This is a genomic window from Aquicoccus porphyridii (assembly GCF_008369105.1).
GTDB lineage: Bacteria > Pseudomonadota > Alphaproteobacteria > Rhodobacterales > Rhodobacteraceae > Aquicoccus > Aquicoccus porphyridii.
In genome coordinates, this window is the sequence record NZ_VINQ01000004.1 from 1 (window position 1) to 224,442 (window position 224,442).

Here is a 224,442-nt window from a genome sequence, read left to right on the forward strand (position 1 = left end):
GTCTCAGCCCTTACAAGTCATTCGTGTCTAGCACAGCATGCGACCGGACTCATGATACCAGAGGCGCGGATGGATGTTTATATACACCCTAGGGGTTTGCAACCATTCGAATAAGCCGCACCCGCCGAAAAACGCCTTCGGGAGTGACAAGAGGTTGGCGAAGGCAGCCTTCCTCTTGTCCGTACGGGTATGCGGCACCAGGTGTCCTTGGAGCCATGGCCGCTTCCTGCGCTTCATGGTCGTTCGTGACAAGCGCGGCGAGCGACTGCTTCCCGCCCTGTCTGTCGATCACCTGATGCATGCTGCGCTGCAGAAGCGGCAGTACTGCGCTGATACCTGCGAACAGCGAACGTTCGATTTCGGTTCCATCTCACCGAACGAGACTCCGTTCGAAGTGTTCAGGCCGGTCCCTCGGAAAGTTGTTTGGTTACAGCGCGTTGAGAGCAATTGACCAAATCGGCGCAGTCATGAGGTCCGGAGAATACCGGCCCTGAGAGACCGCTTCCGGGTCACCCGGTGCCACTGCCAGTGCTCAGCCCCTCGCGCATAACCCCCGAAAACAACGAGAAAATCCGGCCGCAGCCGGATCGGGAGAACGCTTTCGCAAGGGCAAGTGGCGGAGCGGAAGGGATTCGAACCCTCGAGACGGTTTCCCGCCTACACACTTTCCAGGCGTGCGCCTTCGACCACTCGGCCACCGCTCCGTCGACGGGTCTAGCCAATATTGCAGGGGGGCTGCAAGGGGCTAAACCGCCAATATTCCTGCTTTGCGACAGGGTCAGTCGAGATGGACATGCACCCGGCGATTCTGTTTACCCTTGTTCTCGACCCGCCCTATCCGAATCCGGCCTATTTCCGCCGTGCGGGCGACATGGGTGCCGCCACAAGGTTGCAGATCGATCTGGTGGTCCGCGTTGCCGATGCAGACAAGACGGATTCGCCCCGCGCCGCGCGGGGGGCGAACCGACATCGTCTTGACCAGTCCCGGATTGGCATCCAGCGCAGCCTCGGTGATCCACTCATCAGTCACCGGGAAGTCGCGTTCGATCACCTCGTTGAGTGCCTCTTCCAGCGCCGCGCGATCCTCGGGCGGCTCGGACATGAGAAAATCCAGCCGCCCCCTGTCGGAGTTAATCTGCCCACCGGTGACCGGCAGTGGCAGCACGACAGAAAGCAGGTGCAGCGCCGTGTGCACCCGCATATGGCGGTGACGCCGCTCCCAGTCGATGACCTGTTGCACAACCGTGCCGACCGCCGGCAGGGCATGAGGTTCAGCCGGAACGAGGGCAATCGCGCCCTGCCTCGCCTTCAGGGCTGTTGCGATCCGGGTAGACCCACCCTCCCAGTCGATTGACCCGCTGTCGCCGGGTTGTCCGCCGCCGGTCGGGTAAAAAATCGACCGATCGAGGATAATTCCACCTTCCTGCGTGTGGCCAGTCACGGTCGCGGCGACATCGCGGCGATAGGCATCGCCAAGAAACAGATGTTCGGTCATCGTCCGCCCCCGTCCGACTCACCCCCAACGTCCGGAGGCCCATGGTCCATGTCGCTTTCGTGCAGATTGCCCCGGTCGGGATGAACCGCGCGACGCTCCGGCTCCGGCTCACCCGGTGCGGTGGGGGGCGAGGGTTCAGCCGGGCGCTCCGACCTCCCGCCCAGCACTTCGGGGTTGCGCAGCCAGATATCACGCTGCGCAAAGGGAATCTCGATCCCCTCTTCGACAAAACGCTTGGCAATTGCATGGTTCATGTCGGACTTGACCGTCAGAACCCAGTTCACATCCCGCAGGATTGCGCGGATTTCAAACTCTAGACTGTCGCCTCCAAAGCGCTGAAACACCACCGAAGGCGGTGGGTTCAGCACCACCATAGGGTGCGCCTCGGCAATCTCGCGCAGAATCGCCTCAACCTTGTGGGTATCGGTGCCATAGGCCACGCCGACCGGAACAATCACCCGCCCGACGGTGTTACCACGGGTATAGTTCGTCACCGTCCCCGACACCAGGTCGGCATTGGGCACGATCACGTCGGTGCGATCGAAGGTCTCGATCCGGGTCGAACGTACCGAAATATCGCGCACATACCCCATCTGGCCGCCGACCTCGATCCAGTCGCCTTCGGAAATCGGCCGCTCGATCAGCAGAATGATGCCCGAGACGAAATTGGAAACGATATTCTGCAGACCAAAGCCGATCCCCACCGACAGCGCCCCGGCCACGATGGCCAGCGAGCTGAGGTCAATGCCTGCCGAAGTGATCGCGATGATCGCAGCCAGGAAGATGCCGACATAGCCCAGCCCCGATACAAGCGCATTCTGCCCGCCTACATCCATCCGCGTCTTGGGCAAGACCGTGTTGCGCAGCGTACCCTGCAACAGCCGCGTGATCGTGTAACCTGCCGCGAAAACGATGGCAAATATCAGGAAGTCCATCGGACTGATGCGCGCTTCGCCAATCGAAAACCCGCTCTTGATCCGCGTCCAGATCTCGACAAGTTCGGTCGATCGCGCGCCCCAGATCATTGCAAAGAACGGCGCTGCCGCCACCACCAGCGCAAACCCGGCCAGAACCGGAATCAGCCCGTCACGCCCTTCGTCCCCATATCCCGAAAACAGCACCCAAAGCTCGGCAATGAGCCGCTGCAGGATCATGACGAATGCCAGAAGGAGCAGCGACGACAACATCGAGAAGGTCAGCGCGCGAGCGGCTTCGAAATAACCCACGACCGCCAGAATCAACCCCACGACGGCTACCGCCTGCAAGGCCCGGGCCAGGAGCAGAAGCAACCGGTCGATATAGCCCGGCGTCGCCGCGTCATCCTCACTGATCCGGGCATTATGCCGACGCAAGAGCCGCGCCAGTCGCCACATCAGAAACCCGCCAAGAACGATCAGCGGCAAGGTCACCACTGCAGTCGTCGACCGCGTCCAGTTTTCATAGGACGAGATCGCCATGACCAGCATCGAAAGGCCCAGAACGAGACCGATCAAACCACCCTCGAGACGCCCCTCCCTTCGGCGCTCAATCGACAGCACGAGGGGCAGATCGACCGAATCGCCACGGGGAAACACCCGTAAGGCAATCCACATCGAGACGATGAAAAGATATCCGGCCGGGCGCAGCGCCGACAAAATCTGTTCGCCACGCAGCCCCGGCAGGCCGGTGGCATAGGCCGCCTCGATCAACGCGGTAAAGCCCACCAGCATGACCAGCGGTTGGCCAAGCGAGGCGACAAACCCCTTGAGCCAGCGGCCCCGGCCTTCGCTACGGCTCTGGATGCGGGCTGTCAGTCGGCTCACCCATTTCCAGCCTCGCAATAGCAAGACACTCCCGACGACGAGCAAAAGAAGTGACACGGGCAACCTGCTTTTGGTCTTTTCTCGCTGGATCGGGTTGTCCCATGCGCTGCGCCACTCCTGACGCAGGTTGGAAAAGGCCGTATTGATCTCGTTGAGCGCGGGCGCCCAGTATAGCGGGTTAACCGGCGTCGGCCCCCGTTCCAGTAGTTGTTGTGACTGGCGGTCACGAATGATCGCGTCGATACCCCGGATCAACCCATCAGCCCGCGCATGGGCGATCTCGGCTGTTTTCACCGGGGCCTGCAACGCAGCCAACCGCGCGTTCAACTCGCTGCGTGACTGGGCGATCTCGGGCGGCTCTTCGCCGCTCTCGGGCGGTGGTCCCAGCGCGGCAAGCTGTTCACGGGTCGTGCGGATACTTGCCGTGTTGGCAGATTGTGCCTCCAGGAAACGTGCCCGCCAACCCGCCAGATCGGTGCGCAACGTGCCCAGCGCCGCATCCGAGGCCCGCCCGGCCTCGACCGCCGTCTCTGCGCGCTCTGCGATGCGCTCCCATGCATCGTAGTCGATCGCCCGCCCCCCCGACTGCTGGGCGAAGCCCGGCACCGCCACAAGGCACAGGACCAACGACAGCCAGATCAGGACAGCACGCACGTGTTTCATTCCTCGACAAACATTGCCGGCACCTGCTTGGGTTCCAGGCCGACCCATCCCGGCACCGGCAGGTCCTTTTCACGCAGGAAATCCGGGTTGAACAGCTTGGTCTGATAGCGCGTACCGTAATCGCAAAGGATGGTCACGATCGTATGGCCCGGCCCCATCTCGCGCGCCATGCGCACCGCCCCGGCGATATTGATGGCACTCGACCCACCAAGGCAGAGCCCCTCATGTTCCAGCAGGTCAAAAACGTAAGGCAGCGCCTCGCTGTCTGGCACTTGATAGGCCATGTCGGGCGTGAATCCTTCAAGGTTCTTGGTAATCCGCACCTGCCCGATCCCCTCGGCGATCGAACCGCCCTCCATCGCGATCTCGCCAGTGGTGTAGTAGCTGTAAAGCCCCGCCCCCATCGGATCGGCAATGGCGATTTTGACGCCCTTGGGCTGCAGCGCCATCGCCACACCCGCCAGCGTACCGCCCGATCCCACAGAACAGACGAATCCGTCCACACCGCCCTCGGTCTGCGCCCAGATCTCGGGGCCGGTTCCCTCGACATGGGCCTGCCGGTTGGCCACGTTGTCGAACTGGTTGGCCCAGATCGCGCCGTTGGGTTCGCTCTGGGCCAGACGTTCGGCCAGACGGCGCGAATAATGTATGAAATTGTTGGGGTTGCGATAGGGCGCTGCAGGCACCTCGACCAGTTCCGCCCCCGCCAGCCGCAGCATGTCCTTCTTTTCCTGGCTCTGCGTGTCGGGAATCACGATCACGGTCTTGAACCCCATCGATGCCCCCACCAGCGCCAACCCGATGCCGGTATTGCCCGCCGTCCCCTCGACGATCGTGCCGCCGGGCTTCAATTCGCCGCGTGCCACTGCGTCGCGAATGATGTAAAGCGCCGCCCGATCCTTGACCGATTGCCCGGGATTGAGAAACTCGCATTTTCCAAGAATGGTGCAGCCGGTTGCTTCGCTCACCTGCCTAAGGCGGATCATCGGCGTGTTTCCGACAGCCTGCGAAAGATCCTGAGCGATCAGGGGAATGGACATGGGCGCGCTCCTTGCCTTGGCTTGTCCGGTCAGATGTAGGCCCTCGCGGCGCGCAACTCAAGCAATCGGTTCATCCCCCCGCCGCCGCCCTGAGCCGGGGCCGTTCGCGTTGCAGCCAGAGCAGCATGAGCACAATCGGCGCATTGTTCGCCTCGCCGCTTTCCATCAACGCCATGACCTCGTCAAATCCCAGAACATGGCTGCGGATATCCTCGTGCTCGTCTTCGACACCACCCCGCCCCGCTGCTTTCTCGGGCAAATCGGCCAACCCCAGGAAACAGTTGAAATACTCGCTCGAATACCCCGGCGATGAATAGAATCCACCGATCCGCTCCAGCCGCTTCAGGCGCAACCCTGCCTCTTCCACGGCCTCGCGTCGTGCCGCCGCCTCGACAGTTTCGCCCGCGTCGATCCGCCCCGCGATCGGTTCGAGAAGCCACGGCAACCCGTCCCCCCGCGCATAGGGGCCCATACGAAACTGCTCGATCAGCATCACCCGGTCGCGAACCGGATCATAAGGCAGGACAAGCGCCGCATCCCCCGATATGAACACCTCCCGGGTGAGCCACTCGCTCATCCCGCCCGCAAACAACGGGTGGCGCAACCGGTAGACCCGGGTCAGGAAGAACCCCGCATGGCTCATCTCTGCCGCTGCTTCCTCGACGCTCTCGCGCCTGCCCGCATGGCGCAGGACCGTCGGTGTCGGGTTCGCTTCGGCGCGCACCCGCGCCGCCGCCCGGGTCAAGATCATGCCATAGCGCGCCGCGACCTCGTCCCCTGAAAGCCGACCGAAATATTCCATAACTTCCCGCGCCGCGTGCCGCGCCACCGGCCACTCTTCGCGCAACCATGCTTCCAGCGTCCAATTCGCGCCCGCCCGCCACAAATCGGGGTGCGGAAAATAGACCCGTGCGGCAACCGCGCCTTCGGCCGTGTCAACCGTGACATCGCGCAGATCATAGCCAAATCCGAGTTCGTAGAAATCGAGCCGCGCAACGGCTGCCTCTGGCACATCAAGCAACACCACCCCCTCGCACGAGGCCCCGGCACACACCTCGATCAGCGGAAAGCCCTGCCCGTCGGCCTGCGCCACCCTGTAACCCGCAAGCCGCGCCGGAACCGGCCCAAGCGATCCGGCAGGCTGTCCCGAAACAATCTCCAACAGCGGTGCATGCCGCAACGTGCCGTAAAGAAAGATATTCGTCATCGAAAAATCCGCGCCTCTGCGTTCAGGTCCAGCGGCGATTGACAAACTCAACCACCACCCCCGTGAGCACACCCCCGGCAAAGAGAGTTACGAGAATATTCAAATGAACGAGATTGGCACCAAAGTCGATCCCGAGTTGAAAGACATCCACCACCGCTTCCACCGGCCCGTCATAGCGCCGCGCCAGCGCGAGGCGCAACATTTCGTTGAACGCCTGCACGAACAGGCCCCAGAACACCATCGCCACCACCCCGGTCAGCCCGATGCTGAGCGACGTGACATAATCCGTGCCCACGCGACTACCGATCACGACCCAGCCGCATAACGCCGCGATCACCAGATTGACCAGCCGGAAATATCCGAACTGCGTCTCCGGCGGCATCGCCGCCATCACCTGTTCGGTAACAACCCATGCGACTACCATCAGGCAAAACGCGGCAATCAGGCGGGCGGTTGTCGGCATCTGGTCCGGGTGTCCATTGTCATCTGCAACGGATCGCAGTTTCCGCCATGACCGGACACTTCGCAAGTGCCGAGGTGCAATTTCCACACCCGACACCGCCCAACGTCACGACCAAGCTCCACCGCCTCAGCGGTTGCTTTCATAGGCCGCCAGCGCCCGTTCGCGCCCTTCTTTCAGCCCGACCAGCGGCGCGGGTCGCGCATCCCCGGGCGCGAGGCCCCAGCTTTCGGGAATCGCCTCGAAGAAACTGAGCGCCGTGTCGGTCGGGCACGCCTGCCCCTCGGCCAGCCACCTACGCCGGTATTCCCCTTTGGGATCGAATTTTTCGGCCTGAGTCTCGGGGTTGAAAATGCGGAAATATGGTGCCGCATCGGGCCCTGATCCGGCCACCCATTGCCAACCCATCGCATTATTCGCCGGATCCCAATCGGTCAGGCATTCCTCGAACCACGCCTGCCCCAGCTTCCAGTGCATCAACAAGTGCTTTGTCAGATACGAGGCCACGATCATCCGCGCGCGGTTGTGCATATGCCCCGTCACATACATCTCGCGCATCGCCGCATCGACGAAATCAATTCCCGTGCGCCCCTGTTTCCAAGCCAGGAAATGCGGGTGCACTGCGTCTTCGGACCACGGGAACCGATCCCAACCGTCGCGCCAGTTGGCGTTCAGAATATGCGGCGTGTGATGGATCAGGTGATGGGCAAAATCGCGCCACACGATCTGCCGCAGGAAAGCTTCCGCCCCCGGATTGCCCGCCTCCCGTGCCGCCGTCGCCACGGACCATATCCGTTGGGGCGAGATCTCGCCCAGCGCGAGGTAGTCCGAGAGGCCCGACGTGCCGCCCTGCGCAACCATGTCCCGCCCGTCACGGTAGCCCGCCAAGTCCGCCTCGATGAATTCGGTCAACCGCGCCTCCGCCGCCGCCTCACCGGGGCGGCAATGCCGTGCAACCACCTGCGCGCCCCGCCGCATCGCCGTGCCCAGCACCCATTCGTCCAACTGCTCGCTGCTTGGCCAGCCTCCTGGCACAGCAATGCGCGGCTCCGGCAAGGACGCACCCGGATCACGCCCCCGCACCGCCTTCCAGAAGGGCGTGTAGACCTTGTAAAATCCGCCTGTCCCGGTCTCGACCGACCATGGCTCGTGCAAGAGATGTCCGCCGTGGCTCTGCGCCATGATCCCATCCGACCTGAGCGCGCTTTTGATCTCCCCGTCACGCTCCCGTGAGAGCGGATCATAGAGCCGGCTCCAATGCACCGCCCCCGCACCGGTTTCGGCGATCACGGCACGCAACACGTCCAGCGCCGTGCCCGTGCGCAAGATCAACCGGCTGCCCCGGACCTCAAGCGCATCCTCCAAAACCCGCAAGCCTTCGCCCAGCCGCCATTTCGGCGCGGCCCCCAGGCCGTCCACCTGACCGTCGCGAATGAACAACGCTATTACCGGACCACCCTCGGCGGCCGCGCTCAGCGCCGCATTGTCACCCAGCCGCAAATCCCGTCGCACCCACCAGATGCGCGGTACCCCTTGCTCCATGATACTGCCCCCGATTTTACGAGGCTACGCCGCGCCACCCGGCCCGGATCACAATTCGCGCTCCAACGCCCCGATCAACCGGTCAACCTCATCCGCGCTGGTGTAATGCACAAAGCTCAAGCGCAGCACGCCGTGGCGCGGCTCAACCCCCATCGCCTCCAACGCACGCACCGCATAGAAGTCGCCGCCTCCCGCCATGATCCCGTGCCCGGCAAGACGTCGCGCCGCCTCGATCCCGGGTTCGCGCAGCGCCACCGCCACGGTCGGCGCGCGCATTTCGGCCCGATCCGGCCCCAGCACGCGCAGATCGTTGCGTCCCCGCAGCGCATCCAGCAGCGGCTGCAAAAGCCGCACCTCATGCGCCCGCATCATGTCATGCACCGCACTCGCTCTCTCGGACACGCTGCCCCCGATGCCGTGATGCTCGGCCAGCGCATCCACATAATCGACCATACCTGCACAGGCCGCCACCTGCGCATGATCCGGCCCCGCGGGCGTGAACCGCTTGTAGAGCGTACCGGCATTGAAATAGTGCGCCTGGTTAGGCAACTGCGCGCCCAGTTCCCGCCGGATCACCATGATCCCCTGATGCGGCCCATAGGTCTTGTAGGCCGAAAACAGGTAGATATCCGGCCCCAACTCACCGACATTGGGAAACCCATGCGGCGCATAGGACACCCCGTCGACACAGACAAACGCCCCCGCCGCGTGGGCCATGGCGGTGATCTCGGTCACCGGGTTCACCTCGCCCACCACGTTCGAACAATGCGGAAAACACACCAGCCGGACATTCTCATCCAACAAGTGTTCGAGCGCGGCCGGATCGAGATGCCCTGTCTCCGGGTCGATCTTCCATTCACGGATCTCGATGCCGTCCTCGGCGAGCCGCCGCCATGGGCCGATATTGGCCTCGTGATCCTGATCCGTCACCACGATCGCCTCGCCTGGCTTCATCCATTGTCGGAACGCTTGCGCCAGAACATAGGTATTTTGCGTGGTCGATGGTCCGAACGACAACTCGTCCCCCTCGACCCCCAGCATCGCCGCCAGCCGCGCGCGCGCCTCGTCCATCTCCTCGCCGCCCAGCCGGCTGGCCTCATAGGGGCCATAGGGCTGCACCTTGCGCTCGCGATAGAATCGCGTCAGCCGGTCAATCACGAATCGCGACGTGTATGACCCGCCCGCATTCTCGAAAAACCCCTGGCCCTCTAGCGACGGTACCTCAAAGGCGGGAAACTGCGCCCGCACGAATTCGATATCCAGATCCATCAACCACTCCCCGTGAACACTTCGCACCACTCAAGTTGAAAGCCCCCCGGGACACAAGACCCGCGGTCCTTCATCTTGCCAAAAATACTCGTCCAGAAATCAAAAGACCCCACGACAGGCGCGGGCGCATTCCTTGATCTGTCTGTGGGTACGTCAACGCTTCTCGGCAGCCGAACTGCGCGGTTCCGGTCCCCGATTAGGTGACCAGGGCTATGGATGTTACCCTGTGATTCGTAGGAAGAGAGGTTTTATGAATATTCCGACATGGACGAAACCCGCCGTTTGGGGGGCAGTCGGTGGTGCCGTTGGCATGCTGATCGTCAGCTTGAGCGCAGGCTGGATGGTTACGAGCGGAACCGCCAGACAGACAGCCGAGCAACAGACAGAGAAGGCCGTGATAGCTGCATTGACGCCGATTTGCATTGCAGAATTCAGGAAGGCCGCGACCGCCCAACAGCAGTTGCACATCGCGGCGCTGGAGGATGAAAGCAGTTGGGAGCAAGGCGATTATATCGAGGAACAAGGTTGGGCGACGCTGCCAGGCCAGGAACAACCGAACGTCGATGTAGCCGAGGCCTGCGCTGAGCAACTTCTCGACGTGTCTTCCACCTGATGAAAAGTGAAGCGTGATTTGCTTGGCCAGTGATCGCGACTAAAGGCCCCCGTCACGGGGGCCTTTTTTTTGAGCGCAGTGTCCCCAGATGAACGCCCGGCCCAACAATCCCAGCCGAGGAAACTGGTGAACTACTCTGGCGACTTTCTTTCACCAGTATAGTTCCATGTCCCGAATTCCAGAAAGGCCCCGCGACATGCGCGGGGCCTTTCTTCGTTCAGTGTGACAGGCTCAGCGCTTCTCGGCGCGCAGCCCCATCACGATCGCGACACAGATCGCGAGCAGGATGATCGTGAACGGCAGGCCCGTCGAGATCACCATCGCCTGTAGCGAGGTAAGCCCCCCGCCGATCAACAGTGCGATCGCCACCAGCCCTTCGAAGGTGCACCAGAAGACACGCTGGCTGACCGGCGCATCAATCTTGCCACCTGCCGTGATCGTGTCGATCACGAGGCTGCCGGAATCCGACGATGTGACGAAGAACACGATGACCAGCACGATCCCGATGGTCGAGGTGATCGCCGCCAACGGCAGGCTGTCCAGCATCGCGAAGAGCGACAACGGCGGGTTATAGCTGTCGATCACCTGCCCTTTCACCGCGCTCGTCTCGGGATTGGCGATCACGTCGTTGATCGCCGCGCCGCCGAAAACGGCCATCCAGAAGATGCAGACAACGCTGGGGATGATCAGCACGCAGATCAGGAATTCGCGCACCGTCCGGCCCCGGCTCACGCGGGCGATGAACATGCCCACGAAGGGGGACCAGCTGATCCACCAGGCCCAGTAGAAGGCAGTCCAGCCCTGCATGTAGCCGGTGTCTTCACGGCCATGCGGGTTCGACAGCGGGATGACCTCCTGGACATATGCGCCCAGCCCCTTGAAGAACTCGGTCATGATGCCGACGGCACCGGCCGCGAACAGCACGAACAAGAGCAGCAGGATCGCGACAATCATGTTGAACTCGGACAGGACCTTCACGCCCCCGTCCAGACCGCGCAACACCGAGATCAGCGCCACCGCCGTGATGCCACAGATCAGGATCACCTGCGTCGTCACGCCCAACGGAATGCCATAGACATATTCGAGACCCGCGTTGGCCTGCTGCGCCCCAAGGCCCAGCGAGGTGGCCAGACCGAAGAGCGTGGCAAACACCGCCAGCGTGTCGATGACATGCCCGGTCCAGCCCCAGACCCGCTCACCGAAGATCGGGTAAAAAGCCGAACGGATGGTCAGCGGCAGCCCCTTGTTATAGGTGAACAAGGCCAGCGCCAGCGCAACAACGGCATAGATCGCCCAAGGATGCAGCGCCCAGTGATAGGACGTCGCCGCCAACGCCATGCGGCGGGCTTCCTCGATATTCCCCTCGATCAGCGCACCATCTTCGCCAAACGGCCGCACGACACCCAGCGGCTCATCACCCCATGGCGTGCCGAAGTAATAGACGGGCTCGAGAACGCCAAAGAACATCAGGCCGATGCCCATGCCGGCCGCGAACAGCATCGCGAACCAACCCGCATAGCCATAATCCGGCGTTGCATCCGTGCCGCCAAGGCGTACCGAGCCATAGGGCGAAATGATCAGCAACAGACAGAACACCACGAAGATGTTCGCCGCCCACAGGAAGAACCAGTCAAACGTGCTGGTCAGGGCCGGGCGCAGCCAGCCAAAGAAATCTGCCGCCTGCTGCGGCGCGATCAGCGCATACGCCGTGAACAGCACGACCACCAACCCCGAGATCACGAAGACGGGGTTGTGAATATCGAGCCCGAAAGGCCCGATCCTCGGTTGAATGTTGTCCTGACCGACCTGGTATTCGGTCTCGATGATATCCGAATGGCCTTCCGGCTCCGGAATACCGTGTTCTGTCGTTTCCTCGGCCATGTAACGGCCTCCCTTGTCTTGTTTCCCTCAGTCCCGGTTCAGCCACGCACGACCATGACCGAACATTTCGCATGCTCGGCAATCTTGCCGCCATTGGATGGCCAGATATAGTCCATCACGTTGGGCATGTGGCTTTGCATAACCACCAGGTCGGCGCCGGTCTCACCGATCGCACCCATCAGCTTTTCATCCAGATCGGTGGCCGGGTCATGGCTGACCACGGTATATTCATGCGTATCGATACCTCGACTGCGCGCCTGTTCCTGCGCGAAATCGGACAGCTTGGCCTCGTATTCCTTGGGATTGTGCCCCAACGTGCCCGGCGCAGCGGCGGTCACGCCGACATAGGTCACCTTGGCCCCGTAATGCTTGGCAAGATCGGCCGCGCATGTGAGCGCCCGTTCGAGGTCGGGTAGATGTGCCAGATCGACCGGCACCATGATTCTCGAAAACACGTCTCTCCCTCCATTCCGGCGCGAAAGAAGGCTCTTGGCGGCCTGTCGAGCAGCAATGGGTGGCCCCATCTTTCGCGCACATTCGGTTTCGGGGGCCCGCAGTGCCTCCACGGGATGCCCCTTGGAGCGTTAGCCTAGACCGAAACCCCCCCATCAATCAAACAGGTGCGGCGCATTTGCCGACAAATACGGCATTTTCCGGGCCCAGATCGGTGCCCGCGACGGGTGGAATCGGCATACAAAAGCATACTGCCGGCGACGCGCCCACAGTCACATTATCCGCACACGCTCCCGGCGCGCACCCCCGCGCCCGGCCGACCCTCTCAGGCCGTTTCGGCCAGCGCGGCGCGAATCTTCTCGGCCTGCGCCTTGAGAACCTCCATCTCCGCCATCTGTCCCGGCGGGCGCAGACTCACACCCTCATGACGGGGCAGAACGTGGTAATGCAGGTGAAACACCTCCTGCCCGCCCGGGGCTTCGTTGAACTGCTGCACCGTCACACCGCCCGCATCAAAGGCACGCATCAGTGCATGCCCCATCCGTCGCACCGTGCGCAGACAGGCGGTCAGTTGTTCGTCGCTCGCATCAAGCATATTGCGGGCAGGCGTCTTGGGAATCACAAGGCAATGCCCGTCGGCACGCGGCATGATATCCATGAAGACAAAGGTGTCCTCGTCCTCGTAAAGCTTCTCGCTCGGGATCTCGCCGCGCAGGATCTTGGCAAAGATGTTGTCACTGTCATAGCTCATGGCCACACGCCTCCAGAATCGTTCGGTTTTCAGCCTAGAGCGTTTCAGACACGGGTTGAACCATGCAACGGCGCCACGAGGGCGCATGGCCCCGTCCACCGGCTATCTAACCCTGAACCCTGCGAAAGAACCGGGTCGCCTCAAACTCGACCGGATCGAACCCTAGCCGCATGTAGAATGCCTGCGCCGCGCTGTTGCCCGGATCGGTCGCCACCGTCATCACTTCACAGTTCTCGCCCCCGGCCCAGCCCAGTGCCGCCGCGACCAGTGCCCGGCCCGCCCCCTGCCCGCGCCGGTCGCGCGCAACGTAAAGGTGATGCAAGTCTGCACCCCGTCGGCCAGTCTGCATCTGCACCCGCCGCTGACAGGCGGCATAGCCGATCACAACTCCCTCCGCCTCGGCCACCCAAACCTCGAGCCATGGCGCATTGCCCAGGCAATCACGCACCAGCGCCTCGCGCGTCGCCGTGGCCGCATCCCCGTGATGCGCCGCCAGTGCCGCCACCATTCCCGACAGCGCGGCGATATCGCCCGCTTCCAGCCGTCTGATATGTATCATCGTCCCGTTCGCCTTCTGTTTTCCGGCGCCACGGGGGCCCGACCGAATGAAAAAGACCGCCCGCGGCGGTCTTTCCTTCAGCACATCATGCCCGGCCCGCCCATCTCACTGAGACAGGGTAAAATACCAAGCGTTATGTGCGGCTCTCTCGATCATGGGCGGCACGTTGCCCCGCACCGCCCCGCCTGTCAACGGCAATCAGGCATTCACGTCCACCACGACCCGGCCCTTGACCTGACCTTTCAGGATATCGGCTCCCAGCCCCGGCAGATCCGAAAGCGTTGCGGGCCGGATCATCGCTTCGAGTTTCTCCATCGGCAGGTCACGCGCGATTCGCTTCCAGGCCCGCAGCCGGTTTTCATAAGGCTGCATCACCGAATCGATCCCCAGCAGGTTCACACCGCGCAGGATGAAGGGCGTGATCAGCGCGCCCTCGATCGCCGCGCCTCCGGCCAGGCCAACGGCGGCGACACTCGTGCCGTATTTCATCTGCTTGAGAACCCGGCCCAGCATCGCGCCCGCCACCGCGTCGATACAGCCCGCCCACAGCTCGCCCTCCAGCGGTTTTCTCGTCACCTCGGTCAGTTCCTCACGTGGTACGATCCGCGCCGCGCCAAGGTCTTTCAGGTACTCGCCGGTCTCCGGCCGCCCGGTCACCGCGGCCACCTCATGACCCAGATGCGCAAGGATCGCGGTCGCCACCGACCCCACGCCGCCCGCGGCCCCGGTCACCAGAACCGGCCCGTGGCCCGGTTCCAGCCCGTGATCTTCCAAGGCCATGACCGACAGCATCGCGGTCAACCCGGCCGTGCCCACCGCCATCGCCGCGCGCGTATCGAGCCCCTCGGGCAGCGGCACAAGCCAATCCGCCTTGACCCGCGCTTTCTGCGCATAGCCGCCCCAATGCGCCTCGCCCACACGCCAGCCGGTCAGGATCACCTTGTCACCCGGTTTATAGCGGTCGTCCGACGATTCCTCGACCGTGCCGGCAAAGTCGATCCCGGGCACATGCGGGTAATGCCGTACCAACCCGCCCCCCGGCCCGATGCACAGCCCGTCCTTGTAGTTCACCGTCGAATATTCGACCGCGACCAGAACCTCCGCCCCGGGCAGATCGTCCACGCCGATCTGTTTCACGGCGGCGCTGGTCTTGCCGCTGTCCTCGTCCTTCTCCACCACAAGCGCGTTGAACATCTCGTCCTTTCCTTTCCCTCGGGGGCGCCCCCGTCTTTCATCTTTCTACAAATACTCGTCTTGAAGGCGGCGAAACAGACCGACGGGCAAGCCCGCGTCCCCCGCGTCACGCCCAGAATCTTGCGCGCGCGCAAACGGCGTGCATCGCAGCCGCCGTGAAAGCGCAATCAAAGCCACGGACCCTCCCCGGGCATGAACGCCAGATCGCTGGTCCAGCCCTCACCGCCCGCCGCCGTCACCATCGCATGGACCTGGCCCCGGTGATGGGTCTGGTGATTGAACATATGCGTCACGCACAACGCCATGGATTTCGAAACCTCGCGCCCCTGCGCCCCTGAATACCACTTCAGATCACCGACCAGATCGACCGCGCGCAGCGCCTCGGCCCAGAGCAGGATGCGCCCATCCATGCGAAACCGCTCCAGCGCCCAATCCGGCAGCCGCGCGGTCATGTCGACACTCTCGGGAATCCCCCCTTGCGGGCGTGCGCCACCATCGAACCGGGCCATCCACATCGCGTCCCCCCAAAGAAGATGGTTCGCCGTCGCCAGGATCGAGCCAAAGATCGCACCGCGATCCTTCTTGCACTCGTCCTCGCCCAACGCCTCCATCGCGGCTTTCATCTGGCGATTCTGCCACGCGTTGTAGCGTGCCATGGTCAAGACAAATTGCGCTGTGATCATCGCTCTCGATTGCCCGGCGCGCAGCAAGGCGCCGACCTCCCATTTTCATCCGGTTCCAACAAACCCGGCGACTCGGCGCCGCGAATCCGAAGGTCAGCCAATTGACACCTCCTGACAAGCGTGAATCGCAAGGTCGGCCTCAGCGACCCACAGAACCATATGTATTTGAACCGATTTGAACCCTCCTGCGCATCCTCCGACACGGACTGTGCGATCTCTCCTATCCCCCTTCCGACCGGACAACTGGTCGCACGATCCGTTCAGATGCAAGGCACACCAGCAGGGCTGGGCCGTGCGGCGCAAGCGAGGCGAAACCTCGCGAAGATTTCAATCTGTTTTCGTCGAGAGAATTCGCCACCCGCCCCCCTTCCCAAACACATCCACGAAGCCTATATTCCCAGTGTTCCCTCGGGAACTATGGACATAAACGCGCTCGTAATAAGCGGATCGGACCCGGGGGCGGTACCCGGCGGCTCCACCATAAGACCCTTGTTGGGGGACCATGGGGCCGAAACAGGATCGACGAACGTCTAAAGGGGTTTGCTTTGTCCCGGTGAGGTACCACCGTTATCGGTCCGTAAAGCATAATTGCCAACAACAATCATGCTCCGGTTGCAGTTGCTGCGTAAGCGGTAACAAGACCGAAACTTAAGCCCTCTCGCCTAGCCGCGTGAGGCGGGGTTCGCAGGCACCTGGCAACAGAAGCCTGCACTTTCCCTCCTTTGCGTGCGATCCACTCCCACGGTGCAAAAACCCCGCCCGGGGCCTTTCTCTTTTCCTCGAATCGCTTATGCTGACGCCCAGTGAAACCGGGGAAGGGAGCGGGCCCACATGTCGCGCAGCATCGATTACGGCAGCCTGATGCACCGTGCCATGCGCGGGCTCATCCAGGAGGTGCTTGCCGATGTCTCCGACAACGGTCTGCCCGGCACGCATCATTTCTTCATCACGTTCGACACCACCCATCCCGACGCACAACTCGCCGACTGGCTGCGCGACCGCTATCCTGCGGAAATGACCGTGGTGATGCAGCATTGGTTCGACAACCTCGACGTGGGCGATGACGGTTTCTCGATCACGCTCAACTTCGGCGACGCGCCTGAACCGCTTTACATCCCCTATGACGCGATCAAGACCTTCGTCGATCCGTCGGTCGAATTCGGCCTGCGCTTCGAAACCCATGGCGAAGATGACGACGACGACCCCGACGAGGGGCCGGGGGATCACGCAGATGCCGAACCCCAAGACGACGACGAAACCACGGCCCATGACGCTGAGGTCGTCAGCCTTGACAGTTTCCGCAAGTAACCCCGCCTTTTGACCTTCTTACCGTCGCATGAGGACATGCCGATGACCGAAACGCCCACCCGCACGGAAACCGACAGTTTCGGCCCGCTCGACGTGCCCGCAGACCGCTACTGGGGGGCCCAGACCCAGCGATCGCTGATCAACTTCCCGATCGGCTGGGAACGTCAGCCCGTGGCGCTGATCCGCGCATTGGGCGTGATCAAACAGGCCTGCGCCGGGGCAAATACCGATCTCGGGCGCCTCGACACCGCGCGCGGGCGCGCCATCGCCGAAGCCGCTGCCGAGGTGGCAGAAGGCAAGCTCGACGATCATTTCCCGCTGGTCGTCTGGCAGACCGGCTCGGGCACCCAATCCAACATGAACGCCAACGAGGTGATCGCCAACCGCGCGATCGAGATCATGGGCGGCGTGCTCGGCTCCAAGGACCCGGTCCATCCCAACGACCACGTCAACATGGGCCAAAGCTCGAACGACACCTTCCCAACCGCGATGCATATCGCCACCGCCACCATGGCGCATGATGTGCTGCTGCCCGGCCTGGCCAAGCTCCATGGCGCAATCGAACAAAAAATCCGCGACTTCGACGGCATCATCAAGATCGGCCGCACCCACACGCAGGACGCCACCCCGCTCACCCTGTCGCAGGAATTCTCGGGCTACCTGCACCAGGTCGCGATGGGTATCGCACGGGTGAAATCCGCCCTGCCCCGCATTTACGAACTGGCCCAAGGCGGCACCGCCGTCGGCACCGGCCTCAACACGTCGCGCGGCTGGGCCGAGGACGTGGCCGCGCGCATGGCACAGATCACCGGCCTGCCCTTCGTCACCGCCCCCAACAAGTTCGAGGCGCTGGCCGCCCATGACGCCATGGTCGAGATGTCGGGCGCGCTGCGCGGCGTGGCCGTTTCACTCTACAAGATCGCCAATGACATCCGCTTCCTGGGCTCCGGCCCGCGCTCGGGGCTGGGCGAACTGATCCTGCCCGAGAACGAACCCGGCTCCTCGATCATGCCGGGCAAGGTCAACCCCACCCAATGCGAGGCGCTCACCCAGGTCTGCGCCCATGTCATGGGCAATGATGCCGCCGTGGGTTTCGCCGGATCACAGGGCCATTTCGAACTCAATGTCTACAAACCCATGATGGCCTATAACGTGCTGCAATCCATGCAGCTTCTGGGCGACGCCGCGTCGAGCTTCACCGACAACCTTGTGCAGGGTCTCAAGGCCGATGAGGCACGCATCGAACGGCTGATGCGCGAAAGCCTGATGCTCGTGACCGCGCTTGCCCCCGAGATCGGCTATGACAACGCAACCACCGTGGCCAAGACCGCCCACAAGAACGGCACCACGCTGCGCGAAGAAGCCGTCCGGCTGGGCTTTGTCGATGAAGCAACCTTCGACCGCATCGTGCGCCCCGAGAAGATGGTGGGGCCCTCCTGACAGAGGAATGCCTGAATGCCCGGAATCGTCAATCTGAACAAGGTCCGCAAGGCGACGCAACGCGCGAACAAGAAGCGGCAAGCCGATGAAAACGCGATCAAATACGGGCTGAGCAAGGCCGAGAAAACACTTGCAAAGGCCCGTGCCGACAAGGCCATCCAGCACCTCGACGGCAAGCGGCGCAAGGATTGACCCGCCCGTGAGCAGACCTGTCAAACGCTCGCTCACCCTGCAGGGTCATCGCACCTCGGTCTCGCTCGAAGATGAATTCTGGCACGCCTTCCGCGACATCGCCGCCGAGCGCGGTCAGCCACTCAACGCGCTGGCCGCCGAGATCGACGAGGCCCGCGACCTCGACACCGGCCTCGCCTCCGCGATCCGGCTTTTCGTGCTGCGCCACTACCGCGATCCGGCATGACCGGCCGCTAGCCCTCCGCGCCCAGCTTCTCCTCGACCTCCGCCGCCAGTGCCTCGGCCCGCGCGGCCAGTTCCGCCATGGTCTCGGTCACGCTTTCGGGCACCATCGGCACCTCGACGCGCTCGGGTTCGGGCGCGGGCGTGTTTCTCAACCGCTCCAGCTCAGCCTCCAGCTCTTGCACCTGGCCTTGCATCACCTTGAGCTTGTCCTCGACGCCCGCCGTCTTGTCGGCCAGCATCAGCCCCGCCATCAGCAGCATCCGCGCTTCGGGAAGCCGCCCGATCTGCTCGGTCAGAACGCTGGCCTCGGCATCGAGCATTGCCGCGGCGGCACGAAGATAATGCTCCTCGCCTTCCTGACAGGCCACTTCGAAGGCCCGCCCCCCGATCATGATTTCCACCTCAGGCATCAGGCCTCCTCCCCTTCATCGTCCTTCAGCAACGGCGCCATCGCCGAAAGGATCGTCCCGGCCTCGGTCACATCAGCCGCCCGCGCAGCGCGCAACCCCTCCAGTTCGGCCTGCATCGCCTTGTTGATCAGATGCGCATCCCCCACGCCCTGCTCGTTGGCCTCGCGCAGCGCCACGTTCGAGGCACGCAATTGGTCGTTTGCCGCGCGCAGCCGCTGCAACTCGCCGTCAAGCTTTGTCATCTCCGCGGCCTGCTCTTCGACCCTGGCCGTCATCTTGGCCAGCTTGCCATCCTGCCGGGCATGCAATGTCTTGATCCGCTCTTCAAGTTGCGCGGCGGCAAGCTTCTCGTCCTCGAGCGCCGCCTTCAACGCCTCGACCTCCGCACCGTCAGCCGCCTCTGCCCCGACCTCGGCCTGCGGGCCCAGATCGGCCAGCCCCTGCCCGATCCTGTCCAGCGCCGCGGTGATGCGCCGCTCCAGTTCCACGATATCCTGGCTCATATCCTGCCCTCTCGATCCCCGTCTTTCCGGCTTGACCGGGCCACGGTGCAGCCCCGTGCGAATCATCCGCATCGCGCCGAATTGCATCAAGAGTAAAGCCTTTCGCCTTGTTTCCAAACCAGGAAAGGGCTCTGCCCCCGGTCCCGGCACGACCTTGCGCGGCACAAAGCGTATTTCGCGCATTTGCCCCGCCCCCGCAGACTGGTAAGAGAATGCCCGAGTCGCCCGGCATTTGCCCGGAAACGCCGTCAATCGCATGTCAACCAAAGGAACCCGCCCCTTGGATATCGCTGCCCTCCGTGCCGCTCACCCCGATCACTGGATGCGTGCCGCCGCCATCCGCACGCTGACGCTCGATGCCGTCGCCGCCGCCAATTCCGGCCATTCCGGCATGCCAATGGGCATGGCCGATGTCGCCACGGTGCTCTATTCCCGGCACCTCAAATTCGATGCCGCCGCCCCCGACTGGCCGGATCGCGACCGTTTCATCCTCTCGGCCGGACATGGCTCGATGCTGCTTTATTCGCTTCTGCATCTCACCGGCTACCCCGAGATGACGCTCGACCAACTCCGCAATTTCCGCCAATGGGGCGCGATCACCGCGGGCCATCCCGAGTACGGCCATGCACCGGGCATCGAAACCACCACCGGCCCGCTCGGTCAGGGCATTTCCAACGCCGTGGGGTTTGCCATGGCCGAGGAGATCCTGCGCGCCCGCTATGGCAAGGCGCTGATGGATCACCACACCTATGTCATCGCCGGTGACGGCTGCCTGATGGAAGGCGTCAGCCACGAGGCCATCGGCCTCGCCGGGCGGCATCAGCTTGGTCGCCTCATCGTCTTCTGGGACAACAACAACATCACCATCGACGGCGAGGTCGGCCTCTCCGACCGCACCGACCAGATGACCCGTTTCCGCGCCGCCGGCTGGCACGTGCAGGAAATCGACGGCCACGACCCCGATGCCATCGACGCGGCCATTACCGCCGCCAAGGCCAGCCCCCTGCCCTCGATGATCGCCTGCAAGACCCATATCGCGCTAGGCCACGCAGCTCAGGATACGTCCAAGGGCCACGGCGCGCTGACCGACCAGGGCCAGTTGCAGGATGCCAAGGCCGCCTATGGCTGGACCACCGGCCCGTTCGATATCCCCGCCGAGATCAAGTCATGGTGGGAAGAGGTCGGCAGCCGCGGCGCCACCACCCGCGCCGAATGGCAGGCCCGGCTTGACGCCCAATCCGAGCGTCGACAGGCCGAATTCGCCCGCATCTTCGCGCGTGACATGCCCAAACCCCTGGCCTCGCGCATCCGCGCGCTGAAAAAGCAGATTGCCGACGAGGCACCGAAAGTGGCCACCCGCAAAAGCTCGGAAATGGTGCTTGAAGTGGTCAACCCGGTGCTGCCCGAAACCGTCGGCGGTTCGGCCGACCTCACCGGCTCGAACAACACGAAAACCGGCGATCTGGGCGTATTCGATACCGACAACCGCAAGGGCCGCTACATCTATTGGGGCATCCGCGAACATGGCATGGCCGCCGCGATGAACGGCATGGCGCTGCATGGCGGCGTCCGCCCCTATGGCGGCACCTTCATGGCCTTCACCGACTACGCCCGCCCGGCGATGCGACTGGCCGCGCTGATGGGCATTCCCACCGTGTTCGTGATGACCCATGACAGCATCGGGCTTGGCGAGGACGGCCCCACCCACCAACCGGTCGAGCATCTGGCGATCTCGCGCGCCACGCCAAACACGATGGTCTTCCGTCCCGCCGACACCGTTGAGACCGCCGAGGCATGGGAACTGGCGCTGTCGTCGAAATCCACACCTTCGGTGCTCTCGCTCACCCGCCAGGGCCTGCCCACGGTGCGCACCGAGCACAAGACGAGGAATCTCACCGCCCAAGGCGCCTATGTGCTGGCCGAGGCCACCGGCAAGCGCCGCGCGATCATCCTCGCCACCGGCTCCGAGGTTTCCATCGCGCTCGCCGCCCGCGACCTCTTGCAGGAAGAAGGCATCGGCACCCGCGTCGTTTCCATGCCCTGCTGGGAGCTGTTCGCGGAGCAGGACGAAAGCTACCGTCGCAAGGTACTGCCCGCTGGCCCGGTCCGCGTCGGCGTCGAGGCGGCGGTGCGCACCGGCTGGGACCGCTGGCTTTGCGGCGAACGCGGTCGCGAGGCGAAATCGGGCTTCGTGGGCATGGAAGGCTTCGGCGCCTCCGCCCCCGCCGATGTGCTCTACGAGAAATTCGGCATCACGGCCGAAGCCGTAGCCGACAAGGTCAAATCACTGCTTTGACCAGGGCCCGGCCATCGGCGCGCCATGCCGATGGCCGGGGATACGAAAGGTTCGAGAAACACGAGAAATGCCGCTAGATCAAAACGCTAGACTGTCCTGCGCGCCCATGATGGACTGGACCGACAGGCATTGCCGGTATTTCCATCGCCAGTTGTCGACGCAGGCGCTGCTCTATACCGAAATGGTGACGGCGCCGGCCTTGGTGCGTGGCGGGGCGCTGCATCTGCTTGACCGCAACCCCGCGGAAAATCCGGTTACCCTGCAGCTGGGAGGCGCTGATCCGGCCGAGTTGGCGCGGGCGGCGCGGGTGGGGGGTGAGGCGGGGTTTGATGAGATCAACCTTAACTGTGGTTGCCCAAGTGACCGGGTGCAATCGGGCACGTTCGGGGCGGTTCTCATGAAAAATCCGGCCTTGGTCAAAAAATGTTGCGCGGCGATGATCGCGGAGGTGGATGTGCCGGTGACGGTGAAATGCCGGATCGGGGTCGATGACCAGAACCCCGAGGAAGTGCTGCCGGAATTCCTCGCCCAGGTGGTTGCGGCGGGGGTGGAGCGGGTGACGATCCATGCGCGCAAGGCGTGGCTCAGGGGGCTCAGCCCGAAGGAGAACCGGGACATCCCGCCGCTCGATTACGACCTTGTCCAGCGCATGAAAATGCTCTTTCCCAACCTGCATATCTCGCTCAATGGCGGGATTGAAACCCTGGACCAAGCCGTTGAAATGCTTGAAAAAGGGTTTAACGGCGTCATGGTCGGGCGGGCCGCCTATCACCGGCCGTGGGATGTTCTGGGGCGGGCGGATGAACGTGTTTTCGGGCTGGCAAACCCGAACCGGGGCCCAAAAGACGTGGCCCTCGCCATGTTACCCTATATCCGCGAGCATCTCGCGGCGGGCGGGCGACTCCATCAGGTGACGCGGCACATGCTGGGGCTGTTTCACGGGCGCCCCGGGGCGCGGCAGTGGCGGCGCATCCTGTCGGAGGGGGCGGTGCGGCCGGATGCGGGTGTTTCGCTGCTCGAAGACGCCTTGGGGGCGGTTGAAGATAGTGCGCTATCCGCTTGATCTTGAAGCAAAGTCCGTCACTCGACATTGCCAGCTTTTCCTTCACCCGGCGACGGTGTAGACCGGTTCGGCAAACAGGGAGAGCCGCATGATACCCGATACGATGCTTTTGGTGCAGATGTTGATCCTGCTGATCGTGATCGGCGGCTTTGCCGGGGTGCTGGCCGGGCTGCTCGGGGTTGGTGGTGGCATCGTCCTGGTTCCTGCTTTTTTCTATACCTTCCAGACACTTGGATATGACGGGCCGCAATTGATGCAGGTCTGCCTCGCCACCTCGCTGGCGACGATCATCGTCACCTCGCTGCGTTCGGTGCACAGTCACAACAAGAAGGGCGCGGTGGATTGGGACATCCTGCGGGGCTGGGCGCTGGGCATTGTCGTCGGTGCGGTGCTGGGGATGCTGACGGCGGCGAGCCTGCGGTCGAGCACGCTTCAAGGGGTGTTCGGTGTGCTTGCCCTCGTGGTCGGGGCCTATCTCGGGCTGGGTCGGGTGCATTGGCGGCTGGGTGAGGAAATGCCCAAGGGAATCAAACGCTTGGCGCTCTCTCCTCTGGTGGGTTTCCTGTCGGTCCTGATGGGGATCGGGGGCGGCAGTTTCGGGGTGCCGTTGATGAGCCTTTATGCCACGCCGATTCACCGGGCGGTGGCGACGGCGGCGGGGTTCGGGGTGATCATCGCGGTGCCGTCGGTGATCGGTTTCCTGTTCCTCAAGGTCGCGGATGCGCCGCCTTTCACCATCGGCGCGGTGAACCTCGTGGCCTTTGGCATTGTCATCGTTATGACAATGATAACAGCGCCTTGGGGGGTGAAGCTCGCGCATGCGATGGACCCCAAACCGCTCAAGCGGGCGTTCGCGGTGTTCCTGACGCTGGTGGCGCTCAACATGCTGCGCAAGGCGCTGGGGTGGTGAGGCGGCCCTGCGCTTAAGGCATGTCGCATCGGAACGGAATCTCGCCTGCCCGCCCCGGGTTTTCCCGATCAGACGCGAGACGCGTTAACCTTCGCGATTTCGGAGCGAATCGGGGGGGTGACATCCGGCTGCCGCGCGGCTGTTGCCCGGCTGCCGGGGAAAACGGGGTCAGGCGGCGCGGTCAAACGTTCGCGGGGCGTGCGGTCAGGTGTTGAAGTTTTGGTTATTCCTGAGGTGACGGGATTCTCCCGTCCGGGCTGCTTGCAGCCCGGGCAGCATCTATCCGATCTGCCGCGACCCCCTACCGCTTCAACCGTGCGCTGCGGCCACCACGGCGTTTGCGCAGGAGGCTGGCGCGGTCGGGCAGCTCGTTCATCACCGCGCGGCGCTGGTCCGCGCTCATCCGCGACCAGCGGGCGATCTCGTCGAGGGTGCGGTGACAGCCGGTGCAGATCTGCGCCTCGGGGTGGAAGACACAGACCTTGATGCAGGGGCTTTCGACCTCGTCGCGTTTCCAGATGTCATCGCTTTTCATGTCTCACCCGATATGCCTGATCCGGTCCAGCAGCCCCTGAAGGATATAGGAGGCGGCGACGTGGTCGATCACCTCGGCGCGACGTTTGCGTGTCGTATCCGCCTCGAGCAGCGCCTTTTCGGCGGCGACGGTCGAGAGCCGTTCATCCCAGAAGGTGATCGGCAACTCGGTGCGCCGCGAAAGGTTGCGGGCAAAGGCGCGGGTCGATTGGCAGCGCGGACCTTCGGAGCCGTCCATGTTGCGCGGCAGGCCGAGCACGATACCGGCGATGTCGCGGGCGGTGAGGATGGCAAGAAGCGCCTCGGCATCGGCGGTGAATTTCTTGCGCCGGATGGTTTCGAGCGGCGTTGCGACCGAGCGCATCCCGTCCGAGACCGCGACGCCAATGGTGCGTTCGCCCAAGTCTAACCCGGCCAGCGCGCGACGCGGCGGCAGGGCGGCGGCGAAATCTTCGGTCGCATCAAGGATCATTCGGTCAGCCCGGCCGAGCGCGCGGCGGCCTCGATCGTGGTGCGGGCGGTGCGGTCGTCGCCATGCGCGGCCAGTGCGGCGTCAAGGGCCGATTGCGCCGCCTCCCGCTCACCAAGGATCGCCTGCGAGGTGATGAGCCGCGCCCATTCCTGCGCGCTGCCACCCTGATCGGCGAGGCGCTCCGAAAGGGTGTCGACCATGGTGCGGATCATCGCCGCGCGGTCCTCTTGCGACATCTGCGCGGCGTTTTCCATGTCTTCGGCGCTGGGGCCGGAAAGCGCGGTGTCGCCTTGGCCGGGCTGTGGCAATTCGGGCGTTTCGGGGCCGGTTTGCAAGAGCCCCGCGCGCACCGCGCCCTCGCGCACGGTGGCGAGCATCTGCGGCTGATCGGCAAAGATGAGCTGTGCCTCTTTCCAGATGGCGCGGGCGTGATCGGTGTTGCCCAGCACGCCCAGTGCGCCGATCAGGCGCGACCATTCCTCGGGCGTGCCGCCTTCGAGGGCGAGCTTGTCATTAAGCTCGTTGACCATGTTCTGGATCAGGTCGCGGCGCTCGTCCTCGGACAGGTCGGCGGCATTGGCGATGGCCTCGGCGCTGGGGCCGGCGGGGGCCGCGGGATCGGGCTGGGCATAGTCGCGCACCCCGGCCCGCCAGGCGATATCGTCGATCTGGCGGCGGATCGGGGCGATCCATGGCGCGTTCTCGGGGCCCTCGCGCAAGAGACCGTCCCAGATGCGAAAGGCCATGTCGGGGCGGTCGTTCTGCAACAGCATCTGGCCGGTGTAATAGCGCGCAACCGGGTTGGCGGGTTCCTTTTCGAGGGCGCGGCGCAGTTCCGCCTCGGCCTCGGGCGAGACATAGCCCTGGGCGGCGGTGATCATGAGATCGGCCAGAAGAACGTGATCATCCGCGCTCGCCCCCGCGCCGCGCAGGCGCACCACGGCGGCCTGTGCCCCGGCGGCGGCGGCGTAATTGCCAAGCGCCGCCTCGTTGCGGGCCAGCAGCATCTGCCCCTCAAGGTCATCGGGGCGCGCGGCCACGGTTTCGCGCAGCTTGCCTATCAGGTCGGCAAAGCGCTCCTCGTCAGGCGTGTTGAGCGGGGCGGCGGGCAGTTTGGCGAGGCGCTCGGCCTGGCTTGGCCGCGTGGCGCGCATCTCGTTCGAAAGCGCGATGCGTTGCGACAGCGGCAGGTCGCGCGCGCCGGGTTTGCCGAGCACCGGGTAAAGCGCCAGCGAACCACCGACCGTGGCGACGAGCACGATGCCGGCGAGCGCGATCGTGGCGGCGCGGGGTTGGGCGCTGCCGGTGCTGGCCTCGCGCAGCCTTGCATCGGCCTGCAGGACACGGCGGCCGACCTCGGTGCGCACGCGCTCGGCGTCGCGTTCGTCGATCAGGCCACGGGCGAGGTCGCGCTCGACCTCCTTGAGCTGATCGCGATAGATGCGCAGGTCATAGGCGGCGGGGTGCTCCTCTTGGGACTTGGCACGCAGGAGCGTCGCGGCGAATACCAGCGCGATGGCAAAAGCAAGTGCGGCGGCGGTGATCCAGAATACCATTGCGAGCCCCGGTTAGATCCTCATTCCCCTTGCATGTAATGCTGCGCGCCTTTGGGCGAAAGGGCAAATGGCCGCACGGATACCCGATGTCGCATTCGGATGTCATTGTGACGGATGCAAACGCGGGGCGAGACCTGCGACGTTGCACTAGGATGCGCAGGGTCATCGCATTGGGAATCGGGGCGCATGAGACGTTATTCAGCCTTTGCCGTGGCGCGGGAAGCCGCGCGGTATCACGAGGGATGGGCCCGCGCCTGGCGGTCGCCCGAGCCGAAGACAAAATACGACGTCATCATCGTGGGTGCGGGCGGGCACGGGCTTGCCACGGCATTCTACTTGGGCCGCAATTTCGGGATCACCAACGTGGCGATCATCGAGAAAGGCTGGCTCGGGGGTGGCAACACCGGGCGCAACACCACGATCATCCGCTCGAATTACCTGCAAGACCCGTCGGCGGCGATCTATGAGAAATCGCGCTCGCTCTACGAGACGATGAGCCAGGATCTCAATTACAACGTGATGTTCAGCCCGCGCGGCGTTCTGATGCTGGCGCAGACCGAGCATGAGGTGCGCGGCTATCAGCGCACGGCCCATGCCAACGCGTTGCAGGGCGTCGAGACCGAGTTCGTCGGCCCCGAGCGGGTGAAGGAGCTGGTGCCGATCATCTCGCTCGACGGGCCGCGCTATCCGGTGCTGGGCGGGCTCTGGCAGGCGCGCGGCGGCACGGGTCGGCATGACGCGGTGGCCTGGGGCTATGCGCGGGCATGCAGCGACATGGGCATGGACATCATTCAGCAATGCGAGGTCATCGGCATTCGCAAGGATGGCGGCAAGATCGTCGGCGTGGACACCACGAAAGGCGCGATCGACTGCGACAAGCTGGGCGTGGTGGTGGCGGGGCATTCCGGCACGCTGGCCGAGATGGCAGGATTCCGGCTGCCGATTGAATCGGTGGCGCTTCAGGCGCTGGTCAGCGAGCCGATCAAGCCCTGCATGGATATCGTGGTGATGGCCAACACGGTGCATGGCTACCTGAGCCAGTCCGACAAGGGCGAGATGGTGATCGGCGGCGGCGCGGACGGCTATAACAACTATACCCAGCGGGGCAGTTTCCATCACATCGAGGAAACCGTGCGCGCGCTGGTCGAGACCTTCCCGATGGTTTCACGGCTCAAGATGCTGCGGCAATGGGGCGGCATCGTGGACATGACCGGGGATCGCTCGCCGATCCTCAGCAAAACGCCGGTCGAAAACGTCTTTTTCAACTGCGGCTGGGGCACCGGCGGGTTCAAGGCGACCCCGGGCTCGGGCTGGGGCTTTGCGGAACTGGTGGCCAAGGGGCATTCGCCGCTTTGCGAGGATTTCGGGCTCAACCGCTTCCGCGAGGGCCGGTTCGTGGACGAAAGCGTGGCGGCGGGGGTGGCGCATTGATGCGGTGGGGTTTCCCGGGAGTTCCGGGGCGCAATCCGGGCCAATCCGGCGCGTGTGAACATGATCAGGGAGCCATGACATGCTGATCCTTGGAAATTGCCGTGGCACCGCCAGATCGGCAGGCAATGGCCGAGCGCACGGGGCAAAACCCGCAGGAATCGGCGCAAAACGACCGGGGATTTCCGCTCATTCTTCCTTTGTGGCCGAAACGGTCCCACCTTTGGTTCATTCCGGAGAGGAGGATGAACCATGTCGCATTTTGACTATGAAACCAATATCCGAACGCCAACCCGAACCGGGACTGGCGGCGGCGGCGCGGGGGCATTGGCCGTTATACTTCTCGTTCTGCTTGGCCTGCTCGTGCTTGCCAGCACGTTCGGTGGGCAGGGTGATGGCACCGATGCGGGCGGCACGGCCAACGCACCGGCCGTGGCACCCGACGAAGGAACGGCAATGCCGGCGCAACCCGCCGAGTGACTCTCGTGTAAATCTGCCGATGAAGGGCGGGCGCCGCGTGGCGTCCGCCCTTGGCATGTCCGGGGGCATGTCTGGCCATCCGTTTCGTTCCGGCGTCAAGGCCGGGGCGGACCGAATGGCCGTTTCGTCGCCTGATCGGGAAAGGAGTGTCCCATGCTGATCCTTGAATGCCCCTGTTGCGGGGTCAAAGGCGAAGAGACGGAATTTCACGGCGGCGGCGAGGCGCATATCAGGCGGTTCGGGCCGGGTTCGTCCGACGAGGCGTTTCACGACTACCTCTTTGCCAAGGAGAACCCGCGCGGCGTGCATTTCGAACGCTGGCGGCATGTGAATGGCTGCGGCAAGTGGTTCCACGTGGCGCGCTGCACCCAGACGCTCGAAGTGTTCGGCAGCTATTCGGCCCAGACCACCGAGCCACCGCAAGACATCAAGGATGCGATCACGGCCAAGCGGCCGGGCTGGCGCTGGAGGGAATTCGCATGAGCACGCGTCTGGCATTTGGTGGTCGGCGGATCGACCGCACGAAACCCGTGGAATTCCGCTTCAACGGCAAGCGGCTCAAGGGGTTCGAAGGCGACACGCTGGCCTCGGCGCTTCTGGCCAATGACCAGGTGATGGTGGGGCGCAGCTTCAAGTATCACCGCCCGCGCGGGATCGTGGCGTCGGGGGCCGAGGAACCCAACGCGCTCTTCAACATGGGCGAAGGCGGGCGGTTCGAACCGAACCAGCGCGCCACCACGACCGAGCTTTTCGACGGGCTGAGCGTGACGAGCCAGAACCATTGGCCGAGCCTCGAATTCGACGTGGGCGCGATCAACAATCGCCTCGCGCGGTTCTTTCCGGCCGGGTTCTATTACAAGACCTTCATGTTCCCGCGTTTCGCGTGGAAACATGTCTATGAGCCGATCGTGCGGCAATCGGCGGGTCTGGGCAAGGCCCCGAAGGAGCGCGACACCGACCGCTACGAGCATTTCCATGCCTTCTTCGACGTCGTGGTGATCGGCGGCGGCGTGGCCGGGCTTCAGGCGGCGAAAGCGGCCGGTGCGGCCGGCGCAAAGGTGCTGCTGATGGAGCAGACCGCCGATTGGGGCGGGCGCGCCGTGGTCGATGGCGGCGATGTGGACGGCAAGCCGGTGGCGGATTTCGTGGCCGACACGCTGGCCGCGCTCGACGCGATGGAGAACGTGACCCGCCGCAGCCGCATGATGGGGGCCGGTGTCTATGATCATGGCTACCTGCTCGGGTATGAGCGGCTGCGCGACCATTGCCCGGATGTGCCCGGGCCGCGCCATCGGCTCTGGCGCATCCGCGCCGGGCGGATCGTGACGGCGACGGGGGCCATCGAACGGCCGCTCAGCTTTGCAGGCAATGACGTGCCCGGGGTGATGCTGGCGAGCGCGGTGCGCGACTACATCGTCGATTACGGGGTCAGCCCCGGCGACCGGGTGGTGGTCGTGACCAACAATGACGATGCTTACCGCACCGCCATTGCGGTGCGGCAGGCCGGGCTTGCGGTGCCGGTGATCCTCGATGCGCGGCTCGGCGGCGCCGGGGCGCTGGCCGAAGAGGCCCGGACACTGGGCATACGCATCGAGACCGGCATGGGCGTGGCCAAGGTGCTGGGCGGCAAGCGCGTCGAGGGCGTGGCGATCTGTGCGCAGGCGGGCGAAGGCGCGACGCTCGAGAAGATCGCCTGTGACGTGGTGGCGATGTCGGGCGGCTGGTCGCCGGTGGTGCACCTGTGGTCGCATTGCGGCGGCAAGCTCGTCTGGGACGAGGCCCAGGCGCATTTCCGCCCCGACGGGAAAAAGCCGCCGCTCGGCGCGGACGGCGCGGGCTTCGTGATCCCGGCGGGGGCCGCCAATGGCGCATTGTCGCTGGGCGCGGGGCTGGCCGATGCACAGGCCGCGGGGCGGCGCGCGGCCACGGACCTGGGGCTGAAAACCACCAAGCGCAAATCCGCCACGCCGGAGGTCACGGAGGTGCCCGAGGCACCGATGGAGCCGGTCTGGCTGATGCCGCAGGGCGCGGGGATCAAGCTGCGCATGAAGGCGTGGCTGGATTACCAGAACGACGTCAAGGTGAGCGACGTGCAACTGGCCGCGCGCGAGGGCTATGAATCTGTCGAACACACCAAGCGTTACACCACGCTGGGGATGGCGACGGATCAGGGCAAGTTGAGCAATATCAACGGCTTGGCGATCCTTTCCGATACGCTGGGCCGGCCCATTCCGCAGACCGGGACGACCACATTCCGCCCGCCCTATACGCCGATTTCCATGGGTGCGATCGCCGGTGAGGCGCGCGGCGAGATTTTCCAGCCGCTGCGCCGCACACCGATGCATGACTGGCACGAGGAACAGGGCGCCCATTGGGAGCCAGTGGGCCAGTGGCGGCGGCCCTATTGCTATCCCAAGCCGGGCGAAAGCCATGGCGACGCGGTCACTCGCGAGATCAAGGCGACGCGCGAAAGCCTCGGGCTTCTCGATGCCTCGACGCTGGGCAAGCTGGTGGTGAAGGGGCCGGATGCGGGGGCCTTCCTCGACATGCTTTACACCAACATGATGAGCACGCTCAAACCGGGGCGCTGCCGTTACGGGCTGATGTGCAGCGAGAACGGGTTCCTGATCGACGATGGCGTGGTGGCGCGGATCGACGATACGACCTTCCTCTGCCACACCACCACGGGCGGCGCCGAGCGTATCCATGCCCATATGGAGGAATGGCTTCAGACCGAATGGTGGGACTGGCAGGTCTACGTCGCCAACGTGACCGAGCAATACGCCCAGATCGGCGTGGTCGGGCCGAATGCGCGCAAGGTTCTGGAGAAACTGACCGAGGACGATCTGAGCCGTGATGGGTTCCCCTTCATGGCGTGGAAGGATGTTGCCTTCGGCGAGATCGGCGCGCGGGTTTACCGCATTTCATTCTCGGGCGAGTTGAGCTATGAAATCGCCGTGCCCGCCAGCCAGGGGCGCGCCCTTTGGGACAGGGTGTTGGCGGCCGGAAACGAGTATGGCGTGACCCCCTATGGCACCGAGGCGCTGCACGTGATGCGCGCCGAGAAGGGCTTCATCATGATCGGGGACGAGACCGACGGCACGGTCATCCCGCAGGATCTGGGCCTTCACTGGGCGATCTCGAAGAAGAAAGAGGATTACCTCGGCAAGCGGGCGCAGGCGCGCAGCCACATGAGCGATCCCAACCGCTGGAAGCTCGTCGGGCTGGAAACCGTCGATGGCTCGGTCATTCCCGATGGCGCCTACGCGGTGGCCGAGGGGGTGAATGCCAACGGTCAGCGCAACATGCAGGGGCGCGTCACCTCGACCTATTTCAGCCCGACACTGGGCCGCGGCATCGCCATGGGGCTGGTCCTGCACGGGCCGGACCGGATGGGCGAGGAGATCGAGTTCCCGGGCACCGATGGCAAGACCTATCGCGCGCGGATCGTGGACCCGGTTTTCTTTGACAAGGACGGGGAGAAACAGAATGTCTGAGGCGAAAACTGCCCTGCCCGGAGCCCTCTTCGACGGGATCGCGGTGATCGAGGAAGCCGGGCTGCAAGGGATGATCACGCTGCGCGGCGACCTGGGCGACAAGGCGCTGGCGAGTGCGCTGCACGACGTGACGGGATGCGCCCTGCCCGGCCCGCGCGAGGTGGCGCTGGCGGGCGAGAAGGGCGCGGCGTGGATGTCGCCCGACGAGCTTCTGGTGATGGTGCCGCATGGCGAGACGGCGGCGGCGGTTGCGACGCTCGATGCCAGGCTGGGCGAACGTCACGCGCTGGCGGCGGACGTGTCGGATGCGCGGGTCGTGTTCGATATTCGGGGTGCGTATGCGCGCGAGGTGCTGGGCAAGCTGATGCCGGTGGATTTCAGCGCCGACGCCTTCGGCCCGGGCCAGATCCGCCGCTCGCGCATGGCGCAGGTGCCGGCGGCCGTCTGGATGACCGGCGAGGATGCGTTCCGCGTGGTCTGTTTCCGCTCGGTCGCGCAATATGTCTTTGACCTGCTGAAGACCGCCGCGTCCGAGGGGGGCGAGGTCGGGCTTTACGCGTGAGTGGGCGTGGGACAGTGCGTCTTTGCCGGGAAGATCATCTCGGCGAGCCGGTCCACACCACCATGTTAGAGCGTATCGTGTTTGATTGGAAACACGCGCCCCGGCTATGCCTGATCGTCACTTTGCCCTGTCGGTAACATCGCCGGCCTGATCTGGTTTGGCCTGATCTTGTTTGGCCTGATCCTCTCCGGCCTGCCCCTGCCCCGCCGCTGCCATCGCAAGCGTCGTGGCATCAAGCACCGCATGGAGGGCCGCCGCCGTCTCATCGCCAAGCGTGGCGACGATCTCGCCATGCGCCTTCTTCCATAGGGGCAGCGCATCGGACAGGCGCGCCTTGCCAGCCTCGGTCAGCCGCGCGACCCGCACCCGCCGGTCCGTGTCGCTGCGCCCGATCCCGACCAGACCCGCCTTTTCCAGCGCGCGCAGGTTGCGGCTGAGCGTCGAGAGGTCGATCGCGAGGATCTCGGACAGCCGCCCCATCGGCTGTGCCCCCTCCGGCCCCAGCGCGATCACGTTCATCATCGTGACCTGCGTGGCCTGAAGCCCGGTGGGGCGCAGCGCCGTGTCATAGGCCCGCGTGATCGCCCGCGCGGCGCGCCGGGCGCGAAAACACAGGCATTCGGCGGCCATGATCCGCGCAACATCGAGGTGGTCTGTCGTTTCCTCTGTCGTTTCGTTCATAAGCGGAGCCTGTCCTATCGTCTGAGTTAAACTTGTATATGCAATTTGTTTTTGCTAAGCAAGGCGAAACAGTGATTCACATGGGTGTGGCCATGCACGATCCGCCTCTTGCAACCGACAGTTGCAGCCGCGCTACGCCAGAAGGCGATGCCGGCGCCGCCCCCCCCCGAACACCCCCCCTACAATCCAAAGGAATCCTGACATGAGCAAAGCAGAAACCCCCGCGCGGCCGACCGCCTCCGAGATGCGCGGCGTGATCCCCTATATCGGTTTTGATGGCCGCGCCAACGAGGCGGCGGATTTCTATGCAACGGCCTTTGGCGCGACGGATCTCGGACGCATGCCCAACCCCGACGACCCCACCCGGCTGATGCATGCCCAGGTGGGGATCAATGGCGGCGCGCTGATGATGACCGACCACGGGGGCGAAGACGGGGCCGAGTCCAAACCGCTGAACCGCGCTCACATGCAGCTTGTCGTCGACGACGGGCGCATGTGGTGGGATCGCGCGGTCGCGGCGGGCTGCACCGCCCTCGTGCCCTATGAGCGACAGTTCTGGGGCGACGACTGGGGCATGCTCGAAGATCCGTTCGGCGTGCGCTGGGCGGTTCTGCAACCCGGCGACATGCAATCCGCGGCCAGCGAGCCGCTGGTCGAGGTCGCGCACCACCTGACGCTGCGGCGTGTCATCGACGCCCCGCGCGCCGCTGTCTGGCGGTGCTGGAGCGAAACGGACCTGCTCAAGCAATGGTTCTGCCCCAAGCCGTGGTTCGTCGCGGAGGCCGATTTCGACCTGCGACCGGGCGGGCGCATGAACACGGTCATGGCGGGCCCCGAGGGCGAGCGCATCGACAGCAAGGGGATCTGGCTCGAGGTGGAGCCGATGCGCCGCCTCGTCTTCACCGACTTCTTCACCGAAGGGTTCGTGCCCGCGCCGGAACCGTTCATGACCGCGGTGGTCCTGCTGGAAGACGCGCCGGATGGCGGCACGCAGCTTGTCTGGAGCGCGCGCCACGCCAATGCCGAAACGCTCGAAAGCCACCGGGACATGGGCTGGGAGCCGGGCTGGAACGCGGCGGTGGATCAGCTTGAAGAGGTGGCGAAATCGCTTGCCTCGGACCCCGGCTAAAACCGCCCCGGGCCCGGTGCCACGCATCGCCGCGGGCCGTCGGGTGCAACGAAGAACAATGAGCGAGAGGATATGAAATGACATGTATTCAAGGTTTTGTCGGCGCCGTGCCGACCGCGAACCGTGCGGCCTTCATCGACCATGCGGCGCGCGCGGTGCAGGATTTTCGCGACCACGGGCTTGTCGCGGCGGTGGAATGCTGGGGCGACGATGTGCCTTCGGGCGAGGTCACGTCGTTTCCGCTGGCGGTAAAGGCCGAGGCCGACGAGACGGTGATCTTCTCGTGGTTCATGTGGCCCTCGAAGGACGTGTATGACGCGGGCATGAAGGCGGCCATGGCCGATCCGCGCCTTGGCCCCGACCAGAACCCGATGCCGTTTGACGGCAAGCGCCTGATCTTCGGCACGTTCGAGCCGCTGGTGGAACATGGCGCACCGCAAAAGGGCGGCTATGTCGATGGGTTTGCCCTCGCGGTCCCCGCCGCGAACCGCGAGGAGTTTCGCAAGCAGGCCGCCGCTTTCGCCCCGATCTTTGCCGAGTATGGCGCGAACTGGATCATGGAATGCTGGGAAGAGGACGTGCCGGATGGCGACGTGACCGATTTCCGGCGCGCGGTGCAGGCGAAACCCGATGAAGCGGTCGTGTTTTCGTGGATGCAGTGGCCCGACAAGGCAACACGCGACGCGGGCAGTGCCCGGATGATGCAGGACAACAAGTTCGACGGGATGGAAATGCCGTTTGACGGCAAGCGCATGATCTTTGGCGGTTTTGTCCCGGTCGTGGAACTCTGAGATGACGGGGCAGAAGATCATCCCCCACCTGTGGTTCGATGGCGCCGCCGAGGACGCGGCCAAACTCTACACGTCGCTCGTGCCCGACTCCTCCATCGGAACGGTCAGCCGCTATGGCAAGGCCGGGTTCGAGGTGCATGGTCAGCCCGAAGGCACCGCGATGAATGTCGAGATGCGGCTGGGCGGGCAGCCTTTGCTGGCGCTCAACGGCGGGCCGATGTTTCGCCCGACCCCGGCCATGTCGTATTTCCTCACCTTCGAGGATCGCGACGCGCTCGACCGCGCATGGCAGGCACTTGGCGACGGCGGGAAGGTCCACATGCCGCTCGATGCCTACCCGTGGAGCCCGTGTTACGGCTGGCTCGACGATCGCTGGGGCGTCTCGTGGCAAATTGCGCTCGGCGAGCTTTCGCAAACCGGGGGGCAGGCCCTCACGCCGATGCTGCTGTTTTCCGGCGCGCAGGCCGGGAAGGCCGAGGCGGCGCTTGCCCATTACACCGAGATCTTCCCCGAATCCGGCATCGAAGCCCTCCTGCGGCATGACGGGTCGGGGCCCGATCCGGCGGGCACGGTCATGCATGCGCAGTTTCAGCTTGCGGGCCAGACCTTCATGGCGGGCGACAGCGCGCTTGCGCATGACTTCACCTTTACCGAGGCGAATTCCCTTGTCGTGTTCTGCGAGGATCAGGCCGAGATCGACCAGTATTGGCATGCGCTATCTGCCGTGCCCGAGGCCGGGCGCTGTGGCTGGCTCAAGGATCGGTTCGGCCTGTCATGGCAGATCATCCCGCGCCACCTGCCCGCGCTGCTTGCGTCGCCTGACCCCAAGGTCATGGAGACCTTCCTGCAGATGGGCAAGATCGACATCTCGGCGCTGGAACGCGCGGCACGATGAGCCGGGCGGGCGAAGCGGATGGCACGCGGCTGAGCCTAACCGAGGTGAAGGACTGGCTCGCCGCCAACGCCTCGGAGGCGGAGCGCCAGAAGCTGTCGGGATACGGCATCCCCAACGACCGCGCCATCGGGGTCGCGATGGGGCAGATGCTGGCCTATGCCCGCAAGCGCCCGAAAGACCCCGCGCTTGCCGCCGCGCTCTGGGCCGATGGGGGTTACGAGATGCGCACGCTGGCGCTGCTGCTCGATGACCCCGCCACGCTGACGCGGGCGCGCATGGACGCGATGGTGGACGAGTTCGACAACTGGGCGATCTGCGACACCGCCTGCTTTCGCCTGTTCGACAAGGCGCCCGAGGCTTGGGAAACCGTGCCGCGATGGGCCGCGTCCGAACGGCTTTACACCCGGCGCGCGGCCTTCGCGCAGGTCTGGGGCTTGTCGGTCCATGACAAAGCGGCCGGCGATCAACCGTTTCTCGATGCGCTGGCACTGGCCGAGGCGCACGCCAATGACGCGCGCCCGCATGTGAGCAAGGCCATTTCGATGGCGGTGCGGGCCACCGGCAAGCGCAACAGCACACTGCGCGCCGCGACACTCGACTGGGCCGACCGGATCGCACCGCGCGGCAAGACCGAGGCGCGGCTGGCCCGCGAGGTGCGGCGCGCGCTGGGATGAACCGCAACAGGCTGAAAACTGGAGGAGACAGAGAATGACATCACGGGAATTTCACAACGAGGACATCGTCATCACGGCCTATGACTGGGTGCCGGAACCGGCCAAGGGGCTGGTGCGCGACCTGCGCCTGCGCTGGGCACTGGAAGAGGCCGGGTTGCCCTACCGGGTCGAACTCGTGCCGCAGGGCACGCAGACGGGGCCTATCAACCTTGCCAAGCAGCCCTTCGGCCAGATTCCGACCCTCACGGTCGGCGACGAGACGATCTTTGAAAGCGGCGCCTGCCTGTGGAAGATCGCCAGGGCAAGCGAGACGTTGTTGCCCACGGGGGACGAGGATCGCGATGCCTGCCTGTCCTGGATGTTCGGCGCGCTGAACTCGGTCGAGCCGCCGCTCTCGATGTTGGCGGTGCTGAGCTTTTACAAGATGGCCCCCGACCATTTCGACATCGCCGATCCCGGCGCGGTGGATGTCATCCGTCCGCCCGCGCGCAAGGCGGCCGCCACGCGGCTGAAACAGGTGGAGGACCGGTTGGGCGCGAACGAACATCTCGTCGCCGGGCGCTTTACCGTCGCCGACCTGACCATGGTGTCGGTCCTGCGGATCGCGGAATCGCTGCAGCTTCTGGACGAGATGCCCGGGCTTCGCGCCTATATCGACCGCCACACGGCACGCCCGGCCTTCGGACGATCGCTGGACGCCCAGCTCGCGACCATTCGCAACCACGCCGGAAAATACGAGACCGCGGCCTGATCCGGGTTGCATGGCGACGCAATCGACCTTCGGTCCACGAGACGAGGACACCCCCATGAGGAACATCTATCCTGCACTCATCGCCCTTGCGGCCCTGTCCATGCCCGCCCTGACCCCGGCATTCGCCGAGGACGCAGGCGGGGTCGAGCCGGTCACGACCTTCGAGGCCATGCCGGAACCGGCCCATTCGGGTTACGAAACCGTCAATGGTCTCGAGATGTATTACCAGGTCCATGGCGAGGGTGGCCCGCCGCTGGTCCTGCTGCATGGCGGGTTGATGACGATCGAAACGCTGGGTCCGCTCCTCCCGGCATTGGCCGAGACGCGCACCGTCTACGCGATCGAGCTCGAGGGTCATGGCCGGACGCGCGATCTCGACCGGCCCCTGTCGCTGCGCCAGTTCGCCGACGATGTCGCCGGTTTCATCACACAGCAGGGGCTTGATCCGGTCGATGTGGTCGGCTTCTCGATGGGTGGCGCCACCGCCCTCGGCCTCGCCGCGCATCATCCCGAGACCGTCAACCGGCTCGCCGTGATCTCGGCCTCGCACCAGGAAGATTCGATCTACGGGTCGGTGCGCGAAGGCTGGCCGCATATGAGCGCCGAGATGCTGGCCGACACGCCGATGGAAGCGGCCTACATGGCCGTCGCCCCCGAGCCGGAGCGGTTCAAGGTGCTGGTCGACAAGATCCGCGCCGCCATGCTCTCGGGCATGGGATGGGAGGATGACGCGATGCGCGCCATCGACGCGCCCACGCTCCTCATCGTGGGCGATACCGACATCGTCCAGCCCGCGAAGGTTCTGGAGCTGTTCCAGTTGATGGGCGGGGCGACCTCGGACGGGCCGATGGGGCCGCAGGTCAACCCCGACCGGAAATTCGCCGTGCTGCCCGGGGCGACGCATTACGACATTCTCTACCGGGTGGATATGCTGATGCCCCTGCTGGCGTCGTTCCTGTCGCCCGCACAGGACTGAACACGCGCCACCGCATAACGCAAAAACGCCATACCGGGCGCCCATTTTGACACAACCCGCGGACATGCTAAGTTCGGGTCATGACTTGGAAACCCGCAGGATATTCATCGGTCAGCCCCTACCTGATCGTGCACGATGCCGAAGCCACGCTTCGGTTCCTGGAAACGGTGTTCTCCGCCACCCGGCTGCGCGTGCACCCTCGCAAGGACGGGACAGGGATCAAGCACGCAGAGGCGCGCGTCGATGACACGGTCATCATGATGGGCGAGATGCCGGATGCGGGCGAGACCCATGTTCACGTTTACGTCGCGGATGCCGAGAAAACCTTTGCCGACGCGATCCATGCGGGCGGGCAGATCGTTCAGGAACTCAAGCGATCCGGCGATGGCGATTATCGCGGTGGCATCGCCGACGGGAACGGCGCCGTCTGGTGGATATCGACACAGGACGAGACCGAGGGCTAGCCCGGTGCATTGGCGTGACGTGGTTGATATCGCGATGCAATGGCCCGAGGTCGCGGAAGGCCATTCCTACGGCGATCCGGCCCTGAAGGTGCGCAAGCGCCTGCTCGCGCGTTACCGGCCCGGGGATGACAGCATCGTCCTGCTGGACGTGCCCCGGGACGAGCGTGACCATCTCATCGACCTGATGCCCGAGGCGTTCTTCTGCGAACCCCACTACCACGGGTATGACATCGTCCTGGCGCGGCTTGATCATGTTCGCGCCGGGGTCGTCGAACGCCTCCTCGAAAGGCGATGGCGAAGCTCGGCCACCAAGCGCGCGATTGCCGGTTTCGACAAGGAGCGCCCCCGGTAAAGCGGACTTTCTGCAACAGGCACGCCCGGCACGGCGGGCACGATATTGATGGCATCGCGAGAAGCCGCTAGGCACGCAAGGCATCACATCTCCCGAGGTTCCGCTTTGCCATCATAACGCCCGGTCTCAATTGCAACACCTGAACCTGTGCCCGGACGCAAGCCGCTGTCCGGGCTGTGATCACGTTCGCCGGGTGCATGGCTTGAGACCGGATTGGCGTTGCAAGTTCTGCGCCCGGATATGGTCGCTGTGATCCTGCCCGAAAACTGACACCCCGCCATTCCGCACCCTTTCAGGGGTGATCTCTGCCGTCGCCTTGGCGAACTTCCGAAGGGAAGACCAAGGCACCATGACCGGCACCCTCACCGCGACCTGGCGGATTGAACCCGTGACCCCACCACGACCGAAACGACATTGCAGCACCTGCGCAGGCAGCCGCCTGTTCCACTCGAGCGGCAAGATCCGATTGAACGCCAACGGGCGGCGGCTCGACGCGTGGCTGATCTACAAATGCGAGACCTGCGACAGAACCTGGAACCTGCCGCTTGTCGAACGGGCAATCGTCGGCTCGATATCCGAGGCGGATCTTCAGGCCATGCACAAGAGCGATCCCGCATGGGTGCGAGAGCGGGAATTCGATCTCGCCATGCTGGGGCGTCATTGCGACCGGGTCGATATTCCGCCCGACCTCAACGTCATCAAAACGATCAACGGCGCCCGGCCCGTGGCGTGGTCGGTGATCGCGCTTGCAATCGAAGCGCCGCGCGTGACGGGACAGCGGCTCGATCGTCTTCTGGCGGGCGAGCTTGGGCTCACGAGGTCCGAACTGCACGCGATGGCCAAGGCGGGCGGCCTGCAGGTGGAGTCCGCCTCCGGCAAAGCCCTGCGAAAACCCGTGAAGGGCCGCGTCACCCTGCGATTCTCTTCGGCCCGTCTCAGCGAACACCAACGCGCGAACCTGTCGCGCAACGTGGCGCAGTGACATGAGGGGACCACATCACCGCCCAAGAGCACCCCCGGCGTTTCGGGCCCTCAGGCCCGGATCGGCCTGCCGCCTGGCCACCACCTGCCGGGTTTCCCGCCTTTGCCTCTTGAACCGGAACAAAAAGTGATCAACTCTACGGGCTCAGCCCGTGCGGAGCCGCCCATGCCCTATGCTCATTCCGACAAGATCCAACCGATGATGCACACCCCTGCCCCGGACGTGAAAACCCGGGAAAAGCTCGAGGGTGGCAAGCCCTTTGTCATGCATTCCAGTTTCGAGCCCGCCGGCGATCAGCCCACGGCGATTGCCGAGCTGTCACAGGGCATTCTCGATCACGAACAGAACCAGGTTCTGCTGGGCGCGACCGGCACCGGCAAGACCTTTACCATGGCCAAGGTGATCGAAAAGACCCAGCGCCCGGCGATCATCCTTGCCCCCAACAAGACGCTCGCGGCCCAGCTTTACGGCGAGTTCAAGGGATTCTTTCCCGACAACGCGGTCGAGTATTTCGTGTCCTTCTACGACTATTACCAGCCCGAGGCCTATGTCGCGCGCTCGGACACCTATATCGAGAAGGAATCCCAGATCAACGAACAGATCGACCGCATGCGCCACTCGGCCACCCGCGCCCTGCTCGAGCGTGACGACGTGATCATCGTGGCCTCGGTCTCGTGCATCTATGGCATCGGCTCGGTCGAGACCTATGGCGCGATGACGCAGGATCTGAAGGTCGGCTCGATCTATGATCAGCGCGCGGTGATCGCCGACTTGGTCGCGCAGCAATACCGCCGCAACGACCAGGCGTTCCAGCGCGGCGCGTTCCGGGTGCGCGGCGATTCGCTCGAAATCTTTCCCGCCCACCTCGAAGATCGCGCATGGCGGCTCTCGTTCTTTGGTGAAGAGCTTGAATCCATCACCGAATTCGACCCCCTGACCGGCGAAAAGACCGACAGTTTCGATCACATCCGCGTCTACGCGAATTCGCACTACGTGACGCCCAAGCCGACGATGCAACAGGCGATCCAGAGCATCCGGCAAGAGCTGCGCCAGCGGCTCGACCTGCTTGTGGGCGAGGGAAAACTGCTCGAAGCGCAGCGCCTCGAACAGCGCACGAATTTCGACCTCGAAATGCTCGAGGCCACCGGCGTCTGCAACGGGATCGAGAATTACTCGCGCTATCTCACCGGCCGCGCCCCCGGAGAGCCGCCGCCCACGCTTTTCGAATTCATCCCCGACCATGCGATCGTCTTTGCCGATGAATCCCACGTCTCGGTGCCGCAGATCGGCGGCATGTATAAAGGCGACTACCGGCGCAAGTTCACGCTGGCCGAACATGGCTTCCGCCTGCCGTCCTGCATGGACAACCGCCCGCTCAAGTTCGAGGAATGGGACGCGATGCGCCCGCAAAGCATCTTCGTCTCCGCCACCCCCGCCGCGTGGGAGCTTGACCAGGCGGGCGGCGTCTTTACCGAACAGGTGATCCGCCCCACCGGCCTTATCGATCCGCAGATCGAGATCCGCCCGGTCGAGACCCAGGTCGATGACCTGCTCGACGAGGTGCGCCGCGTCGCCCAGAACGGCTATCGCGTGCTCTGCACCACGCTGACCAAGCGCATGGCCGAGGATCTGACCGAATACCTGCACGAACAGGGCATCCGCGTGCGCTACATGCATTCCGACATCGACACGATCGAACGCATCGAGATCCTGCGCGATCTGCGCCTCGGGGCGTTCGACGTGCTGGTCGGCATCAACCTCCTGCGCGAGGGGCTCGACATTCCCGAATGCGGGCTGGTCGCCATCCTCGACGCCGACAAGGAAGGCTTCCTGCGCTCGGAAACCTCGCTGATCCAGACCACCGGGCGCGCCGCGCGCAACGCCGAGGGTCGCGTCATCATGTATGCCGACCGCATCACCGGCAGCATGCAGCGCGCCATCGACGAAACCGACCGCCGCCGCGCCAAGCAGATCGCCTATAACGAGGAACACGGCATCACCCCCGAAACCATCCGCAAGAATGTCGACGACGTGCTCGCCGGTCTTTACCAGGGCGACGTGGATATGAGCCGGGTCACGGCCAAGGTCGACAAACCGCTGCACGGCGCCAATCTCGAAAAGGTGCTGAACGGCATGCGCGACGACATGCGCAAGGCCGCCGAGAACCTCGAATTCGAGGAGGCGGCGCGGTTGCGCGACGAGATCAAGCGGCTCGAAGCGGTCGACCTCGCCATCGCCGACGACCCGCTCGCCCGGCAATTCGCGGTCGAGAAGGCATCGGAAGAGGCCATCGGCTCACGCGGACGCTCAACCGGCGGCCGCGCCGGACAGCGCGGCGGGAACGTGAAGCGAAGGGGGCGGTGATGTTCCACCCTTCGCTGACATAGTCTCGCAACCACATTTCAACTCTATGCGATTCTTGACGTAATAACTTCCTCCACAACACTGAACGCTCTGCGATTATCTTAATTTTTCGAGAGACTTCACGATGTATGCTCCAGGTCGTCACGTCAATATCCATCCAACCTGAACGCTTCATATAATTTATTTGTTTATTTTCAATATCTTGCATGATACCTAAATGTGCACTTTGCGTATGCTATACTTACACTACCCCAAAAACTACACCAAACTCTAATGTCGCGTATTTTTGTATTGCGCACCGTCCTGCTTTCAGCTATATCTTGTGGCAGCTATGTTGGAGAGCGCAATGGACGACTTCAAATTGACACTTGAGGGAGACGGGATCACGGTAAAGCGTTCCGTTGACCGCGAAACCGCCCTCGCAATTCTGAATTCGGTTCTCGCTTCGAAGAAATCCGAGACCACTGGAGAACTTGCGACGGTTCAGGAGTTTGCCGAGAGGTCGGACGAATCTGAAGCACCTGTTTCAGATAGGTCGACGAAAGCGAGTGAGTACTCGAAGCCGCTGTCTCTTCGCGAGTACGTATATCAGTACGAGCCCAAGACGAATGCGCAGATGATCTTATGCATTGCGCAGTATCTAGCAGAACACGAAGGCGCTGACCGCTTCAAGCGCGACGAGATTAGACCCAGATTCCCATCGGCTGGTGAGGCCCTACCGAAGAACTACACAAGGGACTTTCAAACCGCCATGGATAAGGGGTGGATAGGCGCTGATCCCACCAACAAAGAACTTTTCTTTGTAACGCGGACTGGCGAGCAGCAGCTTCAAAAAGGGTTCCGAGGACGGCGAAACTAATTCGGTTAGGCGCTCCCTTCCAAAAGGAGTTAGCCTTGCGGGCAAGGCCCGCGCACCGCGGTCCTGCTAGAGGTGGCTTCCAAAACCACTCTCTAGCAGGCCACTTAGATTCACTAACTGGTTTCGAAACATTTCTCAACTGCTGTGTGCCTTTGCACCCCTTTTCATCAATTAACAAAATTACTTGGCAACGGTTGCATTCCGTTTCCTTCTCATGCCGGATGTACTCCGGGCCGGACGCGGCGCGTCCAGTCAGCGTATCGCCTAGCTTCAACCTCATTTGATCACCCGGATCAACACCAGCAACCGTGGGGGGAAATCTGCCCGCTATCTCCCGAGGCAGGCCAAAGATGGGCAAACCGTCCACCCTACTCTCCTAACCGCCGCGGGCCAACCCGACCCGGCCTGCCTGCGCATCACGGTATTCCCGGCAATAGACGAGGCGGCATTGATCCGCTTTCACGACTCCCGACTCCTCAAACCAACGATACACGCGGCCACTTTAGACCGCCCGACTCCGTATCATCGGCCGTTGCGTTAACCACGGTGGGGCAAGGTTTCGTCAGGGTTTGCCCGGCAGCCGGGCAGCAGCCGGATGTCAGCCGGATGTCACCCCCCGGAATCGGGGCCAGACGCGGCGTTAACCTTTGTTGGAGACCGGCGGCATCGTCTCCCGGCTGACCGCTCCGTCAAGACCCGTGGTGCCGTAGAGCCACGCGATCTCGTCATACCATTCCTCGGGCCCGCGCGCGCGCATCACCGCGTTGCGCAGTTCCGCATGTGCCCCTTCGGGGTGATAGACGTGATTGCCAACCTCCCGGCTTTGCAGTTGAATTCGGGCCGTGCGCAACCGGCGCTTGGCCTGGTAGTCCTGCAACACGGCCTCGATATCATCGAACCGGCCGTCCACCTGCGCGGCAAGACACACGGCATCCTCCATCGCCATGCAGGCCCCCTGCGCCATGTATTGCAACTGCGGATGCGCCGCATCACCCAACAGGGCCACGCGCCCGTCGACCCAGTTCAGCGCCGGGTCACGGTCGCACAACACCCAAAGCCGCCAGTCCTTGCCCTTGTCGATGATCTGGCGGGCAACCGGCGCGACATGCTCGAACCCCTTGCGCACCTCGTCATGGCCGACCGGCTTGCCCGCCACCGGTTCGGCCGCGTCGTTGTGATACGTGACGACAAGGTTGAAGAGCTTCCACCCCGACAGCGGGTAATGAACGATATGGCATTTCGGCCCCGCCCAGAGCGTCGCCGCGTTCCAGCGCAGATCCTCGGGCATCTCCCCGGTCGGGATGACCGAGCGATAGGTCGTGTGCCCGCTGACCCGCGGGGCGCCATCGCCGATCACCCGCTTGCGGATATTCGACCAAAGCCCGTCCGCCCCGATCAGCGCCCGCCCTCGCACCCGCGCCCCACCGGCGAGGATCGCGGTGACGCCTTGCGCATCCTGGTCATAGTCGATCACCTCGGCCCCGCTGCGCAGCTCCACCAGCTCATGCGCCCGGTTGGCCCGCAGGAACACGCCGTAAAGATCGCCCCGATGCACCACCGCGTAAGGGTTGCCGAACCGCTTGCGAAACGCATCCTCCAACGGGATGCGGGTGATCTCGTCACCGCTCATCGCGTCCATGAGGCGCAGGTTGTCGATATAGACCGCCATCTCGCGCGCCGCGTCCCCGACGCCAAGGTAATCGAACGCATGAAACGCGTTGGGGCCAAGCTGAATACCCGCGCCGATCTCGCCCAGTTCGGGCGATTTTTCCAGCACGACCGACCGGATGCCCTTCTGCGCCAGCCCGATGGCGGTGGCCATGCCGCCGATCCCGCCTCCCGCGATCAGAACCCTGTCTTCCGTCATGGCATATCCCCCTCGCGCGTGGCCACCACGCGGGCGGCCCGGCAAACCCTGTCTTCCCGTGATTTCAGAGCCTTATTCCGGATCGCTCAACGTCAGTTCGATCGGATCGAGCCCGTCAACCCCACCGGTGATCCGGTCACCGGCCACCACCGGCCCGACACCCGCGGGCGTGCCCGTCATGATCACGTCACCGGGCGCAAGGTGATAGAAGCGCGACAGGTGTTCGACCACTTCCTCGCAACTCCAGACCAGTTCGGCGAGTGTCGCGTCCTGTTTGACCTCGCCATTCACTTCGAGATGAATACGCTGATCCGCCACCGCGCCGAAATCCTTGGCCCGGGTCATCGGCGCCAGCACCGCCGAGCCTTCGACATCCTTGCCCAGATCCCACGGGCGGCGCTTGTCCTTGCCGTCCTGCTGCCGGTCGCGCCGGGTCATGTCGAGGGCAGAGCCATAGGCATAGATCGCCGCCGCTGCTTCATCCCGCTTGGCCCGAAAGACCGGCGCGCCGATGGCGATGGCCAGTTCCATCTCGTAGTGGAAATTCTCGGTCCCCGGCGGATAGGGCTGCACCGCGCCCGAATGCGCGGCATGGGCCGCCGACTTGGTGAAATACCACGGCGCTTCGCGGTCCACCTCGGCGCCCATCTCGGCGGCATGGGCGGCATAGTTGCGCCCCACGCAAAAGATCCGCCGCACCGGGTATTGCGCGCTTTCGCCCTTCACGGGCAGGGAAAACACCTCGGGGACGTCGAACAGGTAATCGGTCATCGGCTGCGTTCCTCGTAATATCCAAGTTTGTCCTGAAGCGGGCGATCATGGACGCGCACCAGAAAGGAGTCCGCGTCGGCCTCGTGGGTGATTTCGGAAAATACCGGCACGCTGAACGTGTCTTTCGGCCCCCACTCGAACGTCTCGCCGTTGATCCGCGTCTTGCCACGCCCCCTGATGACGTGAAACGCCGCCGAAGAGGATCGCAGGGGTGGTTCGTGTTTCGACCCTGCGGGAAGCATCATGGCGGTAAAGCCCATGGTGGGCAGGATATCGGCGCCGGTTTCTGGGTTCACGTAATCCAGTTCGGCAATCTCGTCCCCGCCATAGGCCGCCATCGCACGCAATGCCGCCTCGGTGCGCGCCCAAGGGTAGCGCATCATCGGGTAGCGGCGCACCCCTGCCCCGGGCCGCCGGGTCGGCGCGAGACCGGCCGAAAGGTATTCCACCTGGCTGGCATCGGGGCGGTTGCGTTGGGACTGCAACGGCCCTTCCTTGGCGTAGGAGCCTTCGAGATAATAAAACAACGGCAGGTCCAGCGCATCGAGCCAGACAATCGGCTCTTCGCCCTCATGCCCATGATCATGCCATTCGCCCCCCGGCGTCAGGACAAGATCGCCCTCCTCCATGGGCAGTTTTTCACCGTCGACCACGGTAAACCCGCCCTTGCCCTCGACGATGATCCGCACCGCCGACGGGGTATGCACATGCGCCGGCGCGGTTTCGCCCGGCAGCAGCAGTTGAAGCCCCAGATAGATCGAGGCCGTCGCCTGCATCGCCCCCACGCCGCGCCCGGGGTCAGAGAGCACCAGAACCCGGCGCTCGGCCTTTTCCACCGGGGTCAATTCGCCCGCGCGGATGAGAAGCGGGCGAATATCCTGGTAATTCCAGTATCCGGCGGCGGTTTGCGGCTTGGGCGCACCATGCGGCAACACGTTGCGCATCATCGGCCACAGGGGCGCGACCCCGGCTTTCTGCATATCCGCCCGGTAATCCTCGGGCAGGTCCTCGAGCGTTCCCAATTGCTGCGACATGGCGGTTCCTCCTCACCCTGATTTTTAGTATGCATACATACTAAGATCGCATTCGTCAAATTTGCATGTATGCTTATCAAAGGCTAATCTTCCCACAATGGCAAACGGAGACAGGCGTGAACGAAATCTATAGCATGGCCGGACACTTGGTGCGGCGCCTGAACCAGATCTCCATGGCGGTCTTCTCCGAACGCATGGGCGAACTCGGGGTCGAACTGACGCCGGTGCAATACGCCGCCCTGTCGTCGATTCGCGAAACCCCGGGGATTGACCAGGCGACGCTTGCGGGCGCGATCGCCTATGACAAGGCCACCATTGGCGGGGTCGTGGACAGGCTGGCGGGCAAGGGGCTGATCCTGCGCGGCATGTCGGCACGCGACCGACGTGCGCGCGCCCTGACCATCACCCCCGAGGGCGAGGCCCTTTTCCAGCGCGTGACCCCGCATATTCGCACGCTTCAGAACGACATCCTTTCGGGGCTGGACGACGCCGAGAAAACGCAATTGCTGAACCTGCTGCGCAAAACGACCGACGCGGGCAACACGCGAAGCCGTGCGCCGTTGCGGCGGCATAACGAAGGCGAAAGCGCCTGACGCAAGCCCGGCCCGGGCGCGCCCGCCGCCAGCCCGGCGCGCTCAGCCGATCACCGTCTTGACCGCCCGCGACAGCTTGGTCACGATCTCGTCCACATGCGCATCCTCCATGATGAAGGGCGGCGCCAGCAACACGTGATCGCCCTGCCGACCGTCGATCGTGCCCGACATCGGGTAACAGATCAGCCCCTCAGCCATGGCCGCCGCCTTGAGCTGCCCCGCCACGCTGCGCGACGCATCGAACGGCGCCTTGGTGGCACGGTCCGCAACGAACTCGACCCCGAGGAACAGCCCCCGCCCCCGGATGTCGCCGACATGCGGGTGTTGCCCGAATTCGGCGTCGAGCGCGGCGCGCAGTTTCGCGCCCTTGTCGCGCACATTGGCAATGAGATCGCGATCATCGAACGCCTTGAGCACGGCAACCCCCGCCGCCGCCGCCGTGGCGTGACCGAGATAGGTATGCCCGTGCTGGAAGAACCCCGAACCATCGCGGATCGCGTCATAGATCCGGTCCTGGCACATCATCGCGCCAATCGGCTGATACCCCGCGCCCAGCCCCTTGGCGATGGTCACGATATCGGGCGAAATCCCCTCCTGCTCGCAGGCAAAAAGGCTTCCGGTGCGCCCCATGCCGCACATCACCTCGTCGAGGATCAACAGCACGCCATGCCGGTCACAGACCTCACGCACCCGCCTGAAATACCCCGGCGGCGGGGTAAGCGCCCCGGCGGTGGCCCCGCCCACGGTTTCGGCGATGAAGCACATCACGTTTTGCGGGCCGAGCATCTCGATCCGCGCATCGAGTTCGGCGGCAAGGCGCGCGCCGTACTCCTCGGGGCTCTCGCCCGCCGCGCGGTCGCGGTAGTCATAGCAGGGCGAAACCAGATGCGTGTCGATCAGCAGCGGCGCAAACGGCGCGCGGCGCCATTCATTGCCCCCCGCCGCCAGCGCGCCGAGCGTGTTGCCGTGATAGCTTTGCCGCCGGGTGATGATGTGGCGCCGGTCGGGCTCGCCCTTTTCGACGTAATATTGCCGGGCGAGCTTCAACGCCGCCTCGACCGCTTCGGAACCGCCGGAGACGAAATAGACGCGGTTCAACCCTTGCGGCGCGCGGGCGCTCAGCATGTCGGCCAGTTCCTCGGCCGGGTCCGAGGTGAAGAACCCGGTATGGGCAAAGGCAAGCTGGTCGATCTGCGTCTTGACCGCGTCGCGCACCCCCGCGTCGGAATGGCCGAGGCAGGACACCGCCGCACCACAGGAGCCGTCGAAATAGCGTTTGCCATCGCTGTCGATCAGGTGACAGCCATCACCCGCCACCGCACGGGGCAGCGTGGCGCGGGTGTGGCGCGGAAACACGTGTGACATTTTAAGGTGGTCCTTTTTTTTTCTGCCCGGTCGCCCGCCCTAGCGGATTACCGTCACCGATTGGCGCGCATGGCGCACCACCCGCGCGACATTGGGGCCAAGCAGGTAATCCTTCATCTCGGGCCGGTGCGAGGCCATCACGATCATGTCGACGCCCAGTTGATCGGCTACGCCGGTGATTTCCTTGTAGATCGTGCCATGGCGCACATGCGCCGCGGGCGTGACATCGTCGGGGAAATGCTCGGCGATAAAGGTGTCAAGCACGGCCTCGGTCTCCCTGATCGCGGTCTCGGAATAATCCGTCGGGAAATAGGAGCCGACAATCGCCATGCCGTAATCGGGGATCACGGTCAGGACATGCAACTCCGCCCCCGGCGTGCGGGCCAGCATGACCGCGTGTTCGATCGACGCGTCCCATCCTTCCTGGTGGACCAGGTCAATGGCCAGAAGAACCTTTTTCATCGCGACGTTCCTTTCACGCCATGGCTGCGGCGCTACGACGCGCGCGGCCCGTTTGCAGCCACATGATCAGCGCCAGAAGCGCCAGCGCCGGGATATAGAACACCTCCTTCGGCATCCGCTCGGCCTCTTCCTCGACCACCAGAACCTCCCAGTCGAAATCAATGCCCTGCTGTTGCAAATCACCCCCGAATTCGAGGTTGTCGACATAAACGCCGCCGTCATCCTCGGTACGGAAGGCGATGCCGGCATTCTTCTGCAACCGCGCCGCGCCGTCCCCATCCGATTGCGCCCCGAGATCGAGCGCGACCGTGGTGGCCATGATCCGCCCGGTGGCGAAATTCTCGCCTTCGAGCCGCACCCTCAGTTGTGCGTCATCGGGCGCCGCGCCCGCCAGCTCGACCAGTTGCGCAGGATCGACATGCACGTAAGGGTCTTCGACCATGTCGAGCCAGAAACCTGGCCGGAACAGCGTGAACGCGATGAGCAAAAGCGCCACGTTCTCCCACATCCGGGATCGGGTGAGAAAATATCGCTGCGTCGCCGCCGCAAAGAGCAGCATGGCGATGAGCGCGACAATGAAGACGAACACCGCCTTTGCAGGGCCGACATCAATGAGCAGAAGCTCGGTGTTGAAGATGAACAGGAACGGCAGGATCGCGGTGCGGATGTCATAGGAAAAGCCGATGACCCCGGTGCGGATCGGGTCGCCCTTGGAAATCGCCGCCGCGGCAAAGGCGGCAAGACCCACGGGCGGTGTGTCGTCCGCGATGATGCCGAAATAGAAGACGAACATATGCACCGCAATGAGCGGCACGATGAGGCCCGATTTCGCCCCCACCGCCACGATCACCGGCGCCATCAGCGAGGTGATGACGATATAGGTCGCCGTGGTCGGCAGGCCCATGCCCAGCACGAGGCTGAACAGTGCCACGAAGATCAGCATCAGGAGCAGGTTACCGCCCGAGATCACCTCGATGAATTCGCCGATCACCTGATGCGCGCCGGTGAGGCTCACCGTGCCGACGATGATGCCCGCCGTGCCGGTCGCCACCGCGATGCCGATCATGTTGCGCGAGCCTGCGATCATGCCGTCGATGAACTCGCCCCAGCCACGCGCCCAGTGGGTAAGCGTGCCGTTGCGGAACATCGCCTTCAGCGGGTGCTGGGTCAGCATGATGAAGATCATCGCCACCGTCGCCCAGAAGGCCGAAAGCCCGGGCGAAAGCCGTTCGATCATCAGGTTCCAGATCAGCACGATCACCGGCAGCACGTAATAGGCGCCGGTCTTGGCCACCGGGCCCGGTTCGGGCAGTTCGGTGAAGGCGGCGTTGGGGTCATCGACCTCGAGATCGGGAAATTGCGCGGCCCAGCGCAGAAGCACCAGGTAGGCCGCGAAGAAAAGCACCGCCATGCCCGGAAGCGACCACGCGCCGAGAAGCGGCTTGAGCCAGCCGAGACCGTAATAGATGATGAGGCACAGCACGCAGAACACGATCACGCCCAGCATGAAGCTGGCCAGCTTCTGCGCGAGATTGCGCGCAGGGCCTTTGCGGGGCAGCCCTTCGAGGCCCATCTTGCAGGCTTCGAGATGCACGATATAGACCAGCGCGATGTAAGAGATCAGCGCCGGGAGAATGGCGTGCTTGACCACGTCGAGATAGGAAATCCCGACATATTCGACCATCAGGAAGGCCGCGGCCCCCATCACCGGCGGGGTCAGTTGCCCGTTGGTCGAGGATGCCACCTCGACCGCGCCGGCCTTTTCGGCCGGAAAGCCCACCCGCTTCATCAGCGGGATGGTGAAGGTGCCGGTCGTCACCGTGTTGGCGATCGACGAGCCCGAGATGAGGCCGGTCGCCGCCGAGGCCACCACCGCGGCCTTGGCCGGGCCACCCTTGAGATGGCCCATCAGGGCGAAGGCCAGCTTGATGAAGTAATTGCCCGCCCCCGCCTTTTCGAGCAGCGAGCCGAACAGCACGAAGAGAAACACCATCGAGGCCGAAACCCCGAGCGCGAGGCCGAAAACGCCCTCGGTCTGCATCCAGAAATGGCCCATCGCCTTCGAGAACGAAGCGCCCTTCCACTGCATCGCATCGGGGAAGAAATCGCTGTCGCCGAAGAACACGTACATCAGGAACACGAAGGCCACGATCACCATTGGTAGGCCCAGCGCGCGATAGGTGGCCAGCAGCACCGCCACCAGCCCGATGGCCGAGGCCACCACGTCGCCCGTGGTCCAGAGCCCCGGACGACCGGCAATCGCGGTCTGGTTCCACAAGAGATAGAGCGTGGCATAAAGCCCCGCCGCGATCAGCAGCCAGTCATACCACGGGATACGGTCGCGCGGCGAGGCGCGGAACATCGGATAGGCCAGCGTCGCCAGCGTCAGCCCGAGGGCAAGGTGCAACACGCGCTGCACGTCGGATGTGATATAGATCCAGTTCTGCCCGGTCCATGCCGCCACCAGCGCCGGAACCGGCGAGGCGTTGAGCACCTGCCCGAAGGCCCAGATCAGCGCGATGATGGCGATCAGGCTACCCTGCCAACCCACCGGATTGCGCGCGCCGACATCGAAATCGGCGGCAAAGGCCGCTGCGTCGGTTACACCACCAGAGCCGTTCTTGTTCTCACTGGCCATTCTTTTACCCCCTGTCCCGGTTTCATGTCCCGGTTTCTCCGGTCATGTCGGGCAACCCGGCCCTTTTGTGGGCCTTTCTTGACATGGTTGCCGAACAACGGGCGCGGGGGCCGAAACCCCCGCGCCAGCGCCCTCATCATTCCATGAGGCCAAGTTCCTTGTAGGCCTTGATTGCACCGGGGTGCAGCGGGGCCGACAGGCTGTCCCTGATCATTTCCTCGGCCTTGAGATTGGCAAAGGCCGGGTGCAGCTTGCGGAAATCGTCGAGATTGCCCAGAACCGCCTTGGCGACCTGGTAAACCGCTTCGTCCGACACCTGGGCCGAGGTCACGAAGGTCGCGCCGACACCGAAGGTGGTGACGTCATCGGGGTTGCCCGGATACATGCCGCCGGGAATGGTGGCGATGCGGTAATAGGGGTTCTCCTCGACCAGCTTGTCGATCTCGGGCGCCACGGCGGACACCAGTTTCGCGTCGCACGACGCCACGGTTTCCTGGGTCAGCGCCGAGGGGTGGCCCACCAGCCAGAAATAGCCGTCGATCTGGTTGTCGCACAGTGCGCCGCTCGTCTCGGCCGATTTCATCTGGCCGGCCAGCGCGAGATCGTCACGGCTCCAGCCCATGGCTTCCTCGATCACTTCCCAGGTGCCCAGCGTGCCGGAACCCGGGTTGCCGACATTGAACCGCTTGCCCGGAATGTCGGTGATGTTGGTGATGCCGCTATCGGCACGGGCCAGGATCGTCACCGGCTCGGGGTGGACGGAAAACACCGCGCGCAGATCCTCGAACGGGCCGGCCTCTTCAAAGCGCGAGGTGCCGTTATAGGCGTGATACTGCCAGTCGGATTGCGCCACGCCGAATTCCAGCTCGCCCGAGCGGATCGTGTTGATGTTGTAGATCGACCCGCCGGTCGATTCGACCGAACAGCGGATTCCGTGTTCCTTGCGGTCCTTGTTCACGAGGCGGCAGATCGCGCCACCCGTGGGGTAATAGACCCCGGTCACACCGCCGGTGCCGATCGAGACGAATTCCTGGGTCTGCGCCTGCACATGGCCGGTGGCCATGAGCGTTGCGGCAGCCGCTGCAAAAAGTTTGAGTTTCATGTCGGAGTTCACTCCCTTGTTGTGACGGTTAGCGCAGGGCGCCCCCTGACCGGCAAACCCGGCAAGGCGCGCACCCCGCGCGATTGAGGCGGGCCGGATCGCTCCGGCCATGCCCGACCAAGACAGAATGCGACTGCTCGCACCCGCTTGTCCAGTATCGCGACGTTAAACCCGGGGAATTGTTTTTCCAACTTTTTTCAGCCGCACACCGGGCAAGGCCGGTCGGGCTGGCGCAATCCCGGCGGCCAACCCGGCCCCAAGGCGCCAAGCGCGGCAGGCCCAAGACCCGGCCTCATGCAGCAGAACGCGGCAGGCCAGACCCCGGCCTCAAGCAGCCGAAGGCGGTAGGCCAAACAAACCTGGTGCGGGCGGTGGGACTCGAACCCACACGGGGTTTCCCCCTTCGGATTTTAAGTCCGATATGTCTACCATTCCATCACGCCCGCCTGCGTCACGCGACCTTAAAAGGTTTCGCAAGATGCCTGCAACACGACATTTGGGAAAACGCGCCTGTCGCCGGACCGATTGCCACCCCGGCCCGGGCCTAGAGGTCCGGCCCGGTCTCGTCGGGGGGCAGCGCGCGCAGGAAACGGCGCTCGGGCAGCCACGGGTTGAGATCGACCGCCACGCGCAGGTCATGCTGGGCCTCGGCCTCGCGGCCCAGCGCGAAGAGCGTCATCGCCCGCCCGGACAGCGCCCCGATATGGGTCGGCGTGAGGGCCAGCGCGCGGTCGAGATCGGCCAGCGCCGCGCGGTAATCCTGCGCGATGAAATAGGCAAAGGCGCGTTGGTTGTAACCCTCGGCGTAATCCGGGCAATAGGCGGTCAGCGTATCGAAAGCCGCAATCGCCCCGAGCAGGTCGCCCACCGCCCGCCGGGTCATGCCCCGCTCGAGCATGGATTGCGCCCGCTCATCGGGCGCATCGGCCCAAAGCGCCCACATCTCGTTGGTGATGCGGCGCGCGGCGCGTTCATTCTCGGCATCGCGCACCTCTTCGACCAGCCGCGCGAATTCGACCGCGTGGTCGGGCGGCGGCGGGCAGGACTCGGCGGCCAGAGACCCCGACCAGAGCCCCGCAATCACGAGCGATGACATGAGGCGCCACATACCCCCATCATCGCGTTGCAGCGTCAGCCGTCAAATAACATCTGCGACATCGGACTCCTTCACCGCCTCCATCGCGACGAAGGTCGAGGTGTTCTCGACATGCGGCAGCGCGGTGATCTCCTCGGCCAGAACCCGGCGGTAATCGCGCATGTCGCGGGTGCGCACCTTCAGCAGGTAATCGAAACTCGCCGCCATCATGTGGGCCTGTTCGATCTGGGCAATCCCCGCCACGGCCGCGTTGAACGCCCGCAGGGCCGCTTCGCGCGTGTCGTTGAGGCGCACCTCGACAAAGGCCACATGATCGAGCCCCATGCGGATGGGATCGAACATGGCGCGATAGCCGGTGATCACGCCGGTCTCCTCAAGCCGCCTGACCCGCGCCTGCGTGGGCGATTTCGACAACCCGATGCGACGCGCAAGGTCGGCGATGCTGATCCGCCCCTCGCTGGCCAGAATCGACAGAATCCGCCGGTCGTGCCGGTCGAGATCGCCAAATGCATCTGACTTGTCTTTCTCTCTCATTTTGGCCCTTTCGCCCATCATATCGTCATTTTTCAGGACACCCGCCTGCAAGATCGGTGGTATCCTAGCCCAGACAAACGGAGAGCGCCATGCCCCTGCCCGACCATATCGCCGCCATCGACGCCGCCACCTATGCCGACGAGGCCGACACCCTGTCGCGCCTGATCGAGACCGCCGCGCTTGACGAGACCGCGCGCGCCCGCATCACCGCGCGCGCCGCCGAACTCGTGCGCGACATCCGAGGCCGCGCGAACCCCGGGCTGATGGAGGTGTTCCTCGCCGAATACGGGCTCTCGACGGATGAGGGCATCGCGCTCATGTGCCTCGCCGAGGCGCTGTTGCGGGTGCCCGATGCCGACACGATCGACGCGCTGATCGAGGACAAGATCGCGCCTTCCGACTGGGCGCGGCACATGGGCCATTCGACCTCGCCACTGGTCAACGCCTCGACCTGGGCGCTCATGCTCACCGGCAAGGTGCTCGACGACCCGAGGCCCGGCCTGATCGGAAGCCTGCGCGGCGCGGTCAAGCGGCTGGGCGAACCGGTGATCCGCACCGCCGTCGGCCGCGCGATGCGCGAGATGGGCCGCCAGTTCGTTCTCGGCGAAGACATCAGCGCGGCGATGGACCGCGCGGCGGGCATGGAGAAGAAGGGCTATACCTATTCCTACGACATGCTGGGCGAGGCGGCGCGCACCGAAGACGACGCACGGCGCTATCACCTCTCCTACAGCCGCGCGATCACCGCCATCGCCGCCGCCTGCAAGAGCCGCGACATCCGCCAGAACCCGGGCATCTCGGTCAAGCTTTCGGCGCTCTTCGCGCGTTACGAGGTGGCCCAGCACGCCCGCGTGATGGACGAATTGACACCCCGGCTGCGCTCACTGGCGCTGTTGGCGAAATCCGCCGGCATGGGCCTTAATATCGACGCCGAAGAGGCCGACCGCCTGACCCTCTCGCTTGACGTGATCGAAACCGTGCTGTCGGAACCCGCGCTGGCCGGGTGGGACGGGTTCGGCGTGGTGGTGCAGGCCTATGGCCAGCGCGCGGGCGAGGTGCTTGATTTCCTGCACGCACTGGCCGAGAAACATGACCGCAAGCTGATGATCCGGCTCGTGAAGGGCGCCTACTGGGACACCGAGATCAAGCGCGCACAGGTCGAGGGGGTCGCGGGTTTCCCGGTCTTCACCCGCAAACCCGCAACCGATGTGAGCTACCTCGCCAATGCGCGCAAGCTCTTGGGCATGAGCAACCGCATCTATCCGCAATTCGCCACCCACAACGCGCATACGGTCGCCGCGATCCTCGACATGGCCGCCGATATGGGCGTGGCCAAGCAGGCCTTCGAATTCCAGCGCCTGCACGGCATGGGCGAGGCCCTGCACGAGATCGTCATGGACCAGGAAGGCAGCAATTGCCGGATCTACGCACCGGTCGGGGCGCATCGCGACCTCTTGGCCTATCTCGTGCGGCGGCTCCTGGAGAACGGGGCGAACTCCTCCTTCGTCAACCAGATCGTGGACGAGGACGTGCCCCCCGAAGAGGTCGCCCGCGACCCATTCGACGCCCTGTCCGACCCCGCGCCCGTCATTCCCACCGGCCCGCAACTCTTCGCGCCCGAGCGCACCAATTCCAAGGGCTTCGACCTCACCCACAGCCCGACACTCGCCGCCATCGAAGAGGCGCGCACGCCGTTCCGCCACCACGAATGGACCGCCGCGCCGATCCTTGCGGGCGATGCCTCACCCGAGGCCCCCGAGCCGCTGACCAACCCCGCCGATCCCGCCGACCACCCCGGCACGGTGGCCTGGGCCAGTGCGGCGGATGTGGAAAGCGCCCTTGCGGCGGCCACGCCATGGGCCGCACCCGCCTCGGAACGCGCGACGATCCTCAACCGCGCCGCCGACCTTTACGAGGCGCATTTCGGCGAAATCTTCGCCATCGTCGCCCGCGAGGCCGGGAAATCCCTGCCCGACGCGGTGGCCGAGTTGCGCGAGGCGGTGGATTTCCTGCGCTACTATGCCGCCAACGCCCCCGAGGGCGACCCGGTGGGCATCTTCACCTGCATCAGCCCCTGGAACTTCCCGCTTGCCATCTTCACCGGACAGGTCGCGGCGGCGCTGGCGGCGGGCAACGCGGTGCTGGCCAAACCGGCCGAGCAGACCCCGCTCATCGCCCATCGTGCGGTCGAACTCATGCACGAGGCGGGCGTGCCGCGCGACGTGCTGCAACTCCTGCCCGGGGCGGGCGAGGTCGGCGCGGCACTCACCTCGGATGCGCGGGTCGGCGGCGTCGCCTTCACCGGCTCGACCGACACCGCGCGCATCATCCGCCGCGCCATGGCACGGCACCTTGCCCCCGACGCGCCGCTGATTGCCGAAACCGGGGGCCTCAACGCGATGATCGTCGATTCCACCGCCCTGCCCGAACAGGCGGTGCAGGCCATCGTGGAAAGCGCGTTCCAGTCGGCGGGCCAGCGTTGTTCGGCGCTGCGCTGTCTCTACGTGCAGGAGGACATCGCCGAGGGCTTCACCGAGATGCTCAAGGGCGCGATGGATCAGCTCGCCATGGGCGATCCGTGGCACCTGTCCACCGATTGCGGCCCGGTGATCGACGACGAGGCGCGCGCCGGCATCGCCGCGCATATCGACGCGGCGCGCGCCGACGGGCGATTGATGCACGAAATCCGCACCCCCAACGCGGGCCATTTCATCGCCCCCACGCTGATCCGCGTGGGCGGCATCAAGGATATGGAGCGCGAGATATTCGGCCCGGTGCTGCATCTCGCCACCTTTCACTCGGGCGATCTCGACCGGGTGATCGGCGACATCAACGCCACCGGCTACGGGCTCACATTCGGGTTGCAAACCCGGATCGACGACCGGGTGCAGCATGTCTCCGAGGCGATCCACGCGGGCAACATCTATGTCAACCGCAACCAGATCGGCGCCATCGTCGGAAGCCAGCCGTTCGGCGGCGAGGGCCTTTCGGGCACCGGCCCCAAGGCGGGCGGGCCGCATTACCTCGCCCGGTTCGGCGCCCGCCCCGCCCCGCAGACCGGGGAGGCATGGCCGCAGGACACGGAGGCGCAAACGGTGCAAAAGGCGCTCGACGCGGCCCCGGCGGCGGCGGGCGGCACCACGCTCACCCTGCCCGGGCCGACGGGTGAATCGAACCGGCTCACCACCCTGCCCCGCCAGCCGCTTCTCTGCATGGGCCCGGGCGAGGAGACCGCCAAGGCCCAGGCCGAGGCGGTGCGCGCACTCGGCGGACGGGCGGTCACCGTGACGGGGCAACTCGCGCCCGAGGCGCTGACCACGCTCAGCGGCCTGTCGGGCGTGATCTTCTGGGGCGACGCCGACATGGCGCGCACCTGCGCCAGCGCACTGGCCGAACGCGACGGGCCGATCTTGCCCTTGATCACCGGCATGCCCGACACCGGTCACGTGATGGGCGAACGCCATGTCTGCGTCGACACCACCGCCTCGGGCGGCAATGCCGAGCTTCTGGGCGGCGCCGCGTAATTGATGCATCGCTCACCCCGCCACCGCGCGCGATCCGAGGGCGCAGGACAGTGAGTATTTTCGCCAAGAAAGAGACCCGGCACCCGCACGCGCCCCACTGTTCTTTCTTGGGAAAAATACTCATCTGCACCCCCGCCCCGACCCGCGCAACGCTTGAGAATCGGGCACACCCGCAGGATTCGGCAGGCGGGGTCGAGGCGCAGCCGAGACCCCGCCCCCGGGCGACGCCGCAGGCGGCGCAAATCCTGCGACTCAGCCGAGTTTCATGATGATGCAGGTGGTCGAGCCGGTCGCATAGAGCCGGTCATCCTCCACCCCCCGGATCTCGCCATCGGCGATGCCGGTCGAGCGGCCCGCGTGATGCACCGTGCCGATGGCACGCACCTGCGTGCCGATGGGAATCGGTCGGATGATGTTGATCTTGTATTCCAGCGTCGTATAGGCCGAGCCCTTGGGCACCTTGGTCTGGATCGCGCAGGCCATGCAACTGTCGAGAATCGTGCCGTACCATCCGCCATGCACGGTGCCGATCGGGTTCATCACCTCGAACGCGGGCGCGCCGGTGAAAATCACCCGCCCCTCTTCCACCAGCTCGGGCCAGAACCCCATGGTCCGCCCGATCGGCGGCCCGGGCAGGCGCCCGTCGGCAATGGCCTGCATGAATTCCAGCCCCGACATCGACAGGATGTCTTCCATCGTGGCAAGGTCTTCGGGTGTTTCGGCGTATTTGCGTGACTCGGCCATGGCATGTCCCCTGTTCGCTGGGGGAAATGCTAGGCGGGCGGGCGGGGGCCGTCCAGACGGCCCGCCGCCGCGTTACGCGACGTTCTCGAGCTGCACCCGCGGCACCACACCCAGCGCATGGCACACGTCACGGGTGAGTTCCGGGCGGTTGAGCGTATAGAAATGCAACGCATCCACGCCTTCGTCGATCAATTCCGAACACATCTCGGTGCAAAGCGCCGTGGCCAGCAGGTCCTCGCGCCCGTCGCGTTCGGCCTTGGCAAAGGCATCGTCGAGCCACGCCGGCACCGACGCGCCGCAACGGAAGGCAAAGTTGCGCACGCCTTTCCAGTTCTCGATCGGCACGATGCCCGGCACGACGGCCTTCTCGATCCCGGCCTTGGCACATGCGTCGCGGAACCGCAGGAAGCTTTCGGTCTCGAAAAAGAATTGCGTGATCGCCTCGTCTGCCCCCGCATCGAGCTTGGCCTTGAGCCAGTCGATATCGGCCTGCGGGTTCTTCGCCTCGGGATGCACGTCGGGATAGGCGCCGACGCGAATGGTGAACTTGCCGGTCGCCGCCAGCGCCTCGATCAACTCGACCGAATGGGCGAACCCCTCGGGATGCGGCACGAAGCGGCCCGACCCCTTGGGCGGATCGCCACGCAACGCCACGATCTCGGTGACACCCGCCTCGGCATAGCTTTCGGCGATGGCCAGCGTTTCTTCGCGCGTCGCGTCCACGCAGGTCAGGTGCGCCGCCACGTTGAGGCCGGTTGCCTTGTTGATCGTGCGTACCGCGTCACGGGTGAGATCACGCGTCGTGCCGCCCGCGCCGTAAGTCACCGAAACGAAACGCGGATCGAGCGGCGCCAGCGCGTGGATCGTGTCCCAAAGGCGGAACGAGCCTTCGAGGTTCTGCGGCGGGAAGAATTCAAATGAAACTTTCGGGGCCATGATGCGACTCGCTTCCTTTTGTTCCGTCCAATTTGACCGCCCGTGCGACGTGAGGCAAATTCATTATTTTCACGATCAACATGAGGGGGCTTCACATTTGATCCCGACCATGGCACATGCCCTGCGACAGGATCGAGGGTCGCCCATGCATATCGAGTTTCGCCACCTGCGCACCATTCGCGCCATCCACCAGGCCGGGGGCCTTGCCCGGGCGGCCGACCTGCTCAACATCACCCAATCGGCGCTCTCGCACCAGATCAAGGGCATCGAGGACCAGGCCGGGGTCGCGCTGTTCGTGCGCCGCTCGAAACCGCTGCGCCTCTCTGCCGCCGGTCAGCGCCTGCTGCGCGCCGCCGAAAAGGTGCTGCCCGAGATCGAGGCGCTCCAGGCCGAGTTCGCGGGGCTGCGCATGGGCAGCGCCGGGCGGTTGCATATCGCCATCGAATGCCATGCCTGTTTCGAATGGCTGTTCCCGGTGCTCGAACAGTTCCGCAAGACCTGGGGCGAGGTCGATGTCGATATCCGCCCCGGCCTCGCCTTCGACGCCCTGCCCGCGCTCATCCGCGAGGATGTGGACGTGGTGATCTCGTCCGACCCCGAGGCGATCGAGGGCGTCGAGTTCCGCCCGCTCTTTGATTACGAGCCGGTCTTCGTCGCCGCCGCCAATCATCCGCTGGCCGCGAAACCCTTTGTCGTGGCCGAGGATTTCCGCGATGAAATGCTGATCACCTACCCGGTGGAGCGCGGGCGGCTTGACGTGTTTTCCGAATTGCTCACCCCCGCAAGGGTCGAACCGCGCGGCGTGCGGCAGGTCGAATTGACGGCGGTGATCCTGATGCTGGTGGCCTCGGGGCGCGGCGTGGCGGTGCTGCCTGACTGGGTGCTGCGCGAGATCCGCACCTCGACCGATTACATCACCCGCCCGATCACCGAAACCGGCCTGACCAAACGGCTCTATGCCGCGATCCGCTCGGATGATTCCGACCTGCCCTACATGGCGCATTTCCTGAAACTCGGGCGCGAGATCCCGGTGCGGATGCAACGGGGATAGGGCGGGCCCGCCCCGGCCCTGAGCCGGGGCCTCTCGCCCTTGTCATGGGCCCCGGCTCAACGCCGGGGCCGGTGTTTCCGATCAGACCCGGCGCGGCTTATCCGGCCAGTTTCGCGGTCATCTCGACCAGCCTTTTGGCCTGGTGCGCCACCGCCTTGGCCCCGGTCTCGTCAAACGCACCGGCATTGGCCGAGTAGCCATAGGGATTGCCGCCCGATTCGAACAGGATCGGATCGGTATAGCCCGGCGCGACAATCACCGCGCCCCAATGCATCACCGATGTATAAAGGCCAAGAAGCGTCGACTCCTGCCCGCCATGGGTGTTCTGGGCGCTGGTGGTCGCGGTAAAGGTCTTGTTGGCCAGCTTGCCCTCCATCCAGAGCCCGCCCAGCGTGTCGATGAACGCGCGCACCTGGCTTGGCGCCGCACCATAGCGGGTGGGGGCCGACCAGAAATAGCCATCGGCCCATGTCATGTCGTCATGGCTGATCTCGGGAATGTCGGCCGCCTTGTCGGCCTGCGCCTTCCAGGCGTCCTGCCCCTCGACCACCTCGCGCGGGGCGGTTTCGGCAAAACGGCGCAAACGCACCTCGGCCCCGGCCGCTTCGGCGGCGCGGGCGGCCTCTGCGGCGACCTGGTGATTGGTGCCATAGGTCGAATAGAATGCAATCAGGATTTTCGGGCTGCTCATGTCATGGATCTCCTTGTTGAGCGATTGTTCCCCAACGACCTATGCCCCCGTCGCCGCACTTGCACTGTTTGCCTGCGAACAGAGCCTGTGCGCCACGCTTGCCCCTTGGCAAGCCGCACCACCCCGCGTATACGCCGCCCCTGAACCAAAGGAGCCGCGCCATGCAGGGCAGTGCAAATCTCAACATCATGATCAAGGCCGCGCGCAAGGCGGGCCGCAGCCTGCTCAAGGATTTCGGCGAGGTCGAGCAGCTTCAGGTGTCGGTGAAAGGCCCCGGCGATTTCGTGAGCCGCGCCGACCTGCGCGCCGAAGAGATCCTCAAGGAGGAGTTGCGCGGCGCACGCCCCACCTATGGCTGGCTGGGCGAAGAGGGCGGCTTTGAGCACGGCGAAGACCCGACCCGACGCTGGATCGTCGATCCGCTCGACGGGACCACGAATTTCCTCCACGGGCTGCCGCATTGGGCGGTTTCGGTCGCGCTCGAACACAAGGGCAAGATCGTGGCGGGCGTGATCTTCGACCCGGTCAAGAACGAGATGTTCTTCGCCGAAAAGGGCCAGGGCGCGTGGCTCGACGATTACAAGCGCCTGCGCGTTTCGGGGCGGCGCAAGATGATCGAATGCATCTTTGCCACCGGGCTGCCTTTTGGCGGGCGGGCCGATCTGCCCGAAACGCTGCACGATCTCGCGCGGCTCCTGCCCGCCTGCGCCGGGGTGCGGCGCTGGGGCTCGGCGGCGCTCGATCTCGCCTATGTCGCGGCGGGGCGCTATGACGGGTTCTGGGAACGCGGGCTCAATGACTGGGATCTCGCCGCGGGCCTCCTGATCGTGCAAGAGGCCGGCGGGTTCATCGAACCGATCGACCCCGGGGGCCACATCCTCGAAGACGGCACGGTGATCTGCGCCAACGAGGCGATGTTCGACCCCTTCGCCAAGCTGATCCGGGGAAGCTGATCCGGGGCTGCGCGCGCCGCGTTAACCGGATTTCGCCCTCGCCCGGCACGGATTTCCCGGCAGCCGGGCGGCAGCCGGAAAGCAGCCGGATGTCACCCCCCGGTTTTTCGCGGAAAAATCGCCGTTAACCCCACCGTGCGCCGCGCGGTTCAGCCCTTGCGATCCGACGGATGGTTGACCCCGTCCACCCACGCAATCGGGTCGAGATCGCGCGGGCTCACCCCCTCGATCGCACCAAGGTTGACGCCGAATTCCTTCGGGTTCGAGCGCCGCCTGTGGTGGGTATAGATGCCGCATGCCCGGCAGAAATAATGCTCGGCCGTCCCGGTATTCCATTGATAAAGCGTGAGATTTTCCGCGCCCTTCACGATTTCGAGCCGCCCCTCGGGCACCGTGACCGCCGCCGCCCCGCGCCGTCGGCAGAACGAACAGTCACAGCGCCGCGCCGTATCCAGCCCCTCGGGCGGATCAATCGCAAGCTCGACCGCCCCGCAATGACATGTCAGCCGCATGGTCATTTTCGTCTCCTACGTGTGATCCGGGGCACGTTCGAAGGGTCATATTTCGCCTCCGGATGCGGCGGATGCCCCGCATGCCGCGCCCAGAACCCCTTACCACCATTGGATAAAAAGACCGGGATGGTCAGAATCGCCCCGATCGCGAAACCGCCCGCATGGGCCCAGTAGGCCACGCCCCCCGCCATCGGATCGGCCCCCAGACCGCCGATGAATTGCAAGCCGAACCAGACCGCCAGCATCACCCATGCAGGGATCGTGAAGATGCGGAAAAAGATGATGAATATGAACAGGATATCAATCCGCGCCTTGGGGAAAAGCAGAAGGTATCCCCCCATCACCCCGGCAATCGCCCCCGAGGCCCCGACCGTCGGCACCATCGAATGAGGCGCCATCGCCACATGCACAAGCCCCGCCCCCACGCCACAGGCCAGGTAGAACAGCAGATAGCGCCAATGCCCCATCAGGTCTTCGAGATTGTCGCCAAAAATCCACAAGAACAACATGTTACCAAGGATATGCATAAACCCGCCATGCAGGAACATCGAGGTAACGAGCGTCTCGTAACCGCCGCCCGACATCACCCGCGCAGGCAGGATCGCCCATTCGTGAAAGAACATGTTGAGCGCGCGCGGATCGTTGAAGAGCCCGACATAGGACAGGAACACCGCGACATTCACCACGATGAGCGCATAGGTGACATAGGGCACGCCGTTCGACGGGTTGTGATCGCGGATCGGAAACATGGCCCGAGGCTAGCCGCTTTGCCGACGAGGGAAAAGCCACAAGATGCCCGTCATTCAGTCGACCAGGGCCGCCTGCACCAAGGCCTTGAGTTCGACCCGGCTTGGATAGGACGAGGACGGAACGAGCTGGGTGAAATAGACCACCGTGAGCCGCTCGACCGGATCGGTCCAGAAATAGGTCGAGGCCATGCCACCCCAACCGAAATCGCCCACCGATCCCGGCATGCGCGCCAGCGCCGGATCAAGCAGCACACCACCGCCAAGGCCGAACCCCATGCCCGCCATCGGCATTTCCATGAAGCTTTCCGCCCCCAGCGAGGCAATATCGCCGGGCAGGAAGTTTCGCCGCATGAAGGCGACCGTTCTCGGGCCGAGCAGCCGCACACCATCGAGTTCGCCACCCCGGCGCAACATCTCGCCAAAGCGCATGTAATCGTCGAGCGTCGAGACCAGCCCGCCACCGCCCGAGAACATGCTCACGCGCTCTTCGGCAAAGGCACTTTTCCCAGCCGGGTCGAGCAGGGCCAGCGGATCGTCGGGCGTCTTGGTATAGCAATCGGCGAGCCGCGCCTGTTTGCCCGCGGGCACGCAAAACCCGGTATCCGCCATGCCCAGCGGGTCGAACACCATTTCGCGCAGCACCCGGTCGAGCGGCTGGCCGGTGACGATCTCGATCACCCGGCCGATCACGTCGATGCCGACGGAATATTCCCATTTCGTGCCGGGCCGAAACGCCAGCGGCTGCGCCGCTGTGTGGTCGCACATATCGGCCAGAACGCCCATGCGCGGGCCGAAATCGACCTTCTCGCGCTCATAGATCCGCGCCGCGAGACCGGGGTTGAACCCGTAGGTGAGGCCCGATGTATGGGTCAGACATTGCGTCAGCGTGGGCGAAGGCACCTTTTCGACCTGCGCCTCGTCGGTGGCGCCCGGCAACAGGGCGTGGCAGTCGGCAAAGCCGGGGATATAGTCGGACAACCGGTCTTCGAGCCGGACCAGCCCGCGTTCCATCAACATGGCCAGCACCGCCGAGACCACCGGCTTGGTCATCGAATAGATGCGCGCGATGGTATCGCGCGCATAGGGCAGGCCCTGCGCCACCGACCGCTGCCCATCACAGCCGAAATACGCCTCTTGGCCGTCACGAAAGATCAGCAGGGATGAGCCGGTATAGCGCCCGCTTTCGCGGTTGCGCACCATCCAGTCGTCGATCCGGGCGAGGCGGTCGGGGTCGAACCCCGGCATTGTGTCCCTCATACTTCCAGCCATTCCTTGCGGATCGCTTCGTTCGCGGTGAGTTCCTCGGGCGTGCCCTCGAACACCATGCGCCCGTGCCCCATCACGTAGACACGGGTGGCGATGCGCAACGCGATGGTCAGTTTCTGCTCGACCAGCAGGATCGAGACGCCCCGCTTGGCGATCATTTCGAGCATGTCCCCCACCTGTTCGACGATCTTGGGGGCCAGCCCCTCGGTCGGTTCGTCGATCATCACGAAATCCGGGTCGCCCATCAGCGACCGGCACACGGTGAGCATCTGCTTTTCGCCGCCCGACAGCACCGCGGCATCGACGTCGGCACGTTCGCGCAGGTTGGGGAAGGCGTCGAACATCATGTCCATCGACCAGCGCCCCTGCCCGTCCTTCTGCCCGGGCTTGAGCCCGAGGGTCAGGTTCTGCTTGGTGGTCAAACCGGGAAAGATGTCACGGTTCTCAGGCACATAGCCGATCCCCGCCTTGGCAACCTCATAGGACGGCTTGCCGGCAAGTTCCTTGCCGCGAAACTTGACCGAACCGCGCGGCGGCACCTCGCCCATCACCGCCTTGCAGGTGGTCGAGCGGCCAACGCCATTGCGGCCCAGAAGGGCCACGATCTCGCCCTCCTGCACCTTGAAATCGACGCCCTGAAGGATATGGCTCTTGCCGTAATAGGCGTGCAGATCGGTGACTTCCAGCATCGCGCTCATGACGCCTCCTCCTCAAGCGTGGTTCCGAGATAGGCTTCCTGCACGGCCTTGGAGGCGCGCACCCGCTCGGGGGTGTCGGTTTCGATGATCTCGCCATAGACCAGCACGCTGATCCGGTCGGCAAGATCGAAAATCACGCCCATGTCATGTTCGACGACCACGAGCGTCTTTTCCTCGGTCACCTTGCGGATCAGATCGACAATCAGGTCGGTTTCCGAATGGCTCATCCCGGCGCAGGGTTCATCCAGCATGATGATGTCGGCCCCGCCCGCGATGGTAATCCCGATCTCGAGCGCGCGCTGTTCGGCATAGGCCAGCGCACCGGCGAGCATGTCGCGGCGCTTGGTAAGGTTGATCTGTTCGAGAATCTCGTCGGTTCGGCGGGTCAACTCCCTTTGACCGTTCACCATGGTCCAGAAATTGTACTTGTAACCCATCGACCAGAGGAGACCACAGCGGACATTCTCGAACACCGTCATCTTGTGGAAGATGTTGGTGATCTGAAAGCTGCGTGAAAGCCCCATGCGGTTGATTTCAAAGGGCTTCTTCCCACTCACATCCTGGCCGTGCAAAAGCACCTGTCCCGTTGTGGGCGCGTATTTCCCGGTGATGAGATTGAACAGCGTCGATTTCCCGGCACCGTTGGGGCCGATGATCGCGTGACGCTCGCCCTTCGTGATTTCGAGATTCACGTCCTGGATGATCTTGGCAAGGCCAAAGCTCTTGTTGAGGTTTCTCAGTTCGATCGCGGCTGCGGTCATTTGCCTGCCTCCCCCATATGCGTCGCCTCATCCCAGGCCGCCTTGAGCCCGGGGGCGAGCTTGACCAGCGCATAGGCGCTCACCCCGGCTATGACGAGGCCGATGATCATCGGTAGCGGCGAGTGACTGTCGAAGGTGAGCCACCAGTAGATCGTCATTTCGTTGTCGCCGCGCCCGGCATGTCGGGCATGAAACAGGATCTCGAGCACCGCCGCCGTCGACAGAATGAAGGCCAGCGTCGGCACGGCCATTTTTGCATAGGGTTTGACCAGGTACCCGATCTTGCCCAGTTTCCATGGCATTACGTGCAGCGCCAGAAGCCCGGTGAGCCCGAAGGGAAAGAACATCACCGTCGCGACGAACAGGATACCGACATAAAGCGCCCAGATCTCGGTATGCAGGCTCAGCACGGTTTGCAGCAGGGTAAAGACGATGGCCCCGATGATCGGCCCGATGAAAAAGCCCACGCCGCCAAGGAACGTCACCAGAAGGATGCTCCCCGACGTGGCGAGGTTGAGATTCTCCTCGGTCAGGATCTCGAAGTTGATGGCGAAAAGTGCGCCCGCGATCCCGGCAAAGAAACCCGAGGCGCAGAAGCTGATCCAGCGTACATTGCGTTGGGAATAGCCCAGGAACTCGGCGCGTTCCTCGTTGTCGCGCACCGCGTTGGCCAGTCGGCCCATCGGCGTGCGCGAATAGAGATACATCCCCAGCGCCGCGATCAGAAGCCACACCGCCGTCAGGTAATAGACCTCTTGCTGCTGGCCAAAATCCCAGCCGAAGAAGGGCAGCATGTCGGTGCGGTTGCCGCTGATTCCCTCTTCGCCGCCAAAGAAGATCACGATGATGATCGACAGCGACGCAACCAGCTGGCCCACCCCGAGCGAGATCATGGCAAAGGTCGTCCCCGCCCGTCGGGTCGAGAACCACCCGATGAGAAAGGCAAAGAGCAGCCCGAAGAACCCGCCGAAGATCGGCAGGACCGGCAAGGGCAGCCATGGATCGTCGCTCATCCAGTTCAGGACATGCATCGAGAAGAACCCGCCCAGTCCCATATAGACGGCATGGCCGAAGCTGAGCATCCCGCCCTGCCCCAGAAGCATGTTATAGGCCAGCGCAAAGACGATGGTGATCGCCATCTGGTTCATGATCGTCAGCGCCGCACGCGAGTCGAAGATCACCGGCAGCAGGAACAGCGCCACCGCGGCGATGATCCATGGCAGCGCATGGTTGAGCGGGACAAGCCGACTTGTCCCGGCGGTCAGGGGATTGGTGGATGGGGTGCTCATGTCTCACGCTTCCCAAAGAGGCCCTGCGGACGCACCACAAGGACGATGACCATAAAGAGATAGGGCAGGATCGGCCCGACCTGCGGCAATGTCAGGGTCCAAAGATCCTGCCAGGCGCTTTCCCACATCAACGTCGGCTTTTCGAAACCGAGCCAGATCAGAAGATCCTCCATCCGCAGGTTGTAACTGGCTGCGAAGGTCTGCATCCAGCCGATCAGGAGCGAAGCGACAAGCGCGCCCCAGAGGCTCCCGAGCCCGCCAACCACGATGCACACGAACACGATCGCCCCCAGCGTGAAGGCCATGCCCGGAAAAGTGCCCATCACCGGCCCGGCGATCACGCCGGCCAGGCCCGCCATCGCGGTGCCGACGCCGAACACGCCCATGAACACCATCGGCACGTTGTGGCCAAGGTTCTGCACCGTCTCGGGATATGACAGCGCCGCCTGGATCGTCATGCCGACCCGGGTTCTGGTCAGGATGTAGAGCAGCACGAGGAACAGCGCGATCGCCATGAAGATCATGAAGACCTTGTAGGCCGGAAAGGTGTTGCCGGCGATGGCGAAGGCCGTGAAATCAAGCGCCTCGGGCGGGTTGTACGGCACCTGCTGGCGGCCCCAGAAGAATTGCACGAATTCCTCGATCAGAAGGGCAAGCCCAAAAGTGAAGATCAGTTCGGGTACATGGCCGTATTGGTGGACCCGCCTGAGCCCGTATCGCTCGATCAGCGCCCCCATCACGCCGACGATGATCGGGGCCACGATGAGCCCCGCCCAGAAGCCGGTGAACATGCTGATCTGATAGGCAAAATAGGCGCCCAGCATGTAAAAGCTCGCATGGGCGAAATTCAGCACGCCCATCATCGAAAAGATCAGCGTCAGCCCGCTGCACAGCATGAAGAGCAACAGCCCTGTGACGAGACCGTCCAGGATGTTGACGATAAAGAGCGACATGCGTCGGCCTCCCTGCCCTCGGTCAGTTGATTGGAATTCTTGTGCGTGTCCCGGGCCGCGCGATCAAACGCGGCCCGGGCCAGACAGCGCCGTGTTACGGGCGCTCCATCTCGCAGGTTGTCGGCAGGTCGGCACCGGCATTCACGATCGAGTTCTCGTATTTCAGGCCATAGCCCGAATTGTCGAAATCGAACGGCGCCTCGACAGGCACGTGGCCATAGATGTGCACTTCCTGGATCAACTGGTGATCGTCGGGGCGCATGACCATCGGGTTATCACTCCAAAGGCTGTCGGTGAACTCCATGCCTTCCAGCGCGTTCGCCACCTGCACCACATCGGTCGCGGTCCCGGCGTCGTCTATCGCCATGGCCAGCATCTGGACCACGTTGGTGATCCGCGACTGGCTGATATTGCCATCAGGATGCTTTTCCTTGAACGCACGGACATACTCCTGCGCCTCGGGCTTGGACGGCGGGTTGTTGCCGCCTTCGGCCACGAGCTTGAGCGATCCCACACCGGTTTCGCCAAAGGCCGCGGTGATGCCGTCGGCCGCCGCGTAATAGGTGTAGATCGGGCCCGAGAACCCGTTCTCGATCACCGCCTTGCCGAGGCCGAGCATGTCAGACCCCCAGTTGCCGGTGATCATCGCGTCTGCACCGCTCGACACCACCTTGCGGGCATAGGGGGTGAAATCCTGCACGTTGCCGATCGGGTGCAGCTCGTTGCCGACAATCTCGATATCGGGGCGTTTGGCGGTCAGCATCCGCACCGCGGCCGAGGCCACGGCCTTGCCAAAGGAATAGTCCTGGCCGATCACGTAGATCTTCTTGATGTCCTCGTTCTCGGCGATGACGTCGGTCAGCGCGTCCATTTTCATGTCGGCATGCGCGTCGAAACGGAAATGCCAGAAGTTGCACTTGTCATTGGTCAGCGCCGGGTCCACCGCTGAATAGTTGAGGAACAGCACCCGGTCATCGGGATTGCGGTCGTTGTGCTTCGCGATCGCATCGGTCAGCGCGTTGGCCACGCCCGAGCTGTTGCCCTGCACCACGTAGCGGATGCCCTGGTCGATCGCGACCTGAAGCTGGATCAGCGATTCCTTGGGGCTGATCTTGTTGTCAAAGGCGACGATCTCGAACATCTGCCCGTCCAGCACGCCACCCCTTTCGTTCACCAGCGTATCTGCGGCGAACTGATACTGATGCAGGCCGTTGGTGCCGGTCGCCGCGAACGGTCCCGACAACGGGTCGATATAGGCGATCTTGACAGTCTCGGCCGCGGCAGCGGTGGCCGCAAGGCCGGCCACGGCCATGCCGAGCGCGAATTTCTTGAGTGATTTCATTTCTGGGTCTCCTCCCATGGTTGGGTTTTCTTGGTTTATCCGCCGGACATTGGGATGCCTCTTTGGCAGTTATGTGGCCTCGGCAGGATCGGTCATCCGATGCACCATGCCCCGAGGGTCATCAAAACGGACAGGGTCCGGTTGGTTCACTTGCGGGTCGTCCTCCTCCGTTCCTCTGCGCCTGACCGCTCCGACCAGCCTGTGCGCGGCATTCCCCTCGTGCCCTGAGGCAGGTGTCATTAAAGGAAAGCTGTGCCCTCTGACTCAAGGTTTTGTTGGGCCTCCCGCTCATTACGTGACGTCAGAACGCTGCAATCCGCATGACCCCCGGCATCACCTCACCATTCCCCCGGTCAAACACCCCGCCAGAGCACCGATCGACAGCCGTCCGGTAACCCGCCGGACCCCGAGCATAACCGCATCGGGCGAATGCGCAAAGCGCCGCGTGCCTGTCCAGGGCAAATCACGATCACATTCGCGCGGGATGTCGAACATCGGCAGGACCGCTATTTGTGTCGCCAAGGTGAAAATCCACAAGTTATTGGGGTTATCCCCAACAAATTGCTTTACAGGTGAGGGTTCAGCCCCCACCATATTTCGTAGGAGGCGGGGAAATCGCCCCACCTTCTAGAGCAGGCACCTAGCGCTTGGGGCGCTGCCAAGCCCCAGCGCCAGAACAGCAAAGAGGTGGCGTCATGGCCCTGAGCGAGCAGTATCTGGAAGACGAGATTCACCCGATCGACATCGTTGAAACCCTGGCCGCGCATCACGACTGGGATTTCGACCGCATCGCCGACGACCAGATCGCCATGGCCGTCGAAGGCCAGTGGCGGACCTATTCCATCACGCTGGCATGGTCGGCCTATGACGAAACGCTTCGCATGGTCTGTACCTTCGAGATGGAGCCGCCCGAAGACAAGCACGCCGCGCTGATGGCGGCGCTGAACGCGGTCAACGATCAATGCTGGGCGGGCGCGTTCACATGGTGGCAAGACCAGAAGCTGATGGTCTATCGCTATGGTCTCGTGCTGGCGGGAGGACAGATCGCATCGGCCGAACAGATCGACACGATGATCCGCGCCGCAGTGATGAGCGCCGAACGCTATTACCCGGCCTTCCAGCTGGTCGTGTGGGCCGACCGCAGCCCGAAGGATGCGCTGCAAGTCGCCATTGCCGAGGCTTACGGGCGCGCGTAACACTGTCCCCCGCAACGACTTAAGGGGGATCACATGAATATGGATGACATCGCGGCGCGCGGGCTGGTGTTACTGGGGTGCGGCAAGATGGGTTCGGCCATGCTCAAGGGCTGGCTGGCCGGTGGGTTGCCGCCCGGATCGGTGCATGTGCGCGACCCCTACCCGTCGGACTGGCTGCGCGGCGCCGGGGTTCACATCAATGACGACCTGCCCAAGGCCCCGGCCATCGTGCTGATCGCGGTCAAGCCGCAGATGATGGAAGAGGCACTTCCGGTGCTGGTTCCCATGGGCAACGGCGAAACGCTTTTCCTGTCGGTCGCGGCGGGCACACCGATTGCCACCTACGAGCAGGTGCTGGGGGCGCAGACGCCGATCATCCGCGCCATGCCCAACACGCCCGCCGCCGTCGGGCACGGCATCACCGCGATCATCGGCAACGCGCAGGCCAGCGCGGCCCATCTCGACGCCGCGGACTCGCTGCTGCGCGCGGTCGGACAGGTTGTCCGCCTCGAAGCCGAATCGCAGATGGATGCCGTCACCGGGGTTTCGGGGTCCGGCCCGGCCTATGTGTTTCACATGATCGAATGCCTGGCTCGGGCCGGCGAGGCGCAGGGGCTGGCACCCGATCTGGCGCTGGATCTCGCCCGCGCGACGGTCGCCGGGGCGGGCGCGCTGGCAATGGAGTCGGGCGAAAGCCCCGAGCAATTACGCATCAACGTCACCTCGCCGGGCGGGACGACCCAGGCCGGGCTCGACCTGTTGATGGACGAGGCGAGCGGCCTGCCGCCATTGATGGAAAGGACCGTCGCCGCCGCCACCAACCGCGCAAAGGAATTGGCAAATGGCTGAGATCACGTTCGATGATTTCCTCAAGGTCGATATCCGCACGGGCACCGTGACCCGCGCCGAACCCTACCCCGAGGCGCGCAAGCCCGCGATCAAGCTCTGGATCGATTTCGGCCCCGAGATCGGCGAGCGCAAATCCTCGGCCCAGATCACCGCGCATTACACGCCCGACGCGCTGCTGGGCAAACAGGTCATCGCGGTGGTGAACTTCCCGCCCCGCCAGATCGGAAAGTTCATGTCGGAATGCCTCGTTCTGGGGCTGTCTGACACGCAGGGCGAAATCGTGCTACTCTCACCGGATCAGCCCGTGCCGAACGGAGAACGGATGCATTGAAACGCCTGCTCATCACCCGCCGCCACCCCGAACGCGTCATCAAAGCCGCGCGCGCGCTGTTCGACGTGACCCTGCGCGACCGCATCGACCCGCTGTCGACGGACGAGGCGCGCGCGGCGCTCAGCGACCATGACGCGGTGCTGCCGACGCTGGGCGATGCCTTTTCGGAAGAGGTCTTCGCCGTCGTGGGCCGCCCGCGTGCGACCATCCTCGCCAATTTCGGCGTGGGCTATAACCATATCGACGTGGAATCCGCGCGCCTGCATGGCGTGACGGTGACCAACACACCCGGCGCGGTGACCGATGCCACCGCCGATATCGCCATGACGCTGATCCTGATGAGCGCGCGCCGCGCCGGCGAAGGCGAACGGATGTTGCGTGCAGGTCAATGGACGGGCTGGAACCCGATGCAGCTCCTGGGGATGCATGTGACCGGCAAGACGGTGGGCATGGTCGGCATGGGCCGGATCGGACAGGCCATCGCGCGGCGCTGTCACTACGGGTTCGGGATGAAGGTGATCTATGCCAACCGCTCCGAAAAGCACATGGAATTCCCCGCCGAGCAGATGGCCCAGCACGAACTGGCGCGGCATGCCGATATCGTTGTCGTGGCGGTGCCGGGCGGGCGCGAGACGCATCACCTGATCGGCGCGGGGTTCCTGTCGTCGATGCAAAGGCACGCGCATTTCATCAACATCTCGCGCGGCGACGTGGTGGACGAAACCGCGCTCATCGCCGCGCTGGAAGAGGGCCGGATCGGCGGCGCCGGGCTCGATGTCTACGAACATGAGCCGGATGTGCCCGAACGCCTGCGACGGCTGGAAAACACGGTGCTCCTGCCACATCTCGGCACGGCCGCGCTCGATGTGCGCGAGGCGATGGGGATGATGGCCATCGAGAACCTGCGCGCCCATCTCGAAGGCCGCGAACCGCCCAACAAGGTTTGAAGCGCGGGCGTTCCGCCCTTGATTTCCCCGGCGCGCTGGGGTGATCTGTAGCGCAATCCAAGGGAGGGGCCCCATGTATCAGCCAGCCATCACCGGCACGGGCGTCTTTACGCCCGAACATGTCATCACCAATGACGAGCTGGTCGCCAGCTACAATGCCTATGCCGAGAAATGGAACACTGAGCATGCCGAGGCCATCGCCGCCGGGACGACCGAGGCGAAAGAAATGTCTTCGACCGGGTTCATCCTCAAGGCCAGCGGGATCGAGCGGCGCTATGTGCTTGAGAAAGAGGGCATACTCGACCCGAACCGCATGTATCCGCATTTTCGCCAGCGTAGCGACGACGAACCCGGCCTGATGACCGAGATCGCCATGGATGCCTGCGAAAAGGCACTGGCCATGGCGGGCGTGACGGCGGGCGAGATCGACCTCGTGATCTGCGCCGCCTCGAACATGGAACGCGCCTATCCCGCGATCGGTGTCGAGATTCAAAAGGCGCTCGGCGCGGGCGGTTTTGCCTTTGACATGAACGTGGCCTGCTCGTCGGCCACCTTCGGAATCCAGGCCGCCGCCGACATGATCCGCGCGGGCAGCGTGCGAAAGGCGCTGGTCGTCAACCCCGAGATCACCAGCGGACACCTCGAATGGCGCGACCGCGATTGCCATTTCATCTTCGGCGATGTCTGCACCGCGACGGTGCTCGAACGCGCCGGGGATGCGAAGGGGCCGCACTGGATCGTGCATTCCACCCGCTGCGCCACGGAATTCTCCAACAACATCCGCAACAACAACGGCTTTCTGCGCCGCAACCGCCCCGACGGGATGAAAGACCGCCGCGACATGCAATTCATGCAGAACGGTCGCAAGGTGTTCAAGGAAGTGGTGCCCATGGTCTCGGACCATATCGCCCGGCACATGCAGGACGAGGGCTGGCAGGCGGGCGATCTCAAGCGGATGTGGCTCCACCAGGCCAACAAGGCGATGAACGATTTCATCGGCCGCAAGGTGCTGGGTCGTGTACCGGCCCCCAAGGAACAGCCCAACATCCTTCAGGAATACGCCAACACCTCGTCCGCCGGGTCGATCATCGCCTTTGCCAAGCATTCGAGTGACATGGCCCCGGGTGACAAGGGGCTGATCTGTTCCTTCGGCGCGGGCTATTCGGTCGGCTCCGTCCTGGTCGAGCGCGCCTGACGCCCCGATTTTTCGCCGAACAATCGCCTACCTTGCGACCGTCACGGCAACCGGCCCGAGGCTCGCGAATTCCGCCTCGAACCGCGCGCCCGGCATGGCGTGAACGACATCGCAGATCAACCCCGTCGCGATCACGTCGCCCCGGCAAAGCCCCATGCCGCGCGCGGAGAGGTCATTGGCGAGCCACGTGATCACCGCATCCGCGCCACCCATCGCATTGGCCCCCACGCCCTCGGTCAGCGCCTCATCGTCGCGCCGCACCGTGACCCGCTCACCCGCCAGATCGCGGGCCGGGTCGAAACCCTGCCCTGCCCCGCAGATCAGCCCACGATTGATCACCCCGTCGGCCGCCAGCCATTCCGCCGCCTCGCGGATACCACCCGGCAGGCGCTTGTTGACCCATTCAATGACCGGCAGCACCTCGCCCACCGCCGCCAGCACCTCGGCCCGGTCATAGGGCGCATCGCGCGGCGGCAGGTCGGCCCGCATCCTCAGCCCCACCTCGGCCTCGAGAATGCCGAGATCCCCCTCGACCGGCGCCATCTCGGCGCCGCTGTCCCAGACCATGCCATCAAAGACCGGCCCCGCCAGCGGCGCATCGACGCCACAGATCTCTTGCGCACGCACCGAGGTCAGCCCGACCTTCCAGCCCACCACCGGCGCGCCCATCGCCGCCGCCATCGCCGCCTGAATCGCCAGCGCCTGATCCATATCGGGCCGCGCGCAGGGATAGTTTTCAAGCTTGCGCCCCGCGCGCCGCGCCTCGGCCAATACCCGGCCCACCGTTTCGATCTCCATCCTTCGCCTCCCGTTACTCTTCCACCCGGTCGCCCACCGCCTCGCGCCAATGCCGCCGGCACAGGCTCTCATAGGTTTCGTTGCCGCCGATCTGCACCTGTTCGCCGCCGGTCACGACACGACCCTCGGCATCACGGCGCACCACCATCGTGGCCTTCTTGCCGCAATGGCAGATCGTGCGCACCTCGCGCATCTCGTCGGCCAGCGCCAGAAGCGCGGCCGAACCGGGAAACAACGCGCCACGGAAATCGACCCGCAAGCCATAACACATCACCGGCACACCCAGGTCATCGACCACCCGGGCCAGTTGCCAGACCTGATCATGGGTCAGAAACTGCGCCTCGTCCACGAAAACACAGGCAACCCGCCCCACGTCAAGCCGCGCACCGACGCAGGCAAAGAGGTCGTCGCCCGCGTCGAACATGTCGGCCTCGGACCCGATCCCGATACGGCTCGCAATCCGGCCTTCACCCGCGCGGATATCAAGCCGCGCAGTCAGCAAATAGGGCTCCATGCCCCTTTCGCGGTAGTTATGCGCCGCCTGCAAAAGCACGGTCGATTTGCCCGCGTTCATCGTCGAATAATTGAAGTGGAGCTTGGCCATGGGCGCGGTTTATGCCGCCTTGGCGGATGGGTGCAAGCCTCTTGCGCAAGCCGCCACGCATAGCGGGAAAAGACGGGGCCGACGGGCCCGAGGGAAATGCGCGCCGCAGGCAAGCCACTGGGGATGGGCCGGAACGCACCCGCATTTCTGTTCAACCCGTCGTGTCAGACCGTTTGCGGCCCAACCACCGGACACATATGCGCCGGTCCCCGCCTCCGACCGGTGCTTGCGGCACCGGACCCGTTGTTCCCGCCTGTCGCGGGCATGAATCAGTCATGACATTCTCGATCAAAACGACTAATGGGAAATAAATTAACGATTTCCCCGCAACCGGCGGGCAGCGTGAACATGGGGACAGCATGGATATGAACGGCGTTGGCAACTACCTGAAAAAGCACACCGAGGCGCTGGTCAAGGATGTCGGTATCGAACCAGCCTGCCAACTGACCGGAAAGTCCAAGGCCACGCTCGGGCGATATTATTCCGACAATGAAGAACACGCCGACAGGTTCATGCCGATCGACGCGGTCGCGGCGCTGGAAGCGGCTGCCAGTTATCCGCATGTGACCGCGGCCCTGTCCGATCTGAAGGGCATCACGCTCAGCCATGACCAGCGCCGCCAGAATGTCTCCAAGGGAAACGTCAACACCGACGTGATCGCGCTCAGCCAGCGTTTCGCGATGCTCATGGCCGAGTATCAGCAAGCGATCGAGGACGGGGTCATCACGGTGAACGAGGCCAAGCGCCTGCTCAAGGAAGCGGTGACGTTGCAACAGGTGCTGCTCGACATGAAGCTGAACCTCGAACAGGAAGCGGGCTGACCCCGGCTTCCGCGCCCGGCACACCCCCGTCGGAGCAGGCACCTTGGCAGGTACGTTGAGGATTCCCCCGATACGGGCGCAATCATCGGAACGGTGAGGGGCGGGTGGGGGTCCTAGGCGGACTCACAGGCTCATTTCGAATGCTGCGGGTGCCGCGCGCCGCGGCCTGCCCCAGAGCAGACATTTGATCGTCAAAGCCCCCGCAAGACAAGGCGCATGGCCTCGGTCCCCTTGTCATCGCCCAGGGCCTCGACCCCGATTGCCAGCGCATAGAGGGCGCGGGGGGCGACCGGATCGGTGATACCGGCTTGCGTGCATAGATCGGCCAGCGCGTCCAGCCTCCGTGCATCCATCCGGCGCAGAGCATCGGCGACGTCCGGGGCCGACAGCGCCCAGGCGCGCAGGGCCGGTTCCAGCGCGATGCCGCCATAAGACGGGTCTCGATAGCCCGTTGCCAGCAGGCACAACTGTTCCAGACGTCCGCGCGGCGGCAAGTCGGGGTCAAGCGAGGCCAGAACATCGGTGAAGGCGCGGGTTTCCCAAAGCGCGATCAGTTTAGCCAGATAGTCGGGCAAATCCTTGAAATGCCAGTAGAACGATCCCTTGGTCGTACCCAGGTTGCGCGCCAGGGCCTCGGCGCGCAAGGCGCTCGGGCCCTGATCGGCCAGCGCGCGGAACCCGGCCATCAGCCAGTCTTCGGCGCTCAGACGGGGACGGGGCTGCTGTGTCATGGCAAAAACCATACGCTACCGTATTGACAGGGTCAATGCAGATCACTATTCCATACGCAACCGTATGGAGACCACGATGCTTTGGACCCGCCTTGCCGCCACCCTGATGGGGGCCACCGTTCTGATCCATGTCTTTGCAGGCGGTGTCGATGTGCATGCGCCCATGCAGGCGGTCTTGCCCGACCCGGGGCTTGCGGCCTTTGCCGCAGTTTTGTGGCATGCCGTCACCGCGGTGCTGGTCGTGCTGACCTATGGGCTGTGGGTTCTGGCCAAGCGCCGCGATCTTGCGTTCGAGATTGTTCTGTCCGGGGTTCAGGTCGGCTTTGCGGCGGTGTTCCTGTTTTATGGCCTGACGCGGCTCGGCACTGTCAGCGACATGCCGCAATGGGTGATCTTTCTGGCCATCCCGGCGCTGACCCGCTTGGGCCAAAGCCGCGAAAGGGTACTGTGATGCAGGCCGATCTTGTCGCCCCGCGCGAGGAGCTGGATTTTTACGATACCCGCGGCATCGATCTGCCGCAGCCCATGACGGCGCTTGAGGCCTGGAGCCTGGCGATGCGCCACCCCCTGCCCGGGATGGCGCTGGCCTTTCGCATCCGCGATGCGATATCCGCACGCTTCGGGGTCAAGCGGATCGGCGGGTTTTCCGGGCGGCTCGATCAGGCACCGCAGCTGGGTGACCGGCTGGATTTCTTCGTGGTCGAACGGATCGAGCCCGAGATCCTGACACTAAGCGAACGTGACCGGCATCTCGATGTCGTGACTTGCATCATGACCCATGGCCAGCGGTTGACCATCACCTCATCGGTCAAGGTGCACAACGGGTTCGGGCGGCTTTACATGATCCCGGTTGCCCCGATGCACAGGCTGATCGTGTCGACCATGATGCGCAGGATGGGGCGGGACCTTCAGGGCGGTTGAGCAGTTTGGGCGGCTGCTGGAGGGCAGAGACAGGCAGAGGCAATCCTGGCTGTCCGCTCCGCCCCGCCAAACCGACACACCAGAAATCGCCCAATACATGGACGATGCGCGTCTCGGCGAAACGCCTTACCGCATGCCGTCCCCCAACCGTGCCAGCAACCGGTCGAGCATCGCGTCGCATTGCGCCAACTGGTCAAGCGCGATGAACTCGTCGGGCTTGTGCCCCTGCGCCATGTCGCCCGGCCCGCAGACCACCGTTTCGATGCCGCGCGCCGCGAAATGCCCCGCCTCGGTCCCGTAGGACACCTTGGTCAGCCCTGCCCCGGGGGCGATGTCCCGCGCCAGCGTCACCGCCGGGCTGTCCGGCGCGGTGGCAAGCCCGGGATAGGCCCCGGTCTCCTCGATCTCCAGCCCGGCCCCCGGCCCGGCCTGCGCGGCGATCTCGCGCGCCGCCGCGTGCAGCCGGGCGATGATCTCACCGGGCGGCTCCTCGGCAAGATTGCGGATTTCAAAGGCGATCTCGGCCCAATCCGGCACGATGTTGAGCGCGCGCCCCCCCTGCATCACCCCGGCATGAACCGTACTGTAGGGGATGGCGAACCCGTCATCCTGCGCACCCGTCCGCGCAAGCCGGTCCTGTTCGTCGCGCAACGCGCCAATCATCCCGGCGGCGAGATGCAGCGCATTGACGTAATCCGGCGCCTCGGCCGAATGCCCCGCCTGCCCCCGCGCCACCGCGCGCAGCGATGTCTTGCCCTTGTGGCCCAGCGCGATCTGCATCCCCGTCGGCTCGCCCACGATACAGGCCTCAGGCCGCCCCACGGTCGCGTCGATCCGCTCGAGCATCACCGGGATGCCACGACAGCCGATCTCCTCGTCCCAGGAAAACGCCAGCTTGAGCGGGCGCGCCAGGGCCCCGGCACGCTCCGCCACGCTCAGCATCGCGGCCAGGAACCCCTTCATGTCGGTTGTCCCGCGCCCATAGACCCTGTCATCCGCACGGCGCAGCGTGAACGGGTCCGATGACCAATCCTGCCTCGCCACTGGCACCACATCGACATGACCCGACAACATCACGCCCCCCGGCCCTTCGGGTCCGATCGCGGCGAACAGCCCCGATTTCCCCTCTCCGCCGTCGATCCGATGCACCCGCGCCCCCGCCGCACCCAGCACCCCGGCGATGTAATCCACGATCTCGCCATTGGGCATATCGGTGAGCGAGGCAAAGCCCACCAGCCGTTCGAGATGCTCCAATGTGCGGCTCATGCGGGCGCCTCCAGCGGGGTAAGCCCCGGCACATGGCCGCCCTCGACATAGCCGCGCGCATGCTCGACAAAGGCCCGGATCGTCGGCAGGCCCGCACCCCCCCGGGCCATCACCAGCCCCAGGTTCATCATCCCCACCGACCCGGCCAGGGGCACGAAACACAGCGGCCGCCCATCGGGCGCACGGTCATTGAGCGGGCGAATATTGACGATGCCATAGCCAAACCCGTTGGCGACAAGGCTGCGCATCACCGCCATGTCGCGGGTCCGCTCGCTGATCAGCGGCGGCGTCCCGGTCTCCTCGAAGAACGACAGGAAATAGGCCGAGGAATGCGGCAGGTCGAGCAGGATCATCGGATGCCCGGCCAGCTCCGCCGCCGTCACCTCGGCCCGGCCCGCCAGCGGGTGATCGGCGGCCATCACCGCATAGGGCCTGAGCGGCAAGAGCGGTACGAAATCGAGATCGTCGGGAATGTTCATGTCATAGCTGAGCGCCACATCCAGATCGGCCCGCCTGAGCCCCTCGAAAATCCCCTCCTGGTCGCGCTCGTATTGCCGGATATGCACGTCAGGATAGCGCGCCTCGAACCCGCGGCGCAGCGCGGGCACGACGATCTGCGCAAACGTCAGCAGGCACCCCACCGCCAGCGGCCCGCGCACGCTGCCCGCGATCTCGCCCGCCAGCCGGTTCAGCGCCTCGGCCTCGGCCAGCACCCGCCCGGCCTGTTCCATCACCTGCCGCCCCGCCTGGGTGAGCGACAGCCCCTGCGCCCGCCGCCGCACGAACAAGGGCAGGCCCAGCGTCTCTTCAAGCTGCGCAATCGCCGACGAGATCGACGGCGACGAGACGTTCACCACCTCCGCCGCCCGCGCGATCGACCCGGCCCGGCCCACCGCCACGAAATATTCCAGCTGGCGCAGGGAAAACCGGTTCATTCGTCCCCCGGCACCCCGTAGGACGGCGCCCGCGTGGGGTCGAGCGCGCGCATGACATAGTCGCGCAATTGCGGCTTGTAGACCTCCCAGGCGCGCGCCACCGCCTCGACCGGGCAACCCTCGTCGATCCAGTCACAGCGCAGATCGGCCACCGGCCATGGCACGTCGTCGACGATCATCATCCCCGCCGAATGCACCGGCCCGGCCTCGCCCCCCGCCGCCAGCCCTGCGCGCATCGCCGCAATCAGCCGATCACCCAGATCACCCAGATGCCCCTTTGCCGCCTCGAACCCCGCCACGATGGCCGCCGGAACCCCGTCATTGGCCAGGAGATTCCCGCCCGAGGCCACATCGCGCCCCTCGGCCTGCGTCCAGATGCCCAGCGAATTCGGCCCCGAATGTATCGCCACCCGCCCCTGCGCGTCGATCGCCAGAACCTGCCGATACTCGATATGGCGGCCCGAGCGCTGCACCTCGGCAATCGCCTCCTCCGCACTCATGCCCCGGCCCATCACGTCAAGCGCCAGCGGCCCCAGCCGCGGATCGGTCACGTTCTGGCTCGCCACCGCGCCCACGCCCGCGCGGGCATATGCACAACGCGCCGCCACCGCCGGCGAGGACGACGAGATCGCCACCCCGAACATCCCCGTCTCGGCACAGCGCGCCACCAGTGAAAATGTCATCTTCCCGCCCTTTCATTTGGCTTAAAATATCCCGGGGGTGTGGGGGCTGGCCCCCACGAAAACCTCAATCCGGGATCACCGCCGTCGCGTCGATCTCGACCAGCCATTCGGGCCGCGCCAGCGCCTGCACCACCAACCCGGTCGAAACCGGATGCACGCCGCGGATATATTCGCCCATCACGCAATACACCGCCTCGCGGTGGCGCACGTCGGTGATATAGACCACCACCTTCACCAGGTGTTCCATGCGCCCGCCCGCCTCTTCGATCAACTGGCGGATGTTCTGCATCACCTTGTGGGTCTGCTCACCCGGATCATGGCTGTCGATGTTCTTCGCATCGTCAAGGTTCTGCGGGCATTGCCCCCGCATCCACACGGTGCGCCCGCCGCGTGTCACCACGGCCTGGCACAGGTCGTTGTCGAGCGCCTGCTCGGGATATGTGTCCTTGGTGTTGAAGCTGCGAATACGCTCATGCGTCACTGTTCGGTCTCCTCTAAAGGGTGGGTGCCGCCCCACCGCGCCTCATTTATCGAGATGGAAGTAATCCCGGCAATAGCGGATGAACCGCGCCGCCTGCGGCCCGGGATCGACACCGCGCCGCGTGGCCAGCATCACCCGGTTGGGCCGGGCGGGCGCGCGCAACGGCCGCGTGACCAGCAGATGCCCGTCATAACTCATCGTCGCCGCCGGGCGCGTGGACAGGAGCGCATAGCCCAGCCCCTGCCCCACCAGCCCGCGCACCATCTCGAAACTCGATGAGCGATAGGCCACGCGCGGGCGCACCCCGGCCTCTTCGAGGATCGAGGTGAAGTAATCCCCGCCCTGCGTCGCCCCCAGAAGGATCATCGGATGATCGGCCAGATCCTGTGGCGTGATCTCGGGCAGTTCGGCCAGCGGGTGATCCTGCGCCAGCAACACGTAAGGCTCCAGACAGGCCAGCTCCATCGCCTCGATTCCCTCGGGCAGCCCGGCATCGTAAAGCAGCGCCAGATCGGCCTCGCCCGCCATCACCGCCTCCTGCACGCGGCGCTGATCGCCCTCGATCAACTCGATCCGCGCCGGTTCCTCCGCCTCGGCCATGCGCCGGACGATATCGGGCAGAAGCACCGGCCCGAAACTGTGAAAACACCCGACCTTGAGCACCCGACCCTCGGCCTCCCGCCCCGCCGTCACCGTCGCGGGCGTCTCGATCCGGGTCGCCGCACCGTAACCCCGGCGCGCATAGATCAGGGGCGAGCCGCCATCGGCGATGAAGATGTCATCGACCTCGCCAAAGAAAACGTGATGCGTGCCCACCCGGTCGGACGAAATCACGTGACAGTCGAACCCCACCAGCGGATCACGCACCCGCGGCGCGCCCGAACGCATCGGCGCCCAGTCGCAGCAATCGAACTTGTCGGCCAACTGGTCCTTGAACCGGCCCGCGAAGGCATCCGAGATATAGGCCTGGTCATCCTTGAGGATGTTCACGCAAAAGACGCCGTTGTCGATGATCTGCCGCGCCACCGGGCTTTGCTGGTGGATACAGATGAGCAGCGTGGGGCGCGGCGTATCCGCGCTCACGCTCGACATGGCCGACACTGTAACGCCGCCACGCCCGGCGCGGCCATCGGTCGTCACCACGTTGACCGTCGCCGCCGCGTGGCTCATCCCGCCAAGGAATCTCTCGCGCAGCGCCGCTCCGGTGGCAAGCCCCATATCCATCACCCCTTGAACGGTCCGTCAGGCATCGAGTTTCGCGTGCAAATACTGCGCGAAGTCATAATTCGGACGTTCAAGGTGGCTCAGGTGGCCCGGGCTTGCAAGGCCGGATGACAGCCCCGCATAGACCTTCTCGGTACAGCCCCGGTCCTCGACATTGACCTCGTCGAGCAGGGTTTTCAGGTCGGCGAAATTCTGTTGCGCGTCCGGGTCGCCCTTGTAATCGTCCGACATCCCGCCCCCGAACCGGATATGCACCTGCCCCGGCGTGACCGGATGCAGCGAGAGATACCAGAAATACCCCGGCGTCAGCGTGATCATCAGGCCGGGATAGACCGCGATGAGATAGGTCATGCGCCGCATGTCCCCCTCCAGCCGGTCGTTGGAGGGATGCGCCATCGCGATGCGCAAACTGTCATCCTTGAGGATCGTGTGATAGTTGAACGCCGCCCGCCCCGGCGGGCACACCATCTCGTCAAGCTTCGACAAACCCCCGATCGTGCCCGCGTGACAGACCGGCAGGTGATAGCTCTCCATGAAATTCTCGGCCAGCACCTTCCAGTTGGTGTTCCAGACATGCTCCTCGTAGAACGTCTCGGTATAGTTGGTCATGTCATAGCCCGCGACCATCTCGCCCAACTCGGCAAGCTGCGCGGCCACCGGCCCGGCATCGGGGTTGAGCGTGATGAACACCCAGCCCAGCCATTCCTCGCACCGCACCTGCGGCAGCTTGTAAGCTTCCTTGCAGAACCCCGCATTGAGGCTCATCGCCGGGGCCCCGCGCAGCGTGCCGTCGAGGTTATAGGTCCAGCCGTGATAGGGGCAACTCAGCACCCGCGCATGCCCCCGCCCCTCCAGCATGGTGGACATTCGGTGCAGACACACGTTCGACAGCGCCCGCACGTCCCCCGCGCGGTCGCGGATCACCACGACCGGCTGACCCGCCAGTTTCGCGGTGATGTAATCGCCGGGTTCTTTCAAGGCGTCCGCACGCCCCACGCAATACCATTCCCGCGCGAAGATCCGCTCGATCTCGGCCTGCATGAACGCCTCGGACGTATAGACCGACGGCGGCATCGCATGCGCCCGCTCGAACGGCTGCGCCACGTTCTCGGCCAGCTCGCGCAGGGCGTCGGGTGTGTGATCCTCTGGCATCCTGTTCGCTCCTTGTGCCTTGCGATCCGTCCTGCTCAGGCCGATTTCACCGCCTGCGCCTCGGGCCCTTCATAGGCCATGTAATTGCGCTGAATCCCGATCTGGTCGGCGATGAACCTCGCATCGTGCCACACCCCCCAGATAAAGGACGATCCGCGCCGCGACAGCCACGGCAGCCCGAGAAAATAGACCCCCGGCTCCTTCGACACGCCGCGCTGATGCTCGGGCTGGCCGTTCGCGTCGAACGCATTGACCTGCAACCAGCCATAGTCGAGCGCAAAGCCCGTCGCCCAAAGCACCGTGCTCACCCCCGCCTCTTTCAGGTCGAGACCGGCCAGTGGCCGGGTCATGCAGTCCGGGTCCGGCCCGATCATCCGCGCCTGCGGCTCCTCGGGCAGGTCGAGCCCGTTGCGCGCCGCATATTCGTCCGCCGCATCCAGAACCGACAGGTAATTCCTGTCGCCCCGCGCGATCGTCTCGGCTAGGTTCTGCGCGAAACTCACCTTGCCCGCCTCATAACCGTCGGTGCGCCCGACAAGCGTGATCCCCTGCGCCGCCAGCGCCCGGAAATCCACCGTGTGCCCGCCATGCGCGCCGCTCACCGAGATGGTCACATGCTCGGCGCCCGCGGGCGGCGTGGCCAGATCCCACAGGCCCAGAACCCCCAGCCACCAGCAATAGTCGCGCCCGCGATAGGCCCGGGGCGGCCGGTCATGCGGCCCGACCGAAAGGTAAACCTTGCGACCGGCCCGGGCCAGCTCGTCGGCAATCTGCACACCGGACGAGCCCGCGCCAACCACAAGAACCGCGCCCTCGGGCAACTGCCCCGGATTGCGGTAACTGGCCGAGTGAAGCTGCGTCACTCCCGCATCCTCAGGCAGGATCGCCGGGATCACCGGTTTCTGGAACGGGCCGGTCGCCGCCACCACCCGCTCGGCCTCGATCACGCCTGCGCTGGTCTCAATGGTAAAGCCGGGGCGACCCGCGTTCCGGGTCACGCGCCTGACCTCGACACCGCAGCGGATCGGCGCCTCGATCAGCTTGGCATATTCCTCGAAATAGGACGCCACCCGCTCCTTGGGGGCGAAACCGTCGGGATCGACATCGTCGAATTCCAGCGTCGGGAACCGGTCATGCCAGGCCGGCCCGTTGGCCACCAGCGAATCCCACCGCCAGGTGCGCCAGCGTTCCGCGATCCGGTCGCGCTCAAGCACGATATGCGGCACGCCCGCGCGCCCCAGATGCTCGCTCATGGCAAGCCCGGCCTGCCCGCCCCCCACGATCAGCGTATCGGTCTTCTCAATTGCCATCCCGGTATCCTCTTCTGGCCGACCCCGCCTTTCACAGATCACGAAAGGGCCCGGGTCGGGGATTCGCGTTTGTGCCAGAATGCCGCACCCCGCTACTTAGGGGAAAGTAAATTTATCCAGACATAAGATTAGACTAAATCTAATCGAAGTCATACCCCGCCAAAAGCTCGTATCGCGGCCCGTCCGCCCGCAAGTCGGACCGGTAAAGCCCGAACCGCGCCGCGCGCCCCTCGACCGGCCCCACTACCGGTCCGAGACGGGCCGCCAGCCGCTCGGCATCACGCCCGCTGATCCCGCGCCCGAACCGGCTGAGCGTGACATGCGGGCGGAACCGCTCGCGCCCCAGCGCGATCCCCACGTCCCGCGCCGCCTGCCGCACCGCGCGCCGCGCCGCCTCAAGCCCCGGATCGGGCGCCAGCGTCGCGAACGCCAGCACCGGCTTTCGCCCCTCGAACACGTCACGCGCCGTCACCCGCAGCATCGGCGCGGCGAGCTTCAGCCCCGACAGAACGCCATGCAGGTCCTGCAACCGCGCCTCCTCCACCTCGCCCAGAAAGGCCAGCGTCAGGTGCAGGTTCTCCTCGGGCACATGCCGCCCCGGCAGGCCGACCTGCATGGCCACCAAGGCTTCGCGCATCTCCCCGGGCATCTCGACGGCCACGAAACTTCGCATCGCCCCTGCTCTTTCTTGGTAAAAATACTCAATATCCCGCTCACATCCGGGCACAGCGCCGCAATGATCGCCCAAGGGCGCTCACTCCGCCCCCGTCGATCCCGCATTCATCCGCGCCGCCAGCCGCAGCGACAACGCCATGCCGTCCCGCTCCGCCACCGGCAACAGCGGATCATACCCCGCCGCGACCAGGCCCGCGATCTCGGGGCGCAGCACCACCTGCCCGCCCGGCAAGCGCGCCAGCGGCGAAATCTCGCCAAAGGCCCGCGTGCCCCACAACAGGATCACCTGCACCGCCTGCGCCAGCGCCAGATCCTCGGCCGCCATTTCCGACAGGCTCTCATCCATCCGCAAGAATACGAAGGCGGCCTTGATCGCGCCGTTGTCCTCGAAGCGGAAGAACCGGTATTGATTGGCCCCCTCGCGCTCGAGCCGCGCCACGGTTTCATCGAAACCCGGCACCATCCGGGCCAGCCCGTCCAGCGCGGCCAACTCGTCCCAGTCGCGCACGAAAAACAGCATGAGGTTGCTGCCCAGTTCCGGGTCGGTCTCGGCCATCTTGTGACCGGCCAGCGCCACCACCGCCTCGATCGCGCCCTTGATGACCGAAAGCGTCCGGTCATCCACGCCGAAGACCACCGGCACGATCGGGCGCTCCCAGCGGGCAAAACGAAATTCCCCGTCGGGGGATGTGAAATGCCGTTCGATCTCCTCTGGACTCATCGCGTGGGCCTCCTGCATCGCATCGCCCCGGTGATGCCCGAGCCGGGGATTTTCTTCAACCCGGGCGGCGCAAAGGTTAACGTCCGAATCGCCCCGCGCGGGCGTTTTCCCCGGCAGCCGGGCAGCAGCCGGATGGCAGCCGGAAGTCACCCCCCGGATTCTGCGCTTTTCGACCCCGGTTAACGGGGCGTGCGCTCAGCCGTCGAACAGGTCCGATTGGCCCGGCACGGGCGGCGGGGCAAGGCCCAGATGGGTCCAGCCCTTATGCGCCAGCATCCGCCCCCGCGGCGTCCGCTGGATCAGCCCCTGCTGCAAGAGATAGGGCTCGATCACCTCTTCCAGCGCATCGCGCGGCTCGCTCAATGCCGCCGCCATGGTCTCGATCCCGACCGGCCCGCCGTGATAATTCTCAGCAATAAGAGTGAGATAGCGCCGATCCGCACCGTCAAGCCCGAGCCCGTCCACGCCCAGCCGGGTGAGGGCCGCATCGGCCAGCGCACGGCTGATCTTGCCGCCGCCCTCGACCACCGCGAAATCCACCACCCGCCGCAACAGCCGGCCCGCGATCCGCGGCGTCCCGCGTGACCGGCGCGCGATCTCCAACGCGCCTTCGGCTTCCGTCTCCACCCCCAGCTTGCGGGCATTGGCGGTAACAATCTGATTCAACTCGTGAATTTCGTAGAACTCCAACCGCGTCGGAATCCCGAACCGGTCGCGCAGCGGCGTGGTGAGCAGCCCCAGCCGCGTCGTCGCCCCGACTAGCGTGAAGGGCTGCAACTCGATCCGCACCGTGCGCGCCGCCGGCCCCTCGCCGATCACAAGGTCCAGTTCGAAATCTTCGAGCGCCGGATAAAGCACTTCTTCCACGACCGGGTTAAGCCGATGAATTTCATCAATAAACAGCACATCCCGCGCTTCGAGATTGGTCAGGATCGCGGCCAGATCCCCGGCCTTGGCCAGCACCGGCCCCGAGGTCATCCGGAAACCGACCCCCAACTCGCGCGCCATGATCTGCGCCAGCGTCGTCTTGCCCAGCCCGGGGGGGCCGTGAAACAGCGTGTGATCCATCGCCTCGCCACGCATCCGCGCCGACTGGATGAACACCCGCAGATTGGCCCGCGCCGCCTCCTGCCCCACGAACTCATCAAGACTCTGGGGTCGCAACGCCCGATCCATGTCCTCGGGCAGCGGCGCGGCGCGCAATGTCGGGTCGGACTCGGTCATGAATTATCCCTTCGGAGCCAACAGCTTGAGCGCCGCACGGATGAGTGTCGCAGTGTCCGCGCCGGGCGCATCGCCCGCCGCCTGTGCCACCGCACCCGCCGCCTCGCCCGGGCCATAGCCAAGGTTCGACAACGCCGACAAGGCTTCGGACTGCACCGCCGCACCACCACTTTCCACCCGCTTGGGCTGGGGCTGTGCCGACGCGGGATCACCTTCGATCACCTCGCCCGCCGCCCCGTCCGACGCCAGTGTCGCCGCCAGCGCCCCGCCCAGCGCCATCACCGCCGGGGCCTTGTCCTTCAACTCGTTGACGACCCGTTGCGCCGTCTTGGGGCCGATCCCCCTGGCAGCCTTGACCGCGTTCCAGTCACCCAATGCGATCGCGCGATTAACCCCTTCTGCACCAAGTGCGCCCAGAATGGCCAGAGACGCCTTGGCCCCCACCCCCTGAACGCTCATCAACAAACGATGCCATTCCTTTTCCAGAAGCGACGGAAATCCGAAAAGCTGCAACAGATCCTCGCGCACCAGAAGATCGGTGTAAAGCGTCACCGCCTCGCCCGGCCCGGGCAGCGTGGCAAGGGTGCGATCGGAGCAATAAACGAGGTATCCCACCCCGCGCACGTCGATCAGCACGTGATCGTCGCCCTTGTAATCCAACAGCCCGCTGATCTTGCCGATCATGCCCCCACCTCTTTCTTCGCGGCGGAAATCGCCGCTGCGCTGCGGGCATGATGCGCATGGCAGATCGCGATGGCCAGAGCATCCGCCGCGTCCGGCCCCTCGATCACGACCCCGGGGAGCTGCATTTTCACCATATGCGCGATCTGGGCCTTGTCGGCGTGGCCCACGCCCACCACCGTCTTCTTGACCGTGTTGGGCGCGTATTCCCCGACGCGCAGCCCCGCCTGCGCCGGCACCAGAAGGGCAATGCCCCGCGCCTGCCCGAGCTTGAGCGTCGCCGCCCCGTCCTTGTTCACGAAGGTCTGCTCGACCGCAGCCGTGTCCGGGCCAAAGCGGATCAGAATGGCATGAAGATCATCATAAAGACGCCTCAGCCGATCCGCCAATTCCCCCGTTCCCGAATGGCAGATTCCGTTGGCCACGTGGCTCAACCTGCTGCCCTCGACGTCGATCACGCCCCAGCCGAGGTTCCGAAGCCCCGGGTCGATCCCTAAAACCCGCATCGATTTTGCCTGTCTGTTGCTTTTTTGAACCACTAGCACGAAACGGGAACACAAGCCAACGACAATCACGCAATTCCAAAAAGCGACCTTTTGCAAACCGGCGCGACAGCCGCGGTCAGATTGCGCCTTTGCACGTGCAGAAAACGACATTCCTCATCGGCCGATTAGCCTTGTTTAAAAGGGGAATGAGCCGATTCTTGCCCATGCAGAAATTGCATAGGACTTATGCTCTTTTCACTGCTTGTCGCGGCCCGAAACCGGGCCTATTTGCCGTTCACAAACAGCAAACCGCCACTCAAACCAAGGGAACATGGATATGGCTGCAATCGACACCCCCCGCGTTCAGCTTTCCGCTGGCACCAACGGCCGTATCGGCCAACTCTTTGCATCGCTCGTCGCGACGATCGTGGCATGGAACGATACCCGCGTGACCCGCAATGCGCTGTCGCAACTGAGCGACCGCGAGCTTGAAGACATCGGCCTGTGCCGTGGCGATATCGACAATATCGCAGCAAAACGCTAAGCTCCGGACCAGTCAAACGGGAAAGCCGCGTCAGGAACAATCCTGACGCGGCTTTTTCTTTGACGAGAGACGATTACTTGATGAAGGGCGCGATGGTGGTGGCAATCCGAATGCTCACCCGGTCAGGCTGCAACACCCACGCGCCGGCCCATTCGAAAACCGTTCCCTGCTTCATTTCGTCGATACGATCCGCATAGCCGGTTGCACCGAAATGCGCGATGGCAACGCTTTTGAACAGGCAGAAACCCAGAACAAGATAAATCAGGCCCTTCACGGGGATATTGGGGCCGCTTCGCCGTCGCCGCACGACGATAAGCCCATCGGCCCCGACAACCGGTGCATAGGATGGTCCCCGGGCAACCCGCCGGTGGGAGCGGTTGATCCGCGTCAGCCGCTTGTCAAAATCCGCGAACTTGTCAGGCATGGCAGCCTAGCCTCCGGTACATGCCCCCACCGAAGTGGCGAAAACATGCCGAGGGAATGTGGCAAATGTATGGCAAACCCTTAAAATAAGGCAAAAAATTGGCTTTCCGCCATCATACCGCCTTAAACTTTGCCCAGCGTCAGGGTCGTCCACTCACCAATCTCGTCGCGCGCAAGGGTATTGGTTCCCAGCCGTGAATAAACCGCCAATACGTCATCGGCCTGTTCATTCAGGATGCCCGAAAGAATCGCCCGCCCCCCGGATGCAAGCGCATCTGTCAGGTCCGGCGCGAGCGCAATCAGCGGCCCCTTGAGAATATTGGCAAAGATCAGGTCGAAAGGTGCGGCAGCCATAAGATCGGGATGATCGAACCCCGCCGCCTCGACACAGCGCACCCGATCCTCCAGACCGTTGGCCCGGACATTGGCCTGCGCCACGTCGACCGCAACCGAGTCGATATCGCTGGCTATGACCGGATCGGACCAGATCCGCGCCGCCGCCATGGCCAGGACCGCGGTGCCACAGCCGATATCCGCGACGCTTCTGCCGACGAAACCCGCATCCACAAGCCGATCCAGCGCAAGCAGACAGCCCAGCGTGGTTCCGTGATGCCCGGTGCCAAAGGCCATCGCCGCCTCAATCAACAGCGGCTCGGCCCCCTTGGGCAGCTTGTCAGCATCATGACTGCCATGAACGAAAAAACGACCGGCCTCGACCGGGGCCAATTCGCGCCGAACCTTTGCGACCCAGTCGGTCTCGGGCAATTCCGAGATGACGAAGGGCCGGGCATCGTGCAGCGCCTCAAGCAGGGCAAGACCCGCGCGGTCCGGCGGTTCGGTAAAATATCCGCCCACTTCCCAAAGCCCGGAGCCGTCTTCAAGCTCGAACACGCCCACGCCGACCGGTTCGGGATCGAGCCGCTCCATCTCCTCGCCAAGCGCCTCGGCGGCGGTTTTCCCGGCAAGGGTGGTCAATGCGGTAAAGGTGGGCATGGCATGTCTCCGGTGTTTTCGCTGGCGGTAAGGGCGATGCGCAGGGCGGTCAAGCCATGCAGTTACTCGGCCGGGGCCGCGCGCACGAAACGCGAGAAGATCGTTTCATTGCCCGGTTCCGGATGTCGTGGAATCAACAGGGCAAGGCAAAGCGACAGCCCGGCCATCGACGCCGCCAAGAGGAAAACCGACCCCGGGGACACCAGCCAGAGATAGCCAAGCGATGCCGGCAGGAACACCGCTGCGATGTGATTGATGGTAAAGGCCACGGCGGCGGTCGGGGCGATGTCACCGGGAGCAGCGATCTTCTGAAAATAGGTCTTGAGCGCCAGTGCCAGCGCAAAGAACATGTGGTCGAGCACGTAAAGCACCGCCGCCAGCACCACGCCCCAGCCGAAATAATATATCCCGCCATAGGCGAGGAAAACGGTAATCAGCCCGACATATTCGAACGCCAGCGCGTTGCGCTCGCCAAAACGCGCGACCGCCCGGCCAAAGAGCGGTGCCGCCACCATGTTGAACACCAGGTTGATCAGGAAAAGCGCGGTCACTTCGTGAACGTCAAAGCCGAATTTCTCGACCATCATGAAGCCGGCGAAGACGATGAAGATCTGTCGCCGCGCACCGGACATGAATTGCAGCGCATAGTATAGCCAATAGCGTTTGCGCAGGATCATCTTCTTGATCTGCGGATTGGGCGCCTCGAACTGGGGATAGGCGAACCAGGCGAAAACCGCGATCAGCGCCGTCGTTCCACCCGCAACCATGTAAACGAACGCATAGCTCAGATCGAAGGCCCGCCAAGTCAGAACGATCAACCCGTAGGCCACCAAGGTTGCCGCCGACCCGGCCGCCAGCAACAGGCCCAATACCTGCGGCGCGCGGTCCTTGGGCAGCCATTGCAATTGCAGCGACTGGTTGACCGTCTCGTAATAGTGAAAGCCGATGGACGAGAGCATCGTGATGGTCAGGATTCCCGCCATGGAGGGGAAAAAAGCGGTCAGCGCCGTCGCCACACCCAGCAGGATGAGCGAGACAAGCGCCAGCACCTGCTCACGCACGAAAATGATGATCGCGATCACCCCGATGGCCAGAAAGCCCGGAATCTCGCGCACCGTATGCAGCCAGCCATTGTCCGAGCCGTCGAACCTGCCGACCTCGATGATGAAATTGTTGAGCAGCGCCGACCATGTGGCAAAGGCGATCGGCATCGCCGCCGCCATCAGGAAAAGCAGTGCAACCGGCCGTCGCCAGAACGGCAGGGATTGCGCCTGATCGAGTCGAACTGTCTTGCTCATGATTCCCGATACGACTTTTCACCGGGATTGCCCAGCCCATCTGATCTGGATCAAGGAAACACATCAAAACTCACGCATATGTTCTCCGGAACAAGCAAGAGACATGCCCATGGACCTGATCCCCCTCGTCGAGCGCATCGGTGAAAGCCCGACAGCCGCCCTGTTCGGGCTGATCACGGGGATCGTTTTCGGGGTTGCCGCACAACGATCGCGGTTTTGCCTGCGTGCGGCGGCAGTCGAATTTGCCCGTGGCTTGATGCAGGACAAGGTGGCGGTGTGGCTTTTGACGTTTTCGACCGCCCTTGTCTGGGTGCAGGGGGCGAAACTCCTGGGCCTGATGCGCAGTGACGAGGCCCGGATGATGGCCGTCACGGGAAGCTGGTCGGGCGCAATCATCGGTGGATTGCTGTTCGGCGTGGGCATGGTGCTGGCCCGGGGCTGTTCGGGGCGGCTTCTGGTGCTGGCAGCGACCGGAAACCTGCGTTCGGTCGTCTCGGGGCTGGTCTTTGCAGTGGTGGCACAGATGTCGCTTGCGGGGTGGCTTGCGCCGCTGCGCGATTATCTCGCCACGCTCTGGACCACCGAAGGCGGGCGCAACCTCGATCTTCTGGTCTTCTTTGGAGTCCCGCAAAATACCGGTCTGGTGCTCGGTCTCTTAACGGCCGCCCTCGCGCTTTATATCTCCTATCGTCACCGGATCGGGTTTTCGCGCCTCGTCTTTGCCTCGGGCGTGGGGTTTGCCGTTGCATTGGGTTGGGTTCTGACTTTCTCGCTCAGCCAGATCGCATTCGATCCCGTACCGATCGAAAGTGCCACCTTCTCAGGGCCTTCCGCGAATACGTTGATGTTCTTTCTCGACCGGAACGCGGTGCTGGAATTCGACATCGGACTGGTACCGGGGGTGGTCCTCGGCTCGTTTCTGGCGGCGATCTTGACCCGCGAGTTCCGGTTTCAGGGGTTTTCCGACGAATCCAGCATGCGCCGGTCGATGTTCGGCGCGGTGTTGATGGGCTTTGGCGCGATGCTGGCCGGAGGCTGTGCCATCGGGGCGGGCGTGACCGGCGGGTCGATCTTTGCGGGCACGGCCTGGCTTGCGCTTTTCTGCATGTGGGTGGGCGCGATGCTGACTGATATCATCGTCGATCAGCCCCGGGTGGCCGCCACCGCCTGAGTCCAAACGAACCGCGTCAATAGAAACTCTGCGGGTCGATATCGACGGTCAGGCGCAGGTTCGGCCCTTGTTTGAGCTGTGCGATCCACGCGGCCACCGCCTGTTGCAGCGCAGCGCCCTTTGCGGCCTTGACCAGAAGCCGCACCCGATGACGCCCGCGGATACGCGCCACGGGCGCGGGTGCGGGGCCAAACACCTGCGCCCCGATCCGGCGCAGATGGGCATCGTTGCGGGCCAGTTCAGCCCCTGCGTCAAAGGCCTCCTGCATGTCAGGCGAAGACAGGATGATCCCGGCCATGCGGCCATAGGGCGGCACCCCCGCATGGCGGCGCTCTTCGGCCTCGGCGCGCCAGAACGCCTCCTCGTCCCCCGCCAGAATGGCGCGGATCACCGGGTGTTCCGGCTGATAGGTCTGCAATAACGCCTCGCCCGGCCTGTCGGCCCGCCCGGCCCGGCCCGAAACCTGCCGCATCAATTGGAATGTGCGTTCCGCGGCGCGCAAATCCGAGCCCTGGAGCCCAAGATCAGCGTCGATTACCCCCACAAGGGTCAGCAGGGGAAAATTGTGCCCCTTGGCAACAAGTTGAGTGCCGATGACAATATCAGCTCCACCTTCGGCAATCTCGCGGATACGTTCTTTCAGTGCGCGGGCCGAGCCGAACAGATCGGATGACAGGGTCGCAACCCGCGCGTCCGGAAACAACTCGCTCGCTTCTTCCTGCAATCGCTCGACCCCGGGGCCAACCGGGGCAAGCCGATCCTCGCCCCCGCAAGCGGGGCAGACATCGGGCATGGGCTTTGTCTCACCGCATTGGTGACAGACCAGTCGCTTGAGAAAGCGGTGTTCAACCATGCGCGCATCGCAATGGTCACAACCGATCTGGTGCCCACAAGCCCGGCAGATCGTCACCGGCGCGTAACCGCGACGGTTAAGGAACAAAAGCGATTGTTCGCCGCGTTCGATCCGCTCTCGCACCGCCCCGGCAAGACGCGGGGAAATCCAGCGGTTGGAGGGCAGATCGGCGCCGCGCATGTCGATGGCACGCATCTCGGGCAGCACGGACTCGCCAAAGCGGCTGGTCAGTTCCAGCTTGGCATATTTGCCCGCTTGCGCATTGGCCCAACTTTCGAGACTGGGCGTGGCAGAGGCCAGCACCACCTGCGCACCGCAGATCGACGCGCGCAGCACGGCCATGTCGCGAGCATTGTAAAGCGCGCCATCCTCTTGCTTGTAAGAGGTGTCATGCTCTTCATCGACAACGATCAACCCCAGATCAAGGAACGGTAGAAAGAGCGCCGAACGCGCCCCCACGACGAGTTGCGCCCCCCCCTGCCCGACCATTTTCCATGTCCGGCGACGTTCGGTCATGGTGACGCCTGAATGCCATTCCGCCGATTTCGCGCCGAACCGTTCCTCGACCCGGGCCATGAATTCGGCGCTGAGCGCGATCTCGGGCAGCAGGACGAGCGCCTGACGCCGCTGACGAAAACACTCGGCCACCGCTTCGAGATAGACCTCGGTCTTGCCCGACCCAGTGATCCCGCGCAAAAGCGTCGTGCCATAGGCGCCCGACCGGATGCCGTGGCGCAGGTGCTCGGCAGCGGTGCTCTGATCCTCGGTCAGGGTTTTGCTGGTGCGGTCTTCATCGAGCAGCGGAAAGGGCAGATCGCGCGGGCTGTCCTCTTCGCGCACAGCACCCTGTTTGACCAGCCCCTTGACCACCGAGGGGGTGACCCCTGCCGCCTCGCTCAACTCCTTGAGTGTAAAAGACAAACCGCCATACTCCTGCAACGCAGAGAGCACCCGGCGGCGGGCATCGGTCATCCGGTCGGGTGTTACGTCGCCCGGGCGATAGACCTTGCGCATCGAGGGTGGATCGCCCAGCCCCGGCGCGCGGGTGGCGAGCCGCAGCATCGCGGGCAGCGGCGTCAGGGTGTAATCCGCCGCACGTTCGAGAAACATCTGCATTTCCGCGCGCATCGGCGCCACGTCCAGCACCCGGATCACCGAGCGAATCTTCGAGCGGTCGAAATCGCCCCGCCCGCGCGCCCAGACCACGCCCGGAACCTTGCGCGGACCAAGCGGCACCTCGACGAAGGCGCCCAGATGACAGCCTCCTTCCGGCGCCTTGTAATCCAGCAGCCGGTCGAGCGGCTGTGTCGTCAGCACCGCAACCAGATCTCCCTCGTCAAAAAAGTCCTGTCGGCCCATGGCCACTCCGGGTTAGGGGTTTCGAGAGCTATTCGTATCGGGTAAATCGGCTCGAGACAAAACCCAACCTTTACCGGGGCAGATGCCATGAAATTCTTTGTTGATACCGCCGAGATCGACGCGATTGCGGAACTGAACGATCTGGGCATGGCCGACGGGGTGACGACCAACCCCTCGCTTATCATGAAATCAGGGCGTGATATCCTTGAAGTCACGAAAGAAATTGCCGACCTGATCGATGGCCCGGTAAGTGCCGAAGTGGTTGCAACCGAGGCCGAGGCGATGATTGCCGAGGGTCGCAAACTGGCAAAGATCGCCGACAACATCACGATCAAGGTGCCGCTGACATGGGACGGGCTCAAGGCGTGCAAGGTGCTGAGCACGGAGGGCCACATGGTCAACGTGACCCTGTGTTTCAGCGTCAACCAGGCGCTTCTGGCGGCCAAGGCCGGCGCCAGCTTCATCAGCCCGTTCATCGGGCGCCTGGATGATATCAATCTCGACGGGATGGAACTGATCGCCGATATCCGGCAGGTCTATGACAATTTCGGCTTCGAGACCGAGATCCTTGCCGCGTCGATCCGCAGCGTGAATCATATCGCCGATTGCGCCCGGATCGGGGCCGATGTGATCACCGCGCCGCCCGATGTGATCAAGGCGATGGTCCATCACCCGCTGACCGACAAGGGCCTTGCCGCCTTTATGGCGGATTGGAAAAAAACGGGGCAGAAAATCCTGTAAAGGCATGTTATAAAGGCCGAAATATATATAGAGGACACAATGAGCAGCAAGCCCCGGATGGAGGACACCCTTCGCGAGAAAATCATCACGGATCCGGATTTCATTCTTGAAGATCAGGATGTTATGCATGCTTTGATCGCGGCGAACGAACGCGCAATGGGTGGCAATATCGTTGACCTTCGGGGGATCGCGATGGAGCGGCTCGAGGCGCGTCTCGACCGGTTGGAAGATACGCACCGCTCGGTCATCGCCGCCGCCTATGAGAACCTTGCGGGCACCAACCAGGTGCATCGGGCGATCCTTCGGATGCTCGATCCGCTGGAGTTCGAGGTGTTCCTGCGGGATCTCGGGGGCGAAGTCGCCGATATCCTGCGAGTCGATTCCATCAAGCTGGTGCTTGAATCGGTTCAGAATGACGAGGACCCGGTGGTGCAACGACTGGGCGACGTGCTGTCGGTGGCCGAACCGGGATATATCGACCATTACCTCACGGTCGGGCGTGACGCGCCGGTGCGGCAGGTGACGTTGCGACAGGTCAACGAGGGCAATGACACGATTTTCGGCGAGATGGCGGGCTGGATTCGCTCCGAAGCCTGCTTGAAACTCGATTTCGGCGAGGGCCGTTTGCCCGGCATGCTGATCATGGGATCGGAAGACCCGCACCAGTTCACTCCACAGCAAGGCACTGATCTTCTTTCATTTTTCGCAGGCGTGTTCGAACGAGCGATGCGCCGCTGGCTGGCATGAGCCTGATTTCACCCGCCGCCCGCGCAGCACTCGAGGCGTGGCTTGCCGGACAAAAGGCGCTCAGGGGGGCTTCGGAAAACACCGTTGACGCCTATGCGCGCGACGTGACCGGTTTCCTGGCCTTCATCACCGAGCACAAGGGCGAGGCGCAGGGGATCAAGCCGCTGATGAAGCTGAGCGTGTCGGACATGCGAAGCTGGATGGCGTTCACCCGTGGGCAAGGGATCGGCCCGCGCTCGATGGCGCGGAAGCTGTCGGCGGTGAAGAGCTTTCTGCGCTGGTTGTCCGAACGCGAGGGCGCCGAAATTTCGGCGGTTCTTGCCGCGCGCGCCCCAAGATTCCAGAATAAACTGCCACGCCCACTCGCCGAGGACGCGGCGCGCACGATGATCGACACGATCGAGCTTCAGTCGCTGAAGGCGTGGGTCGCGACGCGCGACATGGCTGTTCTGACCCTCCTTTACGGCTGCGGGTTGCGGATTTCCGAGGCGCTGGGGCTGGATGGGCGGGATGCGCCTTTGCCCGATGTCCTGCGGATTGTGGGCAAGGGAGGTAAAGAAAGGGTTATCCCGGTGATCCCTGCCGCGCGCGACGCCGTGGCACGCTATCTCGACCTGTGTCCATGGCCGAAAGAGCCGGGCGCCCCCTTGTTCCGCGGGGTGCGCGGTGGCAGGTTGGCGCCCCGGGCGGTGCAGAAAACCATGGCGCGGGCCCGGATGCAGCTGGGCCTTCCGGCAAGTGCGACGCCGCATGCCATGCGCCACAGTTTCGCCACGCACCTGCTGAGCGCGGGCGGAGATTTGCGCGCCATACAGGAGCTGCTGGGCCATGCTTCGCTTTCAACGACACAGACCTATACGAGTGTCGACCAGGCCCGGCTGATGGAGGTTTACGACAAGGCCCATCCCAAGGCGGGCTGAGTATCGGGAAGTGTAACATGTCAAACCATTTCAAAGCTTTATCCGTTCATCTTCTGACCGCGACCGGCGCGGTTTTCGCGATGCTGGCGATGTTGGCCGCGGCGGGGCACAACTGGGACCTGATGTTCCTGTGGCTGGTGGTGGCCTTTGCGGTCGACGGGATCGACGGGCCGTTGGCGCGCAAATACCATGTCAAGCAACACGCGGACGAGTTCGACGGGGTGCTTTTGGACCTGATTATCGACTATCTGACCTATGTGTTCATTCCGGCCTATGCGCTGTTTGAATCGGGCCTGCTCGGGGGGTGGACCGGCTGGGCGGCGATCATCGTGATCACCTATACCTCGGCCTTGTATTTCTCAGATACACGTATGAAAACAAAGGATAATTCCTTTTCCGGGTTTCCCGGGTGCTGGAACATGCTGGCGATCGTGATCTTTGCGCTGGAACCCAATTTCTGGGTCAGTCTCACGCTGATCGTCATCCTGGCGGCGAGCATGTTCACGTCGCTCAAATTCGTTCACCCGGTGCGCACCAAGAGATGGAAAAATCTAACGTTGCCAATGGCTTTTGCATGGACCTTCTTTGCCGGGTGGGCGGCTTGGGTGGATTTCGATCCCGAAAGCTGGGCCAGTTGGGGGCTGATCCTGACCAGTGTTTACCTGCTGTTCGCAGGGATTGCGCAGCAAATCATTCCCGAGCGCAGCGTCCCGCAGGGTTAACGCGCGTTTTCTCGCCGAAATCGGGGGGGTGACTCCCGGCTGCCATCCGGCTGTCGCCCGGCTGCCGGGCAAATGCGGTGGCGGATGGGCGAAATCCGGTTAACGCGGCGCGCGGTGTGGCCTCAGATCAACAGGCCCGCAGCCCCTTCATGGCGCAGGAGCCAGACCTTGGTTTCGATACCACCACCGCCGGAATATCCGCCCAGACCACCCGCCGCGAGAACCCGGTGGCACGGGATGATCACGGGGATGGGATTACCGCCGCAGGCCTGACCCACCGCCTGCGCCGGGTGATCGAGGTCGCGGGCGATGTCGCCATAGGTCCGGGTCTCGCCCGGGGGAATGGCCAGCATCGCGTCGCAGACGGCACGTTGGAACTCCGACCCCTCGACCCGCAGCGGCAACTCAAAACGGTTACGGGTGCCGTCGAAATAGGCGGCAAGCTGTGCCCGCGCCTCGGTCAGGAGCGGGGTTTCATCGGTTCCGCCCGCTCCCCATGTCACGGCCGTGATCACGCCCGCGGTTTCGGTAACGGTGAGCGGGCCGGTGGGCGTATCAAGCGTGAGTCGCGGCATGGGAGGATGATGTCAGCAAAGTCGACGGTCGGGAAGGTGGGTTGAAACCCCACCCTGCCCGTCCGAACGGATCACCCCAGCGCCGCGTTGCAGCGCCCGCAGACGCCGGGATGGCTGTGCAGGCCCACATCGGGCAGGATCTTCCAGCAGCGCCCGCATTTCTGCCCCTCGGCCTTTTCGAAGACCACGCCCACGCCTTCGACCTCGGGCAGGCGGAACGCCTCTTGCGGGAGCGGATCGGCGGTGAGCGAGATGGCCGAGGTGATGCAGAGATCGGCGAAATCGACCGATTTCAGCGCCGTCAGCATCTCGGCGTCGCGCACATGCACCACCGGGGCCGCTTCGAGCGAAGCGCCGATCACCTTTTCGGCGCGCTGCACTTCGAGCGCCGCCGTCACCACGCGACGTGCGCGGCGGATCATCGCCCATTTCGCCGCCAGCGGCTCGTCGAGCCAGTCGGCGGGCGTTTCGGGGATGTCCTGCAAATGCACCGAGCCGTCATCGCCGGGGAAACGCGAGAGCCAGACATCCTCCATCGTGAAGACGAGGATCGGCGCGAGCCACGTCGTCAGGCGGTGGAACAGGATGTCGAGCACCGTGCGCGCGGCGCGGGCGCGGTGGCTGTCGCCGTCGCAATAGAGCACGTCCTTGCGGATGTCGAAATAGAAGGCCGAGAGGTCCACCGTGCAGAAATTGAAGATGGCCGAGAACACGTCCTGGAAATCGAACGCGCGGTAGCCGGTACGCACCTTGTGATCGAGCCCGGCCAGACGGTGCAGCACCCAAGCCTCAAGCTCGGGCATGTCCTCGGGGGCGACGCGCTGTGACTCGTCGAACTGGGCGAGGCTGCCCAGCATGAAGCGCATGGTGTTGCGCAACCGGCGATAGCTGTCGGCGACGCCCTTGAGGATTTCCGGGCCGATCCGCTGGTCGGCGGTGTAATCGGTCTGGGCCACCCAGAGGCGCAGGATGTCGGCGCCATATTGCTTGACCACCTCGTCGGGCACGATGGTGTTGCCCAGGCTTTTGGACATCTTGTTGCCCTTGGCGTCGAGGGTGAAGCCATGCGTCACCACGTTGCGATAGGGCGCGCGGCCCATCGTGCCGCAGGCCTGAAGCATCGAGGAATGGAACCAGCCGCGATGCTGGTCGGTGCCCTCCATATAGACATCGGCGATGCCGTCGGGGGTGCCGTCGGGGCGGTCGCGCAAGACGAAGGCGTGGGTCGAGCCGCTGTCGAACCAGACGTCGAGCACGTCGAACACCTGTTCCCACTCATCGGGGGTGTAGTCGGGCGCGAGGAACCGGTCCTTGGCACCCTCTTTATACCACGCATCCGCGCCCTCGGCCTCGAAGGCGTCGACGATGCGCTTGTTCACCGTCTCGTCCCGCAAAAGGAAATCGGCGTCCGTGGGCAGCGCGCCCTTCTTGACGAAACAGGTGAGCGGCACGCCCCATGCGCGTTGCCGTGACAACACCCAGTCGGGGCGCGTCTCGATCATCGAATAGAGCCGGTTGCGCCCCGATTGGGGGGTGAATTTCACCAGATCGTTGATCGAGGTGAGCGCGCGGCTGCGGATGGTTTCGCCGTGGGTGTTGTCGCCGCCCGCCGGCCTGTCGATGGCGGCGAACCATTGCGGCGTGTTGCGATAGATCACCGGCGCCTTGGAGCGCCAGGAATGGGGATAGCTGTGCTTGATCTTGCCGCGCGCCAGAAGGCCGCCGACCTCGACCAGCTTGTCGATCACGGTCTTGTTGGCGTCGCCTTCCTTGCCCTTTTCAGTGAGGATGCGTTTGCCGCCGAAGAACGGCAGATCGGGGCGGAAGCTGCCATCGTCCATCACGTTATAGGTGATGACCTGTTCGAGCATGCCGAGATCGCGGTAAAGCTCGTATTCCTCCATCCCGTGGCTCGGCGCGCAATGGACGAAGCCGGTGCCTTCCTCGTCGGTGACGAAATCGGCCGCGCGGAAATCACGGGGATCGTCCCATTCACCGTTCGAGCCTTCGGCATGGGCGAGCGGATGCAGGAGGGAAAGGCCCGACAACTCGTCGGCGGTGACGTCGCGCAGGCGTTTCCACATGCCATCGGTCAGTCGCGCGCGGCTGAGCGTGTCATGGGCCAGGTTGTCGGCGAGGATGAAGCGGTCGCCGGGCGCGGTCCAGCATTCTTCGGGCGTGTCGGTGACTTCGTAAAGGCCATAGGGGATGTCCGCGCCATAGACCACCGCCTTGTTCGAGGGGATGGTCCAGGGGGTGGTGGTCCAGATCACGACGGAGGCGCCCAGAAGATCGGTGTCGATACAGGCGCTTTTCTCCGCAAAATGATCGGCACCGGCGACGCGGAACTTCACCCAGACGGTAAAACTCTCCTTGTCGTGATACTCGACCTCGGCCTCGGCCAGCGCGGTTTTCTCGATCGGCGACCACATCACCGGTTTGGAGCCTTGATAGAGCGTGCCGTTCATCAGGAATTTCTGGAACTCCTCGGCGATCACCGCCTCGGCGTGGAAATCCATGGTGAGATAGGGATCGGCCCAGTTGCCGGTGATGCCGAGGCGCTTGAACTCCTCGCGCTGGATGTCGATCCAGTCTTCGGCGAAGCTGCGGCATTCCTGGCGGAAGGCGACGACATCGACCTTGTCCTTGTCGAGCCCCTTGGCGCGGTATTGTTCCTCGATCTTCCATTCGATGGGCAGGCCGTGGCAATCCCAGCCGGGGACATAGCGTGAATCGTGGCCCATCATCTGGTGGCTGCGCACGATCATGTCCTTGATCGTCTTGTTGAGCGCGTGGCCGATATGCAGGTGGCCGTTGGCATAGGGCGGGCCGTCATGCAGCACGAAATCGGGGCGGTCGGATTTCTCGCGCAGGCGGTCGTAGATGCCGATCCGCTCCCACCGGGCGAGCCATTCGGGTTCGCGCTTGGGCAGGCCCGCGCGCATCGGGAAATCGGTTTGCGGCAGGTTGAGCGTGTCTTTGTAATCCGGGGTCTGTGCGGGGGTCTTGTCGGCCATGACCGTGGTCTCACTTTGAATTCGAGGAATGGAAGGATTCGAGATCGGCGCGCTGTGTCATGCGCCTTTGCCCGGCGGCCCGCTGGATCAGGGCGCCGGGGAAATAATTCGGATAATGATCGCGAAACCTGTCATCTTGCCCGGCGTTATAGGCGCGGTTGCGGGCATGGTCCAGTGTCTGCGCACCCTCTTTCGGCTGTCACCCCGGGGCGATAGGCTGACCGGGACGCGGAAAGGAAATGCCATGGCGACACTGCCCCCGAGATTCGATGTGACCCGCGACGAGATCGCGCGTGTGGTCGCGGGATTCTATGCCCGCATCCGGGCGCATCCCGGGTTGGGGCCGGTCTTTGCCGCGCATGTCGGTGACTGGCCCGCGCATGAAGCGCGGATCGTGGATTTCTGGGCCAATGCGATCCTGCATGAACGGGTTTACGACGGCAATCCGGTAGCGGTGCATCGCGCGGCAGGCGATGTGCGCCCCGGCATGTTCGACACCTGGCTGGCGCTCTTCGACCGGGTGCTGGCAGAGGAGCTGCGCGCGGATCAGGCGGCGGCGTGGTCGGCGCTGGCCCATCGCATCGGGCGGTCGCTGCGTGCGGGCGTGGTCGAGCGGATGCAGGGCCCGGGGGGTGTGCCGATCCTGCGATAGGGTAACCGGGGCGCATCGCGTTTCATCGAGTTTCCTCGCGCCACGAACAGCGGCGAAGCCGCCCGGGCAGCACACGGCCGCCCCCCGGCCGGGTGCTTTTGATAGGATGCGCGCCGCTTCGAGCGGGGGAGACGTTGCAAGATAAACTGCTCTGCGCCGATGGTGTGAGCACCCGACTGCGGCCCTGTGCTGCCCTTTCGTCCGGCGTCTCCGGAATTGGTTGAATCCGGTCAGAAACGACACGCAATAGGATCTGACCGCGACGTTTATGCCTCGCCCTTGCCCTTGCCGCCGTCGAACAGCCCGCGGAGCGACCGCCCGACCAGGGCCGAGACCGAGGGACGCCGAGTCGTGGCAAAGGGCAGCGGGCGGCAGACCTCGATCGCGGCCACCCCCACCCGGGCGGTGAGCGCGCCGTTGACCACGCCTTCGCCAAATCGGCGCGACAGCTTGCTCAGAAGCCCGCCGCCCGCGAGGCTGCCCAGCATGTCATCGCCCACCGCGACCGCCCCCGTGGCCACCAGGTGAGTGAGCACCGCGCGCACGAGTCGCCAGCTTCCCAGTGTGCCGGATCGGCCGCCATAGATCTCGGCGATGCGGCGGATCATGCGGATATTGGCGGTGAGCGCCGCCGCCACATCGGCCAGCGCCAGCGGCACAAGCGCGGTGACCATGGCGACCTGCCGCGCGGCGGCCTCGACCTCGCGCAGGGCGCGGGCATCGAGCGGGGTCATCAACTCGGCCTCGGCCAGCCCCAGAAGCGTGCCCGCATCAAACTGGTCGGGCGCGCGCTCGGCCAGCCGCTCGCGCCCCCATCTGAGTGCATCGCGCCCGGCATAGAGCGCGTCGAGTTGCGCCAGCACATCGCGGGCGGCGGCAAGATCATCGCGCGCCAGCGCCTCGGTGGCGGCGCGGTGGATGAGGTCCATCCGCTTGAGCCTTGAAAAAGCGGCCAATTCGCGCAGGGCGATGATCAACAGGACGGTCACGAATGCCGCCACAAGCGCCGTGACCGCCCAGCCGAGTATCGGCGACCGGGCGATCAGGTCGGTGACGAAATCCCATGCCGCGACCGAAACCACCGTGGTGAGGATCAGCCCGGCCAGCCCCCAGAACCAGCGCGCCAACCGCGAGGGTCGCGCCGTGGCCAGAGCCGCGACCGATTGCATCGCGCGGCCCTCGGGCGGGGCCTCGTCGGGCACGGGCGGGGCCTCGGACGGGCCACTTTCGGGCGGCTCTTCAAGGTCGATCAGGACGGGGCCGTTGGTCATGGCGCATTCCTTTCCCAGATCATCTGCACATCGGGCAGGCCATCGTCATTGCCCAGCCCGTTCGAGAACCGCGCGGGATAAAAGCCGTGGCGCACATAAAAGGCACGGGCGGTGACATTGTCCTGCCCGGTCCAGAGTTCAAGCCGCGACGCGCATGTCTGTGCCTCGGCCAAAAGCCGCGAGCCGATGCCCTGCCGCCGGGCCCGGGGGTGGGTATAGAGCGCATGGATACGCGCGCCATCGCGGATGATGAACCCGCGCGTGCCCGCCACCCGCGCGGGCAGCACATGCACCTTGCCCGCACGCACCAGCCGCGCCAGCAGTATCAGCTCCGACAACCGCGCCCACGCACCCTTGCCCGCGCCGGTGTCGAGCCAGAGAATCCGGGCAATCGCGCCCAGATGCCAGAGCCGTGCCGGGCCGGGCCTCGCACCAGTGCCGTTCACAACCGATCCCCGATCAGGAAGTCCGCCGCCCGGTCGAGCCGGATATGGGGCGGCCCGTCACCGGGTTTGAGGCTGAGCGGCGCGGGGGCGAACTGCATCACCGAGTAATCCGCATCGAGCCATTTCTGCGCGCCCTCCCGCGCCGGGGCCAAGAGCCGGCCCGGGTCTTCGGGCAGATCGCCCGCGAAGAACGCCGCCTGTTTGCCGGTGTCGAGCCGCCGCCCGCGCACGCAGTCCAGTTCGCGCCCGTCATGGGTGCGGGTTTCCTCGACCGTGGCGCGCAGTGACGCGATCGACATGGCCCGGGTCTCGGCCCCGGCGAAATCGGCGCGATCCACCGCCTCGCGCAGCATCGCCTGCATGATCGCGGTCAGGCGCGGGTGCTGGGCATGGTGCAGGTGGTCGGCCTTGGTCGCGGCAAAGAGGATGCGCTCGACCCGGCGGCCCATCAGCAACCGGCTGAGAAAGGCGTTGCGGCCCGGGCGGAAGGCGCCGAGGATCTCGGCCATCGCGTGGCGCATGTCATCGACCGATTGCGGCCCCTTGTGGATCGCGCCCAGCGCATCGACCAGCACCACCTGCCGGTCGATCCGGGCGAAATGATCGCGGAAGAAGGGTTTGACGATGCGCGCCTTGTAGGCGTCAAAGCGCCGCTCGAAGGCGCGCCAGAGGCTGCCGCGCGGAGCGCGGTCGGCGCGCGGCATGGGCGCGAATGTCAGCGCCGGACTGCCCGCCAGATCGCCGGGCAGAAGGAAGCGCCCCGGCGTGCAATCATGGAATCCGGCGTCGCGCGCGGCCCCAAGATATTGGGTATAGCTGCGGGCCAGCGCCTGTGCCTGTGCCTCGTCAAGCGGGGCGGTGGCATCGGTGGCGCCGGCCTGTGCGAGGAACTCGGCCGCCTGTGCCCGCCCCTCGATTCGCGACAGCACGGACGCGGACCATTCGGCATAATCCTTGTCGAGAAGCGCCAGATCGAGCAGCCATTCACCCGGGTAATCGACAATGTCGAGATGCACCGTGCGCGGCCCCGAAAGCCCCGACAGGAGGCCCGCGGGCTGCACCCTGAGCGACAAGCGCAATTCGGAAATGGCGCGGGTGCTGTCGGGCCAGTGCGGTGCGGAGCCGGTGAGGGCCGCAAGATGGGTCTCGTAGTCGAAGCGCGGCACGGTATCGTCGGGCTGGGGTTGCAGGAAACCGGCGCGAATGCGGCCCTGCGCCTGTGCCGCCAGCCCCGGCATCCGCCCCCGGTCCATCAGGTTGGCGATGAGCGAGGTGATGAACACGGTCTTGCCCGCCCGGGCCAGCCCGGTCACGCCCAGACGGATCACCGGTTCGAAGAATGCCTCGGAGACCGCGCCGCCCACCGTTTCGACCCGGCGCGCGATGCCATCTGCCAGCGAAGAAATGACCACGTGGGCGCCCCTTTTGTCCTGCCTCCGCGTAAAGATAACCCCCGACCGGCACAGTTGCTAGGGGGGAGAACCCGCCGGGTTTTCCCCGCCCTTGCCGGGCGCGCGCGCCGCCGCTATGGGAAGGCATGCCCAGATACGCGCTCAGGATCGAATATCACGGCGGCCCCTTCGCCGGATGGCAGCGACAGGCCGATCAGCCCTCGGTGCAGGGCGTGATCGAGGCCGCGCTGGCCCGGCTCGAGCCGCGCGCGCACAGCATCGCCGCGGCGGGGCGCACCGATGCGGGCGTGCATGCGCTGGCCCAGGTGGCGCATTGCGATCTCGGCAAGGACTGGGCGCCGTTTCGCCTTGCCGAGGCGCTGAACTATCATCTCAGACCGCATCCCGTGGCGATCATCGAGGCCGCCCGGGTCGATGACGACTGGCACGCGCGGTTTTCGGCGATGGAACGGCGGTATCTGTTTCGGCTGCTGGTGCGGCGTGCACCGGCCACCCATGACCGGGGGCTGGTCTGGCAGGTGCGCCAGGCGCTTGACCTCGAAGCGATGCGGACGGGCGCCGCGCACCTCGTCGGGCGGCACGATTTCACCACCTTCCGCGCGGTTCATTGCCAGGCGGCCAGCCCGGTCAAGACGCTCGACGAGATCACCATCGAAGAGCGCGACCGCGCCAATGGCGTGGAATACCGTTTCCACCTGCGCGCGCGGTCCTTCCTGCACAACCAGGTCCGCTCGATCGTCGGAACACTGGAACGGGTGGGCGCAGGGGCATGGGCGCCCGACGACGTGCGCACCGCCCTCGCGGCCCGAAACCGCGCCGCGTGCGGGCCGGTCTGCCCGCCGGGCGGGCTTTACCTGGCCGGGGTGGGATATCCTGACGATCCGTTTACGGGTTGAGAGGACAGGAGCGGGGGCCAGCCCCCGCACCCCCGAGGTATTTTCAGCCAGATGAAGCAACCATTGATTAACCCTGACGGTTTAACCTCGTTTATGCGATACAGGCTGAGGAGCCGATGACCGCGTCAGGTGAAGGCCCCCCGTTCACGGACGGGGGGCTGGACCGCAGGGGCCCTTGGTCTTCATCTGACTGGAAATACCTCGGGGGGAGGGTGACAAAATGCCTTGGCATTTTTCACCTTGGGGGGCTGGCCCCCCCCCAACGCCGGCGCTTCAGGCCGAGCGCGACAGTCGGTCTTCGAGCACCTCGAACGGCACGCCCGGATCGTCCTTGGCGCCGCGGATCACCAGCGAGGTTTTCACGCTGGCCACGTTCTCGGCGGCGGTGAGTTGCTCGGTCAGGAAGTTCTGGAAGGTCGAGAGATCGGGCGCCACGCATTTGAGGATGAAATCCACCTCGCCATTCAGCATGTGGCATTCGCGCACGAGTGGCCAAGCGCGGCAGCGTTCCTCGAACCGGCTCAGATCGGCCTCGGCCTGGCTTTGCAATCCGACCATGGCAAAAACCTGCACCTCGAAACCCAGTTCGCGCGGATCGACATCGGCGTGATAACCGCGAATGAACCCCTGCTCTTCGAGCGTGCGCACCCGGCGCAGGCAGGGCGGTGCGGAAATGCCGACACGCTTGGCCAGTTCGACATTGGTCATGCGGCCATCGGCCTGCAGCTCGGCGAGGATCTTGCGGTCGATGGGATCAAGGCGCGGGCTTGGCATGACAGGATATCTCCGATGGAATTGCGGATGTTATAGCACCGCCCGTCGCACACGCAATAATGTTTCGCAAAACCGCAATTTCCTTATCCGACAGACCTTGGACACCGAAAGCTTCGGTCATTTCTCGACCGGGGGTTTTCTGTTCCGGGCGGCTTGGCTATATCGCGTTGACTGAATGCAAATCTGGCCTGGGGACGAACATGGCTGAGACACGACACACACGGGTTCTGATCATCGGGTCGGGGCCAGCGGGATACACCGCCGGCGTCTATGCCAGCCGCGCGATGCTGGAGCCGATACTGGTGCAGGGGATCGAACCGGGCGGGCAGTTGACCACCACCACCGAGGTCGAGAACTGGCCCGGCGACACCGAGGTGCAGGGCCCCGAATTGATGGTGCGGATGGAGGCCCATGCAAAGGCCATGGGCTGTGAGATCATCGGCGATATCATCACCGATCTCGACCTGTCGGAGCGCCCGTTCACCGCGAAAGGCGACAGCGGCACCAGCTATACCGCCGACGCGGTGATTCTCGCCACCGGGGCGCGGGCCAAGTGGCTGGGCCTGGCGAGCGAAGAGGCGTTCAAGGGCTTTGGCGTTTCGGCCTGTGCCACCTGTGACGGGTTCTTCTATCGCGGGCAGGAGATCGTCGTGATCGGTGGCGGCAACACGGCGGTGGAAGAGGCGCTGTTCCTGACCAATTTCGCCTCGAAGGTGACGCTGGTCCATCGCCGCGACGAGCTGCGCGCCGAAAAGATCCTTCAGGACCGGCTGTTCAAGCATCCCAAGATCGAGCCGCTGTGGTTCCACACACTTGACGAGGTGGTGGGCGAGGACGACCCCAAGGGCGTCGAGGCGGTGCGCGTGAAACATGTGGAAACCGGTGAAATCACCGAGATCCCCTGCAAGGGCGTGTTCATCGCCATCGGTCACGCCCCGGCCAGCGAATTGGTCAAGGACCAGCTTGAGACGCATATGGGCGGTTACGTGAAGGTCGAAGCGGGCTCGACCCGAACCTCGACCCCCGGGGTTTTCGCGGCGGGCGACCTGACCGATCATATCTATCGTCAGGCCGTCACCAGCGCCGGGATGGGCTGCATGGCCGCGCTCGATGCCGAGAAGTTCCTCGCCGAGCAGGACGACTGAGTCAGCCGCGCACGGCACCGCCGACACGAAAGCACCGACGCCCCGCCCCGACAGGCGCGGGCGTCTTGCGTTGCAGATGGGCCACGGCGGTCGATTTCTCTCATTCGTCGCCGCATATCGCTTGGCTGTTCGTGCGGAATGCTAGATATGTTCAACCGTGAACACTCTTTTGGATCGCCCGCGATGATCGCCGCCGACGCGAAAACCAATCTGGCAGAGGAAGACCTGCTCTTCCGGCTTCTGCGCCAACTTGACCTGGCGCCGGACGCATCGCAGCGGGCGATCGCGGCGGCACTGGGTATCTCGCTTGGTCGCTTGAACGCACAGTTGCGATCCGCCGCCGAGGCGGGCCTGATCAAGATCAGCGAACGGCCCGGGCCGGATCGACGCCAGCGCTTCGCCTATGCGCTGACATCGCGCGGCGGGGCCGAGAAAAACCGCCTTGCCGACCAGTTTCTCGCGCGGAAATTCGCGGAATATGATGCGCTTCACGCCGAATTGACCGGAACAACGAGCGGCCTTGCCCCCCTCAAATACAGGACAAAACTCATGCAGAACAACCTTGCGCCCATCCCCGAGCTTTACGTGTCGTATGACAGTGCGCAGAAACTCAAACTCGAAGCGGGCGATCTGATCAGCCATGACCTGACATCACGCCAGATCTGCGATCTGGAACTGTTGATGAACGGCGGGTTCAATCCGCTCAAGGGGTTCCTTTCGCAAGAGGATTATGATGGCGTTGTCGAGAATATGCGGCTGGCCGATGGCACGCTCTGGCCGATGCCGATCACGCTCGATGTGAGCGAAGATTTCGCCGAGAACATCGATCTGGGCCAGGATATTGCGCTGCGCGACCAAGAGGGTGTGATCCTTGCGACGATGACGGTGACCGACCGCTGGACGCCCGACAAGGCGCGCGAGGCCGAGAAGGTGTTCGGCGCCGATGACGTGGCGCACCCGGCGGTGAACTACCTGCATAACGTGGCGGGCAAGGTTTACCTCGGGGGGCCGGTCACCGGCATCCAGCAGCCGGTGCATTACGATTTCCGCGGTCGTCGCGACACGCCCAACGAGTTGCGGGCCCTGTTTCGCAAGCTGGGCTGGCGCCGCGTGGTGGCGTTCCAGACCCGCAACCCGCTGCACCGGGCGCACCAGGAACTGACCTTCCGCGCCGCCAAGGAAGCACAGGCCAACCTGCTCATTCACCCGGTCGTGGGCATGACCAAGCCGGGCGATGTCGACCACTTTACCCGGGTGCGCTGTTACGAGGCGGTGATTGACAAATACCCCGGCTCGACCACCACGATGAGCCTTTTGAACCTTGCCATGCGCATGGCCGGGCCGCGCGAGGCCGTCTGGCACGGGATCATCCGCAAGAACCACGGCTGCACCCATTTCATCGTGGGTCGCGATCATGCCGGTCCCGGCAAGAACAGCGCGGGCGAGGATTTTTACGGCCCCTACGAGGCACAGGACCTGTTCCGCCAGTATCAGGACGAAATCGGCATCGAGATGGTCGATTTCAAACACATGGTCTATGTGCAGGAGCGCGCGCAATACGAGGCGGTCGACGAGATCGAGGACAAGGACAACGTGACCATCCTCAACATCTCGGGCACCGAGTTGCGCCGGCGTTTGCGCGAGGGGCTAGAAATCCCGGACTGGTTCTCGTTTTCCGAGGTGGTGAGCGAGCTGCGCCGGCGTTTCCCGCCGCGCTCGAAACAGGGTTTCACCGTGTTTTTCACCGGGTTCTCGGGTTCGGGCAAATCGACCATCGCCAACGCGCTCATGATCAAGCTGATGGAGATGGGCGACCGCCCGGTGACGCTTCTGGACGGCGATATCGTGCGCAAGAACCTGTCATCGGAGCTTGGCTTCTCGAAGGAACACCGCGATCTCAATATCCGCCGCATCGGCTATGTCGCCAGCGAGATCACCAAGAATGGCGGCATCGCGATCTGTGCGCCGATCGCGCCCTATGCCGCCACGCGGCGTGCGGTGCGTGAAGAGATCGAACAGTTCGGCGCGTTCATCGAGGTGCATGTCGCCACCTCGATCGAGGAATGCGAACGGCGCGACCGCAAAGGGCTTTACAAGCTGGCGCGGGAAGGAAAGATCAAGGAATTCACGGGGATATCCGATCCCTATGACGTGCCGGACGATCCCGAACTGCGGGTCGAGACCGAGAATGTCGAGGTGGACAACTGTGCCCACCAGGTGATTCTCAAGCTCGAGTCGATGGGGCTCATCGCCGGATAAGGCGCCTAGGGGAAAAAGCGAATCGCCAATGCCTTGAGAGCGCGAAGCGCGGTCACGGTGTTGGCGATTCAGCCTTTGTTAACACGTCCTAACAAAGCATGAACCGCAGCGCGCGGTCGGTCAGGCATTGAACAGGAAGTGCAGCACATCGCCGTCCTTGACCTCGTAACCCTTTCCCTCGACACGCATTTTCCCGGCTTCCTTCGCCCCCTGCTCGCCGCCGCAGGCGACGAAATCGTCGTAGGCGATGGTTTCGGCGCGGATGAAGCCGCGTTCGAAGTCGCCGTGGATGACACCGGCGGCCTGTGGGGCGAGGGTGCCGTGGCGGATCGTCCAGGCGCGGGCCTCTTTCGGGCCAACGGTAAAATAGGTCTCGAGGTTCAATAATTCGTAACCGGCGCGGATCAGCCGATCGAGACCGGCCTCGGCGAGGCCCATCTCGTCGAGAAACATCGCCGCCTCGTCGGGGTCGAGCTGGGAAATCTCTTCCTCGATCCGCGCCGAGATCACCACCGCGGCGTTGCCCTCGGCCGCGGCCATATCGGCCACGGCCTGGGAATGGGCGTTGCCAGTCGCCGCCTCGTCCTCGGCCACGTTGCAGACATAGAGCACCGGCTTGGTGGTCAGGAGCTGGAGCATTTTCCAGGCTTTCGCATCCTCGGGTTCGACGTCGATCACGCGCGCGGGCTTGCCCTCTTCCAGCACGGCAAGTGCCTGTTTCAAAAGGCGTTCCTGTTGCACCGCCTCCTTGTCGCCGCCCTTGAGCTTGCGCACGATGTTCTGCAACCGCTTCTCGATGCTTTCGATATCGGCGAGCATCAGCTCGGTCTCGATGGTCTCGGCATCGGCGACCGGATCGACCCGGCCTTCGACATGGGTGACATCGCCATCCTCGAAACAGCGCAGCACATGCGCGATGGCGTCGACCTCGCGGATATTGGCGAGAAACTGGTTGCCCAGCCCCTCGCCCTTGGAGGCGCCTTTGACGAGGCCGGCGATGTCGACGAAGGTCATGCGGGTGGGGATGGTTTGCCGGGATTTGGCGATTTCGGCGAGTTTTTCAAGCCGCGCGTCGGGCACCGCGACCTCGCCCACGTTGGGTTCGATGGTGCAGAACGGAAAATTCGCCGCCTGCGCCGCGGCTGTTCGCGTCAAGGCGTTGAAAAGCGTGGATTTTCCCACGTTCGGCAAGCCCACGATGCCCATTCTGAAACCCATTTCACGTCCCTTTTCTGCCAGTCTTGCGCGCCGCGCATCTAGGGGCGCGGAGGGTGCAGGGTCAACCCCTGTGCAACAAGGGTTAACGCCGCTTTGGGGCGGAATTTGAGGGGGGGTGACATCCGGCTGACATCCGGCTGCTGCCCGGCTGCCGGGCAAATCTTGACAATTCCTTGCCCCACCGTGGTTAACGCAACGCTCGATTGACGGGTTCGGCGCCTCTCATATACCGTTTTTACAGGGGAGAGTGGCAGGGTCGGGCAGCGCGTGATCGAAGCGCGGACCCAACCCGGGCAAGGGAGGAACAGCCGTGAGCGAGATCATCGAGTACCGGATCATTTCCGCGATCTACACCAGGACCGACGCGGGCGAGGATCGCGACAGGTTATCAAACCAGGTGAACCAGTTCATCAAGACCGGCTGGCAACCGCATGGATCGGCCACCTCGGCGGTGCTGGAAAAGGACGGGGCAATCGTCGTGATGCAGCCGATCGTGAAATATGGGTGACGGGAGGTGGGTGGTTGGGGGCCTGGGCGGGCCTTCGCCGACTTGCACGAGTTAGACGGAACGAGACATCCGATTATGAAGTATCCACAACACAGGTTCCTCAATGTAGCATGCCGCTGTGAAAACCCACTGCGTGTGCAATATGGATCTAAGTAGCCGTGAAACTTCCACCGTTGATTCTTTATCTCGACACACAAGATTACATTCGACTTTTCAATGAGCCAAAGGAGGGAGGCACTCATCAAACCCTCGAACAACTCTTGACCTATCGGGATCAGGGGAAGATCCTGATCGGCTATTCGTGGGCAACGATTATTGAATTCATTACAAAGCCCACAGATAAATTCCGCAAGGAACGCGTCCGTCGAGGTCAGCTAGTAAAAGATATCTGTGGAAGGAATGCATTCCCGTTCTTAACTGACCTGAAAAAAGGTTCCCGTTTCCCAAACAACGGTATTTGGCTTGAAGCTCAAGATGGGAAAATGGTCACCGCCAAGTGGTGGCGACGTCTAATGGAGAAGCAGTATTTTGAAGCCCTTGCCGAACAGAAGAACTTTAACCGCGCTCAACGTCGGCGATTGAAGACTCGATCAGCAATGCAACGACTTTTTAGTGAGAACACCTCCACTTGGGGAACAAAACGCGAAGACTTTCAAGGGTTTCCCGTATCTGATGAACTGATTGAAAGCGGTGTTGTGACACGCTTCATGAAAGGCCGTTGTTCAGATGCCGAGTTCGAGGAGCGAATGAATCGTTGGCTTTCCGACCCAGCCGAGTTCAGTCGGATTTTCTATGACTACGCTGACAAACCTAACCTTATAGAAGAGTTTACGGGTTCAAGCCTAGACAAGGTTGAGGATTCTCTGCAACAACTACATAAAGCAAATTCTGAGTTGGAGGAAAAAACGAGTGCGCTTCGGGAAGAACTGATCGGAGCAGGTTTAGATAAGCGCGCGGCTAAAAAGCTCACGAAACCATTCAAGGCTGTAAAGTTTGACCCTTCAAGTGTCGTCCGAAGGATAGAGGAACACATTGGTGAAGGGCGAGCAGACCACATTGGGTACTACATGCAAAGGGCATCACAAAAAAATTATAACTTCAAACGCTCAGATTTGATGGACATCATTCAGATGTGTTACGTGCCTGATTGTGATCTTTTCCGATGCGACAAAGCGATGGCTGATCTGTATCGCGATTACGAACCTTTTGCGGGAAAGCTGGTGGCAAAGTTTGGAGATTTGCCTGCGCGGATTGAGGAACGCTTGCGTACCCGCATCAGCTGACCGTGAGCATAGTCCCCCGTAGCGCTCCTTCAGCAGACTTCCCCGCCCCGGCAATGCACAGACGCCCGGCCAGCGGGGTGTAACACCGTTTCGCCAAGGTCTGCCCCCCGACGCAATGGCGATTGATTTCCCCGTCGATTTTCTGCAAACCGCCCGGAACGGACAGCATCCCCGGGGAGGGCCAGCATGACACGGATCGACGCCACATTCGCCAGGTTGAAGGCGGAAGGGAAGAAAGCCTTCGTGGCCTACGTGATGGCGGGCGATCCCGATTACGACACCTCGCTTGAAATCGTGAAGGGGTTGCCGGGCGCGGGCGTGGACATCATCGAGCTGGGCCAGCCCTTCACCGATCCGATGGCGGACGGGCCGACGATCCAGGCCGCCGGGCAACGGGCGCTGGCGCAGGGCATGACGCTGCAAAAGACGCTCGACATGGCGCGGGCGTTTCGCGAGACCGACAACGAGACGCCGATCGTGATGATGGGCTATTACAACCCGATCTATTCGCGCGGGGTCGAGCGGTTCCTCGCCGATGCGAGGGAGGCGGGGATTGACGGGCTGATCATCGTGGACCTGCCGCCAGAAGAGGACGAAGAATTGTGCATCCCGGCGCAGAAGGCGGGGCTCAATTTCATCCGGCTGGCGACGCCGACCACCGATGACAGGCGCCTGCCACGGGTGATGCAGAACACGTCGGGGTTCGTCTATTACGTCTCGATCACCGGGATCACCGGATCGGCACAGGCCGAGGCGGGCGACGTGGCGCCCGAGGTGGCGCGGATCAAGGCGGCGGGCAACCTGCCGGTGGTGGTGGGGTTCGGCATCACCACGCCCGAGGCCGCCGCGCGGATCGCCGGAGTGGCCGACGGGGCCGTGGTGGGCAGCGCCATCGTGAGCCGGATCGCGCGGGGCGACACGCCCGCCGAGGTTCTGGGGTTCGTGCGCACGCTGGCCGATGGGGCGCATTCGGCCTGAGCGGGGCATACGGTCGCAATATCTGCCTTTGGGGTGGGCGAAACCGGCCAGATTTCGGTCGATGACCGGTTGACCCCGCGGTAATTTCTGGAAAGCCTCGGGCGAAGCGGTTAGGATCAGGGCGAGGCAACAAGGCATGGGCCAGCGCAGGATGACGCTGCAGAACACCAGACAGCTTCCCCTGAAGCTCAGGGCATCGCACAAGAGCGATGTGCGCACGCAATTCGCGGCGCTGTGTTACCGCCTGAACAACGGCAAGCCCGAGATCCTGTTGATCACCAGCCGCGGCAGCAAGCGCTGGATCGTGCCCAAGGGGTGGCCAATGCACGGTGTCACCCCCGGCGAGGCCGCGTTGCAGGAGGCGTGGGAAGAGGCCGGGGTTCAGGGCAAGGCGATCGAACGCTGCCTCGGGCTTTATTCCTATCCCAAGGACCTGGAGGACGGGACCACCCTGCCCTGCGTGGCGATGGTTTACCCGGTGCGGGTCAAGGCGCTGGCCCATGATTATCCCGAAGCCGGGCAGCGGCGGCGCAAGTGGTTTTCGCCCAAGAAAGCGGCCGCCAAGGTGAGCGAGCCCGAATTGGGGCAGATCCTGCGCACTTTCGACCCCGGGCTGTTGCGGCCATGAACCCGGAGCTTGCGCCCGGGCGCTGGCGGGTTATGTAAGAGGCATGGGTTTCGGGAAAGCCGCGTGACATGATCAAGTTTTCGCTCAGATGCGCCGATGGCCACGATTTCGAAAGTTGGTTCCAGTCGACCGAGGCGTTCGACACGCTGAAGGCCGGGGGGCATCTCGTCTGTGCGGTCTGTGGCGGCACGGATGTCGAGAAGGCGGTAATGGCGCCGCGGCTCGGCACGGCGCGCGCGCCGGTGCAGGAGGGCAAGGCGGGTCCGCTCAGCGCGCCCGCAAGCCCGGCGGAACAGGCGCTGGCCGCGCTCAAGGCGCATGTCGAGGCCAATTCGGATTACGTGGGCATGGAATTCGCCCGCGAGGCGCGCGCGATCCACGAGGGCACGGCGCCCGAGCGCCCGATCTATGGCGAGGCCCGCACCGAGGAGGCACGCCGCCTGATCGAGGATGGTGTGCCGGTGGCGCCCCTGCCCTTTCGCCCCGGGCGTAAATCGAACTGAGCGGCCCTTCTGGAGCGTGTCTACTTTGCTACGGTCTTGTCATAGGCTTGGCGCGCAGCATCGATCTCGTTCAGGTTTTCCAGTGCCCAATAGCCCAAGGCACTCACCGGTTCACGAAACGACTGCCCCATTTCGGTAAGGTTGTATTCAACCTTCGGCGGGATCGTCGGATGATAGGTTCGGTTCACGAGGCCATCTCTTTCCAACTCTTTCAGCGTCAAGCTCAACATGCGTTGCGAGATGCCCAGAGTCCGCTTGAGTTCATTGAATCGCATCGTCCCGTACCGGGCCAGGTAGATGACAACAAGAACGCTCCAACGATCGCCAACACGCGACAAGACTTCGTTGATACGTTTGCAATCCGGGCATTGGGCGTTGTCCAGCATGGCGGTTCCCTATTTGTAACCGGGGTTCAAAAATGTGCCTTCTTGCGGTGGCTTTCGGTTCTTTCTAGATAGTCAGTTACTATTACATACCGCCTTTTGAGGGCTCTGACAATGGGAACAAGAACATGACACCGAAGCCGCTGAACGATCACCTGAGCTGGCGCTACGCCACCAAGAAAATGGACCCCGCGAAAGCGGTCCCGCAGGAAAAAGTCGATGCCATCATCGAGGCGATCCGCATGGCCCCCACATCCAGCGGCACCCAGCCGTTTGAACTGATCGTCGTGACGAACGCGCAAGTCCGTGGCCAGATCGCCGAAGCAGCGGGCGGGCAGGCACAGATCACCGACGGGTCGCATTTGCTGGTTTTCGCAGCCTGGGACAACTACACTGCGGACAGAATTGACGACGTGGTTCAACTGAACGTCGATGCCCGTGGCGACCTGCCGATGCTGCATGCCTACTACGATAAACTGAAAGCCGCCTACCTGCCGCGCGACGCCGAGGAAAACTATGCCCATGCTGCGCGCCAGGCCTATATCGCATTGGGTGTCGCATTGCTTGCGGCCGCCGAACAGGAAGTCGACAGCACGCCGATGGAAGGGTTTGATCCCGAGGCCGTGGATGCGATCCTTGGTTTGAAAGAACGCGGGTTGCGCTCTGTCGTGCTCATGCCCCTGGGCTATCGTGACGCGGCGGGTGATTGGCTCTTGCCGATGGACAAGGTGCGTAAATCCCGTGATGCCATCGTCACACAAGTCGGCTAGGCCAAAGCGAACGAACATGGGATTCATAAAGTTGGGTTCGAAACGAACTGAATGATTTCATGGTCTTGCGAGAGCGCGTGGGACGCTAGAGGAAACACTTCTAAAAACCGTTGGCTGAAGCGTTTCGCCTTGTGCCCGAGACAGGGACAGGGCGAAACGCCGCGCCTCATATCAGCGGAGCGCGCGTTTCGCGAAACGCTTTGATTCGACAACATGGCAAGGCGCATTGCAGCCATTCGTGCGCCTTGCAGCATACCGACGCCCCGGGGCGCACTCCGGGCTTTCGCGGCATCATCCACGACCGTTCGCTCCGGCCTCGATGTTCCGGCCTCGATGTAAAGGCCATTGCCGGGAATGGCAGGTCCATGCGGCCCTTGTCAGTTTCGCAGGGCGGTGGCTATGGTGCGACCAACCCCAACCTATGGAGATTTTCCCGATGCATGTCGTGATCACTGGCGCCAATCGCGGCGTGGGACTGGCGCTTTCTGAAACCTACAAGGCGCGCGGCGCACAGGTAACGGGAACGTCGCGGGACGGATCGACCGGGCTTGCGCTCGACGTGGCCGACCCGGCGTCGCATCGGGCGCTGGCCGCGCGGCTCGAGGGGCAAGCGGTCGATCTTCTGGTGTGCAATGCGGGGGTTTACCTCGACAAGGGGCAGAGCCTCGCCGAGGGTTATGCGCCGGGGATGTGGGCCGAGAGTTTCGCGGTGAACGTGACCGGCGTTTTCTTGGGCGTGCAGGCGCTGCTTCCGAACCTGCGCATGAGCGAGGGTGCGCGCATCGCCATCATTTCGAGCCAGATGGGCAGCGATACACGTGCGCCCGGCGGCTCATATATCTATCGCGCGTCGAAGGCGGCGGCGCTCAACCTCGGGCGCAACCTTGCGACCGATCTCAGGGAGATGGGGATTGCCGTGGGCATCTACCATCCCGGCTGGGTGCGCACGGACATGGGCGGATCGTCGGCCGAGATCACCGTGGATGAGGCCGCCGCGGGGCTCTCTGCGCGGTTCGACGCGCTGTCGCTTGCCAGCACCGGGGAATTCCTGACATGGGACGGGCGGGTGCATCCGTTCTGATCGGGTGCGCAGGGCGTTCTAGGTAGGTCGCGGCGGGTCGGAGTCTGGCCGAGCCGCCCCGGGCTTGAGCCGGGGCGGGCAGTACACGGTTGCGGCCATGTGCTGCCCTTTCGTTTGACATCCGCGACATCTTGCCCTTGGGGCCGGTCCGTCATACACCGCGCGCAATGCGAATGATGGGGAAGGCCGATGCCGGTTCTCGTGATGAAATTCGGCGGCACCTCGGTCGCCACGCTGGACCGCATCCGCCGGGCCGCCAAGCGCGTGGGCGTCGAGGTGGCCAAGGGGTATGACGTGATCGTCATCGTCTCGGCCATGGCGGGCGAGACCAACAAGCTCGTCGGGTATGTCGACGAGACCTCGCCGCTTTACGATGCGCGCGAATATGACGCGGTGGTGAGCTCGGGCGAGAACGTGACCGCCGGGCTGATGGCGTTGACGCTTCAGGAGATGGACGTGCCGGCGCGCAGCTGGCAGGGCTGGCAGGTGCCGGTCAAGACCACGAGCGCGCACAGCCAGGCCCGGATCGAGGACATCGTGCCCGACAATATCCGCGCCAAGTTCGCCGAAGGGATGCGCGTGGCCGTCGTGGCCGGGTTCCAGGGCGTGAGCCCCGAGGGCCGGATTACCACGCTGGGCCGGGGCGGCAGCGACACGACCGCGGTGGCCTTTGCCGCCGCGTTCCAGGCCGAGCGGTGTGATATCTATACCGACGTGGACGGGGTCTATACCACCGATCCGCGAATCTGTGACAAGGCGCGCAAGCTCGACCGGATCGCGTTCGAGGAAATGCTGGAACTGGCCAGCCTCGGGGCGAAGGTGCTTCAGACCCGTTCGGTCGAGCTGGCCATGCGTTACAACGTGAAGCTGCGGGTGCTGAGCAGTTTCGAGGAACAATCGGACACGGCGGGCACGCTGGTCTGTGCCGAGGAGGACATCATGGAATCGAAAGTCGTCAACGGGGTCGCCTATAGCCGCGACGAGGCGAAGATGACGCTGGTCTCGGTCGCCGACCGGCCCGGCATCGCGGCGGCCATTTTCGGCCCGCTGAGCGAGGCAGGGGTGAACGTGGACATGATCATCCAGAACATTTCCGAAGAGGGGCGCACCGACATGACATTTTCCTGCCCCACCGACCAGGTGGCGCGGGCGGAAAAGGCGCTGCACGACGCCAAGGCGCGCGGCGAGATCAATTTCCACGACCTGATCGCCGATACCAACGTCGCCAAGGTCAGCGCCGTGGGCATCGGCATGCGCAGCCAGTCGGGCGTTGCCGCACGGATGTTCAAGACGCTTTCCGACGAGGGCATCAACATCAAGGTGATCGCCACTTCGGAGATCAAGATCAGCGTGTTGATCGACCGCAAGTACATGGAACTGGCCGTGCAGGCGCTGCATGATGCCTTCGCGCTGGAAAAGACGGGCTGAGCCCCCGGCGCGGATGTTCCGGTGATGCCTCTTGCGTCATCAGATGCACAAAAGACATGCTGACGGGGCACAACCCTTGCGCGAAACCTGGCCTGCCGGGGCCAGTTTCCCGTTTCCCTCGTGGGGGGTGTGTGGTGTAAGGTCGGCTTCGGACGCAGGATCGTGTCTGGAAGCCGGGGGGAAGAAATTCCATGAGCGATGCGAGTGTGACCGACAGTCGGCAGATGCTTGGCCGGTTGCGCAATGTCATGGCCGAGGACAGCGCAGGCCAGGCGCGGCTTGACAAGATCACCGGCCTGATCGCCGAGGAAATGCATTGCGAGGTCTGCTCGGTCTACCTGTTCCGCGATGCGGATACGCTCGAACTTTGCGCGACCGAGGGGCTCAACCCCGACTCGGTGCACCAGACGCGGATGCGGCTGGGCGAGGGACTGGTCGGGCGGGTCGCACGCACCGGGCGGATCATGAACACCGCCGATGCGCCCGCCGAGCGCGGATTCCGCTACATGCCGGAAACCGGAGAGGAGGTTTTCTCGTCCTTCCTCGGCGTGCCGATCCAGCGGCTTGGCGAGAAGCTGGGCGTGCTGGTGGTGCAGTCGAAATCCAAGCGCGAATTCTCGGACGACGAGATCGAGGCGCTGGAAGTGGTGGCGATGGTGCTGGCCGAGATGGCCGAACTGGGGGTTTTCGTCGGCGAGGGCGCGGCGCTCAGGGCGCGGCACACGCAATCGGTGATGATTCGCGGTGGCGTCGGCCAGGAGGGCGCGGCCGAGGGCCATGTCTGGCTGCACGAGCCACGGGTGGTGGTGACGAACCTCATCGCCGAGGACCCGCATCGCGAGCTGGAGCGCCTGCACGAAGCGGTGAACCGGCTGCGGGTGAGTGTCGACCAGATGCTGGACGGTGCGCGCGGCGGTGACAAGGATCAGCTTCAGGTGCTCGAAGCCTACCGGATGTTCGCCAATTCCAAGGGCTGGCTGCGCCGGATGGAAGAGGACATCGCCCGTGGCCTGTCGGCGGAAGCGGCGGTCGAAAAGGAGCAATCGACCGCGCGGGCGCGGATGGGGCAGGTCAACGATCCCTATCTGCGCGAGCGGCTGCATGATCTCGATGACCTGTCCAACCGGCTGCTGCGCATCCTGACCGGACAGGGCACCGAGACCGGCGCCGAGATGCCCGCCGATCCGGTTCTGGTGGCGCGCAACATAGGACCGGCGGAACTGCTCGATTACGGTCGCAGCCTCAAGGGGATCGTGCTTGAGGAAGGGTCGGTCGGCTCGCATGCCGCGATCGTCGCGCGGGCGCTGGCGATTCCGTTGATCATTCATGCCGGGCGGGTCACGACCGAGGCGCTCAACGGCGATCATGTCATGATCGACGGCGACCAGGGGTTGGTGCATCTGCGCCCCGATGAAACCGTGGTCGGCGCCTTTCGCGACAAGATGGCGATGCAGGTCGAGGCGCTGGAGCGCTATGCCTCGATCCGCGACAAGGCCGCGTGCAGCCGCGATGGCGTGACGGTGGGCATGCATATGAACGCGGGGCTGATGGCCGATCTGCCCTCGCTCGCGGGGTCGGGGGCCGAGGGTGTCGGGCTGTTTCGCACCGAGTTGCAGTTTCTCGTGCGCACCAAGATGCCCCGGCGCGGCGAATTGTCGGCGCTTTATGCGCGGGTGCTCGATGCGGCGCAGGGCAAGCGGGTGGTGTTTCGCACGCTCGATATCGGGTCGGACAAGGTCTTGCCCTACATGACGGCGCAGGACGAGCCCAACCCGGCGATGGGCTGGCGCGCGATCCGGGTGGGGCTCGACAAGCCGGGGATCATGCGGATGCAGTTGCAGGCGCTGTTGCGCGCGGCGGCGGGGCGACCGTTGGCGGTGATGTTTCCCTTTGTCGCCCAGCGCGAGGAATATGACGCGGCCTGTGCCGAGATGAACAAGGCGCTGGAACGCGAGCGAATCCTTGGTCATGCGCTGCCCGAGGTGCTGGAAGTGGGCGCGATGCTGGAGACGCCCAGCCTTGCCTTTGCGCCCGACAAGTTCTTTCGCGACGTCGGTTTTCTGTCGATCGGGGGCAATGATCTCAAGCAGTTCTTCTTTGCCGCCGACCGCGAGAACGAGCGGGTGCGCAAACGCTATGACACGCTCAACGTGAGTTTCCTGAGCCTGATCGAACAGATCGTGGAGCGGTGCGCGGCGACCGACACGCCGCTGAGTTTCTGCGGCGAGGATGCCGGGCGACCGGTCGAGGCGCTGTGCCTGGCGGCCATCGGTCTGCGCTGCCTGTCGATGCGTCCGGCGTCGATCGGGCCGGTGAAAAATGCGATCATGCGCACCGACCTGGCCGAGCTGCGCGCGGTCATTCATGCCGCCCGCGAACGGGGCGATCAATCGGTGCGGCCCGCGGTCGTGGAGTATCTGCGGGACAATGGCGGGATACCGGCCAAGGGCTAGGCTGATCGGATTCACCCGCCCGGGCGGCTTCGCCGCTGTTCCGGGCGGGGCGACTCAGGCTCACGGCACCTTGTGCCCGGCCTATCCCGCCCGCTTGACCGGCGGATCCTCGACGCGTTCGCGCAGGCCTTCGATCAATTCGGCATGGTCTTGATCGGCATGGATCGCGAGGCGGCGCAGGCCGAAATGGACATGGGCCATTTCCTGATAATAGCTGGTATAGGCATAGTTGGTCGCCGCCCCGGCCACGGCCCCGAGAACCGGCACGGTCTGGGCGGCCAGTTTCTGGCCCAGCACGGTCGCAAGGCGCGGCGCGACGCGCACGATCAGGGATTGCACCGCCTGCCCCGTCACGATCATCCGGGTCGAGATGAAGGCCAGATCGGTGCCGTCATCGGCTTCGAGCGGTCCGGCCGCGGCGAACACCCGGATGCAGTCGAATTTCACGCCCTCTTCCTCGGGGTCAAAGCCATGTTCGGTGGCGATGCCCTGGATCACCCGCAAGAGCACGGTGGTCGTGACCGGCAATTCGGCCAGCGCCGTGGGCAGCCCGCCAAACCCGCCCGCGGCCCCCATCGCGGTGGTGACGGCGGTGTTGAGCCATCCCGGCTGATCGCGGACCGAGCGGCGCGAGTGGGACGCGGCGCGCAGCGCGACATGCAGCGCGGCCTCGGTGCGCGTGTCAAGCTGGCTGCGGATGGCGGCGGGCAAGCGGTCGAGCAGGTTCTCGGCCTGTCCACCGATGAGGTTGAGCAGTTGCAGGCCCGGCCCCCCGGCCCCGCGATAGCGACGGGCCAGCGCATCGAGCGCGGCCTCGACATCGAGGTCGGCGGACGGGGAGTCGAGGATTTCCATGGCGCACCTTCATGTTGCTGCCTGTCAAAGATTGGCAGAAAGGCGCGCGGTTTCAAGCCTCGCGCGTGACCTGGCCGGTGATCGCGTCCCAGGCGCCGGGCGTGAGGGCACGCCCCAGCACGCGGTCAGGGTTGGTGGGAGGCGGCATCGTGACACCGTCGAGCCGGTCGAATCCGAACCGCGCGTAATAGGGCGCATCGCCCACCAGCATGACGCGCGGCCAGCCATGCCGCGCGGCGATATCGAGACTGTCACGGATCAGCACCCCGCCCAGCCCTTCGCCCTGGTGGGTGGGGTGCACCGCCACCGGCCCGAGCAGAAGCGCGCGATGCGCCCGGTCGGACCCGGCCACGATCCGCACGGGCCAATAGCGGATCGCCCCCGCGATAAGACCCTCGGGGTCGCGTGCCACCAGCGAGAGGTCCGCGACCGGCTCGACCGCTTCGCGCAGGCGATAAGAGGAGAGGGCCGTGCGCCCGGGGCCGAAACACAGATCATAGAGCGCCTCGACCTCCCACCAGTCGTCGGCAGCTTCGGGGGCCAGTTCGAACACCGCGAAATCCTCGTTCTTGGGGTGGAATCGCCCCTAGCACGCAGGTAGAGACAGGGCAATTGGATAAGGAAACGCGCCTCATGTTCTATCGCCCCGAAGACGGCCACGGCCTGCCGCATAACCCGTTCAACGCCCTGATCGTGCCACGCCCGATCGGCTGGATCTCGAGCCGGGGTGCGGACGGGGTCGACAACCTCGCCCCCTATTCGTTTTTCAATGGGTGCGCCTATACGCCGCCGCAGGTGATGTTCGCCAGCACCGGCGCCAAGGAAGACCGCAACGGCACCAAGGACAGCCTTGCCAATATCCGCGAAACCGGCGTGTTCTGCGTCAATCTCGTGGCGCAGGCGATGACGGATGAGATGAATGCAAGTTCGCAGACCCTGCCTGCCGGGACGTCCGAGTTCGATCATGCCGGGCTTGAACGGGCGGAATGCGAGACGATCGCCTGTTCCCGCGTCAAACATGCGCCCGCGTCACTGGAATGCCGGATGAGCCAGATCGTCGAGTTGGAGGGCGCGGCGAACGCGGTCTGTTTCGGCACGGTGACGGGCATTCACATGCGCGACGATTACCTTGTCGAGGGCATGTTCGACATCACCCGGTTCACCCCGCTGGCGCGGTTGGGATACCGCGATTACACGGTGGTGAAAGAAACCTTCACGCTGGCCCGCCCGGACGACTGAGGCGCGATTTACCTTCGGGGCATACGGGGTCGGGCGCGTGTCATGGTCCGACCCGGCCAAGTGCGGCGCAGGGCGCGTGGCGCGGGCAGGTCACGAGGTGGTCGTTGACCATGCCCACCGCCTCCATGAAGGCATAGGTGATGGTCGGGCCGCAGAATTTGAACCCCGCCTTTTTCAGATCCCTGGAAATCTGCCGTGACAGCGGGGTTTCGGCGGGCACCTCGGCCTGGCTTGCCCATCGGTTCTGGATCGGCGCGCCGTCAACATAGGACCACAGGAAACGGTCAAAGCCGCCCTGTGCCTCGATCTCGGCCCAGGCCCGGGCGTTGGTGATCGTGGCCTCGATCTTGCCGCGATGGCGGATGATGCCGGGATCGGACAGGAGCCGCGCGACGTCGGATTCACCCCAGTCGGCGATGATCCGGGGGTCGAAGCCGTGAAAGGCCGCGCGGAAATTGTCGCGCTTTTTCAGGATCGTGATCCAGCTCAGCCCGGCCTGGAACCCGTCGAGGACGAGTTTTTCCCAGAGCGCGCGGCTGTCCCATTCGGGCACGCCCCATTCGGTGTCGTGATAGTCGAGATAGATCTCGTCCGGTCCTGCCCAACCGCATCGTTCCATGGCTTGCCCTCCTGCCCTTTTTCCCGTGGATTCGCCGAAAATGCGGCATTTAACCCGGTCTTAGCAAATGTGGCGCAAACCTGCACATGGATGAAACACTTGCACGCAGGGAGGTCCGCATGCCGCGCCACACCCGCAAGATACTGGCCGATATTCCGCCCGGGCACGAAGACCCGCTCAGCTATGCGGTCACCGCGCGCGACCGGTCGGTCATGCAGATGGTCGAAGAGGCGGTGCGGCGCAAGCGGGTGATGCTGGCCTATCAGCCGGTGGTTCAGGCACAACATCCCGAGCGCGTCGCCTTTTACGAGGCGCTCATTCGGGTGCAGGACGAGACCGGGCGAATCATTCCCGCGCGTGAGTTCATTACCCGCGTGGAGGAGATGGAAACCGGCCGCATCCTCGATTGCATCGCGCTTGAAAAGGGATTGCGCGCACTGGCCGAGGAACCCGCCCTGCGGCTTTCGATCAACATGTCGGCGCGCTCGATCGGGTATGAGCCGTGGATGCGCGCGCTGCGCCACGGATTGAAGCGCGACCCCACGGTGGGAGAGCGGCTGATCCTTGAAATCACCGAAAGCTCGGCGATGACGGTGCCCGAGCTCGTCACCGGGTTCATGGCCCGTATCCAGCAGAAGGGCGTCAGTTTCGCGCTCGACGATTTCGGCGCCGGGCAGACATCGTTTCGCTATCTGCGGGATTTCTATTTCGACATTCTCAAGATCGACGGGCAGTTCATCCGCGGTATCCATGCCGATCCCGACAACCAGGTGCTGACTCGCGCGCTGGTTTCGGTGGCCCGGCAATTCGACATGTTCACCGTGGCGGAGTTTGTCGAGAATGCCGCGGATGCCGCCTACCTGACCGAAATCGGGGTGGATTGCCTGCAAGGCTACTACTTTGCCGCCCCCACGGTGCAAAAGCCATGGCAGCACCCCGAGGGGCGCCGCGCAAGTGCCTGACCGGGTGTTCGGGGGTGGTGCGCCGGTCGACGCATGCCGCGGCATACCGGCAGTTGCCGCAGTGCGGCAGATCGGCTATGCAAGGTCCGAACCCGGTCGGGGCGACACTGAACCCTTGGGGAGCGTTCCCCATATCCCCGACCCATCCAAGGGAAGAGGACCACGCCCATGACCAATGTCGTTATTGCTTCGGCCGCACGCACCGCCGTCGGTTCGTTCAACGGCTCTTTCGCCAACACACCTGCCCATGACCTCGGCGCCACCGTTCTGCAGGCCATCGTCGAGCGCGCGGGCATCGACAAATCCGAGGTGAGCGAGACGATCCTGGGCCAGGTTCTGACCGCCGGCCAGGGCCAGAACCCGGCGCGCCAGGCCCATGTCAACGCGGGCCTGCCCATCGAGAGCGCGGCCTGGGGCATCAACCAGGTCTGTGGTTCGGGCCTGCGCGCTGTGGCGCTGGGGGCACAACATATCCAGTTGGGCGATGCCGATATCGTCGCCGCCGGCGGACAGGAAAGCATGAGCCTTTCACCCCATGTGGCGCATCTGCGCGCGGGCACCAAGATGGGCGATGTCAAGTATATCGACAGCATGATCCGTGACGGGTTGTGGGATGCGTTCAACGGCTATCACATGGGCCAGACCGCCGAGAACGTGGCCGAGAAATGGCAGATCAACCGCGACATGCAGGACGAGTTCGCCGTCGCCAGCCAGAACAAGGCCGAAGCCGCGCAAAAGGCCGGGAAATTCGCCGACGAGATCGTGCCCTTCACGGTCAAGACCCGCAAGGGCGACATCGTGGTGGACGGCGATGAGTATATCCGCCACGGCGCGACCATGGAGGCCATGCAGAAACTGCGCCCGGCCTTTACCAAGGATGGCAGCGTGACCGCGGCGAATGCCAGCGGGTTGAACGACGGGGCGGCGGGCGTTCTGCTGATGAGTGCCGACAATGCCGAGAAGCGCGGGATCGCACCGCTGGCGCGCATCGCCTCTTACGCGACGGTGGGGCTCGACCCGTCGATCATGGGCGCGGGCCCGATCTTTGCCAGCCGCAAGGCGCTGGAAAAGGCGGGATGGAAGCCCGAGGATCTCGACCTTGTGGAAGCCAATGAAGCCTTTGCCGCGCAGGCCTGTGCGGTCAACAAGGACATGGGATGGGACCCCGCCATCGTGAACGTGAATGGCGGCGCGATTGCCATCGGTCACCCGATCGGCGCGTCGGGTGCGCGTATCCTCAACACGCTCTTGTTCGAGATGCAGCGGCGCGACGCCAAGAAGGGTCTGGCGACGCTCTGTATCGGTGGCGGCATGGGCGTGGCCATGTGCATCGAACGGGTCTGAGGGCCTGACTGCGACTGGATCATGGAAAGGGCGCTGATCGAGCGCCCTTTCTTCTTTTGGGGCAAATTCTGGCCCGCCCGTGAAAAACTGCCGCAGTGCGGCGGTTTCTTGGCGCAACATTATTGCGCGTCACATATTATTTGCGTAACAGAGTTACCAACGCACCAATAATTCTGGAGGAGACACCATGGGAAAGACGGCATTGGTCACGGGCGGATCGCGCGGCATCGGGGCCGCCATTTCGAAAGCCCTGAAGGCGGAGGGCTATGACGTTGCCGCCACCTATGCGGGCAATGACGAGGCGGCGGCCAAGTTCTCGGACGAGACCGGGATCAAGACCTATAAATGGAACGTGGCCGATTACGACGAATCGAAGGCCGGCATTGCACAGGTCGAGGCCGATCTTGGCCCGATCGACGTGGTGGTTGCCAATGCCGGGATCACCCGCGACGCGCCGTTCCACAAGATGACACCGGAGCAATGGCACGAGGTGATCGACACCAACCTCACCGGCGTGTTCAACACCGTGCATCCGGTCTGGCCCGGCATGCGCGAGCGCAAGTTCGGGCGGGTGATCGTGATCTCCTCGATCAACGGGCAGAAGGGGCAATTCGCGCAAACCAACTATGCCGCCACCAAGGCGGGCGATCTGGGCATCATCAAGTCGCTGGCACAGGAGGGCGCGCGCGCCGGTATCACCGCCAACGCGATCTGCCCGGGCTATATCGGCACCGACATGGTGATGGCGGTGCCCGAGAAGGTGCGCGAACAGATCATCGCGCAGATCCCGGTCGGGCGATTGGGCGAACCCGAGGAGATTGCGCGCTGTGTCGTGTTCCTGGCCTCGGAGGATTCCGGATTCATCAACGGCTCGACCATTTCGGCCAATGGCGGACAGTTTTTCGTGTAACTTCCGACACGCGCAGGTTTGAATGGGCCGCGCCGAGGGGCGCGGCCCATTTCGATTCGGAGGGACATTGATGACCAGGGCAAAGGCGACGGGCATCGGCTTTGGCGCGGTGCTGTTGTGGGCGCTTCTGGCGCTTTTCACGGTGGGCAGCGCGCCGGTTCCCCCCCTGCTCTTGAACGCGATGTCCTTTGCCGTGGCCGGGGTCATCGGCGTGATCTGGACCCATGCCACGGGTGGCTGGGGCAAGCTTCGCGGCGTGGGCTGGCGTGTCTATGTCTTTGGCACGCTTGGGCTTTTCGGCTATCACGCGCTGTATTTCAGCGCCCTGCGACTGGCCCCGCCTGCCGAGGCCGGGCTGATTGCCTATCTCTGGCCCTTGCTGATCGTGCTGATGTCGGGGCTGTTGCCGGGCGAGCGGTTGAGGGCGGGGCATTTCATCGGCGCGCTCATGGGGTTTGCCGGGGCGGCGCTGATCATCGGGGGTGGTCTCGGGTTTGCCACGGGTGCCTTGCCGGGCTATCTGCTGGCACTGGGCTGTGCCTTGACATGGTCGGGGTATTCCGTGCTGTCGCGGCGGCTTGGCCATGCGCCGACCGAGACGGTGGCCATCTTCTGTCTCGCGACCGCGATCCTGTCGGCAGGGCTGCATCTCGCGCTGGAAAGGACGGTCTGGCCCGTCGATGCGCTGGGCTGGATGTCGGTTCTGGGGTTGGGGCTGGGGCCGGTGGGCCTGGCGTTTTATGTCTGGGATATCGGGGTCAAGCGTGGCGATATCCAACTTCTGGGCGTTGCATCCTATGCCGCGCCATTGTTTTCCACGCTGATACTGGTGCTCGCCGGCGTCGCGACGCCAAGCTGGACATTGGCGATATCCGCCGCCCTCATCACCGGCGGCGCGGCATTGGCCGCGCGCGCCAGCCTCAAAGGGTGAGGATCATTCCGCCGCCACGTCGAGGCGGGAAATCTCTTCCTTGATCCGCAGTTTCTGCTTTTTCAGTTCGGCAATCTCGGCGTCCGATGCGCTGGGCAAACGCTGGAGCTCTTCGACCTTGTTCGAGAGGGTTTGATGTTTCTTTTTCAGTTCCTCGACATGCGAACTCACGCTCATTGGCAGTCTCCTCTCCTGTAAAAGCCACGTGACAAGTGCAGCACAAAACCAGCGACCTGTCACGCATGATCCGTATCCGGTTCGAGGATACATTATTAGATATAGGTTCGATTTCAGCGCGGAAAAGGCAGGGCGGCGCCATCGCGCAGGACCGAACGGATTGTTTCGCTGTAATTTTCCCGATCGCCATCATGACTGGCGCTGTCATGCAGCACGAGACCCGCATGGAGGCGGAAAGCCGCTCGTCCCCCCTTGCGGGCGCGCAGGATCACCAGTTGGCTGTCGCGCCCGGGGCGGGGAATCAGCGGCAGGAGCCGGAGCGAGCCGAGCCCGGCCTGCGCCGCCGTCAGCAGGTCGGGCAGCCGGTCGGCGCGCTGGATGACGTGGAGAAAGCCCCGTGGCGCAAGGCGCCGGGCGGCCTGTTCGATCCAGAGCGAAAGCGGTGTTGGCCCGCCCAGCGCGATCTCGCGGCTGGCCTCTTCGGCCGCGGTGCCGGTGGCGCGGTCGAAATAGGGCGGGTTCATGATGACATGGTCGAATTGCCGCGCCCTGAGCGGGGCGGGCATGCTGGCAAGGTCGCCCTCGATCACCTCGAACGGTATCGCGTTTTCATCGGCATTGCGCCGGGCGAGCGCGGCATAATCGGGCTGGATTTCAAGGCCCGTGAGCGAAAGATCCGCCACGCGACGCCCAAGGCACAGCGCCGCGGCCCCGACGCCGCAGCCCATGTCGAGCACCGATTGACCCGGCTTGGTGTTGACCGCCGCCGCCAGCAGGACCGGATCGACGCCCGCGCGATAGCCCCGGCGCGGTTGCCAGAGCTCAAGCCGGCCACCGAGAAACCGGTCGCGGGTCAGATCATCCATCGGTTTCGATGTCATTGTCCCGCAGCGCCCGCTTGGCGCGGTCGAAATCCCGATCCGCCACCATCAGGCGCCGCGGCAATATGCCGATGGACCCCTCAAGCACGCTCATGTTTACGTCCATTTCAAAGGCGGTTATACCCTCGCCCTGAAGCAGTGCGGTGGCGAAGGCGATCACGGTCGGATCATTTGTGCGCAAAAGCTGTTTCATGGGGATGACATAAGGGCATGGATCGGGTCTTGTCGAGGGATGCAACGGGGGTGATGTCCGTGGATCAGGTGGTCCGGAAACCGCATGAAAGGCTTGCCGCGCATCTGGGCGCGGGCATGGAGGCTGTAAACGCCCTGATCCGTGAGCGGATGGCGAGCCGACATGCGCCGCGTATCCCCGAGGTGACCGCGCATCTGGTCGAGGCGGGCGGCAAGCGGTTGCGCCCGATGCTGACCCTCGCGACGGCGGAATTGTGCGGCTATGACGGCCCCTATGCCGTGCATCTGGCGGCCACGGTCGAGTTTATCCACACCGCGACGCTTTTGCATGACGATGTCGTGGACGAGAGCGCACAACGCCGCGGGCGCCCCACGGCGAACCTCTTGTGGGACAACAAGTCGAGTGTTCTGGTCGGGGATTACCTGTTTTCACGCTCGTTCCAGTTGATGGTCGAGGCCGGATCGCTCAGGGTTCTGGACATCCTCGCCAATGCCTCGGCGACGATTGCCGAGGGCGAGGTGCTGCAATTGACCGCGGCGCAGGATCTCGCGACGGATGAAGCGGTTTACCTGCAAGTGGTGCGTGGCAAGACCGCCGCGCTGTTCTCGGCGGCGACCGAGGTGGGCGGCGTGATCGCGGGCGCGCCCGACGATGAGGTGCGCGCGCTTTACGATTATGGCGATGCGTTGGGGGTCGCCTTTCAGATCGTCGATGACCTTCTGGATTACGCAGGCGATGCGGCGGCGACGGGCAAGAATGTCGGTGACGATTTCCGCGAACGCAAGCTGACGCTGCCGGTGATCAAGGCGGTGGCACTGGCCGATGACGCGGAGCGCGCGTTTTGGCGACGGGTCATCGAAAAGGGCGAGCAGCGCGATGGTGATCTCGATCACGCCATTGCGCTTTTGCAGCGGCATGGCGCGCTCGAGGCCACGCGGGCGGATGCACTGATGTGGGCGGAAAAGGCCAAGACATCCATCGACATGCTGCCCGCGCATGAATTGCGCGACATGCTGCGCGACCTTGCCGATTACGTGGTGGCGCGGATTTCCTGAGTGGTTTCCTGGCTGGCCGGACCCTGGCCTCAGAACACGTCGGGTTTCGCTTCGCGGGCCATGTGATCCAGAACGGCATTGACGAATTGCGGCTCTTTTCCCTCGGGAAAGAAGGCACGCGCCACGTCGACATATTCGTTGATCGCAACCCGGGGCGGCGTATCGCCGTGGGTCAGCTCAACCCCGGCCGCGCGAAAGAGCGCGCGCAAGGTCGGGTCGATCCGGGCGATGGGCCATTTCGCCACCAGCGCTCGGTCGGTCAACTGGTCGATCGACGCCTGGTAGTTGACGGCCGTCTGCATCAGGAAGCGGAAATGCTCCGCGTCGCCCTCGACCAGTTCACCGTCGTCATAATCGGCACCAAAGCGGTATTCCTCGAATTCGTGGATGACCGATTCGACCGTCTGGCCGGAATGTTCCATCTGGAACAGCGCCTGTACCGCGTAGAGCCGTGCAGCCGATTTCATCTTGCGTTTCTGATTGCCCGAGAGCGTCATCCTGTGGGGGTATCCTTGGCTTTGCCCGCGATCTGGTAGTCTTCGGAGTCGGGGATGAAACCGACCCCTTTGCGGGCGCCGCCCCACTTACGGCCGAGCGCGATGAGATGCAAGGCCGCCGCGGCCGCCCCTGCCCCCTTGTTCATCTTTTCGGGATTGGCGCGGGCCTCGGCCTGGTCGTGGTTCTCGACCGTGAGGATGCCGTTGCCGATGCACAGCCCCTGGAGCCCCAGCAGGGTCAGCGCGCGGGAGCTGTCGTTGCAGACGGTCTCATAGTGGGTGGTCTCGCCCCGGATGACACAGCCGAGCGCGACATACCCGTCGAAATTCGACAACCGCTCAGCAATGCCGATGGCGGTGGCGATTTCAAGCGCGCCGGGCACTTCGACGATCTCGTGCGTGGCGCCGCTGGCCTCGATCTCGGTCGTGGCACCGGCGATCAGGTGATCGGCGATATCGCGATAGAAGGGCGCCGTGACGATCAGCAGTTTCGCGGGCTTGTCCAGTTCGGCGCGCGGCAGGGTGTAGTGGGATTCGGCCATGGTTCAGGCTCCTTCGTGAATCGGGCGGGTGCCCGTGATCGAAAGCCCGTAGGCGTCGATGCCAAGATAGCGCGTGCTGGGCGAATCGGTGAGCAGGACAAGCTCGCTCAGGCCCAGCGTCGCCATGATCTGTGACCCGAGACCGGTGCGTTTCACGATCTTGGGGCCCTGGTCGCCCTCGCCGAAATCGAGCCTTGGATGCGGTTCGCGGAAAAGCAGCACCGCGCCGCGACCCTCGTCGGCGATGAGCTTCATCGCGCGGGGCAATTCATCGGACGGACCCGGGCCAAGGCCAAGGATATCCTCAAGCTCGTTCACCGCATGGGCGCGCACCAGCACGGGTTCCGGCGTGGTGATGTCGCCCTTGATCAGCGCCACATGTTCGGTGCCGGTGATCTCATCGGTAAAGACCCGCATCAGCCAGTCGCCGCCATGTTCCGACGTGACCGTCTGTGTCCGGCTTTCGCGCACGAGGTTGTCGTGCTTGTGGCGATAGGCGATGAGATCGGAAATCGTGCCGATTTTCAGCCCGTGTTCGCGCGCGAATTCGATGAGTTCGGGCAGGCGGGCCATGGTGCCGTCGTCGTTCATGATCTCGCAGATCACCGCCGAGGGGTTGAGCCCGGCGAGCCGCGAAATGTCGACCGACGCCTCGGTATGACCGGCGCGCACCAGAACCCCGCCACTGCGGGCGCGGAGCGGGAAGACATGGCCCGGCGTGGCGAGCGAGGCCATCGTGTTCTGTTCGTTGATCGCGGTGGCGATGGTCAGCGCGCGGTCGGCGGCGGAAATCCCGGTGGTCACGCCTTCGCGGGCCTCGATCGAGACGGTAAAGGCGGTTTCCATCCGGCTTGAATTGTTGACCGCCATCATCGGCAGGCCAAGCCGGTCGATCCGCTCGGATGTCATCGGCAGGCAGATCAGGCCGCGGCCATGGGTGGCCATGAAATTCACCGCCTCGGGCGTGGCGAACTCGGCCGGGATGATCAGGTCGCCCTCGTTCTCGCGGTCCTCGTGATCGACGAGGATATACATCTCGCCTTGCCTCGCGCCGTCGATGATGTCCTCGATCGGCGTGATCGCATCCTTCAGGGATGCTTCGACACTTCCGGGTTGTTCAAAGCTCGTTGACATGGGTATCCCCTTTCGCCCTGCCTGTTAGCGCAGGGCGAAACGGTTGGCCAGAGCATCCGAACGTCAGGCGCGGGCGTATTACCCTCCGAATTGCCACAACGCCGGGATGAAACGGTAGGCGTCGCCGTCGCGGACGACATGGCCCGCCCCCGGGAAGGGGAAGTGATAGCCCAGAAGGGCAATGCCGTCGCTGGCCGCCATGTCGAGGATCGCGCGGCGGCTGGCCACGGTGGTTTCGGGATCGGCGTCGATATCGTTATACCACTCGGGATGCGCGAAGTTGAGCCATCCATGGGTCAGCGCGTCGCCCACGGCGATGAGTTGCTGCCCCGCCGATTCGACGCGCAGCGCCATGTGGCCGGCGGTGTGGCCAAAGCTGTTCATCACGGAAATGCCGGGCGCGATCTCGTCGCCGTCTTTCACGAAATTCCATTCGGCCCCGTCGACATTGATCGAATTGACCGCGCCCAGAACGAATTGCTGCTCCTCGGGGGCGACCTGGTTCACGAGGTCATCCTGCATCCAGTAGGCGTGTTCGGCCTCGCCGATGAAATAAGCGGCGTCGGGAAAGAGCGCCTCGTCGAAATCGTCGCGGATGCCCCAGATATGATCGGGGTGGGCGTGGGTGATGAAGACATGGGTGATCGAGGAAGGGTCGATGCCCGCGGCCTCCATGTTGGCCAGCAGCCGCCCGGTCGTGTCGAGAAAGCGCGAGCCCGAGCCGACATCGACCAGGACCTTGGCATCGCCCAGTTCGACGAGCAGGTGATTGGTATGGGCATAGTTTTCGGCCGGGTTGAGGTAATGCGCTTCGAGAAACGCCGCGACTTCGCCCTCGGGCGCGTTGACGCCGAGACCCGCGGCAGGCTGGCCAAAGAAACCATCCGAGAGGACCGTCATTCGCGCCTCGCCAAGGGTAAAGCGGAAATGCCCCGGGTTCGGCCCGGTCGGCCCACCCAACGTGGCCCGTGCAGTGGCAGGCAGCGCGAAGGCCGGCGCAATTGCAGCGAGTCTGAGCAGATCACGGCGGTTCGGACGGATGAGTGTCATGGTAGGCCTCCCTTTTCATTGGGGGCCAAGTATGAAGCCTAAAACCGGCAACGCAACAATAAATTAGAATATGTTATAGAAGGTCGGAGTCCGACCCGGAGCACGGTCGCCAGTCAGGCGAAATCGCGCAGCCGGGCGACGTAGCGCGCCAACGTGTCGATTTCGAGGTTCACGTGATCGCCCAGTTTCGCATCGCCCCATGTGGTGGCGGTCTTGGTATGGGGGATGAAGTTGATCCCGAAGGTGCAGCCCTCGACCTCGTTCACGGTGAGCGACGTGCCGTTGAGCGCGATCGATCCCTTGGGCGCGATGAACCGGGCCAGCGCCTCGGGTGCGCGAAACTGCACGCGGGTGCTGTCGCCTTCATCCTCTACCGCCACGATTTCGGCCACGCCATCGACATGGCCCGAAACGATATGCCCGCCGAGTTCGTCCCCGACCTTGAGCGCGCGTTCGAGGTTGATACGGTGCCCCACCTGCCAGCCACCCAGGTTGGTTTTTGAAACGGTTTCGGCGCTGATCTCGACATCGAACCAGTCCTCGCCCAGCGCGATCACGGTGAGACACACCCCGTCGCAGGCGATCGAGGCGCCGATGTCGACCGTCGCCGTGTCATACCCCGTCGCGACGCGCGCGCGCAGGTCGCCGCGCTGTTCGAGTGCGCGGATCTTGCCGATGTCGGTCACGATGCCAGTGAACATGACGAGCCCCCATTCCGTTTGCATTTCACCTAGTGCGCGGGGAAGAGATGTGCAAGAAATCCCTGTCCTTCCTGCCATGTCGGAGCCATATTTTGGCCAACCCCTGCTGTTAGCGAGGAGCGGACCGATACCAAGCCATGTGAGAACCATGACCACGATTACGGGCAAAGGCCGCGCCTTCTTGTTTCTGCAGGGTCCGCACGGGCCGTTTTTTCACCGGCTGGGCAAGATGCTGCGGCTGGCCGGGGCCGAGATCTGGCGCGTGGGGTTCAACGCGGGCGATCGTGCGTTCTGGTTCGATCCGGCATGTTATATCCCCTATCGCGGCACGCCGGACGACTGGCCCGACACCTTGGCCAGCCTCATTCGCGACAAGGGCATCACCGATATCGTGCTTTACGGCGATGCCCGGCGCATCCATGCCCAAGCCGTGGCGCAGGCCCGCGAGATGGGGCTTGTCGTGCATGTCTTTGAAGAAGGTTACATGCGCCCCTACTGGGTGACCTACGAACGCGGCGGTACCAACGGAAACTCGCGGCTGATGCAGATGAGCGTGGCGGAAATGCGCGCGGTGCTGGCACAATCGGACATGGATGCGCCCCTGCCGCCCGCCAGATGGGGCGATATGCGCCAGCATGTCTTCTATGGCGCGCTCTACCATTTCTTCGTGATGTTCCGAAACGGCGATTACCGCAATTTCCGCGCCCATCGCGATCTGCCCGTGACCAAGGAATTCCAGCTCTATCTCAAGCGCCTGCTGCTCATGCCGGTGCTGGCGGGCGAACGGCACCTGGCAACGTTGCGCATCCGCTGGGGCGGTTTTCCCTATCATCTTGCGCTGTTGCAGCTTGAACATGATTCAAGCTTCCAGACCCATTCCCCGTTTTCGACCATGACCGAGTTTCTCGACGTGGTGATCCGTGGGTTTGCCGAAGGCGCGCCCGGGCATCATCATCTTGTCTTCAAGGCGCATCCGCTCGAAGACGGGCGGGTGCCGCTGCGCCGTGAAATCCGCCGCATGGCGCGGGCGCTGGGCGTGGAGCGCAGGGTGCATTATGTGCGCGGTGGCAAGCTTGCCCAGCTTCTGGGCGATGCGAGAAGTGCCGTGACGGTGAATTCAACCGCCGCGCAACAGGTGCTTTGGCGCGGCATTCCGATCAAGGTGTTCGGCCGGGCGGTTTATGACAAGCCCGAGTTCGTCTCGACCCAGCCGCTGCCGGCGTTTTTCGCCGGGGCCAGCCGACCGGACCGCAAGGCCTATCAGGATTACCGCCGTTACCTTCTGGAAACCAGCCAGGTGGCGGGGGGATTTTATTCGGCGCGAGGTCGGCGACAATTGATGCGCATGGTCGTGGACATGATGCTAGCCCCCGAAGATCCCTATGACGCCTTGCGCCTTGGCACCGCGGCCCCGAGGCAACAGTTGCGTCTGGTAAACTGACGCATACAAGCCCTAGCCTTTATTTTTATCGCAAGATCGGGTAGGTTTACGTGAATAACAGCGCGCAAAGCGTTGATGACGAGGCAGAAAAAACGGGTCGAGGAGACCGAGCAGTGAAACCCCATACATCCCGTTGGGCGCGGACCGTCGCCCTGATCGCGGCCCTTGCGGTCGTGGCATCCTGTGGTCTGCCGCGCGTGGGCCCCAACAAACGCGAGATTTTCGAGGGATCGGTTCAGCGCAGCGGCGACGCCTTTGTCGTCGCGGTGAATGACCGCGTCACGCGCGCCACCGGCGTGGTGCCCGCGCTGGGATTCACCGAAGAGTTCAAGCGGGCGGGCGTTGTCGGCTCTGACACGATTCAGCCGGGCGACACGCTGGGTCTGACGATCTGGGAAAACGTGGATGACGGGCTTTTGGCCGGAGAGACCGCAAATTCGACCATTCTCGAAGAGGTCCAGGTCGATGGCGCGGGGTTTGTCTTTGTCCCCTATGCCGGGCGCATCCGCGCCGCCGGCAACACGCCCGAAGCGATCCGCGGCATCATCACCCGCAAACTGGCCGACCAGACCCCGGACCCGCAGGTCCAGGTGCGCCGCGTGGCCGGTGACGGGTCGACCGTCAGCATCGTGGGTGCCGTGGGTGGTCAGGGTGTCTTTGCCATCGAACGCCCGACCCGAACGCTTTCGACCATGCTGGCGCGCGCGGGCGGCATTACCATCGAGCCCGAGATCGCGCAGATCACGGTGATCCGCGGCAACATGCGCTCGAAAATCTGGTTCCAGGACCTGTATCAACACCCGGATTTCGACATCGCACTGCGCGGTGGCGACCGGATTCTCGTCGAAGAGGACAGACGCTCGTTTACCGCGCTCGGCGCGACCGGCTCGCAAAACCGCGTCACCTTCGAGAGCCAGACGCTGAGCGCGGTCGAGGCCCTTGCACAGGTGGGCGGGCTTCTGACGGCCAGTTCGGACCCCACGGGCGTCTTTGTCTTCCGCAACGAACCCGACGAAATCGCCAATACGGTGCTGGCACGGGACGATCTTCAGGGCGCGCAGCGGATGGTCTATGTTCTCGACCTGACGCAGCCGAACGGCATGTTCCTTGCGCGTGATTTCAGCATTCGCGACGGCGACACGCTTTATGTCACCGAGGCGCCGTTCACCCAGTGGAACAAGGTGATCTCGGCCGTGACCGGCACGCTCGGGTCGGTTGGCACGGCCAGCTCGGGTATCGACACGCTCGGCGGCTGAGCCTTGCCCGAGTCTGGAACGGACAAAGCTGCCGGGGCATCCAGACCCCGGCAGCTTTATTATTACAACGCCGGGTTCCTGCGCCAGCGACGTGTGCGGCGGATCATCGCGCTTGCGGGCTATGACCTCAAGCTTGGCAAACCCGGTGCCGATGACCTGATCGCGGTCTGGGGGCGTTCACCCTATGCCGCGCGCGGCGAGGCGGTGGCGCGGGCCACGGGCGCGGGGCTTGTGCGGATCGAGGATGCGTTTCTGCGTTCGCTGTTTCCGGGGCGGGCGGGCGAGGCGCCGTTTGGGTTGATGATCGACCGCAGGGGCGGCGTGCATTTCGACGCCTCGGCCCCTTCGGATCTCGAAGATCTGCTGGCCACCCATCCGCTGGACGATACCGCGCTGCTCGACCGCGCGCGCGGCGCGATGGCCCGCCTGCAAGAGGCGCATCTGAGCAAGTATTTCGCCTTTGATCCCGACATGCCCCCGCCCGATCCGGGTTATGTTCTGGTGATCGACCAGACCCGAGGCGATGCCAGCGTCACCCATGGGCAGGCCGACGCCAACACGTTCCGCGAGATGCTTTACTACGCGCAAGAAGACAATCCCGGCGCACGGATCTTGATCAAGACCCACCCCGAGACCGAACAGGGGTTTCGCAAGGGGTATTTCGGCCCCGACGATAACGGGGACCGCGTGGCCCTGTTCACCGAAGCAGTCAGCCCCTGGACTCTCTTCGAGGGGGCAGTGGCGGTTTATACCGTGTCGAGCCAGATGGGGTTCGAGGCGATGCTGGCGGGGCACAGGCCGGTGGTCTTTGGTCAGCCATTCTATGCCGGGTGGGGATTGACCGACGATCGCAACCCGCACCCCCTGCCCCGGCGCGCACGCACCCTCACGCGGGCACAGCTTTTCGCGGCGGCGATGATCCTGCATCCGCTCTGGTATGATCCCTGCGACGACCGGCTGTGCGACCTTGAAGAGGTGATCGCCACCGCCGAGGCGCAGGCGCGCGAATGGCGCGAGGACCGCCATGGTTGGTCTGGCGAGGGGATTCGCCTGTGGAAACGGCGACCGTTTCAGCAATTCTTCGGGCGGCACAGGCCGATGACCTTTCGGGCAAAACCGGGCGACGGGCGGCGGCGGATGGTCTGGGGCAGCTTGGGCAATGCTGGTGACGCGGTGCGGGTCGAAGACGGATTCCTGCGCTCTAGGGGCCTCGGGGCCGAGTTGATCCCGCCGCTTTCTCTCGTCTGTGACCAGTTGGGGATCTACTATGACCCGACGCGGGAAAGCAGGCTGGAACGGCTGATCGCGGCGCGCGCCACCCTGCGCCCGGATCAGAGGGACCGCGCAAGGCGGCTTATCGCGCGGCTCGTGTCGGAGCGGGTCAACAAGTACAATCTCGGTGGTGCGGCACCGGTGCTTCCCGCCGGGCATCGCATTCTCGTGCCCGGGCAGGTCGAGGATGACGCCTCGATCCGGCTGGGCGCGGGCGTGATATGCACCAATCTCGCGTTATTGGAGGCTGTTCGTGCCGCCAACCCCGAGGCGGTGATCCTTTACAAGCCCCATCCCGATGTCGAAGCGGGTCTGCGCGTCGGTGCGATTGATGCGGGCGGGCTGGCCGACACGGTGTTGGAGCGGGCCGATCCGCTGGCCCTTCTCGGCGAGGTTCAGGAGGTCTGGACCATGACTTCGCTCCTGGGGTTCGAGGCGCTTTTGCGCGGGGTCCGGGTGACGGTCACGGGCGCGCCCTTTTATGCGGGCTGGGGGCTGACGCTGGACCGGGGCGACATCCCGGCGCGGCGCACGGCGCGACCGACGCTGGAGGGGCTCGTGCATGCCGCCTTGATCGACTATCCGCGCTATTTCGATCCGGTGAGCGGCCTGCCCTGTCCGGTGGAAACCGCCGTCGGACGGCTGGCCTCGGGCGAGATTCCGCATCCCGGTCCGGCCAACCGCGCATTGTCCAAGCTTCAGGGGCTTTTCGCGGGCCTCGCGCCGCTTTGGCGCTGACTGCCACGCGTCATCAATCAGATCCGGCGCCAGCGGTGCAGGATATCGGCGCCGACGGCGCGGGTTTCGACCCGCTCAAATCGCGGGGCCTCGCCCAGCCGGGCCAGCCCCATCGCCCCGATCGACGGTAATCCTTCGGCGCCGAGGGCCATCCCGGCGGAGAAGATCACCAACTCATCCACCAGGTCGGCCGCCAGAAGTGAGGCGGCGAGCGCCCCGCCGCCTTCGCACAGCACCCGGGTCAGGCCCTGATCCCCAAGCGCGCGCAGCACGGAGGCAATGTCGAGCTGTCGCCCGGACAGGTCACAGGCAATCAGGCGCGCGCCGATCCCCGTCCATGCCTCGTGCAGGGCCGGGTCGGCATCCGGGCCATGCGCCAGCCACAGCGGCACATCGCGCGCGGTGAGGGCAAGGCGGCTCATCAGCGGAAGGTCGAGACGGCGGGACACCACGACGCGCACCGGCTGATGCGTCGTGCCGATATCGCGCACGGTCAACGAGGGATCGTCGGCCCGCGCCGTACCCCCGCCGACCATGACCGCGTCATGACACGCGCGCATCGCATGCACCATGCGCCGGGCGTCGGGGCCGGTGATCCATTGGCTTTCGCCCGTCGCGGTGGCGATGCGGCCATCGAGGCTCGACGCGAGCTTGAGCGTCACGAAAGGCCGCCCCTGTTCGGTGCGCAGGAAAAACCCGGCGTGATCGTGCCCCGCCTCGTCGGCCATGACACCGGTGGTGACCGACACACCCGCGGCGCGCAGCATGGCGAAGCCCTGCCCCGCCACGCGCGGGTCGCTGTCTTTCAGGGGGGCCACGACGCGGGCGATCCCGGCGTCGATCAGCGCCTCGGAACAGGGCGGGGTCTGGCCGTGATGCGCGCAGGGTTCGAGCGAGACATAGGCCGTGGCCCCGCGCGCCGCCGCACCGGCCTGTGCCAGCGCTTGAGGTTCGGCGTGCGGCCGCCCGCCCGGCGCGGTCCAGCCGCGACCGACGATCCGCCCGTCGCGCACGATCACGCAGCCCACGGCCGGGTTGGGCCATGTCCGACCCCGCCCGCGCCGTCCGAGCGACAGCGCCAGCGCCATGAAGCGTGTGTCGGTGTCGCTCACTCTTCCGGTTTCACCCCTGGGCGTAATTCACTGACGAACTTGTCGAAATCGTCTGCGGCCTGGAAATTCTTGTAAACGCTGGCAAACCGCACATAGGCCACGGTATCGATCCGGGCCAGCGTCTCCATCACGATCTCGCCGATCACCTTGGAGGGGATATCGGTCTCGCCCATGCTTTCCAGCCGCCGCACGATGCCCGAAATCATCTGGTCGATCCGCTCGGGGTCAACGGGGCGTTTCTGCATCGAGATGCGGATCGAGCGTTCGAGCTTTTCACGGTCGAAATCCTCGCGCCGCCCGTTCGATTTGATCACCACGAGATCGCGCAGTTGCACCCGCTCATAGGTGGTGAAGCGGCCGCCACAGGCCGGGCAGAACCGTCGTCGGCGAATGGATACATGATCTTCCGCGGGCCGCGAATCCTTGACCTGTGTATCGATGTTCCCACAAAACGGGCAGCGCATCGCCGTTCCCCTTCATTCTTGTCTCTGCCTCGGTCTGGGGTTCACGCCCCAGTTATCCACAGGCACTATAGGGGAGCCTCAAGCTTTTGGGTAGAGGGCAAATGTGGCCCCAAGATACGGGAAGGCCGGATTGTTGCACCCATGCGCCCTTTCCCCGGTTCAAGGCGTGAAACGGGCCGCCACCTTGCGCAGATGCGGACGATCACGGTGTTCAAAGAGGTAGACCCCCTGCCATGTGCCCAGGAGCGGGCGACCCTGTGAAACGGGGATCGACAGTGAAACCGGCATCATCGCGGCCTTGATGTGGGCGGGCATGTCGTCGGGGCCTTCTTGAGTGTGGACGAGATAGGCCATCGCGGGATCGGTGGTGGGCGGCACGAGGCGTTGGAAAAAGGCGCACAGGTCGGATTGCACATCGGGGTCGGCGTTTTCCTGGATGAGAAGCGAACAGGACGTGTGGCGCACGAAAAGCGTCAGCAGGCCGTCACCCTGCCCCGCTGTCCAGCCGGTCACATCGCGGGTGAATTCGTAAAGGCCCTGGCCCCGGGTGGAAATCTCGAACTCGGTCTGCATGGGGTCTTGTAACCCGGGTGCGGGGCCTCTGCCAATGCGCTCAGGATGCGCGCGCGATCCGGCGATAACCGGCCTCGCCCAGCCAGAACCCGTTGGAGAAAGGCACATCCATCTGCATGTCATCCAGCCGCGCCGCCGCCTCGTCGCCGTCGATGCGATCGGCGGCGACCGCTGCAATGACCTTGGCCACCGCGACCATGTCCTGTCGCTGCGGGATGAGCCGCAATGCGCTGACCCCCATCGTGCGCATGTCGGGCACATGCGCGGCGAGGTTGACGTAAGAGCGCGACAGGGTCTGGATTCCGTTCACCATCAGGAACGGATCACCGTCCATCGTCGCAAGCGGCATCCCGTCGGGATCGTCTTCGCAGACGAATTGACAATTGTCCTTGGTCCGGCCATGGGCGCGGGCGTGATAGCAGCGCGCCGACACGGCGAGCGAGGCGCGACCAAAGACCTGCACCTCGATCCCGAGGCCCGCCCTGCGCGCCGCATCCGTCATGACCGCGACGCCCGCGCGGGGCAGTTCGGGCGGCAGGCTGAAATGAGTGGCGCCCCGCGCGGCAAGCCAGCTCATGGTCTCTTCGTTATAGACATTCATCATCGGCCCGACGCGGTGCGGTCGGCCGGCCAGCGCGCTCAAAGCGGCGGCGTTGTTGGCCTCGACCATACGGTCGTCATCGCCCGCGCAAAGATCGTCGGTCGCCTTGCGCTCGCGTTTGAGCAGGATCTCGGCCAGCGAGGACCAGATCACGCGCTTGCCGCCCGCCTCAAGCCGTTCGGCGATGTCGGGCAGGTCGGCCTCGAAGAACGGCGCGCGTTTGGAACAGATCAACTCGCCCAGCACGACGGTATCGACCGGAGCCTCGTCGGCGATGCGGGCATAGAAGTCGCGCCGCTCGTCGCGCGACCAGTGAAAGGGGATCGGGGCCAGCGTCAGTTCCATGATGTCACCGCCATTTCTTGGTCTGGAAGGCGCCCTGAGATTCCTTTTGTCCCTCGGTCAGCGCCACGAGGTTCGCGAGTTGCGGTTCGCGCCCTTCGCGGATGGCGTCGACGGCGGCGCGGAAATTGGACACGACCTGTCGGACATAGGCGCGGCTGCGTTGGCGGCCCTCGATCTTGAAGGCATGTACCCCCGCCGCCATCAGCTCGGGCAGGAGCCGGGCGAGGTTGAGGCTCACGGGTTCCTCGAAAGCGTAATAGCCCGTCTCGCGGCAGGGCGCGCGATAGCGCCCCTTGCAGATCGTGGGATAGCCCGCGGTTTCGTCCGGGGCGAAACGGTCGATGGTGAAAGCGCCCAGCCGTGTCGTCATGCCGCCATCGGTCTCGCGTTTATATTCGACATCATTCGCGGGCGAACAGACACCGTCCATATTAGTCGAAAGCCCGGTCGCATAGTTGGTCAGGCTGCACCGGCCCTCGACCATCAGTCCGTGATTGCCGAAGATGAAGGTTTCGATCTCGCAAGGAATCTCGGCCATGATGCCGCGGATCTCGGGGATGGTCAGGATGCGCGGCAGGACCACCCGCTTGATGCCGAAATTCTCGACATAATAGGCGATCGCCTCGGGGCTTGAGGCGGCGGCCTGCACCGAAAGATGCAGGCGTTGGTCGGGGTAGGCGTCGCGGATCGAGGCGGCGACACCGATATCGGCGACGATCATCGCATCGACGCCAAAACGCACCCCCATCGCGGCCGCCTCGCGCCAGAGGCCGAATTGTCCGGCCGGAGGAAAGGTGTTGAGCGCCAGAAGAACCTTGGCGCCGCGCGCGTGGGCGTATTCGACCGCCTCGGCCATTTCCTCGGGCGTGAAGTTCAGCCCCGGGAAGTTGCGCGCGTTGGTGGCGTTCTGAAACCCGCAATAAACGGTATCGGCGCCCGCATCGACCGCGGTACGCAGCGCGGCGGGTGTGCCGGCGGGACAAACCAGTTCTCCGACAGTCATTGCTTTTTCACCTTCTTTTTCTCGGCCATGCGCCGCAGCCCGGCCAACGCCGCACGCCCAGGTGCGCCGTGCATGTCGGCCACCCGCGCCGCGATGGAACCGTCGATATCATCGAGCGCGTTGCGCAGGCTGACCACGGCCTCGGTATTGCCTTCGATCACCAGATCACGGGAAAAGAACAGCGCGTCGCCATCGAGATCGGCATCGACCAGTTCCAGCAGATCAAGAAACCGGCCCGAAATCCGTGCCACATGGTCAGGCAGCCGCCGTCGCGACAACGCGCGCATCAGCGGCGCATCGGGATCGGGGCGCAGATGCAGGACAATGGGCATATCAACCGGATCAATGATGTAATCGCACCCGACCCACGGGCCGAGACGGTTGAACATGCGCGGGTTCTCTGCCGCGATCCGACGCACGACCCGGGCCAGAAGGGGTTGCAACAGGAAAAGTGGCAGGGGCAGTCCCGAACGGGGGCGTGGCAGGGGCGGGAGGTGCAGGTCGGCATTGGACATGCACGGCATCTAGCACGCGCCTAGCGCGCACCACTTGATTTCGGTCAATTGCCACCGGCGTTTCGCACATGCGGCGAACGCGGGCCAACGAGACAGGGGGGCGGAACATCCGCCCCCCTGTCAATTCATGCGATGTCCTGGCCGGATCTGGTCTCAGGCTGCTTCGGTCGCCCGTTCCGGTTTGGTCAGGTCATAGCCCTTTCGCTTGAGCGCCTTGATAATCTTGCGGCCCTTGCGGATTTCGCCTTGTTTTGCCGCCGTCCAGGCAACCTTGCGCTGCTCCGCGGTTGCATCAGGGTTGTTGGCGCGAAAATCCTGCAACCACGCGGTATAGGCAACAAGGCGCACGGCCTTGCGCATGGCGGTTTGCTCGGGTGTCTTGGGTGTTTTTTCTTTTGTCTCTGCCATGATTACACTTTCAGGGAAATGCGGGTTCCGGTTATCCGGGCCCGGTTGTAGAGATTGGGCAATCGGTAATGCCGCGCGCAAGGATAGCATATCCTTGGCATTTGCAAGCGCGATTATTTTGCCAAAGCCGATCAGAAGGGCCAGACATCCTCGAATACATCGGCGCAGAATTGCTCGGCATGGGCGGTGCGCAGGTTGTATCCTTCATGGCGCATCGAGACCGAGTAATTGCCCCCCGTGCCCGGTCGCGGACCATTGGCGAGCGCGGCACCGGGATGCAGGGTAAAGACCACGCCGCGTTTCCCGGTTTCGGACAGGCTCGCCCCATAACCACGCTGGATATAGAGCCGGTCATTGCCCCCTGCCCCTTGGGCCTGTCGCGCATATTCGCCCGCCGCGCACCAGATCTGGCGTGGCCCGTCGGCCCCGCGCGTGACCACCTCAAACCCGCCTTGAACCGGCGTCACGGTCAGGCCGTTGATGGCGGTGAAGGCGTGGGCGGACCCGGCAACGAGGCCCATCGCGATTGCGGAAACCAGAATGTGACGCATGGGACGCCTCCGTTGAAGCTTCTGGCGAAACGTAAGCTGCGCAGGCGGTCGGTTCAAATCACGATTGGTAGAGGCAGGCGCCAGCGCAGGCTGGCCCCGATCCTGTTTCCGTGCCGGATATCACCCCGCATCCCGGGACGTCGTCACTGATCGAGGAACGACCGCAGTTTGCGACTCCGGCTGGGATGTTTGAGCTTTCTCAATGCCTTGGCTTCGATCTGGCGGATGCGTTCGCGGGTCACGCTGAACTGTTGACCGACCTCTTCCAGCGTGTGGTCGGTGTTCATGCCGATGCCAAAGCGCATGCGCAGCACACGTTCCTCGCGCGGGGTCAGGCTGGCCAGAACCCGCGTCGTCGTTTCCTTGAGGTTGTCCTGGATCGCGGCGTCGAGCGGCAGGACCGCGTTCTTGTCCTCGATGAAATCGCCAAGCTGGCTGTCTTCCTCGTCGCCGATAGGGGTTTCAAGGCTGATCGGCTCCTTGGCGATCTTCATCACCTTGCGGACCTTTTCGAGCGGCATTTGCAGCTTCTCGGCCAGCTCCTCGGGCGTTGGTTCGCGGCCGATTTCGTGCAGCATCTGGCGGCCCGTGCGGACCAGCTTGTTGATCGTCTCTATCATGTGGACAGGGATACGGATCGTGCGCGCCTGATCGGCGATGGAGCGGGTGATCGCCTGCCGAATCCACCATGTCGCATAGGTCGAGAACTTGTAGCCGCGGCGATACTCGAACTTGTCGACCGCCTTCATCAGGCCGATATTGCCTTCCTGGATGAGATCGAGAAATTGCAGGCCGCGATTGGTATATTTCTTGGCGATCGAGATGACCAGGCGCAGGTTGGCCTCGACCATTTCCTTTTTCGCCTGCCGCGCTTCCTTTTCGCCCTTCTGGACCTGTTGCACGATGCGACGGAATTCCGAGATGTCGAGCCCGACATATTGTCCGACCTGCGCCATCTCGGAGCGCAATTCCTCGACCTTGTCGGCCGAGCGTTCGATCAGGGCCTGCCAGCCGCGGCCGGACTTGTCACCCATATCCTCAAGCCACGCCGGATCAAGTTCGCGCCCGCGATAGGCGTCGATGAATTCCTTGCGGTTGATGCGGGCCTGATCAGCCAGTTTCACCATCGCCGAATCGATCTGCATGATCCGGCGGTTGATGCCGTAAAGCTGATCTATCAGCGCCTCGATCCGGTTGTTGTGCAGGTGAAGCTCGTTAACCAGTTTCACGATCTCTGATCGCAGCGATTGATAGGTGGTTTCGTCGCTTTTCGAGAACGACCCATCCTCGTTCAGCGTGGCCGAGATCCGGCTGTCCTGCATTTCGCTGAGCTTGGCATAGTCGTCGGCGATCCGGTCGAGCGTTTCCAGAACCCGCGGCTTGAGCGCGGTTTCCATGGCCGCGAGGCTCATGTTGGCCTGTTCGTCCTCGTCGTCGTCGTCTTCCTTGGCGATCGGATTGCCATCGGCATCGAGCTCGGGCTCGTCATCCTTGGATTTGGGTGCGGCGGTGACGTTGGCGGCCTCGACCACCGGTTCGCCCTGCTCTTCGTCCAACTGGTTGCCGAAGGTGGTTTCAAGGTCGATCACATCGCGCAGCAGAATGTCTTCGGAGAGAAGTTCGTCGCGCCAGATGGTGATCGCCTGGAACGTGAGCGGGCTTTCGCAAAGCCCGGCAATCATGGTGTTGCGCCCGGCCTCGATCCGCTTGGCGATGGCGATCTCGCCTTCGCGGCTCAGAAGTTCGACGGTGCCCATCTCGCGCAGATACATGCGCACCGGGTCGTCCGTCCGGTCGAGCTTTTCCTGCCCGCTTCCGCCCAGCGTCAACTCGCCTTTCTGGCCAATCTCGACCACGGCGGTGTTCTTCTGGTCTTCTTCCTCGGCTTCCTCGTCCTCGATGATGTTGATGCCCATTTCAGAGAGCATCGACATCACGTCTTCGATCTGTTCGGAATTCACCTGATCGGGCGGCAGGACCTGGTTGAGCTGATCGTAAGTGATGAACCCCTTTTCCCGCGCTTCGGCGATCATCTTCTTGACGGCCGCCTGGCTCATGTCGAGCGAAACTTCCGGGTCTTGCTCATCGGATTTACGATCTTCAGTGTCCTTGGCGGCCATTGAGTGCTCCTGATCAGTCGGGTCTGCGGCGCTATTCTGGTCGGCCCATGCGGGCCGTTCCCGGGCATGTGATTCGCTTAACCGCGAATCATGGGGGCATCGGGGTGATTCGGCCACCCGTTTACCCTGATTTCTTTACCGAATCCTCACCAAAACGCATTAGCGTTGCCGTTTGGCATAATTGATCTTGTCCAACAAGGCGTCAAACGCGTCCTTCTCTCGTCGGTCGATCCGGGCGCCGTTGTCGCCAAGATCAAATTCGGTCTTGTCCTCGCGCGTGCCGTGGGCGGCCCGGTTATGCGCCTCGGCGGCTTGGCCCAATCTCCATGTCAGCGCCTCGTTCGCCGGACCGGACAGGTCCTCGGCCGCCTCGGCAATCTCGGCCTGAAGGCCGCGGTTCGCGTCGAGCTTGGCCAGTTCCTCGGCTACAGTCATCCGCGCAAGGTCGATATCGCCAGGGCGGCGCAGTGCCGGGATGATCGTGAGATGGGGCTGCGCGAAGAGTTTTTCAAGCGCGGCCTCGCCCAGCATCGCGGCCATTGCCTCGGAGCCGGGCGGGGTGTCGTCGGCCAGCAGGCGCAGCATCCGGTTGCGCAGCGCGTCGTGATCGGGATCGAGACAGTGCATGGCCTCGATCTGGCCTTCAAATTCCCGTGCCAGATCCGGGTGAGAAATCAGCACCGCAAGGATCACGGCCTCGCGCAGGTGATCTTGTGCCGCATCGCCCGCTGCCACCAGAAGCGAGGATTTCGTCCCGGTCTGGACCTGTGGCACGGGTGAGTATTTGCCCTTGGGCGTCCACGGGCGGCGGGGGTTGAAGAGCCGCCAGCGCATGTCCTTGATCGCGGCGCCGTAATGTTGGCGGATCGACGGATCACGGATCAGTTTTATCTTTTCCCGCAAGGCTTTATCGAGCGCCGCCTTGCGTTCGGGGCTGTCGAAGAGGCGGCCTTCGGTCTCGCGCTGCCAGAGCAGTTGAACCATCGGGATCGCCTGATCGAGCAGCGTTTGCAGCGCCCCCGGCCCGCCCTGACGGAGCACGTCATCGGGGTCTTTTCCTTCGGGCATCAGGGCGAAGCGCAAGGATTTTCCGGCTTCGAGCAGCGGCAGGGCAAGGTCGATCACGCGATGCGCGGCGCCAAGGCCGGCCCTGTCGCCGTCAAGCGCGATGATCGGCTCGTCCGCGATGCGCCACAAAAGCTGGATCTGGTGCTCGGTGATGGCCGTGCCGAGCGGTGCGACGGCGGCACCGAACCCGGCCTCGGAGAGGGCGATGACGTCCATGTAGCCCTCGGCCACGATCAGCGGCTGGCCCTTGCCCGCGGCCTCGCGGGCGGGGCCGTGATTGTAGAGCGTGTGCGACTTGTCGAAGAGCAGGGTTTCGGGCGAATTCAGATACTTGGCATTGTCGTTCGGGTCCATCGCCCGGCCGCCGAAGGCGATGCAGCGCCCGCGCGGGTCGCGGATCGGAAAGATGATCCGGTTGCGGAACGTGTCGTAGGGCTTGCCGCCCTGGCGGGTTGAGGGTTTGGCGAGACCGGCCTCGATGATGAGGTCTTCGGCGACACCCTTGGCGCGCAGATGATCCCACAGGTTCTGCCAGCCATCGGGGGCGAACCCGATCTCGAACCGCTCTTGCGCCTGCGCGTCAAGCCCCCGTTTTCGCTCGATATATTCGCGGGCGGGCGCGGCAATGGCAGTGCGCATTTGCAAGCGGAAGAATTGCACCGCCTGCTCCATCACATCGGCCAGTTCGCTCCTGCGGTCGGCCTTTTCGCGGGCTTGCGGGTCGCGGGCGGGGATCTGCATTCCCGACTCGCGGGCAAGGATTTCGACCGCCTCCATGAAGTCCACATTCTCGGTTTCGCGCACAAAGCTGATCGCGTCGCCCTTGGCGTGGCAGCCGAAGCAGTAGTAATAGCCCTTGCGGTCATCTACATGAAAAGACGCGGTTTTTTCCTGGTGAAACGGGCACGGCGCCCACATGTCACCCTTGCCCTGGTTGGATTTTCGCATGTCCCACATGACCTTGCGCCCGACCACCTGGGCAAGCGAGGTGCGGGTGCGCAATTCATCGAGGAAACCGGGGGGCAGTGACATGGCGTTCACGAATTTTCTGCGAAAATTCAGGTCCTTAGGGTTTGTAGGCGTTGCATTGTTCGAGAAAGGAGCCCCTGACATCGCGTTTCAGGTCGCTGCGGTGGAGCGTGTAGACAAAGCCCACGAGCAGCGGGACAGACGGGGCGAGACGGTCGTCGGTGGTTTCGAGAATGGTCTTTTTCGCTCTCGCCTCGGACCGCCTTTTCTGCCGCATTTCAACGGCTTGCACGATGATTTCGGACTGCGCGGCACAGCGGGCCGCGCGCTCCTTGGCGGTTTCGGCCAGGGCCGGTGTCGCGATCGAGAGCATGAGGATTGCAGCGAAAATCGAGCGCATGGGGCCTCCTGCAGGGGATTCGGGTCGCCGTGTGTTTAACACAATATGACGCAACGCACGGTGGGGTTAAAGGTCGGAGCGCCTGTCATGGCGCGGGGGGTGATCTCCGGCTGTTGCCCGGCTGCCGGGCGTGCACCGCCGCAACGCGGCATTCGTTAACCCGAGATTCAGTTAATACGCCGTTCGGTGGGTGCAAGACCCGTCGCGGATTTCGGGGCGATCTCAGAGCCGCGTGCGCGCCGCGACCGCCTGCATCGCCGCTTCGAGGTCATGCGCCAGCGTCGCGGCCATCGAGCGAAACACGAGGATGAGGAACGCCTCTTCGCCCAGCCGGGTGAGCGACCCCATCATATGCGCGATCTCGGTGCGCGCGGTGTGGCCACGCTTGAACGAGCCGCGCCGCAGGTCGAGCGGTGTCAACCGGGCCAGCACCGCTTGCGAGCCTGCGCCCGAAAGCCGGACCATCGCCCAGGCGTCGGATTGATCGGTGAGCGCGGCGTGCCGGGCCAGCCCCGGATCGGGCGCAGGCCCGACCAGAAGCGCCTGCCCCTGCCCGAACCAGAGCGCGCGAGCACCTTCCTTGCCGGTGGTGCGCCCGGGCTTGGGCCAGCCCATGCCATGCGCGGTTTTCAACATCTCCGAGAGCGCGTCCTCCTGCCCGCGATAGGCGGCGATGGAGGTGAGCGCAGCGGGCGGTTCTTCGCTGGCGGTCATCGTGCCGATGGAGAGCGGCAGAAGCCCCGCGCAGGGCGATGTCGCGATCAGTTTCACAGAGTCAGCCACAGTTTCAGCCACGGGCGCGCCCTCCTTCGGGGTCGAAAAAGACCGGGTTGCAGACCTCGCAGGTGGTTTCCACCCCGCGCAGGTGATCGACCATGCGGATGGTTTCGCCGATCCGCTCGGGCCCGTGCTTGAGGAACCCGAGCCCGATGTAATGGCCCAGCGTCGGCGAGAAGCCGACCGAGGTGACATAGCCCTGATCGTTTTCGCGGATCGCCGGGTCATCGGCGTTGAAGAGATGCGCCCCGGCGGTGAGTTGCCGCACGTCGCCCGTAGGTTTGAGACCGACGAGGCGTTCGCGACTTTCCTCCATCAGGCCGGGGCGCTGGCTGGCGGTCTTGCCGATGAAATCCTTCTTGCGGCTCATCATGCCCTGCATCCCGATATCAAAGGCGGTGGTGCGGCCGTGGATCTCGGCATGGGTGATGAAGCCCTTTTCGATGCGAAGCACGTTCAAGGCCTCCATCCCGTAGGCGCCGCCGCCGAGCGCCTCGGCGCGGGTCTTGAGCGTGCGAAAGAGGCTGTCGCCATAGCGCGCGGGCACGGCGATCTCATAGGCGTGCTCGCCGGAAAAGGAGATCCGGAAAAGCCGCGCGTCGATGCCGCCAAGGGTCACGGCACCGCAGCCCATGAAGGGAAAGCCTTCGTTGTCGATGGGGGTATCGAGCAGGCCATTCACCAGCTCGCGCGATTTCGGCCCGGCGACGGCGAATTGTGCCCATTGCTCGGTCACCGACACGAGTTGCACATCGAGATCGGGGCGCAGGCCCTGCCGCACGAATTCGAGATGCCGCATCACCAGCCCGGCAGCGGCGGTGGTGGTGGTCATCAGGTAATGGTTTTCGCCCAGGCGCGCGGTGGTGCCATCGTCCAACACATGCCCATCCTCGCGCAACATCAACCCATAGCGGGTGCGCCCGACCTTCAGCGTGGAGAACATGTTGGTATAGACGAAATCGAGGAAGGCGCCCGCATCCGGCCCCTGGATGTCGATCTTGCCCAGGGTCGAAACATCGCAGATGCCCACCGCGCCACGCACGAACCCGACCTCGCGGTCGCAGGATTGCCGCCACGTGGTTTCGCCCGGGGCGGGGAAATAAGACGGGCGATACCAGAGCCCGGCCTCGATCATCGGGGCGCCGGCCGCGACGCTGGCCTTGTGCGAGGTGGTGAAGCGTTCGGGCGCAAAGCCCTTGCCCTGCGCGCCCGCGCCCATCGCGGCGATGGAGACCGGAACGTAGGGCGGGCGATAGGTGGTGGTGCCGGTCTCGGGGATGGTGCGGCCGGTGGCATCGGCCAGCACGGCAAGCGCGTTCACGTTCGAGTTCTTGCCCTGATCGGGGGCCATGCCCTGCGTGGTGTAGCGCTTCATGTGCTCGACGGATCGGTAGGCCTCGCGCGCGGCGAGGTTCACGTCCTTGACCGTCACGTCGTTCTGGAAGTCGAGCCATGCGCGGCCCTTGCCCGGCACCGACCAGAGCGGGGTGATGTCATAGGCGCCATCCTCGGCCCGGGGGATGTCGGGTTGGCCGGGTTTCAGCCCCAGATCGGCGAGCGCCGCCTGCGCGGCCCCGGCCCCCTCGGCAAGGCATCGGGCGGTGGAAAAGGCGCCATTGGCGGCCCCGGCGGCGGCAAGGCCCGGCACCATGCCGGGGCGCGGCACGAATGCGGCGATCCCGGGCGCCCAGTCGGGCCGCCCGCCCATGTGACAGGCGAGGTGCAGCGAGGGGTTCCAGCCGCCCGAGACGGCCAGGGCATCGGCCTGCACCTTCTCGATGCCCGACATGGTGGCGATCGACACCGCCTCGAGCCCCTTGCGCCCCTCGGTGCCGCAGATCTGACCGGCATAGAACGGCACGTCGAGCGTGGTGGCGGCCCCCAGCCGGGCATCGACGAGGGCCGCGACATTGACACCCGCGGCCAGCAGGTCGGCGGCGGTGCGATGGGCGCCGTCATTGTTGCCAAAGACCACGACCGAGCGCCCCGGCGCCACGTTCCAGCGGTTGAGATAGGCGCGCACGGCCCCCGCCATCATGATCCCGGGGCGATCATTGTCGCGAAACGCCACCGGTCGTTCAAGCGCGCCCGCGGCGAGGATCGCGCGGCGCGCGGTGATGCGCCAGAAACATTCGCGCGGCGCCGGGCCCGGATTGGGCACATGCATCGCCACCCGCTCGAGCGCGCCATAGGTGCCGCCGTCATAGGCACCAGTAATGGTGGTGCGGGGCATCAGGCGGACGTTGTCCATCGCGCGCAATTCCGCCACCACGCCCGCCGCCCAGTCGCGGCCCGCCTCTTCGCCGACCTCTTCGGTCTCGGCATTGAGCCGCCCGCCCATCACCGCGTCCTCGTCGGCGAGGATCACGTCGGCACCGGCGCGCGCGGCGGTCAGCGCCGCCATCAGGCCCGCAGGCCCCGCCCCGATCACCAGGAGGTCGCAATGCGCGAATGCCTTTTCATAGCGATCGGCGTTGGCCTGCCCCGACAGCGCGCCCAGCCCGGCGGCGCGGCGGATCATCGGCTCGTAAAGCTTTTCCCAGAAGGCACGGGGCCACATGAAGGTCTTGTAATAGAAGCCCGCGCCAAAGAAGGGCGCGGCGAGATCATTGAGCGCCAGCAGATCCCAGTCGAGCGAGGGCCAGCGGTTTTGCGAGCGCGCCTCGAGCCCGTCGTAAAGCTCGAGCGTGGTGGCGCGCAGGTTGGGGTCTTGCGCCGCGCCCTGCCCCACTGTCACCAGCGCGTTGGGCTCTTCGGAGCCGGCGGTCATGATGCCGCGCGGGCGGTGATACTTGAAACTGCGCCCGACAAGGCGGATGTCATTGGCCAGAAGCGCCGAGGCCAGCGTGTCGCCGTGATAGCCATCGTAAGCATGGCCATCGAAGGAAAAGCGCAAGGGTTTCGCGCGGTCGATCAGCCCGTTTCCGTCGATCCTCATGCCACGTCCCCCTTGGCCGCGCTGGCCAGTTCGACCGCCTTGATCTCATGGCTGACCGTGTCGCGCGTCACCACCAGCCAGGCGGCGCAACCCATCTCGTGATACCAAAGCTCGCGGGTCGGCCCGGCCGGGTTGTCGCGGTTGTGCACGTAGTCGTTCCAGACCGCATCCCCGGCGTCGGGATCGGGGCGCTCGAGGGCAAGTGCGTCGCCCTTGTAGGTGAATTCGCGGATGTCGCGCGATCCGCAACAGGGGCAGTCGATCCTCATGCGACATCTCCGATCCGGGGCGCCATCTTCTGCTCTTTCTTGGGAAAAATACTCATATCCAACCTCTCAACCCGCGCCGTCAGTGCAGGTTATGTTGCGCGCCGGTGCCTTCTTCGTCCATCAACCCGCGACCCGTCTCGAACCGGTCGAGCCGGAAGCCTGCGGCATGTTCATGCGGTGTGTTCGTGGCCATCAGATGCGCCATGCACCAGCCCGAGGCCGGGACCGCCTTGAACCCGCCATAGCACCAGCCGCAATTGAGGAAGAGCCCGTCGATATGGGTGGCGTCGATCACTGGCGAGCCATCGGGCGACATGTCCATGATCCCGCCCCAGGAGCGCAGCACCCGCGCCTTGCCGATCGCCGGCATGAGCGCCATGCCCGCCTCCATCACGTGTTCGGCCATGGGCAGGTTGCCGCGCTGCGCGTAGGAGGCGTAGAAATCGAGATCGCCGCCGAAGACCAGCCCGCCCTTGTCGCTTTGCGAGATGTAGAAATGGCCCATCCCGAAGGAAATCACGTGGTCGATCACCGGTTTCAGACCCTCGGTCACGAAGGCCTGGAGGACATGGCTTTCGATCGGCAGGCGCATCCCGGCCATGGCGGCCACCTGGCTTGAGCGTCCGGCCACGACGAGCCCGACCTTTTTGGCGCGGATCGCGCCGCGCGTGGTCTGCACACCGGTGACGCGGCCATTCTCGATGTCGATGCCCGTGACCTCGCAATTCTGGATCAGGTCCACGCCGCGCTGATCGGCGCCGCGCGCATAGCCCCAGGCCACCGCGTCGTGCCGCGCGGTGCCGCCGCGCGGGTGGTAAAGCCCGCCATAGATCGGAAAGCGCGCATTGTCGAAATCGAGATAGGGCAGGATCTCGCGCACCCCGTCGCGGTCGAGCAGGATCGCGTCGTCGCCCTGGTTGATCATCGCGTTGCCGCGCCGGGCAAAGGCGTCGCGCTGGCCGTCTGAGTGGAAGAGGTTGATGAGGCCGCGCTGCGAATGCATCACGTTGTAATTGAGATCCTCTTCGAGCCCTTCCCAGAGTTTCAGCGAATGGCTGTAAAATTCGGAATTGCCCGGCAGGAAGTAGTTGGCGCGCACGATGGTGGTGTTGCGCCCCACGTTGCCGCCGCCGATATAGCCCTTTTCCAGCACCGCCACGTTGCGCAACCCGTGGTTCTTGGCGAGGTAATAGGCGGTCGAAAGCCCGTGCCCGCCGCCACCGATCACGATGGCATCATATTCGGCCTTCGGTTCCGGGTCGCGCCAATGCGGTTTCCAGCCCTTGTTGCCAGTCAATCCTTCGGTCAGGATTTTCAGCGCGGAAAAGCGCATGCTCGTCTCCCCTGCTCAGTGACCCGGAGTGAACCAAGTCGCGGGCAACTTAGCAACCGGGGCGCAGAGGAAAAGCCGGGTTTTCGACAAAAAAGCGCCAAGCCGCGACAAGCCCGCCCCGACCGCATGGAAACCGGATCGCGCGACGCGCCACGCGCGCCGCTTTCGAGGCGGGCGGCTGCGCGGGTCAGAGACCCTTGGCGCGGTAGCTGGCGGCGACGCGACCGATGGCGACGAGATAGGCGGCGACGCGCAGATCCTCGACATCGTCGCGGTCGTGCCAGACCTCGCGCATCGACTGGTAGGCGGTGCGCATCGTGTCATCGAGCCCCGAGCGCACCAGTTCCAGCTCACCCGCGCCGCGCAGGTATTTCTCCTTGAACTCGGGGCGCAGCGACCACGACTCGCCCATGTAACGATCGAGCCGTTCAAGCTCGTCCACGACAAGCTGGTGGCGGGCCTCTTCCTGGCGGCGTTGCATCCGGCCAAAGCGGATATGGCTGAGATTCTTGACCCATTCGAAATAGGACACGGTCACGCCGCCCGCGTTGGCATACATGTCGGGGATGATGATCGTGCCTTTCTGGCGCAGGATCTCGTCACCGCCCGCCGTGATGGGGCCGTTGGCGGCCTCGATGATCAGCGGGGCCTTGATCCGGGCGGCGTTTTCCATGGTGATCACGCCTTCGAGGGCCGCGGGGATGAGGATGTCACACTCCTCTTCCAGCACCGCGCCGCCGTCGGCGGTGTGGGTGGCGTCGGGAAAGCCTGAGACGCCGCCATGCTTGACCAGCCAAGCATGCACCGCCTCGACATCGAGCCCGCTTTCGCTGAAGAGGGCGCCGTCGCGTTCGACGATGCCGGTGATGCGGGCGCCATCCTCCTGCTGGAGGAACTTCGCGGCGTGATAGCCCACGTTGCCCAGGCCCTGCACGATCACGCGCTTGCCGTCGAGCCGGCCCGAGAGACCCGCCTTGGCCACGTCCTCGGGGTGGCGGAAAAACTCGCGCAGGGCATATTGCACGCCGCGGCCCGTTGCCTCGACCCGGCCGGCAATGCCGCCCGCGTTGAGCGGTTTGCCGGTGACGCAGGCGCGGGAGTTGATGTCGGTGGTGTTCATCCGCGCGTATTGATCGGCGATCCAGGCCATTTCACGCTCACCCGTGCCCATGTCGGGGGCGGGCACGTTCTGGGCCGGGTGGATCAGGTCGCGCTTGGCCAGTTCATAGGCAAAGCGGCGGGTGATCAGTTCAAGCTCGTGTTCCTCCCATTCGCGCGGGTCGATGCAAAGCCCGCCCTTGGAGCCGCCAAAGGGGGTTTCGACCAGGGCGCATTTATAGGTCATCAGCGCCGCCAGCGCCTCGACCTCGTCCTGGTTGACGGCGGTGGCATAGCGGATGCCGCCCTTGACCGGCTCCATATGTTCGGAATGCACGCTGCGATAGCCGGTGAAGGTGTGGATCTGGCCGCGCAGACGGACCCCGAACCGCACCGTATAGGTGGCGTTGCACACCCTGATCTTTTCTTCCAGCCCCGGCGGAAGGTCCATGATCGCGACGGCCCGGTTGAACATCAGATCCACGCTTTCGCGGAAACTCGGCTCTTTCACAGCAGACATTGTGACCTCCCATCTGCATAAAATCCGGGCACGACTCACCCCCGGTGATGAACAAGATGTCGCAGCTTGACCGTGAATTGCAAATTCCTCTTTCAGGCGCGTTAAGGCGGGCGGGGGATCACGTCGTTTGATTTCGAATTGTCGGGAGCGTTGAAACAATGTGCCGAGATTCGGAAAACAGGGCTCGCATTGACGACAAAGACACGGTTAAGCCCCTGTTTTTGCCTGATTTTCGCCACAATCCGACACCATCCCCATCAGCGGGGTAATGCCTTTCGCGGGATCATTGCGATGGGCAGGGGTGCCGGTTCGGGTGACACGATGACAATGTTCGAAAGGAAACGGGCGCCAGGCCCGGATCGCAAGATGCCTGCACGCGGCGCGTTGCGGCGCTGGCTGTGCGGCTTCGGGCGGGACGAAAGCGGCGTGATGATCGCCTTTTCGATCTTCTTCCTTTTGATCATCCTGATGGTGGCGGGCATCGGCGTGGACCTGATGCGGTTCGAGATGACCCGCACCCGGCTTCAGGCGACGCTGGACCGGGCGGTTCTGGCCGCCGCCGACATGCAGCAGCCGCGCGATCCGGCCGAAGTGGTGCAGGATTATCTCGAAACGGCCGGGCTGCACGATGTGACGCTGGACACGCCGAACGTGTCGAGCGGGACCAATTTCCGCATGGTCGACGCCAGCGCCTCGATCCCGATGCGCACCCAGTTCATGCATATGCTCGGGGTCAGCGAGTTGAGCGCCCCGGCGCTGGCCGGGGCCGAGGAGCGGATCGACGGGATCGAGATCGCGCTGGTGCTCGACATCTCGAACTCGATGAACTGGAACGACCGGTTGATCAATCTTCGGCCCGCGGCGCGCGATTTCATCGACACGGTGATGGCGCTGGCCGAGCCGGGCCATGTGGCGGTGTCGATCATTCCCTACAACACGCAGGTCAACGCGGGCGCGGCGCTGTTGCGGCATTACGATGTCTCGACCGAGCACGACTATTCGCATTGCGTCGATTTCGAAGCGGCCGATTTCAACTCGACCTCGCTGTCGCCCACCGCGCCGCTGCAACGGACCGGGCATTTCGACTATTTCACCTATGCCAGCGGCACCTGGCCGCCCGCGGCGGGTGACATGCCGATGCCGGTCTGCCCCACCCGTGCGGGCAGCGATATCACCGTGTTCGAGACCGACCCGGCGGCGGCACGCGACAAGATCGACGCGCTGACCGCCTATGGCAACACCTCGATCGACATCGGCATGAAATGGGCGATGACGCTGCTCGATCCGGGCACGCGCGGGGTGATTTCCGACATGATCGCCGATGGCGATGTGCATCCCGACAATTTCGGCCGTCCGGTGGATTACGACGAACCCGATGTTCTCAAGGTGATCGTGGTGATGACCGACGGGCAGAACACGACGCAATACATGCTGCCCGCCGACCGGCGCGACGGGCCCTCGGATATCTGGTATCATCCGGCCAGCGACACGGTGTCGGTCTACATGCCGCGAAGCGGGCCGGATTATTTCTGGCTGAGCGACGAGGCATGGCACGACGCGCCGCGCGGCAATCACACCGCCGACCCGGACGAGGCGATCCGGCTGAGCTATCCCGAGCTTTGGGCCTTTCGGTCGGTGGCGCAGAACGCGCGGTACCAATATGGCCCGGCCTATTCGGCCAATGGCAGCAGTTTGGGTGCGGCGTGGTCGGACTGGTATTCGACCCTGCCCGAAACGCTTTCGGGTGCGCAAAAGGACACAAGGCTCCAGAATGCCTGCGGCACGGCCAAGTCCAGCGACGTGATGATCTATGCCATCGGGTTCGAGGCGACGGCCAACGGCAACGACCAGTTGCGCAACTGCGCCAGCTCACCCAGCCATTTCTTTGATGCCGACGGGGTGGACATATCGGACGCGTTCCAGGCCATCGCCGCGTCGATCGCGCAGTTGAGGCTGACCCAATGAGCCGGTTGACCCGCCTTCCCCGCGCCCTGCGCCGGTGGCGCCGCGACGAGCGGGGCACCGCGACGGTGGAATTCGCCATCATGTTCCCGATCTTCGTGACGCTGTTCCTGTCATCGGTGGAACTGGGCATGATCATGTTCCGTCACGCGATGCTGGAACGCGGGCTTGACCTCGCGGTGCGTGATATCCGGCTGGGCACCGGGACGAACCCCGAGCATGACACCATCAAGGATGCGATCTGCAATTTCTCGGGGGTCTTGCCGCAATGCACCGACAATCTGCGGCTTGAAATGATCCGCATCGACCCGCGCGCCTTTGCCGCCCCGCCCGCCGAGGGCGATTGCATCGACCATTCCGAAGAGGCCATGCCGGTGCGCAATTTCCTGCATGGCGGTTCGAACGAGATGATGCTGCTGCGCGCCTGCTACGTGTTTTCGCCGGTGATCCCGACATCGGGGCTTGGCTATTACCTCGAGGTCGACGGCGCGGGCAATGCCGCGATGTTCGCCACCTCGGCCTTTGTGCAGGAGCCCCGGTGATGGCGATGACAGCGATGCAACCGATCCGCCGACTGCGCCTGTTCCGGGCCGAGCAATCCGGCACGGTCACGATCGAGGCGGTGATCATGCTGCCGATCCTGTTCTGGGCGTTTTGCGCGCTTTACACCTTTTTCGACGCCTACCGGTATACCAGCATCGCGCACAAGACCGCCTATACGATCTCGGACGCGATCTCGCGCGAGACGAACCCGATCGACGACGCCTATCTCGACGGGCAGCACGGGCTGATGTCGTTTCTCACGCGGTCTTCGAGCACCCACCGGATGCGGGTGACGGTGGTGCGTCATGATGCGAATGAAGACGAATACCTGGTCGAATGGTCACAGGTGCGCGGCCCGGTCACGGCCCATCCGGAAGGCGATGCCAGCGCGCTTGTCGATCAATTGCCGACGATGGTGGACGAAGAGCGGATGATCGTGGTCGAAACATGGTCGGACTATGAACCGCCGTTCAACATCGGACTCGCCGACACCACGATCCAGACCTTCGTTTTCACACGACCGCGCTTTGCCCCACAGGTCTTGTTCGACGCAAGCACCTGAGCGCGGAGCGGGGGCCTTCGGGCCCCCGCGACTTCGGGCAATTCGGGCGGGAATGTGGCGGCAGCACCCCGGCTGCCCCGAAAATGCCTTGAAAACCCGCCGCATTCTCCCCGTTTCAACCGCAATCCGCCCCCATTTTCGCCCTCTTCCATGGCTATGGATTAACCAATGACCCGCCCGGAAAAGGGTCCGGCTGCATGGGTGCCAGTAGATGGGACAGTGAATGAACAGGCTCTCGGGAAATGCTCGCTCCGCCCCGGACACATGCCGGTGCCGCAACGACCGGCTGGGCGCGCGGATCGGCCGTTCTGCCCGCCGCTTTGGGCGTGACGAGGATGGCGTTCTGGTGGGTTTCGGTGTCTTCCTGATCCTGATGATGCTCATGGTCGGGGGGCTGGGCGTCGATATCATGCGCTTCGAGCTGACCCGTTCGAACCTGCAACACACGCTCGACCGCGCGGTTCTGGCCGCGGCCGACCTCGACCAGGAACTCGATGCGGAAGGCGTGGTGAACGACTATTTCTACAAATCCAATCTCAGCGGATACCTGACCTCGGTGACGGTCGACCAGGGGCTGAACTACAAGGAAGTGTCGGCCACCGCTGAAATGGAGATGAACACGCAGATCATCCACATGATGGGGATCAACTCGCTCCAGGCACCGGCGGCGGGCGCGGCGGCGGAAAGCGTGGACGGCGTGGAAATCTCGCTCGTGCTCGATATCTCGGGGTCGATGAATTCAAACAGCCGGATGACCAACCTGCGGGTCGCCGCCAAGGATTTCGTGGGCACGATGCTCAATTCCAGCCCGGAAGGCGATGTGTCGGTTTCGATCGTGCCCTATGCCACGCAGGTCAATATCGGCCCGACCCTGGCGCAGCATTTCAACCTCACGGACGAGCATGACTATTCCCATTGCGTGGACTTCAGCTGGTGGGATTTCAACACGACCACCATTTCGACCATCGACAGCCTGCAGCGCACCGGCCCGTTCGACCCTTGGTACACGGCGGAAAGAAACCTCAGCCTGCCGGTCTGTTCCGAGAACCTGAATGCCGAGGTCCTCGCCTATTCGATGAACCAGGCAACGCTTGAAAGCTACATCGACAATCTGGGTGTGGGCGGCAACACCTCGATCGACCTGGGGGTGAAATGGGGGGCGGCCCTGCTCGATCCGACGATGAACCCGGTGGTCAACGACATGATCAGCGACGGCGATGTCGACGCGGCCTTCGCGCATTTGCCCACACCCTATGACGATGACGTTCTCAAGGTGCTCGTGGTGATGTCGGACGGTGAGAACACGGCGCAATACTATCTCAACGATGACTACCAGGACGGCATGACCGACGTGTGGTATTACGAGGGCTATGTAAGTGGCACCTACCGCCGGATCTATTCGATCAAAAGCGGTGCGACCTACTATTACAAGCAACCCAGCGGCAGCAACGCCTACTGGTATTCGCCCTATTACGGCCTTGAGCCCTTTGGCGGCAGCGACGCGCAGCGCCTGAGCTTTCCGCAGCTTTTTCACCAGGCTTCGAACCGCTATATCGCCTATGAGCTTTACGATGGCATCTGGAGCAGCTCCTACGCGAGCAGCTATTGGCGCAGCTATGCCTACAGCTATGTGGGCAGCAACACCAAGGACAGCCGCACCGATGCGATCTGCCAGGCGGCCAAGGATTCCGGGGTGATCATCTTCACCATCGGGTTCGAGGCGCCGTGGGGCGGGCGGAAGGTACTGCAAGCCTGTGCCAGCTCGCATGGCCATTATTTCGATGTGGACGGAATCGAGATCAGTGATGCCTTTGCCTCGATCGCGTCGTCGATTTCGAAGCTGAGGCTGATTCAATGATCGACCGGTCCCGGGTCACACAGCGCGCGCGCCGCTGGCTGCGCCGCGAGGACGGCAGCGCGACGATCGAGTTCGCCATCCTCTTTCCCGTTTTCATCATGATCTTTCTCAGCTCGGTCGAGCTGGGCATGATCACGCTGCGGCACGCGATGCTCGAACGCGGGATGGACATGGCGGTGCGCAATATCCGGCTGGGCACCGGCACGGCGCCACAGCATGACGAGATCAAGGCCGAGATCTGCGAGTTCGCCGGGGTGATCCCGGGCTGCGCAACGACCCTGCGGCTCGAAATGGTGCCGGTCAACCTGCGCACCGCGGTGAGCGTGCCCACCGATGTCGACTGCGTCGACACCTCCGAAGAGGTGCAGCCGGTGCGCGCCTTCGTCAACGGGCAGGAAAACGAGCTGATGATCCTGCGCGCCTGCGTGAAATTCGACCCGATCTTTCCGACCACGGGTCTCGGCAGGCAACTCAGGACCGACAGTGCCGGTCAGGCCGCGCTGGTGGTTTCCTCGGCCTTCGTTCAGGAGCCCGATTGATATGCTCGGACGGATCATCACATGGCTGAAGGCCTTTCGCGACGAAACGCGCGGCACCGTCGCCGTCGAGGCCGCCATCATCCTTCCCATGGTGCTGTGGGGCCTGCTGGGAACCTTCGTCTATTTCGAGGGATATCGCCAGGCCTCGATCAACACCAAGGCGGCCAACACCATCGCCGACATGCTGTCGCGCGAAACCTCCGATATCACCCCGACATATGTCGACAACACCAAGGACCTGTTCGATCACCTCGCCCAGACCAACGACGCCACCAAGATCCGTCTTTCCGTGGTGCGGTGGTCGGACTACCACGAGAGTTTCCGGGTGGATTGGTCGCAAGAGCGCGGCAGCGGCCTCACCAGTCTGAGCCATGACGATATCCTCGGCTGGGAGTCGAAGCTGCCACAGGTGCCCAACCAGGAACGGGTCGTTCTTGTCGAGACCTGGAGCACCTACACGCCGCTTTTCAAGATCGGCATGGACCCGGTCGAGATCAGATCCTTTATCTTTACCCGGCTGCGTTTCAGTCCGCAGTTGAAGTTCTGCACGGATTGCAGTTGATCCTGGCCTGAACCGGGTCGCATGGGTGGCCCGAGGCGCCCGGCGGTGATGGCGCGATCGAGGGCCCGCCCGTGCATCAGCGCACAGACCGCGCGCGCGGGTGGCGCTGGACGCACGACCCCCCCGGCCCTATCTCTGGATCTCACACGAACAGGATGGAGGGGACAATGTCCATCAGACCGACAATCGAGACTCGCAAGGCCATGCCCACGACGGAAGGCGCAGGCGTGCATCTGCACCGTGCCTTCGGGTTTCAGGACCCGTCCGAACTGGACCCGTTCCTGCTCTTCGACGATTTCCGCAACGAACGCCCCGAGGATTTCCTGCGCGGCTTTCCATGGCATCCGCATCGCGGGATCGAGACGATCACCTATGTGCTGGCCGGCGAGGTCGAGCATGGCGACAGCCTCGGCAACACCGGCACGCTCGGGGCCGGCTCCGTCCAGTGGATGACCGCCGGGTCGGGGATCCTGCACCAGGAGATGCCAAAGGGGAACGCGCAAGGCCAGATGCACGGCTTCCAGCTGTGGGGGAACCTGCCGTCCAGCCTCAAGATGACGGCGCCGCGTTACCAGGACGTGCAGGGCAAGGACATTCCCGAGGTGATCGACGATGACGGCACCAAGGTGCGCATCGTGGTCGGCGAATTCTGGGGCAAGCGCGGGCCGGTGGACGGGATCGCCGCCGATCCGCAATACCTCGACATCTCGATGCCCCCGGGGGTGAAGAAGACCTTCAAGGTCGACACCTATCGCCGTGCTTTCGCCTATGTCTTTGCCGGTTCGGGCGCCTTTGCCGATGCCAGCGCGCCCTCGGGCGTGTTGCTGGAAAAAGAGGTGATGGGCGAAGAGGTCAATATCCGCGACATGTCGGGCAACCGCACGCTGATCCGGTTCGGAACCGGCGACGAGGTGACGGTGCAGGCGGGCGAAGAGGGTGTGCGCTTCCTGCTGATTTCCGGCGCACCGATCCAGGAGCCGGTGGCCTGGCACGGGCCGATCGTGATGAACACCCGCGAAGAGCTGCAAAAGGCGTTTCGCGAGTTGCAGAACGGCACCTTCATCAGGCCCGCGCATTAGCCCGCGTCGCGTCTGATTGGAAACACCCGCGCCTGCCCGACGATTTTCGATCGGGCAGGCGCGACACTGAAGCCCGCTTGCACTTGGCGCGGATGCGCACCCTAACGGGCCAGATGTTCTAAAATGTTCACGGTTGCACAGCGACCGGCGCGGGCGCTAAATCGCGCCCATGAAACCCAAGATCCTGAGCACGCTGCCCGTTTACACCAGGCCCGAATTCACGGCCGACCTCATCGCCGGGGTCACCGTGGCGTTGGTCGCGCTGCCGCTCAGCCTGGCCATCGCCATCGCCTCGGGCGCCGGGCCGGAAACCGGCTTCGTCACCGCCATCGTCGCGGGGTTCCTGATCTCCGCACTGGGCGGCAGCCGGGTGCAGATCGGCGGGCCGACCGGGGCCTTCATCGTCGTGGTTTACGGCGTGATCGCAGAGCACGGGATGGACGGCCTGATCCTCGCCACTTTCATGGCCGGGATCATTCTCGTCATCGGCGGGCAGTTGCGGGCCGGGCGGCTCATCGCGCTGGTGCCGGAACCGGTGATCAACGGTTTTACCATCGGCATCGGGATCATTATCGCGGCGGCACAGCTCAAGGATCTGATGGGACTGTCGGTTGCCCATGTCCCGGCCGAGTTCATCGAGAAACTCGCCGCGCTCTGGGCCGCGCGCGAGAGCCTCAGCGGCGCGAGCCTTGGCATCGGCCTTTTGACCATGGGGTTGATCGTGGCGTTGCGCCGGACCTTTCCGCGCTTTCCGGGGTTGATCGTGGCGGTCGCGGTCAGTTCGGCGCTGGTGGCGTTATTCAACCTGCCGGTGGACACGATCGAAGGCCGGTTCGGCGCGCTGCCACGCAACCTGCCCCTGCCCGCCCTGCCCGAAATCACCTATGAGCGGGTCATCGCGCTTCTGCCCTCGGCACTGGTCATCGCGTTCCTCGCGGGGGTGGAATCGCTCTTGTCGGCCATCGTCGCCGACCGGATGATCGGCGGCGCGCACCGGCCCAACGCGGAACTCAGGGCGCAGGGCGTCGCCAACCTCGCCTCGGCGGCCTTTGGCGGGTTGCCCGCGACCGGCGCCATCGCGCGCACCGCGACCAATGTGCGAGCGGGCGGCAAGACGCCGGTGGCGGGGATCGTGCATGCGCTCACGCTTCTGCTCATCATGTGGGTGGCGGCGCCGCTGGCAGGGAGAATCGCCATGCCCGCGCTGGCCGGCCTGCTGATCCTGACCGCGTGGAACATGAGCGAGCCGGAACGCTGGGGCACCTACATGCGCGGGCGCGGCTCGGATGTGGTGCTGCTGGTCTTGACGCTGGTGCTGACGGTGCTGGTCGATCTCACGGTGGCGGTGGGCACCGGCGTGGCGCTGGGCCTTGCGCTGCGCCTTGGGCGGCGTGGGGCGAAGGGCGGCGAATGGACCCCGCGCGACAGGTGATCGCCGGTCACGCCGATACCGACTTGCGCACCATGTCCCAATAAAGCGCCTCGACCTCTTCGAGCGACAACCGCCCCCCCGCCCGATACCAGGTGTTCACCCCGTTCAGCATCGCGATCACCGCATAGGTCACGATCCGTGGATCGGACACGGCGAACACGCCGGATTTCACGCCGTCGCGCAGGATCGTCTCCAACTCGTCCTCGTAGGCCCGGCGCAGCCTCTCGATCTCGGTGAAATTCGCAGGTTCGAGGTTGCGCAGCTCCATATAGGCAATGAACACCTCGTCGGGGCGCTCGATGTGGAAGCGGATATGAAAACGGGTGAAATTTTCCAGCCGCGCCATCGGGTCCGCGCCGGGCATCTCGGCCGCGCGCGCGGCCAGAAGATCGTTCAGGTGGCCGCGCATCAACTCGTAAAGCAGGGTCTGCTTGTCGGGCGTGTAATTATAGAGCGCGCCCGCCTGCACCCCCACCGCGCCGGCGATCTGGCGCATCGAAACGGCGGCAAAGCCGTGCCGGGCGAAAAGCCCCAGCGCCGCCGCGCGAATGCGCGGGCCTGTGATGTCGGAATGTGAACCTTGCGTGCGTGCCATGGGGCAAGTTTAACTGAACAAGTGTTCAAATCAAACCCCGCGCTTGCGCCGCCCCCCGAGCTGCGGCAGGAAGGGAGCATGAAACCCATCGCCTTCATCGTCGCCCTTGCGGGCCTTGCCCTGTTGCCGGGATGCGCCGAGTTTCCCGAGCTTGACGACAGTGTGCCCGAAGCGCTGGAGCGGGCGGCCTATCCGCGACTGGTGCCGGTCGAGCCGCTGATCGAGGGCGCGCGCGAGGTTCAGATCGAGGATGACACCGAAGCGCGGATCGCCGCGCGGGTGGCCGCGCTCAGGGCTAGGGCGGCGCGGCTGCGGGCGCGGGATGTGGACTGAGCCCGCGCGGCCCGGGGGCCAACCATCTGGCATGTTGCGCATGATTGCGCCCCGGGCTACACGGCGCATGACCTTTTTACCTGTTGCTGTTCCCGGAGGCCCCGATGAGTGAACCCCTGCGCCTTGGTATTGCCGGATTGGGCACCGTCGGCACCGGTGTCGTCAAGATCGTCCGCCAGAAGGCCAACCTTCTGGCCGCCCGCGCGGGGCGCCCGGTGGTGATCACCGCCGTTTCGGCGCGCACCCGCGACAAGGATCGCGGCGTGCGCATCGGCGATTACGCGTGGGAGGACGACCCCGTCAAACTCGCCGCCCGCGACGACGTCGACGTCTTCGTCGAACTGATGGGCGGCAGCGACGGCCCCGCCAAGGCCGCGACCGAGGCGGCGATCGCTGCCGGAAAGGATGTCGTGACGGCCAACAAGGCGATGCTTGCGCATCACGGGCAGGCACTGGCCGAGGCGGCCGAGGCGGCCGGCCGGGTGATCCGCTTCGAAGCGGCGGTGGCGGGGGGCATCCCGGTCATCAAGGCGCTGACCGAGGGCCTTGCGGGCAACGAGATTGTCCGCGTCATGGGCGTGATGAACGGCACCTGCAACTATATCCTGACCCGGATGCAAAGCGCGGGCCTGTCCTATGAGACCGTGTTCGAAGAGGCGAGCGTGCTGGGCTATCTCGAAGCCGACCCCGAGCTTGACGTGGGCGGGATCGACGCGGGCCACAAGCTTTCGCTGCTGTCGGCCATCGCCTTTGGCGCGCAGGTCAATTTCGAAGGTGTGGAGCTGGAAGGCATCGGACAGATCACCATCGAGGACATCCGCGCCGCCGCCGACATGGGCTTTCGCATCAAGCTTCTTGGCGTGGCGCAGATGGGCGCACGCGGCCTCGAACAGCGGATGAGCCCCTGTCTTGTCCCCGCCGACAGCCCGCTGGGCCAGCTCGAGGGCGGCACCAACATGGTGGTGATCGAGGGCGATCACGTGGGCCAGATCGTGCTGCGCGGCGCGGGCGCGGGTGAAGGCCCGACCGCGAGCGCCGTTCTGGGCGACGTGATGGACATTGCCCGCGGCATAAGGCCCGCCACCTTCGGCCGCCCGGCGGTCGAACTGGAGCCTGCGAAAGCCGCGAAAGGCGCCACCCCCGCGCCCTATTACCTGCGCATGACGCTTCAGGACAAACCCGGCGCGCTGGCCAAGATCGCCACCGTTCTGGGCGAGGCGGGCGTGTCGATCGACCGGATGCGCCAATACGGGCACGAGGATGCCTCGGCCCCGGTTCTGATCGTCACCCACAAGACCCAGCGCCGCGCGCTCGACGAGGCGCTGGTCGCGATGGGGCGGCTTGACGTGCTGGTGGGGGCGCCGGTGGCGCTTCGGATCGAAACGGCCTGATTTGCGACCGGGAGGGCCAATCGAAAGGACGGATGTGAGGGGCCAGCCCCTCACACTCCCCGGAGTATTGGGGGCAAGATGAAGGGGCAGACACGGTGAGTTTCCTGGGGGTCGAAACATCGTTGACGGGGCGGGAATGGCTGGGCCCGGGCGTCGAGATCGACCGCGCCGCCGAGGCGCTTGTCCAGGAGGCGGGGCTGCCCCGCGCGGTGGCGCAGGTTCTGGCCCGGCGCGGGGTGGACGCCGCCGGGGCCGAGGGGTTTCTCGCACCGCAACTGCGCAATCTGCTGCCCGACCCGCGCGGGCTGCGCGACATGGAAAAAGCCGCCGCGCGGTTCCTGGCCGCGGTCGAGGCGCGCGAGCGGATCGCGGTCTTTGCCGATTACGACGTCGATGGCGGAGCCTCCGCCGCGCTTCTGATCGACTGGCTGGCCCAGGCGGGGCTCACCCCCACGCTCTATGTGCCCGACCGGATCGACGAGGGCTATGGCCCCAATGAGCCAGCCATGGCGGCGCTGGCCAAGGCGCATGACCTCATCATCTGCGTCGATTGCGGCACCCTCAGCCATGATGCGATCGCGGCGGCGGTGGGCGCGGAGGTGATGGTGCTCGATCATCACCTCGGCGGTGAGACGCTGCCGCCCGCGATGGCGGTGGTCAATCCCAACCGGCAGGACGAGACCGGCGATCTCGCGCATCTCTGTGCCGCCGCGGTGGTGTTCCTGATGCTGGTCGAGGCGGGTCGCCAATGGCGCGAGGGCAAGGGGCAGCAGGGGCCGGACCTTATGGCCATGCTCGACCTCGTTGCGCTGGCCACGGTGGCGGATGTGGCGCCTTTGGTCGGGGTCAACCGCGCCTTCGTGATGCAGGGGCTCAAGATCATGGGGCGGCGCGGGCGGCCCGGCCTTGTCGCGCTGGCCGACGTGGCGCGGATGGACACCGCGCCCGCGCCCTATCACCTCGGCTTTCTGCTTGGGCCACGGGTCAACGCGGGCGGGCGGATCGGCAAGGCCGATCTCGGCGCGCGGCTGCTGGCCTGCCGCGATGCGGGCGAGGCGCGGGCCATGGCCGAACGGCTCGACCAGCTCAACACCGAGCGGCGCGAGATCGAGGAGGCGGTGCGCGCCGCGGCGCTGGAACAGGCCGAAGCGCGGGGGTTCGACGCGCCGCTGGTCTGGGCTGCGGGCGAAGGCTGGCATCCCGGCGTCGTGGGCATCGTGGCCAGCCGCCTCAAGGAAGCGACAGGCCGCCCGGCGGTGGTGATCGGGCTCGAAGGCGACGAGGGCAAGGGATCGGGGCGGTCGGTCTCGGGGATCGACCTTGGCGCGGCGGTTCAGCGACTGGCCGCCGAAGGGCTGTTGATCAAGGGCGGCGGGCACAAGATGGCCGCCGGCCTGAGCGTGGCACGCGACCGGCTTGATGCGGCAATGGCGCGGCTTTCTGAGCTTCTGGCGAAACAGGGGGCCGACCGGCTGGGGCCACGGGCGCTGCACCTCGACGGGGTGCTGATGCCGGGCGCCGCCAGTGTCGAGCTGGTCGAACAGGTCGAGGCCGCCGGACCCTTTGGCGCCGGGGCGCCCGCGCCGCGTTTTGCCTTTCCCGACATGCAGATCATGTTCGCGCGGCGGGTCGGCGAAAGCCATCTCAAGCTGGGCTTCGGCGACGGCATGGGTGCGCGGCTCGACGCCATCGCCTTTGGCGCCTTCGACGGGCCGCTCGGACCGGCGCTCGACAATCATGGCGGCGCGCGGTTTCACCTCGCCGGGCGGCTGGAACTCAACCACTGGCGCGGACGGACCAGCGTGCAGCTCCGCCTTGAAGATGCCGCACCGGCCGGGGCGTGAACCGCGCCGTCGCGCCATGCCGCGCCCGCAGAGCGCATAGCGTATTTTTTGCCCGCATGAGCCAACTTTCCGCTTGCACGGACGCGCGGGTTTTTCTAGACAACGCCACACGCCAAGGCATGGCCCGTTCGTCTATCGGTTAGGACGCCAGGTTTTCAACCTGGAAAGAGGGGTTCGATTCCCCTACGGGCTACCACCTGCCCCCGCCAAGCCGTTGATTTCTTTGCAACTCTGCCCGCGACGGCCGCATGCGATGACCCGGCAGGTGCGCGGTGCGCGATGTTTAAGCCTTCGTGTCCCGTGCCCGGAGCCCGTTCAGCGCACGCAGCGCCGCGTCGGGGTCGAATTCACCGCGTTCACCGATCAGCACGAGTTTGCAGCCCTTTTCCCCGTTCGAGGGTTCAGGCGACAGCGCGGCACGATTGCCGACAAGCTGGAAAAGCATCCGGTCTGCCCTGCCCGTGAAGCTGACGAAACCCTTGCCGCGCAAGAGAACGCCGGCGAGGCGTGACATCGTTTCCTGAAAGGCGTGCATGTCCAGCGGGCCATCATGTTCCCATTCGACATGGATGAACCGGCTGTCGCTGTGCGGGCTTGCCATCACCCGGCCCCGCTTGTGGCCTTCCTCGATGAACAGGGCGGGCAGCGGGATCGGCGTCTCCATGTCGAAGATGTGCTTCTTGCCCTGAACGCTGAGCGCGGCCCGAAGCGCGGTCACTTCCTCCGGTGTGGAGTCCGTGGTCTTGGACAGGAACAGGATGTCCGATCCCCGCAGTTGGGCCTGCCACAGCGGATCGTCCTTGCGCCGGGGCGCGTCGGGCGCATCCACGATGCCGATAACGGTCTCGAGACGTGCCTGCGCCCAGATGACCGGGTCCATCAGGGACTGGACGATGCCGGCCGGGTCGGCGACGCCGCTCGCTTCGATCACGATCAGCTCGGGTTTTGGTGCGCGGGCCAAGACCAGCTTCAGCGTTCGCATCAGATCGCCCTGCAACGAACAACAGATGCAGCCGTTCTTGAGCCCGATAACCCCTTCGGCGGACCGGTCGAGCAAGGCCGCGTCGATATTGATCGAGCCGAAATCGTTGACGATGGCCGCGATCCGAAGCCCGTGATCCCCCTCTAGCACACGGTTTATGAACGTGGTCTTTCCCGCGCCCAGAAACCCCGTGACGAGAAGGACCGGAACGCTCACCGTGTCGTGCGCCGGATCGGGCGGCCCGGTGCCGCATCCGTGTTCAGGGTCCCGTCCGAGATGACGAATTCGCCGCCCACCAGCAGATGCCGGACCCCTTCCGACGGCCGGTTCATCGCGGTGAAATCGGCCTTGTCGGTCAGGGTCTCCAGGTCGAAGATCACGATATCCGCATCACAGCCTTCTTGCAGGCGAACCTTTTTCGCAATTTGCGGCGCACAACCCTCGATCACCTTGCCGGGCAGGATCGTGCATTTCGCCAATGCGTCCATCAGCGGCATCGTGCTGCGTTCGCGCACATGTTCGCGCAGGAACCGCGTGAACGTTCCCGAAGAGCGCGGGTGCGCCGAAAGCGTGTCGGGCAGCGGCCATTCGAGCCCTTCATAGATGCTGCCGTCCTCGTTGATCCACGGCATCGCATCCGACGCGATGGAGCCACCGGGATAGGTCACCGAAAGGTCCAGCAGGCGGCGGTGCTCGTCATTCGCGTCGACATCGAGGTAATGCCACATCACCAGGTCGGTCGGCGACGCCTCGCGCGCGGCGCGCATGTCTTCGCGGCCAGTAAATCGGTGGTGATTGTGGATCAGTTCGATGTTGGAATAATCGCTGCCGGTACGCTTGGTGAAATCGGGGTCCATGAAGAACCCCGCGCTGACCACGGTTGCGCCGGTGCCATAGGGATAGGCCTCGGTCGTGACCGGCAGGCCCTGTTCCTGCGCCTTCGCCACCAGTTCCACCACGCGCTCGATATCCATCAGCGAGGTCGAATTGAGGTGGCAGATATGCATATGCGCCCCGGTCGCGCCGGCCAGCCCGATCAGGCGGACATAACTGTCGACCGAGCTTTGCGGGTCGATATTGCTGAGATAGGCGATATGGGTGAAGGTCGGCGTGCCGTATTCGAAGGCCAGATCGCAGATATCGGCCATCTCCTTGACCCCCGCGCCGGGGGCATAGCCGTTGGGCAACCCGATGCCGATTGCACCCTCGTCGAGCCCCTGCCGCACATGGGCGACGATCTCGGCGGTTTGCGCGGCATCGGCGGCCTCGGTGGACCAGCGCATGTCATCCGATCCGGCGCCCATCTGGTCGATCGGGTGCACATCCGCGTCAAGTTCGATCGCGCCAAAGGCGGCCTTGCGGCCGAAAATCCATGCCGCGGCCGTCCCGTAATGCAGCGCGCGCGGAACCTTGGCCTGCCTGTCATACCACCCCGCGACCGGCATGGCGCCGACCTCCAGCTCCAGCGTCGTGGTGACCCCGTCAAAGGCCTGCATCCGGTCGGCGGCGACCGATTGGCCATGCGCGTGCAGGTCGAGGAACCCCGGCGCCACGATCAGCCCGGTGGCGTCGATCTCGCGCGCGGCCGTGCCGTCGATTGTTCCGATCCGGGCGATGGTGCCCCCCGAGACGGCCAGATCACACACCGCGTCAAAACCGGTTTCCGGGTCCATCACGCGCCCGTTTCGCAGGATGATGTCATATACTTCGCTCATTGGTCGGCCCTTTCGCTGGCAAACGGGTTTTCCGTCCTGGGCCAGTAATTGGCATCCCGCTTGGTATAGGGAATGTTGGCATAATCCGGGGTGATGGCCCCCGGCGTGGCGAGGTGGATGACCTCTGCCGCGATGGGGGCGAACCCGTCATAGAAATGCTGCGAGGATTTCACGACCACGTATTTCATCTGCGACAGGTCGATCCCGAGGTTCTCGAACGCCTCGGGGTGGAATGTCTGGGTCCGCCGGGTGTTGAGCACGATGTGAACGCCGTCGGCCTCCAGCCATACGCAATCGCCCATCTTCATCTCGGCCCGTCCCAGATGCTGCGCCGCGTCGCGGGCGATGCCCCGCACCGTTACCAGCAGGTCCACGGGATCGCCCGACATCGGGCCGATCTTGCCGCCCACGCGCACGGCCATTTCCGCGCCCACGCCCGCATCCATGCACATGCCCACAAGCACCGGGTCCCAGAAGGTTCCGAAGGCGATATCCTTCAGCCCGCGATCGAGCGCAGCGCGCAACACATAGGTTGAATCCGACGGCGCACCGCCGCCCGCGTTATCGGCGAAATCGGCCAGCACGATCGGTGCCGCCGCGTTCATCGCAACCGCCCGGTCCAGACCGTCATCCATGCCGGGGAAGCGTCGCAGATCGTTGCGCATCTCCCATAGTTCTTTGCCCAGTTCCTCGGCGCGCCGTTCTGCCAGCGTGGCGTCACCATCGGTGATCACCAGCGTGCGGGCGCCGCAACGCGGGTTGTCGCCCCACGGAAACCCATGCGCCAGCGAGACCGACAGGATGCCGCCCTGTCCCTCCATCGCCGACATGCGGTCGACATAGCTGCGCACCGGTTCGAACGGCGTGTGATACATCCCCATCATCCGGCAGTCGTAATCGCGCATCACCGGGTCGGTCCGCCCCTCGGCCGCGTCGGCGCATATGGTAAAAAGCTCCTCGGCCCGCTCCACCACGTCGATATGCGGATATTCCTTGTAGCAGATGATCGCCGTCGCCTTCTCGAGCATCAACTCCGTCAGGTGGCAATGCGGGTCAAGCTCCAGCCCGATCTTGACCTTTGGCCCCACGATCTCGCGGATACGGGCCATCATGTCGCCTTCGCAATCGTCGTAACCCTGCGCGATCATCGCCCCGTGCATCGACATCAGAACCACGTCCACCGGCATCGCGGCGCGCAGATCGGTGAGGATGTCGTCGCGCATCGTCTCGTAGACCGCGCGCACCGTGGGCCCGGCCGGTTGCGCATAGGTGCAAAGCCCCTCGGCAACCTCCCAGCCCCGCGCCTCGGCCATCGCGCGCCAGCGGGTCACGGCGGCGGCAAAGAGCCCCGCTTCGCCGCGCGAGGCGGTCTTGGTGTAGAGATGTTCCTTGAACCCGCTCCACCCCGTCGGGATCGGCGAAAAGGAATTGGTTTCCGTTGCAAGCGAAGCCATGAAAAGTTTCATTTGTCATTCCCGAGATTTGCAAGCGCGGTCACGATATCCGCCAAGACGTGGAAAAGGATCAGCGCAAAGGCCAACGGGATCGCGATGCCGAAGACCACCATCGGCAGGTCCATCGTCTCGGTTTGCCGGCCGGCCAGCCGCGCGAGATAGCCGCGCGCCGGGTTGGCGCCGGCCCCGAAAAAGCTGAACCACATGATCGGCAGGACAAAGCACAAGACCCCAAAGGATCGCACCATCGTAAAGACCAGCCCCCGAAGGCCGCGCGCCTGCAAGGCGTTCGGGAACAGGTTCGGGTCGCGCTGAAAGCGATAGGCGCAGGACGCGCCCAGAAGCCCGCCCCAGACCATGGAAAACCGGGCAAGCTCCTCGGTCCAGATCGGCGGCTGGTTCAAGAGGTAGCGGGCGATCACCTGCCAACCGGCAGCGGCCAGCATGACCGCGACGGCAAGCGCCGCGCCCAGCAGGGCCACCCGGTTGAGCCCCCAGGAAATCCGGTTGATCCTGTCGGAAATCGCCCGCATCGTTCAGCGTCCGACGGCCGCGTTCCAAGCGTCCAACGCGCCCTCGGGCATGTCGGTCGCTTCATAGATCGGCTGGCTGGCGTCGCGGAACTTGGCCCGCTCTTCCGGCGACAGCTCGATCACCTCGATCCCGGCTTCTTCAAGCTGCTTGAGCACGGCGGAATCGTCCGCCACCAGATCGCGGTTCGCCTGATGCGCTTTCTCAACCGCCGCATGGACGATAGCGCGCTCTTCCTCCGAAAGCCCCTGATACCAGTCCTCGGACGCGATCGCGACACGGACGGACGGGCTCATCCGGGCATTGGTGAAATAGTTGATGAAGGCCGTATGCCCGTATGTCAGCGGCACGAAGGCGGGGTTGATATAGCCCCCGGCAACGCCAGTTTGCAGCGCATTGGGCACCTCGGACCAGGACACGATGGTGCCTTTCGATCCCCATTGCTCGAAGGTGTTGATCTGCACTTCGTCCAGCGCGCGCATCCGCACGCCCTTGATGTCGTCGAAGGTGCGGATCGGCACCTCGGTGGTGAAGATGCCCGTCGGCGTGCCGGTCATCACCACGTCGAGAACGCGCACACCCTTGGGCGTGGTGCCTTCGTTGATCCGGGCCAGCATCCCGCCCTCGTCGAGCGCGCGGTCGAGCTGTGCGAGATCCTCGAAGAAATAGGGCATCATGGCCCCGAAGATCGTCCCGTCCAGTGTCCCGGCGGATTTGGCATCCGACATCGACACTTCAAGCAGGCCCTGGCTCACCTGGTCGAGCCGCTCGGCCTCTTCGCCCAGCGCGTTGCGTTCATATTCCACAGCGTCCATTCCGTGGGCTTTGAGGTGCTCGGCGAAGGTATGCGCCCACATGTAGGTGCCGGATTTTTCGAGGTCCGGCGGGCTGTCGAGGGCGATCTTCACCTCGGCCGCCGCCGGAAGCGCAAGCGTCACGGCGACGGCAGAAGCGGTCAGAATTCGGGTGAGTTTCATTTCAGTTTCCTTCCCTGTTGATTGGTTGTCGCATCACTTCCAAAGTCCCAGCGTCCGGGGCAGCCAGAGACTGATCTCCGGGGTGAAGACCAGAACCCCCAGAACGATGATTTCCGCGATGATGAAGGGGGCGACGGCCCTGGCCAGCTTCCAGTAGTTGACGCCCGTCACCGTCGAAACGATCAGCAGACACCCCCCGAGCGGCGGCGATACCAGGCCGATGCAGAGGTTGAAACAGATCACGATCCCCAAGTGCACCGGGTCCGCCCCGTTGGCCAGCGCGACCGGCGCCAAGAGCGGCACCAGGAGGGCCAGGGCGACGGGAACGTCCATGATCATGCCCGCAATGATGAAGAGCAGGTTCATCATCAGCAGGAACCCGACCGGACCAAGCCCCATCGCCTCGACCAGCCCGGCAATCGCCTGGGGAATCCGTTCCAGCGCGGCCAGGTGGCCGAACGCCGCAACCGCGCAGAGGATCATGAAGATGGACCCGGTCAGGACCGCCGTCCGGGAGAAGCTTTGCCAGACGTCTTCGCGCGTGAGGGGGGAGTAGAAAAACGCGGCGATGGCGGCGGCAAAGACCGCGACGGCAGCCGCTTCGGTGGGCGTCATCCAGCCCAGCACGATCCCGCCAACGATGATGAGCGGCAGGCAGAGCGCGGGCAACGCGGTAAGGATCGCGGGCAGCAAGGGCGGTGCATCGCCCTTTTCGACGCGCGGGTGATCCTCGCGCCAGGCATACCAGCCGTTGACGAGGAACAGCGCGCCCGCCAGCAGCAACCCGGGCATGATACCGGCCACGAAAAGCGCCGCGACCGAGGTCTGCATCAAGGCACCGTAGAAGATCAGGATGATCGAGGGCGGCACGATCGGACCGATGATCGAGGAGGCCGCCGTAATCGCCCCGGCATATTCGGCCGTGTATCCGCGTTCGCGCATCGCCGGAACCAGCGTGTTCGACAGGGCGGCCGCATCGGCGACGGCAGATCCCGAGATACCGGCAAAGAACACCGATGTCATGATGTTCACATGCCCGAGCCCACCGCGCAGGCGCCCGATCAGCGCCATCGACAGGTCGATCAGAGATTTCGTCACGCCGCCCCGGTTCATCAACTCGCCAGCCAGGATGAAAAGCGGCATCGCCAGAAGCGAGAAGATGCTGATCTGCGAAAAGACCTTTTGCGGCAGCACGGCGAGATAGCGCGTGTTGTCGGTCATGATAAAGGTCAGGACGGCCGCTCCGCCGATGACATAGGCAAGCGCCAGCCCCGAGGCCAGCAGCGCGACGGCGATGACGGGAATGAACCAGGTCATGCCGTGCACCCAATGCGATCGGGCGCGACGCATCGGGGATCGAGGCCCTGATCGACGATATGTGCCGGGAGAGGTTGCCCAAGTACCAATGCGGTCGCCAGGTCCGCCGCCGCCGGGGCCGACTGGATACCATAGCCCCCCTGCCCCGCCATCCAGAAGAAATCGGGAACCACCCGGGAAAAGCCGATCACCGGCTCCTTGTCCGCGACGAAGCTGCGCAGACCCGCCCATTTGTTTTCGATCCGCCGGATATCGAGATCGAAGGCCGTCATGATCCGGTCGGCACAGATCGCCACGTCGATCTCTTCGGGTTGCGCGTCGCACGGGTCGGTCGGCGTCTCGTCGGCTGGCGAAATCAGCAAACGCCCGGCATCGGGTTTGAGATAGAATTGCTCGTGGACATCGACCGTGATGGGCGCATCGCGCCGGGTGAAACCATCCGGTTCGGCCACGACCATCGCGGTTCGGCGCTTTGGCACCAGCCCGATGTCTTCCGCCCCGGCAAGGCGGCCGATCTCACCGGCCCACGCCCCGCCCGCATTGACCACCAGCGGTGCTGCGAGCGTGCCGCTTTTCGTCTGCACCTGCCAGCCGTCGCCGCCGCGGGCCAATCCCTGCACCGCCGCGTTGGTCAACAATGTACCGCCGCGCGCCTTGAGGAGGCGCAAGAAGCCCTGGTGAAGCGCCGCGACGTCGATATCCTGCCCGCCCCGGTCCAGCATTCCGGCCGTGGCGTAGCCCTCTCTCAACAAGGGCTGATGATCCTTGAGCGCCGCGGGGCCCAGCCGCTCCACCGCGGTTTCGGCGGATATCGTGTCGATCAGTGCGTCGAGCGCCTCGAGCTGGTCCTCTCTCGCGATCATCAGGATCTCGCGCGGGGTCAGCAGCGGCGCGTCCGCGAATCCCTCTGGCGCCGCGTCAAAGAAGGCACGCGACGCCCTCGTCAGGGCGCGCACGCCATCGGGCCCATAGCTCGGGGCGAACACGGCCGCGGATCGTCCGGTCGTGTGATAGCCCGGTTGCGCCTCCATTTCGGCCAGCACAACCTTCATCGTCCGCGCCAGGCCCGCGGCCACCGAGGCGCCGGCCATACCTGCGCCGATAACGATGACATCTGCTGAAATGGCGCGATCTGACATCCGGTATGAATCCTTCCGCAGCGTTTCGGACAGGGCAACGCTATCGAAGAAATTTCATAAATCAATAATTTTTTATCATATACGAAAATATTTCCATTTTCCTGGGGGCCTGATAAGCTCCTCCAGCACCGGAAGAGGAACAAACGCCCATGACCACCGCCCAGGCTCTGGGGGCACGGCTTAGACACTTGCGCAAAGCCCGACAGCTCACGCTCAGCGGCCTTGCCTCCCTGTCTGGCGTCGCGGTTTCCACCATCTCGAAAATCGAGAACGGCACGCTATCACCTACCCTGGACAAGGTGCTGCGCCTCGCCGAAGGGCTGGATCTGACGATCGGGCAACTGATCGGGGATGACGACAGCGAAAACATGTCGCCCAACAGCCGCTTTGCGCCCTCGCGCGAGGGTGACGGCATCGTCATCGACACGAAGAATTACGTATACAGATATCTCTGCGCCGAGTTGACCAACAAGAGGATGGTCCCCATCCATGCACGTATCAAGGCGTCATCCCTCAAGGAATTCGGCCCGCTCGAGCGGCATGGTGGCGAGGAATTCCTGATCGTCATGGATGGCGAGGTCGTGGTGCATTCGGAATTCTATGCGCCCGTCACCCTCGGACGCGGCGAAAGCATCTATCTCGACAGCACGATGGGCCACGCCTATGTCAGCGCCGGAGATCGCGACGCCGAGGTCTTTTGCATCTGCACCGAGCCCCAGCGCCTGGAGAAAGATGACGAGACCGAGCCGTCGCAGCCCGCCTGACGCGCGACGGGCCCGACACCCCTGTCAGGCGACCTTGTCGTCGGTGATGCCGGAAATCGCCTGGATGAGATTGTCCTCGGTCACCTCGTCGGCGGTGAATTCGCGCATCACCCGGCCCGAGAACATCGCCACGATCCGGTCGGAGACATGCAACACCTCGGGCATTTCCGAGCTGATGACGATGACCGCAAAGCCCTGCGCCGCCAGTTCGCGGATCAGGTTGTGGATTTCCGACTTCGACCCCACGTCGATGCCGCGCGTCGGTTCATCGACGATCAGCACCTCGGGGCGCATCGAAAGCCACTTGCCGATGACGATCTTCTGCTGGTTGCCACCCGAGAGATTGCCCACGATCTGACGCCAGCCGGGGGTGCGGATATCGAGCTTGTCGCGATACTGGTCGAAGATCGCGATCTCGGCGCCGTCGCTGACAAACGGACCGGCAGTCAGGTCATCGACCTGCGGCAAGGTCATGTTGTCCCGGCAATTCATGCCCAGCACCAGCCCTTGTGACTTGCGGTCCTCGGGCACCAGCGAGATGCCATGACCGAGCGCGTCGATCGGCGAGGCGATGCGCACCTCCTCCCCGTTGAGCAGGATCTGCCCGGCCGAGGGGGTCCGCAGGCCAAAGATCGTTTCGGCGATCTCGGTGCGCCCGGCCCCGACAAGACCGTAAAACCCCAGCACCTCGCCCCGACGCACGGAAAAACTCACATCCTGGTAGAGCGCACCACACCCAAGCCCGCGCACCTCGAGCGCGACATCGCCCATCTCGTGATGGCTTTCGTTGCGCGACAAATCGAGGCTGCGCCCGATCATGAGCTGTGTCACCTCGTCCTCGTCGGTCTCGGCGGTGTTGAGCGTGCCGCGATACTGCCCGTCGCGCAGAACGCTGATCCGGTCGGTGATCTTGAAGATCTCTTCCATCCGGTGCGAAATATAGACGATACCCACACCCCGCGATTGCAGGTCGGCGATCACGTCGAACAAAACCACCTTTTCCGCATCGGTCAGCGAGGCGGTCGGCTCGTCGAAGATCACCGCGCGCGGGTCCACGGTCAGGGCGCGGCCGATCTCGACCATCTGCTGATTGGCGATGGACAGATCGCCCACGCGGGTCCGGGCATCAAAGCCGACATTGAGCGTCTTCAAAATGGCGTCGGTGTCGGCATAGAGCTTTGGCCAATCGACCCGGCCAAGCCCCTTGAGCGGCAATTCACCCAGAAAGATATTCTCGGCCACGCTGAGTTCATCGGCAAGGCTGAGTTCCTGGTGGATGAACACCACCCCCTTGGCCTTGGCCTGCATCGGCGAGGTCATCACAGTTGGTTCCTCAGCGATGAATATCTGCCCTTCGTCAGGGGCATGGATGCCGCCCAGAACCTTCATCAGGGTGGATTTTCCGGCCCCGTTTTCACCCATAAGGGCATGGACCTCGCCGGGCAGGACGCTGAAGGCCACGCCGTCGAGGGCCCGCACGCCGGGGAATGTCTTGACGATGCCTTCGAGGCGCAGAACGGGTGTCTGGTCGGTCATATCTTCAACTCCTCCTGTCCCTTGCGGTTCAACTGGCGATCGAGGATCAGCACCCCGATCAGGATGAGGCCGATCACGAGGTTCACGGTTTGGGTATCTGCCCCGATATGGCCCAGCCCCTTGCGCAAGAGCTGGATCGCGATGACCCCGCCCAAGGTCGAGATGATCGAGCCGTATCCGCCCGCCAGCTTGGTTCCGCCCAGCACGACGGCGGTGATCGCCCACAGCTCGTAAAGCATCCCGTCATTGGGATTGACCGAGCCGCTCTCGGAATAGAACACCACCGCCGACAGCGCGGCGAGAAACCCGATGAGCATGAAATTCAGCACGAAATGCGGGCCGACGCGGATGCCGGCATTGACTGCGGCCTCGCGGTTGTTGCCGATGGCATAGGCGTTGCGACCGTGGACGGTTTTCGTCATCAGCAGCCACAGGATCAGCGCCGCACCCAGCAGGAACCATGTCGCCGTGTGCAGCCCGAGGAATTGCGCCTCGGCGAAATCAACCAGCGTCCAGTTGAGATGGCTGGTGGGTTGTTCGCCGTTATACATGAAGACCAGCCCGCGAAAGCCCAGCATCGAGGCCAGCGTGACGATGAACGCATCGACGCCGGTTTTCCACACGATCAACCCGTTGATCGCCCCCAGCACCACGCCGGTCAGCAGCGCGAACCCCCAGGCCAGCGGAATGGCCCAGTCGCCCAGCGCCTGCATGAACGGCCATGTCATGCTGTCAAGCAGGACGACGGCCGCAAGGGCAAAGGTCGCGCCCACGCTCAGGTCGATATTGCCGTTGATCATGACGATCGTCATGCCCAGCGCGATGATCCCGATGGGCGCCGATTGCTTGAGCAGCAACAGCATGTTGTCCACGCTCAAGAACGCCTTGCTTGAGACCGACATCGCGTCGCCGACGATGGCAAAGAACGCCAGTTCGACGAGGATGAAGGCCCAGATCGCACCGCGTTTCAGGATGTCCTTCTGGTTCAGTGTCGTTGTCATGGCTGACGCTCCCTCACGCGATCGGGGACCACAGGCGGCCCCGCTTGGCTGCGACATCCAGCCAGACGGCAAGGATGATGATGATCCACGTCACGATATACTGGACATAGAAGTCGAGACCCACGAGCAGCAGGCCATTCTGGATGAAACCGAGGATCAGCACGCCGATCACGGTCTTGAACACGGTGCCCGCCCCGCCCATCAGTGACGCGCCGCCGAGAATGACGGCGGCGAGCACTTCAAGTTCCATGCCCTGGCCGACCGTGTTCTGGCTGCCGAGGCTACGGCTGGCCTGCAAGAGACCCGCCGTCGCCACGCAGAAGGCCGACACGATATAGGTCAGGAACACCACCCGCGCACGCGGGATACCCGAGAAGGTCGCGGCCTGCCCGTTGCCACCCACGGCATAGACCTTGCGCCCGAAGGGCGTTTTCGACAGCAGCAGGCTGAGCGCCACGGCCAGAAGGGCAAAGATCAGGATCGGCACGGGAATGCCCATGACACGCTCCTGTCCGAAAACCGAGAACCAGGTGCCGGACTTGTCGGCGATGTCCATGTTCTTGCCGCCCGACCAGGTCAGCGTCAGGCCATGGATCGCCGAAAGCATCCCCAACGTGACGATCAGGGAATTGAGCTTGAGATAGCCCACCAGAAAGCCGATGAAGGCCCCCAGCGCAAGGGTCAGGGCGAACATCGCAAGGATGGCCAGCCCCGGGCCGAGCTTGTCATGCAGGTCAAGCACCACGATCGTGGAAAACGACATCATCGACCCGACCGAGAGATCGAGGTTGCCCCCGATCACCACGAAGGTGACGCCAAGCGCCATCACGCCGAGGATGGCCGAGGACCGGATCACACCGAATACATTGTCAAGCTCGATGAACCGCTGGTTGGCCAATGCAAAACCGATCATGAAGGCCGCAAAGGCGATCAGGATGCCCTGTTTCGCGAGGAACGCCCCGATTTCCGTCTTGTTGAGTTGTGCCATGGTCTCCTCTCCGCGATGGCGGCCCGGGCCGCTTCACCAGCATCATACTTGGGCCCGTCACCTTGATCTGGCCAGTCATAAACGTGCCCCAACGTGCCCCGATGGCACCTGTCATGACGTGCGCGGATGCGAATTTCCGACGCCGCATCCCACAACCGGGCCGGTCGCGGCTGCATGTCATGGCGGTATCCGTGTCTTGTCGGGGACCAGAAGGCGCGGCGCGGGACAGGCCCGCACCGCGTCGCCCGGGAGGTGGATCAGAACACCGGCTTGGTGAACTCGCCCATGTTGTCCTGCGTGATCTTCGGCGTGTCGAAATAGTTCAGGAACGGCACGTCCTCGCCATTGAGGATGTCGATCGCGGTCTGCAGCGCGGCTTCGGCGTCATCGACCGGGGACTGGTAGATCGACCCCCAGTAGTCGCCCGCCGCCATGGCCTCGTATCCCACCGCAAAGTTGGTGGCGCCGACAAAGATGATGCCGTCGCGACCCGCGGCCTTGACCGCGTTCAGCGCGCCCACGCCCATGTTGTCATCGCCCGCATAGACCCCGTCGATGTCATCGTATTTCACCAGGAAGGCTTCCATCACCTGCTGTGCCTTCTCGCGGTTCCAGTCGCCCGGCTGGGTTTCCATCAAGGTGACATTCGGGCAGACCTCGGGCAGACGGTCCTCGAAGCCCTTGGCGCGCTCGATCGCGGTGGTATAGCCGGGCTGACCGCTGATCTGCACGATCCCGGCCTCGTCCTCGATGCCCATGTCCTTGAACTTGTCGCACATGATCTCGGCCGCGCGCGACCCTTGCGTGATGTTGTCGGGGCCCGAGAAGGACGCAATGAAATCGAACCCCGCCTCGGCGATGTTGGAATTGGTCACGACGACCGGGATATCGGCCTGATGCGCCTTGCGCACGGCGGGAATCACCGCCTCGCCATTGGTCGGCCAGATGATGATGGCGTCCACTTCCTGTTGGATCAGGTCTTCCACCTGCGCGATCTGGCGTGCGACGTCGCCACCGGCATCGAGCACGACAACCTCGACATCGGGATCGGCTTCGGCCGCCGCGATGAACGCCTTTTCATAGGTCGTCTGGTAGCTGTCGACGCCGACATTATTCTGCGTGATTCCAATGGTCATCGTTTCGGCGGCGGCGGCGGTGCCGAGCACGGCAGTCGTGCAGGCCAGGGCCATTTTTCTCGTCAGGTTCATTACTGGGTCCTCCCCTAAAGCATTCGGTCTCGATTGCCGGCTTCCTCCAGGCCGCGGGTTCGCGCCCCGTGCAATCTGCGGCCAACGTTGCGCGTTTCCGCTCACCAGACATCGGAAAGTTTGTCCATATTGGATGTTTTTACATCCCTTTTGGACAATTTCACGATACGAAATGGATATCAAACTCAATACCGATGGAGGGTAACGACATGAACAGAAGGCAAGGACGCGGGAACGCATCCGGACGATCAGGCAGCATGCAACAGGGCACAGTCAGAAGTATTCATTCTGGATATTCCGCTCCGACGGGGGCGGCGACCGCCCCGGCGGCAACGGTCAGCCCCGAGCTCGAGCGCGTGGTGCGGTTCCTGATGGGATTGTCGATGGAGCTGGACAACGCGCTCGACCCGAGCACCCCGAACCCGCATCTCAACATGATCCTTCACCTGATGCTCAGCCACTCCGAGGGGCGAGTCGTCTCGCCGTCGTCGCTTGTGTCGGCATCGGGCGTGCCCTACGCGACCGCGACCCGGAAACTGGCCGAGATCGAGGCCGCCGGTTTGATCGAGCGGCGGCCGCGCACCCGCACCGGCAAGACATACTCACTGCATCCCAGCCCGGATTTGCTCAGGAGTTTCAGCCAGTTGTCCGACCGGGTGGATCGACTTGTGCGCAGCTCATTCAACGTGGCGCGGCAAACGGCGGAAAGCACGGACTACTATTTTGGCGGCTCTTATCAACCCGGGCGCGCCGCCATTGCCCCGCCCGGCGCGCTTCCGCAGCCGCTGAAACTGCCGGGCGGGTTACGCATCCTCGTGCATGGCGATCCGACCTTCATGGTGATGGAGGGGCTCAAGCGGCAGTTCGAACAGATGGTCGGCACCGACATCCATCAAAGGGCCTTCTCGATAGACCGGCTGCACGAAGAGGCGTTGCGCAACGCCGAACGCAGCAAGAGCCGCTATGACCTGATCGCCGTCGACCTGCCCTGGATCGGAGAGTTCGCCGAGAAGGGGGTCATCCGGCCCCTGTCGGACGTGATGGATGTCGACCGCCTCGACCCGAGCGATTTTCACACCGCCGGGTGGCGTGCCGCCCATTGGGGCGGCCGCCCCTTTGGCGTGCCGAGCCAGACCACCCCCGAACTGATGTTCTATCGCAAGGACTGGTTCGCCACGGAGGGGTTGGAGCCGCCAGTGACCACCGATGATGTGATCGCCGCCGCGCGGCATTTCCACGACCCGTCGCATGACCGCTACGGTGTGGCCTGGAACGCGGCGCGCGGCACGGCGCTCGGCCACACCTTCATGATGACCTGCGCGGCCTTCGGCCAGCCGATCATCGACATTCCCGAAATTGCCGGCGGCTATGACGCCGACACGCTTGCCGGGCGCGACGTGCGGCCGATGCTCGATACCGACCGTGCCCATGCAGCGGCGGATTACCTGTTGCAATTGCTGCGATTCTCGCCGCCCGACATCCTGTCGATGTCGTGGTATGAACGGGTCCGTCCCTATGGCGCGGGGCGGGTCGCGATGGCCTATGGCTATACCCTTCTGGCCCCCTATTTCGAACTCGACGAAAGCGCCCCCGCGCATGGCAACACCGGCTATCTGCCGCATCCGCACGGACCGGACGGCGGGCCCATCGCGCCGGTGGGGGGCTATGTGCTGGCGATCCCCGCCAACCTGCCGGACGAGCGGGTCGCGGAGGCCGCCGAGGCGCTGGTCGCCTTCACGTCGCCCGGCGCGCAGAAACTCTATGCCCAGAACGGAAGCCGCACTGCGCCGCGCTATTCGGTGGGCGCCGATCCCGAGGTGCGGCGCCTGTCGCCGATCTTCGAACTGGTCGACCGGATGTCATGGCGTGACGAGTTGCAATTCTGGCCACGCCCGCCGATCCCGCAAATCTCCGAGATCATCAGCCTGTGCGGCCACGAACTGCACGACATGCTGCGCGGGATCGTGACCCCGCGCGATGCCTTGGATCGCATCCAGTCCGAGGCAGAGACGCTTTTGCGAACCAAGGTCACTTAGGGAGGAAACCATGGACCCCAACCGCCTCAAGGGCAAGAATATCCTGATCACCGGTGCCGCGCGCGGCATGGGTGCCGCCAATGCCGAAAGCTTTGCCGCGCAGGGCGCGAATGTCTGCCTGGGGGATCTGTCGCTGGACGAGGCCCAGACCGTCGCAGAGCGCATCAACGCCGCCGGCAACAGCAAGGCCATCGCCGTCAGGATGGATGTCACCAAGCGAGAGGACAATGCCGCCGCCGTCGCCGCCACGGTCGAGGCGTTCGGGTCCATCAATGTCGGCCTGTTCAACGCGGGCCTCAACAAACCCCGGTTCTTCATGGATATCGACGAAGACAACTGGGACATGATCATGAACGTCAACACGAGGGCGATGTGGCTGGGCATGCAGGAAACCGCCCGCCAGATGATCGCCCAGGGCCCGATGGACGGCCATCCCTACAAGCTGATCAACGTGGGTTCCATCGCGTCGCGCAAGCCGCTGGTCGATGTCACCGTCTACTGCACCTCGAAATACGGCTGTCTGGCGCTCACCCATTGCGGCGCCATCGGCCTGGCCGAGCACAACATCACCGTCAACGGCTACGCGCCCGGCGTGGTCGTCACCCCGCTCTGGGAGCAGCTCGACAAGGATCTCGTCGATATCGGCTTCAAGGATCGCGAGGGGCAGGCCTATGACGACATCGTGCGCGATGCGCTGCAGATCAAGCGGGTGAGCTACCCCGACGACATCACCGGCACCGCGTCGTTCCTCGCCAGCGATGACAGTGACTACATGACGGGCCAGATGATCCATATCGACGGCGGGTGGTGCATCCAGTGACCCCGCCGCGTTCCCCGCATTCCCCAAGACAACGGGCCGGTATCGCGGCCGAGAGGAGACCTTCATGTCACGCGCATTGATGCCCAACCTGCTGACCCCGCAGGATCTTGAACCCAACTGGCGGTGGGAAGGCCGCCTTCCGGCCTGGGGCCATACCTCGGTCGATTTCGAACGCCGGATCGACCATGACCGCCTGCGTCGGTATCGCCTCGCCCGCACGCGACAGGCGCTGCAAGCCTCCAACGCGGGCACGCTTCTGCTCTTTGATGTCAACAACATCCGCTATGTCAGCGCCACCAAGATCGGCGAGTGGGAACGCGACAAGATGTGCCGGTTCTGCCTGCTGACCGGCGACGATTCCCCCTATGTCTGGGATTTCGGCTCGGCGGCCGTGCATCACCAGAAACATTCCGACTGGCTTGAACCCAGCCATTGCCTCGCCGGTGTCGTCGGGATGCGCGGGACCATTCCGCCGGAATTCGGATTGATGCGCAAATACGCCAAGCAGATCGCCGGATTGATCCGCGACGCGGGCATGGCCGATATGCCGGTCGGTGTGGACTATGCCGAAACCGCGATGTTCCACGCCTTGCAGGAGGAAGGGCTGAACGTGGTCGATGGCCAGCAGATCATGCTGGCAGCGCGCGAGATCAAGAACTGGGACGAGATCCAGCTTCTGACCCAGGCGGCGAGCATGGTCGATGGCGTCTATCACATGATCTATGAAGAGCTGAAACCCGGCATCCGCGAAAACGACATCGTCGCGCTCAGCAACAAGATGCTTTACGAGATGGGCAGCGACGACGTCGAGGCGATCAACGCCATTTCGGGCGAGCGCTGCAACCCGCATCCGCACAATTTCACCGACCGCTATTTCCGCCCCGGCGACCAGGCGTTCTTTGACATCCTGCAAAGCTACCAGGGCTATCGCACCTGCTATTACCGGACCTTCAACATCGGCCGCGCGACACCGGCGCAGAACGATGCCTATGTGAAGGCGCGCGAATGGATCGACGCCTCGATCGAGATGATCAAGCCGGGGGTAAGCACCGACAAGGTGGCCGCCGTCTGGCCCAAGGCCGAGGAGTTCGGCTTTCCCTCCGAGGACGCGGCATTCGGGCTGCAATTCGGCCACGGGCTCGGGCTGGCGTTGCACGAACGTCCGATCATCAGCCGCGCGGTGAGCATGGATCACCCGATGGAGATCCAGACCGGCATGGTTTTCGCGCTCGAAACCTATTGCCCGGCCGCCGACGGCTATTCGGCCGCGCGGATCGAGGAAGAGGTCGTCGTGACCGACACCGGCGTCGAGGTGATCAGCCTGTTCCCGGCCGAGGATCTGCCGATCGCCAACCGCTATTGAACGCCCCTGCCGGGGCGTGCCGCCTCCGGCGGGAGTATTTTGGGCAAGATGAAACAGGGGCGCCTGCCCTGAAAGGACCGCGCCATGGCAAAGGCCAAGACCAATACCGAAGATTACCTGCGCATGTATGCCCAGATGGTGCGCATCCGCACCTTCGAGGACAACGCCAACCAGCTTTACCTCTCGGCCAAGATGCCCGGCCTGACCCACATGTATTCCGGCGAAGAGGCCGTGGCGGTGGGCATCTGCGAGGCGCTGACCGATGACGACCGCATCACCTCGACCCACCGGGGCCACGGCCATTGCGTGGCCAAGGGGGCGGAGTTCAAGCAGATGTTCTGCGAGCTTCTGGGCAAGGAAGAGGGCTATTGCCGCGGCAAGGGCGGCTCGATGCATATCGCCGACCAGAGCCACGGCAACCTTGGCGCCAATGCTATCGTGGGCGGGTCGATGGGAATCGCCACCGGCTCGGCCTTGCGCGCGAAACTGCAGGGCAGCGATGATGTGACCGTGTGTTTCTTCGGGGACGGGGCAACCGCACAGGGGCTGTGGTACGAGGTCATGAACATGGCCGCGCTGTGGCAACTTCCGGTGATCTATGCCTGCGAGAACAACGGCTATTCCGAATACACCAGGACCGAGGAGATCGCCGCCGGGTCGATCACCGCGCGCGCCGAGGCCTTTGGCATCGAGGCGCACCAGGTCGATGGGCAGGATGTGCTGGCGGTGAACGGGTTGACCCGGAAGCTGGTGGAACGGGCGCGCAAGGGCGAGGGGCCGTTTTTCATCGAGCTGATGACCTATCGCTATCACGGGCACCATGTTGGCGACATCAACCGCGAATACTACCGCTCCAAGGACGAGGAAAAGGACTGGAAGGAGAACCGCGACCCGATCGTCCGGTTTCGCTCGTGGCTGGTCGCCGAGGGCATCGCCACCGAGGAGGAAATCGAGGCGATGAACGCCAAGATCGAGACCGACGCGAGCGAGGCCGTCGCCTACGCCGAGGCCGCCCCCTACCCCGATATGTCCGAAGTGGACATGCATGTTTACGCGGACTGAGGAGAGTCATGATGCGCGAGATTACCCTGTCCCAGGCCGTCAACGAGGCCATCGCCGAGGAAATGCGCCGCGACGGCACGGTGTTCCTGATGGGCGAGGACGTGGCCGAGGCGGGCACGCCGTTCAAGGTGCTGTCGGGCCTCGTCGAGGAATTCGGCACCGAGCGCGTGATCGACACGCCGATTTCCGAGCCCGGTTTCGTCGGCATGGCGGTCGGCGCCGCGATGACCGGCGCGCGCCCCATCGTTGACCTGATGTTCGGCGATTTCATCTACCTGGTGATGGACCAGCTCTGCAACCAGGCTGCCAAGCAGCATTACATGTCCGGTGGCAAGCTGACCGTGCCGATGGTGTTGCGCACCAACATGGGCGCGACGCGGCGTTCGGCGGCGCAGCATTCGCAATCCTTGCAGGCACTGGTCGCGCATATCCCGGGGCTGAAGGTGGCGATGCCCTCCAGCGCCTACGAGGCCAAGGGCCTGATGAAAACCGCGATCCGCGACAACAACCCGGTGGTGATCTTCGAAGACAAGCTGATGTATCAGGACAAGGCCCCGGTGCCCGAAGAGGAATACCTCATTCCCTTCGGCGAGGCGCATATCAAGCGCGAAGGGTCCGACATCACCCTCATCGCCACCTCCTCGATGGTGCAGGTCGCCGAGAAGGCCGCCGAGATGCTGGCCAGCGAGGGGATCAGCGCCGAGGTGATCGACCCGCGCACCATCGTGCCACTGGACGAGGCGACGCTCCTGGACAGCGTGCGGAAGACCAGCCGCGCCATCGTCATCGACGAGGGCCATCAAAGCTATGGCGTGACCGCCGAGATCGCGTCGCGCCTGAATGAAAAAGCCTTCTATCATCTCGATGCGCCGGTGCTGCGCATGGGGGCGATGGATGTGCCCGTGCCGTTTTCGCCCGCGCTCGAGGATACCACCGTGCCGACGCCCGAAGGGGTGACCGACAACGCCCGCAGGCTCTGCGCGGGGGAGATGATTGATGCCGCATGACGTGACGATGCCCCAACTGGGTATGGCACAGGATGCGGGCAAGATCGTGTCCTGGCTGAAAGCGCCAGGCGACAAGGTGGTCAAGGGCGATACCCTGTTCGAGGTCGAGACAGACAAGGCAACGATGGAGGTCGAGGCTCAGGCCAGCGGCTACCTGACCGACGTGACGGCGGATGCGGGTGACGATGTGCCCGTAGGACGGGCGATTGCCCGGATTTCCGAAACCGCCGAGGGCGCAGGCGACAGCCCCAAAGCGCCTGCGCCCGCAAACGATGCGCTGCCCGAGGGCAAGCCGATCACCATGCCGCAACTGGGCATGGCACAGGACAGCGGCGTGATCGTCGGCTGGCTCGTGGAACCGGGCAGCGAGGTCGGGGCGGATGACCTGCTCTTCGAGGTGGAAACCGACAAGGCCACGATGGAAGTGCCCGCAGGCACAAGCGGCTTTCTCGCCGCGACCCTCGCGCAAGCGGGCGAGGATGTGCCGGTGGGACAGGTCGTGGCGGTGATCACGGCCGGGAAACCCGAACGCCCCGTGGCACGGTCCATGGTGGACGCCGCACCGGCCAGCGCCGACGCCGCCGTGGCCCCGAAGTCGGATACATCACAAGAAGGGACGCGCGAACCGAAGCCCGCCAAACCTGCCCCAACTCCGAAGTCAGGCCGCGTGCTCGCCTCGCCCAAGCTGCGCCGCGTGGCCCGCGAAAAGGGGCTCGACCTGGCCCGGCTGGTGCAGGCTGGCCACCCGCAGCCTTATCACATGCGCGATCTCGAGCTATTGGAAAGCCTCGGCACGGACGCACCCGCCACGGAGCAAGCCGCCGCAGCCACGCAAGCGATACGGCTGGAAGCCGACTGCCCGCAAGACGGCTTTGGCGCTTTCGCCGCATGGGCCGCCGATGCGCAGGGCCTCGATGATGCCGACGCGCTGCTGGCGGGCCTTGCCGGGGCCGGCATGGGCGGGGCGGCAACGGTCGCCGTGGATCGTTTCGGCGCAAGGCGCGTCTTCGCCGTGCCCGAGGGGCGCAACCTCTCCGCAGTGGTCGAGATCGACGCGCCCCCCGACCTGCTGCTCCGCGATCTGCGCGCCAGCCCCTTGCGCGCGGTCACGATGGGCGCCGAAGACCAGCCGGTTCTGACACTGATGCAACAGGGTGCGGGGCTCTCCCTGGTGCTGGAATGCAGCCCCGTGCACATGCCCCCCGAGCGCGCAATCACCCTTCTTTCCGAATTCGCAGGCCGCATGCACGACCCGCTACGCCACCTGCTCTAACCCTTCGAGGCTCCGATGGACCATACCGATCTCTACATCAACGGCGCATGGCACAAGACGGCCGAGCGTTTCGACGTGATCAATCCCGCGACCGAAGAGGTGCTGGCCTCTGTCGCGTCGGCCGGTATCGCTGATGCCGATGCCGCGCTCGATGCGGCCGCGGCCGCGATGGCCGACTGGGCCGCGCGCACCCCGCGCCAGCGCTCCGAGGTCTTGCGCCGCGCGTGGGAGTTGATGACGGCAAGGCTCGACCATTTCGCGCATCTCATCACGCTCGAAAACGGCAAGGCAGGCGTCGACGCGCGCGGCGAGGCCGCCTATGCCGCCGAATTCTTCCGCTGGTTCGCCGAGGAAGCGGTGCGCGCCGACGGGCTGATCACCCACGCGCCCGCCTCGGGTGCGCGGATCATCGTGCAGCACAAACCCGCCGGTCTGGCCGTTCTCGTCACGCCGTGGAACTACCCCGCCGCCATGGGCACCCGCAAGATCGCGCCCGCGCTGGCCGCCGGCTGCGGGGTCATCATCAAGCCCGCCTCGGAAACGCCACTCACCATGCTGGCGCTGATGCCGCTTCTGGAAGAGGCGGGCGTGCCCAGGGGCCTTGTCAACGTGCTCCCGTCGAAACGCACCGGCGCGCTGGTCGATCACATGCTGCATGACAGCCGCGTGCGGGTGATAAGCTTCACCGGCTCCACCGGGGTGGGTCGCACGCTTTTGAAGGGGGCCGCCGACCAGGTTCTGAAACCGGCGATGGAACTGGGCGGCAACGCGCCCTGCATCGTGTTCGAGGATGCCGACATGGAAACCGCCATCGAGGGCACGATGCTGGCCAAGATGCGCAACCTCGGCGAAGCCTGCACCGCCGCCAACCGCATCTACGTGCACAAGGACGTGGCCGAGGACTTCACCCGCCGCCTGACCGCCGCCATGTCGGCGCTCAAGGTCGGTGACGGCACCGACCCCTCGGTCGATGTCGGCCCGCTGGTCAACGCCCAAACCCGCGACAAGGTGGCCGAATTCGTCGCCGACGCGGTCGCCAAGGGCGCGAAACTCGAATGTGGCGGCGTGGTGCCCGAAGGGCGCGGTTTCTTCTACCCGCCCACCGTATTGTCGAACGTGCCGGGCAACGCCGATTGCGTGCATGACGAGATCTTCGGCCCGGTCGCCGCGATCCAGACCTTCGCCGATCAGGACGACGTGATCGCCCGCGCCAACGACACCGAATACGGGCTGGTCGCCTACGTGTTCAGCGGCGATTTCAAGCGCGCCTTGCAGGTCTGCGAACGGCTGGACTACGGCATGGTCGGTCTCAACCGCGGGCTGGTCAGCGACCCCGCCGCGCCCTTTGGCGGCACCAAGCAATCCGGGCTCGGGCGCGAAGGCGGCCACGAGGGCATGCTCGAATTCATGGAAACGCAATACATCTCGGCCAGTTGGTAAGGGGGTATCATGTCGGACATCATCGCAAGCCCCAGCACGCGGCGCATGGCGCTGGAAAAGGGCGTCGATCTCGATACCCGCGCGCGGGAGCTGGGGCGCAGCACGCTGGGACCGGAAGACCTGGACCCGTCCGCGCCCGCCGCCGCCGCGGGTGACACCCGTTTCTGGGACGTGGATCATGCCGCCCACGGCCCGGTGCGCGAGGAATCCATGGGCCGTTTCGCGCAAGTGGCCGCCCGAAATCTCGGCGCCGCCAACGCGCTGATCCCGCAGGTCACGCATCACGACCGCGCCGGTCTCACGGCGATCGAGGGGCTGCGCAAGGCGTGGCGATCCGAGGCCCGCGCGCGCGGGGTAAAGCTGACCGCACTGGCCTTCCATGTCATGGCGCTGGCGCGCTGCCTGCGTGCCCATCCCCGGTTCAACGCCTCGCTGACCCCGGATGGCAAGACACTGGTGCTCAAGGAGTATGTCCATGTCGGCATCGCCGTGGACACGCCCCACGGCCTTATGGTGCCGGTCATCCGCTATGCCGACCACAAGGGTCTGTGGGATCTGTCCGCCGAAATTGCCGACCTTGCCACCCGCGCGCAGGCGCGCAAGATCGCCCCGGACGAGATGGGCGGCGCCTCGATGACGATCAGCAACCTTGGCGGCATCGGCGGCACGGCCTTCACCCCCATCGTCAACCCGCCCGAGCTGGCGATCCTCGGCATCACCCGGACCGAGATCGTCACGGTCTGGGACGGCGACACCCCGCGCCCGGTGCCGATGGTGCCGCTCGACCTTTCCTATGATCACCGTGTCATCAACGGCGCAGACGCCGCACGATTCATGGCGCGATATGCGCAGCTCATCGCCGAACCCGGGCGCATGATCGTCTGACTTCAACGCACCGCACGGGTTGACCCGCCCACCCCCGGGACGGCGGGTGCAGATTGCGTCAACCACCCCATAAAAAACAGGCGCCATACGCAAGGCATCAGAAAAACTTGCGCTGATTTCGATCTATATATTGACAGTTCGACCGCCACGACACCAATATGATGTTGCTTTGGTGTCGGCGACTCATCTCGTTGGCTAAGAGGGAAACCGGTGAAAATCCGGTGCTGCCCCCGCAACTGTCAGCGGCAAGCCAAGGCCCGTAACCACTGGTGCAACGCAGCACCGGGAAGGGGGCCAAGGCGTTCGAGCCGCAAAGCCAGGAAACCTGCCAAGGCAACATAAACGACGACCGCGGGCGGAGGGCCCGGGCGCGTGACCGGACGCCGACTGCGCGTCCCGTTTCGTGTCTCTGCCCCAAACCCGCAACACCAGACAAGGGGACAGAGCAATGACCATCACCGTTTATTCCAAACCGGCCTGCGTGCAATGCACCGCCACGACCCGCGCCCTCGATGCCCGCGGCCTGCCTTACGAAATCGTCGACCTGACCGAAGACGCGGGCGCGATGGCGCGGGTTCAGGAACTGGGCTACCGGCAGGCCCCGGTCGTGGTGGCGGGCGACGATCACTGGGCGGGGTTTCGCCCCGACATGATCGGCCGGCTGTCCTGAACCGATGGGCGGGCTGGTCTATTTCTCAAGCGGGTCGGGCAACACCGCGCGGTTCGTCGCGCGGCTCGGCCTGCCCGCCACCCGCCTGCCACGGCGGGGCGACGATCCGCTGCCCGCGATCGCCACGCCCTTCGTGCTGATCTGCCCGACCTATGCCGACGGGCAAGGGCGTGGCGCGGTGCCAAGACAGGTGATCCGCTTTCTCAACGATCCCGCCGCGCGCGCCCTGCTGCGCGGGGTGATCGCCAGCGGCAACCGCAATTTCGGTGCCACCTTTGCCATGGCTGGCCGGGTCATCGCCGACAAGTGCGGCGTGCCCCTGCTCTACCGGTTCGAACTGGCCGGAACCGATACCGACATCACCCGTATCCGCACCGGCCTCGCCCGGTTCTGGACCGAACAAGAGGACACACCATGCTTGATGCAAGCGTAACCGCCGATCTCGACTACCACGCATTGAACGCGATGCTGAACCTCTATGACAGCGAGGGGCACATCCAGTTCGAGGCCGACCGCATGGCCGCGCGGCAGTATTTCCTGCAGCATGTCAACCAGAACACGGTGTTCTTTCACTCGCTCGACGAGAAGCTCGGCTATCTTGTCGACGAGGGCTATTACGAACCCGCGGTACTGGAACAATATTCCCTCAAGTTCCTGCACAAGATCTGGGATACCGCCTACGAGAAGAAATTCCGCTTCCCCTCGTTTCTGGGCGCGTTCAAATACTACACCTCCTACACGCTCAAAACGCGCGACGGGCAGCGGTATCTCGAACGCTACGAAGACCGCGTGGTGATGAACGCGCTGACCCTTGCGCGCGGCGACGAGGCGCTGGCGATGCGCCTGATGAGCGAGATCATCGAGGGCCGCTTCCAGCCCGCGACCCCCACCTTCCTCAATGCCGGGAAAAAGGCGCGCGGCGAATTCGTCTCCTGCTTCCTGTTGCGGCTCGAAGACAACATGGAAAGCATCGGGCGCGGCATCAACTCGGCCCTGCAACTGAGCAAGCGCGGCGGCGGCGTGGCCCTGATGCTGACCAACATCCGCGAACACGGCGCCCCCATCAAGGGGATCGAGAACCAGTCATCGGGCGTGATCCCGGTGATGAAGCTGCTCGAAGACAGCTTTTCCTATGCCAACCAGCTTGGCGCGCGCCAGGGCGCGGGGGCGGTCTATCTCAACGCCCACCACCCCGACATCCTGCGTTTTCTCGACACCAAGCGCGAGAATGCCGACGAGAAAATCCGCATCAAGACCCTCTCGCTCGGCGTTGTGATCCCCGATATCACCTTCGAATTGGCCAAGAAAAACGAGGACATGTATCTCTTTTCCCCGCATGACGTGGAAAAAGTCCATGGCTGCGCCTTCTCGGAAATCTCCGTAACCGAGAAATACCACGAGATGGTGGACGATCCGCGCATCCGCAAGAAAAAGATCAACGCGCGCGCCTTTTTCCAGACCATCGCCGAGATCCAGTTCGAGAGCGGCTATCCCTACGTCATGTTCGAGGACACGGTGAACCGCGCCAACCCCATCGCCGGGCGCATCGCCATGTCCAACCTCTGTTCCGAGATCCTTCAGGTGAACGAGGCGTCGACGTTCAACGATGATCTCGGCTATCGCCACATGGGCACCGACATTTCCTGCAACCTCGGCAGCATGAACATCGCCCGCGCGATGGATGGTGGCGATCTGGCCGGGTCGGTGGAAACGGCGATCCGCGCACTCAACGCGGTATCGGAAATGAGCGCCATCGACTCCGTACCCTCGATCCGCAAGGGCAATGACGAAGGCCATGCCATCGGCCTCGGCCAGATGAACCTGCACGGGTTTCTCGCCCGGGAACACATCCACTATGGCAGCCCCGAGGGCGTCGACTTTACCAATATCTATTTCTGCACCGTCCTCTTTCACGCGTTGGCCGCGTCGAACGCGCTCGCGCGCGAGCGTGCGCGCCGCTTCAAGGGGTTCGAGGACTCGGCCTATGCCGATGGCAGTTTCTTCGAGAAATACGTCACGCGCGACTGGCAGCCCGAAACCGACCGGGTGCGCGATCTTTTCGCCAAGGCGGGCATCGAGGTGCCCAGCCGCTCGCAATGGGCCTCCCTGCGCGACGCCGTGATGTCGGACGGTCTCTACAACCGCAACCTCCAGGCGGTGCCGCCCACCGGCTCGATCAGCTATATCAACTATGCCACCTCCTCGATCCACCCGATCACCTCCAAGATCGAGATCCGCAAGGAGGGCAAGATCGGCCGCGTCTACTATCCCGCGCCCTACATGACGAATGACAATCTCGACTATTACCGCGACGCCTATGAAATCGGCCCCGAGGCGATCATCGACACCTATGCCGCGGCGACGCAGCATGTCGATCAGGGCCTGTCTCTGACGCTGTTCTTTCCGGCCGAGGCCTCCACGCGCGACATCAACCGCGCCCAGATCTACGCGTGGAAAAAGGGCATCAAGACGATCTACTATATCCGCCTGCGCCAGATGGCCCTGACCGGGACCGAGGTGCAGGGCTGCGTTTCCTGCTCGCTATGAGGCCCGCCATGAAAGACCTGACCCACTCCCGCCCCGACCACCGTGCCGTCCCGCGTGCCGTCAACTGGAACCGGCTCGAGGACGACATCGACCTCGATGTCTGGAACCGCCTGACGGTGAATTTCTGGCTCCCCGAAAAGGTGCCGCTCTCGAACGACATCCAGGGCTGGTCGCAACTGACCGACGAGGAACGCACGCTCACCATCCGCGTCTTCACCGGGCTGACCCTGCTCGACACGATCCAGAACACCGTGGGCGCGCCGACCCTGATGCAGGATGCGATCACCCCGCATGAAGAGGCGGTGCTCAGCAACATCGCCTTCATGGAAGCGGTGCATGCGCGCAGCTATTCCTCGGTCTTCTCGACCCTGTGCCAGACGGCCGAGGTGGATGAGGCATTCCGCTGGTCGGCCGAGAACGAGCACCTTCAGGCGAAATCGCGGCTGATCCTCGATGAATACGACGCCACCGCATCGCCGCTGCGCAAGAAGGTGGCAAGCGTGTTCCTCGAGTCCTTCCTGTTCTATTCGGGCTTCTACCTGCCGATGCACTGGTCCAGCCGCGCCCGGCTGACCAACACCGCCGACCTGATCCGCCTCATCATCCGCGACGAGGCGATCCACGGCTATTATATCGGCTACAAGTTCCAGCGCGGGCTGGAACGGCTCCCCGAAAGCGAAAGGCAGGAACTCAAGGATTTCACCTTCGCCCTGCTCTTCGATCTCTACGAGATCGAGGCGCGCTATACCGAACAGCTCTATGACGGGCTGGGCCTGACCGAGGATGTAAAACACTTCCTGCATTACAACGCCAACAAGGCCCTGCAGAATCTCGGCTTCGAGGCCCTGTTCCCCGAGGATGCCTGCAAGGTGAACCCTGCGATCATGGCCGCGCTCTCGCCCAATTCGGATGAAAACCACGATTTCTTCTCGGGCTCCGGGTCGAGCTACGTGATCGGCAAGGCCGTCGCGACCGAAGACGAAGATTGGGATTTCTGAAAGCTCGCGCTGCGTTCAACCCGTGACAGGCAGGCCCTCCGCGTGATCGGCTTGACGGGATAACGGTTCAATCACCGCCCGGGCCCGATCTGAACGCAGCGCGTCCCACCGCGCGCCTCACCCGGGCACCAGCCCCTCGGGCCGCGGCCTGGGCCGAAGGCGCGACAGCGGTTGGCAATAGCTCTGCGCGCGCAGCCATGCCGCCATCTCTGCGCGCTTGGCGCGCGACCGCATCGGCCCCCAATCCGCCGACACGCCGCGCCACTTGCGCTTGAAACGCTCGGAATAGCCGTGAACCACCCCGTCCCGCGGCACCGTGCGCGCCATGATCCGCAGCGCACAGCTCAGGTTGTCGGCGCCGTTCGTCAACCCCGCACCGCTGCGCGCCCGACAGCCATAGCCCTGCGCCGTCGCGGGCAGGATCTGCATCAACCCGTACCATCGCCCGCCGCCGCCGACCGCATCGGGCCTGTAGGTGCTCTCGTACTTGGCAAGCGCCGACAGGAACCCCACCCAGAAGGCCGCGCGCCCTGGCCCATCGGCTTGCGGATAGGCCGGGCACCATGTCTCGATATCCTCCGGCACCATCCGCACCAGCGGCGCGGCGTGATCGCCCAGCGCCGAAAGCGCCGCGCGCGTCCAGAGCCGCGCCTCGGCCCGGTGCGACCAGCGCGCATGCGGCACGCCCGCACGGCGCATGCGCGGTCGTATCCGCAACGGATCGCCCTCTGCGGGCGCAACCGCGTCCGGGCGCATCGCGACCGCGTGGCTGTTTCGGTTGATCCGATCCACGGCCGCCGCCGGATCATGCCTCGACAGGGCTTCGGCAAACACCGGCCCCGCCAAACCCGCGCAAACCAGCGCGGCCAACGCACCGCGGCGCGCCATCTTGATCCCCCAGGTCATCGCGTAATGAAACGGGATATCGGCCCGGGGCGCAAGCCGCTTGGCGCGTCTCCGCCCGTCGGCGCGGGATGCCCCGAAAATCCATCGACAATTCCATGCCGGAACAAGGCATTGTCCCCGGTCCGGAAATCTCTTCGCAAGCCGCCGCCGCAATTCCCGCAAATCACCCCGCCCGTGCCCGGATTCGGCCCGAAACTGGCGCGATGCTGACCCCAGATCAGCCACAGGAGGGGACATGATACGATCTGCGGGATTCTCCGTCACACTGACGCGCGCGCTGCGCACCCTGCGCCCGGCACCGCTGCGCCGCCTTGCGGCCCGGGATACGCAGGCGCGCGATCGCGCCCTGGCCGAGCGGCTGGAACGACAGCTCATCCTGCCGACCGCCGAATCCCCGCACGAAGAGCTTTCGCGCGCCGCGATCCAGGACCGGGGCCAGTTCCTCGCACGCCAGGACCGCTGGGATGATCTGGCATCGGCGATCCGCACCGCCGACGCCGCGCGCCATGCCACGCCCTGCGCCATGTCGCATGCCGAACTGCTCAGCTATGGCGCCCGGGCCGACGTGGTGCACGCCACCGAAGAAGCACTGGCCGACGGGGCCAACCCGACACTTGATGGAATCGAGGCCCTCGAAGACGTGCTGGGCGAATTTCCCGAAGATTACGGGATCGCCGCGACCGTGGCGCTCGCGCATGCCGATATCGGCTGGGCGTGGCGCGGCACCGGCTGGCCACATGAAATCCCCGAACGCAACCAGCGGCTTTTCGCGGCCCATTTCGACCGTGCGGCGCGGATTCTCGAACCGGTTTTCGACCGACACCCCGATGCCCCGCTTCTTGCCGCGGCGCGCTGCACCCTGCTCAGCGCCGATCCCGAACCGGGAAAACGGCTCATGGACTGCTATGAGCGGCTGATCGACTTCAACCCGCACAACCCCCGCCCGATGCGCGCCCTCGGGAACCACCTGCTGCCGCGCTGGTTCGGCTCTTACGATGCGCTCGAACTCGAGGCCCGCCGCACCGCCGCGCGCAACGGCGCGACCTGGGGCAGCGGCGCCTATGCCTGGGTCTACATGGACGCGCTCGCCGTCGATCCGGGCGCCGCGCACGGGCTCGATCTCGACTTCTTTCTCGACGGGATGCGCGACATCCTCGCCAACCGCCCGGATCAGCACATCGCCAACATGCTCGCGGCCTATGCGGCGATCACGATGGACCCGGCCCGCACCCCCGCGAACGCCCCCGATCTCCTGCGCAAGACGCGCCGCGCGATCCACGGCACGCTCGACTGGATTCTCGCCGAGTACCTGTTCGAACTGCACCCGCTGATCTGGGCCGAGGCCAGCATCGGTCAGGGATATTCCAGCCTGCCGATGCGCTCGGCGCTGCTGCGCCGCGGCACGATGACCGCGCGCATGACCATCGCGCGCCATTTCGCCGATGAATTGCTGGCCGGAACCACCGTCGCCTTTTCGCGTCACGGGCTGCGGCTCTTTCCCGCGCGCTGATCCGGCATCGCCCGACTCACAGGCAGCGGCACCAGCCGTTCTCATCGGCCCCGATCAACCCTTCGCCGAGCGCCAGCCACCAGCCCGGATCGGCCACCACCGGGGCGGCCGGTTCCGCCGAGATAAACCCGGCACCGGCGGCAACAGCCGTCACCGCCAGTGCCGCAAGAATGATCTTGTGATAAAATGCCATGTGAAAACCCTCCGAATATGCGCGGATTTCACCACATTCCCCGCCCGCGCGACAGTCAGGGAAACCTGACCCCGCCACGGCAGGGCGCACGCCCCGACGCCCCCTTGCCCCCTTCGCGCCCCTGCCCTATAGCGTTTCAGGTTTACGAAAATAGCATCTGGATCGAAACGCGCGTTCGACCGAAGGGAGAGGCGGCGCATTTCGATTCCGTTGCAACCTGAAACGCTTTAGAAGGCTGCCAGTGCCAGCAAGGAACCGGAACGATGCTCGATCTCACCTATGAAGCCCCGAAACCCAAAGTGATCGCAGGCGCGAAACACGATTGGGAACTGGTGATCGGTATGGAGGTGCACGCACAGGTGGCCTCGCGCGCCAAGCTCTTCTCGGGCGCGTCGACCCAATTCGGCGCCGAACCCAATTCCAATGTCGCCTTCGTCGACGCGGCCATGCCCGGCATGCTGCCCGTGATCAACGAATTCTGCGTCGAGCAGGCGGTGCGCACCGGGCTAGGCCTCAAGGCGGCGATCAACCTCAAATCGGCCTTCGACCGCAAGAATTACTTCTACCCCGACAATCCACAGGGCTATCAGATCTCCCAGCTTTACGAGCCCATTGTCGGCGAAGGCGAGGTTCTCGTCGATATGGAGCCGGGCGTGGCCCGCAAGGTGCGGATCGAGCGCATCCATATCGAGCAGGACGCCGGCAAGTCGATTCACGACATGGACCCGAACATGTCCTTCGTCGATCTCAACCGCACCGGTGTCGCGCTGATGGAAATCGTCAGCCGTCCGGACATTCGCGGCCCGGAAGAGGCCGCCGCCTATATGCTGAAACTGCGCCAGATCCTGCGTTATCTGGGCACCTGCGACGGCAACATGCAAAACGGCAACCTGCGCGCCGATGTGAACGTGTCCGTCTGCCGCCCGGGCCAGTATGAGAAATACATGGAAACCCAGGATTTCGCGCATCTCGGCACCCGCTGCGAGATCAAGAACATGAACTCCATGCGCTTCATCCAGCAGGCCATCGACTATGAGGCGCGCCGCCAGATCAGGATTCTCGAGAATGGCGGCACCGTCGATCAGGAAACCCGCGGTTTCGACCCGGACACAGGCGAGACACGGAGCCAGCGTTCCAAGGAAGAGGCGCATGACTATCGCTATTTCCCCTGTCCCGACCTGCTGCCGCTCGAAATCGAACAGGCATGGGTCGACGATATCGCGGCCTCCCTGCCCGAACTGCCCGACGAGAAGAAGGCGCGGTTCATGGCCGATTACGGGCTCACCGAATATGACGCGAGCGTGCTGACCGCCGAAACCGACGCGGCCGCCTTTTTCGAAGAGGTGGCCAAAGGTCGCGATGGCAAGCTCGCCGCCAACTGGATCATCAACGAGCTCTTCGGCCGCCTCAAGAAGGAAGACCACGACATCACCGAAAGCCCGGTCTCGCCGGCACAGCTTGGCGGGATCATCGACCTGATCGCCTCGGACGTGATTTCCGGCAAGATCGCCAAGGATCTCTTCGAGATCGTCTACACCGAAGGGGGCGATCCGGCACGGATCGTTGACGAGCGTGGCATGAAACAGGTCACCGACACCGGCGCCATCGAAACCGCGCTCGACGAGATCATCGCCGCCAACCCCGCGCAGGTCGAAAAGGCCAAGGTGAACCCGAAACTCGCCGGCTGGTTCGTGGGGCAGGTGATGAAGGCCACCGGCGGCAAGGCCAACCCCAAGGCGGTGAACGAACTGGTGCAGGCCCGGCTCGGGCTGTGACCTGACGGCGGGGCGTGACCAGACCCCGGGGGTTTCACCCCCGGACCCCCAGGATATTTGACGCCAAATGAAGCCATGAGCGCGCACAAGTCAGCCCCCCGCCATAGAGCGAGGGGCCTTCACTTGGCACGGTCATCGGCGTCCCCGCCTGTACCGTGATCAGAGGCTAACGCGTCAGGGTTAACAACATGTTACTTCATTTGGCCCCAAATATCCCCGCCGGAGGCATCCAACCTCGCAACGCGCGCGCCGTTCAAGGCGGGCCCCGGAGCCGCTGTGCTCTTGCGCCCGCCCCCGGGATGGGCCATCCATCGCCCATGGACTGGGTCAAGATCATACACCTGCTTTGCGTCATGGGCTGGATGACATCCGTCTTCGCCGTGCCGCGCGCGCTGATCTACTGGAAGCGCGAACATGCCGCCTCGGGCGAGTTCGGCCCGACCGGCGATCTCACCGTGCGGCTCTATCGCTTCTCGGCGGGTCTGGCGGTCATTGGCGTGATCACCGGGCTCTGGCTCGCCTGGTCGGTCTGGGATTTCGCCCCCTGGACCCATCTCAAGCTCGCGCTCGTCGCGCTTCTGGCCGTGCATTACGCCTGGACCGGCCGCCTCGTGATGCGCGCCCGCCGGGGCGAATTTCGCGAAAGTGACCTCTTCCTGCGCATCTTCAACGAAATCTCCGTCATCGCCACGATCGCCATTCTCTGGGTCGTGGTGGTCAAACCGTTCTGAGACACATGACCAAAAACACCCCCTTCATCTCGACGCCGATGCGGGTCGAACCGGACTGGATCGACTATAACGGCCATCTCAACCTCGCCTTCTATCACGTGCTGTTCGACCGCGGCGTCGATCAGATCTGGGAGGAACTGGGCTTTGGCCCCGAGTATCGCGAGCAGCGGGGCTTCACCACCTATGCCGCCGAATCCCATGTCCGCTACCTGCGCGAGATCCACGAGGGCGACATGGTGCGCGCCTCGTTCCAACTGCTCGACCATGACGAGAAGCGGTTCCATTTCTACCAGGAACTCATCCATTCCGACGGCTGGGTCTCGGCCAGCGCCGAAGGCTTGACCCTGCATATCGACATGTCCGGCCCCCGCGTCGCCCCGATGCCGCCCGATATCCTCGCCAATATCGAGGCGCTGATGACGCGCCACCGCGACCTGCCGCGCCCGGCCTTGATCGGTCGCCCCATCGGCATCCGCCGCAAGTGACCGCGCGCACGGTTAACCTTTGATCCTGCCCTTTCGGCACGCATCGCCCGGCAGCCGGGTGGCAGCCGGACGGTGCGCGTGAGTCACCCCCCGATTTTTCGCCGGAAACCCGCGTTAACCCGGCGGCGCGGTTGCAAAATCATCCGTTAACCCGCGCTGGAATCCCCTGCCGGGGCCTGCTAGGAAACGTGGATGGGAAACCACGGAAAACACCCGATGACAGGCTATGAATACAAGGTCGTCCCGGCCCCGCGAAAGGCGCGCAAAGTCAAGGGCGCCAAGACCCCGGAGGCGCGATTTGCCTATGCCTTGCAAGAGGTTATGAACGAACATGCCGCCCTCGGCTGGGAGTTTCAGCGCGCCGAAACCCTGCCTTGCGACGAGCGCCAGGGCCTGACCTCCTCGCAGACCGTCTTTCGCGACCTTCTGGTGTTTCGCCGCCCCCGCGACGCCCAGCGCACCGAGGCGCAAGAAGATGTTCACCCCGAACCGACAGAATTGCCAGACACCACCGACACGCCCGAACCCGATCCCGAAGACAACATCACCGCCCCCACAACAGACGACACCGACACCACGCCCGACACCCCGGATCGCGACACAGGACGCACCTGACCCCTACCCAAGGTCCAGCGAAAGCGCATGGATCGAGGCCACCAGCTCCGGCCCCAGCGCCCGATGCACCGCGCGATGGCGCGCGACACGGCCCAGCGCGGCCAATTCGGTGGCACGCAGACGCAAGGCAAAATGGCTCTCTCCCGAGCCATCATCCCCCGCATGGCCCGCGTGGCGCGCAGATTCATTTATGATTTCAAGCTCTTGTATATCGAATGCCGCCTCGATCGCGGCCCGTATTTCCGCCTCTTTCGACATTTTTTCTCTCCTGCCCTCTTTCGGTTTTCACCCAGAAGAGTAAACTCCCGGGTCCGAGTCGAAAAGGTGCCTCTATCATGCGAAAACCCGACCCCTTCGGTTTCGATATCTCTGTATCGTCGGCCAAGAAGAAGAACCCGCGCGGTCGGCGCGGCATGTCCGGCGCGTCCGAAACATCGACCCGGGTCTGCGACCACGAGGGGTGCAACGAACCGGGCAAGTTTCGCGCGCCCAAGGCCCCGGACGTGCTCGACGACTATTTCTGGTTCTGCAAGGAGCACGTGCGCGAATATAACCTCAAGTGGAATTTCTTCGACGGCACGACCGAGGCCGAGATGAACGCACAGGCCTCCAAGGACAAGGTCTGGGAGCGCCAGACCCGCGACTTCCGTGACCCCGAGGCCCGCGCCTGGGCCCGGCTCGGAATCGAGGACCCGCACCAGGTGCTGGGCGCCAATGCCACGCAGAACCCCGGCAAACGCTCCGGCTCGCCGGGCCGTCGCCTGCCCCCCACCGAACGCCGCGCAATCGAGATTCTCGAAGTCAAGGACAGCGCCACGAAAACCGAGGTGCGCAAGGCGTACAAGGCGCTGATCAAGGTGCTGCACCCCGACATGAACGGCGGTGACCGCTCACAGGAAGAGCAGTTGCAAGAGGTGATGTGGGCCTGGGAACAGGTCAAGGACAGCCGCAACTTCAAATGACGACCGAGGCCCGCGCGACCCGGCGATTCGCCATCCCACGCGCGCTATCGTGCGGTCGCGTTCAGATTTCGTAAGCTTTCGCGCGCATCATCTCACGCGGGCCGAAAGACAAGGCTCACACCGTTGATGCAATGCCGCTTGCCGGTGGGTTTCGGCCCGTCATCGAAAATATGGCCCAAGTGGCTGCCGCAACGCGCACAATGGCATTCGGTATAGGTGCCAAAAAGCGTCCGGTCGGGTTTCGTGCCGATCGCACCGCTCTTGGCCTGCCAGAAGCTCGGCCAGCCCGTGCCGCTGTCGTACTTGTGCTCGCTCGAATAAAGCGCCAGGTCACAGCCCCGGCAATGATAGGTGCCCGCGCCATATTCCTTGTCGAGCGGCGAGGAAAACGCCCGTTCGGTGCCTTCCTTGCGCATCACCTTGTATTCCAGCGGGCTCAGCATCGCGCGCCACTCCTCGTCGGTGCGCGTCACCTCGAAGGCGCGCGCCAGGCCGGGGGCGATTCCTGCCACCATCGCCGCCGGTGCGGCGAGTGCCAGTTGGAAAAATCTCCGTCGTTGCATGACTAACTCCTTTTCCGCCCCTGTTCTGCGCCACATGCGGGGCCCATGCAATCACGCGCCGCGCAACTTCGCGTGAAGCCAGGCGCGCCACGCGGGCCACCGGTCAACGACCGGCAGCCCCACGATTTGGCGTTGTCAGCTTCACATCGCCGGCAGGATCAGCCGGTCGACCACATGGATCACCCCGTTCGATTGCTCGACATCCGCGATGGTCACGTTGATCGTCCGTCCGCGCTCGTCTTCCAGCATGATCCGGTCGCCGTCATAGGTCGCCTTGAGCATGCAACCGCCCAGCGTGGGCACGACATGCATGCCGCCATCATCGTCGACCATGCCCTTGATCGCGCCCGACATCGCGTCGGCAGCGACCACGTGGCAGGTCAGGACCTGGGTCAACTGGTCTTTCGCCTCGGGCTGCAACAGCGCCTCGACCGTGCCCTCCTGGAGCCTGTCAAAGGCCGCGTTGGTGGGAGCAAAGACGGTGAACGGCCCCTCGCCCTGAAGCGTCTCGACCAGCCCCGCCGCCTGCACGGCGGCCACCAGCGTGGTGTGATCGGCCGAATTCACCGCGTTCTCGACAATGTTCTTCGTCGCGAACATCGGCGCGCCACCGACCATCGGATTTTCGGCCTGGGCGACCCCGGCGAATGCGGTGAATGCGGCGACAAGTGCGATCTGTTTCATGTCTTGGTCCTTTCGTGTTGCGTTGTCCCTGCCCCTCACAGGCAGGTCACACGCAGTCACGTCAGGGCCGGTCCCGGGGTTTCTCCTCTCACGAACCTGTGATCACCTGCCCCGCAGCCAGCACCGCGCCGGTCGGTTGCCCGGTCGGTGATCCCCCCGCGGGTTCATCGGAAATCGCAAGTGTCGCCCCGGCCATCTGCGGGCCAAGAGCATCGGGTACGGACAGCACACCGCGCTCGCGCTCGGGCAGAACCCCGAGCGAGACAGGCGCCGCATCGCCCGCAATCAGCCAAAGCTCGAACGAGCGCCCGGGTTCCGGTGCGCCGCCAACCCGCGAAACCTCAAGCTGACCTGTCGCTTCGTCATATCCGGCCAGAACCCGCAAATCGCCGCTCTCGGCCTCGATGTAAGCAACCAGATCGGCCTGTGGCACTGTCGGCGTCCCGAATGGCCCCAGATAGAGCAAAAGCACCGCCAGCATCGCCGCCAGCGCCGCACCCAGCCCCCAACCACGCCAGTAACGCCAGCGCGAGCGTCCCGGTCCCGCCTGCGTCGACCCGAACAGCCCGCTCTCAAGTTCCTGCCAGACATGCGCGGGCGGAGGCACGTCCGCACCATCCGCCAAGCCGGCGAAATGCTCGGCCCAGGCGGCATATTCCGCCCGCAAATCGGGATCGTCGCGCAGCCGCGCCTCGAACGCCCTCGCCTCGGCCTCGTCCAGCAGGCCAAGCGCGTATTCCGCGGCGCGGATACGGTCGTCTTCCCGGTCTGGCCTTCCCTCGCTCATCGGCTCAGGCACTCCCTCAGTTTCAACAGGCTGCGACGCAGCCATGTCCGCATGGTGTTGAGCGGCACCTCGTGGCGCGCGGCCAGCTCGGCATAGCTCAACCCCTCGATATAGGCCCCGCGCACAGCCCCCGCCCGCGCGGCTTCCAACTCGTCCAGACAGGCGTCGATCCGCGCCCGCTCATCGGCGGCCACAACCTGCGCCTCGGGGCCGGGGGCCGGATCGGCCATATGCGCCGTGGCCTCGTCCGGATTGCCCGCACGCGTCACCCCGGTCGCCCGCAGTCGGCGCAATCGGTCGATACTCAGATTTCGCGTCACCGTGATCAACCATGTCATCGGGCTCAGCCCGTTGGCGCGATAGCGGTCGGCCTTGTGCCAGATCCGCACAAACACCTCCTGCAACACCTCTTCGGCTTCGGCCCTGTCATTCAAGATACGCAAGGCAACCCCGAAAAGTTTCGCGGAGGTCGCCCGATAAAGCCCGGCAAACGCCGCCCGGTCGCCCATGGCGGTGCGGGCCAGCATGTCTTCTATATCCGCGTGCGTCGTCATCGAGGCGAGATTGGCACGAAACCGGCCCAGCGTCACCTACCGACAAGGCGCTGTAGAATTTTTTTCGCCGCACCGCCCCGACGCCCCCGCGTCAGACCGCCCCGACCCTTGCCCTTGGGCGCAATTTATTGCACCACGTGCGGGTTGGCATTTTGGCCGGGCTCAGAGGACGACAGAACATGGCGGACGGATCGATCGACATCAACGCGAAACCCACCGAGGAAATCTCGGTCCGCGAGGTCTTTGGCATTGATACGGACATGACGATAAAAGGGTTTTCCGACCGCTCCGAACGGGTGCCCGATATCGATTCGACCTACAAGTTCGACCCCGACACCACGCTCGCCATCCTTGCCGGGTTCTCGCACAACCGCCGGGTGATGATCCAAGGCTATCACGGCACCGGCAAATCCACCCATATCGAACAGGTGGCCGCGCATCTCAACTGGCCCTGCGTGCGCGTCAATCTCGACAGCCATATCAGCCGGATCGACCTCATCGGCAAGGACGCGATCAAGCTCAAGGACGGCAAGCAGGTCACCGAGTTTCACGAGGGCATCCTGCCCTGGGCGCTGCGCAACCCCACCGCCATCGTGTTCGACGAATACGACGCCGGCCGTGCCGACGTGATGTTCGTGATCCAGCGGGTTCTCGAAACCGACGGCAAGCTCACCCTGCTCGACCAGAACGAGATCATCACCCCGCACAAGTATTTCCGCCTCTTCGCCACCGCCAACACCGTCGGCCTGGGTGACACGACCGGGCTTTATCACGGGGTGCAACAGATCAACCAGGCCCAGATGGACCGCTGGAGCCTCGTCGCCACGCTGAACTATCTCAGCCATGACGCCGAAACCGCCATCGTTCTGGCCAAGAACCCGCATTACAACACCGAAAAGGGCCGCCGCATCGTCAGCCAGATGGTCACCATCGCGGACCTCACGCGCACCGCCTTCATGAACGGCGACCTCTCGACCCTGATGAGCCCGCGCACGGTCATCACATGGGCCCAGAACGCCGAGATTTTCCGCAATGTCGGCTATGCCTTCCGCGTGACTTTCCTCAACAAATGCGACGAGCTCGAGCGCCAGACCGTGGCCGAATTCTACCAGCGCTGCTTTGACGAGGAACTCCCCGAGTCGGCCGCCAGCGTGAGCCTGGGATGACGCGCAGCCGCTCATCCTGCCCTGACATGCGGGCCGCGCAAGGCGACCCGCAAGGGCCGATGAGCGTCCTGCCAAGGACATCGCGATGAGCAAACCCACCGACAACCCCGCCGATCCGTTCAAGAAGGCCCTGGCCGAGGCCACCAAGGTCATGGCCGACGATCCCGAACTGTCGGTCTCCTATTCGGTCGATCCCGCCGGGCTTTCGGGCGATGCGATGCGCCTGCCGCAGGTCAGCCGCCGGATGACCCGCGACGAGGTTCTGCTCGCCCGCGGCACGGCGGACGCACTGGCGCTCCGGCACAAGTTCCACGATGGCGCCACCCACGCCAAATACGCGCCGCCCGGCGATATGGCCCGCGACATCTACGAGGCGATGGAAACCGCCCGTTGCGAGGCGATGGGCGCGCGCGAAATGCCCGGCACCTCGGGCAATATCGACGCCAAGATCGCCGACGAGGCCCGCCGTCGCGGCTATGAGCAGATCACCGACAGTTCCGACGCACCGCTGGCCGCCGCCGCCGGCTATCTCACCCGCCATCTTGCTACCGGTCGCGACCTGCCCCCCGGGGCCGACAACGTCATGAAGCTCTGGCAGGGTTTCATCGAGGAGCAGGCCGGCGGCACACTTGAGGACCTCCAGGAAAAGCTCTCCGATCAGGCCGAATTCGCCCGTTTCGCCCGCCAGGTCATCACCGATCTGGGCTATGGCGATCAGTTGGGCGATGATCCCGACGCGCCCGACGACGACCAGGACGATCAGGACGACGAGGCGCAGGAAGAGGAAAATCCCGAGGACGCGGGCCAGGAAGACAGCGAGGACCAGTCCGGCGAGGCCGATCCCGAGCAGACCCAAGACGATCAGCAGGACGCCTCAGAAGCCCAGGTCTCGATGGACGAAATGGCCGAGGACGAAATGGGCGACGAGGCCGAAATGCCCGACGGCGAGGCCCCGCTCGATCCACCGCCACCGCCGCAACTCTCGGATGCCGACCCCGATTACCGCGCCTTTGAAACCGAATTCGACGAAGAGATCGCCGCCGAAGACCTTGCCGAACCGGCCGAGCTTGAACGGCTGCGCTCCTATCTCGATCAACAGCTTGACCCGCTCAAGGGCGCGGTGGGACGGCTTGCCAACAAGCTCCAGCGCCGGTTGCAGGCCCAGCAGAACCGCTCGTGGGAGTTCGACCGCGAAGAGGGTATCCTCGACGCCGGGCGCCTCGCGCGCGTGGTGGCCAACCCCACAACGCCGCTCTCCTTCAAGGTCGAGAAAGACACCGAGTTCCGCGACACGGTGGTGACGCTGCTTCTCGACAATTCCGGCTCGATGCGGGGCCGTCCGATCTCGATCGCGGCGATCTGCGCCGATGTGCTCGCCCGCACGCTGGAGCGTTGCGACGTCAAGGTCGAGATCCTTGGCTTCACCACCCGGGCATGGAAAGGCGGTCAAAGCCGCGAGAGATGGCTCAATGACGGCCGCCCGGCCCAGCCCGGCCGCCTCAACGACCTGCGCCACATCGTCTACAAGGGCGCGGATGCGCCGTGGCGCCGGGTCCGGCCCAACCTCGGGCTGATGATGAAAGAGGGGCTCCTGAAGGAAAACATCGACGGCGAGGCGCTGGAATGGGCGCATCGCCGCATGCTGATGCGCCCCGAGGCGCGGCGCATCCTGATGGTGATCTCCGACGGCGCGCCGGTCGATGATTCGACCCTCTCGGTCAACCCGGCCAATTACCTCGAAAAACACCTGCGCGACGTGATCGCGATGATCGAAAAGAAAAAGATCGTCGAGCTTCTGGCCATCGGCATCGGCCATGACGTGACCCGCTATTACGAGCGCGCGGTGACGATCACCGATGTCGAACAACTGGCCGGCGCCATGACCGAACAGCTGGCCGCCCTGTTCGACACCGACCCACGCGCAAGGGCACGATTCCTCGGCATCAGGAAGGCCGGTTAAGGCCCGACCGGACCATCCCGCCATCAGATCGCGCAGGTGCGACAGGTTTCCCGCCTTTGCCTGTTGCGCATGGGCGGATTTCCTTGTTCGATGCGGCCAAACTACAGGGGATTTTCATGTTTCAAAGTTTCCAGGACACCTCGAACCCATCCAAAGGCCCCGAGCGGCTGGCCACGCTGCGTGCGCTCATGCGCCGCGAAGGGTTTGCCGGTTTTCTCGTGCCACGCGCCGATGCGCATCAGGGCGAATACGTCGCCGAACGCGACGCCCGGCTGGCATGGCTCACCGGTTTCACCGGGTCGGCCGGGTTCTGTGCGGTGCTCCCGCACAAGGCCGGGGTCTTCATCGACGGGCGCTATCGCACACAGGTCAAGCGACAGGTTGATCCTGATCATTTCACCCCGGTCCCCTGGCCCGAGACCCAGCTTGGCGATTGGCTCGCGGCCGAACTGCCCGACGGGGGCACCGTGGCCTATGACCCGTGGCTTCACACCCCCGACGAGATCGCAACGCTTGAACAAAAGCTTGCACCCAAGGGCATAGCACTTGCCCCCCATGGCAATCTCGTCGACATGATCTGGTCGGATCAGCCTCCGCCCCCCACCGGCCGCATCACCCCCTATCCCGCCGATCTCGCTGGCGAATCGCACGAGGGCAAACGCGCCCGGCTGGCCGAGGCACTGCGCAGTGCCGGGCAATCGGCGGCGGTGATCACGCTTGCGGATTCCATCGCGTGGCTCTTGAACATCCGCGGTGCGGACATCCCGCGCAACCCGGTGCCCCACGCCTTCGCCATCCTGCACGACGATGCGCGCCTGACGCTCTTTGTCGATCCGGCCAAGCTCGATGACAGCCTGCGCGCCCATCTCGGTGGGCAGGTCACGATCCGTCCACCCTCGGCCTTTGCCCCGGCGCTGCATTCGCTGACCGGCAAGGTGCGCGTCGACCCCAAGACCGCCCCGATCCTCGTGGTGCAGGAACTCGACGAGGCTGGCGTCGCCCATGACCGGGGCGAAGACCCCTGCCTTCTGCCCAAGGCCCGCAAGACCCGCGCCGAAATCGCCGCCACAAGCGAAGCGCATCTGCGCGACGCCTCCGCGATGGTCGAATTCCTCGCCTGGTTCGACGCCCAAGCCCCCGATACGATTACCGAGATCGACGTGGTCACCGCCCTCGAAGGATTCCGCCGCGCCACCAACGCGCTGATCGACATCAGCTTCGACACCATCGCGGGCACCGGCCCCAACGGTGCGGTGATGCATTACCGCGTGACCGAGGGGTCAAACACGCGGCTCGAAGACGGGCACCTGATCGTGGTCGACAGCGGCGGGCAATATATCGACGGCACCACCGACATCACCCGCACCCTGCCCGTGGGCCGCGTGGGTGACGAGGAACGTCACTGCTTCACCCGCGTTCTCAAGGGCATGATCGCGATTTCCCGGGCGCGCTTTCCCAAGGGCCTCGCCGGGCGCGATCTCGACGCGCTGGCGCGGTATCCCCTCTGGCTCGCCGGGCAGGATTTCAACCACGGCACCGGCCATGGCGTGGGGGTCTATCTCTGCGTTCACGAAGGCCCGCAGCGTCTTGCCCGGATAAGCCATGTGCCGCTCGATCCCGGCATGATCCTGTCGAACGAACCCGGCTATTACCGCGAAGGCGCCTTCGGCATCCGCCTTGAAAACCTGATCGTCGTGCGCGAGGCCGAGGCCCTGCAAGGCGGGGATGATCGCGACATGTACGATTTCGAAACCCTGACATGGGTGCCGATCGACCGTCGCCTGATCCTGCCCACGATGATGACCGCCGATGAAATCGACTGGCTCAACCGTTATCACGCCGCCTGCCGCGACAAAATCGGCCCTCGGGTTTCCGAGGCGGCTCGGCTATGGTTGCAAGGCGCGACCGAGCCACTTTGACATGTCGGCGCAACAATTGCGCGTCAGACTGGCGTGGCGAAACCCGGGAGGAAACGGAAAATGGCACCGAAAATCACGATCACACGCGCGCCCGGCACATGGGTGGTGCGCGCAGGCGGCGCCGTTCTGGGCGAGTCGAAGAATGCGCTGGAACTCGTCGAAGGCGACATGCCCCCGGTGATCTATTTCCCGCGCGAAGACATCGCCATGGCCTTTCTTGACGAAAGCGACCACGCGACGACCTGCCCATGGAAGGGTGCGGCGCGTTACTTCTCGATCGTGACCAAATCGACCACGCTTGAAAACACCGTCTGGTCCTATGAAAATCCGCAGGAAGACGTGGCCCGTATCAAGGATCACCTCGCCTTTTACCCCAGCGAAAAAGTGGCGGTCGAGCAGGTCTGACCCGCAGCACGCTCAGGAATGCTCTTCCTCCGCCGTCGCCGCCAGCGCCCGGTTATAGGATTTGAGCGCATCGACATGCCAGAGCGCGCCCCATAGTTCGGGGCGATTATTCTCGCCGGTGAGACTCAGCACCGGAAGATACGCCGCGCCCGACTGTTCAAAGACCGGCATCGCGGTTTCGAGCGTCGCGTTGGCGTCGACATAGATACCGTCCTCGACCATCTGCCACAGGTCGCTCTCGTCCGGGCATTCACGCTCGCCCAACGGCTTCATCAGGCTCACCACCCGGAACATCGCCAGCAGATAGGCTTGTGGGCCAGCAGCGAGACGCACCCCGCGCCGTTCAAGCTGGGTCAGGAAAAACGACCGATCCACCAGCCGCGAACTCAGCGCCGTCGACATGCTGACCGCGACCATCACCGCCAGCCCGGTCTGCCAGTCTCCGGTCATCTCGAACACGATCAGCGTGGTCGAGATCGGCGCACCCAGCACCGCCGCGGCCACCGCGCCCATACCCGCCAGCGCATAAAGCGTGTCCGCACCCGACACCTCGGGAAAGACCGACGTGGCGATCAGGCCAAACGCGAGCCCGGTCAACGCCCCCACCATGAGCGACGGTGAAAAGACACCGCCCCCCATGCGCCCCGCCATGGTGATCGCCACCGCAACCACCTTGAGCACGCAAAACACCACCGCCTCATGCAGGACAAGTTGCCCGGTCAGCGCGGCGCTCGTGGTCTCATATCCGACACCGATGATATGCGGAAACCAGATCGCGATCCCCCCCAGCAGGAGCCCGGTCACCGCCGGGCGCAGCCAGCGCGGCAAACCGATCCGTGCCTGCGTATGGCCGGCCATGTCCTCGGCCAGGAAAATCACCCGCATCATCACCACCGCAACCAGGCCACACACCAGCCCGAGCAACAGGAAGGCAGGCAACTCGACATAGAATTCCAGTGCCGAGGTGCCGGGCAAGGCGAACTCGGTCACATCGCCAAAGGCCAAGCGGTTGATCACCGTCCCGGCCACGCTGGCGATGACGATGGGGGCGAAGGCATGCACCGCGAAATGCCGCAGCACCACCTCGAGCGCGAACAACGCCCCCGCGATCGGCGCGTTGAAACTCGCCGAAACCGCGGCAGCCACCGCGCATCCCATCAGGTCGCGCCCGGTCATGCCGCTGGCGTGAATCCGGTTGCTCACCCAACTCGAAATCAGGCTGGCCAGATGCACCACCGGCCCCTCGCGCCCGGTCGATCCGCCCGTGCCCAGCGTAATCAGCGAGGCCAGCGCCGAGGCCACACCGGCCCGCCCCTCGACCCGCCCCTGGTAAAGCGCCGCCCCCTCGATCACGTCCGACACCGAGCGCACGCGCCCGTCATCGGTAAAGAAATGCAGGATCAGCCCCACCGCCAACCCGCCCAGCGTCGGAATGATCAGCACCCAGATCCACGGCAGCGTCTCGGCAAAGGAATGCAGCCGGTTCACGTTGTCGGTGCCATAGGCCCAGCCCTGCAATGCCTCGATTCCCAACCGGAACAGCAACGCGGAAAACCCGGCCCCGATCCCGATCACCAACGCCAACAGCCAGAACTGGAACTGGCTCGGCCCGGTCTCGCGCAGGATTGCAAAGGTCCGCCGGATCTCCTGCGCGGCCCGTGCGCGTGTTTCTGTCCAGAAGGATCGTTGCGGCCGGTTCATCACATCTCAATCGCGGGCAATTTTAGACAAATCCGGCGGGACGCCCCTTCCCCATACCTCCGGCATACCTTACGGTCTTGGCCAACCACTCGTCGGAGGAAAACATGCCGATCCAAGACGCTCTTGCCGAGTTATCCACATTACTAGGCCAACGGCTCAGCCGCTCCAAGTCCGATCTGGATCTGCATGGCCGATCCGAGACCTATTTTCCCGTGACACCCCCCGACGCGGTCGCCTATCCCAAAACCACGCAAGAGGTGTCGGAGCTGATGAAGATCTGCGCCGCCCACGCTGTGCCCGTCACCGGCTGGGGCGTGGGCACTTCGCTCGAAGGTCAGGCGATGGCGTTTTCCGGCGGGGTAGTGGTCGATTTCGCCCGCATGAACAAGGTGCTCTCGGTCAACCAGGGCGACATGGACGCCGCCGTGCAACCCGGCGTCACCCGCGAGGCCCTCAACGAAGAACTGCGCGCCACGGGGCTGTTCTTTCCGGTCGACCCCGGCGCCAATGCCTCGGTGGGGGGCATGGCCTCGACCCGGGCGAGCGGCACGACCGCCGTGCGCTATGGCACCATGCGCGACAACGTGCTGGGGCTCGAGGTGGTGCTGGCCGATGGCCGGGTGATCCGCACCGGCACCCGCGCCCGCAAGACCTCGGCCGGCTATGACCTGACCGGGCTTTTCGTCGGCTCCGAAGGCACGCTCGGCCTGATCACCGAACTCACGCTCAAACTGCATGGCCAGCCCGAGGCGATCACTGCCGCGATCTGCGCCTTCGACAGCGTGGATGACGCCGTGCGCGCCGTGACCGACACGATCCAGATGGGCCTCTCGATGGCACGGATCGAATTGCTCGATGCCGAAACGGTCAAGGCGTTCAACGCCTATGCCGGGGCAAGCATGCCCGAATGCCCGCACCTGATGGTCGAATTCCACGGCTCCGAAACCGGCGTGGCCGAAATGGCCGAAGGGTTCGGTGCGATCATCGCCGACCACAATGGCCACGGTTTCGACTGGGCCACCCGCCCTGAGGAGCGCAATGCGCTCTGGACCATGCGCCACAACGGCGCCTACGCGATCTATAACGCGCGCCCGGGCTGGAAGGGTCTCGTCACCGATGTCTGCGTGCCGATCTCGCGGCTGGCCGACGCGATCAACGAAACCGCCGACGATCTCACCGCCTCGGGGCTTTACGGGCCCATCCTCGGCCATGTGGGCGACGGCAACTTCCATTCGGTCATCATGTTCGACGCCGATGACAAGGCCGCGCTCGACAAGGTCAAGGCCGCGTCGAACCGCATGGTCGAACGCGCGCTGGCCATGGGCGGCACGATGACCGGCGAACACGGAATCGGCGTGGGCAAGCTGCCCTACATGGCCGAAGAGCACGGTCAGGGCTGGCAGGTCATGGGCGCTATCAAACAGGCGCTCGACCCGGACAATCTGCTCAATCCCGGCAAGATGGTCCCGCCGCGCAACTGATCGCCACACAACGGCCTTGTGCACGGCGGCGTTGCCGTCGCTTACCCGATCAACTGAATCGCTGCCGCCCGCGCGGCGTCGGTGATCCGGTCGCCCGACAGCATCCGCGCGATCTCGTCCACCCGGGCCCCATCGGTCAGCGGCACCACGTTCGAGCGCGTCTCGCCCGCTTCGACCTGCTTTTCCACCCGCCAGTGATGGCCCGCCCTGGCCGCGACCTGCGGAGAATGGGTCACGACCAGAACCTGCGCCCCGTTGGCCAGTTCGGCCAGACGCCGCCCCACCGCATCCGCCGTGGCGCCGCCGACCCCGCGGTCGATCTCGTCAAAAATCATCGTGACCCCGGATTCGCCCTGCGCCAACGACACCTTGAGCGCCAGCAGGAAACGCGACAACTCCCCGCCCGAGGCGATCTTCGCCAAGGGGCCCGCCGGGGCGCCGGGGTTGGTCGCCACGGTGAAACTCACCGCGTCCACGCCCTCCGGCCCTGGCTCGGTCGCCTCGATCCCGGTGGTGAACTCCGCGCGCTCCATCTTGAGCGGGCCAAGCTCTCCCATCACGGCCGCATCCAACTGCCCCGCCGCCGCCCGCCGCCGCGCGCTCAATGCCTGCGCGGCCGCGTCATAGGCCGCCCCGGCCGTCTCGGCCACGCGTGCCAGCTCCGCCAGATCGGCATCGCCGCGCTCAAGCTCGGCCAATCGCCCACGCAGATCTTCGGCAAACCCGGCCAGCTCGTCCGGCTGCACCCCGTGTTTGCGCGCCAGCGCCCGAATCGCGAAAAGCCGTTCTTCACAGGCTTCCAGCTCATGCGCATCGAACGACAACGCCTCCACCGCGCGGCGCACCCCGTCGCCCGCCTCGGCCAGCTCGTTCAAGGCCCGGCCCAGACCCTCGACCGGTGCATCGAGCAACCCGTCCAGCTCTGCGCCCACCCCTTCGAGCCATCGCAACGCATCTCCCGCCCGACCTTCGGCCCCCTCGTGACCCGAAATCGCCTCCAGCGCCCGGGCGATGTCCTCGCCCACCTTCTCGGCCGCCTGCATCCGCCGCCGCCGCTGATCCAGCGCCTCGTCCTCGCCCGGTTGCGGGTCGAGCGCGTCCAGTTCGGCCACCGAATGGCGCAGGAACTCCTCTTCCGCGCGCACCTCGTCGACCCGCGCTTTCGCGGTCTCGAACGCCTTTCGCGCGCGCCCTCTCTCGGTCCATAACGTCCGCAGCGCCCCGATCTCGCTTTCGAGGCCCGCGAACTGATCCAGAAGCGCCCGATGCCCGCGCGGATTGAGCAGCCCGCGATCGTCATGCTGCCCGTGCAATTCGACCAGAACCTCCGACAGGCGCCGCAGCACCTCGCCGCTGGTCCGCCGGTCGTTGACCCATGCGGTCTTGCGCCCGTCGGGCGTGTTGATCCGCCGCAGGATCAACTCGTCCCCTCCCGGCAACCCGGCATCGGCCAGCACCTCATGCGCCGCATGTCCCCCGGGCAGATCGAAAACGGCGGTGACTTCGCCTTGATCCGCGCCCGCGCGAACCAACTCCGCCCGACCCCGCCAGCCCAGCACGAAACCGAGCGAATCAAGAAGGATCGACTTGCCGGCCCCGGTCTCGCCGGTCAACACGTTGAGACCCGGCTGGAATTCAAGCTCCAGCCGGTCAATGATCAACATGTCACGAATTTCAAGCGTGCGCAGCATTCACCCGTAGGGTGGGTGAAACCCACCATCCCCCATGGCCTACAACCACCGCCCCTTGATCATCTGGCGATAGATCTGGCGCAACCAATTGTCCCCCATGGCCCGCGCTTCCAGTCCGCGCCCGGTGAGCAGCCCATAGCTGTCCTCATACCATTCCGTGCCGCGGAAATTGTGACCAAGGATCGCCCCTGCCGTCTGCGCCTCGTCGGTCAGGCCCAGCGACAGATAGGCCTCGACCAACCGGTGCAGCGCCTCGGCGGTGTGCGATGTGGTCTGGAAATCCTCGACCACCGTGCGGAACCGGTTGATCGCCGCCGTGTGATGATTGCGCCGCAGGTAATAGCGCCCGATCTCCATTTCCTTGGCGGCCAGATGATCAAAGGCCAGGTCGAACTTGAGAACCGCCGAGCGGGCATATTCGCTGTCGGGATAGCGTTCGATCACCGCCCGCAGCGCCTGCAACGCCTGAAAGGTCAGACCCTGATCGCGGCCAACCTCGTCGATCTGGTCGTAATAGCTCAGCGCCAGAAGATATTGTGCATAGGCGGCATCGTCATCAAGCGGATAGAAGTCGATGTAACGCTGAGCGCTTGAGCGCGAATTCTCGTAATCCTGGTCCTGATGATAGGCATAGGCCTGCATGATCAGCGACCGCTTGGCCCATTCGGAATAGGGGTAAAGCCGCTCGACCTCGCCGAAATAGAACGCCGCCTGGTCCGGCTGACGGCGATTCATCTCGAACTCACCGCGCTCGAATATCTGTTCCGCGGTGAATGTTTCCATCGGGATGTCGCCGCGGCGCACTTGCTCGGCGGTGCCGCCGCAGCCACCCACCAGCGCCACAACCAGAACCGCGCCCAGCGCCCCCGCCCGGAATCTGCCGCCTGTCATCGCCGCTCTCACCTTTATCCGATCCAGATCACGGGCTGTCTGCCCCCTGCTCCGAGACTTCCTAGCACAGAAAATTCCGGGGCAAAACGTCTTTGACACCCCGGGCTGCGCGCATTTACGCGCTGATTACAAAATCTTGTGTCGGAATGACAATGCAGGATTCAGGCCACAGCCGGGATTTCCCCGAGATGTGCCCCCACCCCCGGCAGATGCGAAGCGGTCTCGGCATCGCAAACCACCATGCGGAACGCGCCCGGCGTGGTGAAAACCGCGTGCAGCAGGTCATTGGTCAGCGCATGGCCCGCCTTGTGCCCGGAATAGGCGCCAAGGATCGGCGCACCGGCCAGTGCCAGATCGCCCAGCGCATCGAGCATCTTGTGGCGCACGGCCTCGTCGGCATGGCGCAAACCGCCCGGGCTCAGAACCTTGTCGCCATCGACGACCACGGCGTTTTCCATGGTCCCGCCCAGCGCCAGCCCCTGCGCCCGCATCGCATCGACATCGGCCTGTCGGCAGAAGGTCCGGCTGTCGCACAGCTCGCGCACGAACGATCCGTTCCCCATGTTGAGAACCTTGCGCTGCACGCCGATCGCCCGGTCCTCGAATTCGATCCGGAAATCTATCCGCAGCCCCTGCCCCGGCTCAAGCCGCGCCCAGGCCCCGTCGGCGCCATGCACCTCGACAGGTTTCAGAACCTCGATCGCCCGCACCGGCGCGTTCAGCCGCACGATGCCGCGGGCCAGGATGGCGCGCACGAACACCGCCGCGCTGCCATCCATGATCGGCACTTCCGGGCCGTCGATCTCGATCAGCGCGTTATGCACACCACAGCCCACAAGGGCCGCCATGATATGTTCGATGGTCGAAACGCTCACGCCCCGGGCATTCTCGATCCGCGTGCAAAGCGGCGTCTGGTTGACCGCGTCCCACCGCGCCGGGACCAGCGCATCACCGACACGGATGTCGCTCCGCCGGAACCATATGCCATGCTCGGCCGAGGCCGGGTGAATCGTCACCCGCGCAGGCTTGCCCGAATGCAGGCTTACGCCACTGAAACTCACAGATGACTTGATGGTTGTCTGCACGATAATCCCCGGATGTCGCGAACGTCTGCCGCAATCTGACCGGAAATTAAAGGAAGGGGTGTTACCTCTCAACTCACTCTTTGCAACGGTGTGAAACATCTGCCGCCGCCATCGGCGACATATTGCCCGCCCACTCTCTACCCCCGTGATATAAAAGGAAAAGCCGCCCAAAAGACGGCCTTTCCACTCACGCGTGACGCAAGGTCACCTTAATGTGTTTGCCCTGCTCAATTGGCCTGGCGGCGCAGGAATGCGGGGATCTCGATGCGCTCCTGTTCGGCCTCCTGCTCGGGTGACGGAGCCGGGGCTTGCGCCCGCGGCTGGGCCTGGGCGCGCGGCTGGGCCTGCACTTGCGGCTGTTGGCGCGGATGGGCCGCTGCCTGCCCCTCGCTGCCATGTCCGGTCATCCGGTTGATCAGCGAATTGATGCCGAAGCGCGATTTCTCGCCCCCCTCGCCGTGCTGCTGTGCGGGCGCCGATTGCGCCGCGTCTTCCCTGCGGCCCGCGGCCCCCGGCGCACGCTGCACCGCCGCCTGCAACCGTGCCAGGGCATCCGGGCTCGGCGTGCCGGGCGCGGGCGCCTTGGGCGCGACGAATTCCTCGGCCTCGTTCTCGAACGCATCCGGCTGCGGCTGGAACCGGGCCACCTTCGGTTGATAGGCCGGCGGCGGCAGATCGTCCTCGTCGGCGGCAAACCCGGGCTCTTCCTCGGCGCCGAAAATGTCTTCCATCTGGTCTTCTGCGGCCGCAGCCTGCGTATTCTCCAGATCTTCGAAAAGCGACGGCTCCTCGCTCGCCCGCGCGGCGACTTGCGGCGCCGGGGCCTGCTCTTCCGTCCCCATGTCTTCAACGGCCACCGTCTGCTTGAGCGGCTCGGCCAAGGACCGGCGCGGCACCGGATAATCATGCGCGCCTTCGCTCGCGTCGATGCCGGTGGCCACGACGCTCACCCGCATCGCCCCTTCCATGGAGCTGTCGAGCGTCGATCCGACGATGATGTTGGCATCGGGGTCAACCTGCTCGCGAATGCAATTGGCCGCCTCGTCCAGCTCGAACAGCGTAAGGTCGTGACCGCCGGTGATGTTGATCAGAACACCGCGCGCGCCCTTGAGGCTGATCTCGTCCAGAAGCGGGTTGGCAATCGCCTTCTCGGCGGCCTGCGTGGCGCGGTCCTCGCCCGTGGCCTCGCCCGTGCCCATCATCGCCTTGCCCATCTCGTCCATCACGGCGCGCACATCGGCGAAATCGAGGTTGATCAACCCCGGGCAGATCATCAGGTCAGTCACACCCTTGACCCCTTGGTAAAGCACGTCATCGGCAAGACTGAAGGCTTCGGCAAAGGTGGTCTTCTCGGTGGCCAGACGGAACAGGTTCTGGTTGGGAATGATGATCAGCGTATCGACCATCTTTTGCAGCGCCTCGACACCGTCCTCGGCCTGCTTCATCCGCTTTCCGCCCTCGAACTGGAACGGCTTGGTCACGACACCGACGGTCAGAACACCCAGCTCACGCGCGGCCTGCGCGATGATCGGCGCGGCCCCCGTGCCGGTGCCGCCGCCCATGCCGGCGGTGATGAAACACATATGCGCCCCGGCCAGGTGATCGACGATCTGCTCGATGCTCTCCTCGGCCGCCGCTGCCCCGATCGACGCCTTGGCCCCGGCCCCGAGCCCTTCGGTCACCTTGATACCCATCTGGATCTTGTTGGGGGCATGGCTCTGTTGCAGCGCCTGCGCGTCGGTATTTGCCACGACGAAGTCAACACCGTCGAGTTGCTTCTCGATCATGTTGTTCACCGCGTTGCCACCGGCGCCGCCAACGCCAAACACCGTGATACGGGGTTTCAAATCTTCCTGTCCGGGCATCGTGAGGTTCAATGTCATGGGTACGTCCGCCTGATGTCTGTTCCCGCCTATGCGGGTTTTTCTGCCTGTTCCGCCCCATTCTTAGCCTTTAGCGCTTGCATCGTCATCAAAAAAACACGTCACAACCACAAAATATCGGCGATTCCATAGCCAATTCCGCGGGATTTCGCCGATATGTGCATATATTGCGGATCTCGCGGCTGCACACACAACAAAGCGATTCTGCCCGCGCAGGCACGTGTCATGCGCGGGGCATTTCGGATCTGGCTTCGGGGTCTCTGCTCGACCCTCCGCACCACCTCTCGCGGGTGGAATTGAGTCAATCCTACCACTGCCGCAGGACACTGTCACCCGCCGTTTCACGGTTTTTCCACAGGCGCAGGGCGCGCTTGACCGGCGCTGTCGTTTTTGTTAACGTGTTAAAAGAAATTCAGGCAAGGAAACGCCCATGCCCCATTTCAGCATCGAATACTCGGCCAATCTCGACGCGCTGATCGACATGCCCGCGCTGTGTGACCACCTGCGCCGCGCGGCCATCGAGACCGGCGTTTTCCCGATGGCCGGAATCCGGGTGCGCGCGTTTCGCGCCGATCACGTCTCGATTGCCGATGGCGATGCGAAACACGGCTTTCTCGATCTCTCGGTGCGCCTGCGCGGCGGGCGCGACCTTGCCACCCGCAAACGCGCCACCGAAGCGATCTTCACCGCGCTGAGCGATTTCATGGCCCCCGCCCTCGCGCAGCACCCCATCGCCCTGTCGATGGAAATGCGTGACATCGACCCCGAACTGAGCCCGAAAACCGGCACCATCCGCGACCACCTGCCCCCTGAGACAACGAATGAAGGCTGACATGTCCGATCTGCAAACCAACATCGCCCGGGCCGAAGCCCATCTCGCCCGGTTCCGCGACACCGGCGTTCTCAACCGCATCGGCGGTGCCGACCGCCCCGCCCTCTCCGGCGCCACGTTCGACAATCACTCGCCGGTGGACGAGGGCTTCCTTTGTTCCGTCGCCCGGTCGGACGCCACCGATATCGACGCCGCCGCCGACGCCGCGCACGACGCCTTTCCCGGCTGGCGCGACATCACCGGGACCGAGCGCAAGAAGATCCTCCACCGCATCGCCGACGCCATCGAGGCCCGCGCCGAGGAGATCGCCTTCGCCGAATGTCTCGACACCGGCCAGGCGCTGCGCTTCATGCAAAAGGCCGCCCTGCGCGGGGCCGAGAATTTCCGCTTTTTCGCCGACCGCGCGCCCGGCGCCCGCGACGGCCAGAGCCTGCCCTCGCCCACGTTGATGAATGTCACCACCCGCGTGCCCATCGGCCCCGTGGGCGTCATCACCCCGTGGAACACGCCCTTCATGCTCTCGACATGGAAAATCGCCCCCGCCCTCGCCGCGGGCTGCACCGTGGTTCACAAACCGGCCGAGTTTTCGCCGATCACCGCCCGCATCCTCGTCGAGATCGCGGAAGAGGCGGGCCTGCCGCCGGGTGTCTGGAACCTCGTCAACGGTTTCGGCGAAGACGCCGGCCGCGCCCTCACCGAACATCCGAAAATCAAGGCCATCGCCTTTGTCGGCGAATCCAAAACCGGCTCGATGATCATGAAACAGGGGGCCGACACGCTCAAACGGGTGCATTTCGAACTCGGCGGCAAGAACCCGGTGGTGGTCTTTGACGATGCCGATCTCGACCGCGCGCTCGATGCCGCGATCTTCATGATCTACTCGCTCAACGGCGAACGCTGCACCTCGTCCTCGCGGCTGCTGCTGCACTCGACCATCGCCGACGATTTCCTGGCCCGACTCAAGGCACGGGTCGAGAACATCCGCGTCGGCCACCCGCTCGACCCGCAAACCGAGATCGGGCCGCTGATCCACAAGACCCATTTCGACAAGGTCACCTCCTATTTCGACATCGCGAAACAGGACGGCGCGCAGATCGCCTGCGGCGGCAACCGCGTGGGCGACACAGGCTGGTTCGTTGCCCCCACGCTCTTCACCGGCGCAACCCAGGACATGCGCATCGCGAACGAGGAAATCTTCGGCCCCGTCCTCACCACCCTCACCTTCGACACCGAAGACGAGGCGCTCGAGATGGCCAATGCCGTGGAATACGGCCTCACCGGCTATGTCTGGACCAACGATCTCACCCGCGCCCTGCGCTTTACCAACCGGCTCGAAGCGGGCATGATCTGGGTGAATTCCGAGAATGTCCG

The 224,442-nt window shown here is 64.4% G+C and carries 218 protein-coding genes, 3 tRNA genes, 1 other RNA gene and 1 riboswitch (1 of these 223 only partly in view); of the genes, 103 read left to right on the forward strand and 119 right to left on the reverse strand.

Features of this window, described 5'->3' with window-relative positions; genetic code table 11:
• Positions 1 to 614 precede the first annotated feature (614 nt).
• The 8 genes from FLO80_RS07105 to FLO80_RS07140 form a co-directional block, all read right to left on the reverse strand.
• Positions 615 to 704 (reverse strand) — tRNA-Ser (locus FLO80_RS07105).
• A 74-nt stretch (positions 705 to 778) separates the two neighbouring features.
• Positions 779 to 1,495 (reverse strand): alanyl-tRNA editing protein, encoded by a 717-nt coding sequence (locus FLO80_RS07110; protein WP_111365038.1) that lies wholly within the window; start codon positions 1,493 to 1,495, stop codon positions 779 to 781.
• The gene (locus FLO80_RS07115; RefSeq protein ID WP_439328709.1) at positions 1,492 to 3,960 is read right to left on the reverse strand and encodes a DUF3772 domain-containing protein; all 2,469 of its coding nucleotides are present in this window, start codon (positions 3,958 to 3,960) and stop codon (positions 1,492 to 1,494) included. The genes FLO80_RS07110 and FLO80_RS07115 overlap by 4 nt, the downstream gene beginning before the upstream one ends.
• A complete protein-coding gene (locus FLO80_RS07120; RefSeq protein WP_111365044.1) occupies positions 3,957 to 5,000 on the reverse strand; it encodes a cysteine synthase A in 1,044 nt (347 codons plus the stop codon). Before FLO80_RS07120 ends, FLO80_RS07115 begins: the two co-directional genes overlap by 4 nt.
• Before the next feature lie 70 nt (positions 5,001 to 5,070).
• A complete protein-coding gene (locus FLO80_RS07125) occupies positions 5,071 to 6,207 on the reverse strand; it encodes an NUDIX domain-containing protein (protein WP_111365047.1) in 1,137 nt (378 codons plus the stop codon).
• A gap of 22 nt (positions 6,208 to 6,229) precedes the next feature.
• Positions 6,230 to 6,670: a TrgA family protein gene (locus FLO80_RS07130; RefSeq protein WP_111365050.1), complete on the reverse strand. Its 441-nt coding sequence runs from the start codon at positions 6,668 to 6,670 to the stop codon at positions 6,230 to 6,232.
• Between the two features lie 126 nt (positions 6,671 to 6,796).
• A complete protein-coding gene (locus FLO80_RS07135; RefSeq protein WP_111365053.1) occupies positions 6,797 to 8,209 on the reverse strand; it encodes a cryptochrome/photolyase family protein in 1,413 nt (470 codons plus the stop codon).
• Positions 8,210 to 8,257: 48 nt separating this feature from the next.
• Entirely contained in the window at positions 8,258 to 9,478 is a 1,221-nt protein-coding gene (locus FLO80_RS07140) for an aminotransferase class V-fold PLP-dependent enzyme (protein WP_111365056.1), read from the reverse strand.
• Between the two features lie 310 nt (positions 9,479 to 9,788).
• Here FLO80_RS07140 and FLO80_RS07145 point away from each other — a divergent pair, with 310 nt between their 5' ends.
• Entirely contained in the window at positions 9,789 to 10,091 is a 303-nt protein-coding gene (locus FLO80_RS07145) for a hypothetical protein (RefSeq protein WP_246156600.1), read from the forward strand.
• Positions 10,092 to 10,322: 231 nt separating this feature from the next.
• Here the strand turns inward: FLO80_RS07145 and FLO80_RS07150 are convergent, their stop codons facing one another.
• The 6 genes from FLO80_RS07150 to FLO80_RS07175 form a co-directional block, all read right to left on the reverse strand.
• Positions 10,323 to 11,972, reverse strand: a complete 1,650-nt coding sequence (locus FLO80_RS07150; protein ID WP_111365061.1) for a BCCT family transporter — start codon at positions 11,970 to 11,972, stop codon at positions 10,323 to 10,325.
• A gap of 38 nt (positions 11,973 to 12,010) precedes the next feature.
• A complete protein-coding gene (locus tag FLO80_RS07155; protein ID WP_111365064.1) occupies positions 12,011 to 12,427 on the reverse strand; it encodes a universal stress protein in 417 nt (138 codons plus the stop codon).
• Between the two features lie 323 nt (positions 12,428 to 12,750).
• A complete protein-coding gene (locus FLO80_RS07160) occupies positions 12,751 to 13,176 on the reverse strand; it encodes an HIT family protein (RefSeq protein WP_111365067.1) in 426 nt (141 codons plus the stop codon).
• Between the two features lie 106 nt (positions 13,177 to 13,282).
• Positions 13,283 to 13,735 (reverse strand): GNAT family N-acetyltransferase, encoded by a 453-nt coding sequence (locus tag FLO80_RS07165; RefSeq protein WP_146611028.1) that lies wholly within the window; start codon positions 13,733 to 13,735, stop codon positions 13,283 to 13,285.
• A 198-nt stretch (positions 13,736 to 13,933) separates the two neighbouring features.
• The gene (gene acuI / locus FLO80_RS07170) at positions 13,934 to 14,929 is read right to left on the reverse strand and encodes an acryloyl-CoA reductase (protein ID WP_111365073.1); all 996 of its coding nucleotides are present in this window, start codon (positions 14,927 to 14,929) and stop codon (positions 13,934 to 13,936) included.
• A 167-nt stretch (positions 14,930 to 15,096) separates the two neighbouring features.
• A complete protein-coding gene (locus FLO80_RS07175) occupies positions 15,097 to 15,585 on the reverse strand; it encodes a DinB family protein (RefSeq protein WP_342781714.1) in 489 nt (162 codons plus the stop codon).
• Between the two features lie 390 nt (positions 15,586 to 15,975).
• Here FLO80_RS07175 and ssrA point away from each other — a divergent pair.
• From ssrA to FLO80_RS07200, 5 genes are all read left to right on the forward strand, one after another.
• Positions 15,976 to 16,325, forward strand: a transfer-messenger RNA (tmRNA) gene (gene ssrA / locus FLO80_RS07180).
• Positions 16,326 to 16,443: 118 nt separating this feature from the next.
• Positions 16,444 to 16,920: an SspB family protein gene (locus FLO80_RS07185; protein WP_111365078.1), complete on the forward strand. Its 477-nt coding sequence runs from the start codon at positions 16,444 to 16,446 to the stop codon at positions 16,918 to 16,920.
• Positions 16,921 to 16,962: 42 nt separating this feature from the next.
• Complete coding sequence (gene fumC, locus FLO80_RS07190; RefSeq protein ID WP_111365080.1) at positions 16,963 to 18,360, forward strand: class II fumarate hydratase; 1,398 nt, start codon at positions 16,963 to 16,965, stop codon at positions 18,358 to 18,360.
• 15 nt (positions 18,361 to 18,375) lie between these two features.
• The gene (locus FLO80_RS07195; RefSeq protein WP_111365083.1) at positions 18,376 to 18,552 is read left to right on the forward strand and encodes a DUF4169 family protein; all 177 of its coding nucleotides are present in this window, start codon (positions 18,376 to 18,378) and stop codon (positions 18,550 to 18,552) included.
• A 7-nt stretch (positions 18,553 to 18,559) separates the two neighbouring features.
• A complete protein-coding gene (locus tag FLO80_RS07200; protein ID WP_111365086.1) occupies positions 18,560 to 18,778 on the forward strand; it encodes a ribbon-helix-helix domain-containing protein in 219 nt (72 codons plus the stop codon).
• Positions 18,779 to 18,785: 7 nt separating this feature from the next.
• On the opposite strand, the gene FLO80_RS07205 is transcribed toward FLO80_RS07200, so the two are convergent.
• Both FLO80_RS07205 and FLO80_RS07210 read right to left on the reverse strand, forming a co-directional pair.
• A complete protein-coding gene (locus tag FLO80_RS07205; protein ID WP_111365089.1) occupies positions 18,786 to 19,187 on the reverse strand; it encodes a cell division protein ZapA in 402 nt (133 codons plus the stop codon).
• Positions 19,187 to 19,690 (reverse strand): hypothetical protein, encoded by a 504-nt coding sequence (locus tag FLO80_RS07210; RefSeq protein WP_111365692.1) that lies wholly within the window; start codon positions 19,688 to 19,690, stop codon positions 19,187 to 19,189. Before FLO80_RS07210 ends, FLO80_RS07205 begins: the two co-directional genes overlap by 1 nt.
• 280 nt (positions 19,691 to 19,970) lie before the next feature.
• On the opposite strand from FLO80_RS07210, the gene tkt reads away from it, so the two are divergent.
• The 3 genes from tkt to FLO80_RS07225 all read left to right on the forward strand — a co-directional run bounded on the left by tkt (position 19,971) and on the right by FLO80_RS07225 (position 23,959).
• Positions 19,971 to 21,986: a transketolase gene (tkt, locus tag FLO80_RS07215; RefSeq protein ID WP_111365694.1), complete on the forward strand. Its 2,016-nt coding sequence runs from the start codon at positions 19,971 to 19,973 to the stop codon at positions 21,984 to 21,986.
• A gap of 67 nt (positions 21,987 to 22,053) precedes the next feature.
• The gene (gene dusA, locus FLO80_RS07220) at positions 22,054 to 23,049 is read left to right on the forward strand and encodes a tRNA dihydrouridine(20/20a) synthase DusA (RefSeq protein ID WP_111365092.1); all 996 of its coding nucleotides are present in this window, start codon (positions 22,054 to 22,056) and stop codon (positions 23,047 to 23,049) included.
• A gap of 91 nt (positions 23,050 to 23,140) precedes the next feature.
• A complete protein-coding gene (locus FLO80_RS07225) occupies positions 23,141 to 23,959 on the forward strand; it encodes a sulfite exporter TauE/SafE family protein (RefSeq protein ID WP_188078245.1) in 819 nt (272 codons plus the stop codon).
• Positions 23,960 to 24,260: 301 nt separating this feature from the next.
• Here FLO80_RS07225 and FLO80_RS07230 read toward each other — a convergent pair whose 3' ends face one another.
• Genes FLO80_RS07230 through ccmI form a run of 3 tightly spaced genes read right to left on the reverse strand, consistent with a single transcriptional unit; the run spans position 24,261 to position 26,521 of the window.
• Complete coding sequence (locus FLO80_RS07230; RefSeq protein WP_111365098.1) at positions 24,261 to 24,494, reverse strand: DUF1289 domain-containing protein; 234 nt, start codon at positions 24,492 to 24,494, stop codon at positions 24,261 to 24,263.
• Positions 24,495 to 24,497: 3 nt separating this feature from the next.
• Complete coding sequence (gene ruvX, locus FLO80_RS07235; RefSeq protein ID WP_111365101.1) at positions 24,498 to 24,965, reverse strand: Holliday junction resolvase RuvX; 468 nt, start codon at positions 24,963 to 24,965, stop codon at positions 24,498 to 24,500.
• Positions 24,962 to 26,521, reverse strand: a complete 1,560-nt coding sequence (gene ccmI / locus FLO80_RS07240) for a c-type cytochrome biogenesis protein CcmI (RefSeq protein ID WP_111365104.1) — start codon at positions 26,519 to 26,521, stop codon at positions 24,962 to 24,964. Before ccmI ends, ruvX begins: the two co-directional genes overlap by 4 nt.
• Positions 26,522 to 26,707: 186 nt before the next feature.
• Here ccmI and FLO80_RS07245 point away from each other — a divergent pair, with 186 nt between their 5' ends.
• The 5 genes from FLO80_RS07245 (at position 26,708) to FLO80_RS07265 (ending at position 32,488) form a co-directional block, all read left to right on the forward strand.
• Positions 26,708 to 27,952, forward strand: a complete 1,245-nt coding sequence (locus FLO80_RS07245) for a sarcosine oxidase subunit beta family protein (protein WP_111365107.1) — start codon at positions 26,708 to 26,710, stop codon at positions 27,950 to 27,952.
• A 249-nt stretch (positions 27,953 to 28,201) separates the two neighbouring features.
• Positions 28,202 to 28,429, forward strand: coding sequence for a hypothetical protein (locus FLO80_RS07250; RefSeq protein WP_111365110.1), 228 nt, complete (start codon positions 28,202 to 28,204; stop codon positions 28,427 to 28,429).
• A 153-nt stretch (positions 28,430 to 28,582) separates the two neighbouring features.
• Positions 28,583 to 28,912 (forward strand): sarcosine oxidase subunit delta, encoded by a 330-nt coding sequence (locus FLO80_RS07255; protein ID WP_111365113.1) that lies wholly within the window; start codon positions 28,583 to 28,585, stop codon positions 28,910 to 28,912.
• Positions 28,909 to 31,926, forward strand: coding sequence for a sarcosine oxidase subunit alpha family protein (locus tag FLO80_RS07260; protein ID WP_111365116.1), 3,018 nt, complete (start codon positions 28,909 to 28,911; stop codon positions 31,924 to 31,926). Before FLO80_RS07255 ends, FLO80_RS07260 begins: the two co-directional genes overlap by 4 nt.
• Positions 31,919 to 32,488, forward strand: coding sequence for a sarcosine oxidase subunit gamma (locus FLO80_RS07265; RefSeq protein WP_111365119.1), 570 nt, complete (start codon positions 31,919 to 31,921; stop codon positions 32,486 to 32,488). The genes FLO80_RS07260 and FLO80_RS07265 overlap by 8 nt, the downstream gene beginning before the upstream one ends.
• Before the next feature lie 117 nt (positions 32,489 to 32,605).
• Here FLO80_RS07265 and FLO80_RS07270 read toward each other — a convergent pair whose 3' ends face one another.
• Positions 32,606 to 33,169, reverse strand: coding sequence for a MarR family winged helix-turn-helix transcriptional regulator (locus FLO80_RS07270; RefSeq protein WP_111365122.1), 564 nt, complete (start codon positions 33,167 to 33,169; stop codon positions 32,606 to 32,608).
• A 202-nt stretch (positions 33,170 to 33,371) separates the two neighbouring features.
• Between FLO80_RS07270 and FLO80_RS23175 the strand changes: the two genes are divergently transcribed.
• From FLO80_RS23175 to FLO80_RS07330, 11 genes are all read left to right on the forward strand, one after another.
• Positions 33,372 to 34,298, forward strand: coding sequence for an SRPBCC domain-containing protein (locus FLO80_RS23175; RefSeq protein ID WP_246156602.1), 927 nt, complete (start codon positions 33,372 to 33,374; stop codon positions 34,296 to 34,298).
• Positions 34,299 to 34,375: 77 nt separating this feature from the next.
• Positions 34,376 to 35,089: a DUF1428 domain-containing protein gene (locus FLO80_RS07285; RefSeq protein WP_111365124.1), complete on the forward strand. Its 714-nt coding sequence runs from the start codon at positions 34,376 to 34,378 to the stop codon at positions 35,087 to 35,089.
• A 1-nt stretch (position 35,090) separates the two neighbouring features.
• Complete coding sequence (locus FLO80_RS07290; protein ID WP_111365127.1) at positions 35,091 to 35,984, forward strand: VOC family protein; 894 nt, start codon at positions 35,091 to 35,093, stop codon at positions 35,982 to 35,984.
• Positions 35,981 to 36,658, forward strand: coding sequence for a DNA alkylation repair protein (locus FLO80_RS07295; protein ID WP_111365130.1), 678 nt, complete (start codon positions 35,981 to 35,983; stop codon positions 36,656 to 36,658). The genes FLO80_RS07290 and FLO80_RS07295 overlap by 4 nt, the downstream gene beginning before the upstream one ends.
• 34 nt (positions 36,659 to 36,692) lie before the next feature.
• Positions 36,693 to 37,409: a glutathione S-transferase family protein gene (locus tag FLO80_RS07300; protein ID WP_111365133.1), complete on the forward strand. Its 717-nt coding sequence runs from the start codon at positions 36,693 to 36,695 to the stop codon at positions 37,407 to 37,409.
• A gap of 55 nt (positions 37,410 to 37,464) precedes the next feature.
• Positions 37,465 to 38,385, forward strand: coding sequence for an alpha/beta fold hydrolase (locus FLO80_RS07305; protein WP_188078235.1), 921 nt, complete (start codon positions 37,465 to 37,467; stop codon positions 38,383 to 38,385).
• 80 nt (positions 38,386 to 38,465) lie between these two features.
• Complete coding sequence (locus FLO80_RS07310; protein ID WP_111365139.1) at positions 38,466 to 38,849, forward strand: VOC family protein; 384 nt, start codon at positions 38,466 to 38,468, stop codon at positions 38,847 to 38,849.
• Positions 38,850 to 38,853: 4 nt separating this feature from the next.
• Entirely contained in the window at positions 38,854 to 39,201 is a 348-nt protein-coding gene (locus FLO80_RS07315; protein WP_223145467.1) for an MmcQ/YjbR family DNA-binding protein, read from the forward strand.
• Positions 39,202 to 39,550: 349 nt separating this feature from the next.
• Positions 39,551 to 40,183 carry a DUF1062 domain-containing protein gene (locus FLO80_RS07320; protein ID WP_111365141.1) on the forward strand — a complete coding sequence of 211 codons (633 nt, stop codon included), beginning with the start codon at positions 39,551 to 39,553 and terminating at the stop codon, positions 40,181 to 40,183.
• 165 nt (positions 40,184 to 40,348) lie between these two features.
• On the forward strand, positions 40,349 to 42,547 hold the full coding sequence (gene uvrB, locus FLO80_RS07325) for an excinuclease ABC subunit UvrB (RefSeq protein ID WP_111365142.1): 2,199 nt from the start codon (positions 40,349 to 40,351) through the stop codon (positions 42,545 to 42,547).
• Positions 42,548 to 42,893: 346 nt separating this feature from the next.
• On the forward strand, positions 42,894 to 43,406 hold the full coding sequence (locus tag FLO80_RS07330; RefSeq protein ID WP_111365145.1) for a hypothetical protein: 513 nt from the start codon (positions 42,894 to 42,896) through the stop codon (positions 43,404 to 43,406).
• Positions 43,407 to 44,046: 640 nt separating this feature from the next.
• Here FLO80_RS07330 and FLO80_RS07335 read toward each other — a convergent pair.
• The 3 genes from FLO80_RS07335 to FLO80_RS07345 all read right to left on the reverse strand — a co-directional run bounded on the left by FLO80_RS07335 (position 44,047) and on the right by FLO80_RS07345 (position 47,078).
• Positions 44,047 to 45,273 (reverse strand): 3-hydroxybenzoate 6-monooxygenase, encoded by a 1,227-nt coding sequence (locus tag FLO80_RS07335; protein WP_111365147.1) that lies wholly within the window; start codon positions 45,271 to 45,273, stop codon positions 44,047 to 44,049.
• Between the two features lie 72 nt (positions 45,274 to 45,345).
• On the reverse strand, positions 45,346 to 46,044 hold the full coding sequence (locus FLO80_RS07340) for a fumarylacetoacetate hydrolase family protein (protein ID WP_111365149.1): 699 nt from the start codon (positions 46,042 to 46,044) through the stop codon (positions 45,346 to 45,348).
• Positions 46,041 to 47,078 (reverse strand): cupin domain-containing protein, encoded by a 1,038-nt coding sequence (locus FLO80_RS07345; RefSeq protein ID WP_111365151.1) that lies wholly within the window; start codon positions 47,076 to 47,078, stop codon positions 46,041 to 46,043. Before FLO80_RS07345 ends, FLO80_RS07340 begins: the two co-directional genes overlap by 4 nt.
• 116 nt (positions 47,079 to 47,194) lie before the next feature.
• Here FLO80_RS07345 and FLO80_RS07350 point away from each other — a divergent pair, with 116 nt between their 5' ends.
• Positions 47,195 to 47,671: a MarR family winged helix-turn-helix transcriptional regulator gene (locus FLO80_RS07350; RefSeq protein WP_246156603.1), complete on the forward strand. Its 477-nt coding sequence runs from the start codon at positions 47,195 to 47,197 to the stop codon at positions 47,669 to 47,671.
• 42 nt (positions 47,672 to 47,713) lie between these two features.
• On the opposite strand, the gene FLO80_RS07355 is transcribed toward FLO80_RS07350, so the two are convergent.
• The 7 genes from FLO80_RS07355 to FLO80_RS07385 form a co-directional block, all read right to left on the reverse strand.
• Positions 47,714 to 49,036 carry an aspartate aminotransferase family protein gene (locus tag FLO80_RS07355; RefSeq protein WP_111365157.1) on the reverse strand — a complete coding sequence of 441 codons (1,323 nt, stop codon included), beginning with the start codon at positions 49,034 to 49,036 and terminating at the stop codon, positions 47,714 to 47,716.
• A gap of 39 nt (positions 49,037 to 49,075) precedes the next feature.
• Positions 49,076 to 49,498 (reverse strand): universal stress protein, encoded by a 423-nt coding sequence (locus FLO80_RS07360; protein ID WP_111365160.1) that lies wholly within the window; start codon positions 49,496 to 49,498, stop codon positions 49,076 to 49,078.
• Positions 49,499 to 49,511: 13 nt separating this feature from the next.
• Positions 49,512 to 52,136 carry a TRAP transporter permease gene (locus tag FLO80_RS07365; RefSeq protein ID WP_111365163.1) on the reverse strand — a complete coding sequence of 875 codons (2,625 nt, stop codon included), beginning with the start codon at positions 52,134 to 52,136 and terminating at the stop codon, positions 49,512 to 49,514.
• 136 nt (positions 52,137 to 52,272) lie between these two features.
• A complete protein-coding gene (locus FLO80_RS07370) occupies positions 52,273 to 53,238 on the reverse strand; it encodes a TAXI family TRAP transporter solute-binding subunit (protein ID WP_111365700.1) in 966 nt (321 codons plus the stop codon).
• Between the two features lie 360 nt (positions 53,239 to 53,598).
• A tRNA-Leu gene (locus FLO80_RS07375) sits at positions 53,599 to 53,684 on the reverse strand.
• A gap of 98 nt (positions 53,685 to 53,782) precedes the next feature.
• Positions 53,783 to 54,334: a tetratricopeptide repeat protein gene (locus FLO80_RS07380; protein WP_246156604.1), complete on the reverse strand. Its 552-nt coding sequence runs from the start codon at positions 54,332 to 54,334 to the stop codon at positions 53,783 to 53,785.
• 42 nt (positions 54,335 to 54,376) lie between these two features.
• Positions 54,377 to 54,868: an Lrp/AsnC family transcriptional regulator gene (locus FLO80_RS07385; protein ID WP_111365702.1), complete on the reverse strand. Its 492-nt coding sequence runs from the start codon at positions 54,866 to 54,868 to the stop codon at positions 54,377 to 54,379.
• 89 nt (positions 54,869 to 54,957) lie between these two features.
• Between FLO80_RS07385 and putA the strand changes: the two genes are divergently transcribed.
• The gene (putA, locus tag FLO80_RS07390) at positions 54,958 to 58,392 is read left to right on the forward strand and encodes a bifunctional proline dehydrogenase/L-glutamate gamma-semialdehyde dehydrogenase PutA (RefSeq protein WP_111365169.1); all 3,435 of its coding nucleotides are present in this window, start codon (positions 54,958 to 54,960) and stop codon (positions 58,390 to 58,392) included.
• A 252-nt stretch (positions 58,393 to 58,644) separates the two neighbouring features.
• Here the strand turns inward: putA and FLO80_RS07395 are convergent, their stop codons facing one another.
• Both FLO80_RS07395 and metF read right to left on the reverse strand, forming a co-directional pair.
• Positions 58,645 to 59,136, reverse strand: a complete 492-nt coding sequence (locus tag FLO80_RS07395; protein ID WP_111365172.1) for a PaaI family thioesterase — start codon at positions 59,134 to 59,136, stop codon at positions 58,645 to 58,647.
• A 72-nt stretch (positions 59,137 to 59,208) separates the two neighbouring features.
• On the reverse strand, positions 59,209 to 60,072 hold the full coding sequence (metF, locus tag FLO80_RS07400; RefSeq protein ID WP_439328710.1) for a methylenetetrahydrofolate reductase [NAD(P)H]: 864 nt from the start codon (positions 60,070 to 60,072) through the stop codon (positions 59,209 to 59,211).
• A 145-nt stretch (positions 60,073 to 60,217) separates the two neighbouring features.
• Between metF and FLO80_RS07405 the strand changes: the two genes are divergently transcribed.
• Positions 60,218 to 61,123: a LysR family transcriptional regulator gene (locus FLO80_RS07405; protein WP_111365704.1), complete on the forward strand. Its 906-nt coding sequence runs from the start codon at positions 60,218 to 60,220 to the stop codon at positions 61,121 to 61,123.
• 97 nt (positions 61,124 to 61,220) lie between these two features.
• Here FLO80_RS07405 and FLO80_RS07410 read toward each other — a convergent pair whose 3' ends face one another.
• A complete protein-coding gene (locus FLO80_RS07410; protein WP_111365177.1) occupies positions 61,221 to 61,814 on the reverse strand; it encodes an NAD(P)H-dependent oxidoreductase in 594 nt (197 codons plus the stop codon).
• A 161-nt stretch (positions 61,815 to 61,975) separates the two neighbouring features.
• Here FLO80_RS07410 and FLO80_RS07415 point away from each other — a divergent pair, with 161 nt between their 5' ends.
• The gene (locus FLO80_RS07415; RefSeq protein ID WP_111365180.1) at positions 61,976 to 62,767 is read left to right on the forward strand and encodes an inositol monophosphatase family protein; all 792 of its coding nucleotides are present in this window, start codon (positions 61,976 to 61,978) and stop codon (positions 62,765 to 62,767) included.
• 149 nt (positions 62,768 to 62,916) lie between these two features.
• Here FLO80_RS07415 and FLO80_RS07420 read toward each other — a convergent pair whose 3' ends face one another.
• The 8 genes from FLO80_RS07420 to FLO80_RS07455 form a co-directional block, all read right to left on the reverse strand.
• On the reverse strand, positions 62,917 to 63,279 hold the full coding sequence (locus tag FLO80_RS07420) for a GFA family protein (RefSeq protein WP_188078246.1): 363 nt from the start codon (positions 63,277 to 63,279) through the stop codon (positions 62,917 to 62,919).
• A 2-nt stretch (positions 63,280 to 63,281) separates the two neighbouring features.
• Positions 63,282 to 64,028 (reverse strand): rhomboid family intramembrane serine protease, encoded by a 747-nt coding sequence (locus tag FLO80_RS07425; protein ID WP_111365186.1) that lies wholly within the window; start codon positions 64,026 to 64,028, stop codon positions 63,282 to 63,284.
• Between the two features lie 54 nt (positions 64,029 to 64,082).
• A complete protein-coding gene (locus FLO80_RS07430) occupies positions 64,083 to 65,285 on the reverse strand; it encodes a serine hydrolase domain-containing protein (protein ID WP_246156605.1) in 1,203 nt (400 codons plus the stop codon).
• Positions 65,282 to 65,992: an ABC transporter ATP-binding protein gene (locus FLO80_RS07435; protein WP_246156606.1), complete on the reverse strand. Its 711-nt coding sequence runs from the start codon at positions 65,990 to 65,992 to the stop codon at positions 65,282 to 65,284. The genes FLO80_RS07430 and FLO80_RS07435 overlap by 4 nt, the downstream gene beginning before the upstream one ends.
• The gene (locus FLO80_RS07440) at positions 65,989 to 66,753 is read right to left on the reverse strand and encodes an ABC transporter ATP-binding protein (protein WP_111365188.1); all 765 of its coding nucleotides are present in this window, start codon (positions 66,751 to 66,753) and stop codon (positions 65,989 to 65,991) included. Before FLO80_RS07440 ends, FLO80_RS07435 begins: the two co-directional genes overlap by 4 nt.
• The gene (locus tag FLO80_RS07445) at positions 66,750 to 68,042 is read right to left on the reverse strand and encodes a branched-chain amino acid ABC transporter permease (protein WP_111365191.1); all 1,293 of its coding nucleotides are present in this window, start codon (positions 68,040 to 68,042) and stop codon (positions 66,750 to 66,752) included. Before FLO80_RS07445 ends, FLO80_RS07440 begins: the two co-directional genes overlap by 4 nt.
• Positions 68,039 to 68,995, reverse strand: coding sequence for a branched-chain amino acid ABC transporter permease (locus FLO80_RS07450; RefSeq protein WP_111365194.1), 957 nt, complete (start codon positions 68,993 to 68,995; stop codon positions 68,039 to 68,041). The genes FLO80_RS07445 and FLO80_RS07450 overlap by 4 nt, the downstream gene beginning before the upstream one ends.
• 94 nt (positions 68,996 to 69,089) lie before the next feature.
• Positions 69,090 to 70,337, reverse strand: coding sequence for a branched-chain amino acid ABC transporter substrate-binding protein (locus FLO80_RS07455; RefSeq protein WP_111365197.1), 1,248 nt, complete (start codon positions 70,335 to 70,337; stop codon positions 69,090 to 69,092).
• 695 nt (positions 70,338 to 71,032) lie between these two features.
• Between FLO80_RS07455 and FLO80_RS07460 the strand changes: the two genes are divergently transcribed.
• The 5 genes from FLO80_RS07460 to FLO80_RS07480 all read left to right on the forward strand — a co-directional run bounded on the left by FLO80_RS07460 (position 71,033) and on the right by FLO80_RS07480 (position 74,855).
• Entirely contained in the window at positions 71,033 to 71,533 is a 501-nt protein-coding gene (locus FLO80_RS07460) for a type III secretion system chaperone family protein (RefSeq protein WP_111365200.1), read from the forward strand.
• 33 nt (positions 71,534 to 71,566) lie between these two features.
• On the forward strand, positions 71,567 to 72,382 hold the full coding sequence (gene proC / locus FLO80_RS07465) for a pyrroline-5-carboxylate reductase (RefSeq protein WP_111365203.1): 816 nt from the start codon (positions 71,567 to 71,569) through the stop codon (positions 72,380 to 72,382).
• Positions 72,375 to 72,713 carry a tRNA-binding protein gene (locus FLO80_RS07470; RefSeq protein WP_111365206.1) on the forward strand — a complete coding sequence of 113 codons (339 nt, stop codon included), beginning with the start codon at positions 72,375 to 72,377 and terminating at the stop codon, positions 72,711 to 72,713. Before proC ends, FLO80_RS07470 begins: the two co-directional genes overlap by 8 nt.
• Complete coding sequence (locus FLO80_RS07475; RefSeq protein ID WP_111365209.1) at positions 72,710 to 73,660, forward strand: 2-hydroxyacid dehydrogenase; 951 nt, start codon at positions 72,710 to 72,712, stop codon at positions 73,658 to 73,660. Before FLO80_RS07470 ends, FLO80_RS07475 begins: the two co-directional genes overlap by 4 nt.
• Positions 73,661 to 73,733: 73 nt before the next feature.
• Positions 73,734 to 74,855 carry a beta-ketoacyl-ACP synthase III gene (locus FLO80_RS07480; RefSeq protein ID WP_111365212.1) on the forward strand — a complete coding sequence of 374 codons (1,122 nt, stop codon included), beginning with the start codon at positions 73,734 to 73,736 and terminating at the stop codon, positions 74,853 to 74,855.
• 27 nt (positions 74,856 to 74,882) lie between these two features.
• On the opposite strand, the gene FLO80_RS07485 is transcribed toward FLO80_RS07480, so the two are convergent.
• Positions 74,883 to 75,653 carry a 2-keto-4-pentenoate hydratase gene (locus FLO80_RS07485; protein WP_111365215.1) on the reverse strand — a complete coding sequence of 257 codons (771 nt, stop codon included), beginning with the start codon at positions 75,651 to 75,653 and terminating at the stop codon, positions 74,883 to 74,885.
• A 13-nt stretch (positions 75,654 to 75,666) separates the two neighbouring features.
• On the reverse strand, positions 75,667 to 76,257 hold the full coding sequence (locus tag FLO80_RS07490; RefSeq protein WP_111365218.1) for a thymidine kinase: 591 nt from the start codon (positions 76,255 to 76,257) through the stop codon (positions 75,667 to 75,669).
• Positions 76,258 to 76,622: 365 nt separating this feature from the next.
• Here FLO80_RS07490 and FLO80_RS07495 point away from each other — a divergent pair, with 365 nt between their 5' ends.
• Entirely contained in the window at positions 76,623 to 77,078 is a 456-nt protein-coding gene (locus FLO80_RS07495) for a hypothetical protein (RefSeq protein WP_111365709.1), read from the forward strand.
• A gap of 191 nt (positions 77,079 to 77,269) precedes the next feature.
• Here the strand turns inward: FLO80_RS07495 and FLO80_RS07500 are convergent, their stop codons facing one another.
• Positions 77,270 to 77,809, reverse strand: coding sequence for a TetR/AcrR family transcriptional regulator (locus FLO80_RS07500; protein ID WP_188078236.1), 540 nt, complete (start codon positions 77,807 to 77,809; stop codon positions 77,270 to 77,272).
• A gap of 64 nt (positions 77,810 to 77,873) precedes the next feature.
• Between FLO80_RS07500 and FLO80_RS07505 the strand changes: the two genes are divergently transcribed.
• Together FLO80_RS07505 and FLO80_RS07510 are read left to right on the forward strand one after the other, a co-directional pair.
• The gene (locus FLO80_RS07505) at positions 77,874 to 78,260 is read left to right on the forward strand and encodes a hypothetical protein (protein ID WP_111365223.1); all 387 of its coding nucleotides are present in this window, start codon (positions 77,874 to 77,876) and stop codon (positions 78,258 to 78,260) included.
• Positions 78,260 to 78,730, forward strand: a complete 471-nt coding sequence (locus FLO80_RS07510) for a DUF2867 domain-containing protein (protein WP_111365226.1) — start codon at positions 78,260 to 78,262, stop codon at positions 78,728 to 78,730. Before FLO80_RS07505 ends, FLO80_RS07510 begins: the two co-directional genes overlap by 1 nt.
• A 126-nt stretch (positions 78,731 to 78,856) precedes the next feature.
• Here FLO80_RS07510 and argE read toward each other — a convergent pair whose 3' ends face one another.
• The 12 genes from argE to ruvC all read right to left on the reverse strand — a co-directional run bounded on the left by argE (position 78,857) and on the right by ruvC (position 89,588).
• Entirely contained in the window at positions 78,857 to 79,996 is a 1,140-nt protein-coding gene (gene argE / locus FLO80_RS07515) for an acetylornithine deacetylase (protein ID WP_111365228.1), read from the reverse strand.
• Entirely contained in the window at positions 79,993 to 80,931 is a 939-nt protein-coding gene (locus tag FLO80_RS07520) for a LysR family transcriptional regulator (RefSeq protein ID WP_111365231.1), read from the reverse strand. The genes argE and FLO80_RS07520 overlap by 4 nt, the downstream gene beginning before the upstream one ends.
• Complete coding sequence (locus FLO80_RS07525; protein ID WP_111365234.1) at positions 80,928 to 81,614, reverse strand: DUF1028 domain-containing protein; 687 nt, start codon at positions 81,612 to 81,614, stop codon at positions 80,928 to 80,930. The genes FLO80_RS07520 and FLO80_RS07525 overlap by 4 nt, the downstream gene beginning before the upstream one ends.
• Before the next feature lie 64 nt (positions 81,615 to 81,678).
• A complete protein-coding gene (locus FLO80_RS07530) occupies positions 81,679 to 82,095 on the reverse strand; it encodes a RidA family protein (RefSeq protein ID WP_111365237.1) in 417 nt (138 codons plus the stop codon).
• A 42-nt stretch (positions 82,096 to 82,137) separates the two neighbouring features.
• On the reverse strand, positions 82,138 to 83,313 hold the full coding sequence (locus FLO80_RS07535; protein ID WP_223145468.1) for a LysR substrate-binding domain-containing protein: 1,176 nt from the start codon (positions 83,311 to 83,313) through the stop codon (positions 82,138 to 82,140).
• 24 nt (positions 83,314 to 83,337) lie between these two features.
• Positions 83,338 to 84,471, reverse strand: a complete 1,134-nt coding sequence (locus FLO80_RS07540; protein ID WP_111365243.1) for an aromatic ring-hydroxylating oxygenase subunit alpha — start codon at positions 84,469 to 84,471, stop codon at positions 83,338 to 83,340.
• A gap of 35 nt (positions 84,472 to 84,506) precedes the next feature.
• Positions 84,507 to 85,781 (reverse strand): flavin-containing monooxygenase, encoded by a 1,275-nt coding sequence (locus FLO80_RS07545; RefSeq protein ID WP_111365245.1) that lies wholly within the window; start codon positions 85,779 to 85,781, stop codon positions 84,507 to 84,509.
• Between the two features lie 139 nt (positions 85,782 to 85,920).
• Positions 85,921 to 86,454, reverse strand: a complete 534-nt coding sequence (thpR, locus tag FLO80_RS07550) for an RNA 2',3'-cyclic phosphodiesterase (RefSeq protein ID WP_111365248.1) — start codon at positions 86,452 to 86,454, stop codon at positions 85,921 to 85,923.
• A gap of 81 nt (positions 86,455 to 86,535) precedes the next feature.
• The gene (locus FLO80_RS07555) at positions 86,536 to 87,177 is read right to left on the reverse strand and encodes a hypothetical protein (protein WP_188078237.1); all 642 of its coding nucleotides are present in this window, start codon (positions 87,175 to 87,177) and stop codon (positions 86,536 to 86,538) included.
• A gap of 195 nt (positions 87,178 to 87,372) precedes the next feature.
• Positions 87,373 to 88,401 carry a Holliday junction branch migration DNA helicase RuvB gene (ruvB, locus tag FLO80_RS07560; protein ID WP_111365253.1) on the reverse strand — a complete coding sequence of 343 codons (1,029 nt, stop codon included), beginning with the start codon at positions 88,399 to 88,401 and terminating at the stop codon, positions 87,373 to 87,375.
• Between the two features lie 3 nt (positions 88,402 to 88,404).
• Positions 88,405 to 89,085: a Holliday junction branch migration protein RuvA gene (gene ruvA / locus FLO80_RS07565; RefSeq protein ID WP_111365255.1), complete on the reverse strand. Its 681-nt coding sequence runs from the start codon at positions 89,083 to 89,085 to the stop codon at positions 88,405 to 88,407.
• A complete protein-coding gene (gene ruvC, locus FLO80_RS07570) occupies positions 89,082 to 89,588 on the reverse strand; it encodes a crossover junction endodeoxyribonuclease RuvC (RefSeq protein WP_111365258.1) in 507 nt (168 codons plus the stop codon). The genes ruvA and ruvC overlap by 4 nt, the downstream gene beginning before the upstream one ends.
• 316 nt (positions 89,589 to 89,904) lie before the next feature.
• Between ruvC and FLO80_RS07575 the strand changes: the two genes are divergently transcribed.
• Entirely contained in the window at positions 89,905 to 90,111 is a 207-nt protein-coding gene (locus FLO80_RS07575; RefSeq protein ID WP_111365711.1) for a DUF1127 domain-containing protein, read from the forward strand.
• Positions 90,112 to 90,184: 73 nt separating this feature from the next.
• Here FLO80_RS07575 and FLO80_RS07580 read toward each other — a convergent pair whose 3' ends face one another.
• From FLO80_RS07580 to FLO80_RS07590, 3 genes are all read right to left on the reverse strand, one after another.
• Positions 90,185 to 90,535, reverse strand: coding sequence for a hypothetical protein (locus tag FLO80_RS07580; protein ID WP_111365261.1), 351 nt, complete (start codon positions 90,533 to 90,535; stop codon positions 90,185 to 90,187).
• 122 nt (positions 90,536 to 90,657) lie between these two features.
• Entirely contained in the window at positions 90,658 to 91,527 is an 870-nt protein-coding gene (locus FLO80_RS07585; protein WP_111365264.1) for a 50S ribosomal protein L11 methyltransferase, read from the reverse strand.
• 62 nt (positions 91,528 to 91,589) lie between these two features.
• Positions 91,590 to 92,825 carry an MFS transporter gene (locus FLO80_RS07590; protein WP_111365267.1) on the reverse strand — a complete coding sequence of 412 codons (1,236 nt, stop codon included), beginning with the start codon at positions 92,823 to 92,825 and terminating at the stop codon, positions 91,590 to 91,592.
• Between the two features lie 109 nt (positions 92,826 to 92,934).
• Between FLO80_RS07590 and FLO80_RS07595 the strand changes: the two genes are divergently transcribed.
• On the forward strand, positions 92,935 to 93,996 hold the full coding sequence (locus FLO80_RS07595; protein ID WP_111365270.1) for a YeeE/YedE family protein: 1,062 nt from the start codon (positions 92,935 to 92,937) through the stop codon (positions 93,994 to 93,996).
• 16 nt (positions 93,997 to 94,012) lie between these two features.
• Here FLO80_RS07595 and FLO80_RS07600 read toward each other — a convergent pair whose 3' ends face one another.
• Complete coding sequence (locus tag FLO80_RS07600; RefSeq protein WP_111365272.1) at positions 94,013 to 96,208, reverse strand: primosomal protein N'; 2,196 nt, start codon at positions 96,206 to 96,208, stop codon at positions 94,013 to 94,015.
• Positions 96,209 to 96,295: 87 nt separating this feature from the next.
• Between FLO80_RS07600 and fsa the strand changes: the two genes are divergently transcribed.
• The 4 genes from fsa to FLO80_RS07620 are packed head-to-tail and all read left to right on the forward strand — an operon-like array spanning position 96,296 to position 99,338.
• Positions 96,296 to 96,949, forward strand: a complete 654-nt coding sequence (fsa, locus tag FLO80_RS07605; RefSeq protein WP_111365274.1) for a fructose-6-phosphate aldolase — start codon at positions 96,296 to 96,298, stop codon at positions 96,947 to 96,949.
• A 39-nt stretch (positions 96,950 to 96,988) separates the two neighbouring features.
• Positions 96,989 to 97,696, forward strand: coding sequence for a DUF484 family protein (locus FLO80_RS07610; RefSeq protein WP_111365276.1), 708 nt, complete (start codon positions 96,989 to 96,991; stop codon positions 97,694 to 97,696).
• A complete protein-coding gene (locus FLO80_RS07615; RefSeq protein ID WP_111365279.1) occupies positions 97,693 to 98,616 on the forward strand; it encodes a tyrosine recombinase XerC in 924 nt (307 codons plus the stop codon). Before FLO80_RS07610 ends, FLO80_RS07615 begins: the two co-directional genes overlap by 4 nt.
• Before the next feature lie 17 nt (positions 98,617 to 98,633).
• Positions 98,634 to 99,338 (forward strand): CDP-alcohol phosphatidyltransferase family protein, encoded by a 705-nt coding sequence (locus tag FLO80_RS07620; RefSeq protein ID WP_111365282.1) that lies wholly within the window; start codon positions 98,634 to 98,636, stop codon positions 99,336 to 99,338.
• Positions 99,339 to 99,460: 122 nt separating this feature from the next.
• Here FLO80_RS07620 and FLO80_RS07625 read toward each other — a convergent pair whose 3' ends face one another.
• Complete coding sequence (locus FLO80_RS07625; RefSeq protein ID WP_111365285.1) at positions 99,461 to 99,913, reverse strand: methylated-DNA--[protein]-cysteine S-methyltransferase; 453 nt, start codon at positions 99,911 to 99,913, stop codon at positions 99,461 to 99,463.
• A 71-nt stretch (positions 99,914 to 99,984) separates the two neighbouring features.
• On the reverse strand, positions 99,985 to 102,930 hold the full coding sequence (gene ileS / locus FLO80_RS07630) for an isoleucine--tRNA ligase (protein ID WP_111365288.1): 2,946 nt from the start codon (positions 102,928 to 102,930) through the stop codon (positions 99,985 to 99,987).
• A gap of 244 nt (positions 102,931 to 103,174) precedes the next feature.
• Between ileS and FLO80_RS07635 the strand changes: the two genes are divergently transcribed.
• Positions 103,175 to 103,582, forward strand: coding sequence for a group III truncated hemoglobin (locus FLO80_RS07635; protein ID WP_111365713.1), 408 nt, complete (start codon positions 103,175 to 103,177; stop codon positions 103,580 to 103,582).
• A gap of 266 nt (positions 103,583 to 103,848) precedes the next feature.
• On the opposite strand, the gene FLO80_RS07640 is transcribed toward FLO80_RS07635, so the two are convergent.
• The 3 genes from FLO80_RS07640 to FLO80_RS07650 are packed head-to-tail and all read right to left on the reverse strand — an operon-like array spanning position 103,849 to position 106,711.
• Complete coding sequence (locus FLO80_RS07640; RefSeq protein WP_111365291.1) at positions 103,849 to 104,853, reverse strand: YcjF family protein; 1,005 nt, start codon at positions 104,851 to 104,853, stop codon at positions 103,849 to 103,851.
• A complete protein-coding gene (locus FLO80_RS07645; RefSeq protein ID WP_111365294.1) occupies positions 104,850 to 105,299 on the reverse strand; it encodes a GNAT family N-acetyltransferase in 450 nt (149 codons plus the stop codon). The genes FLO80_RS07640 and FLO80_RS07645 overlap by 4 nt, the downstream gene beginning before the upstream one ends.
• Positions 105,296 to 106,711: a YcjX family GTP-binding protein gene (locus FLO80_RS07650; protein WP_111365297.1), complete on the reverse strand. Its 1,416-nt coding sequence runs from the start codon at positions 106,709 to 106,711 to the stop codon at positions 105,296 to 105,298. The genes FLO80_RS07645 and FLO80_RS07650 overlap by 4 nt, the downstream gene beginning before the upstream one ends.
• Before the next feature lie 125 nt (positions 106,712 to 106,836).
• On the opposite strand from FLO80_RS07650, the gene truA reads away from it, so the two are divergent.
• Positions 106,837 to 107,607 (forward strand): tRNA pseudouridine(38-40) synthase TruA, encoded by a 771-nt coding sequence (gene truA / locus FLO80_RS07655; RefSeq protein ID WP_111365300.1) that lies wholly within the window; start codon positions 106,837 to 106,839, stop codon positions 107,605 to 107,607.
• Between the two features lie 273 nt (positions 107,608 to 107,880).
• Here truA and FLO80_RS07660 read toward each other — a convergent pair whose 3' ends face one another.
• Complete coding sequence (locus FLO80_RS07660) at positions 107,881 to 108,381, reverse strand: Lrp/AsnC family transcriptional regulator (RefSeq protein ID WP_111365302.1); 501 nt, start codon at positions 108,379 to 108,381, stop codon at positions 107,881 to 107,883.
• 200 nt (positions 108,382 to 108,581) lie between these two features.
• On the opposite strand from FLO80_RS07660, the gene trxB reads away from it, so the two are divergent.
• Complete coding sequence (gene trxB, locus FLO80_RS07665) at positions 108,582 to 109,526, forward strand: thioredoxin-disulfide reductase (protein ID WP_111365305.1); 945 nt, start codon at positions 108,582 to 108,584, stop codon at positions 109,524 to 109,526.
• Between the two features lie 183 nt (positions 109,527 to 109,709).
• Positions 109,710 to 111,785 carry a bifunctional sulfate adenylyltransferase/adenylylsulfate kinase gene (locus FLO80_RS07670; RefSeq protein WP_111365715.1) on the forward strand — a complete coding sequence of 692 codons (2,076 nt, stop codon included), beginning with the start codon at positions 109,710 to 109,712 and terminating at the stop codon, positions 111,783 to 111,785.
• 120 nt (positions 111,786 to 111,905) lie between these two features.
• Here the strand turns inward: FLO80_RS07670 and ychF are convergent, their stop codons facing one another.
• Positions 111,906 to 113,003 (reverse strand): redox-regulated ATPase YchF, encoded by a 1,098-nt coding sequence (gene ychF / locus FLO80_RS07675; protein WP_111365308.1) that lies wholly within the window; start codon positions 113,001 to 113,003, stop codon positions 111,906 to 111,908.
• 310 nt (positions 113,004 to 113,313) lie between these two features.
• On the opposite strand from ychF, the gene FLO80_RS07680 reads away from it, so the two are divergent.
• The 5 genes from FLO80_RS07680 to FLO80_RS07700 all read left to right on the forward strand — a co-directional run bounded on the left by FLO80_RS07680 (position 113,314) and on the right by FLO80_RS07700 (position 116,903).
• Complete coding sequence (locus FLO80_RS07680; RefSeq protein ID WP_111365310.1) at positions 113,314 to 113,511, forward strand: DUF1737 domain-containing protein; 198 nt, start codon at positions 113,314 to 113,316, stop codon at positions 113,509 to 113,511.
• A gap of 158 nt (positions 113,512 to 113,669) precedes the next feature.
• Positions 113,670 to 114,794, forward strand: a complete 1,125-nt coding sequence (locus tag FLO80_RS07685; RefSeq protein ID WP_146611030.1) for a hypothetical protein — start codon at positions 113,670 to 113,672, stop codon at positions 114,792 to 114,794.
• A gap of 186 nt (positions 114,795 to 114,980) precedes the next feature.
• Positions 114,981 to 115,772, forward strand: coding sequence for a tryptophan synthase subunit alpha (gene trpA, locus FLO80_RS07690; protein WP_111365316.1), 792 nt, complete (start codon positions 114,981 to 114,983; stop codon positions 115,770 to 115,772).
• Between the two features lie 136 nt (positions 115,773 to 115,908).
• Positions 115,909 to 116,400, forward strand: coding sequence for an NUDIX hydrolase (locus FLO80_RS07695; protein ID WP_246156607.1), 492 nt, complete (start codon positions 115,909 to 115,911; stop codon positions 116,398 to 116,400).
• 68 nt (positions 116,401 to 116,468) lie between these two features.
• A complete protein-coding gene (locus FLO80_RS07700; RefSeq protein WP_111365318.1) occupies positions 116,469 to 116,903 on the forward strand; it encodes a DUF1178 family protein in 435 nt (144 codons plus the stop codon).
• Between the two features lie 20 nt (positions 116,904 to 116,923).
• On the opposite strand, the gene FLO80_RS07705 is transcribed toward FLO80_RS07700, so the two are convergent.
• Positions 116,924 to 117,289: a winged helix-turn-helix transcriptional regulator gene (locus FLO80_RS07705; RefSeq protein WP_111365321.1), complete on the reverse strand. Its 366-nt coding sequence runs from the start codon at positions 117,287 to 117,289 to the stop codon at positions 116,924 to 116,926.
• A gap of 125 nt (positions 117,290 to 117,414) precedes the next feature.
• On the opposite strand from FLO80_RS07705, the gene FLO80_RS07710 reads away from it, so the two are divergent.
• The 4 genes from FLO80_RS07710 to ptsP all read left to right on the forward strand — a co-directional run bounded on the left by FLO80_RS07710 (position 117,415) and on the right by ptsP (position 123,018).
• Positions 117,415 to 118,056, forward strand: a complete 642-nt coding sequence (locus FLO80_RS07710) for a nitroreductase family protein (protein ID WP_111365324.1) — start codon at positions 117,415 to 117,417, stop codon at positions 118,054 to 118,056.
• Between the two features lie 436 nt (positions 118,057 to 118,492).
• A complete protein-coding gene (locus FLO80_RS07715) occupies positions 118,493 to 119,137 on the forward strand; it encodes an SDR family NAD(P)-dependent oxidoreductase (RefSeq protein ID WP_111365719.1) in 645 nt (214 codons plus the stop codon).
• Positions 119,138 to 119,326: 189 nt separating this feature from the next.
• On the forward strand, positions 119,327 to 120,565 hold the full coding sequence (locus FLO80_RS07720) for an aspartate kinase (RefSeq protein WP_111365327.1): 1,239 nt from the start codon (positions 119,327 to 119,329) through the stop codon (positions 120,563 to 120,565).
• Positions 120,566 to 120,756: 191 nt separating this feature from the next.
• Positions 120,757 to 123,018, forward strand: coding sequence for a phosphoenolpyruvate--protein phosphotransferase (gene ptsP / locus FLO80_RS07725; protein WP_111365330.1), 2,262 nt, complete (start codon positions 120,757 to 120,759; stop codon positions 123,016 to 123,018).
• Positions 123,019 to 123,099: 81 nt separating this feature from the next.
• Here ptsP and FLO80_RS07730 read toward each other — a convergent pair whose 3' ends face one another.
• Together FLO80_RS07730 and FLO80_RS07735 are read right to left on the reverse strand one after the other, a co-directional pair.
• A complete protein-coding gene (locus FLO80_RS07730) occupies positions 123,100 to 123,873 on the reverse strand; it encodes an EcsC family protein (protein ID WP_111365333.1) in 774 nt (257 codons plus the stop codon).
• A gap of 52 nt (positions 123,874 to 123,925) precedes the next feature.
• Positions 123,926 to 124,426, reverse strand: a complete 501-nt coding sequence (locus FLO80_RS07735; protein ID WP_111365336.1) for a GNAT family N-acetyltransferase — start codon at positions 124,424 to 124,426, stop codon at positions 123,926 to 123,928.
• A gap of 80 nt (positions 124,427 to 124,506) precedes the next feature.
• On the opposite strand from FLO80_RS07735, the gene FLO80_RS07740 reads away from it, so the two are divergent.
• Entirely contained in the window at positions 124,507 to 125,112 is a 606-nt protein-coding gene (locus tag FLO80_RS07740; protein WP_111365339.1) for a flavin reductase family protein, read from the forward strand.
• Positions 125,113 to 125,152: 40 nt separating this feature from the next.
• On the opposite strand, the gene FLO80_RS07745 is transcribed toward FLO80_RS07740, so the two are convergent.
• Complete coding sequence (locus tag FLO80_RS07745; RefSeq protein WP_111365342.1) at positions 125,153 to 125,731, reverse strand: DNA-3-methyladenine glycosylase I; 579 nt, start codon at positions 125,729 to 125,731, stop codon at positions 125,153 to 125,155.
• Positions 125,732 to 125,850: 119 nt separating this feature from the next.
• Here FLO80_RS07745 and FLO80_RS07750 point away from each other — a divergent pair, with 119 nt between their 5' ends.
• From FLO80_RS07750 to yddG, 4 genes are all read left to right on the forward strand, one after another.
• A complete protein-coding gene (locus FLO80_RS07750) occupies positions 125,851 to 126,693 on the forward strand; it encodes an EAL domain-containing protein (protein ID WP_111365345.1) in 843 nt (280 codons plus the stop codon).
• Positions 126,694 to 126,861: 168 nt separating this feature from the next.
• Positions 126,862 to 128,037, forward strand: a complete 1,176-nt coding sequence (locus tag FLO80_RS07755; RefSeq protein WP_111365347.1) for an acetyl-CoA C-acetyltransferase — start codon at positions 126,862 to 126,864, stop codon at positions 128,035 to 128,037.
• A 187-nt stretch (positions 128,038 to 128,224) separates the two neighbouring features.
• Positions 128,225 to 128,947: an acetoacetyl-CoA reductase gene (phbB, locus tag FLO80_RS07760; protein WP_111365350.1), complete on the forward strand. Its 723-nt coding sequence runs from the start codon at positions 128,225 to 128,227 to the stop codon at positions 128,945 to 128,947.
• Positions 128,948 to 129,017: 70 nt separating this feature from the next.
• Positions 129,018 to 129,878 carry an aromatic amino acid exporter YddG gene (yddG, locus tag FLO80_RS07765; protein ID WP_111365353.1) on the forward strand — a complete coding sequence of 287 codons (861 nt, stop codon included), beginning with the start codon at positions 129,018 to 129,020 and terminating at the stop codon, positions 129,876 to 129,878.
• A gap of 3 nt (positions 129,879 to 129,881) precedes the next feature.
• Here the strand turns inward: yddG and FLO80_RS07770 are convergent, their stop codons facing one another.
• The 3 genes from FLO80_RS07770 to FLO80_RS07780 form a co-directional block, all read right to left on the reverse strand.
• Positions 129,882 to 130,055: a YdcH family protein gene (locus FLO80_RS07770; protein WP_111365356.1), complete on the reverse strand. Its 174-nt coding sequence runs from the start codon at positions 130,053 to 130,055 to the stop codon at positions 129,882 to 129,884.
• Between the two features lie 113 nt (positions 130,056 to 130,168).
• Positions 130,169 to 130,921, reverse strand: a complete 753-nt coding sequence (locus FLO80_RS07775; protein ID WP_246156608.1) for a tRNA1(Val) (adenine(37)-N6)-methyltransferase — start codon at positions 130,919 to 130,921, stop codon at positions 130,169 to 130,171.
• The gene (locus FLO80_RS07780; RefSeq protein WP_111365360.1) at positions 130,914 to 131,129 is read right to left on the reverse strand and encodes a putative signal transducing protein; all 216 of its coding nucleotides are present in this window, start codon (positions 131,127 to 131,129) and stop codon (positions 130,914 to 130,916) included. The genes FLO80_RS07775 and FLO80_RS07780 overlap by 8 nt, the downstream gene beginning before the upstream one ends.
• 53 nt (positions 131,130 to 131,182) lie before the next feature.
• Between FLO80_RS07780 and FLO80_RS07785 the strand changes: the two genes are divergently transcribed.
• Positions 131,183 to 132,184, forward strand: coding sequence for a polyprenyl synthetase family protein (locus FLO80_RS07785; RefSeq protein ID WP_111365363.1), 1,002 nt, complete (start codon positions 131,183 to 131,185; stop codon positions 132,182 to 132,184).
• 29 nt (positions 132,185 to 132,213) lie between these two features.
• On the opposite strand, the gene nusB is transcribed toward FLO80_RS07785, so the two are convergent.
• The 5 genes from nusB to FLO80_RS07810 form a co-directional block, all read right to left on the reverse strand.
• Positions 132,214 to 132,681: a transcription antitermination factor NusB gene (gene nusB / locus FLO80_RS07790; protein WP_111365365.1), complete on the reverse strand. Its 468-nt coding sequence runs from the start codon at positions 132,679 to 132,681 to the stop codon at positions 132,214 to 132,216.
• Entirely contained in the window at positions 132,678 to 133,223 is a 546-nt protein-coding gene (locus FLO80_RS07795) for a 6,7-dimethyl-8-ribityllumazine synthase (RefSeq protein ID WP_111365367.1), read from the reverse strand. The genes nusB and FLO80_RS07795 overlap by 4 nt, the downstream gene beginning before the upstream one ends.
• A 3-nt stretch (positions 133,224 to 133,226) precedes the next feature.
• A complete protein-coding gene (gene ribB, locus FLO80_RS07800) occupies positions 133,227 to 134,357 on the reverse strand; it encodes a 3,4-dihydroxy-2-butanone-4-phosphate synthase (RefSeq protein ID WP_111365370.1) in 1,131 nt (376 codons plus the stop codon).
• A gap of 78 nt (positions 134,358 to 134,435) precedes the next feature.
• Positions 134,436 to 135,407, reverse strand: a complete 972-nt coding sequence (locus FLO80_RS07805; RefSeq protein WP_111365372.1) for an MBL fold metallo-hydrolase — start codon at positions 135,405 to 135,407, stop codon at positions 134,436 to 134,438.
• 113 nt (positions 135,408 to 135,520) lie between these two features.
• Entirely contained in the window at positions 135,521 to 136,108 is a 588-nt protein-coding gene (locus FLO80_RS07810) for a riboflavin synthase (RefSeq protein ID WP_111365374.1), read from the reverse strand.
• A 148-nt stretch (positions 136,109 to 136,256) separates the two neighbouring features.
• Here FLO80_RS07810 and FLO80_RS07815 point away from each other — a divergent pair, with 148 nt between their 5' ends.
• From FLO80_RS07815 to FLO80_RS07825, 3 genes are all read left to right on the forward strand, one after another.
• Complete coding sequence (locus FLO80_RS07815) at positions 136,257 to 137,549, forward strand: capsule polysaccharide biogenesis protein (RefSeq protein WP_111365376.1); 1,293 nt, start codon at positions 136,257 to 136,259, stop codon at positions 137,547 to 137,549.
• A 113-nt stretch (positions 137,550 to 137,662) separates the two neighbouring features.
• A complete protein-coding gene (locus tag FLO80_RS07820; RefSeq protein WP_111365378.1) occupies positions 137,663 to 138,805 on the forward strand; it encodes a polysaccharide biosynthesis/export family protein in 1,143 nt (380 codons plus the stop codon).
• A 3-nt stretch (positions 138,806 to 138,808) separates the two neighbouring features.
• Positions 138,809 to 140,815 (forward strand): capsule polysaccharide biogenesis protein, encoded by a 2,007-nt coding sequence (locus FLO80_RS07825; RefSeq protein ID WP_111365380.1) that lies wholly within the window; start codon positions 138,809 to 138,811, stop codon positions 140,813 to 140,815.
• A gap of 17 nt (positions 140,816 to 140,832) precedes the next feature.
• On the opposite strand, the gene ribD is transcribed toward FLO80_RS07825, so the two are convergent.
• The 16 genes from ribD to FLO80_RS07905 all read right to left on the reverse strand — a co-directional run bounded on the left by ribD (position 140,833) and on the right by FLO80_RS07905 (position 157,879).
• Positions 140,833 to 141,927: a bifunctional diaminohydroxyphosphoribosylaminopyrimidine deaminase/5-amino-6-(5-phosphoribosylamino)uracil reductase RibD gene (ribD, locus tag FLO80_RS07830; protein WP_281286973.1), complete on the reverse strand. Its 1,095-nt coding sequence runs from the start codon at positions 141,925 to 141,927 to the stop codon at positions 140,833 to 140,835.
• On the reverse strand, positions 141,924 to 142,391 hold the full coding sequence (gene nrdR, locus FLO80_RS07835; protein ID WP_111365382.1) for a transcriptional regulator NrdR: 468 nt from the start codon (positions 142,389 to 142,391) through the stop codon (positions 141,924 to 141,926). The genes ribD and nrdR overlap by 4 nt, the downstream gene beginning before the upstream one ends.
• Before the next feature lie 159 nt (positions 142,392 to 142,550).
• Complete coding sequence (locus FLO80_RS07840) at positions 142,551 to 142,964, reverse strand: secondary thiamine-phosphate synthase enzyme YjbQ (protein WP_111365384.1); 414 nt, start codon at positions 142,962 to 142,964, stop codon at positions 142,551 to 142,553.
• Between the two features lie 40 nt (positions 142,965 to 143,004).
• Complete coding sequence (gene ubiV, locus FLO80_RS07845) at positions 143,005 to 143,910, reverse strand: ubiquinone anaerobic biosynthesis protein UbiV (protein ID WP_111365386.1); 906 nt, start codon at positions 143,908 to 143,910, stop codon at positions 143,005 to 143,007.
• A gap of 4 nt (positions 143,911 to 143,914) precedes the next feature.
• A complete protein-coding gene (gene ubiU / locus FLO80_RS07850) occupies positions 143,915 to 144,913 on the reverse strand; it encodes a ubiquinone anaerobic biosynthesis protein UbiU (protein ID WP_111365388.1) in 999 nt (332 codons plus the stop codon).
• Positions 144,910 to 145,428, reverse strand: coding sequence for a ubiquinone anaerobic biosynthesis accessory factor UbiT (gene ubiT / locus FLO80_RS07855; RefSeq protein ID WP_111365390.1), 519 nt, complete (start codon positions 145,426 to 145,428; stop codon positions 144,910 to 144,912). The genes ubiU and ubiT overlap by 4 nt, the downstream gene beginning before the upstream one ends.
• A 153-nt stretch (positions 145,429 to 145,581) precedes the next feature.
• Complete coding sequence (locus FLO80_RS07860) at positions 145,582 to 145,926, reverse strand: hypothetical protein (RefSeq protein ID WP_146611031.1); 345 nt, start codon at positions 145,924 to 145,926, stop codon at positions 145,582 to 145,584.
• A gap of 41 nt (positions 145,927 to 145,967) precedes the next feature.
• Positions 145,968 to 146,387, reverse strand: a complete 420-nt coding sequence (locus tag FLO80_RS07865; protein ID WP_111365394.1) for a hypothetical protein — start codon at positions 146,385 to 146,387, stop codon at positions 145,968 to 145,970.
• Positions 146,388 to 146,530: 143 nt separating this feature from the next.
• Positions 146,531 to 148,507 (reverse strand): RNA polymerase sigma factor RpoD, encoded by a 1,977-nt coding sequence (gene rpoD, locus FLO80_RS07870; RefSeq protein ID WP_111365396.1) that lies wholly within the window; start codon positions 148,505 to 148,507, stop codon positions 146,531 to 146,533.
• Between the two features lie 159 nt (positions 148,508 to 148,666).
• Positions 148,667 to 150,607 (reverse strand): DNA primase, encoded by a 1,941-nt coding sequence (dnaG, locus tag FLO80_RS07875; RefSeq protein WP_111365398.1) that lies wholly within the window; start codon positions 150,605 to 150,607, stop codon positions 148,667 to 148,669.
• A gap of 34 nt (positions 150,608 to 150,641) precedes the next feature.
• Entirely contained in the window at positions 150,642 to 150,944 is a 303-nt protein-coding gene (locus FLO80_RS07880) for a hypothetical protein (RefSeq protein ID WP_111365400.1), read from the reverse strand.
• Positions 150,945 to 151,166: 222 nt separating this feature from the next.
• Positions 151,167 to 151,658 carry a sarcosine oxidase subunit gamma gene (locus tag FLO80_RS07885; protein WP_111365723.1) on the reverse strand — a complete coding sequence of 164 codons (492 nt, stop codon included), beginning with the start codon at positions 151,656 to 151,658 and terminating at the stop codon, positions 151,167 to 151,169.
• Positions 151,659 to 151,731: 73 nt separating this feature from the next.
• Positions 151,732 to 154,659: a sarcosine oxidase subunit alpha family protein gene (locus FLO80_RS07890; RefSeq protein ID WP_111365402.1), complete on the reverse strand. Its 2,928-nt coding sequence runs from the start codon at positions 154,657 to 154,659 to the stop codon at positions 151,732 to 151,734.
• Positions 154,656 to 154,928, reverse strand: coding sequence for a sarcosine oxidase subunit delta (locus tag FLO80_RS07895; RefSeq protein WP_111365404.1), 273 nt, complete (start codon positions 154,926 to 154,928; stop codon positions 154,656 to 154,658). Before FLO80_RS07895 ends, FLO80_RS07890 begins: the two co-directional genes overlap by 4 nt.
• 79 nt (positions 154,929 to 155,007) lie before the next feature.
• The gene (locus tag FLO80_RS07900; protein WP_111365406.1) at positions 155,008 to 156,261 is read right to left on the reverse strand and encodes a sarcosine oxidase subunit beta family protein; all 1,254 of its coding nucleotides are present in this window, start codon (positions 156,259 to 156,261) and stop codon (positions 155,008 to 155,010) included.
• 187 nt (positions 156,262 to 156,448) lie between these two features.
• Positions 156,449 to 157,879: a Glu/Leu/Phe/Val family dehydrogenase gene (locus FLO80_RS07905; RefSeq protein ID WP_111365408.1), complete on the reverse strand. Its 1,431-nt coding sequence runs from the start codon at positions 157,877 to 157,879 to the stop codon at positions 156,449 to 156,451.
• Positions 157,880 to 158,245: 366 nt separating this feature from the next.
• Between FLO80_RS07905 and FLO80_RS07910 the strand changes: the two genes are divergently transcribed.
• From FLO80_RS07910 to FLO80_RS07945, 8 genes are all read left to right on the forward strand, one after another.
• Positions 158,246 to 159,844, forward strand: a complete 1,599-nt coding sequence (locus tag FLO80_RS07910) for a TadE/TadG family type IV pilus assembly protein (RefSeq protein WP_188078238.1) — start codon at positions 158,246 to 158,248, stop codon at positions 159,842 to 159,844.
• Entirely contained in the window at positions 159,841 to 160,383 is a 543-nt protein-coding gene (locus tag FLO80_RS07915) for a TadE/TadG family type IV pilus assembly protein (RefSeq protein WP_111365412.1), read from the forward strand. Before FLO80_RS07910 ends, FLO80_RS07915 begins: the two co-directional genes overlap by 4 nt.
• Complete coding sequence (locus FLO80_RS07920) at positions 160,383 to 160,946, forward strand: TadE/TadG family type IV pilus assembly protein (RefSeq protein WP_246156610.1); 564 nt, start codon at positions 160,383 to 160,385, stop codon at positions 160,944 to 160,946. Before FLO80_RS07915 ends, FLO80_RS07920 begins: the two co-directional genes overlap by 1 nt.
• A 223-nt stretch (positions 160,947 to 161,169) precedes the next feature.
• Complete coding sequence (locus tag FLO80_RS07925; RefSeq protein WP_111365414.1) at positions 161,170 to 162,804, forward strand: TadE/TadG family type IV pilus assembly protein; 1,635 nt, start codon at positions 161,170 to 161,172, stop codon at positions 162,802 to 162,804.
• Positions 162,801 to 163,343: a TadE/TadG family type IV pilus assembly protein gene (locus FLO80_RS07930; RefSeq protein WP_111365416.1), complete on the forward strand. Its 543-nt coding sequence runs from the start codon at positions 162,801 to 162,803 to the stop codon at positions 163,341 to 163,343. Before FLO80_RS07925 ends, FLO80_RS07930 begins: the two co-directional genes overlap by 4 nt.
• Position 163,344: 1 nt before the next feature.
• Positions 163,345 to 163,905 (forward strand): TadE/TadG family type IV pilus assembly protein, encoded by a 561-nt coding sequence (locus FLO80_RS07935; RefSeq protein ID WP_111365418.1) that lies wholly within the window; start codon positions 163,345 to 163,347, stop codon positions 163,903 to 163,905.
• Positions 163,906 to 164,072: 167 nt separating this feature from the next.
• Complete coding sequence (locus FLO80_RS07940; protein WP_111365420.1) at positions 164,073 to 164,984, forward strand: pirin family protein; 912 nt, start codon at positions 164,073 to 164,075, stop codon at positions 164,982 to 164,984.
• 169 nt (positions 164,985 to 165,153) lie between these two features.
• On the forward strand, positions 165,154 to 166,416 hold the full coding sequence (locus FLO80_RS07945) for a SulP family inorganic anion transporter (protein WP_111365423.1): 1,263 nt from the start codon (positions 165,154 to 165,156) through the stop codon (positions 166,414 to 166,416).
• A gap of 7 nt (positions 166,417 to 166,423) precedes the next feature.
• Here the strand turns inward: FLO80_RS07945 and FLO80_RS07950 are convergent, their stop codons facing one another.
• On the reverse strand, positions 166,424 to 167,011 hold the full coding sequence (locus tag FLO80_RS07950; RefSeq protein WP_111365425.1) for a TetR/AcrR family transcriptional regulator: 588 nt from the start codon (positions 167,009 to 167,011) through the stop codon (positions 166,424 to 166,426).
• 78 nt (positions 167,012 to 167,089) lie between these two features.
• Between FLO80_RS07950 and FLO80_RS07955 the strand changes: the two genes are divergently transcribed.
• From FLO80_RS07955 to FLO80_RS07970, 4 genes are all read left to right on the forward strand, one after another.
• On the forward strand, positions 167,090 to 167,344 hold the full coding sequence (locus FLO80_RS07955) for a hypothetical protein (RefSeq protein ID WP_111365727.1): 255 nt from the start codon (positions 167,090 to 167,092) through the stop codon (positions 167,342 to 167,344).
• A 104-nt stretch (positions 167,345 to 167,448) separates the two neighbouring features.
• A complete protein-coding gene (locus FLO80_RS07960; RefSeq protein WP_111365427.1) occupies positions 167,449 to 168,735 on the forward strand; it encodes a homoserine dehydrogenase in 1,287 nt (428 codons plus the stop codon).
• 95 nt (positions 168,736 to 168,830) lie between these two features.
• The gene (gene recJ / locus FLO80_RS07965; protein ID WP_111365429.1) at positions 168,831 to 170,579 is read left to right on the forward strand and encodes a single-stranded-DNA-specific exonuclease RecJ; all 1,749 of its coding nucleotides are present in this window, start codon (positions 168,831 to 168,833) and stop codon (positions 170,577 to 170,579) included.
• 121 nt (positions 170,580 to 170,700) lie between these two features.
• Positions 170,701 to 170,775: transfer RNA gene (locus FLO80_RS07970), tRNA-Glu, on the forward strand.
• 87 nt (positions 170,776 to 170,862) lie between these two features.
• On the opposite strand, the gene FLO80_RS07975 is transcribed toward FLO80_RS07970, so the two are convergent.
• Genes FLO80_RS07975 through FLO80_RS08005 form a run of 7 tightly spaced genes read right to left on the reverse strand, consistent with a single transcriptional unit; the run spans position 170,863 to position 178,694 of the window.
• Positions 170,863 to 171,777, reverse strand: a complete 915-nt coding sequence (locus FLO80_RS07975; RefSeq protein ID WP_111365431.1) for a CobW family GTP-binding protein — start codon at positions 171,775 to 171,777, stop codon at positions 170,863 to 170,865.
• Positions 171,774 to 173,276 (reverse strand): amidohydrolase family protein, encoded by a 1,503-nt coding sequence (locus tag FLO80_RS07980; protein WP_111365433.1) that lies wholly within the window; start codon positions 173,274 to 173,276, stop codon positions 171,774 to 171,776. The genes FLO80_RS07975 and FLO80_RS07980 overlap by 4 nt, the downstream gene beginning before the upstream one ends.
• On the reverse strand, positions 173,273 to 174,742 hold the full coding sequence (locus FLO80_RS07985; protein ID WP_111365435.1) for a M81 family metallopeptidase: 1,470 nt from the start codon (positions 174,740 to 174,742) through the stop codon (positions 173,273 to 173,275). Before FLO80_RS07985 ends, FLO80_RS07980 begins: the two co-directional genes overlap by 4 nt.
• Positions 174,739 to 175,263, reverse strand: coding sequence for a TRAP transporter small permease (locus FLO80_RS07990; RefSeq protein ID WP_111365437.1), 525 nt, complete (start codon positions 175,261 to 175,263; stop codon positions 174,739 to 174,741). The genes FLO80_RS07985 and FLO80_RS07990 overlap by 4 nt, the downstream gene beginning before the upstream one ends.
• A gap of 3 nt (positions 175,264 to 175,266) precedes the next feature.
• A complete protein-coding gene (locus FLO80_RS07995) occupies positions 175,267 to 176,238 on the reverse strand; it encodes a TRAP transporter substrate-binding protein (RefSeq protein ID WP_111365439.1) in 972 nt (323 codons plus the stop codon).
• Between the two features lie 33 nt (positions 176,239 to 176,271).
• The gene (locus tag FLO80_RS08000; protein WP_111365729.1) at positions 176,272 to 177,555 is read right to left on the reverse strand and encodes a TRAP transporter large permease; all 1,284 of its coding nucleotides are present in this window, start codon (positions 177,553 to 177,555) and stop codon (positions 176,272 to 176,274) included.
• Complete coding sequence (locus FLO80_RS08005) at positions 177,552 to 178,694, reverse strand: NAD(P)/FAD-dependent oxidoreductase (protein ID WP_111365441.1); 1,143 nt, start codon at positions 178,692 to 178,694, stop codon at positions 177,552 to 177,554. Before FLO80_RS08005 ends, FLO80_RS08000 begins: the two co-directional genes overlap by 4 nt.
• A gap of 149 nt (positions 178,695 to 178,843) precedes the next feature.
• Between FLO80_RS08005 and FLO80_RS08010 the strand changes: the two genes are divergently transcribed.
• Positions 178,844 to 179,458 (forward strand): helix-turn-helix domain-containing protein, encoded by a 615-nt coding sequence (locus tag FLO80_RS08010; protein ID WP_111365443.1) that lies wholly within the window; start codon positions 178,844 to 178,846, stop codon positions 179,456 to 179,458.
• Between the two features lie 24 nt (positions 179,459 to 179,482).
• Here FLO80_RS08010 and FLO80_RS08015 read toward each other — a convergent pair whose 3' ends face one another.
• The 4 genes from FLO80_RS08015 to FLO80_RS08030 all read right to left on the reverse strand — a co-directional run bounded on the left by FLO80_RS08015 (position 179,483) and on the right by FLO80_RS08030 (position 184,191).
• A complete protein-coding gene (locus FLO80_RS08015) occupies positions 179,483 to 180,994 on the reverse strand; it encodes a sugar ABC transporter ATP-binding protein (protein WP_111365445.1) in 1,512 nt (503 codons plus the stop codon).
• A complete protein-coding gene (locus FLO80_RS08020) occupies positions 180,991 to 181,995 on the reverse strand; it encodes an ABC transporter permease (RefSeq protein ID WP_111365447.1) in 1,005 nt (334 codons plus the stop codon). Before FLO80_RS08020 ends, FLO80_RS08015 begins: the two co-directional genes overlap by 4 nt.
• A 13-nt stretch (positions 181,996 to 182,008) precedes the next feature.
• Complete coding sequence (locus FLO80_RS08025) at positions 182,009 to 182,983, reverse strand: ABC transporter permease (protein ID WP_111365449.1); 975 nt, start codon at positions 182,981 to 182,983, stop codon at positions 182,009 to 182,011.
• Between the two features lie 257 nt (positions 182,984 to 183,240).
• Entirely contained in the window at positions 183,241 to 184,191 is a 951-nt protein-coding gene (locus FLO80_RS08030; protein ID WP_111365451.1) for a sugar ABC transporter substrate-binding protein, read from the reverse strand.
• A gap of 257 nt (positions 184,192 to 184,448) precedes the next feature.
• Between FLO80_RS08030 and FLO80_RS08035 the strand changes: the two genes are divergently transcribed.
• The 12 genes from FLO80_RS08035 (at position 184,449) to nrdF (ending at position 198,292) form a co-directional block, all read left to right on the forward strand.
• A complete protein-coding gene (locus FLO80_RS08035) occupies positions 184,449 to 186,227 on the forward strand; it encodes an extracellular solute-binding protein (protein ID WP_111365454.1) in 1,779 nt (592 codons plus the stop codon).
• A gap of 10 nt (positions 186,228 to 186,237) precedes the next feature.
• Positions 186,238 to 187,047 (forward strand): SDR family NAD(P)-dependent oxidoreductase, encoded by an 810-nt coding sequence (locus tag FLO80_RS08040; RefSeq protein WP_111365456.1) that lies wholly within the window; start codon positions 186,238 to 186,240, stop codon positions 187,045 to 187,047.
• A gap of 64 nt (positions 187,048 to 187,111) precedes the next feature.
• Positions 187,112 to 188,410 carry a M24 family metallopeptidase gene (locus FLO80_RS08045; protein ID WP_111365459.1) on the forward strand — a complete coding sequence of 433 codons (1,299 nt, stop codon included), beginning with the start codon at positions 187,112 to 187,114 and terminating at the stop codon, positions 188,408 to 188,410.
• 84 nt (positions 188,411 to 188,494) lie between these two features.
• Positions 188,495 to 189,472 carry a thiamine pyrophosphate-dependent dehydrogenase E1 component subunit alpha gene (locus tag FLO80_RS08050; protein ID WP_111365462.1) on the forward strand — a complete coding sequence of 326 codons (978 nt, stop codon included), beginning with the start codon at positions 188,495 to 188,497 and terminating at the stop codon, positions 189,470 to 189,472.
• A gap of 11 nt (positions 189,473 to 189,483) precedes the next feature.
• Entirely contained in the window at positions 189,484 to 190,479 is a 996-nt protein-coding gene (locus tag FLO80_RS08055) for an alpha-ketoacid dehydrogenase subunit beta (RefSeq protein ID WP_111365731.1), read from the forward strand.
• Complete coding sequence (locus FLO80_RS08060) at positions 190,469 to 191,752, forward strand: biotin/lipoyl-containing protein (RefSeq protein WP_111365464.1); 1,284 nt, start codon at positions 190,469 to 190,471, stop codon at positions 191,750 to 191,752. Before FLO80_RS08055 ends, FLO80_RS08060 begins: the two co-directional genes overlap by 11 nt.
• Before the next feature lie 15 nt (positions 191,753 to 191,767).
• A complete protein-coding gene (locus tag FLO80_RS08065) occupies positions 191,768 to 193,192 on the forward strand; it encodes an NAD-dependent succinate-semialdehyde dehydrogenase (protein ID WP_111365466.1) in 1,425 nt (474 codons plus the stop codon).
• Positions 193,193 to 193,201: 9 nt separating this feature from the next.
• On the forward strand, positions 193,202 to 194,077 hold the full coding sequence (locus FLO80_RS08070) for a 2-oxo acid dehydrogenase subunit E2 (protein WP_111365468.1): 876 nt from the start codon (positions 193,202 to 193,204) through the stop codon (positions 194,075 to 194,077).
• 153 nt (positions 194,078 to 194,230) lie between these two features.
• Positions 194,231 to 194,424, forward strand: a riboswitch (cobalamin riboswitch).
• A gap of 101 nt (positions 194,425 to 194,525) precedes the next feature.
• Positions 194,526 to 194,747: a glutaredoxin-like protein NrdH gene (gene nrdH, locus FLO80_RS08075; protein WP_111365470.1), complete on the forward strand. Its 222-nt coding sequence runs from the start codon at positions 194,526 to 194,528 to the stop codon at positions 194,745 to 194,747.
• A 4-nt stretch (positions 194,748 to 194,751) separates the two neighbouring features.
• Positions 194,752 to 195,180 (forward strand): class Ib ribonucleoside-diphosphate reductase assembly flavoprotein NrdI, encoded by a 429-nt coding sequence (gene nrdI / locus FLO80_RS08080; protein ID WP_111365733.1) that lies wholly within the window; start codon positions 194,752 to 194,754, stop codon positions 195,178 to 195,180.
• Positions 195,162 to 197,294: a class 1b ribonucleoside-diphosphate reductase subunit alpha gene (gene nrdE, locus FLO80_RS08085; RefSeq protein ID WP_111365472.1), complete on the forward strand. Its 2,133-nt coding sequence runs from the start codon at positions 195,162 to 195,164 to the stop codon at positions 197,292 to 197,294. The genes nrdI and nrdE overlap by 19 nt, the downstream gene beginning before the upstream one ends.
• 8 nt (positions 197,295 to 197,302) lie before the next feature.
• A complete protein-coding gene (gene nrdF / locus FLO80_RS08090) occupies positions 197,303 to 198,292 on the forward strand; it encodes a class 1b ribonucleoside-diphosphate reductase subunit beta (RefSeq protein ID WP_111365474.1) in 990 nt (329 codons plus the stop codon).
• 117 nt (positions 198,293 to 198,409) lie between these two features.
• On the opposite strand, the gene FLO80_RS08095 is transcribed toward nrdF, so the two are convergent.
• Positions 198,410 to 199,198, reverse strand: coding sequence for a transglycosylase SLT domain-containing protein (locus FLO80_RS08095; RefSeq protein ID WP_246156611.1), 789 nt, complete (start codon positions 199,196 to 199,198; stop codon positions 198,410 to 198,412).
• 235 nt (positions 199,199 to 199,433) lie between these two features.
• Between FLO80_RS08095 and FLO80_RS08100 the strand changes: the two genes are divergently transcribed.
• Complete coding sequence (locus FLO80_RS08100; RefSeq protein ID WP_111365476.1) at positions 199,434 to 200,708, forward strand: hypothetical protein; 1,275 nt, start codon at positions 199,434 to 199,436, stop codon at positions 200,706 to 200,708.
• 16 nt (positions 200,709 to 200,724) lie between these two features.
• On the opposite strand, the gene FLO80_RS22845 is transcribed toward FLO80_RS08100, so the two are convergent.
• Positions 200,725 to 200,901, reverse strand: a complete 177-nt coding sequence (locus tag FLO80_RS22845) for a hypothetical protein (RefSeq protein WP_188078240.1) — start codon at positions 200,899 to 200,901, stop codon at positions 200,725 to 200,727.
• 263 nt (positions 200,902 to 201,164) lie between these two features.
• Here FLO80_RS22845 and gatB point away from each other — a divergent pair, with 263 nt between their 5' ends.
• The 4 genes from gatB to FLO80_RS08120 all read left to right on the forward strand — a co-directional run bounded on the left by gatB (position 201,165) and on the right by FLO80_RS08120 (position 204,507).
• Positions 201,165 to 202,676, forward strand: coding sequence for an Asp-tRNA(Asn)/Glu-tRNA(Gln) amidotransferase subunit GatB (gene gatB / locus FLO80_RS08105; RefSeq protein WP_111365478.1), 1,512 nt, complete (start codon positions 201,165 to 201,167; stop codon positions 202,674 to 202,676).
• A gap of 317 nt (positions 202,677 to 202,993) precedes the next feature.
• The gene (locus FLO80_RS08110) at positions 202,994 to 203,407 is read left to right on the forward strand and encodes a CopD family protein (RefSeq protein ID WP_111365480.1); all 414 of its coding nucleotides are present in this window, start codon (positions 202,994 to 202,996) and stop codon (positions 203,405 to 203,407) included.
• A 5-nt stretch (positions 203,408 to 203,412) separates the two neighbouring features.
• Positions 203,413 to 203,892 (forward strand): thioesterase family protein, encoded by a 480-nt coding sequence (locus FLO80_RS08115; protein ID WP_111365482.1) that lies wholly within the window; start codon positions 203,413 to 203,415, stop codon positions 203,890 to 203,892.
• A gap of 216 nt (positions 203,893 to 204,108) precedes the next feature.
• Positions 204,109 to 204,507, forward strand: a complete 399-nt coding sequence (locus FLO80_RS08120) for a DUF4177 domain-containing protein (RefSeq protein ID WP_111365484.1) — start codon at positions 204,109 to 204,111, stop codon at positions 204,505 to 204,507.
• 3 nt (positions 204,508 to 204,510) lie between these two features.
• Here FLO80_RS08120 and FLO80_RS08125 read toward each other — a convergent pair whose 3' ends face one another.
• Positions 204,511 to 204,765: a BolA family protein gene (locus FLO80_RS08125; RefSeq protein ID WP_111365486.1), complete on the reverse strand. Its 255-nt coding sequence runs from the start codon at positions 204,763 to 204,765 to the stop codon at positions 204,511 to 204,513.
• Positions 204,766 to 204,842: 77 nt separating this feature from the next.
• Here FLO80_RS08125 and FLO80_RS08130 point away from each other — a divergent pair, with 77 nt between their 5' ends.
• On the forward strand, positions 204,843 to 205,469 hold the full coding sequence (locus FLO80_RS08130; RefSeq protein ID WP_111365488.1) for a DnaJ domain-containing protein: 627 nt from the start codon (positions 204,843 to 204,845) through the stop codon (positions 205,467 to 205,469).
• A 92-nt stretch (positions 205,470 to 205,561) separates the two neighbouring features.
• Here FLO80_RS08130 and msrB read toward each other — a convergent pair whose 3' ends face one another.
• From msrB to FLO80_RS08150, 4 genes are all read right to left on the reverse strand, one after another.
• Entirely contained in the window at positions 205,562 to 206,032 is a 471-nt protein-coding gene (gene msrB, locus FLO80_RS08135) for a peptide-methionine (R)-S-oxide reductase MsrB (protein WP_111365489.1), read from the reverse strand.
• A gap of 141 nt (positions 206,033 to 206,173) precedes the next feature.
• The gene (locus FLO80_RS08140) at positions 206,174 to 206,716 is read right to left on the reverse strand and encodes a fasciclin domain-containing protein (protein WP_111365491.1); all 543 of its coding nucleotides are present in this window, start codon (positions 206,714 to 206,716) and stop codon (positions 206,174 to 206,176) included.
• A gap of 88 nt (positions 206,717 to 206,804) precedes the next feature.
• A complete protein-coding gene (locus FLO80_RS08145) occupies positions 206,805 to 207,503 on the reverse strand; it encodes an anti-sigma factor (protein ID WP_111365493.1) in 699 nt (232 codons plus the stop codon).
• Positions 207,500 to 208,057, reverse strand: coding sequence for a sigma-70 family RNA polymerase sigma factor (locus tag FLO80_RS08150; protein WP_111365737.1), 558 nt, complete (start codon positions 208,055 to 208,057; stop codon positions 207,500 to 207,502). Before FLO80_RS08150 ends, FLO80_RS08145 begins: the two co-directional genes overlap by 4 nt.
• Positions 208,058 to 208,236: 179 nt before the next feature.
• Here FLO80_RS08150 and cobS point away from each other — a divergent pair, with 179 nt between their 5' ends.
• The 4 genes from cobS (at position 208,237) to FLO80_RS08170 (ending at position 213,507) form a co-directional block, all read left to right on the forward strand.
• Positions 208,237 to 209,223, forward strand: a complete 987-nt coding sequence (gene cobS, locus FLO80_RS08155) for a cobaltochelatase subunit CobS (protein ID WP_111365495.1) — start codon at positions 208,237 to 208,239, stop codon at positions 209,221 to 209,223.
• 85 nt (positions 209,224 to 209,308) lie between these two features.
• Positions 209,309 to 211,183 carry a cobaltochelatase subunit CobT gene (gene cobT, locus FLO80_RS08160; protein ID WP_111365497.1) on the forward strand — a complete coding sequence of 625 codons (1,875 nt, stop codon included), beginning with the start codon at positions 209,309 to 209,311 and terminating at the stop codon, positions 211,181 to 211,183.
• Between the two features lie 116 nt (positions 211,184 to 211,299).
• Entirely contained in the window at positions 211,300 to 213,102 is a 1,803-nt protein-coding gene (locus tag FLO80_RS08165; RefSeq protein ID WP_111365739.1) for an aminopeptidase P family protein, read from the forward strand.
• Between the two features lie 60 nt (positions 213,103 to 213,162).
• Entirely contained in the window at positions 213,163 to 213,507 is a 345-nt protein-coding gene (locus FLO80_RS08170) for a DUF427 domain-containing protein (RefSeq protein WP_111365499.1), read from the forward strand.
• A gap of 12 nt (positions 213,508 to 213,519) precedes the next feature.
• Here the strand turns inward: FLO80_RS08170 and FLO80_RS08175 are convergent, their stop codons facing one another.
• Entirely contained in the window at positions 213,520 to 215,208 is a 1,689-nt protein-coding gene (locus FLO80_RS08175) for a chloride channel protein (protein WP_111365501.1), read from the reverse strand.
• A gap of 104 nt (positions 215,209 to 215,312) precedes the next feature.
• Between FLO80_RS08175 and FLO80_RS08180 the strand changes: the two genes are divergently transcribed.
• A complete protein-coding gene (locus tag FLO80_RS08180) occupies positions 215,313 to 216,689 on the forward strand; it encodes an FAD-binding oxidoreductase (protein ID WP_111365503.1) in 1,377 nt (458 codons plus the stop codon).
• A gap of 41 nt (positions 216,690 to 216,730) precedes the next feature.
• Here the strand turns inward: FLO80_RS08180 and recN are convergent, their stop codons facing one another.
• The 4 genes from recN to ftsZ all read right to left on the reverse strand — a co-directional run bounded on the left by recN (position 216,731) and on the right by ftsZ (position 222,239).
• Complete coding sequence (recN, locus tag FLO80_RS08185; protein WP_111365505.1) at positions 216,731 to 218,380, reverse strand: DNA repair protein RecN; 1,650 nt, start codon at positions 218,378 to 218,380, stop codon at positions 216,731 to 216,733.
• Positions 218,381 to 218,419: 39 nt separating this feature from the next.
• Positions 218,420 to 219,271, reverse strand: coding sequence for an outer membrane protein assembly factor BamD (locus FLO80_RS08190; RefSeq protein ID WP_111365507.1), 852 nt, complete (start codon positions 219,269 to 219,271; stop codon positions 218,420 to 218,422).
• A 161-nt stretch (positions 219,272 to 219,432) separates the two neighbouring features.
• Positions 219,433 to 220,356 (reverse strand): UDP-3-O-acyl-N-acetylglucosamine deacetylase, encoded by a 924-nt coding sequence (lpxC, locus tag FLO80_RS08195; protein ID WP_111365509.1) that lies wholly within the window; start codon positions 220,354 to 220,356, stop codon positions 219,433 to 219,435.
• A 227-nt stretch (positions 220,357 to 220,583) separates the two neighbouring features.
• Complete coding sequence (ftsZ, locus tag FLO80_RS08200; RefSeq protein WP_111365511.1) at positions 220,584 to 222,239, reverse strand: cell division protein FtsZ; 1,656 nt, start codon at positions 222,237 to 222,239, stop codon at positions 220,584 to 220,586.
• 430 nt (positions 222,240 to 222,669) lie between these two features.
• Between ftsZ and FLO80_RS08205 the strand changes: the two genes are divergently transcribed.
• Together FLO80_RS08205 and hpaE are read left to right on the forward strand one after the other, a co-directional pair.
• Complete coding sequence (locus FLO80_RS08205) at positions 222,670 to 223,071, forward strand: 5-carboxymethyl-2-hydroxymuconate Delta-isomerase (RefSeq protein WP_111365513.1); 402 nt, start codon at positions 222,670 to 222,672, stop codon at positions 223,069 to 223,071.
• Between the two features lies 1 nt (position 223,072).
• Positions 223,073 to 224,442, forward strand: partial view of a 5-carboxymethyl-2-hydroxymuconate semialdehyde dehydrogenase gene (gene hpaE / locus FLO80_RS08210; protein WP_111365515.1) — the 5' portion only. 142 nt of this gene lie beyond the right edge of the window; the window shows 1,370 of its 1,512 coding nt (coding positions 1-1,370); its start codon is at positions 223,073 to 223,075; the stop codon falls past the right edge of the window.

What these genes read in the sequence shown, in the direction of transcription:
- FLO80_RS07485 (WP_111365215.1), bottom strand. Translation starts at nt 75,653, where the DNA reads ATGGAGATCGAAACGGTGGGCCGGGTATTGGCCGAGGCGCGGCGCGCG.
- FLO80_RS07175 (WP_342781714.1), bottom strand. Translation starts at nt 15,585, where the DNA reads ATGGCACGCTACAACGCGTGGCAGAATCGCCAGATGAAAGCCGCGATG.
- FLO80_RS07670 (WP_111365715.1), top strand. Translation starts at nt 109,710, where the DNA reads ATGATCGCCGCCGACGCGAAAACCAATCTGGCAGAGGAAGACCTGCTC.
- FLO80_RS08035 (WP_111365454.1), top strand. Translation starts at nt 184,449, where the DNA reads ATGCAACAGGGCACAGTCAGAAGTATTCATTCTGGATATTCCGCTCCG.
- FLO80_RS07310 (WP_111365139.1), top strand. Translation starts at nt 38,466, where the DNA reads ATGACTTGGAAACCCGCAGGATATTCATCGGTCAGCCCCTACCTGATC.
- FLO80_RS07555 (WP_188078237.1), bottom strand. Translation starts at nt 87,177, where the DNA reads ATGAGTCCAGAGGAGATCGAACGGCATTTCACATCCCCCGACGGGGAA.
- phbB (WP_111365350.1), top strand. Translation starts at nt 128,225, where the DNA reads ATGGGAAAGACGGCATTGGTCACGGGCGGATCGCGCGGCATCGGGGCC.
- FLO80_RS07510 (WP_111365226.1), top strand. Translation starts at nt 78,260, where the DNA reads ATGCAGGCCGATCTTGTCGCCCCGCGCGAGGAGCTGGATTTTTACGAT.
- FLO80_RS07455 (WP_111365197.1), bottom strand. Translation starts at nt 70,337, where the DNA reads ATGAAATCACTCAAGAAATTCGCGCTCGGCATGGCCGTGGCCGGCCTT.
- nrdE (WP_111365472.1), top strand. Translation starts at nt 195,162, where the DNA reads ATGCTTGATGCAAGCGTAACCGCCGATCTCGACTACCACGCATTGAAC.
- FLO80_RS08115 (WP_111365482.1), top strand. Translation starts at nt 203,413, where the DNA reads ATGACCAAAAACACCCCCTTCATCTCGACGCCGATGCGGGTCGAACCG.
- FLO80_RS07525 (WP_111365234.1), bottom strand. Translation starts at nt 81,614, where the DNA reads ATGACATTTTCACTGGTGGCGCGCTGTGCCGAGACGGGGATGTTCGGG.
- FLO80_RS07380 (WP_246156604.1), bottom strand. Translation starts at nt 54,334, where the DNA reads ATGTCATCGCTCGTGATTGCGGGGCTCTGGTCGGGGTCTCTGGCCGCC.
- FLO80_RS07620 (WP_111365282.1), top strand. Translation starts at nt 98,634, where the DNA reads ATGTCAAACCATTTCAAAGCTTTATCCGTTCATCTTCTGACCGCGACC.
- FLO80_RS08030 (WP_111365451.1), bottom strand. Translation starts at nt 184,191, where the DNA reads ATGAACCTGACGAGAAAAATGGCCCTGGCCTGCACGACTGCCGTGCTC.
- FLO80_RS07480 (WP_111365212.1), top strand. Translation starts at nt 73,734, where the DNA reads ATGTATCAGCCAGCCATCACCGGCACGGGCGTCTTTACGCCCGAACAT.
- ychF (WP_111365308.1), bottom strand. Translation starts at nt 113,003, where the DNA reads ATGGGTTTCAGAATGGGCATCGTGGGCTTGCCGAACGTGGGAAAATCC.
- FLO80_RS08040 (WP_111365456.1), top strand. Translation starts at nt 186,238, where the DNA reads ATGGACCCCAACCGCCTCAAGGGCAAGAATATCCTGATCACCGGTGCC.
- FLO80_RS07435 (WP_246156606.1), bottom strand. Translation starts at nt 65,992, where the DNA reads ATGAGCGCGATGCTGGAAGTCACCGATCTGCACGCCTATTACGGCAAG.
- FLO80_RS07920 (WP_246156610.1), top strand. Translation starts at nt 160,383, where the DNA reads ATGGCGATGACAGCGATGCAACCGATCCGCCGACTGCGCCTGTTCCGG.
- FLO80_RS07245 (WP_111365107.1), top strand. Translation starts at nt 26,708, where the DNA reads ATGAGACGTTATTCAGCCTTTGCCGTGGCGCGGGAAGCCGCGCGGTAT.
- FLO80_RS07615 (WP_111365279.1), top strand. Translation starts at nt 97,693, where the DNA reads ATGAGCCTGATTTCACCCGCCGCCCGCGCAGCACTCGAGGCGTGGCTT.
- truA (WP_111365300.1), top strand. Translation starts at nt 106,837, where the DNA reads ATGCCCAGATACGCGCTCAGGATCGAATATCACGGCGGCCCCTTCGCC.
- FLO80_RS07140 (WP_111365056.1), bottom strand. Translation starts at nt 9,478, where the DNA reads ATGGATCTGGATATCGAATTCGTGCGGGCGCAGTTTCCCGCCTTTGAG.
- FLO80_RS07290 (WP_111365127.1), top strand. Translation starts at nt 35,091, where the DNA reads ATGACGGGGCAGAAGATCATCCCCCACCTGTGGTTCGATGGCGCCGCC.
- FLO80_RS08045 (WP_111365459.1), top strand. Translation starts at nt 187,112, where the DNA reads ATGTCACGCGCATTGATGCCCAACCTGCTGACCCCGCAGGATCTTGAA.
- FLO80_RS07120 (WP_111365044.1), bottom strand. Translation starts at nt 5,000, where the DNA reads ATGTCCATTCCCCTGATCGCTCAGGATCTTTCGCAGGCTGTCGGAAAC.
- ruvX (WP_111365101.1), bottom strand. Translation starts at nt 24,965, where the DNA reads ATGATCCTTGATGCGACCGAAGATTTCGCCGCCGCCCTGCCGCCGCGT.
- FLO80_RS07115 (WP_439328709.1), bottom strand. Translation starts at nt 3,960, where the DNA reads ATGAAACACGTGCGTGCTGTCCTGATCTGGCTGTCGTTGGTCCTGTGC.
- FLO80_RS08205 (WP_111365513.1), top strand. Translation starts at nt 222,670, where the DNA reads ATGCCCCATTTCAGCATCGAATACTCGGCCAATCTCGACGCGCTGATC.
- FLO80_RS07960 (WP_111365427.1), top strand. Translation starts at nt 167,449, where the DNA reads ATGAGTGAACCCCTGCGCCTTGGTATTGCCGGATTGGGCACCGTCGGC.
- FLO80_RS07750 (WP_111365345.1), top strand. Translation starts at nt 125,851, where the DNA reads ATGCCGCGCCACACCCGCAAGATACTGGCCGATATTCCGCCCGGGCAC.
- FLO80_RS07385 (WP_111365702.1), bottom strand. Translation starts at nt 54,868, where the DNA reads ATGAGAGAGAAAGACAAGTCAGATGCATTTGGCGATCTCGACCGGCAC.
- FLO80_RS07795 (WP_111365367.1), bottom strand. Translation starts at nt 133,223, where the DNA reads ATGGCCGAATCCCACTACACCCTGCCGCGCGCCGAACTGGACAAGCCC.
- FLO80_RS07635 (WP_111365713.1), top strand. Translation starts at nt 103,175, where the DNA reads ATGGCGACACTGCCCCCGAGATTCGATGTGACCCGCGACGAGATCGCG.
- FLO80_RS07640 (WP_111365291.1), bottom strand. Translation starts at nt 104,853, where the DNA reads ATGACCAACGGCCCCGTCCTGATCGACCTTGAAGAGCCGCCCGAAAGT.
- FLO80_RS07610 (WP_111365276.1), top strand. Translation starts at nt 96,989, where the DNA reads ATGAGCAGCAAGCCCCGGATGGAGGACACCCTTCGCGAGAAAATCATC.
- FLO80_RS07910 (WP_188078238.1), top strand. Translation starts at nt 158,246, where the DNA reads ATGCCTGCACGCGGCGCGTTGCGGCGCTGGCTGTGCGGCTTCGGGCGG.
- FLO80_RS07915 (WP_111365412.1), top strand. Translation starts at nt 159,841, where the DNA reads ATGAGCCGGTTGACCCGCCTTCCCCGCGCCCTGCGCCGGTGGCGCCGC.
- FLO80_RS07995 (WP_111365439.1), bottom strand. Translation starts at nt 176,238, where the DNA reads ATGAAACTCACCCGAATTCTGACCGCTTCTGCCGTCGCCGTGACGCTT.
- cobS (WP_111365495.1), top strand. Translation starts at nt 208,237, where the DNA reads ATGGCGGACGGATCGATCGACATCAACGCGAAACCCACCGAGGAAATC.
- ftsZ (WP_111365511.1), bottom strand. Translation starts at nt 222,239, where the DNA reads ATGACATTGAACCTCACGATGCCCGGACAGGAAGATTTGAAACCCCGT.
- FLO80_RS08005 (WP_111365441.1), bottom strand. Translation starts at nt 178,694, where the DNA reads ATGTCAGATCGCGCCATTTCAGCAGATGTCATCGTTATCGGCGCAGGT.
- FLO80_RS07125 (WP_111365047.1), bottom strand. Translation starts at nt 6,207, where the DNA reads ATGACGAATATCTTTCTTTACGGCACGTTGCGGCATGCACCGCTGTTG.
- FLO80_RS07305 (WP_188078235.1), top strand. Translation starts at nt 37,465, where the DNA reads ATGAGGAACATCTATCCTGCACTCATCGCCCTTGCGGCCCTGTCCATG.
- FLO80_RS07880 (WP_111365400.1), bottom strand. Translation starts at nt 150,944, where the DNA reads ATGCGCTCGATTTTCGCTGCAATCCTCATGCTCTCGATCGCGACACCG.
- FLO80_RS07340 (WP_111365149.1), bottom strand. Translation starts at nt 46,044, where the DNA reads ATGACCGATTACCTGTTCGACGTCCCCGAGGTGTTTTCCCTGCCCGTG.
- FLO80_RS07285 (WP_111365124.1), top strand. Translation starts at nt 34,376, where the DNA reads ATGACATGTATTCAAGGTTTTGTCGGCGCCGTGCCGACCGCGAACCGT.
- trpA (WP_111365316.1), top strand. Translation starts at nt 114,981, where the DNA reads ATGACACGGATCGACGCCACATTCGCCAGGTTGAAGGCGGAAGGGAAG.
- FLO80_RS07745 (WP_111365342.1), bottom strand. Translation starts at nt 125,731, where the DNA reads ATGGAACGATGCGGTTGGGCAGGACCGGACGAGATCTATCTCGACTAT.
- FLO80_RS07450 (WP_111365194.1), bottom strand. Translation starts at nt 68,995, where the DNA reads ATGTCGCTCTTTATCGTCAACATCCTGGACGGTCTCGTCACAGGGCTG.
- ubiT (WP_111365390.1), bottom strand. Translation starts at nt 145,428, where the DNA reads ATGTCCAATGCCGACCTGCACCTCCCGCCCCTGCCACGCCCCCGTTCG.
- FLO80_RS07715 (WP_111365719.1), top strand. Translation starts at nt 118,493, where the DNA reads ATGCATGTCGTGATCACTGGCGCCAATCGCGGCGTGGGACTGGCGCTT.
- FLO80_RS07185 (WP_111365078.1), top strand. Translation starts at nt 16,444, where the DNA reads ATGTCGCGCAGCATCGATTACGGCAGCCTGATGCACCGTGCCATGCGC.
- FLO80_RS07330 (WP_111365145.1), top strand. Translation starts at nt 42,894, where the DNA reads ATGGACGACTTCAAATTGACACTTGAGGGAGACGGGATCACGGTAAAG.
- ribB (WP_111365370.1), bottom strand. Translation starts at nt 134,357, where the DNA reads ATGTCAACGAGCTTTGAACAACCCGGAAGTGTCGAAGCATCCCTGAAG.
- FLO80_RS07440 (WP_111365188.1), bottom strand. Translation starts at nt 66,753, where the DNA reads ATGACCGCAGCCGCGATCGAACTGAGAAACCTCAACAAGAGCTTTGGC.
- fsa (WP_111365274.1), top strand. Translation starts at nt 96,296, where the DNA reads ATGAAATTCTTTGTTGATACCGCCGAGATCGACGCGATTGCGGAACTG.
- FLO80_RS07885 (WP_111365723.1), bottom strand. Translation starts at nt 151,658, where the DNA reads ATGACCGCCAGCGAAGAACCGCCCGCTGCGCTCACCTCCATCGCCGCC.
- FLO80_RS08015 (WP_111365445.1), bottom strand. Translation starts at nt 180,994, where the DNA reads ATGACCGACCAGACACCCGTTCTGCGCCTCGAAGGCATCGTCAAGACA.
- FLO80_RS08025 (WP_111365449.1), bottom strand. Translation starts at nt 182,983, where the DNA reads ATGGCACAACTCAACAAGACGGAAATCGGGGCGTTCCTCGCGAAACAG.
- gatB (WP_111365478.1), top strand. Translation starts at nt 201,165, where the DNA reads ATGCTCGATCTCACCTATGAAGCCCCGAAACCCAAAGTGATCGCAGGC.
- FLO80_RS07345 (WP_111365151.1), bottom strand. Translation starts at nt 47,078, where the DNA reads ATGTCGCAGCAATTGGGAACGCTCGAGGACCTGCCCGAGGATTACCGG.
- FLO80_RS22845 (WP_188078240.1), bottom strand. Translation starts at nt 200,901, where the DNA reads ATGGCATTTTATCACAAGATCATTCTTGCGGCACTGGCGGTGACGGCT.
- FLO80_RS07135 (WP_111365053.1), bottom strand. Translation starts at nt 8,209, where the DNA reads ATGGAGCAAGGGGTACCGCGCATCTGGTGGGTGCGACGGGATTTGCGG.
- FLO80_RS07395 (WP_111365172.1), bottom strand. Translation starts at nt 59,136, where the DNA reads ATGGCCGAGTCACGCAAATACGCCGAAACACCCGAAGACCTTGCCACG.
- FLO80_RS07230 (WP_111365098.1), bottom strand. Translation starts at nt 24,494, where the DNA reads ATGAAAAGCGATGACATCTGGAAACGCGACGAGGTCGAAAGCCCCTGC.
- rpoD (WP_111365396.1), bottom strand. Translation starts at nt 148,507, where the DNA reads ATGGCCGCCAAGGACACTGAAGATCGTAAATCCGATGAGCAAGACCCG.
- FLO80_RS08000 (WP_111365729.1), bottom strand. Translation starts at nt 177,555, where the DNA reads ATGACCTGGTTCATTCCCGTCATCGCCGTCGCGCTGCTGGCCTCGGGG.
- FLO80_RS07865 (WP_111365394.1), bottom strand. Translation starts at nt 146,387, where the DNA reads ATGCGTCACATTCTGGTTTCCGCAATCGCGATGGGCCTCGTTGCCGGG.
- ruvA (WP_111365255.1), bottom strand. Translation starts at nt 89,085, where the DNA reads ATGATCGGCAAGATCAGCGGGCTGTTGGATTACAAGGGCGACGATCAC.
- ubiV (WP_111365386.1), bottom strand. Translation starts at nt 143,910, where the DNA reads ATGGAACTGACGCTGGCCCCGATCCCCTTTCACTGGTCGCGCGACGAG.
- FLO80_RS08060 (WP_111365464.1), top strand. Translation starts at nt 190,469, where the DNA reads ATGCCGCATGACGTGACGATGCCCCAACTGGGTATGGCACAGGATGCG.
- acuI (WP_111365073.1), bottom strand. Translation starts at nt 14,929, where the DNA reads ATGTTCAACGCGCTTGTGGTGGAGAAGGACGAGGACAGCGGCAAGACC.
- nusB (WP_111365365.1), bottom strand. Translation starts at nt 132,681, where the DNA reads ATGACGCTCTCGGGCAATCAGAAACGCAAGATGAAATCGGCTGCACGG.
- FLO80_RS07545 (WP_111365245.1), bottom strand. Translation starts at nt 85,781, where the DNA reads ATGGCAATTGAGAAGACCGATACGCTGATCGTGGGGGGCGGGCAGGCC.
- FLO80_RS07705 (WP_111365321.1), bottom strand. Translation starts at nt 117,289, where the DNA reads ATGCTGGACAACGCCCAATGCCCGGATTGCAAACGTATCAACGAAGTC.
- FLO80_RS07270 (WP_111365122.1), bottom strand. Translation starts at nt 33,169, where the DNA reads ATGAACGAAACGACAGAGGAAACGACAGACCACCTCGATGTTGCGCGG.
- FLO80_RS07260 (WP_111365116.1), top strand. Translation starts at nt 28,909, where the DNA reads ATGAGCACGCGTCTGGCATTTGGTGGTCGGCGGATCGACCGCACGAAA.
- FLO80_RS07985 (WP_111365435.1), bottom strand. Translation starts at nt 174,742, where the DNA reads ATGAAACTTTTCATGGCTTCGCTTGCAACGGAAACCAATTCCTTTTCG.
- FLO80_RS07265 (WP_111365119.1), top strand. Translation starts at nt 31,919, where the DNA reads ATGTCTGAGGCGAAAACTGCCCTGCCCGGAGCCCTCTTCGACGGGATC.
- FLO80_RS07810 (WP_111365374.1), bottom strand. Translation starts at nt 136,108, where the DNA reads ATGTTCACTGGCATCGTGACCGACATCGGCAAGATCCGCGCACTCGAA.
- FLO80_RS08020 (WP_111365447.1), bottom strand. Translation starts at nt 181,995, where the DNA reads ATGACAACGACACTGAACCAGAAGGACATCCTGAAACGCGGTGCGATC.
- FLO80_RS08130 (WP_111365488.1), top strand. Translation starts at nt 204,843, where the DNA reads ATGCGAAAACCCGACCCCTTCGGTTTCGATATCTCTGTATCGTCGGCC.
- FLO80_RS07210 (WP_111365692.1), bottom strand. Translation starts at nt 19,690, where the DNA reads ATGAGCCAGGATATCGTGGAACTGGAGCGGCGCATCACCGCGGCGCTG.
- FLO80_RS07205 (WP_111365089.1), bottom strand. Translation starts at nt 19,187, where the DNA reads ATGCCTGAGGTGGAAATCATGATCGGGGGGCGGGCCTTCGAAGTGGCC.
- FLO80_RS07625 (WP_111365285.1), bottom strand. Translation starts at nt 99,913, where the DNA reads ATGCCGCGACTCACGCTTGATACGCCCACCGGCCCGCTCACCGTTACC.
- uvrB (WP_111365142.1), top strand. Translation starts at nt 40,349, where the DNA reads ATGCCCTATGCTCATTCCGACAAGATCCAACCGATGATGCACACCCCT.
- FLO80_RS08100 (WP_111365476.1), top strand. Translation starts at nt 199,434, where the DNA reads ATGATACGATCTGCGGGATTCTCCGTCACACTGACGCGCGCGCTGCGC.
- FLO80_RS07300 (WP_111365133.1), top strand. Translation starts at nt 36,693, where the DNA reads ATGACATCACGGGAATTTCACAACGAGGACATCGTCATCACGGCCTAT.
- FLO80_RS08055 (WP_111365731.1), top strand. Translation starts at nt 189,484, where the DNA reads ATGCGCGAGATTACCCTGTCCCAGGCCGTCAACGAGGCCATCGCCGAG.
- FLO80_RS07805 (WP_111365372.1), bottom strand. Translation starts at nt 135,407, where the DNA reads ATGACACTCATCCGTCCGAACCGCCGTGATCTGCTCAGACTCGCTGCA.
- FLO80_RS08050 (WP_111365462.1), top strand. Translation starts at nt 188,495, where the DNA reads ATGGCAAAGGCCAAGACCAATACCGAAGATTACCTGCGCATGTATGCC.
- FLO80_RS07955 (WP_111365727.1), top strand. Translation starts at nt 167,090, where the DNA reads ATGAAACCCATCGCCTTCATCGTCGCCCTTGCGGGCCTTGCCCTGTTG.
- FLO80_RS07110 (WP_111365038.1), bottom strand. Translation starts at nt 1,495, where the DNA reads ATGACCGAACATCTGTTTCTTGGCGATGCCTATCGCCGCGATGTCGCC.
- FLO80_RS08120 (WP_111365484.1), top strand. Translation starts at nt 204,109, where the DNA reads ATGACAGGCTATGAATACAAGGTCGTCCCGGCCCCGCGAAAGGCGCGC.
- FLO80_RS07585 (WP_111365264.1), bottom strand. Translation starts at nt 91,527, where the DNA reads ATGCCCACCTTTACCGCATTGACCACCCTTGCCGGGAAAACCGCCGCC.
- FLO80_RS08065 (WP_111365466.1), top strand. Translation starts at nt 191,768, where the DNA reads ATGGACCATACCGATCTCTACATCAACGGCGCATGGCACAAGACGGCC.
- FLO80_RS07535 (WP_223145468.1), bottom strand. Translation starts at nt 83,313, where the DNA reads ATGGGGCTTGCCACCGGAGCGGCGCTGCGCGAGAGATTCCTTGGCGGG.
- dnaG (WP_111365398.1), bottom strand. Translation starts at nt 150,607, where the DNA reads ATGTCACTGCCCCCCGGTTTCCTCGATGAATTGCGCACCCGCACCTCG.
- FLO80_RS07770 (WP_111365356.1), bottom strand. Translation starts at nt 130,055, where the DNA reads ATGAGCGTGAGTTCGCATGTCGAGGAACTGAAAAAGAAACATCAAACC.
- FLO80_RS07575 (WP_111365711.1), top strand. Translation starts at nt 89,905, where the DNA reads ATGGCTGCAATCGACACCCCCCGCGTTCAGCTTTCCGCTGGCACCAAC.
- msrB (WP_111365489.1), bottom strand. Translation starts at nt 206,032, where the DNA reads ATGCAACGACGGAGATTTTTCCAACTGGCACTCGCCGCACCGGCGGCG.
- nrdH (WP_111365470.1), top strand. Translation starts at nt 194,526, where the DNA reads ATGACCATCACCGTTTATTCCAAACCGGCCTGCGTGCAATGCACCGCC.
- FLO80_RS08170 (WP_111365499.1), top strand. Translation starts at nt 213,163, where the DNA reads ATGGCACCGAAAATCACGATCACACGCGCGCCCGGCACATGGGTGGTG.
- FLO80_RS07890 (WP_111365402.1), bottom strand. Translation starts at nt 154,659, where the DNA reads ATGAGGATCGACGGAAACGGGCTGATCGACCGCGCGAAACCCTTGCGC.
- FLO80_RS07255 (WP_111365113.1), top strand. Translation starts at nt 28,583, where the DNA reads ATGCTGATCCTTGAATGCCCCTGTTGCGGGGTCAAAGGCGAAGAGACG.
- FLO80_RS07660 (WP_111365302.1), bottom strand. Translation starts at nt 108,381, where the DNA reads ATGCCAAGCCCGCGCCTTGATCCCATCGACCGCAAGATCCTCGCCGAG.
- FLO80_RS07320 (WP_111365141.1), top strand. Translation starts at nt 39,551, where the DNA reads ATGACCGGCACCCTCACCGCGACCTGGCGGATTGAACCCGTGACCCCA.
- nrdR (WP_111365382.1), bottom strand. Translation starts at nt 142,391, where the DNA reads ATGCGCTGCCCGTTTTGTGGGAACATCGATACACAGGTCAAGGATTCG.
- FLO80_RS07940 (WP_111365420.1), top strand. Translation starts at nt 164,073, where the DNA reads ATGTCCATCAGACCGACAATCGAGACTCGCAAGGCCATGCCCACGACG.
- FLO80_RS07580 (WP_111365261.1), bottom strand. Translation starts at nt 90,535, where the DNA reads ATGCCTGACAAGTTCGCGGATTTTGACAAGCGGCTGACGCGGATCAAC.
- FLO80_RS07730 (WP_111365333.1), bottom strand. Translation starts at nt 123,873, where the DNA reads ATGGAAATCCTCGACTCCCCGTCCGCCGACCTCGATGTCGAGGCCGCG.
- nrdF (WP_111365474.1), top strand. Translation starts at nt 197,303, where the DNA reads ATGAAAGACCTGACCCACTCCCGCCCCGACCACCGTGCCGTCCCGCGT.
- FLO80_RS07500 (WP_188078236.1), bottom strand. Translation starts at nt 77,809, where the DNA reads ATGACACAGCAGCCCCGTCCCCGTCTGAGCGCCGAAGACTGGCTGATG.
- FLO80_RS07195 (WP_111365083.1), top strand. Translation starts at nt 18,376, where the DNA reads ATGCCCGGAATCGTCAATCTGAACAAGGTCCGCAAGGCGACGCAACGC.
- FLO80_RS07695 (WP_246156607.1), top strand. Translation starts at nt 115,909, where the DNA reads ATGGGCCAGCGCAGGATGACGCTGCAGAACACCAGACAGCTTCCCCTG.
- FLO80_RS07930 (WP_111365416.1), top strand. Translation starts at nt 162,801, where the DNA reads ATGATCGACCGGTCCCGGGTCACACAGCGCGCGCGCCGCTGGCTGCGC.
- argE (WP_111365228.1), bottom strand. Translation starts at nt 79,996, where the DNA reads ATGAGCCGCACATTGGAGCATCTCGAACGGCTGGTGGGCTTTGCCTCG.
- FLO80_RS08165 (WP_111365739.1), top strand. Translation starts at nt 211,300, where the DNA reads ATGTTTCAAAGTTTCCAGGACACCTCGAACCCATCCAAAGGCCCCGAG.
- FLO80_RS07160 (WP_111365067.1), bottom strand. Translation starts at nt 13,176, where the DNA reads ATGAGCTATGACAGTGACAACATCTTTGCCAAGATCCTGCGCGGCGAG.
- FLO80_RS07990 (WP_111365437.1), bottom strand. Translation starts at nt 175,263, where the DNA reads ATGCGGGCGATTTCCGACAGGATCAACCGGATTTCCTGGGGGCTCAAC.
- FLO80_RS07445 (WP_111365191.1), bottom strand. Translation starts at nt 68,042, where the DNA reads ATGAGCACCCCATCCACCAATCCCCTGACCGCCGGGACAAGTCGGCTT.
- metF (WP_439328710.1), bottom strand. Translation starts at nt 60,072, where the DNA reads ATGGCCCCGAAAGTTTCATTTGAATTCTTCCCGCCGCAGAACCTCGAA.
- FLO80_RS08150 (WP_111365737.1), bottom strand. Translation starts at nt 208,057, where the DNA reads ATGACGACGCACGCGGATATAGAAGACATGCTGGCCCGCACCGCCATG.
- putA (WP_111365169.1), top strand. Translation starts at nt 54,958, where the DNA reads ATGCCCCTGCCCGACCATATCGCCGCCATCGACGCCGCCACCTATGCC.
- FLO80_RS07540 (WP_111365243.1), bottom strand. Translation starts at nt 84,471, where the DNA reads ATGCCAGAGGATCACACACCCGACGCCCTGCGCGAGCTGGCCGAGAAC.
- FLO80_RS07895 (WP_111365404.1), bottom strand. Translation starts at nt 154,928, where the DNA reads ATGAGGATCGACTGCCCCTGTTGCGGATCGCGCGACATCCGCGAATTC.
- FLO80_RS07415 (WP_111365180.1), top strand. Translation starts at nt 61,976, where the DNA reads ATGCAGGGCAGTGCAAATCTCAACATCATGATCAAGGCCGCGCGCAAG.
- FLO80_RS07775 (WP_246156608.1), bottom strand. Translation starts at nt 130,921, where the DNA reads ATGGATGATCTGACCCGCGACCGGTTTCTCGGTGGCCGGCTTGAGCTC.
- cobT (WP_111365497.1), top strand. Translation starts at nt 209,309, where the DNA reads ATGAGCAAACCCACCGACAACCCCGCCGATCCGTTCAAGAAGGCCCTG.
- FLO80_RS07505 (WP_111365223.1), top strand. Translation starts at nt 77,874, where the DNA reads ATGGAGACCACGATGCTTTGGACCCGCCTTGCCGCCACCCTGATGGGG.
- FLO80_RS07785 (WP_111365363.1), top strand. Translation starts at nt 131,183, where the DNA reads ATGTCCGTGGATCAGGTGGTCCGGAAACCGCATGAAAGGCTTGCCGCG.
- proC (WP_111365203.1), top strand. Translation starts at nt 71,567, where the DNA reads ATGAATATGGATGACATCGCGGCGCGCGGGCTGGTGTTACTGGGGTGC.
- FLO80_RS07925 (WP_111365414.1), top strand. Translation starts at nt 161,170, where the DNA reads ATGAACAGGCTCTCGGGAAATGCTCGCTCCGCCCCGGACACATGCCGG.
- FLO80_RS07430 (WP_246156605.1), bottom strand. Translation starts at nt 65,285, where the DNA reads ATGAGGGACACAATGCCGGGGTTCGACCCCGACCGCCTCGCCCGGATC.
- FLO80_RS07740 (WP_111365339.1), top strand. Translation starts at nt 124,507, where the DNA reads ATGTTCTATCGCCCCGAAGACGGCCACGGCCTGCCGCATAACCCGTTC.
- thpR (WP_111365248.1), bottom strand. Translation starts at nt 86,454, where the DNA reads ATGCGAAGTTTCGTGGCCGTCGAGATGCCCGGGGAGATGCGCGAAGCC.
- FLO80_RS07520 (WP_111365231.1), bottom strand. Translation starts at nt 80,931, where the DNA reads ATGAACCGGTTTTCCCTGCGCCAGCTGGAATATTTCGTGGCGGTGGGC.
- FLO80_RS07860 (WP_146611031.1), bottom strand. Translation starts at nt 145,926, where the DNA reads ATGCTATCCTTGCGCGCGGCATTACCGATTGCCCAATCTCTACAACCG.
- FLO80_RS07165 (WP_146611028.1), bottom strand. Translation starts at nt 13,735, where the DNA reads ATGATACATATCAGACGGCTGGAAGCGGGCGATATCGCCGCGCTGTCG.
- FLO80_RS07905 (WP_111365408.1), bottom strand. Translation starts at nt 157,879, where the DNA reads ATGTCTGCTGTGAAAGAGCCGAGTTTCCGCGAAAGCGTGGATCTGATG.
- FLO80_RS08145 (WP_111365493.1), bottom strand. Translation starts at nt 207,503, where the DNA reads ATGAGCGAGGGAAGGCCAGACCGGGAAGACGACCGTATCCGCGCCGCG.
- ileS (WP_111365288.1), bottom strand. Translation starts at nt 102,930, where the DNA reads ATGGCCGACAAGACCCCCGCACAGACCCCGGATTACAAAGACACGCTC.
- FLO80_RS07935 (WP_111365418.1), top strand. Translation starts at nt 163,345, where the DNA reads ATGCTCGGACGGATCATCACATGGCTGAAGGCCTTTCGCGACGAAACG.
- recN (WP_111365505.1), bottom strand. Translation starts at nt 218,380, where the DNA reads ATGCTGCGCACGCTTGAAATTCGTGACATGTTGATCATTGACCGGCTG.
- FLO80_RS07405 (WP_111365704.1), top strand. Translation starts at nt 60,218, where the DNA reads ATGCATATCGAGTTTCGCCACCTGCGCACCATTCGCGCCATCCACCAG.
- ruvB (WP_111365253.1), bottom strand. Translation starts at nt 88,401, where the DNA reads ATGACCGAGTCCGACCCGACATTGCGCGCCGCGCCGCTGCCCGAGGAC.
- FLO80_RS07295 (WP_111365130.1), top strand. Translation starts at nt 35,981, where the DNA reads ATGAGCCGGGCGGGCGAAGCGGATGGCACGCGGCTGAGCCTAACCGAG.
- FLO80_RS07425 (WP_111365186.1), bottom strand. Translation starts at nt 64,028, where the DNA reads ATGTTTCCGATCCGCGATCACAACCCGTCGAACGGCGTGCCCTATGTC.
- FLO80_RS07815 (WP_111365376.1), top strand. Translation starts at nt 136,257, where the DNA reads ATGACCACGATTACGGGCAAAGGCCGCGCCTTCTTGTTTCTGCAGGGT.
- FLO80_RS08010 (WP_111365443.1), top strand. Translation starts at nt 178,844, where the DNA reads ATGACCACCGCCCAGGCTCTGGGGGCACGGCTTAGACACTTGCGCAAA.
- FLO80_RS07945 (WP_111365423.1), top strand. Translation starts at nt 165,154, where the DNA reads ATGAAACCCAAGATCCTGAGCACGCTGCCCGTTTACACCAGGCCCGAA.
- FLO80_RS07700 (WP_111365318.1), top strand. Translation starts at nt 116,469, where the DNA reads ATGATCAAGTTTTCGCTCAGATGCGCCGATGGCCACGATTTCGAAAGT.
- FLO80_RS07710 (WP_111365324.1), top strand. Translation starts at nt 117,415, where the DNA reads ATGACACCGAAGCCGCTGAACGATCACCTGAGCTGGCGCTACGCCACC.
- FLO80_RS07420 (WP_188078246.1), bottom strand. Translation starts at nt 63,279, where the DNA reads ATGCGGCTGACATGTCATTGCGGGGCGGTCGAGCTTGCGATTGATCCG.
- FLO80_RS07145 (WP_246156600.1), top strand. Translation starts at nt 9,789, where the DNA reads ATGCTGATCGTCAGCTTGAGCGCAGGCTGGATGGTTACGAGCGGAACC.
- FLO80_RS07370 (WP_111365700.1), bottom strand. Translation starts at nt 53,238, where the DNA reads ATGAAACTCAAACTTTTTGCAGCGGCTGCCGCAACGCTCATGGCCACC.
- FLO80_RS07755 (WP_111365347.1), top strand. Translation starts at nt 126,862, where the DNA reads ATGACCAATGTCGTTATTGCTTCGGCCGCACGCACCGCCGTCGGTTCG.
- trxB (WP_111365305.1), top strand. Translation starts at nt 108,582, where the DNA reads ATGGCTGAGACACGACACACACGGGTTCTGATCATCGGGTCGGGGCCA.
- FLO80_RS08125 (WP_111365486.1), bottom strand. Translation starts at nt 204,765, where the DNA reads ATGTCGAAAGAGGCGGAAATACGGGCCGCGATCGAGGCGGCATTCGAT.
- FLO80_RS08095 (WP_246156611.1), bottom strand. Translation starts at nt 199,198, where the DNA reads ATGACCTGGGGGATCAAGATGGCGCGCCGCGGTGCGTTGGCCGCGCTG.
- FLO80_RS07470 (WP_111365206.1), top strand. Translation starts at nt 72,375, where the DNA reads ATGGCTGAGATCACGTTCGATGATTTCCTCAAGGTCGATATCCGCACG.
- fumC (WP_111365080.1), top strand. Translation starts at nt 16,963, where the DNA reads ATGACCGAAACGCCCACCCGCACGGAAACCGACAGTTTCGGCCCGCTC.
- FLO80_RS23175 (WP_246156602.1), top strand. Translation starts at nt 33,372, where the DNA reads ATGAGCAAAGCAGAAACCCCCGCGCGGCCGACCGCCTCCGAGATGCGC.
- FLO80_RS08190 (WP_111365507.1), bottom strand. Translation starts at nt 219,271, where the DNA reads ATGACAGGCGGCAGATTCCGGGCGGGGGCGCTGGGCGCGGTTCTGGTT.
- FLO80_RS07365 (WP_111365163.1), bottom strand. Translation starts at nt 52,136, where the DNA reads ATGGCCAGTGAGAACAAGAACGGCTCTGGTGGTGTAACCGACGCAGCG.
- FLO80_RS07130 (WP_111365050.1), bottom strand. Translation starts at nt 6,670, where the DNA reads ATGCCGACAACCGCCCGCCTGATTGCCGCGTTTTGCCTGATGGTAGTC.
- FLO80_RS07335 (WP_111365147.1), bottom strand. Translation starts at nt 45,273, where the DNA reads ATGACGGAAGACAGGGTTCTGATCGCGGGAGGCGGGATCGGCGGCATG.
- FLO80_RS08140 (WP_111365491.1), bottom strand. Translation starts at nt 206,716, where the DNA reads ATGAAACAGATCGCACTTGTCGCCGCATTCACCGCATTCGCCGGGGTC.
- FLO80_RS07460 (WP_111365200.1), top strand. Translation starts at nt 71,033, where the DNA reads ATGGCCCTGAGCGAGCAGTATCTGGAAGACGAGATTCACCCGATCGAC.
- FLO80_RS08110 (WP_111365480.1), top strand. Translation starts at nt 202,994, where the DNA reads ATGGACTGGGTCAAGATCATACACCTGCTTTGCGTCATGGGCTGGATG.
- FLO80_RS07150 (WP_111365061.1), bottom strand. Translation starts at nt 11,972, where the DNA reads ATGGCCGAGGAAACGACAGAACACGGTATTCCGGAGCCGGAAGGCCAT.
- FLO80_RS07355 (WP_111365157.1), bottom strand. Translation starts at nt 49,036, where the DNA reads ATGTCACACGTGTTTCCGCGCCACACCCGCGCCACGCTGCCCCGTGCG.
- FLO80_RS07495 (WP_111365709.1), top strand. Translation starts at nt 76,623, where the DNA reads ATGAACGGCGTTGGCAACTACCTGAAAAAGCACACCGAGGCGCTGGTC.
- ptsP (WP_111365330.1), top strand. Translation starts at nt 120,757, where the DNA reads ATGAGCGATGCGAGTGTGACCGACAGTCGGCAGATGCTTGGCCGGTTG.
- dusA (WP_111365092.1), top strand. Translation starts at nt 22,054, where the DNA reads ATGCCGCTAGATCAAAACGCTAGACTGTCCTGCGCGCCCATGATGGAC.
- FLO80_RS07950 (WP_111365425.1), bottom strand. Translation starts at nt 167,011, where the DNA reads ATGGCACGCACGCAAGGTTCACATTCCGACATCACAGGCCCGCGCATT.
- FLO80_RS07250 (WP_111365110.1), top strand. Translation starts at nt 28,202, where the DNA reads ATGTCGCATTTTGACTATGAAACCAATATCCGAACGCCAACCCGAACC.
- FLO80_RS07780 (WP_111365360.1), bottom strand. Translation starts at nt 131,129, where the DNA reads ATGAAACAGCTTTTGCGCACAAATGATCCGACCGTGATCGCCTTCGCC.
- ccmI (WP_111365104.1), bottom strand. Translation starts at nt 26,521, where the DNA reads ATGGTATTCTGGATCACCGCCGCCGCACTTGCTTTTGCCATCGCGCTG.
- FLO80_RS08070 (WP_111365468.1), top strand. Translation starts at nt 193,202, where the DNA reads ATGTCGGACATCATCGCAAGCCCCAGCACGCGGCGCATGGCGCTGGAA.
- FLO80_RS07840 (WP_111365384.1), bottom strand. Translation starts at nt 142,964, where the DNA reads ATGCAGACCGAGTTCGAGATTTCCACCCGGGGCCAGGGCCTTTACGAA.
- FLO80_RS08175 (WP_111365501.1), bottom strand. Translation starts at nt 215,208, where the DNA reads ATGAACCGGCCGCAACGATCCTTCTGGACAGAAACACGCGCACGGGCC.
- FLO80_RS08180 (WP_111365503.1), top strand. Translation starts at nt 215,313, where the DNA reads ATGCCGATCCAAGACGCTCTTGCCGAGTTATCCACATTACTAGGCCAA.
- nrdI (WP_111365733.1), top strand. Translation starts at nt 194,752, where the DNA reads ATGGGCGGGCTGGTCTATTTCTCAAGCGGGTCGGGCAACACCGCGCGG.
- FLO80_RS07360 (WP_111365160.1), bottom strand. Translation starts at nt 49,498, where the DNA reads ATGAAAAAGGTTCTTCTGGCCATTGACCTGGTCCACCAGGAAGGATGG.
- FLO80_RS07980 (WP_111365433.1), bottom strand. Translation starts at nt 173,276, where the DNA reads ATGAGCGAAGTATATGACATCATCCTGCGAAACGGGCGCGTGATGGAC.
- FLO80_RS07900 (WP_111365406.1), bottom strand. Translation starts at nt 156,261, where the DNA reads ATGCGCTTTTCCGCGCTGAAAATCCTGACCGAAGGATTGACTGGCAAC.
- FLO80_RS07410 (WP_111365177.1), bottom strand. Translation starts at nt 61,814, where the DNA reads ATGAGCAGCCCGAAAATCCTGATTGCATTCTATTCGACCTATGGCACC.
- ubiU (WP_111365388.1), bottom strand. Translation starts at nt 144,913, where the DNA reads ATGACTGTCGGAGAACTGGTTTGTCCCGCCGGCACACCCGCCGCGCTG.
- FLO80_RS07720 (WP_111365327.1), top strand. Translation starts at nt 119,327, where the DNA reads ATGCCGGTTCTCGTGATGAAATTCGGCGGCACCTCGGTCGCCACGCTG.
- FLO80_RS07590 (WP_111365267.1), bottom strand. Translation starts at nt 92,825, where the DNA reads ATGAGCAAGACAGTTCGACTCGATCAGGCGCAATCCCTGCCGTTCTGG.
- yddG (WP_111365353.1), top strand. Translation starts at nt 129,018, where the DNA reads ATGACCAGGGCAAAGGCGACGGGCATCGGCTTTGGCGCGGTGCTGTTG.
- FLO80_RS07595 (WP_111365270.1), top strand. Translation starts at nt 92,935, where the DNA reads ATGGACCTGATCCCCCTCGTCGAGCGCATCGGTGAAAGCCCGACAGCC.
- FLO80_RS07490 (WP_111365218.1), bottom strand. Translation starts at nt 76,257, where the DNA reads ATGGCCAAGCTCCACTTCAATTATTCGACGATGAACGCGGGCAAATCG.
- ruvC (WP_111365258.1), bottom strand. Translation starts at nt 89,588, where the DNA reads ATGCGGGTTTTAGGGATCGACCCGGGGCTTCGGAACCTCGGCTGGGGC.
- FLO80_RS07600 (WP_111365272.1), bottom strand. Translation starts at nt 96,208, where the DNA reads ATGGGCCGACAGGACTTTTTTGACGAGGGAGATCTGGTTGCGGTGCTG.